Origin of the sequence: Kitasatospora sp. HPM-01-4, assembly GCF_051374625.1 — a bacterium.
GTDB lineage: Bacteria > Actinomycetota > Actinomycetes > Streptomycetales > Streptomycetaceae > Kitasatospora.
Window position 1 is genome coordinate 2,350,686 of sequence record NZ_JBPQGP010000005.1, and the last position, 230,686, is coordinate 2,581,371.

Sequence of the window (230,686 nt, forward strand, 5' to 3'; positions counted from 1 at the left end):
ACGGTCTGCGCTCGCTGATCCTGGCGACGGCGACCGCCCGGCCGGCCGAAGTCCTGGAGGGTGTAGCCCAGTGCCTGGTGGAGTTCACGCGGTACATGGCGACATACCGCAAGCTGTCGCAGCAGGCGTTCAACCGGTTCCGCCTCTACCACATGGGCCATCCCGGGGGCCCGCGCGGCGCAAGCGGTGCCTTCATGCCCAGCGTTCACCTTCTCGAACTGGCCCTGCTGCCGCCGTCGAAGGGGTACGGCATCTTCCTGGACCAGTCGATGGCCTACTTCCCCTCGTGGTCCCGGCCCGTCATCGCGCAGTGGCGCAGCGACTCCAGTCGCGGGGCGAACGTTTCCCAGCGGCTTCGGGACGGCCTTCTTGTACTCGACCGCGCCGAGCGCGCCCAACTGGTCAGGGTCATCGACAAGTTCGTGGACTTCCGGATGGCGCACCTGGGCGTCACCCGGCATGCACTCCCGGAGGAGTTCCAGGACCGGGCCGGGCTGACGCGCCGTGGCATCCGGGAGCAGGGCGGCGAACACGACATCCTGAACGACCGGAACTCCGGCACGTCAGGGTTCAGCGTCCGGTATGTGCTCACCAACGCGGTGTACCGACTCCTCACGCTCCGGGGCGATCTCGCCCAGCCCGACTCCCTTCCGGCCAACCAGTAGGCAGGCACCCGATGTCAGCATTCCGTGTCGCGGTCGTCGACGCGTTCGGCACGTCCTTCGGGTTCACCGGCGCGTTCGACGCGGTGGGCGGCGAGGTGATCCAGGTGCGGAGCACGCCCGAGCCGCCGGTCGGGGTCGACCCGGTGGACGAGCGAGCGTTCAGTCATGTCCTGGTTTTTGACGGCGAGTTGGACGATCTGACCGCGAAGCTCGCCGCGCTGGAGCCGGTCGCGGTCCTGGCCGGCCGCGAGACCGGGGTGGAGCTCGCCGACGCCCTCTCCGAACGACTCGGCCTGCCCTCCAACGGCACGGCCCTGAGCGCCGCGCGGCGCGACAAGTACGTGCAGATCGAGACGGTCAAGGCTCATGGCGTCCCCGGCATGCGGCAACTGCGCACCGGCGATGAGGACGAACTGCTGGCCTGGCACAAGGATTTGGGCGGCACCGTGGTCGTCAAACCGCTCCGCGGCTACTGGGGCGACGGCGTGTCGTTCTGCGACGCACCGCAGGAGTCGGCCGCCGCGCTGCGCGGGCTCCGCGACCGCCGCATGGTGCTGGGCGAGCCGGTCACCGAGGTCGTCGCCCAGGAGTACCTGGTGGGTGCCGAGTACATTGTGAACACGGTCAGTTGCGCGGGTGTGCACCAGCTGACCGATGCCTGGCGCACCGAGCGGATCCAGGCCAACGGGGTACTGGACCTGGTGACCGCGCAGGTGCTGCTGCGCTCCGACGAACAGCCGGTCAGCGAGCTCCTCGAGTACGGCTGCCAGGTGCTGGACGCTCTCGGCATCCGGTACGGCGCGGCGCACCTGGAGATCAAGCTGACTCCGGACGGCCCGCGGCTGGTCGAGGCGGGCGCCCGCCTCTCGGGGCTGCCCCACTACACGACCGAGGTCCTGGGCGAGGGGCAGCTGGAGTGGACGGTCGACGCCTACGTCCGGCCCGAGCGGTTCCACGCCCGGGTGGGCCGGCCCTACCGGCGGCGACACGCGTTCGCCTGGGCGGCGCTGGTCGCTCCGGCTTCCGGGCGGCTGCGCGGCTATCGCGCGCTCGACCGGCTCAAGGAGCTGGCGAGCTTCCGTGATCTCACCGTGCTCGTGGAACCAGGCGACGAGATCACCGCCACCACCTACGACCGCGGCTACCCGGCCACCCTGACGCTCGGCCACCCGGTGGATGCCGTCCTGCAACGCGACCTCAACACCGTGCGCTACCTGGACGGCCCCGGCATGTACGAGATCACCCCGGCAGCCGACTGAACCCCCGCGCCCCCAGAGCACCGGCCAGGCCGGCCCGACCCGGGACGGCGCCAGGCCAGGCAGCCGCGGAGGTGTCCGGCCCGGGCGGGGCCCGGGCCGGACGGGGTGGTCAGGCCCGGTCGCCACCGGACACGGCCGCCAGCGTGGCCTGGACGGTCTCAAGGACCGCCGCCTGTGAGCTCCTCACGAAGAAGTGGTCACCGGGAAGGACGTGCATCTCGAATCCCGCCGTCGTCTGCTCGCGCCAGGGCTCCATGCGCGCGGGCGGCACCTCGGCGTCCTCGGCCCCGGCGAAGGCCACGACGGGGCACCCGAGCGGCGGCTCCGGCCGATGGCGGTAGGTCTCGCACACCGAGAAGTCCGCGCGGATGGCCGGCAGGAGGACTTCCAGCAACTCGGGTTCGGCGTAGACCTCCTCAGGGAGGCCGCCCAGCATGCGGAGTTTCTCGACCACCACGTCGTCGGACCGGTCATGGACTCCGGGCTGCTCGCGGGGCAGCTGCGGTGCGGGGCCTCCGGAGACGAACAGGGCGCGCGGTTCCGGGAGGCCTCGGCGGCGCAGTGTCCGCGCCAGTTCGTACGCCAGCAGGGAGCCCATGCTGTGGCCGAACAGGGCGTAGGGGACGTCGAGTTCGTCCGTGATCGCGGATGCGAGGCCGTCGACGAGCGGCTCGCTGTGGGCGAAGGCCTGGTCACGCCAGCGCGACTGGCGGCCGGGCAGCTCGACGGGGCAGACCTCGATCGTGTCGTCGAGGGCCGCGGCCCACGAGGCGTAGGCCGAGGAGCCGCCGCCGGCGTGGGGCAGGCACAGGAGCCTGACGGTGGGTGCGGCCGGGCGCCGCGCGCCCACGATCCAGCCGTGGGCGCGCTTCGCTGCGATGACTGCGGTGCGGTTCACGATGTGTGTTCTCCAGGATGGTCTCAGTCGTCGGCGAGGAGCGACTGGGCTTCCTCGTCGGACATGCCCTCGATCTCGGCGAACAGCAGGTCCTCGATGAGGAGGGCGGTGTCCGCCAGCGTCTCGCTGTCGAAGAGGACGCGGATCGGGATGTCCAGGTCAAGTGCCTTGCGCAGGTGGACCACCGCGCGCATCGCCATGAGCGAGTCGCCGCCGAGGAGGAAGAAGTTGTCGTGGACGCCGATGAGTTCGACGTTCAGCATGGCCGACCAGACCTCCGCGATGGCCTCCTCTATGGGCGTGCCCGGGGCCTCGTACGGGGGCGCGGTCTCCTCGGCCGCGTTCTCCGGGACCACGAGCGCGCGCCGGTCGACCTTGCCGTTCGCCGTGAGCGGCAGGGCGTCGATCTCCAGGAGGACCGTCGGCACCATGTACGCCGGCAGCTTCTCCCCGAGGAACTCCCGGACGTCCTGCGGCATCACGCCACCGGTCTGCGGGACGACGAACGCCACCAGGCGCTTGGTACCGCGCGGGTCCCCGTCCACCACGGCCACGGCGGCACGGATGTCCGGGTGCTGCATGAGCGCGGCCTCGATCTCGCCCAGCTCGATGCGGTAGCCCTGCACCTTGACCTGGAAGTCCTCACGGCCGAGGAACTCGATCTCCCCGCCCGGCAGGAACCGGCCGAGGTCGCCGGTCCGGTAGAGCCGGTCGCCGGTCACCGGGTGGGTGATGAAGCTGCCCTTGGTCTTCGTCTCGTCCCGCAGGTAGCCGTCCGCGAGGCCGACGCCGCCGATGTAGAGCTGGCCCGGGACGCCGATCGGGCGCGGGCGCAGCGCCTCGTCGAGCACATGGAAGGTCTGGTTACGCATCGGGTGGCCGTACGGGATGCTCGCCCAGTGCTCCGGCACCTCGCCGATCGGGTACAGGATGGACCAGATCGACGCCTCCGTCGCGCCGCCGAGGCTGACGACCTCCGGCGCCGCGAACAGTTGCCGGATGCGGTCGGGGAGCGTCACCGGCAGCCAGTCGCCGCTGAGCATCACGAGCTTGAGCCCGCCCTCGGCCTCGAGCCCGGTCAGCCCCTTCACGCTCATGTGCTCGACCAGCAGCTCCATCAGCGCGGGCACGGAGTTCCAGACGGTGACCCCGGCCTCGTCCATGAGCGCCAGCCAGGCCGCCGGGTCCCGGTGGGCCCGGGCGTCCGGCACGACCACCGCGCCGCCGACCGCGAGCGGGCCGAAGACGTCGTAGACCGACAGGTCGAAGCTGAGCGAGGACAGCGCCAGGACCCGGTCGTCCTCCCCCACGCCGAACCGCTCGTTGATGTCGACGACCGTGTTGAGGGCGCCCCGGTGGTTGATCATCACGCCCTTGGGCAGCCCGGTGGAGCCGGACGTGAAGATGACGTACGCGAGGTCCTCGGGCTTCGTACGGATCGCGACCGGCAGGGCGGCCTCGGCGTCCGACGCGGGGTCGAGCCGGTCCACGTGCAGCACGGTGTCCACGCCCGCGAAACGGCCGGCCTCGGCCTCCGCCACGCGCGACTGCGTCAGGACCGCGCGGACGTGTCCGTGCTCCAGCAGGAACCGGATCCGCTCGGCGGGCAGTTCGGGATCGATGGGCAGGTAGGCGGCGCCGGCGGCGAGGATGCCGAGCACGGCCGCGCACTGCTCCCAGCCCTTCTCCATGACCACCGCGACGAGGTCGTTCGGGACGACCCCGACGCCGTCGAGGCGCGCGGCGATGTGGCGGGCGCGCGCGGCCAGTTCGCCGTAGCTCAGGGTACGGCTCGGCGTGATGACGGCGGGCCGCTCGGGTGCGCGCGCCGCCGTGGCGAAGAACGGCTCGTGGAGGAGGCCCGAGGGCAGCGGCCCGTCGGTCCGGTTGTACTCCTCCCACGCCGCCAGGTCCGCGCGGGGGACCAGCGAGGGCACCGGACGGCCCCAGTTGCCGTCGTCGAGCGCGAGCCATTCCAGGAGCTCCAGCGTGGCGGCGTGCATCGCCGCGACCATGCCCTGGGGGAAGAGCCCCTCGACCGCGTCGATGTCCAGGACGAGGGCGCCGGCGGCCTCGTACACCTGCGCGTCGATCCAGACCTGGGGCGTCTGCGAGATGCTGTAGACCACCTCGCCGAGCTGGTCGTCGTCGCCGTGGTTGACGAACAGACTGGTGAAGACGACCGGCATCGCCGCCGCCGCGTCACCGCGGGCCTTCTTCATCTCCCGCATCACGCGCAGGCCGCTGAACAGCCGGTGGTCGAGGTCGGCCACCAGCCGGTCGCGCACCGCCACCGCCCGCGTCTCGAACGGCGCCTCGCTGACGGCGTCGATCTCCAGCAGCGTCACCGAGGTGAAGTCGCCGATGATCTCCTCGACCTGCGGGTGCAGCGGAAGCCGGTTCGCCATGGGGAGGTTGAGGGTGAAGCGACGGTTCTTCGACCACGTCGCGAGCACCTCGCTGTACGCCGTCAGCAGCAGCGCCGTGGGCGTGATGCCGCGCCGCGAGGCCGACGCCTTGACGCGGGCCCAGGACTCCTGCGGCAGTTCCCCGCCGGTGCGGTGGAAGCGCGGGGTGTCGATGGTGCGCGGGTCGCGGGCCAGCGGCAGCTCGGGAGCGACGGCCAGCTCCGGGATGCGCCCCAGCCAGTACTCCTCGGCACTCCGGAAGCGCTCGCCCGACTCCAGGCTCCGCTCCGCCAACACGTAGTCCCGGAAGGTGAGTTCGAGCTCGGGAAGCTCGGCGTCGGGGTCGGCGTAGAGCTCGACGAGCTCCCGCATCACGAGGCCGTACGCCCAGGCGTCGGTGATCAGGCCGTCGACGCTGTAGTGCACCCGGCCCAGGCCGCCGTCCATGACGGTGGCGCGCAGGTCGAACAGCGGCCAGCGGTCGGGAGTGAAGACCTGGTGCGACAGCTCCTGGCGGGTCCGCTCCAGCACCTCCTGCGCCGCCTCCTCGGTCAGGCCGCGCACGTCCTCGGTCGCGATGACGTAGTCCGGGACGTCGTTGAGGATCTGCTGCTCGCCGTGCGGGAGCACGACGACACGGAGCATGCCGTGGCGTTGGATCAGGCGGCGGAACGCGCGCTCCATCCGGGGCACGTCCAGGTCCGGGACGTCGAACTCCTCGTAGCCGTGCATGCCCACGTTGCCGAGCTCGAAGACGCCGGTCCGGCCGACGAAGTACGCCTGCTGCACGTCGGTGAGCGGGAAGGGCTCCGCCGCGGCGGCGGGGTCGGGCACGACGGCGGGCCAGAGCTCGACGGCGGCACCGGTCCGGGTGCGGGCGGTGCGCAGGGCACCGGCGAGGCCCCGGATCGTCGGGTCCGCGAAGAACGTGCTCAGCGGCAGCTCGACGCCGCACACCTCGCGCATCTGGGTCACGAACTGGGCCGCGAGCAGGGAGTGGCCGCCGAGCTCGAAGAATCCGGTGGTGGGCGCGATGTGCCGGGCGCCGAGCAGGTCCTCGAAGACCGCCGCGACCTCGCGTTCGGCCTCGTCCTCGTACGCCGGCTCACCGTCGGCGACGTCCTCGCCGGAAGAGAGGGCGGAATCCGCGGGCTCGTCCTCCGACGTCACGACGGTGTGGCAGCCCGAGGCCGCGCCGACGACGCGTGCCACCCGGCGTTCGACGGCCGCGAGGTCGCCGACCGGCCAGGTGTAGCTCGTCCACGGCATCTCGGACTCCCGGCCGGCCAGCGCGAGGAAGGCCTCGACCACGCCCGCGAGCGGCGGCTCGCCGGTGTCGGTCCCCGTGCGGCCCACGAGGTGGACCTCGGTTGCCCGGTACCCGGACGCCACGGCGGAGGCGACGCTCGTGAGCAGCGCGAGGGCTTCGTCCTCGGCGGCGTCCGCGGCGAGCACCACCACGGCGGTGGTCGGCCCGGCGAGGTCCGCGGAGGCGGTCGGACCGGGCAGCACACAGGCGCCGGCCCGGGTCAGCGCGCGGCCGAACGCGGCCGTCCACGGCTCGTCGCCCCAGAGCGCGTAGTGGGCGTCGCGGTGCCGCTCGTGCGCCTCGCGAGGCGCCGTGGGCAGGGGCTCCAGCACCGGCACGAACCGGTGCCCGCCGCGCAGCGCGACCACGGGCGCGTGGGCCGGGCGACACACCTCACGGAGCAGCGCGGCGGCGAGGCGGCGCACCCCGGCCGCGGTGCCCGGCACGGTGACGTCGACGAGGGCCCGCCGACGGCTGCCCTGCGCCCAGGCGGCCAGGGCTCCCCGGAGCGGCACGAGGGGTTCCTCGCCGGTGACGTCGAGCGCGCCGGACGTCACCACGACGATCCGCGCATCCGCGCCCCCGCGTTCCGTCAGAGCGTGCTCCCAGGCGCTCAGCTCGGCCGGGGCGAGCGTGGCGGCGTCCAGCATGCCGACCAGCACGCCCTCGACCCGCACGCCCGCGTCGACCTTGGAGGCCGGCACGTTCGCACCGGCCGCGGCCGACGGGACGGTGACCACCCTCCCGTCCCGGGCGCGCAGCAGTTCCACCACCGCGTCCACGGTGTCCGTCCGGTCCGCGGCCACGAGCCACACGCCCTGGGCCTCCTCGCCACGCGGGGCGCCTTCCGGGCCCAGTCGGCGGAAGCCGCGCGCCAGGAGCGCGCCGGGGGCCACCGGTGCCGTCGCCGTGCCGCTCGGGGCGTCGACCCAGCAGTGCTCGTGCTCGAAGGGGTAGGTGGGGAGCACGGTCCGGTGCGGGACCTCGGCGCCGTGCAGGGCCTCCCAGTCCACCGAGGCGCCCCGGCACCACAGTTCGCCGACGGCGGTCAGCAGCTCGGCCTCGGCGTCGCTGTCCGGTCCGTTGGACGGCAGCGACGCGACGGCATCACGGCCGCCCTCTCCCACGAGGCGCACCAGGCTCTGGCCCGGGCCGACCTCCAGCAGCAGCACGCCCGGGCGGCGCACGGTGTGCAGGCCGTCGGCGAACCGGACCGTGGCACGGATCTGCCGGGCCCAGTAGGCCGGGCTGACGGCCTCCTCGTCGGTGATCCAGGTACCGGTCACGCTGGAGACGAAGGGGATCTGCGGGGCCGACAGGCGAACTCGCGCCACCTCCGCCTCGAACGCCGCCGCGGCGGCCTCCATCATGCGGGAGTGGAAGGCGTGCGAGGTCCGCAGGCGCTTGGTCGCCACACCCTGCCCGGCCATGCGCAGCTCGAATCCGGCGACCGCGTCGAAGGGGCCGGACACCACGCAGGCTCGGGGCCCGTTCACCGCGGCGATGTCCAACCCGCCGTCGAGCAGCGGCGCGACCTCGCTCTCCGGGAGCGGCACCGCGACCATGGCACCGGCCGCGGCGTCCTGCATGAGCCGTCCGCGCGCCGCGACCAGGCGCAGCGCGTCCTCGGGCGCCATGACCCCGGCGAGGCACGCGGCCACCAGCTCACCGAGGCTGTGGCCGAGCATCGCCGCCGGGCGGACGCCCCAGGCCATCCAGAGCCGGGCCAGCGCGTACTCCAGGACGAACAGGGCGGGCTGGGCGAAGCGGGTCTGGTGGATCGTCTCGGCCTGCTCCGCCTCCCCCGTCTGGGGGTACAGCAGACGGCGGACGTCCTCGCCGAGGGCCGGCGCGAGGATCCCGGCCGCCCGGTCGACCTCCCTGCGGAACACCGGCTCGTTCGCGTAGAGGGCCTGTCCCATCCGGATCCGCTGCGCGCCCTGGCCCGAGAAGAGGAAGACGACCTCGCGGTCCTTCGCGGTCTCGGGCGCGCCGGGCCGGTCGAAGGCCGGCAGGGCCAGGGCGTCGGCGGCCTGCGCCGGGCCACCGGCCACGACGAAGCCGCGGTGCGCCAGCGTCCAGCGACCGCGCTGGAGGGTGTACGCGACGTCGGCCAGGTTCTCCTCCGGGTGGGCCCGCAGGTGTGCGGCGAGCCGCGTCCCGGTGGCCCGCAGCGCCGTCGCGGTGGCGGCGGAGAGCGGCAGCACGTGCAGCCGCCGTCCGTTGACCGCCGGCATGCGTGCGGGGGCCTCCTCCAGCACCACATGGGCGTTGGTCCCGCCGATGCCGAAGGAGCTGACGCCGGCGCGCAGCACCCCCTCGGACCACGGCGCGAGAGCCGCGTTCACATAGAACGGACCTTCCTCCAGGCCGAGTTGCGGGTTCGGCCGGGTGAAGTGCAGCGACGGCGGCAGCTCGCGTGCCTTGAGCGCGAGCACCGTCTTGATCACCCCGATGACTCCGGCGGCGGTGTCCAGGTGGCCGAGGTTGGTCTTCACCGAGCCGAGGGCGACACGCTGCGGCACATCACCGAAGACGGCCTTCAGGGCCGCCACCTCGATCGGGTCGCCGATCGGCGTACCGGTGCCGTGGGCCTCCACGAACGTCACGGTCGACGGGTCCACATCGGCGACGCCGAGGGCCTCGGCGATGACATCGGCCTGTCCCTCGACGCTCGGCGCGGTGAAGCCCGCCTTCCGGGCACCGTCGTTGTTGATCGCGGAGCCGCGGATCACCGCGTGGATCACGTCGCCGTCCGCGACGGCGTCCTCCAGGCGCTTGAGCACCACGATGCCGCTGCCGCTGGCCGGGACGGTGCCCGACGCCTCGGCGTCGAACGCCCGGCAGTGGCCGTCCTTGGAGAGGACGCCGCCTTCCTCGTACTGGTAGCCCCGGCGCTGGGCGGCGGTGACGGTCGCGCCGCCCGCGAGGGCGACGTCGCACTCACCGTTGACCAGGGCCTGGCACGCGGTGTGCACGGCCACCAGGGAGGTGGAGCAGCCGGTCTGCACGCTGACGCTCGGGCCGCGCAGGTCCAGCTTGTAGGAGACGCGGGTCGGCGCGAAGTCCTTGTCGTTGCCGAGCGAGGTCTGGAACTCGCCGATCCGCGCGACCAGGTCCTGACGGGGAAGCAGGTTGTGCAGCAGATACGAGCTCTCGCCCACGCCCGCGAACACGCCGGTCACCGTGTCGGTCGCCTCCGAGGGGCGGCCCGCGTGTTCGAGCGCCTCCCACGCGCACTCCAGGAAGAGACGGTGCTGGGGGTCGAGCAGCTGCGCCTCGCGCGGGGAGAAGCCGAAGAACCGCGCGTCGAAGCCCTCCACGTCCTCAAGGGCGCCACGCGCCCGGACGTAGCCGGGGCGGGCGATCTCCTCCGGTGTGGCGCCGGCGGCGAGCAGTTCCTCGTCGGTGAAGGTCGCGATGGACTCCACACCGTCCCGGAGGTTCTGCCAGAAGCCCTCCAGGGTCCGGGCCCCGGGGACGCGGACGGCCATGCCGACGATGGCGACGGCGTTGGCGGGCAGGTCGTTCTCTTCGGTCATCGTCTCGTCAGTCATCGTTCTTGGTCTCCAACGTCTCCAACGTCCTGGGGCCGTTTGCCCGCCTTCTCGGCGTTCGCGCCCCCTGCAGGGTCTTTCGTGCCTCGGCCCGGCTGCGGCCCCGGGTCCCGGCGGTCGACGTGTCGCCCGCGGCGAGGTAGCGCGCGAGCGAGCGCACGGTCGGGTAGCGGAAGAGGTCCACCACCGGGACCTTCCGGCCGAGTACTTCGGAGAGCCGGGCCTGCATCCGCACCATCAGGAGCGAGTGGCCGCCGGCCTCGAAGAAGTTCTCCTCGGCGCCGATGTCCTCGACCCCGAGGATCCGGCGCCAGATCGCGGCCACCTCGACCTCGAGTTCACCGGTGGGGAGCAGCCGGGCCACGGCCTCACCGGCCGGGCGGCCGGGCGCGGGCAGGGCGCGCCGGTCCAGCTTGCCGCGCTCGCTGCGCGGCAGTTCGTCGAGGACGACGATCGCGGCCGGCACCATGTAGCCCGGCAGCCGCTCCTCGGCGTACGCCCGCAGGTCCGCCGGCGACGCCGGGCCCGCGAGTGCCACGTATCCGGCCAGCTGCGGCCTGCCGGGGGTGTCCTCGCGCAGGACCGCCACCGCCTCGCGCACGGCGGGGTGCGAGGCGAGCGCCGCCTCGATCTCGCCCAGCTCGATGCGGAAGCCGCGCAGCTTGACCTGGTCGTCGGTCCGGCCGAGGAACTGCAGCACCCCGTCGGCCGCCCGGCGGGCGCGGTCCCGCGTCGCGTACATGCGCTCGCCGGGTCCGCCCCAGGGGTCGGGCAGGAAGCTCTGCGCGGTGCGCGCCGGGTCCCCGAGGTAGCCGCGCGCCACGCCGCCGCCCGCGAGGTACAACTCGCCCTCGACGCCCGGCGGTACCGGGTTGAGCACGTCGTCGAGCACATAGGCGCGCACCCCCGGCAGCGGCCGGCCGATCGGGACGGTGGCCCCGGCGGCCGGGCCGGGCGGGGAAACCGCCGGCGGTGTGTGGACGGTCGCCGTGATGGTGGTCTCCGTCGGGCCGTAGGCGTTGAGCCACCGGACCCGGGCCGGCGCGGCGGCCTGCCAGTCGGCGAGCTTCGCGCCGTCCACCCGCTCGCTGCCGACCACGACGAGGCGCAGCGCGGGGCAGGCGGTCACCGGGTGCCGGTCGAGCACCGAGACCCACTCGTGCCAGTAGGACGCCGGCAGGTTGAGCACCGACAGGCGCTCCGCCCGGACGAGCTCCATCAGCTCGTCGATCCCGGGCACCGGCCCCGGCGGGAGGAGGACGACGCCGGCGCCCCGCACCAGACTCGCGAAGAGCTCCTCGGCGGCCACGTCGAAGGTGAGGGCGGCGAACTGCAGGACGCGGTCGTCGGGGCCGATCCCGTAGTGCTCCCCCACGGCCGTGAGCGTGTGCACCAGGTTGGCGTGGCTGACGCCGACTCCCTTGGGCCGTCCGGTCGTTCCGGAGGTGTAGAGGACGTAGGCCAGCGCCGCCGGGTGGACCGGCCCGGCCTCCGCCGCGGGACTCTCCAGGGCGTCCTCGACGGCGGCCCACGGCACTCCCCCGCCCACCGGCGGGCCGTCCGCCCGCGACCCGAGGACGAGGACGGCACCCGAGTCGCCCACCACGTACTCGAACCGCTCGCGCGGCGCACCGACGTCCGTCGGGACGTACGCGGCGCCCGCCTTCAGCACGCCGAGCAGGGCGACGGGCCACTCCGGGACGCGGGGCATCCGTACGACGACGGTGTCCCCGGCGCGCACCCCGCGGGCGCGGAGGTGGGCGCAGACGGCGTCGGAGCGCGCCTCCAGCTCGGCGTAGGTGAGCGTCCGGCCGCCTTGGACGATCGCCGGGCGGTTCGGGTGGCGCCGGGCCGCGTCGGCCACGAGTCCGTGCAGGGTGGCCGCCGGCGCGGCCGGGGCCGCCGGGCCGCCGGCGGCGATACCGGCCTCCTCCGGGCTCGTCATGGTCAGGCCCGACACCCGGGCTCCGGGGTCGGCGAGCGCCGACTCCAGCAGCCTCAGGTAGTGGCGCGTCATCCGCTCGGCCGTCGCACGGTCGAAGAGGTCGGTGTCGTACTCGACGGAGCCGCGCAGTTCGTCCGAGTCGAAGGACGCCTCTTCCCACGCGACCGTCAGGTCGAACTTGGCGATCCGGCTCACCGACTCCCGCGCCGCCACCGACAGCCCCGGCAGGACCGTGGTGCCCCCGGGGATGTTCTGCATCGCGAGCATCGCCTGGAAGAGCGGCGTGCGGCTGGGGTCGCGCGGCGGCTTGAGCTCCGCGACGACCTGCTCGAACGGCACGTCCTGGTGGTCGTAGGCACCGAGCGTGGTCTCCCGCACCCTGGCCAGGAGCTCGGCGAACGTCGGGTCGTCCTCCCACCGGGTGCGCAGCACCAGCGTGTTGACGAAGAAGCCGACGAGTCCCTCGAACTCCGGGCGGGTGCGCCCGGAGACCGGCGAGCCGACGCTGACGTCCCTCACGCCCGCGTAGCGGCCCAGCGTGAGCTGGAACGCGGCGAGGAGCGTCATGAACCGCGTCACCCCGTGCTCGCGGCTCACCTCGCCGATCCGGCGGGTGAGTTCCGGGGCGAGCCGCACCGGGAACACCTCGCCCCGGTACCGGGGCACCGGCGGACGCGGACGGTCCGTGGGCAGTTCCAGCACGGGCGGTGCGCCGCGCAGGCGCTCCTTCCAGTACCCGAGCTGCTCGTCGCGGACGCCGCCGTCGAGGAGGCGATGCTGCCACGCGGCGTAGTCGGGGTACTGGGCCGGCAGGTCCGCGAGGTCCGGCCGCCCGCCGCGCACCGCTGCCGCGTAGAGCGCGCCCAGGTCGCGCACCAGGACGCCGACGGACCAGCCGTCGGAGATCGCGTGGTGCATCGTGAGCAGGAGTTCGTGGCGCTCCGGGGCGAGCTTCAGCAGGACGAACCGGACCAGCGGGCCGGTGGCGAGGTCGAACGGGTGCTCCGCCTCGCGCAGGGCATGGGCCTCCGTCTCCGCCGCCCGCTCGGCCTCGGACCGGTGCGCCAGGTCGACGGTCGTGAGCCGGACGGCCGGGTCGTCGTCGACCACCTGCCGGGCGGTGTCCCCGTCCCCGACCAGGCGCGTGCGCAGGGACGCGTGGCGCTGGACGAGCGCCCGCACGCTCTCGGCCAGTGCCCGCTCGTCGAGTGCGCCCTCGATGGCCAGGACCAGCGGCACGTTGTAGAGCGGGCTGCCCGGGGCCAGCCGGTCGAGGAACCAGAGCCGCTGCTGGGCGAAGGAGAGGGGGTGCGGTCCGGGGCCGGCCGGGACGACCGGGACGCCGGAGCCCGCCCGCCGCGCGGAGGCGACGCGGGCGGCCAGGGCCGCGACCGTCGGCGCCTCGAACAGGTCCCGGACGCCGAGCTGCACCCCGAGACGGGCGCCGACGCGCGCCACGACCTGCGTGGCCAGCAGCGAGTGGCCGCCGAGCGCGAGGAAGTCGTCGTGCGCGGAGATGTCGGAAACACCCAGGAGCTCCGCCCACACCTGGGCGACGAGCTCCTCGGTCGGACCGGTCGGCGGCACGTGGTTCTCGGCCTGGACGCCGTCCGCCCCGGTCGGGGCGGGGAGCGCGCGGCGGTCCACCTTGCCGTTCGGGGTGAGCGGCAGCTCAGGGAGGGCGACGTACCACGCGGGCACCATCGCCTCGGGCATCCGGGCGGCCAGGAACGCGCGCAACTCGCGTGCCTCGACGGATGGTCGGCCGGCTTCCGGCACGACGTACGCGACCAGGCGCCGGTCCCCGGCCTCGCCCTGGACGTCGACGACCGCCGCGCGCACACCGGGGCACGTCCCGAGGACGCTGGCGATCTCCTCGGGCTCGATCCGGACACCGCGGATCTTCACCTGGGTGTCGGCCCGGCCCAGGCACTCCAGCAGTCCGTCCTCGCGCCAGCGGGCCAGGTCGCCCGTCCGGTAGAGACGCTCGCCGACGCCGAACGGGCTCGGCACGAAGCGCTCGGCGGTGAGGTCGGGACGGCCGGTGTAGCCGCGGGCGAGACCGATGCCGGCCAGGTACAGCTCACCGGGGACGCCGATGCCGGTCTCCCGGCCGGACGCGTCGAGCACGTGCAGCCTGGTCTCGGCGATGGGCCGGCCGATGGGCACCCGGGCCGCGTCCGGCCGCGGGTCCACGGGGTCGAAGGTGCTGGCGAAGGTCGTGCCCTCGGTCGGGCCGTACCCGTTCACCAGGCGCAGGCCCGGTGCGGCCTGACGCACCGCCGAGACCCGCCGGGCGTCCGCCTCCTCACCGCCGAAGAAGACCGTACGGAGCGAGGAGAGGGTGGCGGGCGCGACGTCCACGCACTGGTGGAACACGGAGGTGGTGAGGAACATCGCCGTCACGCCGTGCTCCTCGATCCGGGCGCGCAGCAGTTCGGGCGAGAGCACCTCGTCCTTGCGGATGCCGACCAGGCGCGCGCCGTTGAGGAGCGCTCCCCAGATCTCCAGCGAGGCCGCGTCGAAGGACACGTTCGCCGCCTGCGCCACCACGTCCTCGGGGCCGAATCCGAGATAGGCCGCGCCGCACACCAGCCGGACGATCCCGGCGTGCGTGGTCTCGACGCCCTTGGGCCGCCCGGTGGAGCCGGAGGTGTAGAGCACGCACGCACGCTGGTCCCGGTGGATCGCGGGGAAGGGCTCCCCGACCGGCCCGGACCGCGGGGTCAGCTCCTCGATCCGGACGAGGGGCACGTCGCCGGCGAAGCCGAGCTCCCGGTCGGCGAGCACCAGGCGGGCCCGGCTGTCCGCCACCATGAACGCGAGCCGCGCCTCGGGGTGGCCGGGGTCGAGCGGCAGGTAGACCGCGCCGGCGGTGAGGACGGCGAGCATCGCGACGACCAGCGCCGCCGAACGGTCCATGGCCAGCCCGACCACGGTCTCCGGCGTGATGCCCAGCTCGACCAGTGCGTGCGCCAACTCCTCGGACCGGGCGAGGAGTTCGGCGTAGGTGTAGGTGCCGTCCGGGAACACCAGTGCGGTGCTGTCCGGGGTCCTGGCGGCCTGGGCGCGGAAGGCGTCGACGAGGTTCCCGATCCGGGCCTCGCCGCCCTCGCTCCCCCACGCCGCCACCAGGGCCAGCTCCTCGGGGGTCGTGTGCGCTAGGTCCGCCACCCTGGCGCCGGGGTCGGCGAGCGCGGACTCCAGCAGCGTCAGGTAGTGCCCCACCAGCCGCTCGACCGTCGCCCGGTCGAACAGATCGGTGCCGTACTCCACCGAACCGCACAGCTCGCCCGTCTCGCGGGCGTTCTCCTCCCACGCCACCGACAGGTCGAGAACGGCGGCGTGGCCGCGCTCCTGTGAGGCGCGCGCGAAGGCCAGCGGCACCGCCTCTCCCCTGGCCACCGCGACCTGGACCAGCGGCGCGCGGCTCGGGTCGCGCGGCGGCGCCAGGGCCGCCACGAGCTCGTCGAACGGCACGTCGCCGTGCTCGTACGCGCCCGACAGGGCTTCCTGCACACGGGTCAGGAGGCCGGCGAAGGTCGGAGCGTCCGCCCAGTCCGTGCGCAGGACCACCAGGCCGCCGTCCGGCGCCGGGGTGCCGAGGCTGACGTCCGTGGCGGCCGCGTAACGGCCCAGCAGGAGCTGGAGCGCCGCCACGAGCACCGTGAACGGGCTCACGCCGTGCTCGCGGCCCAGGTCGGCGAGGCGGCCGGCCGGGCCGGGCCCGAGCACGAAGGGGACCTCGTCCGCGGCGGCGCGGCGGACCGCGGGGCGCACGCGGTCGGTGACGAGTTCGAGCGCGGGCGGAGCCCCCGCCAGTCGGTCTGTCCAGTAGGAGAGTCGGGCGTGAGAGCCACTCAGGTCCACACCGCGGTACATGTTTCGATTCATCTCGTTCCGTTGTCCCTTGCCCCGCTCCGGGGCGGTCGGCCCCGGAGCGCGGCATCGGCCAGGGGTGGAGCGGCCCGTTGAAGGGCGGCCCGGGCGCGGCCGGGCGGGGCGGCTGCCCTCAGACGGCCGGCCGGCCGCCGTGGGAGCCGGTCATCGCCACGAGGACCTTGCGCGGTCCCTCGAAGCTGTTCCGGCCGTGGGCCATCGCCATGTTGTCGACCATGAGCAGATCGCCGGCCTGCCACGGGAAGGCGAGCGTCTCGGCCTCGTACGCGTCGCGGACCGCGGCCAGGTCGGCGTCGTCGATGCGGCTGCCGTCACCGAAGTACGCGCTGCGCGGGAGCTCGTCCTCCGCCATGAGTTCGAGCAGGGCGAGGCGGGTCGCCTCGTTCAGGCTCGACACGTGGAACAGGTGCGCCTGGTTCATCCAGACCTGCTTGCCGGTGACCGGGTGGGTGGCGACCGCCTGGCAGGTCTCGGTGGTCCGCAGCGCGTTGCCCGGCAGCCACTCGACGACGATCCCCCGCTCGCCGCAGAACTCCTCGACGGCGGCGCGGTCCATGCCCGGGAACGTCTCCTCCCAGGAAATGCCCAGTCCCGTACGGTAGTTGCGGACGTAGCGCACGCCGTGCCGCTCGAAGCGCTCGCGCACGTCGGCCGGGATCCGCTGGTGGACGGCGTGGCTGTCGGCGAGCGGGGTCTCGCCCCCGGACTGCGCCGCGAGGGCCGAGTAGAACCAGAGCCGCCGCGGCCAGGTGCTGGTGTAGCTGTTCTCGTTGTGCAGCGGGATGACCTCGCTGGCGGGGTACTCCGTCGAGGTGTAGACGTCCCCCACCTTGCTGCGGGGCGTCGAACGGTAGGTGTACTCGGCGAGCTCCTCGCCGAAGACCTTGACGAAGCCGGAGAACACCGACGCGTCCGGCACGTCGAAACCGCGCAGGAGGACGGCCCCCGCGGTCACCAGCCGCTCGTCGAGGCGGTCGGCGTTCGCCGTCGCCCACTCCACCGGGCTCATGCCCGGCGCGGTCGCCTCGTAGAGGGCCACCCGGTCCCGCTCGGGGAAGAGGCAGGATTCCTTCACATCGTCCATGTCACGAGCCATTCGTTCGGTGCTGTCTTCGGAGATGCCTGATATCGGCCGGGTGCGGCCGGGTGTGACCCGCTCGGCGCGCACTCGGATACCGGCCGGCAGCCGGGTGCGCGCCAAGGGGGTCCCAAGCGGTGGTGCTACGGCTGCGCCGGAGCGTCGAGGACCCGGGAGACCAGCTCCGCGAGCTCGGCGACGGCCGGGGGACGCATGATGCTGTGGTGGTCCGCCTCCACGGCGCCGAAGGCGAGGCCGGGGCCGACCAGCTTGCGCCAGCCCCAGGTGCGGTCCGACTCCAGCGGCACACCCGCCGGCTCGGCGCGGACCAGGAGCACCGGGTAGTCCGGCGTCGAGTCCGCCGGGGCGGTGCTCTCGGCGTGCTGCCGGATCGCGGTCATGTTGCAGGTGTAGACGTCCAGCAGCTTGCGCAGGTCGTCCCCGCCCGCGGTCGGCGGCAGGTGCCCGCGCTTGTGCATCTCCGTCAGCAGGAGGTCGAACGCCGCCTGCCCGGAGGGCAGTTGCTCGGGCAGGTCCAGCTCGTAGTGCCAGGCGAAGCGGCCGATCAGGACGGACTCCGACAGCAGGTCGTCCTGCGAACCGTCGTCCTCCTCGTCCTCGAAGCCGGGGGCGAAGGAGTCGACGATGATCAGCCTGGCCACCTCGCGGCCGGCCCGGCGCAGCGCCTGGGCCGTCTCCAGCGCCATGATCCCGCCGAAGCACCAGCCGATGATCACGGCGGGCCCGTCGGTGGCGGCGGCGATCTCCTTCGCGTAGCCCTCGGCCATCTCGGCGAAGCTCCGCTGCGGCTCCTGGCCGTGCAGGCCCAGGGACTCGACGCCGACGACCTCGCGGTCCGCCGGCAGCAGCCGGGCGAGCTCCCAGTAGCTGAGCGCGCTGCCGCCGCCGGGGTGGATGCAGAACACCGGCGAGCCGCCCTCGGCGGGGCGCAGCGGGACGAGGTTGGAGTCCCGGGTCTCGCCGCTGTGCACCAGGCGGGCCATGGCCGCCACGGTCCGGGCCTTGAAGATCGACGACATCGGGAGCTTGCAGCCGAAGGCGCTGTTGGTGCGGGACATCAGCTTGATGGCCCGCAGGGAGTGCCCGCCGAGCTCGAAGAAGTCGTCGTCCGGTCCGACGGCCGCGAGTCCCAGGACCTCGGCCCAGAGCACCAGGAGCCGCTGCTCGACGGAGTCGCGCGGCCGGGCGGCCTGGGCGCGGACGGTCTCGACGGGGGCCAGGGCCTTCCGGTCGAGCTTGCCGTTGCGCGTCAGCGGCAGCCGGTCCAGGACCTGCCACCCGGTCGGCACGAGGGCCGTGGGCAGCCGGCGGCCGAGGGCCGTCTGGAGGTCCTTGAGCGAGGGGGCGTCGCCGTCCCCGGTGAGCACGACGTAGGCGTCCAGGTGCGAGACCAGGCCGCTGTCGTCCGTCCGGGCCACCACGGCACCCGCCGCCACACCGGCCTGCTGCTGCAACAGGCCCTCGATCTCGCCGAGTTGGACCCGGTAGCCGCGCAGCTTCACCTGGTCGTCGAGGCGGCCGAGGATCTCGACCCCCGCACCGGGCACGAGCCGGCCGAGGTCGCCCGAGCGGTACTGCCGCGTCGTGCCGCGCTCCCCGAAGCCGGTGCGGCCCTCGCGCAGCTCCGCCAGGTAGCCCAGGCCCACGCCCGGTCCGCTGATCACCACCTCGCCCAGGCACCAGGGCGGCAGCGGGTTGCCCTCGTCGTCGACGACGGTGAGAAGGTTGTCCCCCATGCCGGTGCCGACCGGCACCGAGGCGCAGCGCTCGTCGGTCTCACCGTCCAGCGCGAGGACGGACGCGCCGACGGTGGTCTCGGTCGGGCCGTAGTGGTTGAACACCCTTAGCTGCGGGGCGAGTTCGCGAAGCCGCGCGTGCAGCGCCGGCGGCAGGACCTCGCCGCCGAGCACCAGGACCCGGGTCGGCAGCAGGGCGGCCGGATCGCGGGCGTCGGCGAGCAGCGCGGAGAGGTGCGAGGGCACCAGCTTCATCGCGCTCACCGGGTGCGCCCGGAACCGGTCGGCCAGCGCCTGAGGGCTCGTCGCCACGTCGGCGTCGACCAGGTGGACGCAGCCTCCGGCGGCCAGCGTCGGGAAGACCGCGGTGTAGGACAGGTCGGCGGCCAGGGTGGAGACGGCCGCGAAGTCGGCGCCCTCGGCGAGCCCCAGCTCCTTCAGCACGGCCGACGCGTAGTGGGCCAGCTGCCCGTGACCGATGACGACGCCCTTCGGCGTCCCCGAGGTGCCCGAGGTGAAGATGGCGTACGCGGCCTCCCCGGCGCCGGCGACCGCCGGTGCGGCTTCCGTCCCGCCGTCGTGATCCGGCAGCCGCAGGGCCGTGACGGGCAGTGCGAGACCGGCCGCGGCCTCCGGTACGAGCGCGTACGCGGTGCCGGCGAGGCCGAGGACGGTCTCGATGCGCTCCTTCGGCCAGGCCGGGTCGACCGGGACGAAGGCCGCGCCGGCCAGCCAGGTGCCGAGCATGGCGACCAGGGTGTCGGCCGCCGCCGGGACCACCACGCCGACGTACTCCCCCGCGCGGACCTCGTGGCCGCGCAGCAGCGCCGCGGTGGCCGAGGCCCGGCGCGCCAGCTCGCCGTAGGTGAGCACCTGGTCCCCGCTGCGGACGGCCGGGCGGTCGGGGATCCGCTCGGCGTGCTCCAGGAAGCGGTGCAGCACGGCCTCGTGGCGCTCCTCCGACTCGCCCGCCGGCTCGGCCGGCGTGAGCAGACGCAGCACCCCGGCGGTCCGCGCGGGGTCGGCGAGCGCGTCGGCCAGCTGGTGCCCGAACGCCTCGGCGAGCGCGGCCAGATCCGGCCTGGCGACCTGCCCGCCGTTGCCCGCGAAGGTCAGGAACAGGTTCTCCGGGCCCAGCACGCAGTCCAGGTGGACGACGCCGGGGCGCTCGCACGCACCGGCCGGGCCGGGCTCGGCCAGGGCGGCCCACCGGTCCTCCAGGTAGCGGAAGGAGACGGCGTCCACGGCGAGGAGGGCCTCCGGGTCGCCGTGGTTCTCCCTCGCCGCCGCGTCCCGCAGCGCCTCCTCCGCGTCCCGTACGGCCTGCGCGAACGGCGCCTGCGGGTCGAGCGCCAGGCGTACGTCCACCGGCCGCTCCAGCAGCCCGAGGGCGCCGGCCAGTCCGTCGGTGGAGCGCCCCTGGGTGACCACGAGTACCCGGTCGTCGGCGTTCCCGCTGTACCGCGCGAGCAGCGACCGCCAGGCGGCGAGCAGCACGGCCTCCTCGCCCGTCCCGAGCTCACGGGCGACGGCCCGCAACCGGGCCGGCAGCTGGCCGTCCAGCGTCGTCGCGACGGTCACGGGTCCGCCTGCCGGGTCCCGCCGGCCGGCCGGTACGAGGAACGGGAGTCCGGCGGTGGGCCGGGCCTCCGCGTCCGTGGCGGTGGCGGGCCCGGCGTTCTCCAGCTCCTCGCACAGCCAGGCCGCCACGTCGGCGTACTGGAGCGGCTCCTCCTCCGCCGTGCCGGGCTCCGCAAACTCGCCGAGCAGCAGTCCGGCGAGGATGCTCCAGGACGCCCGGTCCACGCTGAGGCGCGGCAGTCCGAGGACCAGGACCGTGCCGTCCCGGCTTCCGGTGTGCTCCACGGTCAGCTCGCCCGCCCGCAGCAGGGTGCGGCCGTCGGCGCCCTCCTCGACCGTGACGGGGCCGGCCGGGTCGACCACCTGGACGGGCAGGCGCAGGCCGGGGAGCGCCGCGTACCTGGTCCGGAGGATCTCGTGCTCCGCCCCCAGGGCTTCCATCCGGTCGGACAGCTCGCCCGGGGTGATCACCGACGGGGTGGATATCCGGTGGGTGGCGCGGCCCTGTGCCTCCTCGCGGAGGTGGACCGCTCGCTGCTGGGGCGAGAGCTGGTAGCCCTCGATCTGCTCGGGCTCGTTCACGCGCCCACCTCGCTCCGCTCGGCAGGGGCGTTGCCCCATGCGCACCTTTTGCTGACTCGCTCGCTCATCGGAGCTCCCCCGTGTGCCCGCTGCGCTCGTCGGTCATCGCCACCAGGACCCGGCGCGGGCCCTCGTACGGGTCCCGCCCGTGCGAGACCGACATGTTGTCGATGACCATGACGTCGCCGTCCTGCCAGGGCTCCCGGATCGTCTCGGCGACGAAGGCCGCCCGGACCTCCTCCAGGACGGCGTCCGCGATCGGCTCGCCATCGCCGAAGTACACCTCGCGCGGTACCTCCGCACCGCCGCCGCGGAGTTCGTCGCGCACCTCGGGGGCGAGCGCGGAGGTGTGGAACAGGTGGGCCTGGTTGAACCAGAGCTCCTTGCCGTTCGACGGGTGCTCGATCACGGCCTGGCACACCTGCGAGGTCTTCAGCCTGTCCTCGCCGTACCAGGTGTACTCGATCCCCTGGGCGCGGCAGAGCTCCTCCACCTCGGCCCGGCTGTCGGTCTCGAACGCCTGCTGCCACGTCAGGTCGAAGCCGGTGCCGTAGTGGCGGACGTAGCACACGCCGCGCTCGGCGAAGGAGTCGAGCAGCGCGCGGTCGAGCCGCTGCGCGACCAGGTGGCTGTCGGCGAGCGGCGTCACGCCGCCCTCCGGGGACGCCTGGTGGCAGTAGAACCAGAGGTGCTCCGGCCAGATCCGCGCGTAGGCCATCTCGTTGTGCTGCGGGATCGTCTGGTCGGCCGGGTACTCGGTCGAGGTGTAGACGCCCGCCGCGGAGGAGCGGCTGCGCGGGGTGGATCCGTAGGTGTAGTTGAGGAGTTGCGGTGACCAGGCCTTGACGACGTTCTGGAACTCCTCGGGCCCCGACACCTGGAAGCCCCGGAAGAGCACGGCGCCGCGGTCGCGCAGCAGGTCCTCCACGCGCGTGCGGTTGGACCGCATCCAGTGCTCCAGGTCGACCGACGGGGCCGTCGGCCGGACGATCGACAGGATCGAGTGCGGACTGTCCGTGACGGACACCAGGTCCTGCTGGGCGGTGACGGCGACCCGGCGACGCATCGCCCGGACACCCGAGGACGGTGGGGTGGTCATGATGCTCCCTGGTTGTCGTACTGGACGGACGGCGACTCCTCGGGCGCGCTCTCCGCCGCAGCCAGGCCGTCGAGCCGACGGACCGAGCGAACCGGCGAGAGGAAGAGGATCACCGCGGGAAGGAACAGGCCGGCCGCCGCCACCACGATGGTCGCCCGCAGGCCCAGCGCCGAGCCGAGCGCGCCGCCGATCAGCGCACCCAGGGGCAGGCTGCCCCTGGCGAGCGTCCGCACGGTCGCGTTGACCCGGCCCAGCAGGTGGTCCGGCGTCACCATCTGGCGGAAGCTGATGACGGTGATGTCGAAGACCGGGATGCCGAACAGGGCGACGAAGGTCGCGGCGCCCGCGGCCACCACGGCCACCAGCGAGTTGCCGTGAACGGTCGACAGGGCGAAGTAGCCGGCTCCGGGAAGCACGAGCGACAGCACGAGCGTGGGCCCGACACCGAGCAGGCCGGTGATCCGCTCGGCGGACAGCGCGCCGACCAGGGCGCCGGCGCTGCCGACCGCGACGATCACGCCGATCTCGGCCGACCCGATCCCGGCCTCCCGGAGGAGGAACAGGAAGAACACGGCCATCAGGGCGCTGTAGAAGAGGTTGGCGGAGAGAGCCGCGACCGTGCACCAGCGCAGCAGGGCGTGCCGCCCGATCAGGCCGAAGCCCTCGCGCATGGACGCCCAGACCGAGGGCCCCTTCTCGCCCGGACCGGCCGGGGCCGACGGCGCGGCCGGCGCCTCGTCCGCGGGCATGCGGAGCAGTGCCAGCGTGGAGACCACGTAGCTCAGGGCGTCCAGAGCGATGACCACCGGGGCCCCGAGCGCGCTGATCAGCGCGCCCGCCGCGCCGGGCCCGGCCACCTCCGCGACCGACTCGGACACCTGGAGCTTGCCGTTCGCGTCCATCAGTCGCTCCCGGCCGACCAGGCCGGGGATGTACGACTGGTAGGCGAGGTCGAAGAACGTGGTCATCGTCCCGACCACGAAGACGACCACGAGCAGCTGGTAGATGGACAGGACGTCGAGCCAGTAGGCGACCGGGATCCACGCGAGGGTGGCGAACCGGACGGCGTTGGCCCCGATCATGATCGACCGGCGGGCCCGCCGGTCGACGTAGACGCCGACGACGAAGCCGAACAGCAGGAACGGCAGCTGCTCCAGCGCGACCAGCAGACCGGACTGCATCGGCGTGGCCCGCAGGACCACGGCCGCGGTGAGCGGCAGCGCCACGTACGTGATCTGCGTGCCGAACATCGAGATCGACTGGCTGGACCAGAGCAGGGCGAAGTTCCGGTGCCGGAACAGCGATTCCTGCTTGGCGGTCACCACGGCTGCTCCGACGCGCGTGCGCACGACGGCGCCGTGTGGGGGAAGGACATGCGGCTCCCTTGCGGTTGCATGAACGGTGCGACTGAGGTCGCTGGGATCATCGGGGCGCCGTCACCCGGCCAGCTCGGAGAGCCTTCGGGCCGGGTCGCCGGCCGCCGCCGACAGCAGTGCGACGAACCGGTCGGCATAGCCGCGCATCGTCCGCTCGTCGAACAGCAGGGCGTCGTACTTGACCTTGAGCTCCAGCTCCTCGCCGGTCTCGGCGAGGTGGAAGGCGAGGTCGAACTTGGCCGTCTCCAGGTCCTCGGCCAGCTCTTCGGCCTTCAGACCCGCCATGTCCAGCGGCGAGTCGGGGTAGTTCTGGAGCTCCAGCCAGACCCGGAAGAGCGAGCTGCGGCCCTCGACCCGCTCCACCACCCGCTCGGCGACCTGCTGGAACGGGACCTCCTGGTGGTCGTACGCCCGCAGGGTCGACTCCCGCACCCGGCCGAGCAGTTGCTCGAAGGTCGGGTCCCCGGACAGGTCCGTCCGCATGGCGAGGGTGTTGATGAAGCAGCCGAGCAGGGGCTCCGTCGCGAGGTCCTCCCGGCCGGCGACCGGCGTGCCCACGACGACGTCCTCACTGCCCGCGTACCCGCCCAGGACCGCCGAGTAGGCGGCGAGCAGCACCATGAACAGGGTCGACCCCGTCCGCCGGGCCAGCCCGCGTGCGTCGCGCCCGGGGAAGGCGACGGTGAAGAACCGTCCCTCCGACGTCTCCTGCCGGGGCCGGTCGGTGGGCAGTCCGAGCTCGGCCGGCGCCCCCTCCAGGGCCCGCTCCCAGTACTCCAGCTGCCCGGCGAGCCGGTCGGCCCGGCCGCGCTGCGCCCGGGCGTGGTCGCGGTACTGGAGGGCGTTCCCGGGGAGTGACGGGCGCTCGCCGCGGGTCAGCGCGGTGTACGCCGCCGCGAGCTCCCGCAGGAGGGTCCCGATCGACCAGCCGTCCGTGATGATGTGGTGCATCACCAGGCTGAGGTAGTGCTCGTCGTCCGCGGCCTTCAGCAGGACCGGCCGGAACAGGGGCCCGTCCTCCAGGTCGAACGGCTCCGCGCTGAGGCGGTCGAGCACGGCCCGCAGGTCCCCGTCGAGGTCCACGGCGTCGAGGTGGAACCGCTTGGGCTCGTCGACGAGGCTGACGGGGTCGCCTTCGGCGTCGAGCGGATAGCGCGTGCGCAGGATGGCGTGCCGGTCGATCAGCGTCCCCAGGGCCTCGGCCAGCGCGGGGACGTCCAGGTCGCCCCTGAGGTGCAGGGTGAGGGGGACGTGGTAGGCCGGGGAGCGGTCCTCCAGGGTGTAGGCCAGCCAGAAACGTTCCTCCGCGAAGCTCAGCGGGCCCTCGCCGCTCGCCTCCGGGAGGGGCGCGGGCTGCGCCGGCTCCTGGGGCTCTCCACCCGCTCCGCCGAGCGCCTCGATCCGTGCCGCGAGGTCGGCGACGGACCCGGCCTCCAGGAACACCGACAACGGCAGATCCAGCCCCAACTCCTTACGCAGACGCGCCATCGCCTGCACCGCCAACAACGAGTGCCCACCCAACTCCAGGAACGCCACATCACGCTCCACCGACGGCACACCCAGAACCTCGGCCCACACCCGCGCCACCACCCGCTCCACCGGCGACACGACAGCACCCTCGATCCGCGCCGCCAGATCCGCGACCGACCCGGCCTCCAGGAACACCGACAACGGCAGATCCAGCCCCAACTCCTTACGCAGACGCGCCATCGCCTGCACCGCCAACAACGAGTGCCCACCCAACTCCAGGAACGCCACATCACGCTCCACCGACGGCACACCCAGAACCTCGGCCCACACCCGCGCCACCACCCGCTCCACCGGCGAGACGAGGCCCTCCCCCGTGGCGCCTCTCGCGGCCTCCACGGTCGGGCGCGGCAGCGCGCGGCGGTCCACCTTCCCGCTCAGGGCCAGCGGTAGGGCGTCCATCGCCACGAACAGGTCCGGGACCATGTACTCCGGCAGGTCGGCCCGGAGCTCGGCCCGCAGCTCCTCCGCCGCCGAGGCCTCCCCGGCTTCCGCCGCCGTGGTGTAGGCGACGAGCCTGCGCTCGCCGGGCGTGTCCTCGCGGAGCAGCACCACGGCCTCACGGACGGCCGGGATCCGGGTCAGGGCGGCCTCGATCTCCTCCAGCTCGACCCGGTAGCCGCGGATCTTGACCTGGGTGTCGGCCCGCCCGAGGCACTCCAACTCGCCGTCCGGGCGCAGCCGGACGAGGTCCCCGGTCCGGTAGAGCCGCCCGCCGGGCGCACCGAACGGGTCGGGGACGAACCGCTCCGCCGTCAGGTCCGGCCGGTTCCAGTAACCGCGCGCGACACCCGCCCCGCCGACGTACAGCTCGCCGACCGCGCCGCGGGTGACGGGCATCAGGTTCGCGTCGAGTACGTAGAGTTGCGTGTTCGCGATGGGCCGGCCGATCGGCACGGTGCCGGAGAGGTCGGTGTTCTCGGTCACCTCGTGGACGCAGCAGCCGACGACCGTCTCGGTGGGCCCGTACTCGTTGACCACGCGCAGGCCGGGGGCGCGCCCGCGCCAGGCGGCGACGGTGCTCCCGTGCAGGGACTCTCCGCCGACGACCAGGTAGCCGTCCGCCTCGATCGCGGCCTGCGGCATCGACGTGTCCAGCGCGTCGAGGTGGGCCGGGGTCAGCTTCAGCAGGCCTAGGCCGAGCTTGTCGCCGAGGACGCCCGCGAGGGTGTCGAGTTCCTCGCCCTCGCGGACGAGGGTCAGCGAGCGACCGGCGAGGAGGGGGCAGAACAGGGTGGTCACCGAGAGGTCGAACCGCAGCGGCGAGACGAGCACGGAGTCCCCGCCGTCGGCCACCCGGTAGGCGCCGAGGCTCCAGGCGAGGTAGTTCGCCAGGCCGCCGTGCGTGATGACGACGCCCTTGGGTCGGCCGGTCGATCCGGAGGTGTAGATGATGTAGGCGGCGTTGTCCGCCCGCGGCCGGGCACCGCGCTCGGCCCCGGGCAGCTCGCCGTCCTCCGCGGTGGCTGCCACGTCCTCCACGGTGATCACGTGCGCGTCCGTCGCCGGGAGCGCGCCCACGTGGCGGCCGCTGCTGAGGACGACCCGCGCGTCCGCGTCGGCCAGCATGTACGCGATGCGCTCGGCCGGGTCCTTGGGGTCGAGGGGCACGTAGGCGCCGCCGGCCTTGAGCACGGCCAGCACCGCGACCACGAGCTCGATGTCGCGCTGGAGGAAGAGCGCGACCCGTGTCTCCGGCCCGACGCCCTCGCGGCGCAGCCGGGCGGCGAGGCGGTCCGCGAGCCGGTCCAGCTCGGCGAAGGTCAGCGCCCGCTCGCCGGAGACCAGCGCGGTCGCGTCCGGCGAGCGGCGCACCTGCTGCTCGAAGAGCTCGGCGGCGTGGACGCCGCCCAGCAGCGGGTCCTCCGTGCGGTTCCAGTCGACGACGATGTCCCGCAGCTCGCCCTCGGACAGCATGGGCGCGTTCCCGATCCCGGTGTCCGGTTCGGCGGTCAGGCTCCCGAGCAGGGTGCCGAGGTGGGAGACGGCGCGGAGCACGGTCGTCTCGTCGAAGAGGTCCGTCGCGTACTCGAAGACGCCGTGCAGGACGTCGTCCGCGCCCGGCCAGACCTCCAGGCTGAGGTCGTACTTGGCGGTCCCGTTGTGGTGGTCGACGACCGTGACCCGCAGGTCGCCCAGCTCCTGGTCGAGCGCCGGGTCCTCGACCAGGGCGAACAGCACCTGGGCGACCGGCGCGTGGCTCAGGTCCCGGGGCAGGTCCGCCGCCTCCACCACGCGGTCGAAGGGCACCTCGCCGTGCGCGATGGCCTCCTGGGTGAGGTCGCGCACCCGGCCGACCAGCTCGCGGAAGGTCGGGGAGCCGGAGACATCGACCCGCAGGGCGATCGAGTTGGCGAAGAAGCCGACCATGCTCTCGAGTTCGACGCGCGGCCGGTTGGCCACGGGCGTCACCATGGACACCTCGTCCTGGGCCGAGTAGCGCGCCAACAGCGCGGCGAATCCGGCGGTCAGCACATTGAACGGGGTCGCGCGCTCCGCACGGGCGATCTCCTTCACCGCCGGCCAGATCTCCGGAGGAAGGGCGAAGCGGTGCCGCTCGCCGCGGAAGCTCTGCGCGGCCGGCCGGGCGCGGTCGACGGGGAGCTCGATGACCGGGACGGCACCGCTCAGCGTCCGGCGCCAGTACTCGACGCCTGCGGCGAGCTCCGCGGCGTGCTCCGGGCGGGCCTCCCATCCGACGTAGTCGGCGTACTGCAGCGTCAGGGGGGTGAGAGCCGCCTCGGCACCCTGGGCTCCGGCCGTGTAGAGCGCGAGCAGCTCGTCGACCAGCAGGCCCATCGACCAGCCGTCGCAGACACTGTGATGGACGGTCAGGACAAGCACGTGGTCGGCGGGGGCGCAACGGAGTACGGTCGCGCGCGAGAGCGGTCCGGCCTGGAGGGAGAACGGCCTGGCCGCCTCCGCCTCCACCGCCGCCCGGACTCCTGCCTCGGAGCCGTCGGCAAGCGGGACCGGTTCGAGGTCCACCGCGATGACCGGGAGGATCCGCTGCACCGGGCTGCCGGAGCCGTCCGCGGCGGGCGGGAAGAACGTCCGCAGCGACTCGTGGCGGAGGAACAGCTGGCGGACCGCCTGGGCGAGCACGTCGAGCCGGAGCGGGCCGACGAACCGGAGCGCCACCGACACGTTGAAGACCGCACTGCCGGGGCTCACCTGGTCCATGAACCAGAGGCGCCGCTGCGCCGAGGAGAGCGGCAGCTCGGCCGTGCGCGGGACGGGAAGAATGGAGTCGTCGACCGGCTTGGGGCGGCGCCCGCCGAACCGCTTCTCCAGGAGGGCCCGCTTCTCCGGAGACATCTGGTCGAGCCTGGCCTGTGAAACCAGCCGCTTTCGGATCGCGTTCCGCGGCCCGGAATCTGACTGACCGTTCGCATTCTGCTCGGTGGTCATCAGCCCTGCTCCTCGTCCTGACGCGGAGCCGCCTCGGCCATGTGGGCGACAAGGCTCAACGGCCGCATGTCGGTCCAGTTCGCGTTGACGAAGTCGAGGCACGACGGGCGATCCGCCGCCCCGTGGACGACCGTCCAGCCGGCCGGCAGCCGCCCCGACTCCGGCCAGAGCGAATGTTGCCCCTCGTCATTCACCACGACGAAGAAGCGACCACGGGGATCGTCGAATGGATTGGACACAAGACCTCACTATTCGCACACGTCTCATTCGAGCCGTTGGGTCTTCGGCTCTTTCGCCTATTTTGGCAAACGCCAAGCACGGTCACCGCTCCCGGAATTTGAGCCAAAAGTCTCCCCAGGCCACAGAGTGGACCGACAGGGGGATTTCATGCACATCCGGGACATCGGGCCGGCCAGCACTGGAGAAACTGTCCGACACGACACAGAAAAGGCATCAAACAGACTTGAACCACGAAGCCGCACCAGCGCACAGCAGGCCGACGGCCGAAGGCGCCCGCGCCGAGGCGGAAGCATCAGAAAGGGGGGTAATAAAATCTGGCTGACCAGCAGGAAGACCTCGACCACCTCACGCCTGGAAGGCATCAGGACACAGTCAGATCCCGCACATGTCCGACATCGAACTCAGATCCCGCACATGTCCGACATCGAACGACGATTCAACCCAGCACCCTATAAAAGGGCCACTTTCTCAACCCCCGAATATTCGCGGACCTTCACGTCCACATGCATGATCGCAAACAGAGGCGCCACAGATATGGCATACCTCACCCCAGGCGAACCCGCCGAAGAATCTCGGCGACTCTGGCACTCAGAGTTACACCCCCTTAACAAACGATCAAGATCGTAGCCAGCCGTCGAAGGGCATGTCAATGGCCTTTGCCAAGCACCGCACCCCTGCCATGGGCGGTGATGGTGTGTCAACAGCCATAGTTTGTCTGAAAGTTCGTGTAAGTCGCTGATGCGACAGGCTGGCCGAGGCCCGGCCTCGGTCTTGGCCCGCCGGAACGGACGGACATGACCACCGACGAAGAGGCGCCGGCCGTCGAGCCGGTCGGGGACGAGCTGGTGGCCGCCCCGCAGGGGACGAGGTCGTCGAGCGGCTGCCGGACCGCACGGATGCCTCGGAGGCGGCCCTGCTGAGCAGGGGAGGGCTGCTGACCCGGATCCACCCGCATCGTGCTGGAACGGGCTCTGGGAACCGGGATGACCGAGCACCTGGGCTACGGGGAACACGACCCGGTCTTCCGGGGACTGGCGCGAGGTGTGCGTGAGCGTGGCGAAGGCTTGGGGGTCGTCGCCGTCCTCCTCGTGTTCCTGCCGGAAGGACCGTGGACCGCGGACCGCGGTACCTGCCTACACCGCCAGGGCGGCCGCGAGATCCACATCTCCGTCATCGGCACCTACGACACCGCCGAGCGCCGCTGGCTCTGGGGATGCTCCCACCCGGGCCTGCGCGGAACAGCGGCCGTCGCGGTAGCAGAGCAAGCCAGACAGCTCTGACAGGCCCACAGCATCCCCGAGCTACCAACGAGCTGATCGACCTGTCCCGGCTCCGAAGACTCCCGGTACGCCGCAGAGACCCTCGCCTTCGCCGCCACGGGAGTAACCGGCGCCCCCGGCTACACCGGCGTCGAGGCCGGTCCCACCACCGGGCTGTACATTGCTCCGAACGGGCCCCGAGTCCCACGGACGGCACCCGACCCGGTCACTCTGCCGCGTGTCCTCCTCACCGGCGCCAGCCTGATCGGACGCTCAGCACGGACCGTTGTGCCCGGGCCCGCAACCAGCCACCACCACCCGGCCCCGATCAGCAGCCCACCGCTATACGCACCGCCATACGCACCGCCGAAGCCCGCCGGCTCCTGCGCACCCGAATCCTCGGCCGCGTCATCAACGAGTACCGACACTAGGCTTGACCTGCAGCGACGACTTTCCGAGCCCCACAGGATGAGGTTTTCGGCAAGCACAGGGTCATACGCGTTCCGACACGCAAAAAAAGCCGTGGCTCCCAGTGAAATCACTGGGAGCCACGGCTCTGAATAATTGTTCGGCGGCGTCCTACTCTCCCACAGGGTCCCCCCTGCAGTACCATCGGCGCTGTAAGGCTTAGCTTCCGGGTTCGGAATGTAACCGGGCGTTTCCCTCACGCTATGACCACCGAAACACTATGAAACTATCAACCGCACCAACCCACACAGGGTCGGGGTCGTTGTTTCAGAACAACACAGTGGACGCGAGCAACTGAGGACAAGCCCTCGGCCTATTAGTACCGGTCAACTCCACCCCTCACGAGGCTTCCATATCCGGCCTATCAACCCAGTCGTCTACTGGGAGCCTTACCCTCTCAAGGAGGTGGGAGTGCTCATCTCGAAGCAGGCTTCCCGCTTAGATGCTTTCAGCGGTTATCCCTCCCGAACGTAGCCAACCAGCCATGCCCTTGGCAGAACAACTGGCACACCAGAGGTTCGTCCGTCCCGGTCCTCTCGTACTAGGGACAGCCCTTCTCAACACTCCTACGCGCACAGCGGATAGGGACCGAACTGTCTCACGACGTTCTAAACCCAGCTCGCGTACCGCTTTAATGGGCGAACAGCCCAACCCTTGGGACCTACTCCAGCCCCAGGATGCGACGAGCCGACATCGAGGTGCCAAACCATCCCGTCGATATGGACTCTTGGGGAAGATCAGCCTGTTATCCCCGGGGTACCTTTTATCCGTTGAGCGACGGCGCTTCCACAAGCCACCGCCGGATCACTAGTCCCTACTTTCGTACCTGCTCGACCCGTCAGTCTCACAGTCAAGCTCCCTTGTGCACTTACACTCAACACCTGATTGCCAACCAGGCTGAGGGAACCTTTGGGCGCCTCCGTTACCCTTTAGGAGGCAACCGCCCCAGTTAAACTACCCACCAGACACTGTCCCTGATCCGGATCACGGACCCAGGTTAGACATCCAGCACGACCAGAGTGGTATTTCAACGGCGACTCCACCATGACTGGCGTCACAGCTTCAAAGTCTCCCACCTATCCTACACAAGCCGAACCGAACACCAATATCAAGCTATAGTAAAGGTCCCGGGGTCTTTCCGTCCTGCTGCGCGAAACGAGCATCTTTACTCGTAATGCAATTTCACCGGGCCTATGGTTGAGACAGTCGAGAAGTCGTTACGCCATTCGTGCAGGTCGGAACTTACCCGACAAGGAATTTCGCTACCTTAGGATGGTTATAGTTACCACCGCCGTTTACTGGCGCTTAAGTTCTCAGCTTCGCCCGACCGAAATCGGACTAACCGGTCCCCTTAACGTTCCAGCACCGGGCAGGCGTCAGTCCGTATACATCGCCTTACGGCTTCGCACGGACCTGTGTTTTTAGTAAACAGTCGCTTCTCGCTGGTCTCTGCGGCCACCCCCAGCTCAGAGTGCAAGACTCATCACCAGGAATGGCCCCCCTTCTCCCGAAGTTACGGGGGCATTTTGCCGAGTTCCTTAACCATAGTTCACCCGAACGCCTCGGTATTCTCTACCTGACCACCTGAGTCGGTTTGGGGTACGGGCCGCCATGAAACTCGCTAGAGGCTTTTCTCGACAGCATAGGATCATCCACTTCACCACAATCGGCTCGGCATCAGGTCTCAGACTATTGCAGGGCGGATTTGCCTACCCTACGTCCTACACCCTTACCCCGGGACAACCACCGCCCGGGCTGGACTACCTTCCTGCGTCACCCCATCGCTCACCTACTACCACCTCGGGTCACCGGCTCCACCACTCCCCATTGTCCGAAGACTCCGGGACGGCTTCACGGGCTTAGCATCAGAGGGTTCAGCGTTGGCGCTTCAAAGCGGGTACGGGAATATCAACCCGTTGTCCATCGACTACGCCTGTCGGCCTCGCCTTAGGTCCCGACTTACCCTGGGCAGATCAGCTTGACCCAGGAACCCTTGGTCAATCGGCGCAAGAGTTTCCCACTCTTGTATCGCTACTCATGCCTGCATTCTCACTCGTATACCGTCCACGACTCGATTCCTCGGCCGCTTCACCCGGCACACGACGCTCCCCTACCCATCACAGCCCCCGTTAGGAGTATTGCTGCAATGACACGACTTCGGTGATGTGCTTGAGCCCCGCTACATTGTCGGCGCGGAATCACTTGACCAGTGAGCTATTACGCACTCTTTCAAGGGTGGCTGCTTCTAAGCCAACCTCCTGGTTGTCTCTGCGACTCCACATCCTTTCCCACTTAGCACACGCTTAGGGACCTTAGTCGGTGTTCTGGGCTGTTTCCCTCTCGACCATGGAGCTTATCCCCCACAGTCTCACTGCCGCGCTCTCACTTACCGGCATTCGGAGTTTGGCTAAGGTCAGTAACCCGGTAAGGCCCATCGCCTATCCAGTGCTCTACCTCCGGCAAGAAACACGCGACGCTGCACCTAAATGCATTTCGGGGAGAACCAGCTATCACGGAGTTTGATTGGCCTTTCACCCCTAACCACAGGTCATCCCCCAGGTTTTCAACCCTGGTGGGTTCGGTCCTCCACGTGGTCTTACCCACGCTTCAACCTGCCCATGGCTAGATCACTCCGCTTCGGGTCTTGGGCATGCAACTCAAACGCCCTATTCGGACTCGCTTTCGCTACGGCTACCCCACACGGGTTAACCTCGCTACACACCGCAAACTCGCAGGCTCATTCTTCAAAAGGCACGCAGTCACGGCCACCGAAGTGACGACGCTCCCACGGCTTGTAGGCACACGGTTTCAGGTACTATTTCACTCCGCTCCCGCGGTACTTTTCACCATTCCCTCACGGTACTATCCGCTATCGGTCACCAGGGAATATTTAGGCTTAGCGGGTGGTCCCGCCAGATTCACACGGGATTTCTCGGGCCCCGTGCTACTTGGGTATTCTTCAAGCGAGCCGTACAGATTTCGTCTACGGGGGTCTTACCCTCTACGCCGGACCTTTCGCATGTCCTTCGACTACCCATACGGTTTCTGACTCGCCGACCGGCCGGCAGACCGATCAAGAAAAAACCCACGACCCCCCAAGCGCAACCCCTGCCGGGTCTCACACGCTCAAGGTTTAGCCTCATCCGGTTTCGCTCGCCACTACTCCCGGAATCACGGTTGTTTTCTCTTCCTGCGGGTACTGAGATGTTTCACTTCCCCGCGTTCCCTCCACACTGCCTATGTGTTCAGCAGCGGGTGACAGCCCATGACGACTGCCGGGTTTCCCCATTCGGAAACCCCCGGATCAAAGCCTGGTTGACGACTCCCCGGGGACTATCGCGGCCTCCCACGTCCTTCATCGGTTCCTGGTGCCAAGGCATCCACCGTGCGCCCTTAAAAACTTGGCCACAGATGCTCGCGTCCACTGTGCAGTTCTCAAACAACGACCAGTCACCCACCTACGACACGGACAAGCCATGCTGTCAGTAGGACCGGCATCCTAGAGGTAACAGCCATACGGCCGTTCCCTCAGGACCCAACAACGTGCCCGACACAATCCAGTCACACACCACGTTCCACGCCCCAAAGGGCAGTACTAGCGGAAGCTTCCGAACCGTGCCGAATAGTCAACGTTCCACCCATGAGCAACCAATCTGAGGCATTCGCTCAGATCTGGCTATGTGCTCCTTAGAAAGGAGGTGATCCAGCCGCACCTTCCGGTACGGCTACCTTGTTACGACTTCGTCCCAATCGCTGGTCCCACCTTCGACGGCTCCTCCCCTTACGGGTTAGGCCACCGGCTTCGGGTGTTACCGACTTTCGTGACGTGACGGGCGGTGTGTACAAGGCCCGGGAACGTATTCACCGCAGCATGCTGATCTGCGATTACTAGCAACTCCAACTTCATGGGGTCGAGTTGCAGACCCCAATCCGAACTGAGGCCGGCTTTTTGGGATTCGCTCCGCCTCACGGCATCGCAGCCCTTTGTACCGACCATTGTAGCACGTGTGCAGCCCAAGACATAAGGGGCATGATGATTTGACGTCATCCCCACCTTCCTCCGAGTTGACCCCGGCAGTCTCCTGTGAGTCCCCATCACCCCGAAAGGCATGCTGGCAACACAGAACAAGGGTTGCGCTCGTTGCGGGACTTAACCCAACATCTCACGACACGAGCTGACGACAACCATGCACCACCTGTACACCGACCACAAGGGGGCTGACATCTCTGCCAGTTTCCGGTGTATGTCAAGCCTTGGTAAGGTTCTTCGCGTTGCGTCGAATTAAGCCACATGCTCCGCTGCTTGTGCGGGCCCCCGTCAATTCCTTTGAGTTTTAGCCTTGCGGCCGTACTCCCCAGGCGGGGAACTTAATGCGTTAGCTGCGGCACCGACGACGTGGAATGTCGCCAACACCTAGTTCCCAACGTTTACGGCGTGGACTACCAGGGTATCTAATCCTGTTCGCTCCCCACGCTTTCGCTCCTCAGCGTCAGTAATGGCCCAGAGATCCGCCTTCGCCACCGGTGTTCCTCCTGATATCTGCGCATTTCACCGCTACACCAGGAATTCCGATCTCCCCTACCACACTCTAGCCTGCCCGTATCGAATGCAGACCCGGGGTTAAGCCCCGGGCTTTCACATCCGACGCGACAGGCCGCCTACGAGCTCTTTACGCCCAATAATTCCGGACAACGCTCGCACCCTACGTATTACCGCGGCTGCTGGCACGTAGTTAGCCGGTGCTTCTTCTGCAGGTACCGTCACTTTCGCTTCTTCCCTGCTGAAAGAGGTTTACAACCCGAAGGCCGTCATCCCTCACGCGGCGTCGCTGCATCAGGCTTTCGCCCATTGTGCAATATTCCCCACTGCTGCCTCCCGTAGGAGTCTGGGCCGTGTCTCAGTCCCAGTGTGGCCGGTCGCCCTCTCAGGCCGGCTACCCGTCGTCGCCTTGGTAGGCCATTACCCCACCAACAAGCTGATAGGCCGCGGGATCATCCTGCACCGCCGGAGCTTTCCACCAACCCCCATGCAGAGGAAGGTCATATCCGGTATTAGACCTCGTTTCCAAGGCTTGTCCCAGAGTGCAGGGCAGATTTCCCACGTGTTACTCACCCGTTCGCCACTGATCCACCCCGAAGGGCTTCACCGTTCGACTTGCATGTGTTAAGCACGCCGCCAGCGTTCGTCCTGAGCCAGGATCAAACTCTCCGTGAATGATTACCCGTGATCGGGTCAACACTCGCGTTGAGCGGCACGGCAACCACCGGAATGAGGTGATCCCGCGCACTGCGTCCTCGCTGTGTATTACAAAAGGAATCTCCAACAAGACCGGATGGTCTCGCCGGGGATGTCAACATATCTGGCGTTGACTTTTGGCACGCTGTTGAGTTCTCAAGGAACGGACGCTTCCTTCGAGCCGCCTTCCAGCGGACCCTCCGGGCGCTTCGTTCTTTCGTGTTTCCAGCTTATCAGATGTTTTCCGCTCCGTTTTCCGGACCGAATTTCATCGGATTTCGCTTTCGCCTTTCGGCGCTCCCGAACTCTACCAGAGCTTTCCGATCCGTTTTCCCGCTCGACCGGAATCGAAAGGGCACGCGACGAATCGCTTGGCATTGAGAAGGGGGGTCCGCCCGAATCAGGCGACTCGACCTACGTTAGGACACCGACCTGGAGGAGTCAAACCTGGAGGGGCCGGGCCTGGCGACGGTCCCCGGGAGGTGGTCGGGGGCATGGCTCCAGGCCCCGTGGACGGCGACGATCGCAGTAGTCGGAGACTCCTGACTGGGCTTGATTCGCTTTGACGGACTCCCCTGATCAGGGGCTTCGGCCCCAGTAAGGATGATGTCCATCATGGAGAGCGTGGGGAACAAGCCACGCCCTCGCCGCTCGTTCACACCGGAGTTCAAGGCCGAGATCGTCGAGCTGTGCCGACGCGGCGACCGCTCGGTCGGTCAGGCCGCCAAGGACTTCGACCTGACCGAGACCGCGGTGCGGGAGTGGGTGAAGCAAGCCGAGGTCAATGCCGGCGAGCGCGACGGCCTGACCAGCGACGAGCGCGAGGAACTGGCAAGACTGCGGCGGGAGAACCGCCGCCCGCGCAAGGACGTGGACATCCTCAAGCGGGCTACGGCTTTCTTCGCAACGGAGACCCGGCACGGTGCACCCGTTCATCGAGGCGGAGAAGCAGGCAGGCCACAACGTCAAGCGTGTGTGTGAACTGCTCCAGGTCTCCCGAGCCGCCTTCCACGTTCGCTGAACCGCCACCCCCGACCCCCGAGCGGTCCGCGACGCGGAACTCACCGAGAGGATCGCCCGGCTGATGCGCCAGGCCGGCCTCGAGGGCCGACACCGCAGACGCCGCCACCGCACCACGTTCCCCGACCCGCATGCCGCCGCCCGGCCGGACCTGGTCCCGCGCGACTTCACACCCGACCCGGCCGGCCTCGATGCGCGCTGGTGCGGTGACATCACCTACATCCCGACCGAAGAGGGCTGGCTCTACCTGGCCACCGTCATCGACATCGCCTCCCGCCGCGTCGTCGGCTGGGCCGCCACCGACCACCTGCGGACCGAACTGGTCGCCGACGCCCTGCGGGCCGCCTGCCGCACCCGCCGCCCAGCAGGGCCGGTGGTGTTCCATTCAGACCGCAGCTGCCAACTCGAATTCAACCGGTCGTCGCAACACAGGCTCTGACCGGCGACTTTAGTCGAGTGGATCGAAGCCTGGTACAACATACGCAGGCTGCACAGCAGCCTCGGCTACCGCAGTCCCGCCGAGTACGAAGCCGTCCTCGCGGCCTGACCACCACACCGATGGTGTCCGTCAAAACGGAGCAAGCTCACCCAGCACTCCGGAAGCCTCCACGAGGCGGTCCGGTGCGGCCTGCTTCCATGAATCCACAAGAATGTCGTACAGCTCGGCCATGTCTTCCAGAGCGCCGAGTCGCACGCGCACCCAGGCGGAAGACACCTCATGCGGTGGCACCCAGAACTTCTCCGGCTCCGCAGCGATCAACTCCGCCCGATCATGCTTCGGACACCGCACAGCGAATGACGTCTGATCGTCAGGGACCGTGATGAACATCTTCCCGGCTACCCGAAACGTCGGCATGCTCCACGCCTCCTTCTCCACGGTCTCCGGGAGGGACAACGCGATACGACGGACATCATCGGCATCTACCACGGTCACCACCCTAGACACACAGCGGCGACCGCCATCCTGGCCGGCACCGCCGCAGCCCGTTACGCGGTCTCGGCCTACCGTCGGCCTCCGCTGGGCGCCCCACGGTGCCAAGCGAGGAGACTCACCTTTACTCCGCCACCGGCAGCGACCCCACCACGCACTCCAACGCAGCATCTGCCCTGCGACCGCTCCCCCAGCCGATCTCTGATCCGAGCCACCTCTCTCGCCCCGATGTTCGCCGACCAGATCAGCTCCGCGGACTCCTCCCGCCGGGTACCAATGTGCCGCTGCCCCGGCTGGATGAGGTTCTCGGCAACCGCAGGCTTCTTCCTACCCACTTGGCGGCGTGCCATCAGGCCAGACACAGGGCGAGGCGACGCTGAGCGTGAGTGTCCTGCTGTCGTCCCCGCTCTCCTTCAGTCCCACCGTGAAGCCGTTCGCCTTGTTCTTGTAGACACGGTCGTTCCCGCTCCTACGGTCCAGGTCAAAGCCCATGCCCACCAGCTTGTTGTCGAACGCCTCAACGATCTCCGGGTTGCCCTCGGGGTGTCCTGACGCGACGACCGTGTCCGTGCTGAGCTCTACCCGCCCCTTCGGTCCCGGGATGTCGGTCGTCTCACACTCGAGGCTCCACGGCTCCTTCGTCGAGGGCTGCGGCTTGCCTGGCAACGCGGTCTTGATCTCCGCGTCGTACGACTTGACCTGCCGGGTCGCCTGGTCCTTGGCGATGGTCGGCTTCAGCTGCTCGTTGCTGAGCCCACAGGCGGTGAGGGCCGCCATCGCCACGACGAGAGCCGCCGCAATCCGCATACTCCGCACGCTCAGCCCCACTGACCCGAAATGATGCGCCCCATGGCGTCCAGAGACTGCCCGTCCTTCTTCCAGTAGTCGGAGTGCCCGACGCCCGGGTTGGTCGGGAGCTTGTTGCCACCGAAGTGATCGTTGGCCGGATCCCGGCCGAAGGCCAGGTGGTTGTCCGCCGCGCTGGTGTATCCGCCATAGTGGCCGAAGCCGTTGATGATCGTCGAGCCGATCAGTCACCCAAGATGCGATCGACACCACTACAGGTCCGCCTGGTGCGACGACTGGACCTTGCGGTGACGCAGCACTGCACACCCCCATCACGTGGGAGGCTGTCGGGAGTACGGTGACCGCGATCGGCGTCACCGAGTACGACCCGCGCCTGACCGACGCGGACAGCGGACAGCGGACAAGTCTCGTCGGCGTGGGTTCTCTCCGCCTTGCCCTCGCCCTGGGCGACACCGGGCTGTGGATGTACAACTCCGTTGATGGGAAGGGGCCTTCAGGGCAGGCTTCCACCCGAGGACCGACCGACACCAACGGGTGACGCACCCCTCGGCGCCGGCGGGGATCGGGCAGCAGCCTCAACCACTCCACCAGCGACAATCCCGCCATGCCGCCCAGAGCGGGCGAATTGATCAGGCGAACGGCGGCGGACTGACGGCACATCGAAGCTCCGCTGGTTCAGGGCGACTTGGGAAGGCCACCCCGTTCAACCGGAGCTTCGTTGCATTCGTGACGATCCAGCCCATACCCCTCGCACTGCCGTGACCAGCGGACTCATATGCCCACCACGACCTTGAAACGACCCTGGCCAGCCGACGGCAGCGTCGGTCCAGGCTTGTGCCGAATTGTTCAACTCGTTTTGCAAGAAGGCCCGTTGAGTGCAACGCTTCGGCCTGACATGGCCACCGTCTCAAGGCAGAAGAGGATCTGGAATGCCAGGACGTCTCATACGCATCGGGTACACGCTCGCTCTTCTGGCCGTCGTGCTGGGCACCCTTCTGAACCCCAACCTGTTCGGACTTTCCGATGAAGCCTGGCTCCTGACCCTGATAGCCGAGCTTGTCCTGGGTCTCCTGCTGCTGAGCCTCCTCATGGCGGCACTGCCTCGCCGTCTCCAAGTTCCGATAGCCGGTGCGCTGCCCACCTCCGCCGCCCAACGGCGGCGGCTGGACGGCCTATTGACGGCACTGCGACTGGTCAAGCCCCGTTCGGCCGACCTCGACATCGCAGATCTCGCCACCGGCACCACCCTGTACGCCCGCGCCGTCCGCACCGACACCGGACGGCAGGCATTGGGCCTCCTGTTCCTGTCCGCTCCTGCTGCCGGAGATGCTCTGATCTGCTGGCGCAAGCAGGCACTGGGGATCGACAGCCTTCGGGGCCCGTACACACTGACTCGGATAACCGGTGCACGGATCGGCGGAATCGCGCGCCGGCTGCGCGCGACCGAAACGGTACAACTCTCCGGTACGGGCGAGTTGGCGATCACGGTCCAGGTGACACCGATGGATCTGCTGGTACTCCAGCATGTTGTAGCCGCGTCCCAGCCGACTGGCGAGAACCCGGCGCTACAGTCGTGACAGCGAGGGCGTACTTCCTGCTGGTCATCAAGAACAACCAGCTCACCCGCAAGACCAGCTAAGCGATCACCGGCCTGGCCGCGCGTCAGGCCTCACCAGAGCGGCTTGGAAGACTGGCCCACCCCCAGTGGGGCATCGAGAACCGGCTGCACTTCGCCTGCGACACCGTGTTAACAGTGGGACGGCGGTCTGCATCATGGAGGTGACGTCGAAGTCGACCGGGCCGGCACCGGTGATCCTGGTGGAAGGTCCGACTTTGTTGCAGCCGCTCATTCCGTCGCCGCACGGCTGGTTGTTCCAGGTGGCGTGGCTTGCAGCGGGCAGTGCGAGCGAATATCGAACCGGGCAACCCGCTGCACCGGAGTTTCCAATACCGCGGATCCGAATTCGTTCGTCACCAGTCAGCGGCACGGTTACGGTGAGCGCCCGACCGCGTGGATCGAGGAGAGCACGCGATGTCCCCGGCGAAGACCGTGGCGCTGTGGTGGCCCACCGGCCCGGAGGAGCTGGCGCTGGTCAAGGCGTCGGGCTGGCTGGCCTGGCCGCCTCGCCCACCCGAGCAGCCGATCTTCCACCCGGTACTGAACGAGGACTACGCGATCCGCATCGCACGGGACTGGAACGTGCCCGCCTCCGGCGTCCGCTACGTCGCCAGGTTCGACATCGGCGCCGCATTCGCCGCCCACTACCCGGTCCAGCAGGCCGGTGGACGAACGATCCTCGAGCTGTGGGTGCCGGCGGAGGAGTCGGACGAGTTCAACCGGCACATCGTCGGCCGGATCGAGGTGGTGCACGGGTTCCGGCCACAGCCTGAGGCTGCGGGCCGGCGCCCGGCGACTGGTGCAGCGCCGGGGACGTCCTGGCGGGCACGGTAGATCGCCACTGGCCGCGACAGTCGTCAGGACGGTCGGTGCTCGGCCTACTAGGCTGGATCTGGGAACGATCCCGGAGGGGGCTCAGCCTCTACGGATGAGCCGATAGGAGATTCCAGACCGACCGCCAGGAGATCCAAGGGGAGACGAGGCCATGACGACGCAGAAATCGCCGGCGACCGGGACGGCCGAGATTCCAACCGTGGTCAGGCAGCCCGAGGGGGTCGGGAAGCGGGCCGGGGAAGTAGCGGAAATCACCGTGCTCTTCGATGTCAAGCCGGGCGGGGCAGCCAGGTATCGCCAGGACGCCGCCAAGTACCAGGCCGATGCCTGGTACTACGAGAGGCTCGTCGGCACCGTCCACGACTTCCGCGTGGTCTTCATCAACAACGACACCCAGGTCATCGCGGCGGTCACTTATGACGGTGGCTTCAAGCCGTACCTCGCGGACATCATTGCCAACGCCGCGCCGTGGTTCGACGAGATGTTCGCCGACGTCGTCGAGGGCTGGCCCGGGTCGAACGACCCTCACTTCAGCGAGTGGCTGACGTCGCGAATCGTGGAAGCCGACATGTGGTACGCGTCCAATCCGACCATGACGGTCCAGGACACCGCCAAGGCACAGAAGGTCACCCAGGCGTTCGACATGTTGCTGGATGCCGCGGCTGGCTAGTGGCCCACGACTTCCGGTCGTGGGAGGGGAGTCCCCAGCGGTTGTCTCCCGCGCGGAGTGCCTCGGCCGGAGCCGTGATACCCGGGGATCACCGAGTGACCCGGCAACGGGGCGCGGGTCGCCGGCACCGGGATGCGCACAGGAGGTCACAGCGTCATGTCCGACCACCTTTCCGGTCCCCGGGCCCTGGCCGATCCGGCCATCGATCTCGCCGACCTCTATGCCTTTCCCAGCCCCGCCCGGCCGGGCCGGCTCGTCCTGGTCATGAATGTCTTCCCCAACGCCCGGCCCGGGGCCCTGTTCTCCGACGCCGCCGACTATCGCCTCCGCGTACGTCCCGTGAGGATCCCCTCGGAACACTCCGACTCGCTCTTCGGCGTCGGCACCGACGAATACGCGTTCACCTGCACGTTCTCGGCACCGACCGAGCCCCACGCCGATGGTGCGCCGGTCCAGCGGGGAACCTGCGTGCTCCCGAGCGGGGAGTCGGTCTCCTTCGAGGTGGACGGCGAGCGGGGCGGCCACGGCTCTGGCGTTCGCGTCTACGCCGGAGTGCGGCTGGACCCGTTCTTCATGGACGTGGGCAAGGAGGTGGAGACGCGCGCGGCTCGGCGGATCGCGTTCCTGCCGAAAGGCAGCAACGCGCTGGAAGGCGCCGACGTTCTGACGATCGTCGTCGAGCTCGACGTTGCCACGGTACTCGGGTCGGCCTCGGGCACCGTGTTCGCCGTGGCGGCGGAAACCGTCACCGCCGGCCCCTACCCCATGCGCCTCGAGCGGCTCGGCCGCTTGGAGATGAAGAACGTCCTCCTGTCGGAGAACGGGGTCGACCCCGGCAACACGGTGGTGGAGCTCCGCGATCTCTACAACGAGGAGGACCCGTTCGAGTTGGCTCCGACCTACGTGAGTGCCTATCGCTCACGACTCAACGCCAACCTGGTCTTTTTCGACGGTCTCGACGGCAGGCTCGACTGGTCGACGCAGCCGGACGGGACGCATCCGCTGACGGAGCTCTTCCTCGCCGACTTCCTGGTCGTGGACGTCGCCAAGCCGTACGCCGAGGACAGCTACCTCGAGATCGAGCGGGCGCTGTTGGAGGGACGGGCACACACGACCTGTGGCGGCAGGTCGCTCAACGATGACGGCTTCGACACGCTGTACACGCTGCTCATCAACGCCGGCCGCGGCCCGCGGATCAGCGACGGCGTCGATGGGGCCACCGTGCCGGCCTCCCGCGAGTTCCCGTACCTGGCACCGCCCAACCCCGACCCGCCCGCGCCCTATTCCGTCCCGACGGTCGCCGCAAGCCGATGAACGGCTTCCCGGCGGACGGCCGTGCGGGCGGCGGGTCGCGGCTCGATGGTGACAGCTGGCCGGTCACCACGGCAGGCTCGATCGCGATGGGAAACCTCGATGCGCGCATCGAGGGCCTGACGTCGCAGGCGAGCCGGGGAGGCCTGACGGGCGCCGGGTGGGGCGAGCTGGTGGAGCTGACCGCCCTGCGCGGGCACGTACTGGGCCGCATCGACGAGAGCGAGCGCGCCGCGACGCTGGCGGAGGCGTTCGTCGACCTGGCGCCGCGTGATCCCCTCTCCCATCTGGCTCGCGCCAGGGCGGCCGCCTTCTTCCACCGCTTCCCGGCGGCGCTGGCCGAGCTCGACGCGGCGGCCGATCTGGGGCTCGATGGGCGAAGCCTGGACGCGGAGCGCGCCGCCGTCCATCAGGCGGTCGGGCGCTACGGCGAGGCACTCGCGCTGCATCGACAGGCGCTGGCGAGGCGGCCCGACTTCAGCGCTCTGGGGGCCCTGGCCGGCTGGCATGCCGAGCGCGGAGAGACGGTCGCGGCCGAGAACTGGCTGCTGGCGGCGCGACGCGCCCACCGCGGGGTCAGTCCGTTTCCACTCGCGGTGCTCGAATGCCGGTGCGGGCAGATGTGGCTGGCCCAGGGCGACCTGCGAAGAGCGCGCAGCCGGCTGGAGTCGGCGGCCCGCCGGTTGCCGGCCTACGTACCGGCGCAGAGGCACCTCGCCGATGTCGATGCCGCCGAGGGCAGGGCGGGCGCGGCGATCGGGCGGCTGCGTCGGGCGGCGGCAGGCGACGATCCCGACTGTGCGGCCCGGCTGGCCCGTGTCCTGGGCGAGGCCGGGGCGTCGGCGGAGGCGCGGTTCTGGCGCGCCCACGCGGCCGAGCGGTACGAGGACTTGCTGGCGCGCCACCCCGAGGCGTACGCCGATCACGCGGCGGAGTTCTGGCTGACCGTCGGTGGCGATCCGCGGCGAGCGCTTCGGCTCGCGCTGCGCAATCTCGAGTTTCGCCCGACCCCGCGCGCCCACATGCTGGTGGATCACGCGATGTGTCAGTGTCGGACAGGGCCGATCGCGTCGGAGCTCGGTACCACCTCTGCCGAGGCCTGACCGGGAGGACGACATGACGGTGGCCGAGGGCCCGCAGCTGCAACTGGACGAGATTCAAGGCATCGTGCTGCGCGACCGGCCCTCACCGTATGTCGGCATGTACATCCTGCTGCGGGTGGACGATTCCGGGACCGGCCGGCAGTTGATGGGACGCCTGGCCGAGTTGGTCGACTCCGCCGCCGACTGGTGGCAGCCCGCCTTTCCGGCACTCCTCAACGTCGGGCTGACGTATCGGGGGCTCGAAGCGCTCGAGGTGCCGCCGGCCTCGCTGAACAGTTTCCCTGCGGAGTTTCGGCAGGGCATGGCTGCCCGCGCCGAGTTCCTGGGTGACACGGGCGAGAGCGCACCCGCACACTGGGAGCCGCCCTTCGGCAACGGGCAGGTGCACATCGTGCTGTCCCTCCTCGCCGCCGACCAGGAGTCGCTCGCGGTCGTCCTCGAACGAGCCCGCCAGGCCCACGCGCGGCTTCCCGGGATTCAGGTCGTCCATCGGCAGGACTTCTACCAGCTGTCCACGGGCCGCACCAGCTTCGGCTACAAGGACGGCATCGGCAACCCGACGATCGAAGGCAGCGGGGCGGCCATGCCCCCTGCCTGGGGTCCGGCGCTCAAGGCGGGCGAGTTCGTACTGGGCTACCCGGACCAGACCGGCAATCTGCCGCCGATGCCGGAGCCGGAGGTGCTGGGCCGCAACGGCACGTTCGTGGCCTGGCGGAAGCTCCACACGCGGGTCGCCGCCTTCCGGAAGTATCTCCACGACAACGCCGGCAGCCCGGACGAGGAGGAGCTGCTCGCCGCGAAGATCGTGGGTCGCTGGCCGAGCGGCACCCCGTTGATCCTGGCATCCGAGCGCGATGACCCGGCCCTGGGGGCGGACGCGCAGCGCAACAACGACTTCCACTACCAGGAGGCCGACCCGCACGGCGCGATCTGCCCGCACGGCGCCCACGCCAGGCGAGCCAATCCGCGCGACTCGGAGATCATCGGCGACGTCCACCTGCACCGCATGATCCGACGGGGCACCAACTACGGGCCGCCGCTGCCGCAGGGCGTCCTGACGGACGACGGCGCCGACCGCGGCATCGTGTTCGTCTTCATCGGCACACACCTCGACCGGCAGTTCGAATTCGTGAAGTCGCAGTGGCTCAACGACGGCAACTTCGCCGGCCTCGATCAGGAGAAGGATCTGCTCACGGGCGACAACGACGGCACCGGCATTTTCACGATCCCTCAGCGCCCCGTCCGGCGCCGTCTGCACGGCGTCGAACGCTTCGTCATCACCCGTGGCGGGGAGTACTTCTTCCTGCCGAGTATCGGCGCACTGCGCTGGTTGGCCCACCCGGACGCCTGAGCCGAGACGACCGAGTACCTGGGCGACGAGCGCTTGGAGTCACGAGGGCCGCGCCGCTGAATGCTTGAAGGCGTTCACCTTCAACTCGGACCAGCGCTCGGGATCCAGATCGGTACCGATCAGGTGGCCGACCTCCAGCGCGGTGCAGGCCCCCCGCTGCACCCAGGGGCGTTTCAAAGTCCCAGCGATCACGTAGCCGGCCTGGTCAGGTGATGTTCAGTGGCCGTTGTCGCTCCGATCTTGAGGGGTGTTGATCGAACAGGAGTCTCGATCGGCACCCCGCCCATCATTGAATGCCAACGGACGCTCAGGAGCACCGGCCGAGCGGGCCGGCACCCCGCCGCGCGGTCACACCGTCAGTTCACCGGCACCGGACGGTCAGCGACCCGATCGAGGTGTTTACGAGGCTTTCGACCTGCGTCCCTGCGAGGGGAAAGCCAGTTCGCTTGAACACCAGCCCGTCAGCCCTTTGGAACCGACGTGCCTGGCAGGGCATCAGTTAGGTTGGCACAAACGAACAGATGTCCAATTGACAGCGGAGGGACCCGTTGGCGATAGAGCTGCCCGGCGAGGTGGTGTCGTTCTTGTCGTTCCTCGGCATCAACTGGCCGACCGTGAACGAGGACAGGGTTCGCGAATTCGCCTCACATGTACGTGAGTTCGCGGAGAACATCGACTCGGCGCACCGGGATTCGACGGCAACTCTCCAGCGGCTGGGTGAGGCGTACCAGGGTGCGTCGTATGAGGCGTTGCTGGCCAAGTGGGCGCAGCTGTCCGACAGCCACATGAACGAGCTGGTGCAGTCGTGCCATGTGGTTGCCACCGCCTTGGATGCCGCGGCAGAGGTGATCGTGGCGATGAAGGTGGAGACGATAGCCGAGCTGGTGGTGATGGCGGCCGCGTTCGTGGCGGACCAAGCGGCGGCGGTGGCGACGTTCGGGCTGGCCGAGGCTGCGGTCATCGCCATCGAGGCAGCCGCGCGGAAGCTGGTGAACTACCTGGAACAGCAACTCGAGCAGTACATCATCGGACAGGTGCTCGAGGCCGCCATCGACCCTCTGGTCGAGGTGGTGGCGGGGGCAGTGAGCGGGCTGGTCTTCAAGGCGGCGGGGTCGGCCCTGGGGGTGTCCGGTGGCGGTGGAGGCGGTTCGGGCTTCCGGATCGATCCGCCCGCGTTGGAGGAGCACGCACGGATGATGCAGGACCACGCGGAGACAGTGGCGGCCCACGCACAGACCTTCCAGTCCAGGATCACGGGGGTGAGCTTCGAGTGACCAACCAGATCGTCAAGGCCCTGGAGCACGGGGCGGAGAAGCTCGGCAAGACGCTGGCGGAGGACGCCGGCAAAGCGGTCAAGGACCTGTACCACTCGGCTGGTGAAAACCTGAAGAAGGTCGCCAAGAACACACGCGAGGTGGACACCAAGCATGCGGAGGAACTGAAGAAGCTCCACGGCTCGGCTGGGAAGGGTCAGCCCCACGCGCCCCGTACCCCCGGCGGCGGATCCAGCTCCAGTCACGGTGCAGGTCACGGCTCTGGCCAACCGCACCTGCGAGACGGTGCGGCCTCGCCACGGGACACCGCCAAGCCGCCGGCCAGTCGACAGATGCGCAGCGACCCGGTCGACATCGCCAGCGGCGAAATGGTGATGGTCGAGCAGGATGTCGCGCTGGATGCCGCACTGCCGCTGCTGCTCGCCCGTACCCACCTCTCCTCGTACCGGGTGGGCCGGTGGTTCGGCCGCTCCTGGGCGTCCACCCTCGACCAGCGAATAGAGGTGGACGCCGAGGGCGCGTTCTTCGCGGGCGATGACGGCACGATCCTGCACTATCCACTGCCTGGCCCGGACGCGCCCGTGCTTCCATTGGAAGGGCCGCGTCGTCCGCTGCGCCGGGAGTCAGCCGAGAGCGAAGCGCTGCTGGTCACCGATCCCGATTCGGGGGTGGTGCGGCGCTTCGAACCGCTCGACGAGGTCGGCGCTTCCGATGGCACCGGGGTCCGCACCCTGCCGCTGGTTGCCTTGACCGACCGCAACGGCAACAGTATCGAGATCCTGCGTTCCCCCTCCGGTGCACCGCGGGAGATCCGCCACTCGGGCGGCTACCGGATCGCGGTGGACACCGCCGGCTCCAGGGTGACGGCGCTGCGGCTGCTCGGAGCTACGCCTGGGTATCAGAGCACGCTGCAGAGCGCCGTACAGGACGCAGTCCAGAGCCCGGTTCAGGTGGACGCCGGGGAACCGGACGTCCAGGAGTCGCTGGTCCTGGTCCGGTTCGGCTACGACGCCTACGGAGACCTCGCCGAAGTGGTCAACTCCTCTGGCCTGGCGATGCGTTACACCTACGACGAGTGGGGTCGGATCACCACCTGGACCGACCGCAACCACCGCCGCTACCGCTATCTGTACGACCGGGCGGGGCGCTGCGTCCAGACCCGGGGCGAGGGCGGCTTCCTCGACGCGACGTTCTCCTACGACACCGAGCAGCGGATCACTACGGTCACCGATTCGCTGGGCCATCACAGCCGCTACCAGCTGAACGAGCTCGGCCAGACCGTGGCCGAGACCGACCCGCTCGGCCACACGGTGCTGCGTACCTGGGACCGCTACGACCGCCTGCTCAGCCGCACCGACGCGTTGGGCCGTACCGTCTCCTTCGCGTACGACACCGACGGCAACCTGACCGCGGTCACCCGGCCGGACGGCGCGACCACCACACTCGCCTACGACGAGCAGAACCGGGTGGTCCAGAAGGTCGGCCCCGAGGGCGCCACCTGCTCGTTCGGCTATGACGAGCGCGGCAACCCGGCCTCTGTCACCGACTCGGCCGGCACGAGGACCGGCTACGAGTACGACGAGCGCGGTCTGCTGACCGCCGTGACCGACCCGGATGGCGGCACCCGACGGATCGAGTACGACGCGGCCGGACTCGCGGTCCGGGTCGTCGACCCGGACGGTGGGACCGAGGAGACGGTCCGAGACGCCTTCGGTCGACCGGTCGCCGTCACGGACGCCACCGGCACCAGCCGCGCCACCTGGACGGTGGAAGGCCGGGCGGCTTCCAGGACCGGTCCGGACGGCGCTGCGGAGCGCTGGGAATGGGACGGCGAGGGCAACCTGCTCGCCCACACCGATCGGCTCGGCCAGCGCACCACGTTCAGCTACACGCACTTCGACCTGCCCGCCGGCCGGATCGAGCCGAGCGGCGCGCGCTACGCCTTCGACTACGACACCGAGCTGCGCCTCACCCGGGTCACCAACCCGGTCGGCCTGACCTGGAACTACACCTACGACGCGGTCGGCAACCCGTCCTCCGAGACCGATTTCGACGGCCGCACACTGCGCTACGAGCACGACGCCGCCGGGCAGTTGACGGCCCGGACCACGGCGCTGGGCCACCGCACCGGCTTCACCCGCGACGTGCTCGGCCGGGTGGTCGCCAAGGACGTCGACGGCGTGGTCACCCGGTACGTCTTTGACCAGGCCGGACGGCTGCGTTCGGCGCACAGCCCGACCAGCTCGCTGACCCGCGACTTCAACCCGGACGGCACCGCGGTGGAGACCGTCGACGGGCGGAGCCTGCTGACCCGCTTCGACGACCGAGGCCGCCGCACCGCGCGGCGCACCCCCGCCGGGGTGGAGAGCGGCTGGGCCTACACCTCTGCCGGGCTCCCGGCGGCGCTCTCCTTCGCCGACGCCACGCTGGCCTTCACCCAGGACGAGGCCGGGCGGGACACCGAGCAGAACTGGAACTTCGGTCTGGCCGTACGTCAGGAGTGGCGTCCGGACGATCGTTTGTCCGTCAAGTCGGTGGAGGTTCCGGAGGCCGAGGGCAGCCGGACAATCCAGCGCCGCGCCTACGACTACCGCCTCGACGGCGGCCTGGTCTCGATCGACGAAGAGCTCGGCGGACCGCGCCGCTTCACCCTGGACGCGGCGGGCCGGGTGACTGCGGTGCAGGCCCGCTCCTGGAGCGAGTCCTACGCCTACGACGAGTGCGGCAACCTGGCCGAAGCCCATTGGCCGGTCGCACCGGGTGCCGTCGGCTGCACCGGAACGCGCAGCTACCGGGGCACCGAACTGGCCCAGGCGGGGTCGGTGCAGTACACGTACGACCAGGGCGGCCGACTGACCGAGCGCCGGGTTCCGGACGGCACGGGCGGCTTCCAGGTCTGGCAGTACAGCTGGAACGCCGAGGACCAACTGGTGGCGGTCCGCACACCCGGCGGGGATCACTGGCAGTACACCTACGACCCGCTCGGCCGCCGCACCGCCAAGCTCCAGCTCGCCGAGGACGGGACCACCGTTCTGGAGCGCACCCTCTTCACCTGGGACAGCGGGACGCTCTGCGAGCAGACCACGTACGCACCCCACCTGCCGGGACCGTACACGCTCAGCTGGGAGCACGACGGCCACCACCCGCTCGCCCAGGCCGAGTTCATCGGCACCGGGACGGCGGAGGAGAAGGCGGCCACCGACCGCCGGTTCTTCGCGATCGTCACCGACCTGGTGGGCACCCCTACCGAACTGGTCGACGAGACTGGCGAGATCGCCTGGCGGGCCCGGACCACACTGTGGGGCGCCACCACCTGGCCCAGCCATAGCACTACCTACACCCCACTCCGGTTCCCCGGCCAGTACTTCGACCCCGAGACCCGGCTGCACTACAACGTCCGGCGCTACTACGACCCGGAGACCGCGCGCTACACCTCGCCGGACCCGCTGGGCCTGGCACCGTCGCCCAACCCGGCGAACTACGTGGTCAACCCGCACACCTGGCTGGACCCGCTGGGCCTGACCCCCAAGCAGTGCGAGGTGGTCCGGGTGTACCGCAAGGAGAAGTGGGACTACCGCGGTACCCCGGACAACAGCTACCGGGTCGAGGTGGACGAGCACGGCAACACCTCGATCCTGCGCGCCTCCAACAAGAAGCACCCGGACGGCAAGAGCCTGTACGTGAACATGAGCGGCGACCGGCGCCACACCGACGAGTACCAGGCCGACGTGCCCAAGGGCGGCCGCATCCAGTCCTTCGAGGTCCCGAAGAGCTACCTGGAGCACGTACGCAACAACTCGGTCCACCAGCGCCTGGAGACTCAGATCAAGCACGAAGGCTTTATGAGCGTACCGCCGGAGGGTCACCAGGACTGGGCGGCCTACAAGAGCAAGTTCTACGAGATCTCCGACCCGACCCAGGGGCCTGACCTCTACGGCATTCCCCCTCACAAGCTGGGCGACCTGGACCGGCATATCATCCCCGGTAGCGGGCGCACTGAGGAGTACGCCCCGAAGGGATGGGAAGCCACCCACGACGGCAAACCGCTCAACTGGGAAGAGCAGAACAAGCAGTGGTCGGGTGAGGCAGCCGAGCAGCGGGCGAAGGAAACGGCGTTGGCCGAGGACCGGGCCCGCCGTGAGGCCAACAAGCAGGCGGCGCTCGCCCGCAAGGCCGCGGCCGCCGGCAAGCACCACTGAGCCGGCCCGACAGCAAGGAAGGCACCGCAGGGAAATGAACGCTCACGTGAACGCTTACATGGACGCCGGCCTGGACGAGGAGGACGCGCTGTTCATCGCCGAACGCGATCGGATTGACACCCCACCTGCAGCGGCGGACGCGCCCACACCCGACTTCAGCCGCTTCCTGGTGGAGATCGACGGATCGGCCGAGGAGTACACCGAGCGGCTGCGCTCAGTGCTCGGTGCGGCGCTGGACCGGGCGGTGGCCGCGATGGACCTCGACTACCTCGACAATCCCGAGGCCCTCGGCATCGATCTGACCGTTCGCCAGGTACCCGACTGGTTCGCGGCCGTCTGTGCCAGGTCGGGCACCGAGGAGGCGGCCCCGGACTTCGCACGAGACGGTGCCGCGCGGTTCGATGCTGCCCACGACTCCGCCTGGCGCCTGAGCGAATGGCTGGAGCGGTTCGACTGGGACAGCATCTTTCGTACCTGGGAGTGGTGGGACATCACCCACAGCGGCGAGCGCACCCTGAGCATCTGGGTCAACGCCCACGGCGAGGACTTCTTCGCCTGCGACGACCTGCGCTGGGCCGCCTACACCTCCGGGGCCGTGCGGGTCAGCGGCCCGGTGCTGGTGGACGCCGGAGAGTGGCGGGCGCAGCGGGGCTGACAACCCCACCCACCTGTGCACGTCCCGGCGCACGCGGTGGGGGCTACGCCGGTGCTGCGCCCCGTCTGGCGGGCGGCCGTCGGGACCAGTGGGGGCGAGGTCGGTGCCAGCCACCGGCATGAACGCCGCCGACACAGTCGGCCCGACCCTCGATGTCTGGGGCAGCCTCGGCATGACGCTGTCCGACCGGTTGTGACAACCTGCGCCGGACCGCCTGCACCGCCGACGCCACGTTCATCGGCTCCCACCGACTCCTCCGCAAAGAAGCCTGGTTGATCGAGCCGTCGATTTCACCTCGAACCGAACACCCTGGAGTACCGATGACTGAACCGCTGCCCCGGCAGATCCGCGCCGCCTACGACGAATACGGCCTCACCGTCTACCAGGCGTACCCCGCCCCGATCGCCGACGCCGCGCTCGCGGCAGGCACCTTCGTGCCCCCGTTCAAGCGCGAGCGGATGACCTGGATAAAGCCGTCCTTCCGCTGGATGATGTACCGCTCCGGCTGGGGCACCAAGCCCGGTCAGGAGCGGATCCTGGCCGTGCGGATCAGCCGCGCGGGCCTCGAGTGGGCCCTCGCCCACGCCTGCCTGAGCCACCACGACCGCGACCTGCACACCTCAGCCGAGGCCTGGAAAGCGGAGTTGGCCGCCAGCCCCGTACGCATCCAGTGGGACCCCGAGCGCTCGACCGAACTCGCCGCGCTGCCCCACCGGGCCATCCAGATCGGCCTGTCCGGCGAGGCCGTCGACCGCTACGTCGACGACTGGATCCTCGGCATCACCGATGTGACCGCCCTGGCCCACGAGGCACATGCCCTGGTCCGCGCAGGCCACCCGGCCGCAGCCGACGCCAAGATCCCCACCGAAACCCCCTACCCCCTCCCGGCCCACCTCGCCGCCCGCATCGCCGCGACCCGCTGACCGCGAGTCGGCCGAAACTGTCGGTGGGCCGCGGTGGTGGTCACCCATTGGCCTGAAGCTCGTACCGATTCCCGGAACGACAGCGGGGTACAGCCACCCGCAGTGGGAGATCCCCTCGACCGGGTACCAGTGGCCCTTGTACGACGGCAGTGTGGACGACACGAGCGACCCTGCCCTAGCCGAGAACCTCATCCGCCCTGGTGAGAGGCACGGCGCGAGGGTGCACTGGTGCCGTCCCCGTCGGTCGAGCCAGCACTACGGCAACGAACGCGCGGCACTGACAGACACGACCGTCACCTCAGGAGAAACACACCCACGGGCACGGTGAGTACCAGGCGAGAGCGCCCCAAGCACTGGAGGCCGCGACCGGGCTGGTGAAGGCCGGCCGAGCCGCCGCAGTCGTCCGGAGCCTGCGCACTGCCGTGGACCGGGTCACGCGCGCCCTGATTCACCTGGACGACTCCTCCGGGATCGTCGGCGACGCCCTCCAGGAACTCATCGACCTCTACGCCCACGCTTTCGAGCAAGCCCCGCCCGCCAACCCCAGAACGCTCGCCTCCCGACTGATAGCGGCGCAGTTCGACGACCCCGGCTGCATCATGCACACCGACCATGGACTCCTGCACCAGATGTCAAGAAGGAGAACGTCCGCTGCTCCGTCACCCATCCGACATGTGAGGCCCACCCTGTCCCGAATGACCTCCAATGCACTGCATCGAGCCCTCACCTTGCCCGGCGACCCCGTACTGCGACCGCTCCCGCGCCAGGTCGCCTTCCTCCTTGAAGAGTTGCAGGCCCCACCCAGGCTCGCGGCCCATCTGCGCGCCGTCCACGATGTCGCCCACCAACTGGTCGACTGGGCCGAACAGCACTACCCCCAGCTGGACTTCGACCGGCACGCCGTCCTCTTCGGCGCCGCCACCCACGACATCGGAAAGATCCTGCACCCTGAGGAGCTCTCCTGGCCCGGCTCCACACACGAGGTGGCCGGCCACGACCTGCTGATCGCCCGGGGAGTCACCGAAGGTCTCGCCCGCTTCGCCCGCAACCACGCATCCTGGAACGCCCCCGGCATCAGCACCGACGACCTGCTGGTGAGCGTCGCCGACAAGGTCTGGAAGGGCAAGCGCGTCACCGATCTCGAACAACTGCTGATCGACCGCCTCTCCGAAGCCGGCCACCAGCGGACGTGGGAGGCGTTCGTGGCACTCGATGATGTTCTCGACCACATCGCGCAGGACGCCGAACGCAGGCTGGCGTTCCAAGCTGGGCACCCAGTCGCTCCGGGCATCGGATGAGCGCCCTACGCGTTGACGCATGCCGCATACCTGCAACCTCTCCGCCAGCCCGATCGGGATCGATGCCAGGGGCGGAGGGTGCCAGGTGAAGACCATCGCGATCACGCTGATCCGATCCTCAGATGGCATCGGTGCCGCCGCCTGCCCGCCTTGTGGGGGTACCCGAACTCGGCCTCGGCCTCCGACGGCCTCGACGCCGCGGGACAAGTGCACGTCGGCATCCACCTGGACGCTCCTCGACGCCGCCGCTCGTATCATCGGCGACGAGCCCTTACGGCGTCCTGATCGTGCACGAGGATCTGGGCAGCGGGCGTCTGCGCATCGGAGGGCTGGTCGAAAAGCCGAAGCCCGAGGACGCCCCGTCCCTCTATGCCGCCATCGGCGGATACGTCATCACGCCGGGCATCGTCGCGGAGCTGGAGGAGCAGACCCGGCGCTGGCACGAGAGCCCTGACGGGGAGCTATCTGTCGGACGCCCTCCACGCCTATGCCGTCAAGGCGCCGGCGTTCGGGCAGGTCATCGACGGCCGCTGGTACGACACCGGGAGTCCGGAGGCCTACCTCGTGGCACAGTTCGCCGCCGCCCTCGCCAATCCCGAGTACCGGCCGGTACTCCGCCGCCTCTTCCACGATCTCGACACCGACGCCGAACCGGAGACGAACCACTGAGTACGCGTCACCTGGCCGGGCCAACCGATCCAGGGGCGGCCCGGCCGGGGGCGGCGACATAGCGAAAACGACGGAGCCAGGCACAGCTTCGAGGCGGTGTCGACGACCAGGAGGCTTACGTGCTGGGGGCCCGCCACGCCGGTCTCCAGGCGGAGCTGTTCACCGGCCTGGAGGCCTTCGCCACGCTCCTCAACCGTCTCGGCATCCCCGTGACCGTGCCGTCCCTGCCGCCCGGGCCGAGGCGAAGCCGCGACCTGCCCCAGCCGCACGCAGCCAGGACCGGAGAGTAGATCCCCTCCGTCGCGGCGCGAGGAGCACCGGCGAACCACTGCTGCGGCTACTTCCCCGTGCGCTTCCATGCATCGACGAACTCCCGGTACAGGAAGCGCTGGTAGGGCTGGGCGCTGCCGAACACGAACTGCTTGCCCAGGGTCCGTGCGCCGAACCACAGGCCGCTGACCACGGGCAGACCTGTCACGGCGCCGGAGACTGATGCGACGGAGCCGACCAGCTCGCGCTCCACGGCGGACAGCTCCACCCGGCGGAGCCCCAGCCGCTCCAGCAACTGCCGCTTGACGTCCTCGATATCGCGGGCGAGGCGCACGTAATCCTCGGCGGTGACGCACCGCTCCACCGCCCGCCTCAGCTCCGACGCCCGGTCCCGGTAGTCGCGGATCCGGCCGACGACCAACGCGATCCACTCGTGATCGCTCCGCCTGCCGGTGTCGTCCGCCGACCACAGCCTGCCGCCAAGCAAAGGGAGTTCCAGCTCCAGCAGCTGCAACCGGTGCGACTCCCCCTGACCGACAGCGTGGCTGAGGGAGGTGTGGATACCGCGCACCGCCTGGATGAGGTCGAGCACCTCGGTGTCGGCCGCACCGCTGCGGGTCATGTCGAAGGTGAGCGAGAAGTCCCGCCGCATGGGGTGCGACTGGTAGGAGACGGCACAGGCTTCGGCCCGTGCGCGGTACTTCATCCCGCGTGCCAGCGTCGCCATCAGGTACTTTCCCTGGCCGGGCGCGGCGATCCCGGTGAGCGCGCCCCTGAGGATGACGGCCGCCGCTCGGGCCCACTCACCGAAGGCGTCCTCCTCTACGCCGTCCCGGGTCGGGATCCGGTCCCTGTGGTGGCCAACCGTGGAGCGGACCTGCCGTTCCTGGAAGGAGCTCCAGTCCCGGATCCGGGTGGACAGAGCCTCCTGCCGACCGGCGCTCGCCTCGTCGCAGACGAACGCCTGCTCCACGAAGCGCGCCATGCTGGTAACCCCGTGGACGCTCTGCAGGTCTGCGACAGCCGTCGACTCCAGCCCTTCGGCGGAAGCCTGCTGCTCGCCGTCCAGCTGCAGGGGGAGTAAGAGCCCGGCGCGCATCAGGGCCCGCAGCAGCAGCGGCCGGTCGCCGAAGTCACCGGCCCGCGGGGCATGCAGCACGGGATGGGCGACGTACACGTTGGACATGAAGAGGAGTGATTGGACGACCTCGACGAAGCACTGCCGGGCGAACGGGTCCTCCGGGACTGTACTTCTGTTCTGTGAGGTCAGGAAGTCCTCGGCGCTGATCAGAGATGTCACGTCGACCAGGACGTCGGTGCTGCTCTGCCTCATGCGTGCACCACGTCCAGGAACCACGCCACCGCCTCCGGGTGCCCCATGACCGTGGATTCGAAGGTAGGCGTCGGCGCGCTGAGGAACCCCGGCCCGAACGGCAGCGGCTTGCCGTCCTCGTCAGCGCTCCGCAGCCCCATGGCCGTACCGAGCGCGATTCCCGCCGCACCGTCCCACAGCTTCTGCTTCCTTCGCCAGAAGAGGTCGAAGGACGGAAGCGCCGGATCGGTGGCACCACCGAGATCGACGGCCGTGCGGAGCATGTCCACACTCTGCGAGGTCGTAAGCAACTTGAGCTGATAGCCAGCTCGTTCGGCCGCGGCATCGAATTCTCGGGGTGAAGTCCCTGCGCTCCGGGTGGCCGAGATCCACCTACCGGCGGCCGACGGCGTCGGCACCGGCCGGCCGCCGATCCACGCCGAACGCGACGGCACATCGGCGGTCACACGGAGCGGGGTGCCGTCGGCTCCGAGTTCGGGGGCAAAGATGAAGGCTGCGGACGGCTGCCAGTCCTCCAGGAGGCAGACGACCGAGCAGAACTCCGTGTGCCCCGGGCGCACGAACTCCGCCGTCCCGTCGATCGGATCGATCACCCAGACCCGGCCCTTCGACTGGGTGACCTCCTCCCGGGTGGCGGTCCGCTCGTCCTCCTCGGCGATGATCACCGCGTCAGGCTCCAGACTACGGATCTGCTCAACGATCAGCGCCTGCACCGCGATGTCCGCCTCGGTGAGCAGCGTGCGGTCCGCTTTCACCTCGACCGGCAGGTCGGAGAGGCGACTCCGGTAGTCGGTGAAGAGCGGCAGGAGCCGCGCCTCCAGATCGTTCCAGAACAGGTCCATGGACATTCTCGACTCGCCCCCAGCGATCGGCTGCCTGACAGTACGTCAGTCTCCCGGTGTCGCAGACCTTCGCATAGCATGCCCCGCCGCGGGAAGGCCGCAACGCCTCAGCCGGCACACCTCCCACCCATTACCTCAACACCGAGCGAACCGGCTCCTGTCTCCGGGGCCACCCGGCCGCACCTGAACGGTTCCGCACACAAGCCACGTCCACGAGACTGCACGCGAAAACCCCTCACGCCTGTCAGAGGGTGTTCGATAGGGGATTCCCCCCAACTGTCCGGCTTTGGTTCTTGCGGCGCGGACTCGGTTCCAGGATCTCGTGGCGGCCGGGTCCGTGTCCGCGATATTGATCAACTGTGACGGAACGACGCCGGTATCCCTCGGACCTGAAGGACGATCAGTGGGAGCTCATCGAGCCCATGCTGCTGGAGTGGCGACGCACCCGCGCCGAAGGACGTGAGCCCACGACCGGGCTGCGCGAGGTGGTCAACGCGATCCTCTACGTCGCGCGGACCGGCATCGCATGGCGCTACCTTCCGCACGACTTCCCACCCCACACCACCGTCTACGGCTACTTCAAGGAATGGGAACGAGACGGCACCACCGAGCGGATCCACGACACACTCCGTGACCAGCTCCGGGCGAAGAAGGGCCGCCGCATCCTGCCCAGCGCCGCGATCATCGACGCCCAGTCCGTGAAAGCCTCACCGAACGCCCCGGCCGACAGCCAGGGCTACGACGGCGGCAAGCGGGTCAAGGGCCGCAAGCGCCACATAGCCACCGACACCCTCGGCCTGCTCCTGGTTTTGATCGTCACCGCCGCCGGCGTCCAGGACTCCGCCGGCGGCAAGCAGGTCCTGGACACCCTCGCCGCCCAGTGGCCCACCGTGACCAAAGCGTGGGTGGACGCCGGCTACAACAACGCCGTCGTCAAGCACGGCGCCGCACTCGACATCGACGTCGAGGTCGTGGCCCGGGACAAGGAGCAGAAAGGCTTCGTCGTCCAGCCGATCCGCTGGCGCGTGGAGCAGACCTTCGGGATCATGTCCCGGTACCGGCGGCTCCACCGTGACTACGAGGAACTGCCGGACCGGTCACGCTCGATGATCCAGTGGGCCATGGTGAACTCCATGACCGACCGCCTGACCGCCAGCCCGGACAGAACCGGGCAATACCTCCGTCCGAAACCGCCTGCGGCAGCCTAAATCGGTATCGAACACCCTCTCAGAGGCCTGACGGACCATGGCACACATGAGACTTCCGCGGGTTCCATGCCCGGTCTGCAAACGCACGATCGCCGTGACCCCCGTCGACGCGATCGGACTCGGCGCCATCGTCGACCACAAACGCGAATCCCGCCGCCTGATGCTCTGCGAAGGATCCATGCAGCGCATCCCACTGCCCAGCCACCCGGCATGGCAGCAGGACCTCCCACACAACGGCGACAACACTCCGGCCGCCATCCAGGACTCACTCTTCGAATAGCGCCCTCAAGACCCGCCCCAGCGGCCTGCGCCCTCCGGCGCCGCATCCGGACGTACGGCCGCTCCCAGCCCGTCACCGGCGACACGCTGAACCGCGCCGGACGGCCACCTCTCAGCGACGGGCCAATTGTGACCGCTGAACGGCGGATGAATCGGGACCCACCGGAGCAAATCCGACCCTTCTTGTAATCGTCTGATCATCCTGATCCCCATCGAGGGTCAGGAGGAGAGGGTGATTCCCGTGGAGGACTGGGCTGAGATCCGCCGACTGCACCGGGCCGAGGAGATGCCGATCCGGGCAATCGCCCGCCACATGGGCATCTCGAAGAACACGGTGAAGCGAGCCCTGGCCACCGACCGGCCGCCGGTCTACCAACGCCCGCTGAAAGGATCGGCCGTGGACGCGGTCGAGCCGGCCATCCGCGAGTTGCTCAAGCAGACCCCGACGATGCCCGCCACGGTGATCGCCGAGCGGATCGGCTGGCAGCGCGGGCTGACGATCCTCAAGGAACGCGTGCGCGAGCTGCGACCGGCCTACCTGCCCGTCGATCCGGTCTCCCGCACGGTCTACCAGCCGGGCGAACTCGCCCAGTGCGACCTGTGGTTCCCGCCGGTGGACATCCCGCTCGGCTACGGCCAGTGCGGCCGGCCCCCGGTCCTGGTGATCGTGTCCGGATACTCGCGGGTGATCACCGCGCGGATGCTGCCCTCCAGGCACACCGGCGACCTGATCGACGGCCACTGGCGCCTGCTCGCCGGCGGCTGGGGAGCTGTCCCGAAAATGCTGGTCTGGGACAACGAGCCGGGTGTCGGCAAAGGAAAACTGACCAGCGAGTTCGCCGCGTTCGCCGGCCTGCTCGCGGTCAGGATCCATCTGTGCCGGCCACGCGACCCGGAGGCGAAGGGCCTGGTCGAGCGCGCCAACGGCTACCTGGAGACCAGCTTCCTGCCCGGCCGCACCTTCACCGGCCCGGACGACTTCAACCGCCAGCTGACCGCCTGGCTGCAGATCGCCAACCGGCGCCAGCACCGTTCGATCGACGCCCGGCCGGTGGACCGCTGGGAGGCGGACCGGGCCGCGATGCTCACCATCCCGCCCGTCTCCCCACCGCATTGGTGGCGCTTCCACACCCGCATCGGCCGCGACCACTACATCCGCGTGGACACCAACGACTACTCCGTCCACCCCCGCGCTATCGGCAAGACGGTGATGGTCCGTGCCGACAACGAGCAGGTCACCGTCATCGCCGGCAACGACATCGTGGCCCGCCACACCCGCTGCTGGGCCAAACACCAGTCGATCACCGACCCCGAGCACGCCGCGGCGGCCCAGACCCTGCGCGGTGAGGTCATCTACCAGCAGGCAGCCCGAGCGCAAGCCGCCCGCGCCGCCACCCTTCTGGACCCCGACGGCCTCGGCATCGACGTCGAGCAACGCGAACTGGCCACCTACGACCGCATGTTCACCCTCATCGAGGGCGGAGCCGGAAAGGAGGACACCTGATGCCCCGCACCACCACCGCCGCCACGACCGACGCGACAGCCCCCGGGCCCGACGGCCAGGCGGCCCGAACCGGTCGGCAGACCTCCGCCGACCTGGCCTTCTATGCCCGTGTGATGAAGGCGCCCGCGCTGCTGGACGCCGCCGAGCGCCTGGCCGAACGCGCTCAGGCCGAGTCCTGGACCCACCTGGAGTTCCTGGTCGCCTGCCTGCAGCGCGAGGTGGCCGCCCGAGACTCCCACGGCGGCGAGGGCCGCATCCGCGCCGCCCGCTTCCCCGCGATCAAGACCATCGAGGAACTCGACCGCACCCATCTGCGCGGCCTGACGCGCCAACAACTCGCCCACCTGGCAACATTGGACTTCATAGCGGCCAAGGAGAACGCCGTCTTCCTCGGCCCGCCGGGCACCGGCAAGACCCACCTGGCCACCGGGCTCGCCATCCGGGCCTGCCAGGCAGGCCACCGGGTCGCGTTCGCCACCGCCGCCCAGTGGGTCGACCGCCTGGCCGCCGCCCACCAGGCCGGACGACTCCAGGACGAACTCGTCAAACTCGGCCGCTACCCGCTGATCGTGATCGATGAGGTCGGCTACATCCCGTTCGAGGCCGAGGCCGCGAACCTGTTCTTCCAGCTGATCTCGAACCGCTACGAGAGGGCCAGCGTGATCGTCACCTCGAACAAGCCGTTCGGACGTTGGGGAGAGGTCTTCGGCGACGAGACCGTCGCCGCCGCCATGATCGACCGGCTCGTCCACCACGCCGAGGTCCACTCCCTCAAAGGCGAGTCCTACCGCATGCGGGGCCGCGAACTCGGCCGCGTTCGCACCACCGACAACGACTGAACAAGAAGACCACCGACGACGCAAAAGGGCATAAAAGGGTCAGAACTCAAACGCCCAAAGTGGGTCACGGTTCAGCCGCCGCCGACACCACCCAGAGCGCCGAAACGGGGAGCCCGCCCTTGACCGCTCGCCAAACAGCCCCCGGACAAGGGCACTCCCAGCCCCAAGGGCCCAAAACCATTGAAAGATAACGCTGCTCCCAGCCAAAAACTCTGGGAGCAGCAGGTCAGCGGCTCACCATCGGTTGCGCAAAGCAGCTCACGCGCCCCCGAAAGACGCCCAGCGCCCCGCCCTCCGCGGAAAGTTCTTCGCGAACTCGACCGGATCGGGTGATGAACATCGGCGCCACGTTGACCTCTGGGAGCGCTCTGGGAGCACACCGCTCCCATTTACTCCCAACACTCCCAGCCCCACGCTCCCAGAACCCACCCCCGAGAACGACAGAAGGCCGTACCCGTCAAAACGGATACGGCCTCTGATCTGCGACTTTGGACATCAGTCCGAAGTCGGGACGACAGGATTTGAACCTGCGACCCCTTGACCCCCAGCAGTCGAAAGGGGGTGACGGTTCGTCCGCTCAGTCCAGAATTCGCAGGTCAGGGCCTGTCGCATCCAGGCCGTATGACGTCTGATGTCACCTCGTGACACCCAATCCGTGAGAGATGCGTGAGAGGCGCTGGACGACTGGGACTTCGAGAGTGATTTGCCTCACAGCCTCCATGAACACCTTGAGTCAGAGACCGGGCTACCCGCCAAGGCGCGCAAAGTTCGCACTCATCGATTCAAGATCGATACTCCACTCGGAGATTCGGTTGCCGTCCTCGTCGCGTGTCGGGCGGGGCTGCACGGAGCGCCACGGCTCGTCCGGGTCGAAGTCTGATTCCAACTCATCGAGGAAGATCAGCGAGTTCTGGATGTGGACGATATCTCCGTCCCGATAGAGTGGCCAGCATGAGATGAAGTTGGTTGTCGCAGGGTCAGTAATCGAGGCCACAAACACGATGTAGCGCCGTCGCCAGATTCCAATACCTGGAAGGCTCGACGCCAACTCTGCCGATAGTCCGACTCGGCCCAGTAGGACAAGCTGGCACGAAACCTTTCGGAGAATTCTCCAATTGTGATCGCGCCGATAGCCTCCTCGGGAGACGGGCCCTGGCTGATTTCGATTGAAAACACCCTACTCCTTGAGGTAGTTGAGGTTGCTGTCGTAGGTTCCGATTCGCTGACCACGGCGATTGAACATTTTCCACCCGTTGGTCACATTCTGGCCGTCGACGTCCCGGGTGATGAAATTCTTCCCATCGGAGAATACTTCTTGGCCGTGCGAATCGAACGGCGCCTTTCTGTGCAGGGATGAGCCTGTTGTAGCCGAGCTCTCGGGCTCGCTCGCCGACGGTGGGCCCGTAGCGCTCGTGGCTGTCGGCGCTGTGCCTGTCAACGACCGCAGGGTGTACGGGTCATGGAGTAGCGCGGGAGAGGACGTATGCCCCTTCGGGAGCGGCCATTCCTCACCGGGGTCGTCGTGGTGGTGAGCGGATAGCCCCCTTCATCGATCACGACGAGGTACTGCGAGGTATCCACAAGCCCGTAGTCGATCCGACCTCCGAGGCGCGGGTAGGCTCGCGCCGTGGATGAGCAGATGGTGACGGCAGCTCGACAGAGCAGTGCGTTGCAGGGTGCGATGCGGTTGGCCGCCTGGGTGGGGCAGGAGGCGCCGCGCGGGCTTGGACTCACCGCGCGCGGGGCGCTGCGCCGCCCGGATCTGCCAGCCGTGGCCGAGGTTCTGGGCGTCGCGGTGCCGGAACGTGTGCGGTCGGTGGCGGATCTCCCCCGGGTCCACGCGCCGTGGGTGGCGGCGCTCAGCGCGGGCTGGCTGCGCTGCGAGGGCGCGCGGGTTCACCACGCAGCTGACGACTGCATGCCCGCGGAGGCCGACCCCGCGTGGGCGGGGCTGTGGCTGGATGCCCTGGTGGCCGCCTGCGGTGCGGCGGTCCCGGGCACTACAACGTCCGAGGCGCTCGGGTTCACAGTCGAGTTGCTGGCCGCGCTGGACGGACCGGAACCGGTGTCTGCGTGGGCCCTGGCAAACCTTCGGTATCGCTTCGAGTGGCGCGAGCCGGGCGCCGAACTGGCTCGGCAGCTGCGCGCTCCCTGGGAGGGTGGGGAGAGCTGGCTGGCACTGTTGGACAGCTTCGGAGCCGTCCTCCGCGGCGAAGTTGACGATCCATGCGGTCAGGACGACGGCTGCGCCTGCGGTGCACGGCTGACCGACCTGGGGTTCTGGGCCATGGAGCGCCTGCGCGAGCGCCTGCCCAAGCCCATCGCGGCGGACCTAAGCCCGGCCGAAGTCCTGGCCCGATTGAGCAACCGGGAGCCGCAGGAGGTTTGGTGGGCCGCCCGGCCGTGGCTCGCAGCACGTCGCGCGGGGCAGGCAGCGGCCGAACTCCTCGCCGCCGCTCCGCAGGCCGGGGCGCGCGCCCGGGTGGCGGCGTTCGAGTTGCTCGACGGCCTCGGTGACGAGGCGCTGCCGACCCTGCAGGCACTCCACAAGGCATCGGCCTTGGGGCCGTGGGTCCGCATCCTGCTCGCGGGCCACTCGGACACAGAGCCGCGCCTCTCCCCCGCCGACCAGGTCTGGTTCCATACGGAGCACGCACTCACGCTGCTGGCCGAGCGCAGCCCCGCGGACGCCTTCACCCATGTCTGGCAGCACGTCGACGGCGCCGACCTGAGCCAGCGGCTCGCGGCTGTCCGCGACAGCGGCCACCCGCAGGCCGCCGAGCTGCAATCCGTGCTCCTCGCCGCCGAGCAGGGCGGCGAGGGCCGCCGTGCCCCGCGGGTCCTGCAACTGAAGGCCTCGTTGCGGCATGCCCGTTCGGTGTGGCGGCGGGTCCAGATGCCCGCCGACGCGACGCTGGGAGACCTCCACCAGGCCCTGCGGGCCCTGTTCGGTTGGGGCGACGACCACCTGCACTTTTTCCAGGTCGGTGGCCGGCGGTACGCGGACGTCTTCCACGACCTGGAGGACACCGGCGATGAGGAGTGGCTGCGCCTGGATACCGCGTTCGAACGCGTCGGCACCACATTGTCGTATACCTACGACCTCGGTGACTGCTGGGACCACGACATCGCCCTGGATAAGATCCTGGACCAGCCCGAATCCGGCATGCTCTACCCACGGTGTACTGCCGGTACAGGCGACAATCCGATCGAGGACTGGAATCCCGAATGCCCTCAGGAGCCAGTCGCGTTCGATCTCACCGCGGTCAACGCCGCCCTCCACGGGCGCGCCTACGACACGGGGCGGTGACGACATCCCACACATGACTACCCGCTGACGGAGGGTCGGTGGGCGATCCATGCCGGCCCCGCTCGCCCGGTGGCGACAGGCAGGGCGGGAGCGCGTCCGGCGGGGCTGATCCTCTGTCAGTGGCGAGCCGCCGGGCGGTATCCGTGCCCGGCAAGCCAGGCCCGCGCCCGACCGCGTTGTCGTTCCTCGGAGAACAGGTGGAACCGACTCTGCTCGTCCTCACGGCGAGCCAGGACATCCTTGAACCTGCGAAACGCGCCACGGCCCGCAATGGCGATCTCGAGGCGATCCGCGAACCCGGCGTCACCGACCGTGGCGATGAACAGCTCCATGTCCCGGTAGCCGTCCCGGGACCCCTCGCACGGCACCGGCAGCCACCGGTCAGGTTCCGCGTCCTCGCTCAACTCACCCTCCCACCCGTCGAGGTCGACCTGCTGGGGCCAGCATTCCCCGGTGGTCAGGTCGATCCGGCCGCCACCGAAGACGGGATCTCCTTCCAGCAACCCCGACAGGTCCTCCAGATCAACCGGGAGCGGTCTGAGCAACGGCGCCGGCCCGCGACTCAGAGCGGCCTCCAGCTGTGCCGCCAGGTCCTCGTCCCCGTCCCAGCCACGCTCCGCGAGCGCCGCGACACACCGTTCGGCCAGCTCGACGGCACCAGCCACCCCGCCGACCACGGCGTCGGCGACAGTATCCCCCACCATCTGCAAGACCTCGGCCAACGGCCGCGCTGGCAGCAGCTCGACCATCGCCGCTCCGTCACCGGTGTGCCGCGCCGCCCTCAGCTGCCGAAGCTCCTCTTCGCTCCACTCACCCGCCACGGAGCGCCACCCTCATCCCTGATCGAGTTGCCGACGCCAGTCAGCGAACTGCTCTCGGATCGCTGCGGCGGCGGACGGGTCGAACCCATACGCGGCGAACTGCTTGTCGCTGTAACGCTCGACGCGCCGAAGCGCATCGGCGAACATCGCGTGGTCGAAGCCGGCGTCGTTCTGGATGGCGAGCTCGATGAGACGCTCGCGGGAGTATCCCGCCTGCAGCAGGCCATGCACATCGATAGCGTCGCGGACCTCGGCGCGGCTGAACAACGCGCCGGTCTTGCCCGCCGCGACGTCGTCGCGGTGCAGAACCGGTCCGAGCTCCGAGGCCACGGGCGGATGGTGGAGGAACTCCGCTACCAGCTCGACCTTGCTCTGGATGCCGGTGGCCGGGTCGGTGACACTCAACCGGGTGTACGTCGACACCTGCCGAACGACCTGCACCCTGTACCCGGCCGCACTGTATGCCGCGACCGCGGCCCTGACGGCAGCCGGCATCTCCGCTGTCGCCCGTCCGATCGGCGCGAACAGGTCGACGTCGTCGCTGAGCCGGTCGACGATGCGATGCGCCTGCACCGCGTAGCCGCCGGCCAGGGCATAGCCGTAGTCCTCTGCGAGGGAGTCCAGTCCGATCTTGATCAGTCGCCGGTGCAGCTCGTCCACTACGCCGCTGCCGCCTTCGGGCCGAGCTCGGGGAACCGGGCCTGCCACAGCGCGCGGACCTCCCTGGGCAGGAACAGCTCCGGCCACAGGCGCAGCAGAGTGGCCCGGTGCAGGTGATCATGGAGGTCGGTGGGGGTCTGCGCCTCGCGGATCACCCGCTCGTACATCAGCACCAGGTCGGCTGGTTCGGCCAGGTCATAGGTGTAGGGCGGGCCCCAGTCCAGGTGCCGCGGCAGCACCACAGTCCCGTTCGCCGGGCCGGTCAGCCGACCGAGATCATCCGGCAGCGTGTACGGCCTCGCCACGGCATACCTGCTCATGGCCACCAGTGTGCCCCATCCGCGGCGGGTGATCCATGACAAGTCTGGGTGCTGTCGGCGACGTCGCCGGGCTCCGGGCAGTTACCACGCCCGCGGCCACTAGTTTCTCGCCTGCTCGGAACGCCTTGGCGGACGCGGCGGCTCGTACGGTATCGATCACAACGCTCACGGCCATGCCGCCATCCAACACTGCCCGGGCCCTCGCCGGGCAACCGGTCCACGAACGGATGAACACGCTGCCCTGGCTGGCCCGCCAGCGGCTCCGGCCGGCCTCCGACGCGAGCAGCGGGAGCAGGCGAAGTCACATTCTCTCGCGCACCGGACGCTCGAGGGTCGGCGGGGCGTCGTCGATGCCATGTCAGCGGTCCTACAGGAGCGGTGACGTGGCTTGTGCTGTGTCCAGTTCGCGGCGGAAGGCGCTGTGGCGGGGTAGCTGGCGCGGACCGACTCCAGATAGAAGCGGTCCGCGGCCGGTGCGGGTCAGGGCTTCCGCGCAGGCGGTGGCCAGTCGTGCCGCGCGGTGGTAGGAGCCACGGTGCTGGCCGCCCATGATCTTCTTGAGCCGGAGTTGCTCGTGCGGCTTCGGCCCTACCGCCGCTCCCAGGTCCGCCCGGCCGCCGGGCGTGGACTCCGGCCCGAGGGGCGACTCGCTGTCAGGCGATGCTGGCGACCGGGTGCCGCCCACCGGCTTTGGGCCGATGCCGGCGACGCGGGCCCATGCCCCCAGGCGATGCCTCTGCGGGAACCCGTCGCTGGGCCATGGGGCTGCCGAGGTGATTCCGACCGGAGCGGGTGCGACCACGGTCAGGGAAGGCTCCGCGGGGCTTCGGCGAGGCAGTTGAGTGCCTTGAGGGCGGCGGGACGGCCGGTGGCGGTGAGCGCGATCGACTGCCGCGCGCCGCGGTCGAGGTATCCGAGCTCCCGGCCGGTGTGGAGCCATCGCCACAGGAGGCGCTGGGTGTCCTCTGGATCGAGCGGGTGGCCGTCGCGGCCGCAGAAAGCCGTGGCGAGCACCAGGTGGACGGTGTGCTGGAGCTGTTCGTGGGGCAGTGGGCCGTGCCACAGGGCGCAGGTCGCCGCTTCGGCGGTCTGCCGGTCTGCCGGGGTGGCGCCGAGCCAGGCGAGGGCGGCGGTGCGCTGGCGCAACTCGGGGTCGGCCAGGTGGGCCCGGCCTGCCGCGTTGAGTTTGAGGAGGGGGTGGCGCTTGGTCAGGAGTTTGTGGGTGCGGGCCAGGTCGTGCAGGTCGGCGAGTTGGAACAGGTCGGCCTCGGAGCGCGGGCCCTTGCCGATCGGGTACCAGTGCGGGTAACGCGCGAACGCCTCGGCGACGAGATCCCGGGGCAGGTAGCCAGCCTGGGTGAGTGTGACGCCGTCGCCGATCGCGCTGAGCAGCCAGTGCAGCGGCTCGGCGGTGTCCGGCGGAGCCGGCGCAGGCTGGTCGAGCTCCCGCAGGACGGCGGCGAGCAGCGCCCGCCGCTCCGCTGGTGGCGCGCCGCGCCAGGCTTCGCGTCGCTCGGCCTGGATGGCGTCGAGCGGGGCACGGTCCTGGTGAGCTGGATGCGGGGTCGCGAGCCACTGCTCGACGAGGCGGATCCGCGCGGAGCGCAAGCTGCCGGCCGGGTCGAGTACTCCCGCGTCCAGGGCCTGTTCGAGGTGCGTCGAGGCGTTCGCGTGGGCGACGGCTTCCTGCACGCCCATGACCGCTCCCCAGGTCAGCTCCGGTGTGTCCGGCGGGGTCGTCGACGAGTCGGACACGGCCTTGCGGTACGCCGCGAGGCCGTCACGGTCGGACTTCTGCCATGCGGTGAGCACCTGCGTCGTGGTCTCGCTCGTGCACACGGCGGCAGGTCGCATCCGTCCCGCGTCGGCCAGCAGCCGCGCCAGGAGGGTGACGGCCTGCCGCTGCTCGACTGGATTCGCGTCCCACTTGCGGGGGAGTTCGTACCAGCAGAAGCGTTCCACGTCGGCGGTCGTGAGGGAGGCGACCGGTTCGCCGTTCGGAACCAGCCAGCCCAGCAGCCGCGCTGCGAGGTCCATGTCCTTGGCGAGCGGGCCGGGGACCGGCTCCATCGTGTCCACCTCCTCGCGCGCGGGGACGGGCGCGCCCTCACTTGCCTGTCCCGATCGTCTCATGGGCATGCGGCCGGGGACTGAACCTGGAGGGCGGGAACATGAGCCCGGCCCCCCGCGCGCAGGGGCGATCACACGGTCATCGCACGGCGTCGGGGCGGCCGGTTCGCCGCACCCGGCTCGGGAACGGCGCATCGGGGCATTCGCGTCGGCCGACCGCCGGCCGACTTCGTGCGTCCGGCCCCAGCGTCAGTTGTTCGCGGGGGTGCCGCAGCATTTCTTGTACTTGCGTCCGGAGTCGCACCAGCAGGGGCCGTTGCGGGCGGGAGGCCACAGCAGCACCAGGCGCGGGCAGGTCCGGGCGGACCACTCTCCGAAGGCCCTGCGAGTGAACGGCTCGGCTGGATCGCGGCCGTCACGGCTGGCCCAGTCCTTGTAAGCCGCCAGCCGTCCGCTCACCATGCGCACGTGGGCGGCTCCCGCCTCGGAGTAGGCTCGGGCCTCCCGCTGGACCAGGGCCGCGTACGCGTCGTAGTCGTCCCCGTAGCCCGCGGTCGACTCGGGCCAGCGCTCGCGCACGGCGGTGAAGTCGTCGCGGGTCCAGCGCAGCACGATGCCGTCGAACGCGTCGCCGTCCTCAGGGACGTCGAGGCGCCGGCCGCCGACCGTGCCGGTGACCTCGCGAAGCGCGTCCGCGAATTCTTGGAGGGCGGCGTCGGCCTCCCCCTGGGCGGCGAGGTCGTCGTCGTCCAGTTCGTGGCCGGCTTCCTCGCGCAGCCACGAACGGCTCAGGGAGAGCCGGGGCAAGTACTCTGCGACTTCGTCGTTGTCTCCGAACGAGGCGGCACGCGCCAGGCCCGCCTCGCACCACTCCAGAGCCCAGTCCCCGCGGCCGGCCTCGCCCAGGACCTCGACCATGTCCTCGAAGATGCGAAGGTCTGCGACGTCTCCGGACTGGGCGTCGAGTTCTGCCCGCAGCGCGCGCACCCGCTCGTCCGCTTCGTCCGGCCGCCCCGTGTTGTAGAGCGTATCGATGACGCCCACCTGCCCGTCGCGCCCGAAGCGGCCGCCGAACTCGCAGATTCGCTCGAAGAGGGCCAGCGCCTCGGCATGGCGGCCCGCGCGAAGCAAGAGCCAACCGGCGTCCACCAACGCGCGCGGCTCCTCCGGGTCACCGGTGTGCTCGGCGGCCCACTTCTGACACTCCGTCAGGCTCGGTTCCCGCCCGAGTCCTTCGAGGAATGCGACATAGGGGGTCTCAGGCGTCCGCGACGTCGAGGTGCTGCCGTACTGATGGTTCGTCACCCGCGAAGAGTATCGCCGCGCCACGGCATCAGAAGGCTGTACCGGTGCGCGGGGCCATTGGACAGCGCCCACCATTGACGCGATGGCCGGAACCTGTTATCGAACCTGCGGGCTGATCCTGACGAAGATCACGGCAGCTGGCGGACACGCAGGCCAGCCCGTGTGCGGGACCTTTGAGACCCCGCAGACCACACCTGACCGCGATGTCCGGCTATCTCGCGGTCTCCTGGCTCACCGATCCGTAGAATCGGGCCGGGGACGACATAGCCGCAGGGTCTGGGAGGGTGGGCGCGTGGCGGGGACTGCGAGGGAACGCCTGGCTCAGCTGCTCGGCGGTTCGAAGGTGACGGGGGCCTTCAGCGCCCAGCTCGAGGCGCCTGTGCACGGCCTTGGACTGGAGGTGGCCGGGATCGGGCCGGTGAGTCTTCCGCTCCGCGCGCCCCAGGCGAAGAAGCTGATCATGGTGGCGCGCCCGGCGATGTTCGGGCGGGGCGAGGAAACGCTGAGCGACGCCAGCGTCCGTGACACCTGGCAGATCTCGCGGGACCAGGTCACTCTTGGCGGCCCATCCTGGCCGACACTGCTCAGCGGCGCGCTGGAGTACTTCCGGGACGCACTCGGGCTCCCCGCGTCGACCCGGCTGCGGGCCGAGCCGCACGCGCTGCTCGTGTACGGCAAGGGGCAGTTCTTCCTTCCCCACCAGGATTCGGAGAAGGACGACTCCATGGTGGGCACGCTGGTACTGTCTCTGCCCTCGACACACACCGGCGGGGAGCTGGTGATCGAGCACGCCGGGCAGAGCCGGGTCTACCGCACGTCGAAGACGGAGCTGAGCCTCGTGGCCTTCTACGCCGACTGTCGACACGAGGTCACCCCGGTCAGGACCGGCTATCGGGTGACCCTCACCTTCAACCTGCTTGCCGAGCCGGGGACTCCGGAGCGGGAGTCCGGCCCGATCACCGAATTGGCGCACTGCCTGGACCAGCACTTCAGCAGACCGTCCAGGCCGCGCTACAGCACCCGGGACCTCGATCCGCCCAACCGCCTCGTCTACCTGCTCGACCACGAATACACCCAGCGGGGTCTTGGCTGGGACCGGCTCAAGGGCGCCGACGCGGAGCGCGCCGCGCTGCTGCGTGCCGCCGGCGCCCAGGCGGGGTGCGAGTCGGTGCTGGCCCTCGCCGAGGTGAAGCAGACCTGGGACGCCTCCCCCGCCGGGTACGACCCCTGGGACGACTACGGGTACGACGATGAGGACGAGGTCGACGGCGCCGGTACCGACGAGGACTACGATCTCGGCGACCTTATCGACGACGAGATCACCCTCGGCTGGTGGACCGGCCCGGACGGCACCGGCGGCGAGCAGATCTCGCTGTACGTGCACGACTACGAGGCCTGCGCCAGCACCCCGAGCGCAGACCTGACGCCCTATGACTCCCAGTACGAGGGCTACATGGGCAACTACGGCAACACGCTGGACCGCTGGTACCGGCGGGCCGCGGTCGTGGTGTGGCCGCGCGAGCGGGCCTTCGCGGCGCGCGGCGAGGCCGGATCCCGGTGGGCCCTTGAGGAACTGCAGGAACGCATCGCGCGGGGCGACCGGGACGGCGCACGCACCGCGGCCGAATCCCTCGCACCGTTCTGGAAACGCAGCGGTACGCAACCCGGACAGCTGGCAAGCGCGTTGCGGGTGGCCGCGGGCCTGGAGGTGGCCGAGACCGCCGCGATGCTGCTGGAGCCGTTCCGGGTGGACGCGCTCACGCCGGAACACGCGGACGCTCTGGCCACGGTGGCCGCCAGGTACGGCGCCCAGTGGCTGCGCCGGGTCAGCGACGGCTGGTTCGGCCCGCAGCCCCGCTTCGAGGCACACCAGTACGACTGGACCGCGCAGTTGCCCCAGCTGTGCGCGGCGCTGCGCTCCGGCCGGGGCGCGGCGATGGCGAAACTGCTGGCGGCCGGGGCCTGGACCCAGGTGGACGGCGGCCTGCGGCTGTGGACCACGACCGGCCCGGCCGAGATCCGCCGTGCGCAGCTGGAGCAGCTGGGCCTACCGCTGCTACCCATCCTGGAAGCGGCCGACGAGCAGCTGCGCGGCCGGATCCTGGCAGCGCTGCGCACTTACCCGGACACGGTACTGGAGTGCCTGATGCCGATGCTGCGCCGTGCGACAGAGGCGCGGTCGGCGACTGCACGGCGGGCTGCGGGGCTCGACGCGGTCGCGCGGGAGTGCGGAGACAGGCTCCGCGCGGTTGCCGTACGGCGGCCGCGCGATGAGGATGACTGGTCGATGACATGGACCGGGTGCGGCTGCGAGCTGTGTGACACCCTGGGGACGTTTCTCGGTTCCCGATCGCGGCGAGTCCTCGAGTGGCCACTGGCGAAGGACTGTCGGCGACATGTCCACACCAAAATCGACTCGGCCGAGCTGCCGGTGAGCCACCAGACCAGGCGGCAAGGACGTCCGTACACGCTCGTGCTGACGAAGACCAAGGAGCTGTTCACGCGCGACAAGGAGGCCCGTCGGCAGGCCGGAGCCGACCTGGCATGGCTGACATCGGTGTGGGACGCTCCCAGCACTTCAGTGGCAGGATCATGTGACTGCTGATCGATTGGGTCGTTGAGCGGTCATGCGGGCTGTCGTGACTGAGAAGCAACTCGGTACATGGGCTGAGGAGTTACGGCTAGGTCCGCGATTGAGGTCGGGACGTGCCGGCCTGGAGGGTCGGCTGGTGGTTGATCAGCAGGCTGCCTGCCGGGCGAGCACGAGTTCGGCGCTCGGCCAGGAGCACTGCCTCAACGTTGCGCCACGCCTTCGACGAAGACAGCAGCGGGTGCCTCACCATCGCCCGACTCATCCGGCCTTTGGGCAGCCGCTGGACCTGTCGGACGCGCACTTCCGCACACGGTCACCGACCCGCTGGCCCGCGTCACCACGTGTAACTGGACTCCGGACGGCCGGCCCACCTGCCGCACGGATCCAGACGGGCAGACCGAACGGTGGAAGTACGACGCCGACGGCAATCTGCTCGAGCACACTGACGAGACGGGCGCCACCGAGCGCTTCGAGTACACGTACTTCGACCGTCTGTCCGCCCGCATCGGCTCTGACGGAGCACGATACGAGTTCGGCTACGACACCGAGCTCAGGATGGTCCACGTCACCAATCCGCGTGGCCTCACGTGGAATTACGAGTACGACCCGGTCGGCCGAGTGGTCGCCGAGCGGGACTTCAACGGACGCCACTTGCGGTACGAGGTCGACGCCGCCGGCGAATTGGCCTCGCGGACCAACGGCGCCGGCCAGGTGGTCCGCTACCGACGGGATGCCCTCGGCCGCACGCTCGAGCAGCACGCGGACGGAGCGGTCACCACCTTTTCCTATGACCCGGCCGGTCGTCTGCTGCACACCGCCAGGCCAGGAGTCGAGATCTCCATCGGCTATGACTCGTTCAAGCGCCCGATCGAAGAGACCTGCAACGGCCTCACCCTGGCCCACGGCTACGACCCACTGGGGCGACTGACACTCCGGCGGACGCCCAGCGGTTCGGAAAGCTCCTGGTCGTACGGACCTCACGGCCGGATCGACGCCCTGGCCGTGGGATATCGTGGGCGCTCCGTTTCGGGTACGACCGTGTCGGCCACGAAATCTCCCGCGAGTTCGGCGGTGTGCGGCTGGCCCAGACCTGGGGCGGTGCCGACCGGCTCCTTGATCAGTGCATCAGCACGTCCGCGGACGCGGTCGCGCGGGTACTGCAGCAGCGGTCCTTCACGTACCGGCCTGACGGCCGCCTCACGGAAATCGCCGATGCGGCCGGCGGCTCCCGCAGCTTCGATCTGGACGCCTCGGGCCGGATCACCGCCGTCACGGGCGGGAACTGGCAGGAAGCCTACGCCTACGACCAGACCGGGCACATCATCCAGGCCGCCTGGCCAGAGCGTGCTGACACCGCCGAGGAGAGCACCGCCGGCGCGCGCGCATACGCTGGCGCCCTGCTCCAGCGCGCTGGACGGACTCACTACGAGTACGACGGCCAAGGCCGCCTCGTCCGGCAGACCCGACAGCTCCTCTCCGGCGGAGTCCGGGTCTGGCAGTACACCTGGGACGCCGACGACCGCCTGGTCTCACTGACCACACCGAGCGGAGAGCACTGGCGATACCTCTACGATCCGTTCGGCCGACGTGTGGCGAAGTACCGGATGGATGCGGACGGCACGAACGCGCTGGAGCAGACCGTCTTCGTCTGGGACGGCACCGTTCTCGCCGAGCAGGTCCACACCGACTTCCGAACCGGCACGGTGCAGACCACCACCTGGACTGGGAGCCGGAGGAGCACCGGGCGCTCACCCAGACGGTCAGCCTGCGGGATGCCTCACAGCGCGAGATCGACCGGCGCTTCTACATGATCGTCACGGACCTGGCCGGCACACCGACCGAACTCGTCGACGAGCACGGAACGATCGCCTGGCGCGCCCGGACCACCCTGTGGGGCGCATCGACCTCGCCTTCGGACGCCCCCGCGGAGTGCCCGCTGCGGTTCCCCGGCCAGTACCTGGACCGCGAGAGCGGTCTGCACTACAACCTCTACCGCTACTACGATCCCCGGACCGGACGCTACCTGAGCCCTGACCCGATCGGCCTCGAACCCGCGCCCGACCCGTACATGTACGTCGGCAACCCCCTGACCGAGATCGACCCGCTGGGACTGGCCAAGAAGGCCAGGTGCGAGTTCATCATCCGCTACGGAAGCGAAGCCGAGGCCAAGCAGTCTCTGGCCGCCAACGACGGCAAAGGCGGTCTCGTACCGAAGTTCAAGCCGCACGACAAGCAGCCGAAGTGGATCGCGAAGGCGAACGCCGATCTCAACTCCGGAAACCTCGGCCAGGCGAAGCACTACACACACAAGATGGAGTTCCGGTGCAAGCCCGGCGTGCTCGAGTGGCTCAAGCAGTACGAGACCAAGCCCACCAACGAGCCGGGGCGTTTCGAGGTACCGGCCAGCCAGATCGACCGCTTCAACTCCTTCGTCGAGGAAACCACCGTCTCGAAGGTCGACCGAGGCAACGCCGGCAAGCGGAAACGACGGTGACGCACATCCGTGGGGACGGCAGCCGTAAGCTCGGGCTCGCCGATTCGAGGAGGACATCAACAGTGAGGCAGCAGACTAAGCAAGCCGACCGGGCTGACCGCGCCCGGTTCCGGACCGCCCTGTGGGCAATCGGTGAACAGTGGGGGACCGCTCCGGAGCAACTCGCCGAAGAAGTTGTCAGCGGGCTGCTGGCCTTCGCACCAAAGACCCCCGGCAACCTCGCAGCCTCCCAGCAGCTCGATGTCTCGGTAGAGGAGGACGAGTTCGGCCGCTCCGACCTCGGACTGTGTCTCAAGGACTACGGCGTCCGTCTGGACCATGTGCTGTGGCTCGCAGACGGTCTCCGCCTTCCGGAACAGGTACACGACCAGTGGCCCGATCTGACCCAGCACGAATGGGACTGTGCCCTGCGGATCACCAAGCTCATCCTGTCCGCGCTGGGGTCCACCCTGATCCACGACGGCGAGGCGGTGCCACGTCCCGCCCAGACCACGTTCCGCGCGGCTCTGTGGGCAATCGGAGACCAGCCTCAGACTGACCCGGAGCAGCTTGCCGCCGACGTGACCATGGGGCTGCTGGCATTCGCGTCGGAGACCCCGGACAACCTCGCTGCCGCCGAGCAACTCGGGGTCTCGGCACAGGAAGACGACAAGGGCTGGGACATCGGCCTATCCCTGCAACAGCCAGGGATTCGCCTGTCACGCCTACTGACGAGCGCCGTCGACAGCACGATGCCGGAGGAGCTACTGGAAGACCTCCCCGAACTCACGCAGGAGGACTGGCACACCACGCTCACCGTGACCGGGCTGATCCTCTCAGCCTTGGAATCCAACCAGATGTTCGAATGACGATAGTGCCCTTGCCGAGAACCTCATCCGTCCTGGTGAGAAGCACCGTGTGAGGGTGCACAAGTGTCGACCTCGTCGGTCGGGTCGGCGCTCTGGCAGAGCCGACGAGATCCGCGGCATGATGATCGACCGTGCTGCTACGACTGGCGTACCTGGGCGTGACGAACGCGTTCGCAATGCTGCGGCTGCTGCCGATGAGCGACCGCGAGAAGGACATGGAGATCCTTGCCCTGCGCCATCAGATCACCGTGCTGGAACGGCAACTGCACGGACAGCAGGTCCGCTTCGAAGCGAGCGACCGGGCGTTCCTGGCCGCACTGCTGCAGGGCCTGCCGACGCAGGTGCTGCGTCGGCTGCGGCTGCTGGTGCGGCCCGACACCGTACTGCGCTGGCACCGCGACCTGGTCACCCGCCGCCACGCCACCCGGCCCCGGCCGAAGCGCCCAGGCCGACCGCGCACCGTGCGCTCCATCCGCACCCTTGTCCTGCGCCTGGCCGCAGAGAATCCGGGATGGGGCTACCGGCGCCTTCACGGCGAACTGCTCGTCCTCGGCGTCAAGGTGGCCGCGTCTACGGTGTGGGAGATCCTGAAGGAGGTCGGCATCCCGCCGGCACCCGAGCGCATATCCAGCACGTGGGCCGACTTCCTGCGCTCGCAAGCGGACGCACTCCTCGCGTGCGACTTCTTCGAAACGGTCACCCTGTCCGGAGCCCGGCTGCACGTGCTCGCGGTCATCGAGCACGCCAATCGCCGGGTCCGGATCCTCGGTGCCACCGCACATCCGACCGCGTCCTGGGTGGCACAGGCGGCGAAGAACCTCGTCATGGACCTCGAGGACGCCGAGTGCCGAGCGCGGTTCCTGATCCGGGACCGGGACGGGAAGTTCCCCGAACTGCTCGACGCCGTCCTCAAGGACACGGGAATCCAGGCTGTCCTCAGCGGCGTCCGGATCCCCCGCATGAACTCCATCATGGAGAGATGGGTGCAGACCTGCCGCCGGGAGCTGCTGGACCGCACCCTGATCTGGAACCAGCGCCACCTGCTGCACGCGCTACGCGAGTTCGAGAAGTTCTACAACGAACGACCACAGGCCACACCAGGGCATCGCGAACGCCCGACCCCTCTGTGCGCTTCCCGAGCCGATCGACAACCTTGAGCAAATCGCCCGCCTCGACATACGCCGAACCGACCGACTCGGCGGACTCCTCCACGAGTACCAACATGCTGCCTGAGCAGGGCGGATGAGGTTTTCGGCAAGGGCAGGGCGCATCGGCGATGGACGCACTCCTCGATGCAGTCGATGGCGCGCTCGGTGAGGGTTGCACAGGCACGGGAAAAGCGCGCGAAGATGCCAGTGCGGACCAAAGCCCTTAGCGGGTGCAGGAATCGGCGCACAGGCGGGCCGAGGATGGTGCGCCGGAATGCGGCATGCAGGTCGAGGAGTACCACGGCGATGCCTGCGAGTGTCGCCGCCGCGGCAAGGGGGTGCCTCCATCGCCAGGCCGCGGTCTGTACGACGGCGCCGAGCACGAGGAACCCACCCAGGAGGGCGTGTCTGCCGCCCTCGTCGCCGGCGGCGTCCGCGCCCAGATTGCCGTGCCGGGAACGCCTTGCCCTCACATTGAAGCCGAGCGCGTGCGCGAAGGCGGACCGGGTGCCGCGGCTTCGGGAATGCGAGGGCATCCACCAGGTCCGGAAAAATACCCCCATGGGTATAGTGGAGCGAGAGGCCCGCCAGAGGGCCGTCGCATGAGGAGTTGTGATGTGTCGTCGTGTTGTCTGCCGCGCCTGCGGCAAGCCGTCCTATGCCGGGTGCGGCATGCATGTGGAGCAGGTGCTGGCCGGGGTGCCCAAGTCCGACCGGTGCGGCTGCGGCAAGGCCGCGCCGAAGGGCGGCGGCTGGCTGGGGCGGCTGTTCGGCCGGCGTTGACGGCCTGGCCGCGGTCGACCCGCTCCTGCGGGAGGCGAGAACCGTGAGCAGTGCCGCTTCCGGCTCGTACCCTTCCTTCGGGCGACCGGGTGATCTCCGGTTGGGGCTGCGCGCGAATCTGGTCCAGTTCCTGCTGCTGGTCGCGGTCAATACGCTGGTGGGCGGCATGCTCGGCCAGGAGCGCACCGTCTTGCCGCTGCTTGCCGACCGGGTGTTCCGGCTGTCCGCCCACACTGCCGCGCTGACTTACATCGTGGCGTTCGGCGCGACAAAGGCGGTGACGAACTTCTTCGCCGGGACGCTGTCGGACCGGTGGGGCAGGAAGCCAGTGCTGGTGGCAGGGTGGGTGATCGCGCTGCCGGTACCGCTGCTGCTGATCTGGGCGCCGTCCTGGGGCTGGGTCGTCTTCGCCAACGTGCTGCTCGGCGTCAACCAGGGCCTGAGCTGGTCCACCACCGTCATCATGAAGATCGACCTCGTCGGACCCTCCCGCCGGGGCCTCGCCATGGGCCTCAACGAGGCCGCCGGCTACGGTGCGCTCGCCGCCACCGCCATGGCCACCGGCGCCATCGCCGCCCACTGGGGCCTGCGCCCCCAGCCGTTCTTCCTCGGCATCGCCTACGCCGCACTCGGCCTGGGCCTGTCCGTCCTCGCGGTGCGCGAGACCCGCGAGCAGGCTCGCGCCGAGGCCGCCCTCCACCCCGCACCCGCGAACCCCGACCACCACGCCGAGCTCACCACCGGGCAGATCGCCCGGACCGTCAGCCTCACCGACAAGGCGCTGTCGGCGGCGAGCTGGGCCGGGATGGTCAACAACCTCAACGACGCCCTCGCCTGGGGCATCTTCCCCCTGCTGTACGCGGCGCACGGCCTGCCGATCGGGCTGATCGGACTGCTAGCCGCGCTCTATCCGGCCGCCTGGGGGCTGGGCCAGATCCTCACCGGCTGGTGGTCCGACCGCATCGGCCGCAAGCACCTCATCACGGCAGGGATGCTCGTGCAGGCGATCGCGATCGCCCTGGTCGCCCTCGGCACCACCTTCCCCGTGTGGGCGCTCGCCCAGGTCCTGCTCGGCGCGGGCACCGCGATGGTCTATCCGGCCCTGCTCGCCGTGATCGGCGACGTCGCCCACCCCGCCTGGCGGGCCCGCGCGGTCGGCGTCTACCGGCTGTGGCGCGACGGCGGCTTCGCCGTCGGAGCCCTGCTCGCCGGGGCCCTCGCCGACGCCTACGGCCTGGCCACCGCGATCTGGGCCGTCGCCGCCCTCACCGCCGTGGCCGGCCTCGTCGTCGCACTGCGCATGTACGAGACCCGCCGGCGGGACTGAACTCGGTCCGGCACGGCTGCGGGCCGGTTTCACCACGCTGATCAGCGTCGCGAAACCGGCCCCTGCCGTTCCGATGCTGCTGACCGAAGCGCACCACCGCACCTTCGCAGAGATACCCCAGAGGGTATTTGACGAGGGCACCGTGGTGGAGTTACCGTCGATACCAAGATGCCCCGGGGGGTATATGGAGGACAGACGTGACCCGTGAGATCGACCTCGACACCTTCGCCTCGGCCTGGGCCGACGGCGGCCTCGTCCTGGACGTGCGCGAGCCGGACGAGTACCACGTGGGGCACGTGCCCGGCGCGCTGCTCGTCCCGCTCGCGAAGCTGCCCACCTGGGCCGGCGCCCCGGCGGACCGGCCGGTGCACGTGATCTGCGCGAGCGGCAACCGCAGCATGATCGCCGCCGACTTGATGCGCGCCCGCGGTGTCGACGCCCGCTCGGTCGCCGGTGGCACCCGTGGCTGGGCTCGCGCCGGGCACCCCCTCGCCACGGGCCCGCACCCGCACTGACCCGACCCAGCGCCGCCCGGCGCACCTTCGTTCCCCAGCTCACCTGAAGTCGCGGCCCGTCGCCGACCGGCCGCCGTCTCGCCCTACCCGTTTTCATACCCCACCGGGTATACCAGGCCCCGCGTGGGCCCCGATCGGAAGGTTGTTCCCCGTGTTCTTCGCCCAGTACTACCTCGACTGCCTCTCCCAGGCGTCGTACATGATCGCCGACGAGTCCACCGGCAAGGCGGTGGTCGTCGACCCACGCCGGGACATCTCCGAGTACCTGGCCGACGCCCAGGCACGCGGCTTCACCGTCGAGGCCGTCATCAACACCCACTTCCACGCCGACTTCGTCGCCGGCCACCTGGAGATGGCCGCCCGCACCGGCGCCTGGATCGGCTACGGGCAGCAGGCCGAGACCGAGTACCCGATCCGCCACCTCGCCGACGGCGAGCGGATCAGCCTCGGCGAGGTGACCCTGCAGATCATAGAGACCCCCGGCCACACCCCGGAGTCGATCAGCGTCCTGGTCTACGAACACGCCGCCGACGAGGTCCCCTACGGCGTGCTGACCGGAGACGCGCTGTTCATCGGCGACGTCGGCCGCCCCGACCTGCTCGCCTCGGCCGGCGTCACCGCCGAGGAGCTCGGCCGGATGCTCCACCACAGCGTCCAGCACAAGCTGACGGGCCTGCCCGACGAGGTGCGGGTCTTCCCCGCCCACGGCGCAGGCTCGGCCTGCGGCAAGAACCTCTCCACCGAGAAGCAGTCCACCATCGGCGCCCAGCGCGCCACCAACTACGCCTGCCGGCCGATGAGCGAGGACGAGTTCGTCGCCATCGTCACCGCCGGACAGTCCGCGGCCCCCGGCTACTTCGCCTACGACGCCACCCTCAACCGCCGGCAGCGCGACCTGTTCGACCCCGCCGCCGCACCCCGGCCGCTGCCCCTGGAGGAGTTCCGCGCCGAACACGCCGCCGGAGCGGTCGTGGTGGACACCCGCAGCCCGCAAGAGTTCGGCACCGGCCACCTGCGCGGCGCGATCAACATCCCCGCCGACGGCCGCTTCGCCGAACAGGCCGGCACCGTCCTGACCCCCGACAGCCGCATCCTGGTCATCGCACCGCAGAACCGCGAGGAGGAGATCACCACCCGCCTCGCCCGCATCGGCTTCGACCACGTGGCCGGCTACCTGCTGGGCCCCGACGACGCCCTCGCCGCGATGCCTGACGAGGTCACCCCGGCCAGCCGCCTGACCGCCGACCAACTGCGCACCGCTCTCGCCGGCGACCAGCCCCCGGTAGTCCTGGACGTCCGCAACTGCTCCGAACGCGCCGGCGGCCACATCGACGGCTCGCTCCACATCGCGCTGGGCGAACTGCCCCACCGCCTGGACGAGATCCCCACCGACCGCCCCCTGGTCCTGCACTGCGCCGGCGGCCACCGCTCCTCCATCGCCGCCAGCCTGCTGCGCCACCACGGCTTCGAGGACGTCTCCGACATCCTCGGCGGCTACGGCGCCTGGGCACTGCTCACCGAAACCGCCTGACCGGCCCCCTCAGACGCCGGGATCCGGCACGGAGGCCGACCGTCATCAGCCCTCCACCCCGGACCCGGCCCCCAAGCCAGGCCCTGGCCCCCGAACCAACGGTGTCCGACGCGAGACCACCCCCACCGCCCCCGCCGGACACCCGCGCCGAGCCATACCTCGACATATACCCGGGTGGGTATTTAGCCCACCTGGCAGAACCATGGAGACCCCATGACCGCCCCCACCCGCACCCCCGCCGGCATCGACACCGCCGCCCTGAGGGAACTCACCAAGGACGGCAGCGGCCCGCGCCTGCTGGACGTGCGCACTCCCGGCGAGTTCCACACCGTCCACATCCCCGGCGCCTACAACGTGCCCCTGGACACGCTGCGTGAGCACCGCGCCGAGCTGCTCCACCACCTCGACGAGGACACCGTCCTGATCTGCCGCTCCGGCGCCCGCGCCGCCCAGGCCGAGCAGGCCCTCTCCGCCGCCGGACTGCCCAACCTGCGCGTCCTTCAGGGCGGCATGGTCGCCTGGGAGGCGGCCGGCGGCCCGGTGGCCCGCGGGGCGGCCCGCTGGGAACTGGAACGCCAGGTGAGGTTGATCGCCGGTTCGATCGTGCTCGTCTCCGGACTGGCCGGCCTCGCGATACCCGGCCTGCACCTGATCGGCACCGCCGTCGGCGCCGGCCTCACCTTCGCCGCCGTCACCAACACCTGCGCGATGGGCATGCTGCTCGCCAAGCTCCCCTATAACCGCGGCCCGCGCACCGACATCGACTCGGTGATCGCCGCCCTCAGGAGCCGGCCGTGATCACCCTCGCCATCGCCGCCTCACTTCTGATCGGGATCCTCCTCGGGATCCTGGGTGGCGGCGGATCCATGCTCACCGTCCCGATCCTGGTCTACCTGGCCGGCCAGGACACCAAGCAGGCCATCACCACCTCCCTGTTCGTCGTCGGCGTCACCAGCATCGCCGGCCTGATCTCCCACGCCCGCGCCGGCCGCGTGCGCTGGCGCACCGGGACACTGTTCGGCCTGGCGGGCATGGCCGGCGCCTACGCCGGCGGACGAGTCGCCGCGTACATCCCCGACACCGTCCTGCTCGTCGCGTTCGCGCTGATGATGCTCGCCACCGCGGCCGCGATGCTCCGCGGCCCGCGCAAGGCCGAGAAGCAGGCCCAGGGCGAACTCCCGCTCCACCGCCTGCTCCTGCAGGGCCTCGTCGTGGGCGCGGTCACCGGCATCCTCGGCGCCGGCGGCGGCTTCCTCATCGTCCCCGCACTGGCCCTGCTGGCCGGCCTGCCCATGGGCATCGCCATCGGCACCTCACTGCTGGTCATCGCCATGAACTCCTTCGCCGGCCTGGCCGGACACATCTCCGGCGCACACCTCGACTGGAACCTGGCCCTCGCCGTCACCGCCGCCGCCGTCCTCGGCAGCCTCATCGGCGGCCGCTACGCCGGACGCATCCCCCAGCACACCCTGCGCACCGGCTTCGGCTGGTTCGTCGTCGCCATGGGCCTCTTCGTCCTCAGCCGCCAGACCGGCCCGGCCGCCCTGGCAGCCTTCCCCGCGATCGCGGCCTGGGCGCTGATCCAGCGCAGGCGCGCACGCCGCACCGAAAACCCGTCCGCAGCAGGGGTGGTGGCGCCCAGCCCGGAACCCGCCACCCGCCACTGACTGCCACAGATACCCGCTGGGGTATCCTGAAGGAAGCAGTCGGCACGAGCCAGGAGGAAACCGGTGAAGGTGGAAGAAGAAGCGACGAGCGCGGTCCTCAACCGGCTGCGCCGCGCGCAGGGGCAGCTCGCCGGCGTCATCGCCATGATCGAAGCCGGCCGCGACTGCAAGGACGTCGTCACCCAGCTCGCCGCCGTCTCCCGCGCCCTCGACCGGGCCGGCTTCAAGATCGTGGCCAGCGGCATGCGCCAGTGCCTGGCCACCGCGGACGGCGACACGCCGCCGATGTCCGAGGCCGAACTGGAGAAGCTCTTCCTCGCCCTCGCCTGACCAACCCGAGTGGCCCGACGGCACCACCTCCGCCGACGGGCCACTCGCCCGCTGCTCGGCCGCCCGAACACGCGGGGACTGCGGAACATCCACGCCAGGCTGCACGCCGAGCCGACCATCCGCCATCATCCCGCCGCCCCACGCCCCTCTCACCCGAAACACAGCCTCGCTCATAGCGACGCGCCCCAGGATTCCGCCCCGAGCCCGGCGGCACCGCAGTGCCCGAACGTCGAACGCCACTCGAACGGCTCCGCCCACCTCAGCCCCCGCCCGCTCCTGGGCCTGGCTCGCAGCGGCGCCCACCGCCACCGTGGCCGACCGCAGCGCCCCCGCCGACAGCACCAGCGCCGTGACCAGCATGAACGAGACCCGCAGCGAGCTGCCCTGGGCGATGCCGCCCACGATCGCCGGCGCCACCAGCCCGGAGGTGTAGGTAACGGTGGCCACCCGGCGATCGCCCGGCTGGGGTTCGGCCCGGCGCGGCTGGCCGCTGCGTCGGCGAGCGGCACCACCACGGCGATCCCGATGCCGAGCAGCGCGAACCCCGCGATCGCCATCGCGGGGCCTGTCGCCGTCACCACCAGCACGCCGCCCGCACCGCGCGGACCGCGCCTCATCGGCGAACTGTCCACCCGCAGTGATGAGTTCAGAACCCTATGGGCGGCGCAAAACGTCCGCCTACACCAGACCGGGACCGAGACCTTCCACCACCCGGCCGTCGGCGGCCTGGCCGATCCGGTGGTGGCTTCCTCGTCGGCATCGGCGAGTCCGGGCGGCTCGGGCTACGGCCGTCCGTTGGTGTGCCCCTGGATGAAGGAGCAGGGCCTGCCTGCCAAAAGGCCGAGGAGACGTGACTCCTGCGCAACTTGCCGTGAGACGCCCGGACCTGCTGCCCGGGGCATAAGCCGGTGGCCGGCCATCTGCCCACCTTCGGTCATGACCCGCTCGGCGTCCTCGGCGCCCTCCCCGCCCACGGCGACCTGGTGCAGGTCAGAACCGGCCTGCACCGTGTGCACATTCCTTGCCGGCCCGATCGGGCCGACCCTTGAATATAGGGCCTCAAGCCGCCGCTCTCCCTGCTTGTCGCCCTCATTCTTCGCCACCCTCGGATTCGATTCTCAGCACCTCCGATCATCACCACCAAATAATCGCTACCGCACCCTTGTGCACTTTCCAAGGGGATCGCCCCAGTTCACGGGCCCAGGTGGTCGCCCGATTCGCCTCCCCGGCCCCATGATCCGCCCACTGCCGCGCCACGCCACTCCGCCGTAAAGCTGAGCCCAGCCCGATCACACAAGGAGTCGATTCCCGTGAACCTGACCGGTCCTCCGCGCGGACGCGTCTACCGGCGCTGCGGCTGCCGTGACACCGACAGCCGCCAGTACGGAGCCCGTTGTCCGAAACTGAACGCCGCGCCCGACCACGGCAGCTGGGCCTACGCCGTGGACCTTCCCTCCCTGGCCGGCAAACGCGAGACCCGGCGCCGCGGTGGCTTCCCCGACCAGAGCGCGGCCCTCACCGCACTGCAGAACTTCCTGCTGGCCGAGCACACCGGCATCTCGGTAGACGAGGCCCTGACCGTCGCCGACTACCTGACGGAGTGGCTGCTCTCCAAGCAGGAGGTCCTCAGTGGATGTTAAGTCCCTTTTCTCTCGGCTTGTGATCGCTCGTTCGTGTGAACCTCGACCGTACTGGCGTGCCCGTCGGGGTTCGGGTGATGTTCTGCGGCGCATGGACAGACGGGCGTATCCGAGCGACTTATCGGACGAGCAGTGGGCGTTGATCGAGCCGATGATCACTGCCTGGAAGCAGGACCGGGTGGCGCGGTCGGCGACCGGGGACCCGGGGTCCTGCGACCTGCGGGAGATCGTGAACGCGGTCTTCTACCAGAACCGGACGGGCTGTCAGTGGCGCTACCTGCCCCATGACCTGCCGTCCTGGTCAGCGGTGTTCTACTACTTCGGCCTGTGGCGCCAGGACGGGCTCGACCAGCGGATCCAGGAACTCCTGCGCTGCCAGGTCCGGGAGAGGGCCCGCCGATTAGAGGACCCGTCCCTCGTGATCATCGACACCCAGTCCGTCCGCGCGGCCGCCGGTGTTCCGAAGACCACGACGGGACTGGACGCGAACAAGAAGGTGTCGGGCCGCAAGCGGGGACTGGCTGTCGACGTCGTGGGGCTGATCATCGGTGTCGTCGTCCTGGCCGCCTCCGCTCACGACAACACCGCCGGCACTGCCCTGCTCGACCAGGCCGCCGAACGGTGCGGGATGCGTCTGGAGAAGGCCCTGGTGGACCAGGGCTTCAAGGACGAGGTCGTCATCCACGGTGCACTGCTGGACATCGACGTCGAAGTCGTCCGCCGCAACCCGGCCGACCAGGGCAAGGGCTTCGTCCCGCAGCCGAAACGGTGGGTGGTGGAGCAGACGAACGGCACCTTGATGCTGCATCGGCGCCTCGCTCGCGAGTACGACCACAGGCCCGACACCTCCGCCTCACGCGTCTACTGGGCCTCCACCGCGAACATGACCCGCCGCCTCACCACACCAGCCCCGGCCTGGCGCGACACCCTCGGACTGGCAGCGTGAACGTCGCCGAACTCCTGGCAGACCTCCGAACCCGGCAGGACGAGGCCGCCGCCCGGGCCGCAGAACTACGAGCCCGGATTGAAGAGCTCGCCGCCGACCTGACCGAGACCGAAGCGCGGCTCACAGACCTGGCCACCGCCCGAAAGATCATCGCGGAGGTCACGCCGGCGGGAACCGAATCCGAACCACCCGAGACGAACACCACCTACCAGGCCATCGTGAATGCCTTCAACCAGCACCCCGACCAGGCATTCCGGGCACGCGAGCTGCACGACCTCCTCGGCATGCCCACCGACGAGGCGTCCGTCAACATCACCCGCAGCCGCCTCGGACGCCTCACCCACCAAGCCTTCCTCACCCAACCCGGACGAGGCCGCTACCAGAAACGGACTTAACGTCCACTCAAGGCCCCCACCTACGCGGGCTACCACCGCCACGTGTCGGCGTACACGTGAACGTCCCCAGCCACGTACGGATGAACGTGGCCGCTTCTTGATGCGTCGTGGGCTGTTGCCCGACACTCTGCTGCTTGGTCGGTGAGGAGAGTGCGGAGGGCGGCTGACGGTGGTTCTGGATCCGCATCGCTGGTTGGAACTGAGGCGTTTCCGTGGCCTGTTCGATTCCGGGTCGATGAGTCTGTCGGAGATCGCCAGGGAGACGGGGCTGGACCGGAAGACGGTCCGTAAGTACCTCTCGGCCCCGGGCCCGGCCACCCCACCACGCCGGTCGTCGAACGGACGCTCGCGGGCAAGGGTCATCGACGAGTTCGCGCCGCTGGTCGACTCGATGCTCCGGGCGGAGGTCCTGATGAAGGCCGCCGTGATCCACGAGCGCCTGGCCACCGAGTACGGGTTCACCGGGAACTACCAGCGCGTCAAGCTCTACCTCCAGGAGGCCCGCCCGCGGATCGCCGAAGAACTCGGCATCACACCGAAGGAGCTGGCGGGGATGCACCGCCGGTTCGAGGTGATCCCGGGCGCCCAGGCCCAAGTGGACTGGGGGGACGAGGGCAAGATCCTCGCCCACATGGGCATCGACAAGGTCTACTCCTTCCACATGACGCTGTCGTACTCGCGCGACCCGTTCTGCTGCTTCACCACCAGCCAGGACCTGCAGACGTTCTTCGACTGCCACCGCAGGGCGTTCGCGCACTTCGGCGGGGCACCGATGACGATCGTCTACGACCGCACCAAGACCGTCGTCCGCCGCCACGTCGCCCCGGGCGAGGCGGTCCCGCTGCACCCGGAGGCGGTCGGCTTCGCCGGCCACTACGACTTCGACCCCGACGTCCTGGCCGCCTACCGCCCCACCGGCAAAGGCCGGGTCGAACGCCAGGTCCTGATCGTCCGCGACCACGTCCTGTCCGGCCGGGCCTTCTCCTCCATCGAGGAGATGGACTCCGCGTTCGCCGCCTGGGTGCCCATCCGGCGCGCTCAGATCCACAAGACACACCGCGAAGTCATCGGCGAGCGGGCGGCCCGCGACCACGCGGCCCTCAAACCGCTGCCACCCACCCCGTATCTGGTGGCCGAGCGGCACCTGCGGCCCGTCGGCAAGGACTGCCTGGTCGCCTTCGGCGGCAACCTCTACTCGGTGCCGGCCCGCAAGGTGCGACCGCGCCAGCTGGTCGAGATCCGGGCCACGAAGTCGCAAATCATGCTGCACTCCACCGTCCCCGGCACCGACGGCGAGACACTGCTGGCCATGCACGCCAGGGCGGTCGGCCGGGGTGCCCGCGTCGTCCAGGAGACGCACTGGGACGGCCTGCCCACCGGCAAGGGACGCCGGACCACCACGGGTGATGTCCCCTCCCAGCCCCGCCACGAGCGGCCTCTCGGCCGGGAAGCCGGACCCCTGCAATCCCTGCTGAACCGGGCCGCGATCACCCGCATCGAAGTCGGCCGCCGTCCGCTGTCGGTCTACGACGAGCTGACCGGTACCCGCCCCTTCACCACCAACCGACCGACGAAGGAACCCTCTTGAGCCAGCTGACCGGCAACCGCATCCGGACCACGGCCGCCAAGCTCGGCCTGCCCCACCTGGCGGAGACCATCAACGAGTTCACCCGGCGGGCGGACGAGGCGAAGATGGGCTACCTCGACTTCCTCGACCTGGTCCTGTCCGAGGAACTCGCCGTCCGCGACGACCGGCGCTTCCGCCAGGGCCTGCGGCTGTCGAAGCTGCCCCACCACAAGACAATCGACGAGTACGACTTCTCCTTCCAGCCCGACCTCGACCCGCGCAAGGTCAAGGACCTCGCCACCCTCTCTTTCGTCGAGGCCAAGGCCAACGCCGCCCTCCTCGGGCCGCCCGGGGTGGGAAAGACACACATCGCCGTCGGGCTCGCGGTCGCGGCCTGCCGAGCTGGTTACTCCATCTACTTCACCAGCCTCGACGACATGGTCCGCAACCTCAAGGCCGCCGAGACAGCCGGTCGCCTGGCCAACAAACTCGGCACCTACCTGCGGCCCGGCGTCCTGGTGGTCGATGAGGTCGGCTACCAGCCCCTGGAGCGAGCCGAGGCGAACCTGGTCTTCCAGGTGATCTCCAAGCGCTACGAGAAGGGCTCGATCATCCTGACCTCGAACAAGACCTTCAGCGAGTGGGGACAAGTCTTCGGCGACGAGGTCCTCGCCACCGCCATCCTCGACCGGCTCCTCCACCACTGCGACGTGATCTCCATCAACGGCCCCAGTTACCGCCTGAAGAACCGCCTCAAGGCCATCGAGCGAGACGCGGAAGTGGCCTGACATCCAGCCTCGTTGGACGTCGACTGTCCGCCGAGCTTGACCGGTGTCAGTGTGCGTCAGGAGTAGAAGCCTCGGCCGTACTCTTCGCGGTTCAGCTGGAAGTCGTCCGGTCGATCACGGCGGAGCTCCTCGTAGCGCGCGACGAAGGCGTCCAACGCCTCGTGCAACGTGCAGTCCGACACCTCCCGGATTGCCTTGATCGCGAAGACGATCCGGTGATCCAGGATGTCGCGGTCTACGCTCTCCGGCAGCTGTCCCATGGGGTCGACAGCGTAGCGGAGGCCCCGCGTGCACTGGGCCTGAGCGGTTGGGACCTCCTGGCAAGCAGCCAAGATCTGGCGCCAGAGACCGCCTGATAGCTGGGGACGTTTAGGCGTACGCAGTTGGGGAGTCAAGGCCGTACGCCGACACCACGTCCACCACGACCTCATACCGGCCTTCGGCCCACTACCCCTCACCGACCTGCGCGACCGGCACGTCACCACCTGGTCCCGTCGACAACTGGCCGCCGACCGCGGACGCCCCACCGTCCACCGCTGCTGCGCCATCCTCTCCAGCGCCATGAACGCCGCCGTCAGCGCCGACCTGCTGGCACGCAACCCCGCCCGTAACGCGGCCTTGAAGCGACCCGCCGCCCCCGAGCGGCTCTGCTGGACCCCGCAGCAGGCCTCCGCCTTCCTGCACCACAACGCCGAGACCTACAACGACGTCTACGCCGACATCTTCGAGGTCATCCTCGGCACCGGCATGCGCCGCGGCGAGGCCCTGGGCCTGCACTGGCCCGACATCCACCTCCAGCAGCGCGTCCTGTTCGTGCGCTGGACCCTGGCCTCGGTGAACAACGCCCGCCTGCACCTGCAAGCACCCAAGACCCGCGCCAGCCGCAACTGGGTCAGCCTCTCCCCCCGCGTCACCGCCGCACTACGCCGCCAAGCCGCCCGCCACCGCAGCACCCGCCCCGACCAACCCCGCCTCCAGGGCATGGTCTTCACCCGCCCCGACGGCAAACCCATCAACCCCGAGCGCCTCCTGCACACTCTGCGCCGGCGCTCGGTCGAGATCGGCCAGCCCAAGATCGGCCTTCACGACCTCAGGCACACCGCCGCCACCATCATGATCAGCTCCCAGGTGCCACTCGCCGTCGTCTCCAAGACCCTGCGGCACTCCACCCTGGCCACCACCGTCAACATCTACGGCCACCTGCTCCCCCAAGCCGCCCGCGAAGCCGTGACCGCCCTCTCCGACGCACTCGACCACGCAGACCTCCCCCGCGAAACTAACTGACGGTCCATCAGATAGTGCGATCACCTCGCACCCACCCCACCCGAAAACCACCAGGTCAGAGCGCCTGACGCGACCACCCTGCGACCACGCGCCCTCCGGAAACGAGCGAGAGCGGGTACCTGGATTCCCAAGTACCCGCTCTCACAACCGACTTCACAGTCGGGACGACAGGATTTGAACCTGCGACCCCTTGACCCCCAGCTTTGGGGCCTACCTGAACGCCGTCCGGCGCCCCAGGGCGCCGGACACAGATCCCCGCACCCAATGTGCGGCCTCGTCAGCCAGGCCACCAGTTGCCCTCACCCCGGGTCCAGCGGTCCCAGCACTCCGAAAGCCTCCACGAGGCGGTCCGGTGCGGCCTGCTTCCATGAATCCACAAGAATGTCGTACAGCTCGGCCATGTCTTCCAGAGCGCCGAGTCGCACGCGCACCCAGGCGGAAGACACCTCATGCGGTGGCACCCAGAACTTCTCCGGCTCCGCAGCGATCAACTCCGCCCGATCATGCTTCGGACACCGCACAGCGAATGACGTCTGATCGTCAGGGACCGTGATGAACATCTTCCCGGCGACCCGAAACGTCGGCATGCTCCACGCCTCCTTCTCCACGGTCTCCGGGAGGGACAACGCGATACGACGGACATCATCGGCATCTACCACGGTCACCACCCTAGTAGGGCTTGGTCAGGTCGGTTTTCGTGTGGGTATGTCTCGATGACAGGTGGGGCAGGCACCGGCCCAGGTCGCCAGAAGGATCTGGAGCTCGCGGACGACTTGGTAGAGGCTCAGGCCGGCCCCGCGTCTTTTGGGGCGGTGGCCAGTCTGCGCAGGGTGCAGAACGCGTGGGCGAGGGAGACCAGCGTGACGTGGTGGTGCCAGCCGGTGAACGTGCGGCCCTCGAAGTGGGCCAGGCCGAGGGCCTGTTTCATCTCTCGGTAGTCGTGCTCAACTCGCCAGCGGAGCTTGGCCATTCGCACCAGAGTGGTCAGCGGGGTGTCAGCGGGCAGGTTCGAGAGCCAGAACTGGACCGGCTCGGCTTCCTTGGCGGGCCATTCGGCCAGCAGCCAGCACTCGGCCAGTTCCACGCCCTCGGTGGCCTCGCGGATCTCGCGTCCGGCAGGGCGGATCCGCAGCGCCACGAAGCGCGAGTACATCCGTTTGAAGCCGCTCTTCGTCTTGCCGGGGCGCGATCCCTCCCGCCACGACACCGGCCTGGCTGCTTTCGGACCGGCAGCGATGACCAGGTCCTTCACGCTGCGGGCCTTGTCCGGGTACTTCGCCACCGGCGGCCGGCCAGTGCCGCTGTAGGCGGGCGTGAACGGCCGGGCTTCGGCTGGGTGCGCGGTCGGCGTGGTGGAGATCCCCACCACGTAGTGCAAGCCGCGTTGCTGGAGGCCGAGGCGGAAGGCTGCGGCGTCGCCGTATCCGGCGTCGGCGATGGCAAGCGGGACGTGGACACCCCAGCACCGGGTCTCGTCGATCATGTCCAGGGCCAGCTGCCACTTCTCCACATGGCCCAGGCCGGCGGGGATACCGCACCGGTCACGGCGGGCGACCTTGTCCGGGTCCGCCTTCGCCGATTCAGGGTCCCAGACGGCGGGGAGGAACAGCCGCCAGTTGACCGGTGCCGAGGCGTGGTCACGGGCCAGGTGGAGCGAGACGCCCACCTGGCAGTTGGTGACCTTGCCCGCGGTTCCGGTGTACTGCCGCGACACACACGCCGACGCGTCGCCGTCTTTAAGGAACCCCGTGTCGTCGATGATCAGCGCGGTCGGATCGATGGCGTCCTGCATCCGCCAGGACAAGCGAGCCCGGACATGCGCCGGATCCCAGGGACTTGTCGTGACGAAGTGCGCGAGAGCCTGTCGGTTTCCGTCCTCCCCAAGCCGCGCGGCCATCGGCTCCACCGACTTCCGTTTGCCGTCCAGGAGCAGCCCACGGACATAAGCCTGCCCCCAACGCCGCTGGTCAGCACGCGTGAACGCTTCGAACAACTCCGCCGTGAACGCCTCCAGGTCCTCCCGGACCTCGGCCATCTCCCCAGGTGTCACACCACACCAACGACACCACCCGACAGAAGGACACGCCACCACCGCGCCGACCTGACCAGGCCCTACTAGTGCCGCATCAGGCAACGTTCGCCCTGTTGACGATCTTGCGTAGGCGTTCGTCGGTGGCGTGCTTGTTCCGCCAGATGATGTAGCGGCGGATCATGCTGCCCTGCTCCTTGTGGCTGGCGTGGTCTGTGCCGTCGAGGGTGAAGTAGCGCAGGGCGGTGAACTGGGCCTCGATGCGGTTCAGCCATGAGGAGTTGGTGGGGGTGTAGGCGATTTCGACGTTGTTCGCTTCGGCCCACTTCGCCACCCGGCGGCAGCGCTTGGTGGTCAGGTGCGGGGAGTAGTTGTCGCAGATGATCGCGATCCGCACGTCGGCCGGGTACAGGCTGCGTAGGTACCGGCAGAACTCCAGGAACTTGGAGCGGTTCTTGGTCTTCTTGATGTGGCCGTAGAGCTTGTCCTTGGCAAGGTCATAGGCGGCGAACAGGTGCCTCACCCCGTGCGGGCGGGTGTAGGTAGCCCGCCGCCTCGGCCGCGGCTCGCGGTCGGGATCCTTACCCTTGCCGCCGCGCTCGGCCCACTGCCGGCCAGGGTGTGGCTGGAGGTTGAGCGGGCCGAACTCGTCCAGACAGAAAATGACTTCGGGCTCGCCCTCCTCGGGTATGACCTCGCCGTCGGCGATCGCGTAGAGGTGCTCGACGCGGGCCTTCTTCGCTTCGTAGTCGGGATCCTTCGAGGTCTTCCAGGTCTTCACGCGTTGAAAGGAGACGCCCTCCTCGCGGAGCAGGACCCGAAGGCCCTCGTGGCTGATGTCGTCGACCACCCCCTCGGCGACCAGGAAGTCGGCCAGCTTGGCCAGGCTCCAGGTCGAGAACGGCAGGCCGTGCTCGGCCGGCTTGGACTTGGCGGTCTTCTTGATCTCGCGGCGCTCGGGAAGGGTGAAGGTCCTCGGCCGACCACCCTTGTACTTCGGGTAGAGCGCCGCGAAGCCGTCGACGTTGAAGTCGTGGATCACGTCCCGGATCCGGTCCGCGCTGGTGAAGGTCACCTCGGCGATCTTCGCCACGGGCATACCCTGAGCCGACAGCAGAACCATCTGGGCCCGCCGCCAGGTCACCACCGACCCGGTGCCCCTGCGGATGATCCGCAGCAGCCGCTGTCCCTCATCGTCATCGATCTCGCGCACGCGCACACGTTCAGCCACCCAAGCACCCTGACACGACGCGCCGCCCGGCACGGAACCCGGCGGCGCATCACCTCACAATAGGTCGGACCCTAACTGATCTGGTGTCATACACCAGTGGTGCCGTCGATGCGCTCCCGAAGCAGGTCGGCGTGGCCGTTGTGGCGGGCGTACTCCTCGATCATGTGGACGTAGATCCAGCGGAGGTTGACGTCCTGCTCCATGAAACGGCCGGTGTCGGTCAGGGCACGGGCGGCGCAGAGCTCGCGGGCATGGGCGATCTCCGCGTGCCAGGTGGCCAGAGCGTCGTGCAGTGTGGCGCCCTCGGCCAGTTCGAAGCCGCCGTCGGGGCCAGAAGGGTCGGCCCGCGGGTCGTAGATGGGCAGGGCCTGTTCTCCGGCGAACACTCGGCGGAACCAGTTCCGCTCCACCTCCGCCATGTGCTGGACGAGGCCGGTCAATGTGAAGCCGGACGGTGGCACGGACGCGACGATGGCTTGCTCATCGTCCAGGCCCTCGCACTTCATGGCGAGGGTGGCGCGGTGGAAGTCAAGCCAGCTTTCGAGCGTGGTGCGCTCGTCGGCGTTCAGGGGCGGCAAAGGGCGTTCGATGGCGCTCATCGGACGATTATCACCAGCGGCCGAAGCCATGGACAGGCAGGGCCTCCGGCAGGGCGAACGTTGCCTGATACGGCACTAGGACACACAGGCGACTTCCATCCTGGCCGGCACCGCAGCAGCCTGTTACGCGGCCTCGGCCCACCGTCGACCTCCACTGGGCGCCCCACGATGCCAAGCGAGGAGACTTCACCTCTACTCCGCCACCGGCAGCGCCCCCACCACGCACTCCAACACAGCATCAGCCCTGCGGCCGCTCCCCCAGCCGATCTCTGATCCGAGCCACCTCGCTCGCCCCGACGTTCGCCGACCAGATCAGCTCCGCGGACCCCTCCCGCCGGGTACCAACATGCCGCTGACCCGGCTGGATGAGGTTCTCGGCAACCGCAGGGGTGGTCGTCGGGGACGTAGATGTCGAGCAACCAGGTGACGTCGCCGCGGAGCTGTTCGTAGGTGCAGCTGACGGTGGTGTCCCAGTTGCGGTTGTCGTAGTCGTGCACATCCGCGACGTCGACGACGGGTAGGGCGAACTGCTGGGCGAGCGCAGCCGCGACCTGGTCCCGCTTCAGCGAGCCGGTGAGGAGGAGATAGTACGTCATTCGTGAGTCCCGTGGTGGACGGCGTGTGCCTTGGCGATCACGTGCGGCTCGTCGCGGAATCGGGGATGCCAGGAACCTTTGAGGGGTCGCTGCCGGCCTTGGCGGTTTCCTGTACCCACGATGCCGTCGACGGCAGGCCACAATGACCCCGCAACCGGCGAAAGCAACCGCAACCGCGGTAAGTCTCCTCGAAGGCCTGGGCGAACTGCTGCAGATGCTGCGCACTCTCCCCGATCGCGCCGGCGTCGCCGTGCAGCAGGTCCTTCGGATCGTCGCTCTGCCCGAGGTTCTTTCGCCGATCGCCGCACCGAGGTCGTCGGCGATGTGATCGCCCCAGTTGTCGACCGCGTGCGCCGCACCGTGCAGGCCGACCAGATCCAGGCCGTCCCCCATCATGTGCGCGTTGGCGTCGACGAACTCGCCGAACTCGCACTCAACAAGCTTTGTGGATTCCTATTATAATAGACCGTTGGTTGACGTGGCATCACAAGCATGCGCGAAGCGGGGGAACCGTGGCCATCGAGCTGCCCGACGAGCTCGTCTGGGTGATGAACCTGCTGGGCCTGAACTGGCCCGAGGTCAACGAGGACAAGGTGCGCGAGTTCGCCAACCACGTCCGCCAGTTCGCCAAGAACATCGACAGCACCCACGAGAACGCCACCTCGACCATCCGGCGCATGTCGGAGGCCTACCAGGCGGACTCCTACCAGGTCTTGGTGGAGCGCTGGGCCAAGATGTCATCCGACCACATGACCGAGCTGGTCGAGGTCTGCGGCACTGTCGCCACCGTGCTGGACGTCGCGGCCGACGCCATCGTCGGCGCCAAGGTGGCCGTCATCACCGAGTTAGGCATCATGGCGGCCGAGTGCATCGCCGACCAAGCCGCCGCTGTCGCCACGCTGGGCGCAGCCGAAGCCGCGGAGGTCTTGCTCATCGAGGCCACCAAGAAGGTAGTCAACGGCATCTTGCAGCAGGTCGAGCAGCAGATCATCGGCGAGCTGGTGGGGAAGGCCGTCGGCCCGCTGGCGGAAGTGGTCGAGCGGGCGGCCGGCGGACTGGTCTTCGAGGGAGTCCAGGCCGCGCTGGGTGGTGGTGCCCCGGCTGGCGGTGGGGGTGGCGGCTCAGGATTCCAGGTGCACCCCGAACAACTCCTTCAGCACGCGGCCAAGCTGCACGAGCACGCGGAAGAGGTGGCCGGCCACGGCCGAACTTTCGCCGCTGCTACAGCGGAGGTGTCGTTCAGTTGAGCCACCCCATTGCCAAGGCGCTCGAAGAGGCCGCCGAGAAGATCGGCATGTCCCTGAGCAAGGACGCTTCCCACGCCGTCGCCGACATGTACAAACAGGCCGGCCAAGGCACCGAGAAGGTCGTCAAGCACATCACAGAGGCCGACGAGGCCCACAAGCGCGAGATCATCAAGCTGGCGCAGAAGATCGGCAAGAACGACGGCATGATCGGCCCCGGCGCCCGAGCTCGCATCGTTAGGCAGGCCGACGCCAGGACCAAGATCGGCCAGCACTTCGGCGTCCAAGGCGAGTACGACGCCCACATGGTGGTGGACAAGGCCAGGTATCCCAAGTCGGCCAAGCACATCGAGCAAGCTCAAAAAGGCCAGATTTGGCGTGGCGACAAGTCTCGCCAGGGCACGGCGAAGCCGAAGATCCTGACCGTTGACAAGGACGAGTCCCATGCGGACCAGAACCGCGATAACTCGCTGCGAGGCATCGCCACCCGGCCGCCAGACGACCGGGACGAGTACCCACCCGCCATGTACAAGGAGGGCGGCAAGGGTGCGAGCGTAAAGTACATACCTGCGAGCGACAACCAGGGGTCCGGGTCAAGCATGGGTAGTGCCGTCCGCGGGTTATGGGACGGAGCTAGAGTCAAGATCAGCGTGAGATGACCGGTTGGAAGGAGACTGGGTGAACGCCGCAGAGCGGCTGATCTCGCAGGCGCGGCGCGGCCGGTTCAACGAGTTGCTGCCTGACCTGCTGGAGATGGCAAGGCAACCGGGTGGCGACCGGGACGAAGCCTGGGAGGCCGCCGCAGCGGCCATCCAGATCCTTGGCTGGCATGACCGATTTGCCGAGGCCGCCGATCTGGCTGAGGCCATCATCTCGCGGGACGGTCCGCTCGGTGGTGAACTGTGCGACCAGGACATGCCTTTCGGCACCTCATTCCTGGCCAGTGAGCTCCACACGGGAACACCTGCCCAGCCGCGCCTGCTGGCGGCAGCCAGCAGCATCCCCGAGGGCCGAATTCTGGGCGACGACCTGCTGTTCCTGGCGAATGAACTTCCTCAGCGACGCGTCGAGGAACTGCTGCCCAGCTATTTCGAGTGGGGCGGTCCCTCGGAGGCATTGGACCCGGGTGACGCTGAACTCGCCGAGCGTGACTTCAGCACGCTGGACTCCGACGACAAGTACACCCTCTGGCAGGCCTTGACCGAGGCCAACGACTTCGAGCAGGCCCACCGGCTGGCCGAGTCCTCCGGCGAGGTACCGGACCGGTACGCCGCCTGCCTGTGGATGGCCGGTTGGTACGCCACCCGCGGCGATGTCGTCCGCGGTGAGAAGATGCTCCTCGCAGCCCAGAGCCGGTGGTGGCCATACATGAAGTGGGACGCTATCCCCGACGATCCGGTGTTGCAGCCGACCCTGCGCCTGGTAGTGACCGACCGGGTACGCGAGCAGTACTTGACCCGGCCGATTGGCCCCGAAGCGGAGAAGACGGCATGACGCAGAGCGCACTCGGCCAACTGCTGGCCCGAGCCCGCGGCCCGATGGGCCCGGACATCGACCTGGACTTCGGCGTGGAATCGGGTCCGTTGGCGGAGCTCGGGCAGCTGATTACCCGGATGAACGGCTTCTTCGCCTTCAACGCCGGCATCCAGGTATTCCGAGTAGGCGAGGAAGGCCTCGGCCACGACATGCTGTCGTGGAACACCGGAGAGGTATGGAAGGACACCTACGGTGGCCTGGCCGACGACCTGTTCTGCTTCGGCCAGGACATCTTCGGGGTTCAGTTCGCCATCCTCGGCCGGGACCAGGTGGTCCGGTTCAATCCGGAGACCACTGCCACCACGCTCATCGGCAACAGCCTGGATGACTGGGCCCAGTGGCTTCTGGCTGACCCTGACATCAACGGCGCCAACTCCTTCGCCTACGCCTTCCAGAAGGAGAACGGGCCGCTGGAACCGAACGAGCGACTGGTGCCGTTGCAGTTCTTCTCGCTGGGCGGCAGCTACGACTTCGACAACATGGCGGTCCACGACGCTGCCGACGCCATGCAGATCCGCGGCCCCATCGCACAGAAGATCCACAAGCTGCCGGACGGCGCCACGATCCACCTCAGCGCGGAGTAGTCGATAGGGGGTGCCTGGCTGGCGAGGTCACCGGCGGCCGGGAGCTCCCGCTCGTCCCCATCGTGCAGAGTGCCCGTGACGCCGCGGCTCCGTATGAGGGAGCCGTCGAACCCCACCGCAAAGCCCCCGCTCGAACGCCTTCGCCGAACGGTGGATACGCACCGCGCGCGCCGAGTGCACCGGCCGGCTCCTGATCGGCGGCAAACGCCACCTGCGCGCTGTCCTCAGCGAGCACGTCGGCCACTACAACGCCGCACGCGCCCACCACAGCCTCGACCTCCGCGCCCCGGACGACCACCCCAACGTCATTCCCCCTGCCCGCAGCCGCAACAGGCGCCGCCGAATACTCGGCGGACTACTCAACGAATACCACGCCGCCTCGATCAGACCGCCCCGCGGCCCGCAAGAAACGCCCAAATCAGCGGCCTGATCGGAGTTTTGACACTGCGGGTGCCGACAAATCATCCGGCCTGGTCAGGGCACTGATCGGTGATCTCCGAGTCCGCCACGCTCGCCCGGTGTCTTCACCACGCAAGGTATCCGCGCCATCATGATCTCTCGTGCTGCTGCGCTTCGCCTACCTCGCCGCGACCAACACCCTGGCCTTCCTACGCCTCCTGCCGATGAGCGACAGAGAGAAAGACATCGAAATCCTGGCGCTCCGGCACCAACTGCTCGTCCTGCAACGCCAGGTGAGAAAGCCCCAGTTCACCGACACCGACCGCGCGCTCCTCGCCGGCCTGCTCCACCACCTCCCCATGGACAAGCTGCGGCGCCTCCTGCTCGTGGCCCGACCGGACACGGTCCTGCGATGGCACCGCGATCTACTCAAGCGACGCCATGCCGCGACCTGCGCACCAAAGCGTCGCGGACGCCCACCCACCGTCCGCTCGATCCGCGCCCTGGTACTGCGCCTGGCCCGCAAGAACAGCTCGTGGGGTTACCGCCGCATCCACAGCGAACTCGCAGCCCTCGGCATCAAGGTCGCGGCCTCCACCATCTGGGAGATCCTCAAAGAACACGGCATCCCGCCGGCGCCCGAGCGGCAGAGCACGACCTGGGCCAACTTCCTGCATAGCCAGGCGCAGGCACTGCTCGCCTGCGACCTCTTCGAGACCCACACCCTGACCGGAGCCCGCCTGTACGTCTTCGCCGCCATCGAGCACTCCACCCGGCGCATCCGAATCCTGGGCGCCACCGCACACTGCGGGTGCCGATAAATCATCCGTCCAGGTCGTGCGCTTGATCATCGGTCACGGGCCATCTACGGTCACGCGGCCGCACCTGCGCTCTTCACGAGGATGACAGACAGGCGGCAACATGATCTGCCGTGCTGCTGCGCCTGGCCTACCTCGCCGTGACCAACACCTTCACGCTCCTACGCCTGCTGCCGATGAGCGACCGGGACAAAGACATCGAAATCCTGGCGCTGCGGCACCAACTGCTGGTCCTGCAACGCCAGGTCGGCAAGCCCGCGTTCACCGACACCGACCGCGCGGTGCTCGCCGGACTGCTCCACCACCTTCCGACGGACAAGCTGCGCCGACTCCTGCTGCTGGTACGCCCCGACACGATCCTGCGCTGGCACCGCGACCTGCTCAAGCGACGCCATGCCGCGACCTGCACGCCAAGACGCCGCGGACGCCCACCCACCGTCCGCTCGATCCGCACCCTGGTCCTGCGCCTGGCCCGCGAAAACAGCTCCTGGGGATACCGCAGGATCCACGGCGAACTCGCGGCACTGGGCATCAAGGTCGCCGCCTCCACCGTCTGGGAGATCCTCCGTGAGCACGGCATCCCACCCGCCCCGGAACGCGACAGCACGACCTGGGCCGACTTCCTGCGCAGCCAGGCCCACGCGCTGCTCGCATGCGATCTCTTCGAGACCCGCACCCTGACCGGGTCGCGCCTGTACGTCTTCGCGGCCATCGAGCACGCCACCCGGCGCGTGCGCATCCTCGGCGCCACCGCGTACCCCACCGCAGACTGGGTGGTGCAGCTCGGGCGCAACCTCGTCATGGACCTCGAGGATGCGGGCAGCAGGGCGAGGTTCCTGATCCGTGACCGGGACTCGAAGTTCACGGCAGCCTTCGACGCGGTGCTGGCCGATGCCGGGCTGGAAATCGTCAAGAGCGGTGTCCGGATGCCGCGCATGAACTCCATCATGGAGCGCTGGATACAGACCTGCCGGCGCGAACTGCTGGACCGCACCCTCATCTGGGATCAGCGCCACCTGCTCCACACCCTGCGCGAGTTCGAGTCCTTCTACAACGGGCACCGACCGCACCGGGCCCTGGGCCAAGCCGCCCCGCTCCGCCCACTACCCGAACCCATCACCGAAGCGGGACAGATCAGACACCTGGAGATCCACCGACGAGACCGACTCGGCGGCACCCTCCACGAGTATCAACATGCAGCCTGAGCTGGGCGGACGATTAATCGGCACCCACAATGGCAGCAGGACCTCCCACACAACGGCGACAACGCTCCGGCCGCCATCCAGGACTCGCTCTTCGAATAGCGCCCTCAAGACCCGCCCCTGCGCCCTGCGCCCTCCGGCGCCGCAGCCGGACGTACGGCCGCTCCCAGCCCGTCACCGGCGACACGCTGAACCGCGCCGGACGGCCACCCAGAGCGCCGAAACGGGGAGCCCGCCCTTGACCACTCGCCAAACAGCCCCCGGACAAGGGCACTCCCAGCCCCAAGGGCCCAAAACCATTGAAAGGTAACGCTGCTCCCAGCCAAAAACTCTGGGAGCAGCAGGTCAGCGGCTCACCATCGGTTGCGCAAAGCAGCTCACGCGCCCCCAAAAGACGCCCCGCGCCCCGCCCTCCGCGGAAAGTTCTTCGCGAACTCGACCGGATCGGGTGACGAACATCGGCGCCACGTTGACCTCTGGGAGCGCTCTGGGAGCACGCTGCTCCCATTTACTCCCAACGCTCCCAGCCCCACGCTCCCAGAACCCGCCCCCGAGAACGACAGAAGGCCGCATCCGTCAAAACGGATACGGCCTCTGATCTGCGACTTTGGACATCAGTCCGAAGTCGGGACGACAGGATTTGAACCTGCGACCCCTTGACCCCCAGTCAAGTGCGCTACCAAGCTGCGCCACGTCCCGTGGTCCTGATGCTTCAGATCGGTTGCCTTGCGGCTTCCGGTCTTCGGCTTCTTGACCTTGTCCCCGGTGTCCCGGCGACGTGGAAAACAATACAGCACAACGAGGGGTGCTCGCTGCCAGGTGTCGCTACTGGCGTGCTGGGGGTCGGTGGGGTGGTGCAGGTCAGGGTGTCGGGTGGTGGGCGTCGTAGCGGAGGAAGGCGGGGCGGCGGGCGGCGAGGAGGAGGACGGCGGCGAGGCAGGCGAGGCCGCCGGTGAGCACGGAGACGGCCGGGGAGGTGAGCGTGGCGACGGCGCCGGACTCGAAGTCGCCGAGGCGTGGGCCGCCGGCGACCACCACGATGAAGATGCCCTGGAGGCGGCCGCGCATCTCGTCGGGGGCGGCGACCTGCATCATCGTGTTGCGGAAGATCATGCCGATGGTGTCGGCGCAGCCGGCTGCCGCGAGCAGGGCCAGGCCCAGCCAGAGGTTGCGGACCAGGCCGAAGGCGGCGATGGACAGCCCCCAGGCGGCGACGGCGGCCAGGATGGCGGCGCCGTGCCGCCGGACCCGGCCGACCCAGCCGGAGAAGGCGGCCCCGAGCAGGGCCCCCACGGCGGGCGCCGCCACCAGCAGGCCGACGGTGCCGGCGCCGCCGCCGTAGAAGCCGACCGCGATGGCGGGGAACAGGGAGCGCGGGAGGCCGAAGATCATGGCGGCGAGGTCGGCGAGGAAGCTGGTGCGCAGGTTGGGCTGCTCGCGGAGGAAGCGCAGGCCGTCCAGTACCGAGGCGCGCCGCCTGCGCTCGCCGTCCCTGCCGGGACGCATCGAGGGCAGCCGCCACATCGCGTACAGCGTGGCGCCGAAGGCGAAGGTGTCCACCAGGTAGGCGGCCTGGGCGCCGAACGCACCGATCAGCACGCCGCCGAGCATCGGCCCTACGGTCGAGCCGAGGTTCATGCCGATGGTGTTGAGGGCGTTGGCCGCGGGCAGCTGATGGCTCGGCACCAGACGGGGGATCATCGACGAGCGGGCCGGTGAGCTGAGCGCGAAGCAGCTGGCCTGCACGGCCACCGCCGCGTACAGCACCGCGACGCTATGGGCCCCGAGCACCGCCTGCGCCGCCAGCGCCGCCGAGACCAGGGCGAGCCCGCTCGAACCGGCCAGTCCGAGCAGTCGCCGGTCCACGGTGTCCGCGATCGCGCCGCCGTAGAGGCCGAAGGTGACCAGCGGCACCAGGGAGAAGAGTCCGACCAGGCCGGTCGCGAAGGTGGAGCCGGTCAGCTGGTAGACCTGCACGGAGACCGCCACCGCGGTCATCTGCTGCCCGATCGAGGAGACGGACTGGCCGAACCACACCCGTCGGTAGTCCGGTATCTCCCGCAGCGGGGTGAGGTCGGCGAACGCTCCCCTGGTCAGCCGCCGCAGCCGTCCACCGGACCGATCGGCTGCCGGCCCGTCCTCCCGGGCGGACGGCACAGGAACGGACGGCACGGGGACGGACGGCACGGGGACGGACGGCCCGGAGGCGGCAGGTGACGGCGCCCCGGTGGGTGGCGGCGGTGAGTCGTCCGAGGGCTCCGAGCGGTCGGACGTGGAGGCGGAGGAGATGGACGGGGGCTGGGGCGGTGGCTGTGAGGACGATGAGGACGGTGAAACGGACTGGGACGGGGGCGGATTAGTCGGCACGGAGACTTATGGTCGGCCACGCCCCGGCCTCACCGCCACTGCCCTCGTCACACCGCCCCGTCACACCGCCCCGTCACACCGGCGGCTACCGGCTCAGGACCTGCTTCTCCCCGGCCTCGACCGCGATCGTCAGCCGGTTGCCCGGCGGCGGGAACGGGCAGATGAAGTGGTCGGAGAAGGCGCACGGCGGCAGGTAGGCGCGGTTGAGGTCGAGCACGGTGTGCCCGTCCGCGTCGGGTTCGGGCAGGGTGATGAAACGGAAGCGGTAGGTCTCGCTGCCGCTGGTGGTATCGCTGATCACACCGCTCAGCTGCCTGCCCGCACGGCTGACGGTGAGCGTGTGCGGCTCGCCGGCCAGGGCGAAGGCGATCTGCCCGGTGACCGCCAGCGGGCGCTCCCGCCCGTCGGCGTTGGGTACGGTGACCGACGAGTCGGCCTCGAACGGGGTGAAGACGGCCTGGACGGCCCACTCCGGGGCGTAGGGGTAGACGGTGATCCCGGCGAACGCGGCACGCCGGGCCGCGTCCGGATCGAAGACCCTGAGGGCCAGCTCGCCCTCGCGCTCGATCGGGACGAGCAGCCGCTCCCCCAGCTCGGCCAGGTCGGCCCCGGGCATGGTGTCGGGACGCAGCGCGGCCTCGCCGTCCACCGCCGTCTCCGCGCCCTTGACCCGGATGCCGTCACCGGCCTCGGCGCGCACCCGTACCAGGCCCTCGGAGGCCCACCAGAGGCCGGGCAGGCCGGGGATCCCGGTGGGTTCGGAGTCCAGCCAGTGGGTGCCGGTGAGGGCCAGCTGGCCATGCGGTGCGCTCACCGAGGCGGTACGCGCCTCGGTCCATTGCTTCCATTCCTCGGTGGCGGTCACGGTGCGCCCTCCCGGGTAGCTCGATACGGGGGTTGGTTCGGAGGGGTTCAGGCGGTCCTGCGTTGTCGGTGGGCCGGACGTTCAGACGCGCGCCGGCCCGGGCGGTGCGGGCCTGGTCAGCCGCGGCCCGCGAAGGGTCGAAACAGCCCCTCCTGCATGACGGAGACGACCAGCCGCCCCGTCCGGTCGTAGATCTGACCGCGTGCCAGGCCGCGGCCGCCGTGGGCGATCGGCGACTCCTGCTGGTACAGCAGCCAGTCGTCGGCGCGGAACGGGCGGTGGAACCACATCGCGTGGTCCAGCGAGGCCATGTCGAAGTTCCGTTCGCCCCAGAGGGGCTCGACGGGGGCTCGGACGGCGTCCAGCAGGGTCATGTCGCTGGCGTAGGTGAGAGCGCAGACGTGGATCAGCGGGTCGTCCGGGAGGGCGCCGTGGGTGCGCAGCCAGACGCCGCTGCGCGGTTCGACGTCGGTCAGCTCGTCCTTGCTCCAGCGCAGGCGGTCCACGTAGCGGATGTCGAAGGGCTGGCGGCTGCTGATGAAGGGCGGCAGTTCGCCGAGCTTGGCGCCGACCTCCTCCAGGGCGCTGGGCAGGCCCTCGGGGGCCGCCACGTCGGGCATCACGGCCTGGTGCTCGATGCCGCCCTGCTCGGGCTGGTGGAAGTCCGCGGTGAGAGCGAAGATACTGCGGCCCTGCTGGATGCCCAGGACCCGTCGGGTGGTGAAGGAGCGGCCGTCCCTGATCCGGTCGACCTGGTAGACGATCGGTACGCCGGGAACGCCGGGTCTCAGGAAGTAGGCGTGCAGTGAGTGCACCGGGCGACCTCCGTCCACCGTGCGCCCCGCGGCGACCAGCGCCTGCCCCGCGACCTGGCCGCCGAAGGTGCGCTGCAGCGCCTCCTCGGGGCTCCGGCCACGGAATATGTTGAGCTCGATCTGTTCCAGGTCGAGCAGGTCGACAAGCTGGTCGACGGGGGTCTCCATGGTCACACTTCCTCTCTCGGCGGACCCGCTGGGCACAGCTCACCCGAGGCCGCCTTCGTCTACCGAGAAGTCTGCTCGGCCCCCCGGAATTCCCGTCGCCCGGGGTGCGCTTGCGGCACCGGCCCGCTCTCCCGTCCGGTCGGCCCGGTTCACGCCGGGCCCGCTCCCCGTCCGGCCTGCTCCCCCTGCGGCCCGGTTCACGCCAGGCCCGACTGCCGGATGGTGATGTTCAGCCGCCCGACCAACCCGAGCGCCGGGTCCGCGGTCCCCGGGAGGGTCCGCAGCACTCCGTGGTAGGCGAACCTGGCGGGGCCGCCGAAGACCAGCAGGTCCCCGCTGCGCAGTTCCAGATCGGTCCAGGGGCGGGTGCGGGTCTCGGTGTTGCCGAGGCGGAAGACGCAGCTGTCGCCGAGTGAGAGGGAGACCACCGGGGCGTCGATCCGTTCCTCGCGGTCGCGGTGCAGGCCCATCTTCGCGCCGTGCGGGTAGTGGTTCACCACTCCGATGTCGGGGCGGTAGCCGGCCGCCCCGGCGATCTCGGGCAGCCGCGGGCCGTACGCGTCGGCCAGGGCGCGGGCCGCCAGCGCGCCCAGCTCGGGCGGGAAGGGCTTGACCGGTGCGCCGTCGCCGTCCACCACGGTGCGGGCGTAGCCGTACGGGTACCAGTGCCAGCCGAGGCTGAGCATCCGCACCGACATGACGCCGCCGCGGGGCATCCGGACGGTTCGCATCCCGGCCGGCGGGCGGGCCCAGGCGCGGCACGCGTGGACCAATCGGCGCTGCTCGGCCGGGGAGAGCCAGTCGGGCAGGTGGACGGCGCCCGGCGCCGGTTCGAAGCGCTCGCGCGGGTCCGGCGGGAACAGCGACTCCGCGGGGGACAGCGGCTCCACGGGAAACAGCGGCTCCACGGAGTGGCGGGGGGAGGTTTCGCCGTCCATACACCCATCCTCGCAGCCCCGCCTCGCCCTCACAGCACCCCAGCGCGCCCACCGCGCGGCCCGCCCGAGGGTCCCCGGCGGTCTCCCAGCGTTCCCGACGGTCACCCGACGGTGTCAGCCGTTCGGCGCACGCCTGACCGGTTGCGGGTGCAGTGCGACGGGTCCAGGGCTGAGCTGGGAGTACGCAGGCCGAGGAACACGGCTCGGGAGACCGGCCGAGGAGCCAGTGCCGGGGAGCCGGTGCCGAGGAGCCAGTATGAAGACCCTGGATTTCAAGATCATCGATTTTCCCGAGTCCTCCCTCGGCAAGACCGCCGTACTGGTCACCGGGCCGCACGAGGCGCTCCTGGTGGACGCGGGCCTCACACGCTCCGACGGCCGCCGGCTGGTGGAGGAGGTCAGGGCCTGCGGCAAGCGGCTGACCACGGTCTTCGTCAGCCATGGCGACCCGGACTGCTACTTCGGCGCCGAGGTGGTCCAGGACGCCTTCCCCGAGGCCGGGTTCCTCGCCGCCCCGGCGATCGTGGCGCACATCAAGGAGACCCACCAGGCCGCCCTGGAGGCCTGGGCGCGGCTCGGTCCCGAACTGCCGACGCGGCTGGTCCTGCCGGAGCCGCTGCCCGGCGACGCCGTCGAGTTCGAGGGCCACCGGCTGGAACTGCGCGGCGCGGACTTCCACCTTCCGGACCGGCACTACCTGTGGGAGCACCGGCAGCGGGCCGTCCTCGGCGGCGTACTGCTGTTCCAGGGGCTGCACGTCTGGACCGCCGACACCCCGGCGCAGACCCAACGCGGCGCCTGGATCGACCTGTTGGACGGTATGGAGGCACTGAACCCGTCCTTCGTCGCGGCCGGGCACCGCAAGGCCGGCTCACCCGCAGACGTGTCGGCGATCCGGTACACCAGGGAGTACCTGCGGGCCTTCGAGACCGCGATCGGCCAGGCCGAGAACGCCGCGGCGGCGCAGGAAGCGCTGGAACGGCACTACCCGCAGGCCGGGTTGAAGCTCGCCGTGGAACTCGGCACCAAGGTGGCCATGGGTGAACTGAGCCTGGGCTGAGGGAAGTTGTGGATGCCGCTGGCCCAACCCGCCCGGCGGGAGCGGCCGGTGGACCGGGCCCCGGCTCTCGCCGGGCACCCGAGTCGCCCGTCCCGTCGAGCCCCTCGCCGAGCACGCCTGAGCCCGGTGGGCTCGGGCACGGCGCCGACATACTACGACCAGGTATTCACACCCCGCAGTCGGATTAGCGGCAATTCCCGTCGTGGGTGCGTTCACCCGTGACCCCTGGCACAACGGCCCGTTGGTAAAGGCGGTCGGGCGCGCCCGGCTGCCATGACCTGACGAACCGAGGAGTCCCTCTTGCCGCGCATGCTCGCTGTCAGTGACGAGGTCCGAGCCGAGATCGGCGACGACGAGGCAGACCGCCTGCTCGCCGGTGCGCACGCACCCGACACCTACGACTGCACTTCGTGCCGCACCCCCGGCGACTCCTCCCAGGAGGCCACCAGCACCGTGCTGTTCGTCGGCGACGAGACCGCGGTGCTCGCCTTCGCCCACGCCCGCTGCGTTCCCTCACAGGTCGTACCGGTCTCCGAGGAGCAGCTGCGCGGCGCCGTACAGAGCATCAGCCAGGCGCAGGGCGGCGCTCACGGGAGCGCGGTCGTCGACGGATTCGCCGCGGAGGCCGTGCCCGAGGTCGAACGGCCCACTCCGCCGGCCGCCGGGCAGCCCGCCGTGCTCGGGATCACCTGCGGCCTGGTGATGTGCGGGGACATCGCGCACGCCGCACTGGTGGTCGAACCGACCGGGCCGGTCGGCCGCCCCGGCAACACCTCCGGGGAGGACGAGTTCCTCTCGTTGCTCACCGACCACCGCTTCCAGCAGGTCACGGCCGTCGACCGGGCCCCCGATTCGCCGCTGCCCGGCTGGTCGGTGCTGATGGCGATGGGCCAGCTGCACGCGATCCTGCAGCCCTCGGCGACCGGCGGGAGCTCCGCCTGGTGGCAGGCGCACCAGCCGCTCCAGGTCACCGACTCCTGGCGGCAGGCCGCCAACAAGCAGGCCACGGTGACGATGTACGCGGTCCCGGCCGGCACCGTCGGCCGTCAGCCCCGTGAGGACCTGCTGCGTCAGGCGCTCGACCGCGCCGCCGCCAAGGGACTGCTGGTCGGCGCGATCCTGCCGCTGGCCGGGACCTGACCGGCCCTCCAGCGCACCCACGCCGGCCCCGCGTCCAACCGCCGGCCATGCCGAACTCCCCTGCCCCCTCCCTCCGTTCCGGCCCTCCGGCACCCCGCCGAGGGGCCGGAACGTCCGCCTGGGCCGGTCGCCGCCGACGGCAGGCGCGACTGCCGCCCCACGGTGCGCCGCGGCCCCACGGTGTGCCGCGGCCCTGCGGCGAGCCCGGAACCCGGGCGGGCGGAGCGGCGGACGGGCCGGTGGACCGACCCGAGCGGACGGGCCTCCGGGCAGGGCCTCCGGGCAGGTCTGAGGAAAGGCCGCCGGACGGGCTGGCCGGGCTCCGGCGGGCGAAACGGTCGGCGGGCCGAGGAGAGGCGCGCAGGCGAGGCGACGGGGGCGCCGGCGCACCGCCGGTGGAACGCCCGAAGTGGCGCAAGCCGCACCGTCCCGGCCCCGCATCCACCGGCCTCCTCAATCGTTGGCCCCTACGTGTACAGCTACGACGTCGCCCCCCACCGTCCGTCCGCCGCCGCCCGCTCCATCCCGGGCATGCGCCCGTCGTACGACGCGGAGCACCCATCCTCGCCGACCCCCATCTACGACGCGCTGTACTCGGAGTACCGACGGCTGTTCAGGGCCCTCCCCGGTGACCGGACCGGCGAGGAGGACCTGCGCTTCACCGGCTTCGCGGTGCGGGACACGGCCCGGGACGGCTACTTCGGCAGGGACTCCCACCCCGTCCGCGAGGCGCTCCCGCCCGGGGACTCGTACGCCGCCCGTGGCGAGTCGTACGGCGCCCGCGCCGAGCTGGCCGCGTACCCGCCGCAGCACCAGGCGTTCGACACCTATCCGGGGCACGCGCAGGGCACGCCCCAGTTCATGCCGAACCAGCAGGGCAGCGGCGGCGGGCAGTACGCGGCCGGGCAGTACGGAGCCGGGCAGCAGCCGACCGGGGCGTTCATGCCGGGACAGGTGACGTCGGGACAGTTCAGCGCGGGTCAGTTCGTCGCCGCGACTGGCGAGTTCGGGCCAGGGCAGCACACCGCCGGGCCAGCCGGTACCGGTCGGCCCGCCACCGGCCAGTCCGCCGGCCAGTCCGCCGCCCAGTCCGCCGCCCAGTCCGCCGGCAGCGGCCAGTACCCGGCGCCCGCCCCGGCGTCCGGTGGTCAGGGCTGGGTCGCTTCGGGATACCTCGCCCCCGCCCAGCCGGTCGCCAGCGGGATCGGCGAGGTGAACGGGTTCAGCGGACGCCACCGCGGCATGCTGTCACTGCCTCCGGGCCGTATCCCCGGCCAGGGCTGACCGGCCCGAGCCGACCGGCCCGGCCCACCGCGTCCACGGCTCCGCCCGGAACTGCCCCCCCGGAACTGCCGTCCTGAAATGCCGTGAAACGCCAGGGCGCGCCATCCAGTGCCGCGAAGTGCCGTGCTGTGCCGCGAAATGCCGTGCCAAGCGGTGTCGTTGACTGCCGTGAACCGCAGGGAAACGCCGAAGGCCGGGCCCACGACGGGTACCCGGCCTTCGGTCACTGCTCGGTCGGCATGCCGGGGCGACCCGGCCGGCACGCTAGGCCGCCGGAGTGGCCGCCCGGCCCTGCCGCCTACTTCTTGCGGCGCTTCTCCCGCACCCGCACCGAGATCGAGATCGGCGTACCGGCGAAGCCGAACTCCTCGCGCAGCCGGCGCTCGACGAAGCGGCGGTAACCCGCCTCCAGGAAGCCGGAGGCGAAGAGGACGAAGCGCGGCGGCCGGGTACCGGCCTGGGTGCCGAACAGGATGCGCGGCTGCTTGCCGCCCCGGATCGGATGCGGGTGGGCGGCCACCAGCTCGCCGAGGAAGGCGTTCAGCTTGGCGGTCGGGATACGGGTCTCCCAGCCGTCCAGCGCGGTCTCGATCGCCGGGACCAGCTTCTCCATGTGGCGGCCGGTCCTCGCCGAGACGTTGACCCGGGGCGCCCAGCGGACCTGGACGAGATCGCGCTCGATCTCGCGCTCCAGGTAGTAGCGGCGCTCTTCGTCGATCTGGTCCCACTTGTTGTAGGCGATGACGACCGCGCGCCCGGCCTCGACGGCCATCGAGATGATCCGGGTGTCCTGCTCGGCCAGCGTCTCGCTGGCGTCGATCAGGACCACCGCGACCTCGGCCTTCTCCAGCGCGGAGGAGGTGCGCAGCGAGGCGTAGAAGTCGGCGCCGGCGGTCAGGTGGACCCGGCGGCGGATACCGGCGGTGTCCACGAACTTCCAGGTCTTGCCGCCGAGCTCGATCATCTCGTCGACCGGGTCGCGGGTGGTTCCGGCCAGCTCGTTGACGACCACCCGCTCCTCGCCCGCGACCTTGTTGAGCAGGCTGGACTTGCCGACGTTGGGACGGCCGATCAGGGCCACCCGGCGCGGGCCGCCGACGGGGCCCGAGCCGAAGGTCTGCGGCGGGGCCTCGGGCAGCGCGGCCAGCACGGCGTCGAGCAGGTCACCGGAGCCGCGGCCGTGCAGCGCGGAGACCGGGTACGGCTCGCCGAGGCCGAGCGACCAGAGGTAGGCGGCCTCGGCCTCGGTGGACGGACCGTCGACCTTGTTGGCGCAGAGCACGACGGGCTTGCCCGCCCTGCGGATGATCTTGACCAGGGCCTCGTCGGTGTCGGTGGCCCCGACAGTGGCGTCCACCACGAAGAGCACCGCGTCGGCGGTCTCGATGCCGTACTCGGCCTGGGCGGCGACGGCCGCGTCGATGCCGAGGACGTCGACCTCCCAGCCGCCGGTGTCGACCAGCTTGAACCGGCGGCCGTTCCAGGCGGCCTCGTAGGTGACCCGGTCGCGGGTGACGCCGGGGCGGTCCTCGACCACGGCCTCGCGACGGCCGATGATGCGGTTCACCAGGGTCGACTTGCCGACGTTGGGCCGGCCGACCACGGCCAGCACCGGCAGCGGGCCGTGTCCGGCGGCGTCGAGCTCGGCATCGATCTCGTCGGTGTCGAAGCCCTCCTCCGCGGCCAGCGCCATGAACTCCGCGTACTCGGACGCGTCGAGCTCGCCGTGCGGGCCGTGCGCGGTCTCGTTGCTCATCTTCGTGTTTCCGTTTCCCGGCACCGGCCCTTCCCAGGGACGTGCCGTGCGTACCTGCCCCGCTGGGGCAGCGCGGTGCGTGACGCCCTCGTCGCGGGCGGCCAGCAGATCTGTCTGTCACGGGCCCGTGGGCGGGCCCTGGGGTCCGGTCGGATGTCCGGTCGGATGTCCGGCCGGACCGTCCGGTCGGGTCCGGGTCGTCAGGCGGCGAGGCAGCCGGACCGCTCCTGGACCAGGCCGGTGATCCGGTCGATCACCTGCTCCAGGGTGAGGTCGCTGGTGTCCACCAGGACGGCGTCCGGCGCCTGGGCCAGCGGGTCCGTCTCCCGGGAGGAGTCGGCGGCGTCCCGGCGGGTCAGGTCGGCGGCCATCGCGGCGATGGTGGCCTCGTCCACGCCCTTCGCCCGCAGCTCGGCGGCGCGGCGCTCGGCGCGGGCGGCCTGCGAGGCGGTCAGGAAGACCTTGAGGGTGGCGCCGGGGAAGACGACGCTGCCCATGTCCCGGCCCTCGGCGACGATGCCGCGCTCGGCCACCTCGGCGCAGCCGCGCTGCAGCTCCACCAGCCGGGCCCGCACCTGCGGGACCGCGGCGACGGCGCTGACCTTCGAGGTGACCTCCAGGCCGCGGATCGGCCCGGAGACGTCCTGGCCATCGACCGTGATGGTCGGGCCCGCGGCGTCCGTACCGGAGACGATCAGCGGCTTGCCGCAGGCGGTCGCCACCGCCTCGGCGTCCTCGACGTCGACGTCGTTGGTCAGCATCCACCAGGTCATCGCGCGGTACATGGCGCCGGTGTCCAGGAAGCTCAGGCCGAGCCGGGCGGCGACGGCCCGGGAGACGGTCGACTTGCCGGAGCCGGAGGGTCCGTCGATGGCGACGACGACCGGGGCGGACGCTCGGTCGGCAGTGTCCACGGGGCGAACCTCTCTCTACAGCCTCGGGGTGACTTCACAAGGGTAGTCGAATCCCCGGGTTCACCCATCCGGGCCAGCGCGCCGGCCACGGAGCCGGGGCCGGGGCCGGGCGGACGCGCCTCCTCCCGAAGGCGCGCGCCCGGACACCACCGACGGCACGGCGCGGACCGGACGCACGGTCCCGGGCCCCGCCCGGCCCCGCAGAAGCCCCGGCCCGCCCGGCCCCGCAGCAGCCCCGAAACGCCCGACCTCGAAGGTTCAGCCCCCAAGGCCCGACCCGAGGGCTCAGTCCCGGACGCTCCACCCCTGTTCGCGCAGCGAGGCGGTGAGCCGCCGCACCGCCTCCGGGGCGACCGAGAGCTGGACGAAGCCGACCTGCTGCCCGCTGGAGTGCTCGATGACCACGTCCTCGATGTTGACCCCGAGCGCGCCGACCTCGCCGAACAGCCGGCCGAGCTCGCCGGGCTGGTCACCGAGGACGACCGCGACGGTCTCGTACCGGGTGGGCGGAGCGCCGTGCTTGCCGGGGATCCGGGACTGGCCGGTGTTGCCGCGCCGCATCACGGCCTCGATCCCGGCCGCACCGCTTTGGCGCTCGGTCTCGTCGGCGGCCTCCATCGCGCGCAGCGCGGTGACGGTCTCGCCGAGGTCCGCCGCGAGGTCCTCCAGGATGTCGGCGACCACCCCGGCGTTGGCCGAGAGGATGTCCACCCAGAGCGCGGGGCTGGAGGCCGCGATCCGGGTCACGTCCCGCACGCCCTGGCCGGAGAGCCTTATGGCGGTCTCGTCCGCGTGCTCCAGCCGGGCCGCGACCAGGGAGGAGAGCAGCTGGGGGGCGTGGGAGACCAGTGCGACCGCGCGGTCGTGCGCGGAGGCGTCCATCACGATCGGCATGGCCCCGCAGAGCGCGACCAGCTCCAGGGCCGCGTTCAGGGTGTCCGTGTCGGTCTCGGGCGTCGGGGTGAGCACCCACGGTCGGCCCTCGAACAGGTCCGCCCGGGCGCCCAGCGGACCGGACACCTCCCGTCCGGCCATCGGGTGCCCGCCGATGTAGTGGGTGGTGTCGCAGCCCAGCGCGGTGATGTCGGCCCGGGGCCCCGACTTCACGCTCGCCACGTCGGTGTACCAGCGGGCCAGCCCCCGGCGCTGGCAGTCCGCGAGCACCTTGCCCACCAGGGCGGGCGGCACCGCGACGATCGCCAGGTCCACCGGGGTCTCGGGCGCCTCGGTGGTGCCGGCGCCGAGCGAGGCCGCCGTACGGGCGGCGTCCGGATCGGCGTCCTCCAGATACACGGTGAAGCCACGACCGGTGAGCGCGAGGGCGGCGGAGGTGCCGATCAGTCCGGTGCCGACGACGGCGGCAGTGCGCATGGCGGTTGGTCTCCTGTCAGGGTGCCGGTCCTGGTGGTCACCAATCCTCTCGTACCGGGGGACCGGACGTGGCCACGGGGGCGGTCCGCACCCGTCTCCGGCAGGCCGGGCCGTCGCGATTCCGCCTGCCGGGAACGGAAGTTCACGACGACGGCGCCGGTCGGACGGCTCCGCCCACGCGCCGTACCCGGCCGATCGGGCACTCCCCGCGCCGCCCGGTGCGCGGCGGGGACGGCGCGCAGGAGGGGAAATCCGCTGACAGCCGGGTACCCCCGGGGCAGACTGGGCGACCGGGTGACGGCTCGGACGAAGGGCGGGCGGGGTGGCGGCTGAGGCGGTCCAGGGCGCCGGGCGGAACGCGGCGCGGGGTTGGGGATCGGTACTCGAATCGGTGGTGGTCCACGCCTCCGGCGCGCTCTGCCTGCGCCGGGCGCACGGCACCGTGCCGCCGGACGGCCGGGTGCGGCTGACGGGACTGCCCCGGTCACTCGACGGGGGCTCGCTGCGCGCCCGGGTCGTCGGCGAGAGCACCTGGCGGGTCACCGAGGCCCGGCTGGAGACGGCCGCGGAGCTGCGCGAGCCTGCGGAGCCGCCCGAGCTGCGCCGCCGGGCCGAGCAGGCCGAGGAGGCCCTGGAAGCCGCCCGCGAGCGGTACTCCGGGCTGCTCGACCGGATCGCGGAGACCGCCGCCCTGCGCGCCGTCCCGCCGGAGCGGACCCCCGGCCGGCCGCACCGCCGCACCCCCGTCGAGGCCTGGCTCGAACTCGCGGACTTCGTCGACGAGCGGCTCACCGCCCTGGACGCCCGTGCCCGGGAGCTGGCCGAGGAGGTCGGCCTGGCGGAGCACGCCCTCGCCCTCGCGCTGGAGGCCCTCGGACACGCCTCCACCGCCGAACCCGCGTACCCGGTCGCGACCAGCGCCGTCGTCGCGCTCACCCTGGCCGGCGGCGGGGCCGGACAGGACGTCGAGATCGAGCTGGAGTACGGCGTCCAGGACGCGTCCTGGGTCCCGTCGTACCGGCTGAACCACCGTCAGCGCGAGGCCGGCGGCGGGTCCCTCGTGCTGCGCGCATCCGTCCTCCAGCGCAGCGGCGAGGACTGGACGGGTGTACGGCTGGCGCTCTCCACCGCCGACCTCGACCGCCGTACCGACCTGCCGCGACTGCGCTCGCTCCGGATCGGCCGCCGCCAGCCGGCCCCCGCCCCCTCCGGCTGGCGGGAGCCCCCGACCGGGCTGGCCGACCTGTTCTCGGGGTACGACGCGGCGGGCCCGCGCCCCTCGGCCCGGCCCGCCCACGTCTTCGGCGCCGCCCGTACCTCCCCCGCGCTCCGCGGTCCGCTGGCACCCGCCGGCGGCGGAATACCGGTCCCACCGGGAGGGGCACTCACCGCCGACCACCCGCACGGCTACGGCGGCGCACCGGCAGCGCCAGGCGGCGCACCCGTCGCACCGGCCGCCTACGGAACGCCCCCTCCCCCGCCGCCCGGACCCGTCCCCGGCCCCGCCGCGCCCGCGATGGCCCCGCGCATGCGGATGGCCGCCCCACTCCCCGCCGCCCCACCGCCCGCCGCCCCGGTAGCCGGAGCCCCGGCAGCCGAGCCGACGGCACCCGTACCCCCGCGCCCGGCTCCCGAGTGGCTCGACTACGCCGCCCTGACCCTGCGGGGCCCGGACGCGCCGCCCGCCGCCCGCGGCCGTCTGCTCCCCGGCCCCGCCGACGACCGGACCGGGGCGGTCCATCCCGCCGCCCGGCCGGAGCCCGTACCCGCACCGCCCGCACCCTCACCGCCCGAGCACGCCGTCCTCCCCCGCCAATCGGCCGGGTCCTTCGCCTACCGCTACGACGCCGCCGCGCCCGTGGACATCCCCTCCACCGGCCGCTGGTGGCACACCGTCACGATCGCCGAGGTCCCCGTCGAGCTGCGCACCGAGTACGTCTGCGTGCCGTCCGTCGAGGAGACCGTCTACGCCGGGCTGCTGATCACCAACCCCGGCACCCAGCCGCTGCTCGCCGGACCGGTCGAGGTCGGTGTGGACGGCGAGTTCCTGCTCACCGCCGCGCTGCCGACGCTGGCGCCCGGGGACACCCGCCGGGTCGGCCTCGGCGCGGCGGAGGGCATCCGGGTGGCCCGCCGGACCGAGCTGTACGAGTCCACGGCGGGCCTGCTGGCCAACACCGCCGTCCTCGACCACCGGGTCCGTGTGGAGCTGGCCAACCGGCTCGGCCACCCGGTCACGGTGGAGGTGCGCGAACGCGTCCCGGTCACCGCCGACGCCGACATCCGGATCGAGGAGCGTCCCGGCTGGACGGCCCCGGGCGGGCAGGGCGGCACCGGACCCTCGGAGGACCACGCGCCGGGCACCCGGGTCCGGCGGGTGGAGCTGCCCGCGGGCGGCACGGCCGAGCTGGACGGCGGCTACGAGATCCGAATCCCGGCCGGCAAGGCCATCCTCGGCGGAAACCGGAGGAACTGACTCATGACCAACCCGCCCGCCGGGTCCGCCGTCCCCGTCCACCCGCTCCCGGTCACGGCCGTCACCTGCCTGGAGGACCGCGCCCTGGTCGAACGGAGCGCCACCCTCGACCTGCGCCCGGGGGTCCAGCGGCTGCGCCTCGGTCCGGTCACCGCTCTGGCCGTCGACCGCTCGCTGCGCGCCGAGGTGACGGACCGCCGGCCCGGTTCGGCCAGGGTCCTGGACGCCCGGATCGTCCGCTCCTGGACGCCGCGCGCCCCGCTTCCGCCCACCCCGGCCGACTCCGAGCTGCGCCGCCGGGTGCACGCCCTGGAACAGGAGCAGCTCGACGGGGACGCCCGGCGCCGCCGGCTGGAGGCCCGGCTGTCCCTACTCGCCCATCTGGCGGCCGACCTGCTGCGCGAGATCGGCGAGGGTGCGGGCCACGGCGAGATCGAACGGGCCCGCTGGGGACGCGAGTTGGACCGGGTGGACGCCGAGCGCGAGTCGTACGGGGAGCGGCTGCGGGCGGTGCGGTCCCGGCTGCGGGCCCTTGAGGGGGAACTGCGGCAGGCCCGGTCGGCGCTGGACGAGGCCGAGGAGGAGCCGGCCGAGCTGCTCGGGTACGTGGAGCTGACGATCGAGGCCGCCGAGGCCGGCCCGTACCCTCTCACGGTCTCCCACCTCACGCCGTGCGCCCTGTGGCGGCCCGCCTACCGGGCGACGCTCGACGGGGACGGTCTGCGGCTGGAGACCGAGGCGGTGGTCTGGCAGCGCACCGGCGAGGACTGGCCGCGGGTCCGGTTGACCCTCTCCACCGCCCGTTCGGCCCTGGCGGGCGAACCGCCCCGGCTGGTCGAGGACGTGCTGACGCTGCGTGACAGGTCCGCGCAGGAGCGCCGCACGGTGGACGTGGAGCTGCGCGAGGAGGAGATCGGAAGCACCGGGCCGGACGGGCTGCCCGGGGTGGACGACGGCGGCGAGGTGCGTGTCCTGCGCGCCCCCGAACCGGCCTCGGTTCCCGGCGACGGCCGTCCGCACCGGGTGCCGCTCACCGTCTTCACCGCCGCCGCGAGTACCGGGCTCGCCTGTGCGCCCGAGCTCTCCCCGCTGGTCAGCCGGGTGGTCGGGTTCCGCAACGGCGCCGGGCACGCGCTGCTGGCGGGCCCGGTGGACCTGGTCAGGGGCGGCGGCTTCACCGGCCGCGCCCAGCTGTGCTTCACCGCTCCCGGGGCGCCCGCGGAGCTCTCCTTCGGCAGCTCGGACGACTACCGGGTGGTGCGGGAGACCGAGGAGACCAGGGGCAGTACGGGGCTGGACCGGCGCACGGTGCTGACCCGCACCGTCCGGCTGCACCTGTCGCGTTTCTCCGGCCCCGGGGAGCGGGGCGAGCAGGTGGTCACGGTGCGGGAGCGGATCCCGGTCTCGGAGATCTCGGCGGTGGGGGTACGCCTGCGCGGGGACGCCTGCTCCCCGGCGCCGGACGGGCCGGACGCCGAGGGCGTCGTCCGCTGGGACGTGGTGCTGCCGCCAGGCGGCCGTCGGACCGTCACCCTGGTGTACGAGGTGTCGGCGGCAGCCAGGGTGGCCGGGCTCTGACCGCTCCCGACCGGCACCGCGCAGAACCGTCAACTCCGGTGCAGATCAGGTAGAACAGACACATGATCTACCATCTCGCACCCCTGGACGACTGGCTCCGCGACCCCGGGCGGCCGTACGCCACCACCTCGCTGCTGACCGACGGTTTCATCCACTGCTCGGCCGACGAGCAGACCACCCTGGCCATCGCCAACGCCTACTACCAGGACGCGCCGGAGCCTCTGATGGCGCTGCTGATCGAGGAGACCCTGGTGGAGCCGATGGTGAAGTGGGAGCAGCCTCACCACGCGCCCCCGCCCGGCGCGACCCCGGGTGTCCTGTTCCCGCACATCTACGGCCGCCTCAACCGCACCGCGGTGGTCGGCCTGGAGAAGGTCGAACGCGGCCCGGACGGCCGCTGGGCCGCCCTCCAGCCCTGGAGCTGAAGCGGTGTCCCCGGGCGACCGTGACAGGGGTGCCGGGGTGCGCACGGCCGGCCCGCGGAGCCTTCCGGCGGCCCGGACCCGCACTCTCCGGGGGGCGCCGGCCCCTGCCCGACCGGCCGTGAGGGCGAGCGGCCCCGCGCCCGCGCACCCCGCCGGTCACCCGCCCGGTCGACCGGGCGGCGTCCCGCGTTCCCGGGCCGGCCCGACCGCCCCGAAGAGCGCGGCCGGTCCGCGGGGCCTCACAGCCAGCCGCGCTCCCGGGCCGCCATCCCCGCCTGGAACCTGGTGGTCGCGCCGAGCTGCCGCATCAGCGTCTGCAACCGCCGCTGAGTGGTCCGGGCGCTCCAGCCGAGCGACCGCGCGATCGACTCGTCGGTGAGCCCGGCCGCCAGCAGGCCGAGCAGTTTGCGGTGGTCCTCCCCCGGGCCGGAGTCCTGGTCCCCGCCGCCGATCGCCGCCTGCAGCGGCACCGCCCGCTCCCACTCCGCCTCGAAGAGCGCGTCCAGCGCCTGGAGCAGCGCCGACGGATGGACCACGTACGCGGCGTCCAGCACCGCGTCACCGACGCTGATCGGGATGATCGCCATCCGGTCGTCGGCCATCATCATCTTCATCGGCAGCACCGGCCGGACCTTGCACTCCTCGCCGTCCGCGACCCCGGGCAGGATGTCCTTCTCCAGCCGCCCGGGCCAGGCCACGGCCTCCTTGTCGTAGATCGCGCGGAACTTCAGCCCGGCCCGCAGCCGCTGGCGCTGCCGGGACAGGCTGGCCACCGGGTCCTGGATGTAGGGCGGGCAGTCGAAGCCCCGCACCTGGTACTGGGCGGTCCCGACCAGGTGCTCCAGTCGCTGGGCGATGGCCTCGCCACCGGTCAGCACCTCGACCGAGTGGGCGGGGTCGGTGAACCGGCTGGCCTCCCGGAAGGTGTCCATCAGCCGGTGCATCTCGGCGCGGGCGCCGCGCAGCTGGGCCTCCCGGTGGCCGATCAGGGTGCCGATGGCGACGTCGGGGGCGACGGCCAGATAGCGCTCGCGGTCGACCGGGCCGCGGGTCACCATGCCCTGTCCGGCCAGCCGGTCGAGGGACTCCCCGACCTGTTGCGCGGTCAGACCGCACTGCTCGGCGAGCTCTTCTGCGGTGGACTGCGGCGTGGCCACCAGCGCCCCGTACAGCTGTCCGTCCGGCCGGCCGAGACCGAGCACTCCGAATGAGTCGAGCACGACGTTCCTTCCCCCATGGCCCACCCCGAGTGGCGCAGTCCCGCCATCCGGCGGAGCGCCGACTGCTGGCCATCGTGCGCCACCGGTCTGTGGGCTGACAAGCGTGGGGGAACCGGGTGCGGCCAGACTCACACCACCTCGCGGAACGCGGAGGGCCTCCCCGCCGGTCTCGGCGGGAAGGCCCTCGTCACCAGGTACTACGACCGGGCGTCAGCGGAACCTGAGCCCGGTGGCGCGGGTCCTTACAGACCGACCTCGCGCATCAGCTGGCCGACCTCCGGGTTGGTGAGCCGGCGCAGCCAGCCCGACTTCTGGTCGCCCAGGGCGATCGGACCGAAGTGGGTCCGGACCAGCTTCTCGACCGGGAAGCCCGCCTCGGCGAGCATCCGGCGGACGATGTGCTTGCGGCCCTCGTGCAGGGTGACCTCGACCAGGTAGTTCTTGCCGACGTTGGAGACCACCTTGAAGCTGTCGGCGCGGGCGAAGCCGTCCTCCAGCTCGACGCCCTGCGCCAGCTGCTTGCCCAGGTCGCGCGGGATCGGGCCCTGGATGGCCGCCAGGTAGGTCTTGGTGACGCCGTACCGGGGGTGGGTGAGGCGGTGGGCCAGCTCGCCGTGGTTGGTGAGCAGGATGATGCCCTCGGTCTCGGTGTCCAGCCGGCCGACGTGGAACAGCCGGGTCTCCCGGTTGGTCACGTAGTCGCCCAGGCACTGGCGGCCGTCCGGGTCCTCCATGGTGGAGACCACACCGGCGGGCTTGTTGAGCGCGAAGAACAGGTAGGACTGGGTGGCGATGGTCAGGCCGTCCACCTTGATCTCGTCGTGCTGCGGGTCCACCCGCTTGCCCTGCTCGGTCACCAGCACGCCGTTGACCTCGACCCGGCCCTGCTCGATCAGCTCCTCGCAGGCCCGGCGGCTGCCGACACCGGCCCGCGCCAGCACCTTCTGCAGGCGCTCGCCCTCGGGCTCGCCGAAGGTCTTGGGCAGCTTGGCGGCCGGCTTGTCGTGCCGGGCCAGCACCGCGTCCTCGATCCGCGCCTGCAGCTCGCGCGAGCGCTGCGGCTGGCGGCGCGGGTCGCCCGGGGCGCCCTGGCCCTCACGGCGCGGCCGGGGGGCCGGCGCGGGCTTGCGGGCGGCGAAGCCGCTGCGGCCCGGGGTCGCGTTGGGTCCGCCACCGTACTCGGGCCGGTCGTAGCGGCGCTCCTCCGGCCGCGGCGCGCCCTTGCGGCCCGTGCCCTGCCGCCGGTCGTCCCGGCCGTAGGAGCCGTCACGCGACGAGGAACCGCCGCCGTAGGAACCACCGCGCGACGAGGAACCGCCGCCGTAGGAACCACCGCGCGATGAGGAACCGCCGCCGTAGGAACCACCGCGCGACGAGGAACCGCCGCCGTAGGAACCACCGCGCGACGAGGAACCGCCGCCGTAGGAACCACCGCGCGACGAGGAACCGCCGCCGTAGGAGTCGCGGTCGCGCCCGTACGAGTCGCCGCCGCGCGAGGACGAGGAGCCGCCCCGCCCGCCGCCGTGGGACGAGCCGCCCCGGGAGCCTCCGTACGAGCCGCCCCGGCCCCCGCCCTGTCCACCACGGCCCTGGCCGCCGCCGCCGCTGTTCCTGCCGTTGCCACTGCTACGCATCAAAATGTCCGTACGTCGTATCCGTCTGGGGAGTAGTGCAAGTCGTTTCGGCCGACCTCACCGCCCCCTGCCCGATCAGATGCGAGCCCGACCGGTCTCGTCTCCGCCGCCCACCGCACGCGCGGCGGCGACCGCCTCCGCGATCATCGTGCCTTCGAGGGACTCCGCTTCCACGTCGTCGACCTCGGGCAGGAAGGGTGCCAGCTCCGGCAGCTCGTCCAGGCCGCGCAGCCCCATCCGTTCCAGGAAGTAGTTCGTCGTCCGATACAGGATCGCACCTGTTTCAGGCTCGGATCCGGTCTCTTCCACCAGTCCTCGCTGTACCAGGGTACGCATCACGCCGTCACAGTTCACACCGCGTACCGCCGAGACCCGGCCGCGCGACACCGGTTGCCGGTACGCGACCACCGCCAAGGTCTCCAGCGCGGCCTGGCTGAGCCGGGCCTGCCGGCCGTCCAGGACGTAGCGGTCCACGGCGGGCGAGCACTCGGCGCGGGTGTAGAACCGCCAGCCCCCGGCCACCTGCCGCAGGTCGAACCCCCGGCCCTGAGCGGTGTACTCGGCGGACAGTGCGCGCAGCGCGGCGGCCACCTCCGCGCGCGGACGTTCCAGTACCCCGGCCAGGTGCGCCTCGGTGGCGGGCTCGTCCACCACCAGCAGGATCGCCTCCAGCGCGGCCCGCAGCGGCACGCCGTCCACGGTCACCGCGTCCGAGCCGGCCGACGGCCCGTCAGCGGGCTCCTGCCACTCCCCGGGCTCCCGGGCGGGCCGCGGCGGGCCGTAGGCGGACTCCTGCCACTCCCGCGCCCTCGGCTGGCCCGGCACCCCCAGGGCCCGCCGGTGCGGCTTGGGCCCCGTGCCGTGTTCCGGCTGCTCCGTCACGTCGCCTCCTCGTCCCCGGGCTCCGGCGGCCGGTCGAACTCGTCCGTGACCTCGACCGGCAGACCGGGATCGGCGATCCACCGCACCAGCAGCTCGCCCAGCGCCTGCGGCTGCTCGAAGTCCAGTGCCCGCTCCCGGTACAGCTCCAGCAGTGCCAGGAACCGGGCGACCACCACCAGGGTGGACTCGGCGTCCGCCACCAGCTGGTCGAAGGTCGCCGAACCGAGCGCGGTGAGCCGGTCGGCCACCCTGGCGGCCTGCTCGCGCACGCTCACCGGCGGGGTGTGGATGTGGTCCACGTAGACCACCGGCGCGGGTCTGGGTGCCATGGCCTTCGCCGCCAGCCGCGCGAAGTTCTCGGGGCCGATGCCCAGCACCACCTCCGGCAGCAGGTCGGCGTGCCGGGGCTCCAGGCCCACGCTGCGGGCCCGGCGGAGCAGCTCGGCCTCCCAGCGGTCGCCGAGCACCTGGGCCACCTGCTTGTACGCGCGGTACTGGAGCAGCCGGGCGAACAGCAGGTCACGGGCCTCCAGCAGGGCGAGATCCGCCTCGTCCTCGACCTCGGCCGCGGGCAGCAACCGGGCCGCCTTGAGGTCCAGCAGGGTGGCCGCGACCACCAGGAACCCGGTGGCCGCGTCCAGGTCCCAGTCGGGGCCCATGGCCCGGATGTGGGCGACGAACTCATCGGTGACCTTGGAGAGCGCCACCTCGGTGACGTCCATCCGGTGCTTGGCGATCAGGCTCAGCAGCAGGTCGAAGGGGCCCTCGAAGTTGTCCAGCCGCACCAGGAACCCGGCCCGCGCCGCTCCCGCCTCCTCGGCGGAGCGGACGGCCCCAACGGATTCCCCGGTACTCGGCATGACACCCCATCTTCACCCGTGCCGCGCCCGCCGTCGGCCAGGCGGCGCCCACGGGCGCGGATCTCCGTGCGATCGGGCGTGCGGGAGGGGCGCGGGACAGCCCGGCGGTGCACCGCCGTGGTGTTTTGCCCCGCCCTCACCCGCACCGGCGGCTGCCACGGCCCACGGGCCCCGTCGGCACAGCCGCGAGTGCGACGGCCCCGAGACGCCGCGAAGGGCCGGTCGCGCACCCGGCCGACCGGACGGAGCCGCGCGGCCCGGAACCACCCGCGGCCGGGCCGCGCGCCCGGAAGGATCCGCCGGACGGCCCTAGCGGCCGCGCAGCCGCCGTACCAGGATGCTGGCCTCACCGCGCTGCTCCAGGTCGGCGAGGACGACCGAGATGGCCTCCCGGACCACCCGGCCCCGGTCCACCGCCAGCCCGTGCTCACCGCGCAGGACCAGCCGGGCGTGCTCCAGGTCCATGAGCTCCTCGGCGGACACGTACACGGTGATCTTCTCGTCGTGCCGCTCGCGCCCGGTGGGCCGCCGTACGGCCCGGCCCCTGGGACGGGCCCGCCTCCCGGCCTCCCCCGTCTGCTCCTCACCCGACGCCGGGGCCGGGACCGTTCCCGCACCGGGCTGCGCCTGCCGCCCGCCCGTCGTCTGGGCCCCGCCGGCTCTCTCGGCGGATGCCGCCGGCTGCTCGGTGCGGCCACCGGCGGCGTCCCGGGAGGCGTCCGGCGGTTCGGCGCCGGCCTCGGTCGCGCGGGCGGTCTCCGCTCTGGGCGCCTCGGCCGGGCGGGCGAGGGAGGGCGAGAGCGCCATCCCGCCCGTGGTCCGGAACAGCTCGTCGGCGCCCGGGAGACTCACTCGGCGGGGCGGCACCGGTCGAGCACCTCCCTGGCGAGCTGGCGGTAGGCGGCGGCGCCGACCGAGTTGGTCGCGTACGTGGTGATCGGCTCGCCGGCGACCGTGGTCTCCGGGAAGCGGACGGTCCGGCCGATCACGGTGTGGAAGACGTGCTCGCCGAACGCCTCGACGACCCGGGCCAGCACCTCACGGCTGTGCACGGTACGCGAGTCGTACATGGTGGCGAGGATGCCGTCCAGGCGCAGCTCGGGGTTGAGCCGCTCGCAGACCTTCTCGATGGTCTCGGTGAGCAGCGCGACACCGCGCAGCGCGAAGAACTCGCACTCCAGCGGGACGATCACGCTGTGAGCGGCCGTCAGGGCATTGACCGTCAGCAGGCCCAGCGAGGGCTGGCAGTCGATGATGACGTAGTCGTAGTCGGGCAGCAGCGGCTTCAGCGCGCGGGCCAGCGCGGACTCGCGGGCGACCTCGCTGACCAGCTGCACCTCGGCGGCGCTCAGGTCGATGTTGGAGGGCAGCAGGTCCATGCCGGGGACGGCGGTCTTCAGCAGCACCTCATCGGCCGTCAGCCCGCGCTCCATGAGCAGGTTGTAGACCGTGACGTCCAGTTCCATCGGGTTGACGCCGAGGCCGACCGAGAGCGCGCCCTGCGGGTCGAAGTCGACCAGCAGCACCCGGCGCCCGTACTCGGCGAGTGCGGCACCCAGGTTGATGGTGGACGTGGTCTTGCCCACGCCGCCCTTCTGGTTGCACATCGCGATGATCTGCGCGGGGCCGTGCTCGGCCAGCGGCGCGGGGATCGGGAAGTAGGGCTGCGGGCGGCCGGTGGGGCCGATCCGCTCACGGCGCTGGCGGGCCGCGTCGGGGGCCAGGGTGGCGGCGTACTCCGGGTCGGGTTCGTACTCGGCGTCCGGGTCGTCGTACGAGCCGTAGGCGAAGTCGCCGTAGACCAGGCCGTGCGAGGCCAGGTCGGCGTCGTAGTCGGCGACGGTGGCGGTGGTGGTGGTGCCGCCGGTGCTCTGGCGTGCCTCGAAGGTGCGGACCGCGACCGAGCCGACCTCTACCGAACCCACGGTGGCCTGCCGGGCCGTGAGCTCCTCGTTCGGCTGTCCGGCGGTGTGCTCCGCCAGTCCTGGCTGACCACCCCCGGGAGCAAATGTCGACTCATTCACAAGTCGTCTTACCTCCTTGGGCATCCAGGACTCTATGTCGATTCGTCAGCGTGGCAGCATGCCGACGGTTTGCGACTCTAGGCCGTCCGCGGCGTTCGCAGCAACACAATCCACGGTAGTGGGCCGGATGTGTCGGACATCCGACCGGTCGCTGTCAAGAGCTGGGATCACCCATGACCCTAACGTTTCTGCGGAGCCCGCCGCCGCCTCGAGGGCAGGTCAGCCCGCCTGCCCGGGCGGACGGGTGACGAGTTGCACATAAATTGACATCGTGATGCCACCCGGCCTTCACCACCGGTTCCGGGCATGCCGATGCCCCCGGCCTTCCCTTCCGCCCGCTGGCGGGAGGGAAGGAAGGCCGGGGGCATGGCGTTCGGTCCGAAAGGGCGGACCGTCAGCTGGTGCCGGGTCAGGCGAGCACGCTGTCCAGGGAGACGGACTCCAGGCCGAAGGCCTCGGCGACGGCGGCGTAGGTGATCTGGCCCTCGTGGACGTTCAGACCCTTGGCCAGCGCGGCGTCACGGCGCAGCGCCTCCTTCCAGCCGCGGTTGGCCAGCTCGACGACGTACGGCAGCGTCGCGTTGGTCAGCGCGTAGGTGGAGGTGTTCGGGACCGCGCCCGGCATGTTGGCCACGCAGTAGAAGACCGAGTTGTGGACCTGGAAGGTCGGCTCGGCGTGCGTGGTCGGGTGCGAGTCCTCGAAGCAGCCGCCCTGGTCGATGGCGATGTCGACGAGCACGGAGCCCGGCTTCATCCGGGAGACCAGCTCGTTGGTGACCAGCTTCGGGGCCTTGGCGCCCGGGATCAGCACGGCGCCGATGACCAGGTCGGCCTCGACGACGGCCTGCTCCAGCTCGTAGGAGTTGGAGGCGATGGCCTTGACCTTGGTGCCGAAGATGCGGTCGGCCTCGCGCAGCTTGTTGATGTCGCGGTCGAGCAGGGTCACCTCGTAGCCCATGCCGATGGCGATGGTGGCGGCGTGCCAGCCGGAGACGCCACCGCCGATGACCACGCACTTGGCCGGGTGGGTGCCGGGCACACCACCGGGCAGCACGCCGCGGCCGCCGGCCGGGCGCATCAGGTGGTACGAGCCGACCTGCGGGGCCAGCCGGCCGGCCACCTCGGACATCGGGGCGAGCAGCGGCAGGGCGCCGTTGGCGAGCTGCACGGTCTCGTACGCGATCGCGGTGGTGCCGGACGCGATCAGCGCGTCGGTGCCGGCGCGGTCCGCCGCCAGGTGCAGGTAGGTGAAGAGCGTCTGCCCCTTGCGGAGGCGGTGGTACTCCTCGGCGATGGGCTCCTTGACCTTCAGCACCAGGTCGGCGGTGGCCCACACCTCGTCGGCGGTGGGGAGGATGGCGGCACCGGCGGCCACGTACTCCTCGTTGGAGATCGAGGAGCCGACACCGGCGTTGTCCTCGATGAACACCTCGTGTCCGTTGCGGACCAGCTCATGCACGCCGGCGGGCGTGATGGCCACGCGGTACTCGTGGTTCTTGACCTCGCGGGGGATGCCGACCTTCACGGCTAAACACGTCCTCTTGCCATGGGGGTCCCTACCGGAGAAGACCGGCGGGCTGCGCGCACGGGGGGAGAAAGCCAACGGGAGCCTCGGAAGACGCCGATGGGCACTTCGCTGCGCGACTGCTGTCGAGTGTAATGAAGCCCAGCGAATCCGCCAGCCTTCCAAACTGAATAAATCAGGTCGTTACATTGGCACTTTCGTAGGCTTGCGGCGGCCGCTCCCCACTAATCGCTACCAACCAGACATCTACGACATTACTCTCGGTTCGGACGGTCCGGTCCGTCCCCGGCCTGCTGCCGCAGGGCCTCCAGCGCCGCCGCCACGGCCACCCGGCCGCGCTCTTCACCGAGGCGTCGCAGCAGCGCCAGGGCGGCCCGGTACTCGCGGTCGGCCTCCTCGAAACGGCGCTGCGCCACGTGCGCCTCGGCCGTCCTGACCAGCAGTCGGGCCTCGGCCCGGTGCTCCCCCAGGGCCTGGCGCAGCGCGAGCGCGCGGCCGTACCAGTCCGCCGCCCTGACCGGGTCGCCCAGCGCCCGGTGGCACTCGCCGACCCCCTCCAGCGCACGGGCGCAGGCGGGGTCGTCGGCGGCGGTCCTGGCGTGGTCCAGGGCCGCGCGGTAGCGGGCCGCGGCCTGTTCCCAACGGCCGGCGGCGGACTGCAGGTCGCCCAGGTTGAGCAGGGCGGCGGCGGCCCGGCGGGTGGCGCCACCGCGCTCGGCCACCTTCAGCACCAGGCCGTGCAGCTGGTAGAGGTCGGCCGGGGCGGCCGCGCCGGTGAGCGGCAGGGCCCGCAGCAGCGCGGTGACCAGCCGGCCCGCCGAACCGTCCAGGTCCGCCTGGCCGATCGCCTCCGCCACCGCGCCGAACAGCGACTCGCGCTCGCCGATCAGCCACTCGGCGGCCTGGGTCGCGCTCCGCAGCCGGATCGGCCCGGGGAGCGGGTCGGTCACCGGACCGGCGGCCGGGTCCAGCAGCTGCCGGGCCGAGTCGACCAGCCGCACCAGCCGCTCCAGCAGCCGGGCCCGGGCCAGCTGCACCTCGGCCGGGCGGTCGGCGCCCTCGCGCAGCCGTACCAGCCGCAGGTACAACCGCCCGGGGACCCGGTAGCGCGGTGTGCCGTCGGCGGCGGGCGGCTCCACGTCCAGCAGCTCCCGCTCGGCCAGCTGCCGCATGACCGCCTCGGCCTCCGGGGCCGGGCAGCCGACCAGTGCGGAGGCGGTCCGCAGATCGGCGAGCTGGGCGGGGGCCAGGGTGAGCATCCGCAGCATCCGCGCCTGCGCGGCGTTCAGCAATCGGTAGGTGAGATCGAACGCCGCGCTGAGCGGATCGGTGTCCGGTACGGGCACCGGCCCCTGGGCCGCCGCCTCGGCCTCCTGTCCTCCCCGCTGCCGGCCGGACGGCCCTGCCGTCGCCCCAGGGGCCGGGGTGGTGCCCGCCCCGGCTCCCGGGGCGGTGCCCGCACCGGGCCGGCCGCGCCCGTCGCCCGTCCGCCCCCGGTCGGTACCCGCCGTACGACCGCCGGCCGCCCGGACGGGGTCTCCGTCGGCGGCCGCCAGGCCCGGGCCGGCACCCGGCCGCCCGCGGTCGGCGCCCGACGGACGGCCCTCGGCCCGGACCGGATCCGGACCGCCCTGAGCGGTACCGCTCCCCTCGCCCGGCCGGGCCTTCGCCACCGCGGGCCCGCGCCCGGCGGCACCGCCGTCCCCCGCGCCCGCGCGCGCCGCGCGGCTGCCGCCGCCGAGGCGTGCCGCCTGGCCGATCAGGCGCGCCACGGCGCGGGACCCGGCCGGCTCGCCGGTCGGCCCGCCCACCGGCACGGCGACCAGTACGCCGTCCCTCGGCCCCGCCTGGCTGCGCACCACCGGGTTCCTCGGCGGCTGCTTCCCCGCCGGGGTGCCCCGTCCGCCGGCTCCGCCCTGGGCCACGACGGTCGCCTTCCCGCCCGCCACCGGGCCCGCCTGCGTCAGTGCCAGCACGGCCTCGGTCACGGCGGCCTTGGGGTTGCCGCGCAGCCAGCCGGCCATCAGCCGCAGCGCGGCCGGGCCGGCACCGCAGGCCTCGGCCAGATCGGCCGCGCCGACCGGGTCGCAGCCGATCCGGGTACCGCCGACCAGCTTGGCGAGCAGCTCCCCCGCCGAGAGCTGGTCCAGACCGCCGAGGATGACCGGGTCGATGTCCTCGATCCCGGTGAGCGGCCCCGCGGTGGTGGCGACCACCAGGCAGCCGGGCTCGTCGGCGAGCAGCGGCCACAGCTGCCCGGCGTCGCGCGCGTCGTCCAGCAGGAGGAGCAGGCGCTTGCCGGCCAGCGCCTCGCGCAGCGCCCCGCAGGCCGGGCCGTCGGCGCCGTCCCCGCCGCCGGGGACCAGGACCGTGTCCGGCACGGGGCCCAGCTGTTCGAGCAGTCGGCGGGCGATCCGCCCCGGCGGGACCCGGCTGCCGTCCGGGGCGGAGAGCCGGGTGAACAGGACGCCGTCGGGGTAGGCGTGCGCGATCGAGCGGACGAACCGCACGGCGAGCGTGGTACGTCCGGAGCCGGGCCGCCCGGCCAGCACCACCACCGGGGAGCGGCCCCGCACCGGGCGGGCGGCGGCTGCGGCGAGCGCGGCCAGCTCGGTGCGCCGGCCGCTGAAGTGGGCCGGTACCGCGGGCAGCCGGTCGGACCCCTCGTGTTCGGTGGGCCGTGCGTCCATCGTCGCCGTCTTCCTCGTCACCTGCGTCACCCCTGACCAGCCGACCAGCCCCGGGACCCACCATGAGTCCGTCCGCGAAGCGTAGTTCGCCGCCACGACGGACCAGCGGTGACACCGGTAGTACCAACGGGCAAATCACCCGTCGGAACCATGCGTTCCCACCGGGGCCCCGGTGTGCCCGGACGGGCCCGCCAGGGGTGCGGCGAACCGCGTGGTCAACCCGGCCGTCCGGTGGCGCTTTTGGTGGTCCGTCATGCCATCGACCGCCGTGGGCGCCAAGGACCGGGTGACCGGCATCCTGCGAACGCGCGTGGTTTCCCGCGCAGTTCCCCGCGCCCCGGGCGGAGTTCGCGTTCGGACTGGCTCAAGGACCCCGGGACGGTGGGCAGTTGGCCGCCCCCACGCCCCGAGGTGCCGGCCCGTTCGCGGAGGTCCCCGCGCCCCGGAGGCTCTCAGTCCCCGTCGAACGGCCGGGCCGGCCAGGGGCTGTCACCCGGGCGCAGGCCGTCCAGGCCGGGGCCGTCCAGGGCCGCCCGGAGTGCCAGGACTCCGGTGACCAGGGTCGGATTGTGGAGCTCGCCCGCGAGGACCAGCCGGACCAGCTCGTCCAGCGGCACCCGGGCGGTCTCGATCTCCAGCTCCTCGCCGTGCGCCTGGTAGCGCTCGCCCTCCGCCTCGGCGAGGTCGGTGGCGAGGAAGAGCCGCAGCGCCTCGTCGGTCCCGCCCGGCGAGGTGTAGAAGTCGACGAGCACCCGCCACTCCCCCGCCTTGCAGTACGCCTCCTCGTAGAGCTCGCGCTGGGCGGCGTGCAGCGGGTTCTCCCCGGGGACGTCGAGCAGCCCGGCGGGCAGCTCCCACAGTCGCTGGCGCACGGGGTGCCGGTACTGCCGCAGGACCAGCACCCGCTGCCGGTCGTCGAGGGCGAGGACGGAGACCGACCCGGGGTGGGTCTGGTAGTCGCGGCGGGCGTAGCTGCCGTCGGGCATCAGCACCTCGTCGGTGCGCACGCCGGTGACCCGCCCCTGGAACGGTACCGAGCTGGCCCGTACCGGCCAGTCCTCCGCCGCGTCCCTGATCTGCTGAATGTCCGTCATCTCTCTCCCCTAACGTTCAGGGCCAACCTATGCCAAACGGCGGCCGCGCGGAGATCCGCACGGCCGCCGTCGACGGGAGGACGCTTACTCGCCGGTCTTGATCCGGATCGCCGCGGCCACCAGGCCCGCGAACAGCGGGTGCGGGCGGGTCGGGCGGGACTTCAGCTCCGGGTGCGCCTGGGTGGCGACCAGGTAGGGGTGCACCTCGCGGGGGTACTCGACGTACTCGACCAGGTCACCCTTGGGGGACAGACCCGAGAAGGTCAGGCCGGTCTTCTCCAGGTCGGCGCGGTAGGCGTTGTTGACCTCGTAGCGGTGGCGGTGGCGCTCCTCGACGTACTGCTCGCCGCCGTACACCTCGCGGACGATCGAGCCCTCGGCCAGCTTGGCCGGGTAGAGGCCGAGGCGCATGGTGCCGCCCAGGTCGCCCTTGCCGTCCACGATTGCCAGCTGCTCGGCCATGGTGGAGATGACCGGGTACTTGGCGGCGGCGTCGAACTCGGTGGAGTTGGCCTCCGGCAGGCCGGCCAGGTTGCGGGCCGCCTCGATGACCACGCACTGCAGGCCCAGGCACAGGCCCAGCAGCGGGATCCTGTTCTCACGGGCGTAGGTGATCGCGGCGACCTTGCCGTCCACACCGCGGTCGCCGAAGCCGCCGGGGATGCAGACCGCGTCCACGTCGCCGAGCTGCTCCTGCGCGCCCTCGGGGGTCAGGCAGTCGTCGGAGGTGACCCACTTGATCTCGACCCGGGCGTTGTTGGCGAAACCGCCGGCGCGCAGCGCCTCGGTCACCGACAGGTACGCGTCGGGCAGGTCGATGTACTTGCCGACCAGGGCGACCTTGACGATGTGCTGCGGCTCGTGGACCCGGCGCAGCAGGTCGTCCCAGGTGGTCCAGTCCACGTCGCGGAACGGCAGGTCCAGGCGGCGCACCGCGTAGGCGTCCAGGCCCTCGCCGTGCAGCACCTTGGGGATGTCGTAGATCGACTTGGCGTCGATGGCCGCGACCACGGCCTCCTCGTCCACGTCGCACATCAGCGAGATCTTGCGCTTGATGGCCTTCGGGACCTCGCGGTCGGCGCGCAGCACGATGGCGTCCGGCTGGATGCCGATGTTGCGCAGCGCGGCCACCGAGTGCTGGGTGGGCTTGGTCTTCAGCTCGCCCGAGGGGCCGATGTACGGCAGCAGGGAGACGTGCACGAAGAAGACGTTGTCCCGGCCGACCTCGTGGCGGACCTGGCGGACGGCCTCCAGGAACGGCAGCGACTCGATGTCGCCGACGGTGCCGCCGACCTCGGTGATCACGACGTCGACGTCCTCGGTCGCCATCCGGCGGATCCGGGCCTTGATCTCGTTGGTGATGTGCGGGATGACCTGGACGGTGTCGCCCAGGTACTCGCCGCGGCGCTCCTTGGCGATGACCGTCGAGTACACCTGGCCGGTGGTGACGTTCGCCGAACCGTGCAGGTTGGTGTCGAGGAAGCGCTCGTAGTGGCCGATGTCCAGGTCGGTCTCGGCGCCGTCGTCGGTGACGAAGACCTCACCGTGCTGGAACGGGTTCATGGTGCCCGGGTCCACGTTGAGGTACGGGTCGAGCTTCTGCATCGTCACGCGCAGTCCGCGCGCCTTGAGCAGGGCGCCGAGGCTGGAGGCGGTGAGGCCCTTGCCGAGTGAAGAGGCGACACCCCCGGTGACGAAGAGGTGCTTGGTCGTCACGGCGCGGCCGTGTGCCGCCTTGCCGGAATGGGGCTGTGCCAAGAGGGGGCTCCCGTGGGTCGCGTGTCGAAGGTGACTCCGGTGGAGGACTGCCCGTATCCGCTCCGACGAGGAGTTCGCACTCGGCCGGAGATCCTGGGAGGAACTCCGACGGGGTCGTCGGGTCGGCGGATCCGGGGTGGTTGATCCCACCAGTCCACGGGGTACCAGGGTATCAGCGAGCGGCGGTGAACGCGTTCCGGCCACTGCGGCGTGCCCCCGGGCCCCGTGCGGCCGCCCCGACGGGAGGGCCCCGCACCGATCGGAACGGGTGGTGCCGGCCGTCCCCTGAGGGGCCCGGAAGGATCACTTCCGACTGGTCCGTCCGGACCGTCTCAGCTCCCCCGTCAGGATCACTTTGCCGGTCACAGGCGTGACGGCGTCCGATTGCGGCCCTCAGCGCGTGCCGCGGCCCAGCTCACCGACGTATCCTGCACGGACGCATCGCCGACAGCAGAGCACGCGGAGGGCGAGGGGGTCAGGACGACACCTCTTGGTCCCCGATGCGCGACCGGACACCTCCCGTACCAGTTCTCACCCGTCCAGGCCAGGGGCCCATCACAGCCCCGCCGGGCACCCACGGCCCTCCTCGCACCCGGCGGAGGCACCCGGCGGGCCGCCCAGCCCGGGCTCCGGCCCCGCTAGACCGCCTGCTTCCAGCCGTCCGCGCTGCCGCCGCCCAAATTGCGAACTGGAGACTCACGTGGCCGGCCGTATCGAGGACTACGCACTCATCGGGGACATGCAGACCGCCGCCCTGGTCAGCAGGGACGGAGCCGTCGACTGGCTCTGCCTTCCGAGATTCGACTCCCCGGCCGTCTTCGCCGGGCTGCTGGGCACCGATGAACACGGGTTCTGGCGGATCGGCCCGGCCGAACCCGTCGACGAGGAGATCACCCCGGCCGCCCGGCCGCAGCAGTCGCACTTCACCGATTCGGGTGAGATGCGGACCGTACCGGCCACCGCCGCCGCCCCGGCCGTACCCGCCGACCGGCGCCGCTACCGGGGCGACTCGCTCATCCTCGAACAGGAGTGGGACGCCCAGGGCGGCAGTGTCCGGGTGATCGACTTCATGCCGCCCCGCCCGCTCGCCGGGGCCGAGGCGGTCCCCCAGATGATCCGGATCATCGAGGGCGTCTCCGGGCGGGTACGGATGCGCTCGGCCCTGCGGATGCGGTTCAGCTACGGCCGGATCACCCCCTGGGTGCACCGGGTCGAGCAGGCCGACGGCACCCACCGCACGGTCGCCATGGCCGGCCCCGACTCGGTCTGGCTGGACGGGAAGGCCGAGACGTACGGCCGCGACCTGACCACCTACGCCGACTTCACCGTGACCGCCGGAGAGCGGATCGCCTTCGCCCTCACCTGGCAGGCCAGCCACCTGCCCGCCCCCAGCGCACCCGACGCCGAGGCCGCCCTCGCGCACACCGAGGCCTTCTGGCGCGACTGGGTCGGCCAGTGCACCTACCAGGGCCCCTACCGCGAGCCGGTGATCCGCTCGCTGATCACCCTCAAGGCCCTCACCTACGCCCCCACCGGCGGCATCGTCGCCGCCCCCACCACCTCGCTGCCCGAGGACATCGGCGGCGTGCGCAACTGGGACTACCGCTACACCTGGCTGCGCGACGCCGCGATCACCCTCTCCTCCCTGCTGCGCACCGGCTACCGCGAGGAGGCCCGCGCCTGGCGCGAGTGGCTGCTGCGCGCGGTCGCGGGCGACCCCGAGAACCTGCAGATCATGTACGGCATCGCGGGCGAGCGCGAGCTGACCGAGTCCGAACTCGACTGGCTGCCCGGCTACGAGGACTCCCGCCCGGTCCGGGTCGGCAACGGCGCCGCCGGCCAGCTCCAACTCGACGTCTACGGCGAGGTGGTGGAGACCCTGCACCTGGCCCATATGACCGGCCTCTCCCGGCACGACCACGCCCACCAGCTCCAGCTCAAGCTGATCAGCTACCTGGAGAAGCACTGGACCGCGCCCGACGAGGGCATCTGGGAGGTCCGCGGGCCGCGCCGCCACTTCGTCCACTCCAAGGTGATGGCCTGGGTCGCCGTCGACCGCACCATCAAGCTGCTGGAGCAGTCCCCCTACGAGGTCCACGGGTTCCACGGCGAGAGCCCGCTGGAGCGCTGGCGCGAACTGCGCGACCGGATCCACGCGGACGTCTGCGAGAAGGGCTACGACCCCGACCGCAACACCTTCACCCAGTACTACGGCGGCCAGGAGCTGGACGCCTCCCTGCTGCTGATCCCGCAGATGGGCTTCCTGCCGCCGGACGACAAGCGCGTCATCGGCACCATCGAGGCGATCCAGCGCGAACTGGCCACCGAGGACGGCTTCGTCCTGCGCTACCCCACCCATGACACCTCGGGCGAGAACGTCGACGGGCTGGCCGGTCACGAAGGCGCATTCCTGGCCTGCTCGTTCTGGCTCGCCGACGACCTGGCGATGATCGGGCGGGTCACCGAGGCGCGGGAGCTGTTCGACCGGCTGCTCTCACTGCGCAACGACCTCGGTCTGCTGGCGGAGGAGTGGGACCCGGTCGCCAAGCGGCAGGTGGGCAACTTCCCGCAGGCGTTCAGCCATGTGCCGCTGATCGACACCGCCCTCCGCCTCACCGCCTGCGGCGGCGCCTACCTCTCCGCCCAGCCCGACCTCCGCTCGGCCGACCGGACCGAGCAGGCCATGATGTGACCCTGCCGGGCGGACCGGCAGGGGCGCGGGGAACTGCACGAGGGACCGTGCACCTTGGTAGCGGCTTGCGCGCGCGGTTCCCCGTGTCCCCGGGAGGTGCATGGCCGAGCGGGTGTCCTACGGCCTGAGGCGGTAGACAATCGGCCGCGCGGTTCCCCGCGCCCCTGCAGAAGCCCCTGGGCGCCCCATCGCCGGGCTCGCCCGGTCGGGCTCAGCCGTCGCCGTGCTGGACCAGTTCGTCGTACGTGCTGAGCACCTGTGCCACGGTGGCCGCCTCGTCCGGCCAGGTCTCGGCCTGGGCGCGGCCGGCCGCGCCCAGCGCGGCCCTGCGCACCGGGTCGGCCAGCAGTTCCCGTACCGCCGACGCCAGCGCCGCCGGATCGCCGTACGGCACCAGGACCGCGGCCTCGCCGACCAGTTCGGGGATCCCGCCGACGGCGGTGGCGACCACCGGCACACCCGCCCGCATCGCCTCCTGGGCCACCAGCGAACGGGCCTCCCAGCGGCTGCTCACCACCACCAGGTCGGCGGCGGCGAGCAGTTCGGGCACATCGGTGCGGTAGCCGAGCAGCTCCACCGGCAGCCGCTCCGCCTCGACCCGCTCGCGCAGCTCGCCGCCCTCCGGGCCCTCGCCCGCGATCACCACCAGCGGGTCGCTCTCGCCCAACCGCCCGGCCGCGTCCAGCAGCAGGCCGAAGGACTTCTGCGGGACCAGCCGCCCGATCGCCAGCACCACGGGCCGGTCCGGACGGTCACCGAGCAGCCGGGCCCGGGACGCCTCCCGGCCGAGGTCGCCGGGCGGCATCGGCGGGGCCGCGACCGGGCCCAGCCGGGCGTCGGTGGCACCGAGTTCACGGGCCCGGGCGACCAGGTCGGAGGAGGCGCCGAGGACCAGGTCGGCGGCCCTGGCCACCCGGCGCTCCATCAGCCGCTGGAGGCGGCGTTCCATGCCGGTGGCCAGCATCGCGTGGTGGAAGGTCACCACCAGCGGGGTCTGCGGGCGCAGCCCGGGGAAGCGTCCGGCGGTGCGCAGCGCCAGATCGGACAGCAGCCCGGCGCGCAGGCCGTGGGCGTGCACCACGTCCGCGCCGGTGAAGGCGCGGCGCAGCTCGCCGATGGCGGTGGCGTCGCTGCGGGCCCCGGCGGTGGGGGTGATGTCCACCAGGTGGAACCGGGCGCCGGTGCGGGAGAAGCCGAACAGCGAGTCCGTGCCGGCGGGGGCGCAGACGGTCACGGCGACGCCGTGCGCCACCAGGCCCTGTGCCAGGGAGCGCACATGCGCGCCGATGCCGCCGGTGCTCGCGGACAGGACGAGCACCACGTGCAGCTGGCCCCGGCTCTCATGGGCCGCGGTGGGGCCGGTGCCGGTGGCCCGGGTCGCGGAATGGTCCACGTCGTCTCGCTCCGACTAGTTCACTTGCCGCACGCCGCCCGCGGGTATCCGCAAGCGCCGCTCGGGACTGGGATGCCAGTGTCCAGCCGCCACCATGCCAGGTCGGGAGGGGTCTTGGACAGTCGGCACCCTCGGCGGGCGCGTCGTGGAGCCCTCCCGGGGCCCGGGGCGCTCCCCGGCCCGCCGCGCGCGCGAACAACCGTGCCCGGCCGAGCGCTTGGCACGGTGCACCGGGGTGTCCGGCCCGCCGCGGGCGCGGGGAACCGCGTGGGCGGCCGTGCGCCTCCACGGCGGACCGGCCGAGCGGTTCCCGCCCCCTCGGCGGGCGCGGGCGTTCAGCGAGCGTGCGGGGTGCGGGCCGTCGCGAGGAGTTCCTCGGCGTGGGCACGGCCCAGCTCCGAGTCCTCCAGACCGGCCAGCATCCGGGAGAGCTCGCGGACCCGTTCCTCGTCGCTGAGCACCTTGACCCCGCTGCGGGTCACCGTGCCGTCGTTGGTCTTCTCCACCACCAGGTGCCGGTCGGCGAAGGCCGCCACCTGCGGCAGGTGGGTCACCACGACCACCTGCGCACTCTGCGCCAGCTTGGCCAGCCGGCGGCCGATCTCGACCGCCGCCTTGCCGCCGACGCCCGCGTCCACCTCGTCGAAGAGGTACGTGGGCACCGGGTCGGCGCCGGCGAAGACCACCTCGACGGCCAGCATCACCCGGGAGAGCTCACCACCGGAGGCCCCCTTGGCGATCGGCCGCGGCTGCGCGCCGGGATGCGGGGCGAGCAGCACCTCGACCTCGTCCACGCCGTGCGGGCCGTACGCGACGGTGCGCCCGTCGACCTCGATGCCCGCGAGGTCGTCGACCAGGCTGATCGCGAAGCTCACCCGGGCGTGCGGCATGGCGAGTTCGGCCAGCTCGGCGGAGACCGCCGCGGCGAAGCGGTCGGCGGCGGCGTGCCGAGCGGCCGACACCTCGGCGGCGAGCTGCGCCAACTCGGCCCGCAGCTCGGTCTCCTGGGCGCCGAGCTCGTCGATCCGGTCGTCGTCGCCGTCGAGTTCGGCCAGCCTCAGCGATCCGGCCCCGGCCCACTCCAGCACCTCGGCGAGCGAGTTCTCCTCGCCGCCGTACTTGCGCAGCAGCTGGGCCAGCAGCGCCCTGCGGTCCTCGACCGCCGCCAGCCGTACGGGATCCGCGTCCAGGTCGTCGGCGTACCCGGCCAGGTCGCCGGCCACGTCGGCGAGCAGGTAGCCGACCTCACCGAGGCGGTCGGCCAGGGCGGCGAGCCGCTCGTCGTGGTGGCGGACCGCCTCCAGGGCGCGGCGGGACTGGGCGAGCAGGGTGCCCGCGTCCAGCGAGTCCGGGTCGGCGGGGTCACCGGCCAGGGCGGCGTGCGCGAGGATCGCGGCACCGGAGAGCGCGTCGGCGTGGCCCAGGCGTTCGGCCTCGGCGGCCAGTTCGACGTCCTCGCCGGCCACCGGCTCGGCGGCGGCGATCTCCTCCAGGCCGAAGCGCAGCAGGTCGGCCTCCTGGGCCCGTTCGCGGGCCCTGGTGGTCAGCTCCTCCAGGGTCGCCGAGACCTCGCGCAGTCGCCGGTACACCTCGCGGTAGCGGGCCAGCGGCTCGGCCACCGTCCCGCCCGCGTACCGGTCCAGCGCACCGCGCTGGCGGGAGGGGCGCAGCAGCCGCTGCTGGTCGGTCTGGCCGTGTACGGCGATCAGGTCCTCGCCGAGTTCGGCGAGCAGCCCGACCGGGACCGACCGGCCGCCGACGTGGGCGCGGGAGCGGCCCTCGGCGGAGACCGTACGGCTGATCAGCAGGGCGCCGTCGTCCAGCTCGGCACCGGCCTCCAGGGCGCGGGCCGCCACCGGCGAGCCGGCGGGCAGCTCCAGGCGGCCCTCGACCACGGCCCGGTCCGAGCCCGCGCGCACCAGCGCGGGGTCGGCCCGGCCGCCGAGCAGCAGGCCGAGGCTGGTCACCACCATGGTCTTGCCCGCACCGGTCTCGCCCGTCACGGCGGTGAAGCCCGGTGCCAGTTCGACCACCGCGTCGTCGATGACGCCAAGATCCCGTATCCGCATCTCGTCCAACACGGAGACGACCTTACGAGGTCCGACCCCCACCGCGCGACGAGCCGAGGTCCGGGCGGTGCAAGTTCATCCCATCCGGCATCGTCCCCTCCGACTCCGTGCACGGCCGGACACCGAGCGTGTATCCGCGTACGGGTGGGCGGGTGACCCTCCGGGTACGGCGGGTGGGCCTTCAGGGCGTCTTCGGGGCGTGCGGACCGCGCGAACCGGGAGACGGACCTCGGTGGCCCGACCGTTCCCCGCGCGCCGCCCCTGCTTCGCCGCCGGGCCGCCGCCCTCGTCAGGCCTTGCCCGGCGGCACCGCGCAGAAGCGCAGGAAGAACTGGGCCAGCGGCCCGATCGCCAGCGCGTAGGCGATCGTCCCGACGCCGACCGTACCGCCGAGCAGGGCCCCGATCGTCACCACCGTCAGCTCGATGGCGGTGCGGATCAGGCGCAGGGAGCGTCCGGTGCGCCGGTGCAGCCCGGTCATCAGGCCGTCGCGCGGCCCCGGCCCCAGCCGGGCGCCGATGTAGAGGCCGGTCGACAGGCCGTTGAGCACGATGCCCAGCGCCAGCACCGCGGTCCGCGCGACCCAGCCCGTGGGAGCGGTGACCGCACCGAGGACGAGGTCCATCGCGGCACCGATGAGCAGGACGTTGCAGACCGTCCCGATGCCCGGCCGCTGGCGCAGCGGTATCCACAGCAGCAGCACCAGGGCGCCGGTGATGGTGACCCAGGTGCCCATGCTCAGACCGAGGTACCGCCGCAGCCCCTGGTGCAGCACGTCCCACGGGTTGACGCCCAGGCCGGCCCGCACCATCAGCGCCATGCTCGCGCCGTACAGGCCGAGGCCGATCAGCAGTTGCGGGACCCGCCGGCCGAGCCGGCCGGTGCTCCGGATCCTCGCGTCGCCGACGGCCGGAGAGTCGGCGGACTGGGAGACGGCGGTGGCCATCGGGGCTCCTCGGGGTGGTGCGGATGTGCTGGTGTGTCTGGCGGCCGGGTGGCCGGACTGCCATCATGGGGAGTCCAATCGGGCCTGATCCAGGTCCAATCGAGGCCAGGTGGACTGATTCCCATGAGCGAGTGGCAGAGCGTCGTAACCCCGCCCGCGCTGGCCCGGCTGCTGCGCGGCGCCCGGCTGCCCGAGCCCGCCGGGCACCGGCCCGCGTACCGGACACTGGCCGGGCAGGTCCGGCTCCTGGTCTCCGAGGGCCGTCTGCCGGTCGGCACCCGGCTGCCGGCCGAACGCGAACTGGCCCAGGCCCTGGCACTCAGCCGCACCACCGTCGCCACCGCGTACGAGACCCTGCGCGGCGAGGGCTATCTGCGCAGCCGCCGGGGCTCCGGCAGCTGGACCACCCTGCCGGAGGGCAGCCGCCCGCCCGGCGACGCCCTCCACCCGGTCCCGCCGGACGAGCGGGAGACCGTACTGGACCTCGGCGTGGCCGCGCTGCCCGCCCCACAGCCGTACCTCGGCGAGGCGGCCGCCCGCGCGATCGAGCAGCTGCCCGCGTACGCCTCGGGACACGGCCACTACCCGACCGGCGTGCCCGTCCTGCGAGAGGCCATCGCCCGCCGCTTCACCGAACGCGGCCTGCCCACCACACCGGACCAGATCCTGGTCACCACCGGTGCGATGGGCGCCCTGCACCTGGCCCGCCAGGCGCTCGCCGGGCGGGCCGACCGGCTCGCGGTCGAGGCGCCCAGCTACGCGCACACCATCCAGTCGCTGCGGCGCAGCGGTGCCCGCCTGGTGCCCGTCCCGCACGCCTGGCCCGGCGGACCGACGGTGCTGCCGCGCTGGGACGTCCAGGAGTGGCAGCGCGTGCTGCGCGGGGCCGCGCCCCGGCTCGCCTTCCTCATCCCGGACTTCCACAACCCGACCGGTGCCCTGATCGACGAGGAGCAGCGCCGCGAACTGCTGGCCGCCGCCCGCGCCGCCGGAACCGTCGTCGTGGCGGACGAGACTCCCGCCGAACTCGGCTGGGGCACCGGCACCGAGGAGCTGCCCCGGCCGATGGCCGCCCTGGACCGGGCCGCCCAGGTGGTGACCATCGGCTCCGGCAGCAAGCTCCTCTGGGGCGGGCTGCGGGTCGGGTGGCTGCGCGCGAACCCGGCTCTGGTACGGCAGTTGGCCGCCGACCGGGTCTACACCGACGTCGGCACGCCCGTGCTCGACCAGTTGATCGCCGCCGCCATGCTCACCGAGCGCTTCGACGAGGTCCGCGCCCACCAGCACGAGCGGCTGCGGTCCAGTGCCGAGGCGCTCACCGCCGCGCTCGAACGGCGGCTTCCCGACTGGCGGTTCGCCCGCCCGGCGGGCGGTCTGTGCGTCTGGGTCTCCACCGGCCAGGTCTCGGGCGCCGCACTGGCCCAGGCCGGGGAACGGACCGGAGTCCGGATCGCGGCCGGCTCCCGCTTCGGCGTGGACGGCGCCTTCGAGCACCACATCCGCATCCCGTTCACCACCCCCGCCTCGGCCGCCGACGCGGCGATCGCCCGCCTCGCCACCGCCGCCGACCTCGCCGCGACCGGCCGCTGGCGCACCGCCGGAGAGGCACCGCCCCTGGCGGTGTGAACTCGGCCACGGTCCTTCGCCCCGCGGACGGGCGCGCTGTCCTCAGGGCGAAGGGACCAGGGCCCTCAGTGCGCGGGGGACCGGGCGCTCACACACGGCCCTCAAACGCCCGCTCCCGCAGCATCCGCGGGGCACGGCCGATCGAGCGCCCGCGCCCGGCGGGACCACGGACGACCCGCGCGGGCCCTGGCACCCCGGCTCCTCCCGGCTCCTCCTGCGAGCGGTGCTCAGCAGACCTTGCCGCGCCCGCGCCACCCCGTCACCGGCAGCGCGAACTTGGCCACCAGACGGTCCGTGAACGGAGCCTGGTGCAGCCGCGCCAGCCGCACCGGCGTACTCCCGCGGCGGACCTCCACCCGTGCCCCGGCCGGGAGTTCGACCGAGCGGCGCCCGTCGCACCAGAGCACACCGTGCGGCGTCTTCGGCTGGACCTCCACCGCCAGCACCGAGTTCGGCGACGTCACCAGCGGCCTGGCGAATAGCGCGTGCGCACTGATCGGCACCATCAGCAGCGCCTCCACCTCCGGCCACACCACCGGGCCGCCGCCGGAGAAGGCGTACGCCGTCGAGCCGGTCGGCGTGGAGAGGACGACCCCGTCGCAGCCGAAGTTGGAGACCGGACGGCCGTCCACCTCGGTGACGACCTCCAGCATCCGCTCCCGCGCGGCCTTCTCGATCGACGCCTCGTTCAGCGCCCAGTCCTCGTGCACCACATCGCCGTTGGTGCGGACCAGGACGTCGAGCGTCATCCGGTCCTCGATCTCGTAGTCGGCCTTGACCACCCGCTCGACCACGACCGCCAGGTCGTCCCGCTCGGCCTCCGCCAGGAAGCCGACCCGGCCCAGGTTGATGCCCAGCATCGGCAGCCCGGACTCCCGCGCCAGCTCGGCCCCCCGCAGCAGCGTGCCGTCGCCCCCGGCCACCAGGATCAGCTCGCAGCCGTCCGCCGCGCCGTGCCCGCCCGGCACCCGCTCCACCCCGTCGGGCAGATCCAGGTCGACCGCCTCCGAGGCGAGCAGCCTGATCCTGATCCCCTCCTTGAGCAGGCCGTGCACCAGCCCCTCGACGCTGCGCAGCGCGGCCTCACGGCCGGTGTGCGCGATCAGGAAGACCGTACGTTCCTCGCTCATGCCGCCCTCTCCCTACGCCTGCCGGGTCGCCCTTGGCCCGGTACGGCCGCCACTCAGCATGACGGTCGGACACCGCACAGCACCCTATCCGGGGGCTCCGACATCCGGCCCCCGCCGTCCGGCCCGGCCGCCGGGGACCTTGGGACCTACTGCGGGCCCTCGGCCACCGCCCGCTCCGCCTCGGCCGGATCCAGCTGCGGGGCACCCCGGCGCAGCCACAGGAAGTACTCGACGTTCCCGGAGGGGCCCGGCAGCGGGCTGGCGGTGACCGCCCGGACGCCGAGTCCCAGGGCCCAGGCCTGATCGGCGACCTGGCGGACCATCTCCGCCCGCAGCTGCGGACTGCGGACCACTCCCCCGCTGCCCAGCCGCTCCTTGCCGATCTCGAACTGCGGCTTGACCATCATCACCAGGTCCGCGTCCTCGGCGCAGCAGCCCGCCAGGGCGGGCAGCACCAGACCGAGCGAGATGAACGACAGGTCGCCGACCACCAGATCGACCGGCTCCCCGCCGATCTGCTCCAGCGTCAGCTCCCGCACATTGGTCCGGTCCATCACGGTGACCCGCTCGTCGCTCTGCAGCGACCAGGCCAGCTGGCCGTAGCCGACGTCCACCGCCAGCACCCGGGCCGCCCCCGCGCGCAGCAGCACGTCCGTGAAACCACCGGTGGACGCACCCGCGTCCAGCGCGCGCCGTCCCTCCACCACCAGGCCCTGGGGTACGAAGGCGGCGAACGCGCCCGCCAGCTTGTGACCGCCCCGCGAGACGTAGTCGGGATCGTTCTCGTCCTTGGCCACCACGACCGCCGCCGAGGTCTCCACCTGCGTCGCGGGCTTGGTCGCCGTGGTGCCGCCGACGGTCACCCGGCCGGCCGCGATCAGCTCGCTCGCGTGCTCACGCGAACGGGCCAGCTTGCGGCGGACCAGCTCCGCGTCGAGTCGGCGTCGTGCCACTGCCACTGGTGTTTCAGCTCCTACTGCTTGCGCTACTGCTCGTACTGCTGCTGCTCGTCGAGCGCGGCCAGAGTGCCCACCAACCGCTGGTGTACATCTTCGTACACCGCCACCCGGGCACCGCTCTCCACCCCGGCCAGCTCCTCCAGCCGGGCCAGCGCGGCATCGACCTCCGGATGACCGGTCGGCTCCACCCCCGCCGGCTCAGACACCGCCGTCGCCCTTCCCCGGCGCGGGCTTCTTCGCGGCGGCCTTCTTCGTCCCGGGCTTCGCGCCCGCGGTGCCCTCCGCGGCCGGCCTCCGGGCCGGCGCCTTCTTCACGGTCTTCTTCGCGGCCGCACCGTGCGCGGCCGCGGCCCCGGTGGCCGCGCGCTTCGCGGTCGCCTTCACGGCCTCCGCCTTCACGGCCTCCGTCTTCACGGCCTCCGCCTTCACGCCGGCCGCGGCGGGCGGCCGCTTCGCCGTGCTCCGCTTCGCGGGGGCCTGCTTCGCCGCCGTCTGCTTCGCCGGCGCCTGCTTCACCGCCGTCTGCTTCGCCGGCGCCTGCTTCACCGCCGTCTGCTTCGCCGTGAACCGGGCAGCCTGCTTCGCGGGCGCGGGCGCGGGACGGCCGGCCATGGCGGTGCCGTTCACCTCGTCCGCCCGCACGGGCTCGGGCGCCCGCTCGTCCCAGCCCGCCTCGAACAGCCCCTCGGCCCTCGCCTCGGGCCTGCCCTCCGGGCGGATGTGCGGCTGCTCCTCCACCTCGCGCAGCTTGCTCTCCAGATAGCTGAGCACCACGCCGACCTTGACCACCTGGTCGCCGACCCGCTCGAAGACCTTCTCCACCTCGCCACGGGCCACCCCCACCGCGAGATCCAGGCCGGCCCGTCCGGCCGTCACCGCCTCCCCGGCCAGGGCCTGCAACGACCTGGCCGACGGCGGGAACTGCTCGCCCACGGTCCGCTCGATCGCCGCGACGTCCACGCCGCTGCGCTCCAGCAGCCCGGTGGCCGCACCCACGACCCGCTTGCCGGTCTCCTCGGCGAGCTCGGTGGCCACCACCACGACTCCCCGCACCGCATCCCGCAGCATCCCGAGTGCCTCCTCCGTGCCTCGCAACCGACTGCGGACCCGGCCCGCTCACCGCGCTCTGCGGCCGGACCCGGCCCACCACACCCACGACGCTACCGCCTCAGCCCCGCCGAATGCCGTCGCTGCCGCCCGCCCGGGTAGCGGCGGTGCTGCGATAGCGTGGTTGGTCGGCGCCCCGAACGGGAGGCGGGCAGAACGGGAGACCAGCAGTCATGGCCACGATCGAGCAGTGCCGCGAGGCGCTGGAGCAGTTCAGCCGCAACCTCGGCAGCGCCAACGGCGACGCCCGCAAGGCAGCGGCCCTCGACCGCTCACTCACCTGCTGGATCACCGATCTCGACCTGACCTTCTCCGGCCACCTCAGGGACGGCCGGATCACCGACGTGGTCGAGGTCCCGGGCCCGCCGCCCGCCAAGGCGGCCATCCGCCTCACCATGACCGGCGACGACCTGGTCGCCATGGTCGACGGACAGCTCAACTTCGCCTCCGCCTGGGCCGGCGGCCGCGTCAGGCTGGAAGCCGGCATCCGCGACCTGCTCCGCCTCCGCACCCTGCTCTGAGCCCCGCTCCGCGCTGAGCCCCGCTCCGGACGGTCGGCCCGCCGACAAGGGCAGGCCGACCGCTTGGACCGTACGGGTCCGGTCGCCGCTCCGCTACAGCCCCAGCTCGGCGAGCGCCTTGCTCCCGTCGACCGCGGAGCCGTCCGCGTCCGCCGCCGTCCAGGCCGCCGCGCACAGTGCCCGCAGCCCGTCGTACGGGTCCTCGCCGCCACCGCTCAGCCGCAGCTCACCACCGTCGGCCCAGGCCTCGTACCCACCGCAGCGGTAGCGCCCCCCGCCCAGCGCCGCCACCTCGGGCTGCCCGGTCAGCAGGCCGCGAAGATCGGCCGCGACGTACGTGGGCCGGTGCCGGGCCGGGGCCGCCAGCAGCTGGGCCGGGGTGGTGACGCCGGTGAAGACCAGCAGGCTGTCCACCCCGCCGTTGTAGGCGCCCTCGATGTCGGTGTCGAGGCGGTCGCCGACCACCAGCGGACGCCGGGCGCCGGTGCGGATCACCGTCTCCCGGTGCATCGGCGGCAGCGGCTTGCCCGCCACCTCGGGCTCGACGCCGGTCGCGGTGCGCACGGCCGCCACCAGCGTGCCGTTCCCGGGAGCGATGCCCCGCGCGGTGGGCACCGTCAGATCGGTGTTGGACGCCACCCAGGGCAGCCCGCCAGCCACCGCGTACGAGGCCTCGGCGAGGTGCTGCCAGCCGACCGAGGGGTCGTAGCCCTGGACCACCGCGAGCGGCCCGTCCGCCAGTGACCGGACCGGCACCAGGCCCCGCTCGGTGAGCGCCTCCTCCAGACCCGCGCCGCCGACCACCAGCACCTTGGCACCGGCCGGGACCTTCGAAGCCACCAGCCGGGCCGCCGCCTGCGCCGAGTTGATCACGTCGGTGGCCTCGGCGGGTATGCCCAGCTCGGTCAGGTGCCCGGCCACCACCCGGGGCGGCCGGGAGGCGTTGTTGGTCACGTACGCCAGCCGCATCCCGGCCTCACGGGCCGCCGCCAGCGACTCCACCGCGTGCGGGATCGCGTGCGGCCCGGCGTACACCACACCGTCGAGGTCGAGCAGCGCCGTGTCGTACTCCTCGGTCAGCGGGCGGTCGGATCCCCCCGGAGCGGTGCGTCCCAGGCCGGCTGCGGTGTCCGTCATCAGTCCTCTACCTCGTCCTCTTGCTCGTCGTCGTCCCCGGCCGCACCCGGCGCGGCCCGTCCGCCCCCACGGGCGTCACCCGCCCTGCCCGCCGCCCTCCGGCGGTGCGGAGTAACCGGGCGCACCCGGCAGCAGCGGCCCGTACGCACCGGCACGGGCCGCCAGTGTCGCCCTGGTCTGCCGCAGTGCGGCCCGGTAGTGGTCCGCCGCCGGCCGCATGGCGACCGCCAGGGCCAGATGCTCGGCAGAGGTCTCGAAGTCGCCCAGCCGGGCCGCCGCGACACCCCACCCGAACTGAGCGTAGTCGTCCGTCGGATCGGCCAGCGCCACCGCCCGGAAGTTCCCGAGCGCCGCCTCGAACAGCCCGGCGTCGAACTGGGCTCTCGCCAGTGTCTCCCGGATGCTCCGCGAGTGCGGCTCCGCCTCGGCGGCGCGCGCCAGCAGCTGCTCGGCCGCCGCCGGGTGGCCCTGCTCCAGCAGCCGCGCACCGCGCCGGAACCAGTCGTACACCCCGCCCTTCGGCGCCCCGGGCCCGCCCTGAACGCCCTCGCCCGCACCGCCGTCGTTCGCCCGTTCCTGACCGTCACTCATCCCTTACCCCGCTTCCGACCCGGACCCGGAATCCGGGTGCCACCGCCCGCCCCGGCACGGCACGTTCCTGACAAACCTGCCGGGTGCTGTGATCCACGCGATCTCTCAACAACGCGTACCCCGGTTACGATGCCCAGAATGAGCACACCCAGTGCAGACACAGGAGCAGAGACTCCAGCGGGCGGCCCCGGCGACCCCGGCCACGTCGCCACTGCGGGGCTGTCCCTCTCACCGTTCCGCGGCCTGCGATACGTCCCCGACCGGGTCGGTACGCTCGCGGCGGTCACCTCGCCGCCGTACGACGTGGTGGACCCCGGCCGAAGGCTCGACCTGGAGACCGCCGACCCGTACAACATCGTCCGGCTCATCCTCCCCAGGCCCGAGCCCGAGGACAGCTGCGACCGCCCCGACCGCGACACCCGGTACCGGCACGCCGCCAGGCTGCTCGCCGAATGGCAGCGCCAGGGCGTCCTCGCCGCCGACCCCGAACCCGCCCTGTACGTCTACGAGCAGCGCACCGGTGAGGGCGGCACCCTGCAGCGCGGCCTGATCGGCGCCCTCGCGATCAGCGGCCGGGAGGCCGGCGTGGTGCTGCCGCACGAGAACGTGATGCCCCGGCCGATCGCCGACCGGGTCGGCCTGATGCGGACCACCAGGGCCAACCTGGAGCCGCTGCTGCTCACCTACCGGGGCAACGGCGGCGCGGCCGGCGTGATCGAGCGGACCGTCCTCGGCGAGCCTCTGCTCACCACGACCACCAGCGACGGCACCCACCACCGCCTGTGGGCCGTCACCGACCACACCGAGATCGCCGCGGTCAGCCGCGACCTCGCCACCTGCCGGGCACTGATCGCCGACGGCCACCACCGCTGGGAGATGTACCTGCGTCTCCAGCGCGAGCACCGGCACCTGCCGCGCAGCCCCTGGGACCGGGGCATGGTGCTGCTGGTCGACACCGCCCGCTACCCGCTGCGGGTCCGGGCCATCCACCGGGTGCTCTACCGGCTGCCGGTCGCCGAGGCACTCGCCCGGCTCGGCGAGCACTGGCAGGTCAAGGAGGTCCCCGGCCCGCTGGAGACGGCCCTGCAGGCGCTGGCCGAGGCGAAGCGGCACACCGGGAACGCGTTCCTGCTGACCGGCGGCACCGGCGGGTACTGGCTGCTCAGCGAGCCGGACGAGGACCTGCTCGCGGCCACCGTGCCCACCGGCAAGCCCGAGGAGTGGCGCCGTCTGGACGCCACCGTCCTGCACTCCACCCTGCTCGACCGCGTCTGGGGGGTCCCGGACGGCCCCGACGACATCGGCTACCTGCACACCGCCGAGGCCGCCGAACGCGAGGCCGCCTGCAGCGGCGGCACGGCCGTCCTGCTGCACCCCGTCAAGGAGAGCGTGGTCCGGCGGCTGGCCGAACAGGGCGTGATGATGCCCCGCAAGTCCACCTCCTTCGGGCCCAAGCCGGCCACCGGGCTGGTCCTGCGCAGCCTCACGCTCGGCTGACGCCGGCCGACGGCCGGCCCGGTGGCTGATCGGGATGATGCCCGGTACAGGTCCGGAACGGTGCCTCCCGGTCCGTTCCGGGGCACGGGCGAAAACGCCGGAGGCCCGGCCGGTACGCACGGGATGTGCGTACCGACCGGGCCTCCGGCGCGTCTGCGCGGCGCGGACTACTTCTTCTTGTCGGCCTCGCCCTCGTGGTCCTCCTCGACCTCGAGGTCGTCCTCGTCGTAGTACTCCTCGACGTCTTCCTCGTCCTCGAAGATCACCCGGTCCTCGCCGGTGTCGTCGACCGCGACCTTGTGGCGGGCCGGAGCGGCCTTGGCCTCGGCGCCCTGCTCGTCCTCGTCCAGCTCGGGGTCGAGCGCGTCGACGAACTCCAGGCCGTCGATCTCGGCCAGCCGCTCGGAGGCGTTGGTCACGCCGTCCGTGTCGGCCTCGGCGGCCTTGGCGAACCAGTCACGGGCCTCGTCCGCCCGGCCGGCCGCGATCAGGGCCTCGGCGTACGCGTAGCGCAGGCGGGCGGTCCAGGGGTGGATCGCGCTGGACGCCAGCTCCGGGCTCTGCAGCGTCACCACTGCGGCGTCGAACTGCTCCATGTCGGTACGGGCACCGGCCGCGACCAGGCGCATCTCGACCTGACCGGCCTTGTCCAGCTGCTTCACCTCGGGCTCGCCGGCCATCGCCAGCGCCCGCTCCGGACGGCCCAGACCGCGCTCGCAGTCCGCCATCACCGGCCACAGGTCAGCCCGCCCGGTCATCCGCCGCGCCGCCCGGAACTCGGTCAGCGCCTCGGAGTACCGCTGCGTCATGTACGAGGCGAAACCCGCCGCCTCACGGACGGAGGCGACGCGCGAGGCCAGCCGGAGCGCGACCCGCGAGTACTTGTACGCCTCCTCCGGCTCGCTGTCGAGCATCCGGGCGACCATCACCAGGTTGCGCGCGACATCGTCCGCGAGCGTCTTCGGCAGGCTCTTCAGGTCCTGACGCACGTCGTCGTCGAGCTCGAAGCCCGTGACGTCCTCCGGGATCGGCAGCCGGTGGACCGGCTCGTAGTTGCCACGGCGGTCGTCGTAGTCCCGGCGGTCGTCGCGACGGTCGTCCCGGCGGAAGCCACCGCCCTGCGAGCGGTCGTCCCGGCGGAAGCCGCCACCACGGCCCTCACGGCCCTCGTACGGCCGGCCGCCGCGGTCGTCGCGACGGAAGCCACCGCGGTCGTCACGGTCGCGGAAACCGCCGGACGGACGGTCGTCGCGGCGGAAGCCACCACCCTGCGGGCGGTCGTCACGACGCGGGCGGTCGTCGCGGTCGCGGAAACCACCGGAGGGGCGGTCGTCCCGGCGGAAGCCACCGCCCTGGGGGCGGTCGTCACGGCGGAAGCCACCGCGGTCATCGCGGTCGCGGTTGTAACCGCCGGAGGGGCGGTCATCGCGGCGGAAGCCACCACCCTGCGGGCGGTCGTCACGGCGCGGACGGTCGTCGCGGTCGCGGAAACCACCGGACGGACGGTCGTCACGGCGGAAGCCGCCACCCTGGGGGCGGTCGTCACGGCGGAAGCCACCGCGGTCATCGCGGTCGCGGTTGTAACCGCCCGACGGGCGGTCATCGCGGCGGAAGCCACCGCCCTGGGGACGGTCGTCACGGTCACGGAAACCGCCGGAGGGGCGGTCGTCGCGACGGAAGCCACCGCCCTGCGGACGGTCATCGCGGCGGAAGCCGCCACCCTGCGGGCGGTCGTCGCGGTCGCGGAAACCACCGGACGGACGGTCGTCACGGCGGAAGCCGCCACCCTGCGGGCGGTCGTCACGACGGAAACCACCGCGGTCATCGCGGTCACGGTTGTAACCGCCCGACGGGCGGTCATCGCGGCGGAAGCCACCGCCCTGCGGACGGTCGTCACGACGCGGACGATCGTCGCGGTCGCGGAAACCACCGGACGGACGGTCGTCACGGCGGAAGCCGCCACCCTGCGGGCGGTCGTCACGACGCGGACGATCGTCGCGGTCGCGGAAACCACCGGACGGACGGTCATCGCGGCGGAAACCGCCACCCTGCGGGCGGTCGTCACGACGGAAACCACCGCGGTCGTCACGGTCGCGGTTGTAACCGCCCGACGGGCGGTCATCCCGGCGGAAACCGCCACCCTGCGGGCGGTCGTCACGACGTGGGCGGTCGTCGCGGTCACGGAAACCACCGGACGGACGGTCGTCCCGACGGTAGCCACCACGGTCACGGTCGGAACGGTCATCGCGACGGTATCCGCCACGGTCGTTCGACCAGCCCCCGCGTGACCGGGGCTCGTAGCCGCGGCCGTCGTCCGATCGACGCTCGGGACGGTCCTGGGGCGGGTTCGACATCGTGGTGACTCCTGTCTGCTGCTTCAGCTCCACCGCCCGGTTTCCGGCGAGACGCTCGCCCGGGGCGGTGCGGTGCCGGCCACCTGGCCGGGCACACCATCTCCATTGTCCGGCATCCGCTCCCGTACCGCGTTGGGGCGGCAGGACGGACTGACCGGGTCATACACGTTCTGACACGCAAAAAAGCCGTGGACCCCAGCGACTCGCTGGGGTCCACGGCTTTGAATAATTGTTCGGCGGCGTCCTACTCTCCCACAGGGTCCCCCCTGCAGTACCATCGGCGCTGTAAGGCTTAGCTTCCGGGTTCGGAATGTAACCGGGCGTTTCCCTCACGCTATGACCACCGAAACCCTATCGGGTATTCAGCGAAACACACACTTTTTAGTTGAATAGTGTTTCTTAGTGTTCGCCGGCGATAGCTGTTCGCTACCCGGGAACCACACAGTGAACGCGAGCGTCTGAGGACAAGCCCTCGGCCTATTAGTACCGGTCAACTCCACCCCTCACGAGGCTTCCATATCCGGCCTATCAACCCAGTCGTCTACTGGGAGCCTTACCCTCTCAAGGAGGTGGGAGTGCTCATCTCGAAGCAGGCTTCCCGCTTAGATGCTTTCAGCGGTTATCCCTCCCGAACGTAGCCAACCAGCCATGCCCTTGGCAGAACAACTGGCACACCAGAGGTTCGTCCGTCCCGGTCCTCTCGTACTAGGGACAGCCCTTCTCAACACTCCTACGCGCACAGCGGATAGGGACCGAACTGTCTCACGACGTTCTAAACCCAGCTCGCGTACCGCTTTAATGGGCGAACAGCCCAACCCTTGGGACCTACTCCAGCCCCAGGATGCGACGAGCCGACATCGAGGTGCCAAACCATCCCGTCGATATGGACTCTTGGGGAAGATCAGCCTGTTATCCCCGGGGTACCTTTTATCCGTTGAGCGACGGCGCTTCCACAAGCCACCGCCGGATCACTAGTCCCTACTTTCGTACCTGCTCGACCCGTCAGTCTCACAGTCAAGCTCCCTTGTGCACTTACACTCAACACCTGATTGCCAACCAGGCTGAGGGAACCTTTGGGCGCCTCCGTTACCCTTTAGGAGGCAACCGCCCCAGTTAAACTACCCACCAGACACTGTCCCTGATCCGGATCACGGACCCAGGTTAGACATCCAGCACGACCAGAGTGGTATTTCAACGGCGACTCCACCATGACTGGCGTCACAGCTTCAAAGTCTCCCACCTATCCTACACAAGCCGAACCGAACACCAATATCAAGCTATAGTAAAGGTCCCGGGGTCTTTCCGTCCTGCTGCGCGAAACGAGCATCTTTACTCGTAATGCAATTTCACCGGGCCTATGGTTGAGACAGTCGAGAAGTCGTTACGCCATTCGTGCAGGTCGGAACTTACCCGACAAGGAATTTCGCTACCTTAGGATGGTTATAGTTACCACCGCCGTTTACTGGCGCTTAAGTTCTCAGCTTCGCCCGACCGAAATCGGACTAACCGGTCCCCTTAACGTTCCAGCACCGGGCAGGCGTCAGTCCGTATACATCGCCTTACGGCTTCGCACGGACCTGTGTTTTTAGTAAACAGTCGCTTCTCGCTGGTCTCTGCGGCCACCCCCAGCTCAGAGTGCAAGACTCATCACCAGGAATGGCCCCCCTTCTCCCGAAGTTACGGGGGCATTTTGCCGAGTTCCTTAACCATAGTTCACCCGAACGCCTCGGTATTCTCTACCTGACCACCTGAGTCGGTTTGGGGTACGGGCCGCCATGAAACTCGCTAGAGGCTTTTCTCGACAGCATAGGATCATCCACTTCACCACAATCGGCTCGGCATCAGGTCTCAGACTATTGCAGGGCGGATTTGCCTACCCTACGTCCTACACCCTTACCCCGGGACAACCACCGCCCGGGCTGGACTACCTTCCTGCGTCACCCCATCGCTCACCTACTACCACCTCGGGTCACCGGCTCCACCACTCCCCATTGTCCGAAGACTCCGGGACGGCTTCACGGGCTTAGCATCAGAGGGTTCAGCGTTGGCGCTTCAAAGCGGGTACGGGAATATCAACCCGTTGTCCATCGACTACGCCTGTCGGCCTCGCCTTAGGTCCCGACTTACCCTGGGCAGATCAGCTTGACCCAGGAACCCTTGGTCAATCGGCGCAAGAGTTTCCCACTCTTGTATCGCTACTCATGCCTGCATTCTCACTCGTATACCGTCCACGACTCGATTCCTCGGCCGCTTCACCCGGCACACGACGCTCCCCTACCCATCACAGCCCCCGTTAGGAGTATTGCTGCAATGACACGACTTCGGTGATGTGCTTGAGCCCCGCTACATTGTCGGCGCGGAATCACTTGACCAGTGAGCTATTACGCACTCTTTCAAGGGTGGCTGCTTCTAAGCCAACCTCCTGGTTGTCTCTGCGACTCCACATCCTTTCCCACTTAGCACACGCTTAGGGACCTTAGTCGGTGTTCTGGGCTGTTTCCCTCTCGACCATGGAGCTTATCCCCCACAGTCTCACTGCCGCGCTCTCACTTACCGGCATTCGGAGTTTGGCTAAGGTCAGTAACCCGGTAAGGCCCATCGCCTATCCAGTGCTCTACCTCCGGCAAGAAACACGCGACGCTGCACCTAAATGCATTTCGGGGAGAACCAGCTATCACGGAGTTTGATTGGCCTTTCACCCCTAACCACAGGTCATCCCCCAGGTTTTCAACCCTGGTGGGTTCGGTCCTCCACGTGGTCTTACCCACGCTTCAACCTGCCCATGGCTAGATCACTCCGCTTCGGGTCTTGGGCATGCAACTGGGTCGCCCTATTCGGACTCGCTTTCGCTACGGCTACCCCACACGGGTTAACCTCGCTACACACCGCAAACTCGCAGGCTCATTCTTCAAAAGGCACGCAGTCACGGCCACCGAAGTGACGACGCTCCCACGGCTTGTAGGCACACGGTTTCAGGTACTATTTCACTCCGCTCCCGCGGTACTTTTCACCATTCCCTCACGGTACTATCCGCTATCGGTCACCAGGGAATATTTAGGCTTAGCGGGTGGTCCCGCCAGATTCACACGGGATTTCTCGGGCCCCGTGCTACTTGGGAGATGAACAAGCGAGCCGTACAGATTTCGTCTACGGGGGTCTTACCCTCTACGCCGGACCTTTCGCATGTCCTTCGACTACCCATACGGTTTCTGACTCGCCCAGCCGCCGGCAGACGACTGAAGCTCATTCCCACGACCCCCCAAGCGCAACCCCTGCCGGGTCTCACACGCTCAAGGTTTAGCCTCATCCGGTTTCGCTCGCCACTACTCCCGGAATCACGGTTGTTTTCTCTTCCTGCGGGTACTGAGATGTTTCACTTCCCCGCGTTCCCTCCACACTGCCTATGTGTTCAGCAGCGGGTGACAGCCCATGACGACTGCCGGGTTTCCCCATTCGGAAACCCCCGGATCAAAGCCTGGTTGACGACTCCCCGGGGACTATCGCGGCCTCCCACGTCCTTCATCGGTTCCTGGTGCCAAGGCATCCACCGTGCGCCCTTAAAAACTTGGCCACAGATGCTCGCGTCCACTGTGCAGTTCTCAAACAACGACCAGTCACCCACACTCCGAAACCCCACAGGGCTCCATCACATGAGACCGGCATCCTCGAGGTAACAGCCATACAGCCGTTCCCTCAGGACCCAACAACGTGCCCGACACAATCCAGTCACACACCACGTTCCACGCCCCAAAGGGCAGTACTAGCGGAAGCTTCCGAACCGTGCCGAATAGTCAACGTTCCACCCATGAGCAACCAATCTGAGGCATTCGCTCAGATCTGGCTATGTGCTCCTTAGAAAGGAGGTGATCCAGCCGCACCTTCCGGTACGGCTACCTTGTTACGACTTCGTCCCAATCGCTGGTCCCACCTTCGACGGCTCCTCCCCTTACGGGTTAGGCCACCGGCTTCGGGTGTTACCGACTTTCGTGACGTGACGGGCGGTGTGTACAAGGCCCGGGAACGTATTCACCGCAGCATGCTGATCTGCGATTACTAGCAACTCCAACTTCATGGGGTCGAGTTGCAGACCCCAATCCGAACTGAGGCCGGCTTTTTGGGATTCGCTCCGCCTCACGGCATCGCAGCCCTTTGTACCGACCATTGTAGCACGTGTGCAGCCCAAGACATAAGGGGCATGATGATTTGACGTCATCCCCACCTTCCTCCGAGTTGACCCCGGCAGTCTCCTGTGAGTCCCCATCACCCCGAAAGGCATGCTGGCAACACAGAACAAGGGTTGCGCTCGTTGCGGGACTTAACCCAACATCTCACGACACGAGCTGACGACAACCATGCACCACCTGTACACCGACCACAAGGGGGCTGACATCTCTGCCAGTTTCCGGTGTATGTCAAGCCTTGGTAAGGTTCTTCGCGTTGCGTCGAATTAAGCCACATGCTCCGCTGCTTGTGCGGGCCCCCGTCAATTCCTTTGAGTTTTAGCCTTGCGGCCGTACTCCCCAGGCGGGGAACTTAATGCGTTAGCTGCGGCACCGACGACGTGGAATGTCGCCAACACCTAGTTCCCAACGTTTACGGCGTGGACTACCAGGGTATCTAATCCTGTTCGCTCCCCACGCTTTCGCTCCTCAGCGTCAGTAATGGCCCAGAGATCCGCCTTCGCCACCGGTGTTCCTCCTGATATCTGCGCATTTCACCGCTACACCAGGAATTCCGATCTCCCCTACCACACTCTAGCCTGCCCGTATCGAATGCAGACCCGGGGTTAAGCCCCGGGCTTTCACATCCGACGCGACAGGCCGCCTACGAGCTCTTTACGCCCAATAATTCCGGACAACGCTCGCACCCTACGTATTACCGCGGCTGCTGGCACGTAGTTAGCCGGTGCTTCTTCTGCAGGTACCGTCACTTGCGCTTCTTCCCTGCTGAAAGAGGTTTACAACCCGAAGGCCGTCATCCCTCACGCGGCGTCGCTGCATCAGGCTTTCGCCCATTGTGCAATATTCCCCACTGCTGCCTCCCGTAGGAGTCTGGGCCGTGTCTCAGTCCCAGTGTGGCCGGTCGCCCTCTCAGGCCGGCTACCCGTCGTCGCCTTGGTAGGCCATTACCCCACCAACAAGCTGATAGGCCGCGGGATCATCCTGCACCGCCGGAGCTTTCCACCAACCCCCATGCAGAGGAAGGTCATATCCGGTATTAGACCTCGTTTCCAAGGCTTGTCCCAGAGTGCAGGGCAGATTTCCCACGTGTTACTCACCCGTTCGCCACTGATCCACCCCGAAGGGCTTCACCGTTCGACTTGCATGTGTTAAGCACGCCGCCAGCGTTCGTCCTGAGCCAGGATCAAACTCTCCGTGAATGATTACCCGTGATCGGGTGAACACTCGCGTTGAGCGGCACGGCAACCACCGGAATAAGGTGACCCCGCGCACTGCGTCCTCGCTGTGTATTACAAAAGGAATCTCCAACAAGACAGGATGGTCTCGCCGGGGATGTCAACATATCTGGCGTTGACTTTTGGCACGCTGTTGAGTTCTCAAGGAACGGACGCTTCCTTCGAGCCGCCTTCCAGCGGGCCCTCCGGGCGCTTCGTTCTTTCGTGTTTCCAGCTTATCAGATGTTTTCCGCTCCGTTTTCCGGACCGAATTTCATCGGATTTCGCTTTTGCCTTTCGGCGCTCCCGAACTCTACCAGAGCTTTCCGATCCGTTTTCCCGCTCGACCGGAATCGAAAGGGCACGCGACGAATCGCTTGGCATTGAGAAGGGGGGTCCGCCCGAATCAGGCGACTCGACCTACGTTAGGACACCGACCTGGAGGAGTCAAACCTGGAGGGGCCGGATCTGGCTTGATCCGGCCCCTCCTACCCGAAGGTGCAGCTCAACTACGGTCGGTTTGCGCCACCCCGTGTTTCGCGGGTTGGCACCACCGCCCGGGGTGTCAGGCGGCCTTCAGCTCGATCGCGGCGAGGTTGCGCTTGCCCCGGCGCAGCACCAGCCAGCGGCCGTGCAGCAGGTCGGCGGCGGTGGGGGTGGCCTCCTCGTCGGTGACCTTGGCGTTGTTCAGGTACGCACCGCCTTCGTTGATGGTGCGGCGAGCGCCCTTCCGGCTGGGGGCCAGGCCGGCCTCGACCAGGAGGTCGACGATCGGCAGCAGCTCGCTGACCGTGGCCTTGGGGACCTCGGCCAGAGCTGCGGCCAGGGTCGCGGGCTCCAGCTCGGCGAGATCGCCCTGGCCGAAGAGCGCCTTTGAGGCCGCGACGGCGCGCTCGTACTGCTCCGCGCCGTGGACGAGGGTGGTGAGCTCCTCGGCGAGGGCGCGCTGGGCGAGTCGGGCGGCGGGACGCTCGGCGGTCTCGCGCTCCAGCTCCTCGATCTCCTCCCGCGAGCGGAAGGAGAAGATGCGCAGGAAGTTGGAGACGTCCCGGTCGTCCGCGTTCAGCCAGAACTGGTAGAAGGCGTACGGGGTGGTGAGCTCCGGATCCAGCCAGACGGTGCCGGACTCGGTCTTGCCGAACTTGGTGCCGTCGGCCTTGACGATCAGCGGGGTGGCGAGGGCGTGCACGGACTTGCCCTCGGCCTTGCGGATCAGGTCGGTGCCGGCGGTGAGGTTGCCCCACTGGTCGCTGCCACCGGTCTGCAGGGTGCAGCCGTAGCGGCGGTTCAGCTCCAGGTAATCCATGCCCTGGAGGATCTGGTAGCTGAATTCGGTGTAGCTGATACCCGCGTCGGAATTCAGCCGCCGGGCGACCGCCTCCTTGGCGATCATGTTGTTGACGCGGAAGTACTTGCCCACGTCGCGCAGCAGACTGATCGCCGACATTTCGGAGGTCCAGTCCAGGTTGTTGACCATCCGGGCCGCGTACTCACCCTCGAAGTCGAGGAAGCGGGAGATCTGCCCACGCAGGCGGTCGACCCAGCCGGCCACCACCTCGGGGTCGTTGAGGACCCGCTCCGCGGTCGGCTTGGGGTCGCCGATCAGGCCGGTGGCGCCGCCGACCAGGCCGAGCGGGAGGTTTCCGGCCTGCTGGATGCGGCGCATGGTGAGGATCTGCACCAGGTTGCCGAGGTGGAGGCTCGGGGCCGTCGGGTCGAAACCGCAATAGAAGGTGACCGGGCCGTCCGCGAACGCCTTGCGCAGTGCGTCCTCGTCGGTGGACAGGGCGATCAGCCCACGCCACCGCAGCTCGTCGACGATGTCCGTCACGGTCACGCTTCTCCTTCGTTCGGGCACCCGAGCGCGTCTCGATGGGCCGTTCCTCGGGCCCCGCGTCCGGATGACTCCAGCCTTCTAGAGGGTACGCGCTCCTGGCCAGCGGATTTCGGCGCAGGCGGGCGGCCACCGGGAAGGGGCCGGCGAAATTCCGTTGTTCGGGCGGGACCGACCCGTTCAGAGTGTTTGCCACCGCCACCGGGCGAACGGGGAACGGGCGAGCGCGACGGGGCGGCCGACAGGCATGGGAAGAGGCGGCCGGGCCGTCAGGGCACGGTCGGGACAGGGAGGGCGGCCCCGATGCGCGACACGCTGGTACTGAACGCGAGCTATGAACCCCTGACGACGGTGTCGCTCAAGCGCGCCGTGGTGCTGGTCCTCCAGGACAAGGCCGTGGTCGAGCACGCCCGCCCGCTGGGTGTGGTCTGCGGCACCGGCGTGTCGGTACCGGTGCCCCGGGTGATCCGGCTGCGGAGGTACGTCAGGGTGCCGTTCCGACAACGGGCCCCGTGGTCGCGGCGGGGGGTGCTGATCCGGGACCGGCACGTGTGCGCGTACTGCGGGCGGCGGGCCGCCACGGTCGACCACCTGGTGCCGAGGTCCCGGGGCGGGGCCGACAGCTGGCTGAACACCGTGGCGGCCTGCGCGGAGGACAACCAGCGCAAGGCCGACCGGACGCCGGAACAGGCGGGGATGAAGCTGCTCCGCGGACCGTTCGAGCCGACTCCGGCGGCCTCGCTGATGATGGCGCTCGGCCTGCGCGGCGGCGAGGCGGACGAGTTCGCGCCATGGTTCCCGGCCGGGGCCGCCGCCTGACGGGCCGACCGGGCTCACCCGATTCACCGGGCTCCCGCCGGACCTGTCCGATCTCGTACGGACCGGGTCCCGTACGGACCCGGTCCCGTGGAGCCGGAGCGGTCGGCCGGCCCGTGGCCTGGAAGCAGCTAGCCCTTGGCCTGGAAGGCGGTGGCGGTGCCGAAGTTGGTGGAGTGCTCGGGCACGGCCACCACCTTGTCGCCGCCCATCAGCACCCGGCCCGAGGTGAGCAGCGAGCCGGTCCCCTGCGGATACGCCCCGCCGGTGGACTCCTGGCCGCCGGTGAGGGCGAAGCGGCTGAGGTGGGCGGGCTGGTCGAGGCGCTCGTCGACGGCGAGCATCAGCGCGCCGTTGTCGATGCCGACCGCGCGGGCCTTGCCCTTCTCGATGGCCGCGGTCTTCCAGACCTGCTTGCCGGTGGTGAGGTCGTACGCGATCGCGGCGACCGGGCTGCCCTGGGCCGGCGTCAGCGTGGTGACCATGGTGTGGCCCTGGAAGAACACGGTGGGCGTCGGGTTGAAGGTGCCGCGGGCCACGTCGAGGCGGCCGCCGTTGCCCGAGACCGGGATCTGGGTGGCGGGGTCGCCGTTGGCGCCCCAGGCGAGGACCCGGTCGTCGGTGGGGTTCTCGCCGGTGGTGAGGACCACGGCGGGTTCGGCCGACAGGACGGTGACGGTCTTCGGGCCGTTGTTGAGCCCGCGCCACCACTTGACCTTGCCGTCGGCGGTGTTGAGCGCGACGGCCTGGATGTTCGGGTCGCTGTCGGCGCAGCTGCTGCTGAGCAGGACGGTGTCGCCGCTCGCGCTGCCGGACAGGGTGCAGAACTTGCCCTGACCGGTGTACTGCCAGGCGTCGCCGCCGTCGGCCGCGGCCCAGGCCCACACCTTGTCATCGCCGACCGCGATCACCTTGTCGCCGCCGACCGCGACATGTGCGGAGTACGGGTCCTTGGTGTCGGAGAGGCTCTTGGTCCAGAGCGTCTTGCCGGTCTTGGTGTCGACGGCGGCGAGCAGCGTGCAGGGGCTCTTCGGATCGGCCTGGGGACGGAACAGGGCGACGCCGAGGCCGCTGCCGGTCACGGTGGGCGAGAGGCCACAGGCGGCGGCGTTGTCGGCCGGCGGGGTGACGGTCCAGGTTGGCTTCCCGGTGGCCAGCGCGTACGCGTGCACGCCGGTGCTGTCGGCGCGGACGGCCATGTCCGCGAGCAGCCAGCTGCCGACCAGGGTGTCGTCGGAGGCGGCTGCCCCCGCGGCCGGGGGCTGGGCGGCCCAGGCCTTGGCGTGGGCGACCGCGAAGGCCTTGGCGGCGGCCGGGTCCTCGGTGGCTCCGCTGCTGCTGCCACCGCTGCCGCCGCCGCTGCCGCCGGTGGCCAGGACGGCCGCCGCGATCAGGACGAGGACGGCGGTAGCCCCTGCTCCGGCGCGGATCGCCAGGGTGCGCCGGTCGGGCCCGTGCTCGGCGGAGACCACCGCGGAGACGGCGGCCTTGGCCCGGTCCGCGAGTGAGCCCTTGCCCTTGGCGCCGCTGTTGCCGCCGCCCCCGTCCGACCGTCCCGCCGAGGGCGTGACCTGGTACGGCGAGAGCGGGACGGCGGGATCGCCGGGGACGGGCGGCATGGTGGCGGTGGCGAGCTGCTCGAACGGGGTGAAGGCGGCGGTGGGCGGCCCCTGGTCCGGCTCGCCGCCGGGGCCGATGCCGCCGCCGAGGCCGGTGGGGCCGGCCTGGTCGGCGGGGTGCGGCTGGTCGAGGCCGTAGTAGCCGTCCTCGGTGCCCGCCGGTGCGTACGGCTGCTGCTCGGTGGCCGGGTAGCGGCCGTATCCGGCGTCGGCGTCGGCCGTGGTGGTCCCGAACGGGTCGTAGCCGGGAACCGCGTCGGGGGCGGCGGGCGCGTAGAAGCCGTCGTCGGCCTGGGACGGCACTCCGGTCTGCCACGGTTCGGTGCTCTGGGCGGCCCAGCCCGGCTGGCCCGGAAGTCCGTGCTGCTCGGGGTAACCGGCCTGGGCCGGAGCTCCGGGGGCGCCGGCCTGCGGACCGTAGCCCGGCTGCTCGTGGAAGCCGGGCTCACCGCCCTGGTACGGCTGCTGCTGACCGCCGCTCCACGGATCGCCGGCCGCGGCCGGCTGCTGCGGTGGGTACCAGGGCTGCTGCTGGTAGTCGTACCCGATGGGCTCCTGCCCGGCGGTCCCGGAGTGGTCCTGAGCCATGCGTCCCGTCCGTCCGACTGCGTGCTACGAGGCGCCAGCATCTCATGTCGGTGCGGACACGCCGTCCGAAGCCCTGGACTGCGGCTGCCGGTCCAGGCTCAGGAGTCGGCGCGCACGGCCTCGTCGATCCTGGCCGCGAGGGCGAAGTCAAGGCTGGTCAGGCCGCCTTCGCTGTGGGTGGCGAGGACGAAGCGCAGGGTCCGCCAGCGGATGTCGATGTCGGGGTGGTGGTCCATCTGCTCGGCGGTCACGGCGACCGAGTCCACGATCCGGATCGCGGCGGGGAAGCCGGACGCCTCGACGGTACGGGTGATCGAGTCGCCCTCGCGGGTCCAGTCGGGCAGTGCGTCGAGTGCCGCCGTGATCTCGTCCTCGGTCAGCAGGGCCGGGCGTCCGCTCATGGTGTTGCTTCTCCCTCGGGGTGTGCCCACCGGGGCCCGGTGCGCTCACAGGAGCATATGGAGGCGGCCGCCCGCGAGCCCGGCGACACCGCGCACCGCGGGCCCGCTTCCGGTCCGTCGCGGCGTCCGGCGGACCGTCAGGTGACGAGCAGCCGGCCGACGGCGACCAGGCCGACCGCCACGATGATGCCGCGCAGTACGGGCGGGGCCAGCCGTCGGCCGATCCTGGCGCCGAGCTGTCCGCCCAGCACCGATCCGGCGGCGATCAGCAGGACCACGGTCCAGTCGATGTGCGAGGTGAGGAGGAAGAAGACGGCGGCGACGCCGTTGACGATCAGCGCGAGCACGTTCTTGGCCGCGTTGATGCGCTGCATCCCGTCGTCCAGCAGCATGCCCATCAGGGCGATCAGCAGGACGCCCTGCGCGGCGCCGAAGTATCCGCCGTAGACGCCGGTGAGGAAGACCCCGGCCAGCAGCAGCGGGCCGGCTTCGGCCGCGGCCTCTCCCCGCCGCCGGGCGGCCATCGCGCGGGCCACCCGGGGCTGGACCACCACCAGGACCAGGGCGAGCAGGATCAGTACCGGGACGATCGCCTTGAAGGCGCTGCCCGGCAGCCTGACCAGCAGGTAGGCGCCGAGCAGTCCGCCGAGCAGGGCGGCGGCGCCGAGCCGGCGCAGCCGGGGTGCCTGTCCGGTGAGTTCGCGGCGGTATCCGATGGCTCCGCTGAGCGCACCGGGGACCAGGCCGAGGGTGTTGGAGACGTTGGCGGTGACCGGCGGCAGGCCGAGGGCGAGCAGTACCGGAAAGGTGATCAGGGTGCCCGAGCCGACGACCGTGTTGATCGTTCCGGCGCCGAGCCCGGCGACCAGGACGAGCAGCCCCTCCCACAACGTCATGCCCGTACCCCTCGCTCGCTACTGTCTCGCTGATCATCCGGCAAGCGCGGCACGAGGGCCAGGGGGTATCCGCCATCCGGAACGGGGAGCCGGACGGCGGACGGCCCGCCTCCGGGTGGATCCGGGGGCGGGCCGGTCGTCGGGATCTGATCAGGATGGCCGGATCAGGACGGTCACTCCGGGTCGATCTTGGGGTACTCCCGGGTCGGCTCGACCCGGGGGCGGGCGGCGCCCTTCTCGATGTCCACCGGCCCCGGACCGGTGGGCGGGGTGACGGAGGGCCGGGCCGCCGGGTCGAGCGGAACCTGAGTGGGCGTCGGGGCGGCGGCGGCCGGTCCGGCACCGTTGCCGCCGGTCAGACCGGTGAAGGCGCCGCCGAGGCCCTTGAGCGCGTCGCCGACCTCGCTCGGGATGATCCAGAGCTTGTTGGAGTCGCCCTTGGCCAGCTCGGGCAGGGTCTGCAGGTACTGGTAGGCGAGCAGCTTCTGGTCGGCGTCGCCGTCGTGGATGGCCTCGAAGACGGTACGGATGGCGGCCGCCTCACCGTCGGCGCGCAGCACGGAGGCCTGGGCCTCACCTTCGGCCTTGAGCACCTCGGCCTGCTTCTCACCCTCGGCGCGCAGGATCTGGGCCTGTCGGGCACCCTCGGCGGCGAGGATCGCGGCGCGCTTGTCACGGTCGGCGCGCATCTGCTTCTCCATCGAGTCCTGGATGGAGCTCGGCGGCTCGATCGCCTTGAGCTCGACCCGGTTGACCCGGATGCCCCACTTGCCGGTGGCCTCGTCGAGCACCCCGCGCAGACCCGCGTTGATGACCTCACGGGACGTCAGGGTGGACTCCAGGTCCATCGAACCGATGATGTTGCGCAGGGTGGTGACGGTGAGCTGCTCGATCGCCTGGATGTAGCTGGCGACCTCGTAGGTGGCGGCGCGCGGGTCGGTCACCTGGTAGTAGATGACGGTGTCGATGTTGACCACCAGGTTGTCCTGGGTGATCACCGGCTGCGGCGGGAACGGGACGACCTGCTCACGCAGGTCGATCCGGTTGCGCACGGTGTCGATGAACGGGACGACGATGTTCAGGCCCGCGTTCAGAGTCCGGGTGTAGCGGCCGAAGCGCTCCACGATGGCCGCGCTCGCCTGCGGGATCACCTGGATCGTCTTGATCAGTGCGATGAAGGCCACCACGACCAGGACGACCAGCACGATAAGGACGGGTTCCACGGACTCTCCCCTAGACGACCAGGGCGGTGGCGCCCTGGATTTCGACAACATCGACCTGCTGACCCGGCTGGTAGACCATGCCGGGATGAAGCGCACGGGCCGACCAGATCTCACCGTTGAGTTTGATCCGGCCGCCCTCCCCGTCGACCTGTTCCTGAACGACCGCGGTGGCTCCGATCAGCGCCGCCGTGCCCGTCCGGAGTTCCGGCGCCTGCCGCAGCTGCCGGTAGGCGATCGGCCGGACGAGGACCAGCAGCGCGACGGAGACCCCCACGAAGATCAGGAACTGGAGCACCACACCGGCGCCGAGCCCGGCGGCCAGCGCGGCGGCACCGGCGCCGACCGCGAACATCGCGAACTCCGGCAGCGCGGTCAGCACCAGCGGTATGCCCAGGCCGACGGCGGCCAACAGCCACCAGATCCAGCTCTCCACAGCCCCATCCTAGGTACGGACGACTCTTCCGGCGTAGGTTCCCGCAGGTCGATGGGCGGAAACCGGTCGCACGTGCGACCGGTCCCGTTTTCGGCTGTCCTCCGGTCGTGCTCAGCCCAGCGGCAGGCCCTGGGCGGCCCAGCGGTCGCCGCGGCGCTCCAGGGTGAGCGGCAGGCCGAAGCAGAGCGAGAGGTTGCGGGCGGTCAGCTCGGTGTCGATCGGACCGGCGGTCAGCACCTTGCCCTGGCGGATCATCAGCACATGGGTGAAGCCCGGGGCGATCTCCTCGACGTGGTGGGTGACCATCGCCATCGCGGGCGCGTTCCTGTCCTGGGCCAGCGCGCCGAGGCGGCGGACCAGGTCCTCACGGCCGCCCAGGTCCAGGCCGGCGGCGGGCTCGTCGAGGAGCAGCAGCTCGGGGTCGGTCATCAGACCGCGGGCGATCAGGGTGCGCTTGCGCTCGCCCTCGGAGAGGGTGCCGAACTTGCGGTCGACCAGGCCGGCCATGCCGAGCCGGTCGAGCAGGGCGAGGGCCCGCTCCTCGTCGGTGGTCTCGTACTGCTCCCGCCAGCTGACCGTCATGCCGTACGCGGCGGTCAGCACCACCTGCAGCACGGTCTGGTCGGCGGGCAGCCGGTCCATCATCGAGGCGCCGGCCAGGCCGATCCGCTGGCGCAGCTCGAAGACGTCCACGCCGCCGAGCTTCTCGCCGAGGATGGCGGCGGTTCCGGTGCTCGGGAACAGGTAGGTGGAGGCGACCTGCAGCAGGGTCGTCTTGCCCGCGCCGTTGGGCCCGAGGATCACCCAGCGCTCCCCCTCCGAAATCGACCAGGAGACCTGGTCGATGAGCGCGTGCCCATCCCGGACCACGGATACGTCCACCAGCTCCAGCACGTCGCTCATGCCTACGCCTTCCCCAATGCAGATTCGGCCGTCCGTGGGACCTGCGCGAAAGGTCCTCGGGGTGCGGTCCACTCGTCTCGTCAGTCGGTGCGAACGGGCAGACCGCTCCGGTTACCGGGATGAGGTTCGGAGAGGTGAGCCGCACGCAGCACTCTCCCAAACCTACGCCACGCGGATGGCCGAGTTTTCCGTAGGCTGGCCGGATGCTCGCTACTCCTGTCGACAATCCGTACGAAGAACCCCGCTCCGGGCGGCTGACCGCGTGGGGCAACGCCCTGCTCTCCGGGCTGGCCTCGCCCGACGACGCGGCGGCGGCGGTGCTCGGCGAGGACGAGACTCACCGGGTCACCGGGCTGCCGGGCGACGCGGCCGGGGACGAGCACGGGCTGACCTGGGCGCTCGGCCGGCTCCGCGTGCTCGGCGTGACCGGGCTCCGGCTGGCCCTGCCGGACGCCGGGCACCCGCTGGGGCTGACCGGGCCCCCGGAGTTCAACGCGGAGGCCATGGCGGCCGGTGAGGCGGTGCTGGCGATCGGGGCGCCGATCGGCCTGGTCCCCGAGGTCGAGGTCTACGGCCCGGCCGGCGACCAGGGGGTGCGGGTGCTGTGGCGCTGCCGCCCGGTCAACGAGGGCCCGCCGGCCGGGGTGCCCTCGCTGTTCGAGGCCGAGCGCGAGCTCGCGGACGGGCTGCGGGAGGCGACCGTGCTGCTCACGAGACTGGACGTGGCGGGGGCCGGGCCCGAGGCGCTGCGGGCGCTGGAGGAGTACCGGCGGCGCGGGCACACGGAACTGCTCGCACCCGGGTACCCGCCGCGCGCCGTACGCGTCCTGGAGTCGGCCCGGCGGATCTCGGCGCTGCTCGCCATCGCGCTGGGCGGGCACGGGGCGGCGGTCAGCGCCTCCGAGATGGCGGCCCGCCGCGAGGTGCTGGCGCCCCTGGTCCGGACCTCCCGCCGTGCCCAGGTCGCCGCCTACAACTCCCTCGCCGACGAACCGCGCTAGCGGACCTTTCCGCCGCTACGCCTCGCTGTTGCGGACGGCCCAGAGGGCGGCCTGGGTGCGGTCGGCGACGTCGAGTTTCATCAGGATGTTGGAGACGTGGGTCTTGACCGTCTTCTCGGAGAGGTGGAGCGCGCGGGCGATCTCGCGGTTGGAGCGTCCGTCGGCGATGTGGCCGAGGACCTCGCGCTCGCGTTCGGTGAGGGTGCCGCCCCGGCCCTGCGGGGGGCGAGGGCCGTCGTCGGAGAGCAGCGCCTCGGCGAGTTCGGGCTGGAGCAGCACGTGCCCGGCGTGCACGGACCGGATCGCTCCGGCCAACGCCTCCGGGTCGACGTCCTTGTACACGTAGCCGGCCGCGCCGGCCCGCAGGGCGGGGACCATGGTCCGGTGCTCGGTGAAGCTGGTGACGATCAGGATCCGGGCCGGGTTGCCCTGCTCCTTGAGGAGTTTGAGCGCCTCGATCCCGTCCGTCCCGGGCATCTTCAGGTCCATCAGGACGACGTCCGGCAGCAGTTCCCGGGCGCGCGCGACGCCCTCCGCGCCGTCCGCGGCCTCACCGACCACCTCGATGTCGTCCTGCACCTCCAGGAAGGTCCGCAGGCCGCGCCGGACCACCTGGTGGTCGTCCACCAGCAGGACGCGGATCGCCGACGACGTGTCAGGCACCGGGTACCTCCATCTCCACGACGGTCCCCTCGCCGGGGGCCGATTCCAGCGCCAGGGTGCCGCCGACCGCGGCCGCCCGGTCGCGCATCGACACCAGCCCGAGGTGGCGTCCGGCCCGCTGGACCGAGTCGGGGTCGAAGCCGTGTCCGTCGTCGACCACCCGCAGCACCGCGCCGCGCCCCGCCGCGGCGGCGGCCAGGGTGACGTCGACGTGCTCGGCACCGGCGTGCCGCAGGGCGTTGTGCAGGGCCTCCTGGGCGACCCGCAGCAGCGCCGCCTCCTGGGCCGAGGGCAGCGCCCGCACCCCCCGGCTGCTGAAGCGGACCACCGCGGTGTGGGCCCGGTCCAGCAGCTGGACCTGCGAGGCGAGGGTGGCGACCAGACCGTCCTCGTCCAGCGCCGCGGGGCGCAACTCGACCACCACGGTGCGCAGTTCGTCGGCGGCCTCGGCCGCCAGGCGGGCCACCTCGGCGAGTTCGGCGCGGGCCCTGGCCGGGTCGCGGTCGACCAGGGTGGCGGCGGCCTTGGCGGTGAGGCGCAGCGAGAAGAGCTTCTGCGAGACCGCGTCGTGCAGGTCGTGGGCGATCCGGGCGCGTTCACCGGCCAGGGTGAGTTCGCGGCTGCGCTCGTAGAGGCGGGCGTTGCCCAGCGCGATGGCGGCGTGCGCGGCGAGGATGCGCAGGAGTTCCTCGTCGCGTTCGGTGAAGCCGCGGGGCCGGCCCTCGGCGCCGCGCTTGTTGGCGAGGAAGACCGCGCCGAGGACCTCGCCGTCGTCGGTGATCGGCATCCCGAGGAAGTCCTTCAGGTCGGGGTGCGCGTCGGGCCAGCCCTCGAAGTCGGGGGCGAGGCGGACGTCGGCGAGCCGGGTCGGGTCGAGCCGGTGGAGCATCGAGGCGAGCACGCCGTGCTGGCGGGGCAGCGGGCCGATGGCCCGCCACTGCTCGTCGGTGACGCCGTCCACCACGAACTGGGCGAAGCCGCCGTGGTCGTCGGGCACGCCGAGGGCCGCGTACTCGGCGTCCAGCAGCTGCCGGGCGGACGCGGTGATCCGGCGCAGCACCTCGCGGACCTCCAGGTGCCGGCTCATCGCGAGGACGGCGGTGCTGACCGCCTCGATCCCGCCGAGGCTGGGGTCGCAGACAGGGGTGGGTTCGTCGGCGGTCATGCCCTCAACGCTACCGCCGGTCCGGCGGGCCGGTCATGGGGCGCCGGGCGTAGGACCTGCGGCGGAGCCCGGCCGGGGCCGAACAGCCCGGATACGCCGACGGGCGGCCCCGGACCGGATCCGTGGGGATTCGACCGGGACCGCCCGTGCGCCCGCCGGGTCAGCCCTTCTGCATGACCTCGGGCTCGTGCCGGCGCTGCAGTCGCTGCACCAGGAACGCCAGTGCGACCGACATGGCCACCAGGACCAGGCAGTTGACGAACCAGTGGCCGGCCGAGTGGCTCCAGAGCGCGTCGATCTCGTCCGGCTTGCCGCCCATCGGGTCGAGGTGCGCCAGGTCGAGGGTGGTGCCCGAGGCGGCGACGCCCCAGCGGGCGGGCATCAGCCAGGCCAGCTGCTCCAGGCCGGGCTTGTGGAAGAGCTGGAAGACCGTACCGGTGAAGACCATCTGCACGAGGGCGAACATCACCAGCAGCGGCATGGTCTTCTCGGCCGTCCTGACCAGGGCGGAGATCACCAGGCCGACCATCATCGAGGTGATGCTGAGCAGGACGACGCCGATGCCCATCTCGATGATCGGCGCATGCTTGAACACCAGCCCCTCGGTGGGCAGTTCGCGCGCGCCGAAGCCGATCCCCGAGATGATCGCCCCCTGCACCACGCTGACCCCGCTGAGCACGGTGATCTTCGACATCAGGTACGCCGACCGGGAGAGCCCGGAGGCGCGTTCCCGTTCGTAGATCGCCCGTTCCTTGATCAGCTCACGGACCGAGTTGGCCGATCCGGACAGGCAGGCGCCGAACGCGATGACCATCAGGATCATGCCGGCGATGCCGTTGAGGCCACGGGCGTTGGGACGCAGCCCCAGGTCGTCCGGGATCAGTGTGCTCAGCACGCCCAGCAGCAGCGGCATCAGCAGGGACAGCCCGATGTAGCCCCAGTCGGAGGCGATCACCGCGAGGTAGCGGCGGACCAGCGTCCACCACTGGGAGAGCCAGCTCTGCGGCTTGGGCGGGCGGATCTGCTCCCGGGCGACGGCGGCCGACTGGGCATCGGCCGAGTCCACGTCCGCCGAGTACTGCTGGTAGTGCACCGAGCCCCGGTAGCGGCCGGCCCAGTCGTGGTCCGGGTAGTTCTCGAAGGCCTGGAAGACGTCCGCCCAGCTCTCGTAGCCGAAGAAGTGCAGCGCCTCGTCCGGCGGCCCGAAGTACGCCACCGAACCGCCCGGCGCCATCACCAGCAGTCGGTCGCAGAGCGCGAGTTCGGCCACCGAGTGGGTGACCACCAGGACCGTGCGGCCGTCGTCGGCGAGCCCGCGCAGGGTCTGCATCACCTCGCGGTCCATGCCCGGGTCGAGGCCCGAGGTGGGCTCGTCCAGGAAGATCAGCGAGGGCTTGGTGAGCAGCTCCAGCGCGACCGAGACGCGCTTCTGCTGGCCGCCGGAGAGCGCGGTGATCCGGTTGTCGGCGCGCTTGTCCAGGCGCAGCTCGTACAGGACCTCGTCGATCCGGCGCTCGCGCTCGGCGGCCTCGGTGTCACCGGGGAAGCGCAGCCGGGCGGCGTACTTGAGACCGGTGCGGACGGTGAGTTCCTTGTGCAGGATCTCCGACTGCGGGACCAGGCCGATCCGGGACCGCAGTTCGGCGAACTGCTTGTAGAGGTTGCGCCCGTCGTAGAGCACGTCGCCCCGGTCGGCGGGCCGGTAGCCGGTGAGGGCGCGCAGCAGGGTGGACTTTCCGGAGCCCGAGGGGCCGATGACGGCGACGAAGGACTTCTCGGGGACCGCGAAGCTCACATCGTTGAGCAGGACCTTCTTGGCACCCTTGTGCTCGACCTCGACGGTCAGGTGGCGGGCGGAGAAGGAGACCGCACCGGTGTCGACGAACTCCTGCAGCTGGTCGCCGACCAGGGTGAAGGTGGAGTGGCCGACGGTGAGCCGGTCCTGCTGGCCCATCAGCTGACGCTGCACCGGCTGGCCGTTGAGGAAGATCCCGTTGTGGCTGCCGAGGTCGACGATCTCCCAGCGGCCGTCTGGCAGTTGGCGCAGCTCGGCGTGGTGGCGGGAGACCTGGAGGTCGGAGACCACGATGTCGTTGTCCAGGGCGCGGCCGATCCTGATGGTCCGCGCGCCCGTGCTGAGGCTGCGCACCATGGTCGGGTTGCCGGCACCGGCCTGCGGCTGCGCGGCGCCCTGGGACTGCTGGGGGAAGGCGGGTGGCTGCGGGGCGGGCCACTGCTGCTGCGGCATCGGCGGCTGCTGCTGCGGCTGCGGCTGCGGCTGCGGGAAAGGGGGCTGCTGGACCGGGGGCTGGGCGGGCCAGGACTGCTGCTGCGGCATCGGCTGCTGCTGCGGCATCGGCGGCTGCTGCTGCGGCTGCGGCTGCTGTGGCACCGGCTCGGGCCGGTACTGCTGGGACTGGGCCGCGCTCGGGCCCGGCCGGGGTGCCGTGGTGGCCTCGTACCAGGACGGTGTCTGCGGCTGTGCGGCCTGCTGCTGGGCAGGTGGCCCGGCCGGGGCGGAGAAGGCGAGCCTGGGCCCGTTCTCGGCGTTGCCGAGGTGCAGCACGGTCCCCGGCAGCAGCTGCACGTGCAGCGTGCGGCCGCCGGAGGCGTAGGTGCCGTTGGTGCTGCCGTGGTCCTCCAGCTTCCAGCCGGTGCCGTCGAAGGAGATGGTGGCGTGCCGCCAGGAGACCCTGGCGTCCTCGAACCTGAAGTCCGAGTTCGGGTCACGCCCGATGGTGTACGACCGTCCGGGCTCCAGGACCCGCTGCTGCCCGTTGATGTCTAGTACGAGTTGCGGCACTGTCCGCCCGCCCCGCTTCTCCGGTTCCCCCGGGTGTACCTGTATCTGACAGGGCGAATCATTCCAGCCGTCCGCTGCCGCTCGAAATCGGTCCGCGGCCGCTCCGGCGTCCGGGGACGACTCGTGACGGACCTCGGGAAGAAGGGTGAACCTCCCGTGGGTGGGGGCCGTCCGCCGGCAGCGGGGACGCCCTTCCCGGCACGCCCGGCCGCGGGGGTCCACAGGCCGGACGGGTACGGTGCGCGGGCGGGCGGGCCCGGTAGCGTGGGAGACACCATGAACGCAACGCCTCCGGCCGCTGAGCCCCTCCCCGCCCCGCAGCCCACCGCACCTCTCCCGCAACGCGGCGCCGACGACGAGCGCACCCTGCTGGTCAAGGTGTTCGGCAAGGACCGCCCCGGTATCACCGCCGGCCTGTTCACCACACTCGGCGAGTTCGGCGTCGACGTGATCGACATCGAGCAGGTGGTCACCCGTGGCCGGATAACGCTGTGCGCCCTGATCACTCCCCCGCACACCTCCAGCGCCGAGGGCGCGCTGCGGGTCACCGTGCACCGGTGGGCCGAGAGCCTCCGGCTCCAGGCCGAGATCATCTCGGGTACCGGCGACAACCGCCCCCGCCGCGAGGGCCGCTCGCACGTCACCGTCCTCGGCCATCCGCTGACCGCCACCGCCGTCGCGGCGCTGGCCCACCGGGTCTCCGAGGCGGGCGGCAACATCGACCGCGTCTTCCGCCTGGCCAAGTACCCGGTGACCGCCGTCGAACTGGCCGTGTCCGGCGTCGCCACCGAGCACCTGCGTGCCGAGCTGGCCGTCGAGGCGGCCGCGCAGCGGGTGGACGTCGCCGTGGTCCAGGCCGGTCTGCACCGCCGGGCCAAGCGCCTGGTCGTGATGGACGTCGACTCCACCCTGATCCAGGACGAGGTGATCGAGCTCTTCGCCGCGCACGCCGGCTGCGAGGCCCAGGTCGCCGAGGTGACCGCCGCCGCGATGCGCGGCGAACTGGACTTCGCGGAGTCGCTGCGGGCCCGGGTCGCCCTGCTGGCCGGCCTGGACGCCGCCGTGACGGACAAGGTCCGCTCCGAGGTGCGTCTGACGCCCGGCGCCCGCACCCTGATCCGTACGCTCCAGCGGCTCGGCTACCAGGTCGGGATCGTCTCCGGCGGGTTCACCCAGGTCACCGACCACCTGGTGGAACGGCTGGGCCTGGACTTCGCGGCGGCCAACACCCTGGAGGTCGAGGACGGGAAGTTCACCGGCCGGGTCACCGGGGAGATCGTGGACCGGGCGGGCAAGGCCCGCTGGCTGACGCGCTTCGCCGAGCAGGCCCGGGTGCCGCTGGAGCAGACGGTGGCGATCGGGGACGGGGCCAACGACCTCGACATGCTCAACGCGGCCGGTCTGGGGGTCGCCTTCAACGCCAAGCCGGTGGTCCGGGAGGCCGCCGACACCGCCGTGAACGTCCCCTTCCTGGACACCGTCCTGTACCTGCTCGGGATCACCCGTGAAGAGGTGGAGGCCGCCGACCTGGCGGACTGACGGCTTCGGCCGCCCCGGCCGCGGAGCCGTGGGCGGCGGCCTCGGCGGCGGCACGGCCCGGTCACGGCCGTGCCGCCGCCCACCACGACCAGGGTCCGGCTCGCCGCGGGCGGAACGCGCCGTCAGGGGCGCGCGAGACGGCACGCCTCGCGGGTTCGGGCATCCGCGCGTCTCCCGCGCCCCCGGTGGTCCGCCCCTCCGCGGAGCGGCCGATCAGTCCTGCGGGCTATGGAAGGTGTCCAGCTTCGCAACGCCCGGTTCGACGTCCTTCCAGGAGCCGGTGAAGCTCAGAACCGCGACCGCCGCCGTCGGGAACCCGCCCAGGCGAAGGCGGTTCAGCGCGTCCGGATCGCCCTCGTCGCCCGCCAGGACCTGGGTCAGCCCGAGCAGCCCGGGGTTGTGGCCGACCAGCAGCAGGTCGCTGTACTCGTCGGGGGTGTCCTGCAGCACCGCGATGATCTCACCGGGGCTGGCCTCGTACAGCCGCTCCTCGTAGACCGTCTTCCGGGGCCGCTTGGGCAGGCCGTGAACGGCGAGCTTCCAGGTCTCCCTGGTCCGCAGCGAGGAGGAGCAGAGCACGTAGTCGGGGTTGATGCCGGAGTCGGCGAGCCACTCGCCGGCCTCCTTCGCCTGGGTGTGGCCACGGTCGGCGAGCGGCCGCTCGTGGTCGTCCACCTGGTTCGGCCAGTCGGCCTTGGCGTGGCGGAGAACGATGATCCTGCGGGGAGTGTCGGCGCTCATACTCCCAGAGCTTCGCAGAAAATCGCCCGCCGGGCGCGGTGCTCCCGACCGGCGCCACCCACAGGAGTGGAGCGCCCCGGACCGTTCCCGGGTCAGCCCATGCTCTGGGCGATGCTGGCGACGATCGACACCACGACGACGATCGCCGCGATCACGCCGAGCATCTGCAGCAGCTTCTTCTGGCCATTCGGCGGGTTCGGTTCGAGAACTGGCATGGCGCCGAGTCTCGCATCCCAAACCCGCCGGGCGGAAACCGGGGTACGGCATTTGACCTGCGCTTGGTGCCGGGGCGCAGGGAGGTTTCAGACGCCGGCGGGGGCCTCGTCCTCGATGTGCCTGGCCAGGCCCGCGCGCATGCCGACCAGCATCTGCGGCACCAGCAGCACCGTCAGGAAGCCCAGCGGCAGGTACCAGGAGCCGGTGGCCCCGTAGATGCTGCCGACCAGGATCGGCCCCGGGATGGAGATCAGGTACCCGATGCTCTGCGCGAAGGCGGAGAGCTGGGCCACCCCGCCCGGGGTCCTGGCACGCAGGCCGATCATGGTCAGCGCGAGCGGGAAGGCGCACATCGACAGGCCGACCAGCACGGCCCACAGCCAGGAGACGGTGCCCGCGGCGAAGGCCAGGCCGAGGTAGCCGACGATGCCGCACAGGCCCAGCACCACCACGAACAGCCGCTGGTCGCCGCGGCGGGCGGCCATGTTCGGCAGCACGAAGGAGGCCGGGACGCCGATCGCCATCACCAGTGCCAGCAGCACCCCGGAGGCCCCCTCCGAGACCCCGGCGTCCTGGTAGATCTTGGGCAGCCAGCCCATGGCGGCGTACGCGCTGGTGGACTGCAGGCCGAAGAACGCGGCCAGCGCCCAGGCGGTGCGGCTGCGCCGAATCGGCAGCCTGGCGGCGGCGCCCTCCGCGCCCCGGCCGGCGCCCCGCTCCCGGCGCAGCACCAGCGTCACCAGGCAGAGCACCAGGGCCGCCACGCCGAGCAGGCCCCAGACACCCAGGCCGAGCCGCCAGTCACCGCCCAGGGCGGTGGTCACCGGGACGGTGATCGCGGCGGCCAGCGCGGTGCCGGCCGACAGCGCCATCGAGTAGAGGCCGATCATCGGGCCGACCTGATCGGGGAAGTACCGCTTGATGACCACCGGGAGCAGGACGTTGGAGACCGCGACACCCGCCAGGGCGACGGCGGTGAGCAGCAGGAAGACCGCCGTGCCGCCGGCGAAGGAGCGGGCGGTCACGCCCAGCGCGATCGCGCCCATCCCGGCCGTGACCACGGCGATCGGGCCGACCTTCCGGGCCAGCGCGGGGGCGGCGCCACCGAAGATCGCGAAGCAGAGCGAGGGCACCGCGGTGAGCAGCCCGGCGACGGTGGGGCTCATCCCCAGATCGGACCGGACCTTGTCGAGGAGCGGACCGAGGCTGGTGACCACCGGCCGGAGGTTGAGCGCGGCGGCGGCGATCGCGGCGGCGAGCAGCCAGCCCAGGTAGCGGCTGCGGCGGTCGTCGGCGCCGGGTTCGGCCGGGTGGATGGCGGTGGATCGCGCGGTGGCGTCGGGGTCGGTGGTGGTGTCTGCTGCGGTGGACATGCCGCCCATCATAGAATGATGGGATGAATTCATGCGCGCCGGTATCCTGAGCTTCATCAGGTCTTCACCAGCGTTCCGGCCCGTGTCGATCGCGGTACGGTCCACCCAGGTCCTCACACAGCAGGAGACGGAGTCCATGGTGCTGTCAGCCACCCGGCGAACACCGCTGTCCGACCAGGTGATCGCGCAGCTCCGCGCCCAGATCACCTCGGGCGAATGGCCGGTCGGCTCGCGGATCCCCACCGAGGCCGCGCTGGTCGAGCAGCTCGGGGTGGCGCGCAACACGGTCAGGGAGGCCGTGCGGGCACTCGCGCACAACGGGCTGCTGGACATCCGCCAGGGCTCGGGCACCTATGTACTGGCCACCAGCGAGCTGGCCGGGGTGATGCACCGCCGGTTCGCCGACGCCGACCAGGACCAGGTCGCCGAGCTGCGCTCGATGCTGGAGAGCGCCGCCGCCGGCCTGGCCGCCGGGCGGCGCACCGAACGCGACCTGACACTGATGGAGACCACCCTGGCCCGCCGGGAGACGGCCTGGTCCTCGGGTGATCCGGAGGACTTCGTCCAGGCGGACGCGGCCTTCCACCAGGCGGTGGTGACGGCGGCGCACAACGAGGTGATCTCGGCGATCTACGCGGACCTCGGCGAGGTGCTGCGGGCCCATCTGCGGCACGACGTCGGCCCGGAGCTGGTCCCCGAGAAGTACCTCGGCCACGACGGGATCATCGAGGCGATCCGGGAGGGCGACGCCCAGCGGGCCTCGTTCGAGGCGGGCCGGGCGATCGGCGCGTGCGGCGCCGCCGAGGTGTGACGGATCCCGGCCGGGCGGGATCCGGTGAGCGGGTCCCGACGGACGGATCCCGCTGAGCGGGCCCGGGAGGGCGGCTCCCGGGAAACACCTGAGCCCCGGACCGCGGAGGTCCGGGGCTCACGCCTACCGCTCGGGTCAGGCGCCGATGGCGTGCAGGCCGCCGTCCACGTGGACGATCTCACCGGTGGTCTTCGGGAACCAGTCCGACAGCAGCGCGACGATGCCGCGGCCGGCCGGCTCGGGGTCCGAGAGGTCCCACTTCAGCGGGGAGCGGCTGTCCCAGGTGGCGGCCAGGTCACCGAAGCCCGGGATGGACTTGGCGGCCATCGAGCCGATCGGACCGGCCGAGACCAGGTTCACCCGGATGTTGCGCTCGCCGAGGTCGCGGGCCATGTAGCGCGAGGTGGCCTCCAGCGCGGCCTTGGCCGGGCCCATCCAGTCGTACTTCGGCCAGGCGAACTGCGCGTCGAAGGTCAGGCCGACCACCGAGCCGCCGTCCTGCATCAGCGGGAGCAGCGCCATCGTCAGCGACTTCAGCGAGAACGCCGAGACCTGCATGGCGGTGGCCACGGACTCCCACGGGGTGTTCAGGAAGTTGCCGCCGAGCGCGTCCTGCGGGGCGAAGCCGATCGAGTGGACGATGCCGTCCAGGGTCGGCAGGTGCTCGCGCACCTTGTCCGCGATGCCCGCCAGCTGCTCCTCGCTGGAGACGTCCAGCTCCAGCACCTTCACCGGCTTGGGGAGCTTCTTGGCGATCCGCTCGGTCAGGCTGGGCCGGGGGAAGGCCGTGAGGATGATCTCGGCGCCCTGCTCCTGGGCGAGCTTGGCGGCGTGGAAGGCGATGGACGACTCCATCAGCACACCCGTGATCAGGATGCGCTTGCCCTCAAGGATTCCGCTCATGTTCAGTGACCCATGCCCAATCCGCCGTCCACGGGAATGACGGCTCCGGTGATGTATGCGGCCTCGTCCGAGGACAGGAAGCGCACCGCCGACGCGATCTCGGCCGGTGCAGCGTAGCGCCCCAGCGGCACGCCGGAAACGATCTCCTTACGGCGCTCCTCGGTGAGCACCGCGGTCATGTCGGTGTCCACGAAGCCGGGAGCGACCACGTTCACGGTGATGTTGCGCGAACCGAGCTCGCGCGCCAGCGAACGGGCGAAACCGACCAGGCCGGCCTTGGAGGCCGCGTAGTTGGCCTGGCCCGGCGAGCCGGTGAGGCCGACCACCGAGGAGATCAGCACGATGCGGCCCTTGCGCGCCCGCAGCATCTTCGCCGAGGCCCGCTTGACCACCCGGAAGGTCCCGGTGAGGTTGGTGTCCAGGACCGAGGTGAAGTCCTCCTCGGACATCCGCAGCAGCAGGGTGTCCTTGGTGATGCCCGCGTTGGCGACCAGCACCTCGACCGGGCCGTGCTGGGTCTCGACCTCGGTGAAGGCCGCGTCCACCTGCTCGGCGTCGTTGATGTCGCAGCGGACGGCGATCACACTGTGCTTCGCCAGCTCCTCGGGAACCTCTCCCGAGCGGCTGGTGATGGCAACCTTGTCCCCCGCCTCCGCGAAGGCAAGGGCGATCGCGAGGCCGATGCCCCGGTTACCTCCGGTGACCAGAACCGAGCGGCTCAACGATCCACCTCTCTCCGTAGTTGTCGGCGGCCTGTGAGGGGCGCACGTGGAGTGCTGGCCGGGCCGCGGGCGCTCGCGGTGAAATGCGTACGCAGTGTGACGCTATCGGTCCTGCCCGGATTGCGACGAATCGGTCTCCCACAGGGTCGGCCCGCCTCGATCTGTCGTGTTCCGACAATGCGTGCACGGACCGGATCCACGGCCGTCCCCGGCCGGACCGCCGCCGGAAGCCGCCGTGGGAAACCGGTGCGGAACGGGAACAACCGGCCCCGCCGGGCCCGTTGGACCCTGGGGCCCGTCCGGCGGGCCCCGGGCCGGCGCCCGGCCGTGCGCACGGTGCGCGGGCGCGGTGGACCCTCCGTGCCCGCGGGCTCGTTCCGCGGACGCCGGGTTGCCCACACCCCCGTGGCCGGGCATGGTTGCGCTCTGCGGCAGGACCGCCCCGGACGGGACCGACGGCCTGTCCCGGCCCGACCACCGGCGACAAGGAAAGCGAAGAGAGCGGATGAGCAAGGCACAACCGAGCACCGGCAGTCGCCTGCGGCTTCCGGCCGTCACCGCCCTGGCCCTGGCGGCCGGTGCCACCGCCTGGGCACTGCGCGAGGTGCCCGCCGCCTTCGGGCGCCGCCCCGACACGCGCGACGAGCGGATCCGCAACTCCCCGCAGTTCCACGGCGGTGTCTTCCGCAACGCCCCCTCCGCGCTGGCCGGTGCGACCGTGCCCGGCCCGCCGACCGACCGGACCACCCTGCGCCGGCTGGTCCTCGAGCGCGAGGGCAGGCAGCCCGTCCGCCCGGTGCCGGTGGTCGTCCCCGAGGGCGGCGCCCGCCGTCCCGCCGCCGAGGGCGTCGAGATCACCTGGTACGGGCACGCCTCCGCGCTGGTGGAGATCGAGGGGCAGCGGGTGCTGCTCGACCCGGTGTGGAGCGAACGCTGCTCCCCCGTCGCCCAGCTCGGTCCCAAGCGGCTGCACCCGGTCCCGGTCGAGCTGGAGGACCTGCCGCCGGTCGACGCGGTGCTGATCTCGCACGACCACTACGACCACCTGGACATGGCCACCGTGAAGCGGCTGGTGGCCGGGCAGTCCGCGCCGTTCGCGGTGCCGCTGGGCATCGGCGGCCACCTGCGGCGCTGGGGCGTGCCCGAGCACCGGATCATCGAGCTCGACTGGGAGGAGACCTGCACCCTCGGCGATCTCACCCTCACCCTGACCTCCGCCCACCACTTCTCCGGCCGGGGCACCACCCGCAACACCACCCTCTGGGGCTCCTGGGTGATCGCCGGGCCGAACCGCAAGGTCTACTACACCGGGGACTCGGGCTACTTCGAGGGCTACGCGGAGATCGGCGAGCGGCACGGGCCGTTCGACGCCGCCCTGGTCCAGGTCGGCGCGTACGACCAGGCCTGGGCCGACATCCACATGACCCCGGAGGACGCCGTCCGGGCCCACCTCGACCTGCGGGCCGGGCTGCTCGTCCCGGTGCACTGGTGCACCTTCACCCTGGGCCTGCACCCGTGGGCCGAGCCCATCGAGCGCCTGATCGCCGAGACCAAGGCCCAGGCCGTACCGCTGGCCGTCCCCCGCCCCGGTGAGCGCATCGACGTCGACAACCCCCCTGAGCTGGACTTCTGGTGGGAGGGCCTCGCCTAGGGAGTCCCGGCGGAGCCGGGGAACCGCGCGGCCGCCTCGCGGTTCCCCGCCCCTGGGTCCGCCGTGCCCTGAGAGCACCCCGGACCGGAAATTGCCTGGCTGACAACCCGTTGGACCGGACATGATGCGATGCGGGTAACTCCGTACCGAGTCACCCGTACCCAGACGATCGACCCAAGCCAGGGAGCCCGATGCCGCCCACAGCCAGCGCCGGCACGCCGCACAGCCGCGCCGTCGACCCCCAGTTCCTCGCGTACCCGTTGCGCACGCTCGCGGACGCCGCCCTCAGCCGGGCCCGCCAACTCGGCGTCAGCCACGCCGACTTCCGCCTTGAGCGGGTCCGCAGCGCGTCCGTAAGGCTGCGCGACGCGCGGCAGGCGGGCTCCTCCGACAGCGTCCAGCTCGGCTTCGCCGTCCGGGTGCTGCTCGACGGTGCCTGGGGCTTCGCCGCCGGGGTCGACCTCACCGCCGACGCCGCCGCCCGGGTCGCCGAGCAGGCCGTGGCGGTGGCCAGGCTCTCCGGTGGGATCAGCCGCGCCGCGGGTTCGAAGGACCTGGTCGAGCTGGCCGAGGAGCCGGTGCACGCGGACGCCACCTGGGTCTCCTCGTACGAGGTCAACCCCTTCGACGTGCCGGAGGCGGAGAAGACCGCGCTGCTGGCCGAGTGGAGCAGCCGGCTGCTCGCCGCGAAGGGCATCTCGCACGTGCAGGCCAACCTGCTGACGGTGCAGGAGAACAAGTTCTACGCCGACACCGCAGGCACCGTCACCACCCAGCAGCGGATCCGGCTCCACCCGTGGCTGGAGGCCACCTCGGTGGACGAGCAGTCCGGTGCCTTCGACTCGATGCGCACCATCGCGCCGCCGGTGGGCCGGGGTTGGGAGTACCTGACCGGCACCGGTGCCGGCTGGGACTGGGACGCCGAACTCGCCGAGCTCCCCGAGCTGTTGGCCGAGAAGATGAAGGCCCCGAGCGTCCAGGCCGGCCGCTACGACCTGGTGATCGACCCGTCCAACCTCTGGCTGACCATCCATGAGTCGATCGGCCACGCCACCGAGCTGGACCGCGCGCTCGGCTACGAGGCCGCGTACGCCGGGACGTCCTTCGCCACCTTCGACAAGCTGGGCTCGCTCAGGTACGGCTCCGAGCTGATGCACGTCACCGGCGACCGCACCGCCGAGCACGGCCTGTCCACCATCGGCTACGACGACGAGGGCGTGGCCACGCAGTCCTGGGACCTGGTCAAGGACGGCGTCCTGGTCGGCTACCAGCTCGACCGCGCGATGGCCAGGCAGCAGGGCCTGGGCCGCTCCAACGGCTGCGCCTTCGCCGACTCCCCCGCGCACGTCCCGGTGCAGCGGATGGCCAACGTCTCGCTCCAGCCGGTCGCCGGCGGCCCCGACACCGAGGGTCTGATCGCGGACGTGGAGAACGGGCTGTACATCGTCGGCGACCGGTCGTGGTCGATCGACATGCAGAGGTACAACTTCCAGTTCACCGGCCAGCGCGCCTTCGCCATCCGCGACGGCCGGCTCGCGGGCCAGGTCAAGGACTTCGCCTACCAGGCCACCACCACCGACTTCTGGGGCTCGATGAGCGCCGTCGGCGGCCCGCAGACCTATGTGCTCGGCGGTGCCTTCAACTGCGGCAAGGCCCAGCCGGGCCAGATCGCGGCGGTCAGCCACGGCTGCCCCTCCGCGCTGTTCCGCAACGTCAACGTGCTCAACACCCAGCAGGAGGCGGGTCACTGATGAACGCAACTCAGCCCCACGAGCTGGTCGAGCACGCACTGCGGCTCTCCCGTACCGACGGCTGCGTGGTGATCGCGGAGGAGGAGTCCACCGCCAACCTGCGCTGGGCGGGCAACGCGCTCACCACCAACGGCGTCAGCCGGGGCCGCCGGCTGACCGTCATCGCCACCGTGGACAGGGGTGAGCAGGGCACCTCCGCGGGCGTGGTCTCCCGCGAGGCCGTGACCGTGGACGAGCTGGAGGGCCTGGTCCGGGCCGCCGAGGAGGCCGCGCACGCCGCCGAGCCGGCCGAGGACGCCCGGCCGCTGGTCGCCGACCGGCCCTCCTCGCCCGACTTCACCGCGGCCCCCGAGGTCACCGCGATCGAGGTCTTCACCGACTTCGCCCCGGCCCTCGGCGAGGCCTTCGCCCGCGCCCGCGCGGCCGGCCAGCTGCTCTACGGCTTCGCCAACCACGAGCTGACCACCAGCTACCTGGGCACCTCCACCGGCCTGCGGCTGCGCCACGTCCAGCCGACCGGCCTGGTCGAGATCAACGCCAAGACCGCCGACCTCGCCACCTCCGCCTGGATCGGCGCCGCCACCCGGGACTTCCGCGACGTGGACGTCACCGGGCTGCACGAGGAGCTCACCCGCCGGCTCGCCTGGGGCCAGAAGAAGATCGACCTGCCCGCGGGCCGGTACGAGACGCTGCTGCCGCCCTCGGCCGTCGCCGACCTGATGGTCTACCTGCACTGGTCCTCCGGCGGCCGGGACGCCACCGAGGGCCGGACCGTGTTCAGCAAGCCCGGCGGCGCCACCCGGATCGGCGAGAAGCTCACCGATCTGCCGCTGACCCTGCGCGCCGACCCGGCCGAGCCGGGCCTGGAGGCGGCCCCCTTCGTCCTCGCCCACCACTCCGGCGACAGCGAGTCGGTCTTCGACAACGGCCTGCCGCTGACCGCCACCGACTGGATCCGCGACGGCGAACTGGTCAACCTGATCACCACCCGCCACTCGGCCGGCCTCACCGGACTGCCGCTCACCCCGCCGATCGACAACCTCGTCCTGGAGACGGCCGACCAGTCGGCCGCCCCCACCCTGGACGAGATGATCGCGCGCACCGAGCGCGGGCTGCTGCTCACCTGCCTCTGGTACATCCGCGAGGTCGACCCGGCCACCCTGCTGCTCACCGGCCTCACCCGGGACGGCGTCTACCTGGTCGAGAACGGCGAGGTGGTCGGCGCGGTGAACAACTTCCGGTTCAACGAGTCCCCGGTGGACCTGCTCAGCCGGATCACCGAGGTCGGCCGGACCGTGCCGTGCCTGCCCCGTGAGTGGAGCGACTACTTCAACCGCGCCGCCATGCCGCCGGTCCGGGTCGACGGGTTCAACATGAGCTCGGTCAGCCAGGCTTCGTAGCCCGCTTCGGCGGAAAGGTCCTCGGAGTGGACGAGAAACAGCTGGTCAAGACCTCGAAACTGCTCTCCCGGGTGCTGCGGCACGACCCGGGCGCGATCGGGGTCGCCCTGGACGGGAACGGCTGGGTACGGGTGGACACCCTGCTCGCCGCCCTCGCCCGGCACGGCAGGCGGCTCAGCCGTGCCGAGCTGGACCGGGTGGTCACGACCAACGACAAGAGGCGCTTCGCCTACTCCGAGGACGGCGCGTCCATCCGCGCCAGCCAGGGCCACTCGGTGGCGGTGGACCTCCGGCTCCCCGCCGCCGAACCGCCCCCGGTGCTCTACCACGGCACCACCGGGCGCTCCCTGGACGCCATCTTCCGGGAGGGCCTGCGCCCGATGAACCGGCAGGACGTCCACCTCTCCGCGGACACCGCGACGGCCGTCAGGGTGGGATCCCGGCACGGCCGTCCGGTCGTCCTGGCGGTCGACGCCGCCGCGATGGCGGCCGACGGCCACCTCTTCCGGGTCAGCGCCAACGGCGTCTGGCTCACCGACGCCGTCCCGCCCCGCTACCTGCGATCCCTCGCCTGAGCGCACGCTCCGGCGTGCCCACCTTTTACCTCCCCCGCCCTGCTGGGGTGAGGCGGCGCGGCGTACCGTGAGGTGGCCGTACCCGGCGAGGGGCGCGGAGGCAGACGAGAGCGGTGGATCATGAGCAAGGGCAAACAGGTGTTCCGGATCACCGGAGCGCGCACCAGCCTCTCCGACGACGTCCGGAGCCGCCAGCGCCGGTACGTGATCTCGATGTCCCTGCGCACGGTGTGCGTGCTGCTCGCCGTGGTGATGTGGGACGTACAGCGACTGGTGGCCTACGGTGCGCTCGCGGGCGCGGTGCTGCTGCCGTACTTCGCCGTCCTGATCGCCAACGCCGGGCGGGAGAGAGCCCCCGGCCTGCCGAGCACCTTCGCGGTCCCGCCGGACACCCCGCTGATGCTGGGCCCCGGGGGAACCGGCGGGGGCGGCGCCTCCAAGGAGAGCTGACGAAGTCTCAAGAACCCCTGTCCGCTTCACCCTTGTACGTCGGCATATGAACCCCTAAAAGCTCAGATGCAGCTCAGATTAATCATGAAAGAGCTAGCCATGCGGGGGTCGAGCCGTGACATACTGCGTACGCGCTCCGCATCCCCCGTCGGAGCGACAGACCGACGCCGGGCGGCTCCCCCCGTGGCTGCCCGGCGTCGTCATGCCCTCCTGCCGAGCCCGTCGACGGCGAGTGCGAGACTGGCGGTGCACAGCGCCACCGCGACCGACAGGACGGCTCCCATGGACACCCCCTCGCATCCGCTCTTCGGTGCGCCTGACGGCCCCGAGGGCCCGCCGGTCTGCTCCGGGAAGGGCTGCCGCAAGCCCGCCGAGTGGGTGCTGGTGTGGAACAACCCCAAGCTGCACACTCCGGACCGCCGCAAGACCTGGCTCGCCTGCGACGAGCACCGCGAGCACCTCTCCCAGTTCCTGGGCGTACGGGGTTTCCTGAAGGAAGTCGTCCCCTTCGCCGACTTCCAGGGCTGACGGCTCCGCGCAGGGGCGCACCCGGCCCCGGGTCCGGTCACCCGCCGATGGCGGACATCGGGCGGGCCGGCTGGAGGAAGTCGGGGTTGTCGATGCCCGCGCCGGCCTTCTTGCCCCACATCGCCTGCCGCCACAGCTCACCGAGTTCGGCATCGCTCGCGCCGGAGCGCAGCGCGGTCCGCAGATCCGTCTCCCCGGTCGCGAAGAGGCAGTTGCGGACCTGGCCGTCGGCGGTGAGCCGGGTGCGGTCGCAGGCGCGGCAGAACGGCCGGGTGACCGAGGCGATCACCCCGACCCGGGCCGGGCCGCCGTCCACCAGCCAGCGCTCGGCGGGCGCCGCGCCCCGGGCGGCGGACGGCTCGGGGGTGAGCGAGAAGCGGGCGGCCAGGCGCTCCAGGATCTCCTCGGCGGTGACCATCTTCGAGCGGTCCCAGCCGTGCTGGGCGTCCAGCGGCATCTGCTCGATGAAGCGCAGCTCGTACCCGCGCTCCAGGCACCAGGTGAGCAGGTCGGCGGCCTCGTGGTCGTTGACTCCGCGCATCAGCACGGTGTTGACCTTGACCGGGGTGATCCCGGCGGCCTCGGTGGCGGCGAGCCCTTCCAGGACGTCCTGGTGGCGGTGGCGCCGGCTCAGGGTGTGGAAGGTCTCGGCGTCCAGGGTGTCGAGCGAGACGTTGACCCGGTCCAGGCCCGCCGCCTTGAGCGCGGTCGCGGTGTGGGCCAGCCCGATCCCGTTGGTGGTGAGCGAGAGCTCCGGGCGCGGCGAGAGTTCCGCGCAGGCGGCGACGATGGAGACCAGACCCGGACGCAGCAGCGGCTCGCCGCCGGTGAAGCGGACCTCGCGGACGCCCAGGTCGCGGACGGCGAGGGTGACCAGCCGGACGATCTCCTCGTCGGTCAGCAGCTCGGGCTTGGCCAGCCACTGCAGGCCCTGCTCGGGCATGCAGTAGGTGCAGCGCAGGTTGCACCGGTCCGTGAGGGAGACCCGCAGATCGACCGCCTGCCGGCCGAAGGTGTCGAGGAGCATCGCGGCCCCCTTCCCGAGAAAAGCCGACCCGGCCGCCGTATACGGCGGGCCAGGCCAGCTTATCCGGATGATCGGACACCCTTTCGGGGTATCCGCCGCATGGAGGACGCCGTCGGGTGGAGAGTTCGGTGCGCGGCCGGCCCGGTGAGCGGACGGACCTCCACTCCAGCGTACGTCCGGAGGCGGCCCGGGCCCGTCGCGCAAGGCAGCCGCCTTGAACGTGTGCCGCGACCCGCCGGATCCGCCAGGGACGGCACAGGGACCACCGGACGCACGGGCGGCGCTGGGGCCGGAGACCGGCGACCGTCCGCCAGGAAGGGCCTGCGCCCATTCCTGACGGACGGTCAGACTCCTTCGGTCAGAAGCCGATCCGCACCTTGAGCGCGGTCCGCTCATCCATCGCCCGGTACCCGTCCGGCACTCCGGCCAGGTCGACCGTGCGGTCGAAGACCAGGCCGGGGTCGATGGCCCCGGAGAGCACGTCGGGGAGCAGCTCGGGGATGTACGCGCGGGCCGGCGCGACACCGCCGTTCAGCGAGATGTTGCGGCCGAACATCTGGGCGATGTCCACACCGGCGCTGCCGCCGTGCGGGACGCCGACATAGCCGACCGCGCCGCCGTCGCGGGCGATGGAGATCGCGGTGCGCATCGAGTCCTCGGTCCCGACGGCCTCCAGTACGGCGTGCGCGCCCTGACCGCCGGTCAGCTCCTTGACCGCCTCGATCGCGGCCTCGCCCCGCTCGGCGACCACGTCGGTGGCACCGAACTTGCGGGCGATGTCGGTCCGCGCCTGGTGGCGGCCGAGCGCGATGATCCGGCCCGCGCCGAGCCGGTGGGCGGCCAGCACCCCGCACAGGCCGACGGCGCCGTCACCGACCACGGCCACCGTGGCGCCCGGGCGGACCCTGGCGGAGACGGCCGCGTGGTGGCCGGTGCTCATCACGTCGGAGAGCGCCAGCAGCCCGGGCAGCAGCTTCTCGTCGCTCGCCGCCGCCTTCGGCAGCTGGACCAGGGTGCCGTCGGCGTAAGGGACGCGCACGGCCTCGCCCTGGCCGCCGTCATAGCCGACCTGGCCCCAGAAGCCGCCCTCGGGGCAGGAGGTGTGCAGGCCCTCGCGGCAGAAGTCGCAGGTCCCGTCGGACCAGACGAACGGGGCGACCACGAAGTCACCGGCCTTGAAGTCGGAGACCTCGGAGCCGACCTCCTCGACGATGCCGAGGAACTCGTGCCCGATCCGCTGCCCGGCCTCGCGGGCGGCCACACCGCGGTACGCCCAGAGGTCACTGCCGCAGATACAGGCGTTGACCACGCGGACCACCGCGTCGGTGGGCCGCTGGATCTTCGGGTCGGGTACCTCCTCGATCCGGATGTCATTCGGGCCGTGGATCACGGTGGCACGCATGAGGAGTCTTCCTTCGCGATTGAACGTGGTGCCGTCACCGGGTACGGACGGCCTGGGGCAATTCGCCTGGATGTACGACTCCCCCGCCGCCCACTCTATTCCGGAGTGTCACGTACGCCACTCCCGCCGGCCCCGGCCGGAAGGGATCGCCCGTTCCTGTGGGCGGGCGCCCTTAGAGTGGTTGACCATGCATGCGATCCAGTCACCCAGCGACGGCCCCGCCCTGGCCGACTCCTCCCGGACCGCGCCGCTCCCGGCGCAGCGCACTGGTGAGAGCGGCCGTGGCTTCGCCGTGGTCGACGTCGAGACCACCGGGCTCGGCCGCTCGGACCGGATCATCTCCGCCGGTGTGTACCAGCTGGACGCCTTCGGCGAGGTGACCGACAGCTGGTACACCCTGGTCAACCCGGAGCGCGACCCCGGACCGATCTGGATCCACGGCCTGACCAGTGAGATGCTCTCCGGCGCGCCGACCTTCCGGGAGGTCGCGGACGAGCTGGGCGAGCGGCTGGACGGCCGGGTGATGGTGGCGCACAACGCGCTCTTCGACTGGAACATGATCTCGCGCGAGTACTCACGCGCCGGACTGCGCGCCCCCGTCGAGCAACGGCTCTGCACCATGGTGCTCTCCCGCGACCTCGGACTGCCGCTGCCCAACGGCAAGCTGGCCACCCTGGCCCAGTATTTCGGGGTGCAGCAGCGCCAGGCCCACAACGCGCTGGACGACGCCCGGGTGCTCGCCGAGGCGTTCCGGCCCAGCCTGCACCTCGCCCGGCAGGTCGGCATCCCGCTGCCGCTGACCACCTGCGTCGCCGTCACCGATCTCGGCGAGGACAGCCCGGCCCCCGCCCGGGGCTCCTGGTCCTCCTCCTACCGCGCGAGCCGGAAGCGGCCGCCCTGCCCGTACCCGAACCCCGGGCGCTGGCGGGACGGCAGCCCGCTGGTGCAGGGCATGCGGGTCGCCATCACCGGCGACACCGCCACCGACCGCGAACTGCTGGAGGACCGCGCCATCGAGGCCGGCCTGCACATCGCCAGCTCTGTGAGTCGCCTCACCAGCCTGCTGGTCACCAACGAGCCGGACAGCTGGAGCGGAAAGGCCCGGAAGGCCCGTGACTACGGGACTCCGGTGGTCGGCGAGGACGCCTTCCTCCAGCTGCTGCGAGAGGTGGCCCCGCACCCCGGTGTCTGACCGGGGGGATAAGTGGGCGTAGCGTGCCGTTGTGTACCGATTCCTGCTCTCCCGGCGTTGGGCGATCATTTTCGTGATCGCCCTGCTGCTGATCCCCACCATGATCCGGCTGGGTTTCTGGCAGTTGCACCGCCACGAGGCCCGGGTGGCCCGTAATGAGCTCATCGCGACCAACCTCAAGGACGCACCGGTCGCCTTCGAGTCGATCTCGACCGCTCCCGGCTTCAACGTGCCGACGGGCGAAACCTGGCGGGCGGTGACGGCCAGCGGCCGCTACGACGCCGAGCACGAGTTCGTCATCCGCAACCGGCTGGAGCCGGGCGGGACCAGCGTCGGCTTCTTCGTGATCACCCCGTTGGAGCTGGCCGACGGCAAGGGCGAGGTCCTGGTGAACCGCGGCTGGGTGGACTCCCCGGGCGACGCCACCAGTTACCCGGCCGTGCCCAAGCCGCCGAGCGGCGAGATCACGGTGACCGGCCGGCTGCGGGCCGACGAGACCACCGCGAGCAGCGGCATCAAGGACCGCGGCGGGCTGCCGCCGCGCCAGTTCAAGCTGATCAACAGCACCCAGCAGGCCAAGGACAACGGCACCACGGTCCTCGGCGGCTACCTGGAACTGGTCTCCACCGCACCCGCCGCCACCGGTGACACCCCCGAACTGCTGCCCGAGCCCGAGCACTCGGACATCGGCCCGCACATGGCCTACGCGATCCAGTGGTGGCTCTTCACCACCCTGGTCCCGGTCGGCGTGGTCGTCCTCGCCCGCCGCGAGGCCAAGGAGCGCGCCGCCGAGGCCGCCAGGCCGGCACCGTCCGAGGCTCCGGCCCCGGTCACGGCCTGAGCCTCAGGGCGGCGGCCTCGACCGCGCGGCACACCCGTGGGCGCGGGGAACGACGGTTCCCCGCGCCCACGGGTGTGTTCACAGGCCCGCCAGGAAGGCGATCAGCGCCTCGTTGACCTCCTTGGGCCGCTCCTGCTGGGTCCAGTGCCCGGTGTCCGGCAGCCAGACGGTGTCCCGCAGGCCGGGCGCGATCTCCCCGAGCCTGCCGAGGCCTTCCCGGGCCGTCCGGTTGGCCACCACGACATCCCGCTCCCCCACGATGAGCAGCGCGGGCGGCGTGATCCGCGCCCCCTGCCAGGCCGCGGTGAGCTCCCAGTTGCGGTCCAGGTTGCGGTACCAGTTCAGCGGCCGGGCGAAGCCGTGCTCCTCGAACTCGGCCGCGTAGAAGTCCAGATCCTCCTCCGTGAGCCAGTCCGGCAGCACCTCGGGGTCCCGGAAGATGTCCAGGAACCCGCCGCCCTCCGGCACCAACGGCGCACCCACCGCCCCGAATTCACCCCTCCCGCCGAGCAGCTTGCGGAAGCCGGCCCGAACGTCGCGCCGGAACTCGGCCTCGGGAACGCCGAGTCGCTGGAAGTACAGCATGTAGTACGCGTCCCCGAAGAGGTGCCGCAGCACGGACGTCGGCGCGGTGGTACCGCGCGGACCGGGCGGCACGGAGAGCCCGACCACACCCCGCACCAGGTCGGGGCGGAACATCGCCGAGGTCCAGGCGACCGGCGCGCCCCAGTCGTGGCCGACCACCACCGCGTTCTGGGCACCGAGCGCCGGGATCAGCCCGAGCGCGTCCCCGACCAGCTGCGGGATGGTGTACGCCTCGACCTCCTCGGGCCCACCGGTGCGCCCGTAACCGCGCTGGTCCGGCGCGACGGCGTGGTACCCCGCCTCGGCGAGGGCGGTGAGCTGGTGCCGCCAGGAGTACCAGCTCTCCGGGAATCCGTGCAGCAGCAGAACCAGCGGGCCGGTGCCCGCCTCGGCGACATGCATGCGCAGACCGCCGGCGGACTCGACGAAGCGGTGCGAAATCTCGGCCATCGGGCATCCCTCCGGTTCAGATCGACTGACCAACTGTCAGCTGCGGTGCACGTCCCGTCAAGCACACTCCCCGCCAGGCGTCCGGACCGGGCAGGATGTGCCCATGGATCTCGGACTTCAGCAGAAGGTGTACGTACTGACCGGCGCCACCCGTGGGCTGGGCCTGGCCACCGCGCGCGAACTGGTCGCCGACGGCGCCCGGGTCGTCGTCGGCGGCCGGACCAAGGAGACGCTGGACGCCGCGGTCGCCCAGCTCGGCGGCCCCGGGCACGCGCACGGCGTGGTGGCCGACAACGCCGACCCCGACGCCCCCGGACGGTTGATCGCGGCGGCCAAGGAGCACTTCGGACGGTTCGACGGCGTACTGATCAGTGTCGGCGGCCCGGCCGCCGGGCCCGTGCTGACCGCCGAGGACGAGTCCTGGCGCAGCGCCTTCGAGTCGGTCTTCCTCGGCGCGCTGCGGATCGCCAGGACCGCGGCCGGTGAACTGGACGCCGGCGGGGTGATCGCTTTCATCCTCTCCAGCTCGGTCCGCCAGCCGATTCCCGGTCTCGGCATCTCCAACGGCCTGCGGCCCGGTCTGGCGATGGCCGCCAAGTCGCTCGCCGACGAGCTCGGTCCGCGCGGCATCAGGGTGCTCAGCCTGCTGCCCGCCCGGATCGACACCGACCGGGTGCGCGAACTCGACACCATCGGCGGCGACCCCGAAGGCACCCGCAAGCGGTTCGAGGCCTCGATCCCGCTCGGCCGCTACGGCACCCCCGAGGAGTTCGGCAAGGTCGCCGCCTTCCTGCTCTCCCCCGCCGCTTCGTACATCACCGGCTCGGTGATCCCCATCGACGGCGGAGCCCTGCGCTCCCTCTGAACGCCGGGGCCCCACGGGGCCTGTGGGGACGCGGGGGCTTCACACGATCCGGCCGTGCGCGGGGAACCGCGCACGGCCGTGGCGGGCCTTGTCAGTCCTAGTCGCCGATGCCCGCCAGGTCGCGCAGCCGACGGGCCTGCGCCGCCCGTTCGGCCGAACGCTGCTCCTCGTACGAGCGCCCGGCGGCGCCCTGCAGCAGGGCCTTGGTCTCGATCACCGCGCTGCGCGGGGCGGCCAGCAGCGCGGCGGCCAGGTCCCGCACGGCGTCGTCCAGCTCGGTGGCGGGGACCGCGAGGTTGGCCAGGCCGGTGGCCACGGCCTCCTCCGCGCCGACCCATCGGCCGGTCGCGCAGATCTCCAACGCCCTTGCGTAGCCGACCAGTTCGGTCAGCGGCTTGGTGCCGGCCAGGTCGGGGACCAGCCCGAGCGAGGTCTCCTTCATCGCGAACTGGACGTCCTCGGCGACCACCCGCAGGTCGCAGCCGAGCGCGAGCTGGAAGCCGGCCCCGACCGCGTGGCCCTGGACGGCGGCGATGCTGATCAGGTCGGGACGGCGCCACCAGGTGAACGCCTCCTGGTACCCGGCGATGGTCTCGTCCAGGTCCTTGTCCTCTGCGGCGGCCAGCTGGAGGAAGTTGCGCTCGCCGGGAATGCCCTCGGGGGTGAACATCGCCCGGTCCAGACCGGCCGAGAAGGACACCCCCTCCGCCCTGAGCAGCACCACCCGAATGCTGCCCGGCAGCACCCGGCCGATCGCGGCGAGCGCCCGCCACATCGCGGGCGACTGGGCGTTCCGCCGCTTCGGATTGCAGAGAGTCACCACGGCGGTCTCGCCGTCGATTTCAAGCCGGACTCCGGCTTCTTCCCACTGCGGATCGGGCTCGATGACGGAAGCGGTCACGGTGATACCTCCAGCAGACGTACAACTGCATGAACATGCGGACGAACGACAGAGCTACTGGAGAGTAACAAATCAAAGCCCCCACCGGACAGGGCCTTGTTCACACAACCGTGAAATAGCGCCGGAAATGACGATCGGCGGTCCGGGTGGCCCGGCCGCCGAATCGTCTGAAGCTGTCGGATCTGATGCTGCGCACTCGCACGCCCTGCTGCCTCGGCGTGCCGTCGGGGATGAGCGTGCGGCACCGGCTCACTCGGTGATGGAGCGTCAGGAACCCGCTGCCGCAGTAGCCTTGTTCTTACCGCGCGTCGCACCGCCGCGGCCCCGGAGGATCACCCCGGATTCGCTCAACATGCGGTGCACGAAGCCGTAGGAGCGACCGGTCTCCTCCGCCAGGGCACGAATGCTCGCCCCGGAGTCGTATTTCTTCTTAAGATCGGCCGCGAGCTTCTCACGCGCGGCACCGGTCACCCGGCTGCCCTTTTTCAGAGTCTCGGCCACCCGTGCCTCCTCGTAGCTGTGCTCGGTCAGATTCCCATGATCACCCATAGCCAGGCTCCTGGCCACCCATTCGACAAGGTCGATACCGGGAAAGCGCAGTCTGCCGGTGGTGCTCACAGCGCACAAGGGCGCTCACCGTGGGTGCACGCGCCCCCATCAGATCCAGCCAACCGCGACGAAAGAGCTGATCAGCACCATCGGCCCGCCGCTGAGAACAGCGGCGGGCCGATGGTGGCAAAGCCAAACGGAATCTCCGGCTCTCGCATTCCGCGAGTCGCAGAAGGATGAGGGTTTCTACGCCGGATCGCTGATTAGGCGTCTACTCCGGGGTCAGGCCAGCGAGACCAGATCCGCATAGGCGGGGCTCCACAGGTCCTCGACACCGTCCGGAAGCAGGATGATCCGCTCCGGCTGGAGCGCGTCGACCGCGCCCTCGTCGTGGGTGACCAGGACGACCGCGCCGGTGAAGGAGTGCAGCGCGCCCAGGATCTCCTCGCGGCTGGCCGGATCGAGGTTGTTGGTGGGCTCGTCCAGCAGCAGGACGTTGGCGCTGGAGACCACCAGCGAGGCCAGCGCGAGCCGGGTCTTCTCACCGCCGGAGAGCACCCCGGCCGGCTTGTCCACGTCGTCACCGGAGAACAGGAAGGAGCCGAGGATCTTGCGGATCTGCACCAGGTCGGTGTCCGGCGCGGCGGAGCGCATGTTCTCCAGGACCGTGCGGTCCGGGTCCAGGGTCTCGTGCTCCTGGGCGTAGTAGCCGATCTTCAGACCGTGACCCGGGATCACCTCTCCGGTGTCCGGCTTCTCCACACCCGCCAGCATCCGCAGCAGGGTGGTCTTGCCGGCACCGTTGAGACCCAGCACGACCACCCGCGAACCGCGGTCGATCGCCAGGTCGACGCCGGTGAAGATCTCCAGCGAACCGTAGGACTTGGAGAGGTCGCTGGCCGTCAGCGGGGTCTTGCCGCAGGGGGCCGGGTCCGGGAAGCGCAGCTTGGCGACCTTGTCGCTCTGGCGCACCTCGTCCAGACCGGCGAGCAGCTTCTCCGCGCGGCGGGCCATGTTCTGCGCGGCCACGGTCTTGGTCGCCTTGGCGCGCATCTTGTCGGCCTGCGCGTTGAGGGTGGCGGCCTTCTTCTCGGCGTTGGCGCGCTCGCGCTTGCGGCGCTTCTCGTCGTCCTCGCGCTGCTGCTGGTACTGCTTCCAGCCCATGTTGTAGACGTCGATGCAGGAGCGGTTGGCGTCCAGGTAGAACACCTTGTTGACGACCGTCTCGACCAGGTCGACATCGTGCGAGATCACGATGAAGCCGCCCTTGTAGGTCTTCAGGAAGTCGCGCAGCCAGGCGATCGAGTCGGCGTCGAGGTGGTTGGTCGGCTCGTCCAGCAGCAGGATGTCGGAGTCCGAGAAGAGGATCCGGGCCAGCTCGACGCGGCGGCGCTGACCACCGGAGAGGGTGTGCAGCGGCTGGCCGAGGATGCGGTCCGGCAGGCCCAGGGCGGCCGCGATGGTGGCGGCCTCGGCCTCCGCGGCGTAACCGCCCTTGGTGAGGAACTCGGTCTCCAGCCGCGCGTACTTCTTCATCGCGTTGTCGCGGGTGGCGCCCTTGCCGTTGGCCATCCGCTCCTCGTTCTCGCGCATCTTCTTCAGCACGGTGTCGAGGCCGCGGGCGGAGAGGATGCGGTCGCGGGCGAGGACGTCGAGATCGCCGGTGCGCGGGTCCTGCGGCAGGTAGCCGACCTCGCCGGAACGGGTCACCGTCCCGGCGGCCGGCAGGCCCTCGCCGGCCAGCACCTTGGTGAGCGTGGTCTTGCCCGCGCCGTTGCGGCCGACCAGGCCGATCCGGTCGCCGGGGGCGACCCGGAAGTTGGCGGACTCGATCAGGATCCGGGCACCGGCGCGCAGTTCGAGGGCGTTGGCGGAAATCATGGCTGGGGGAACTCCTGGGACGTGGGCGGGCACCTGGACCTGGACGTGACACAGGCCGGAGCGCTTGGGACGGGGCGACGCGCGGAGATCGGCGCACCGCCCTGAGGGGCGCGCCGGCTGCCCGCTAATGCCCGGGGGAAACAGCCATGCGGGCCAGTCTACCGGGCGCGCCGGGAACCCCTGCCGGAATAATGTGCCGCCCCCGTTCCGGGGCACCGGCCCGGCGGCGCCTCCAAGGCGCGCGGGAACGCCCCGGAGAACCGTGGGGTTCCGGGGCCGCTTGGCGCGCACCTTCCGCGCCCCCGGCGGCGCACGGCCGCCCGGGTGCACGCTCCGGCCGCGCCGGGGCACGACCGCTCAGGGCTTGGAGCAGGTGCCCTCGGGCTTGACCGCGGCGAAGGGGACCTCCGGGGTGCCGCAGACCGGCTCCAGGGCGCCCTGGACGGTGTCGAAGATCCGGGTGCCGACGATCGGCCCGTCGTCGACGGCCGCGCGGCGCCCGTCCAGCCGGTGCAGCAGGACGTTCGGACCGGCGCTCAGCTGCCAGTTCGGGGCGTCCAGACGGAATCCGGTGACCAGGCCGGGCAGCGGGTGGCTCGTACCGTCCGCGGCGGCGCAGCCGCGGGGCACCAGGACCGTGTCGTCGGTGTGCACGGTGCGCAGCGGATCGAACGCGCACCCGGCGGCCGGTCGCGCGTTGAACCGCAGATCGCCGTCGCGGTCCCGGAAGCCCATGGTCAGCGTGGGTGTCACCACCGCGACCCAGGGCTCGGGCTCGGTGACGGTCTGCAGCGCGGCGGCGGCGCGCTCCAGCTCGGTGTCGCGGCGCTCGGTGTCGGTCCTGGTGTCGGCGCCGGGTTCGCCGGCGGCGCGCAGCCAGTCGGCGAGACCGGGCACGGCCCGGTGCCAGCGCACCTCGTGGTCGCTCGGCCGCACCGAGGTGACCATGCCGTCGTCCCAGACCACCACGGCGTTCTCCCCGGCCATCGCCAGGTGGAGCGCGGTGGCGCCCTCCCGGCGGTAGGACCACAGGTGCTCGCCGGTGGCCTGGTTGTACGCCTCGAGACCGGGGCCGACCTTGAGTTCCAGACTGCCGGTGGCCAGTGTCTGGGCGCCCACCGGGCTGGCGTCGGCGACACCGGGCTCGGCCATCCGGTCCCCGAAGGGCACCGGCTTGTTGGCGTGCGCGGCCGCCCCGACCCCGAGCACCACAAGGACCGCCAGGGCAGGGAGGACCGATCGAGAGCTGAGGACACGAACCGGCTTCCAGGACACGGCCGGAGCGTACCCTCCGTACGCCTGTCCGTCAGCTGAACGCGGCCTTCCACTCCTGCGGGTGGCAATGACCGGCCCCGGGCGGACGCACCGCGACGACCTGCGATTCTCGGCGGGCAGCGGGGCAGGTCGGCCGTTATCGTGCGACTGCCACGGCTGGGCGGACTGTTACAGAGTTCACATCCTCCCCGGCCCGAAGACCCGGGCGTCCTGGGAGAACAGAGGGGACACGGCGCGGTGCGACACCTTCGCCCGGTCCGGATGACCCGCCGCCTCCGAGCGACGGGCGGATCCTCCCGGGGAGCGTCCGCCCGACCTCGGATCCGCCCGTACCCGTCCCCGTTCCGCGGCCGGTTCGGCCCAGACCGCCGGGCCCTCGAACCTCCCGCTCCGGCACCGCTCCTCGAGGAGAAGACATGCGATTCGGCCGCCTCGCCCTGGCCGCCGCCGCACTGCTGCTGGCGGCCACCGCGAGCGTCCCCTCCGGTGCGCCGCCGAGCCGGGCCGAGCGGCAGGCCGCACTCTCCCCGGGCGCTGCCCAGCCGCGCGGCGCCGCTCCCCGGCCGGACGTGCGGCGGGCGGAGCACGAGGTGCCGTTCGGCGCCTTCGTGGGTTCCTGGGACGACGACATCCCGCGGATCGCCGCGATGGCGCAGTGGCTGAACGGCGCCGACATGCGGGTCGGCCACACCTATCTGGCCGGGAACAGCTGGCAGGACATCGAGGGTGAACCGGTGGTGCTCACCCTGTGGACGCAGTGGCGCCGGGCCGACCCCGCGCGCCGGCTCGTCCTCGGCGTGCCGATGCTGGCCCCCAGCGAGGGCGGCGTCCCCGACGACGAGGTGGTCCGGCTGCTGGCGCGGGCCGACGGGGGCGAGTTCGACGCGCACTTCCTGCGGCTGGCGCGGCTGCTGGTGGCGCTCGGCGGCGGCGACACCGTCCTGACCCTCGGCTGGGAGATGAACGGCATCACCTACACCCACCGCTGCGGGCCGGACCCGGCCGCCTGGAAGGCGTACTGGCGGCGGATCGTCACGGTGATGCGCTCGGTGCCGGGGCAGCGCTTCAGGTTCGACTTCGCGCCCTCCCGGGGCCTGGACGCCGTGCCGTGGACCCGCTGCTACCCCGGCGACGACGTGGTCGACATCATCGGCATGGACAGCTACGACCAGCCCGCCGGCGCCACCTTCGACGACTACGTCTCGGAGCCGTACGGGCTGCAGGACCAGGTCGAGTTCGCCGCCGAGCACGGGAAGCAGGTCTCGTACCCGGAGTGGGGGCTGTTCCGCAACGGGGACAACCCCGAGTTCGTCCGGCGGATGGTCGAGTGGACGCGCACCCACGACACCGCCTACCAGACCGTCACCGACTACTGCCCGCACGGCTTCTGGGGGTGCGACCGCAACCCGCTCTCCAGCGCGGTCTTCAGGCAGCTGATGTCGGGCTCCGGGGGCGGGGCGCGGTGACCGGCGATGCCCGCGCGCCGGCCGGTACGGGCCCGCCGGCGACCGGTCGGGCCCCGGCCGGTCGGGATGCCCGACCCCGGGCCGTCAGCTCCGCCGCCGGGCCAGCAGGGCCTCCTTCAGCCGGGGCAGCCGGGTGCGCAGCAGCTGTGCCAGCGCCCGGCGCACGGTCACCCGGAGGGCGCGGGCGGCGGCGAACGGCGCGAGGCGGCCGGGCCCCAGCACCAGCCGCTGGTTGGACAGCTGGTCGGGGCGCCAGCGCTGCTTGTACGGCTCCTGGCCGCGCAGCAGGCTCAGCACCGGGATCCCGGCCGCGCGCACCTCGTCCAGGGCGACGCCGAACAGCAGCCCGGCGATGTCCAGGCGCTGGCGCAGCGCCGGGTGGGCGCCGTACATGTACAGGCCGCCGAAGGACGGGCAGAGCAGCAGCAGGTTGACCGCCACCACCTCGCCGTCGAGGCGGTAGCGGTGCAGCGCGGCCCGGCCGGTGGCGACCAGTCCGGTGGTGGACTCGGCCAGGTGGGCGGCGAAGCGCTCGGTCCGGTGCTCCGGGGTGGCACCGCGCTCCTGCCACTGCAGGAGGTGCAGCCGCAGCAGCTCCGCGATCGCCTGCGGCACCTCCTCGGGGGGCACCGAGCCCGTCTCGACACCCGCCTCGGCGATCTTGCGCTGCTTGACCCGGCTGCGCTGGGCGGTCCTGCCGGGCAGCCGTTTGAGCAGTTCCTCCATCGGTACGGCCGGGAGGTACTGGCAGAGCGAGTCCGGGAGGCGGTGGCGGCGGCCGTGCCAGTGCCCGAAGACCCGCTGGGCGGCCGCCTCCGGGTGGACCTCGCACAGCTCCAGGCTGTGCCAGGGGCGGCGGAGCGGGAGGGCGCGGGCGAGTTCGGCGGCGGCGAGGTCGGCGTAGGCGTCGTCCAGCAGCACGTCGGTGAAGTCGACCAGGCCGGCGCCGAGGTTGGTCAGGCCGCCGAAGGGGCCGCGGCGCTGCAGTGCCGCGGCCCCGACAAGCCGTTCGTCCCGGCGTACCAGCACCACGACCAGGCCACCGGGCCGGCCGTAGTGGCGCCACCAGGAGCACAGCCAGGCGGCGGCCTGGAACGAGGTGGCGGTGGCACAGCGCAGGGCCAGGTCGTCCCACTCCCCGGCCACCCGGTCGAGTGCGTCGTCGGAGCGCAGGACCTCGGACCGCCAGACGGGCCCGCCGGTCCGGACCGGAAGGCCGGTCCCGCTCAGCTGCTCGGTGCTCATCTGCCGTCCCCCGCCTGTGGTGGACCGCCGTCCGGGTACGTGGTCATGCTCGGGCGCCTGCCTCTCGGGTGTACTCGGACGGACGGGCCGGCATGACGGGCCCGGGATCGAAGGCGGGGGCGGGTACGGGGACGTCGGCGGGCCCGGGGGCGGCCGGGCGGCGGGTCATCATGACCAGGGCGCCGATCAGGACGCCGGCGGCGGCGCCGACCGCGGTGTCCAGCTGGACGGAGGGCGAGGACGGTCCCTCGGGCTCGGCCGCCGGGGCCAGCGGGACCAGCCGGACTCCGGTCTCCCTGCTGCTCGTGTCGGCGAACGCCACAAGGGACTTGGCGACCGCGTCGGCGGCCCGGACGGCGTCCCCGGGGCGCACGCCGGTCCCGGTGATCTCGATCACCGGTGCGTCCGGCGAGGTGGTGCCCCGGACCTGTCCGGCCAGGGCGGCCGTGCTCCTGCCGAGTCCGGCGGCGGCACCGGCCAGCACCTGCGGCTGTCCGGCCAGCCGCCCGTACGCCTGGGCGAAGCTGACGGCGGTGGTGCCCTCCCCCGGGTTCTGCGGGACCACCACGACATAGGAGTTGGCGGCGTAGCTGGGCTGCGCGAGCAGGCCGTAGCCGGCCCCGGCCGCGGCGCCCAGCGGTACGGCGAGCACGACCGGCCACCAGCGGCGGGTCAGCGCACGTGCGCTGCGGCCCGGTTCGGACATCGGTGACTCCGTGAGGTGTGAAGCGGCCCGTGGGGGGCCGGAGGTGGTGGTCAGGGCCGGACGGGCGCGGGGGCCGGCCGGGTGTCATGAGGGAACCGCGGTTCGGGGCCGGTCGCGCCCGTCCCGGGGCGCGGGAGGGGGCTCTCCGGCGGCGAGGGTGTCGTAGAGCCGGCCCAGCTCCTCGGCGATCCGGGCGATGTCGTAGTGCGCGACGGCCGGGGGCTGCGGGAGGGCAGTGCTGCGGCGGCTCCACAGTTCGCACAGCGCGGCGGTGTAGCAGGCGGGGTCGGAGGGGACGAGGGCGGCCTCCGGGGCGGCCTCGGGGCCGAGTTCGTCGAGAGCGGGGCAGGCGCTGTAGCGGACGGGGAGCCCGGCGGCGAGTCCTTCGAGGACGGTCAGCCCGAAGGTCTCCTCGGTCGAGGGCGCGGCCAGGACGTCCATGGCGACCAGGAGTTCGGGGACGTCCTCGCGCTCCCCCGGGCAGACCAGCCGTCCGCGCACCCCCAGCCGTTCGGCCCGCCGTACCAGTGCCTCGCGCTCCGGCCCGGCACCGACCAGCAGCAGCCAGGGCTCCCGCAGCGCCGGGTGGTCCCCGGCCAGCGCGGCGAGTTCGGCGAGCGTGTCGACCAGTACCTCGAAGCGCTTGCCGGGCACCAGCCGTCCGACGGCGCCGACCACCCAGGCCTGTTGCGGCAGGCCGAGGTCCGTTCGCACGGTCTGGCGGACCGCGGCCCTGGAGGCGGTGGGCAGGGTGTAGCGGGCGGCCTCGACCCCGTTCGGCAGCAGGTGCACCCGGTGCGGCGGGACGCCCCAGGCGTCGAGCGTTCCGGCGACCTGGCGGGAGACCGCGATGGTGGTGGTGCCGAGGCGTTCGGCGAGCAGGTAGAGCGCCCTGACCCCGACGGTGGCCCGGCGGCCCTCGATCAGCTCGGCGTGCAGCGAGTGCTCGGTGGCGACCACCGTACGGACCCCGGCCAGCCGGGCGGCCAGCCGCCCGTAGAGACCGGCCCGGTAGAGGTGGGTGTGCACCAGCCGGTAGCCGCCGGAGCGGATCAGCCGGGTGAGCCGGGGCAGCACGGTGAGGTCGCGGTTTCCGCGCATGGCCAGGTGGTGCACCACCACGCCCTCGGCCCGCAGTGCCTCGGCGACCGTTCCCGGGTTGGTCAGGGTGGCCACCTCGCAGCTGTGGCGCTCGGGCAAGTGGCGCAGCAGCAGCTGGAGTTGGCGTTCGGCACCGCCGGAGGCCAGGCCGGTGACGACGTGCAGCACCCTCATCGGTCCGCCTCCCGCTGCCCGCCCAGCGGGCTCCGGCGCAGCGCGGTCGTCGCGTCGCGGACCCGGTGCCGGGCGTGCTTGGCGAGCAGTCGCAGCGCGCCGTCCTGGTCGCCGACGTAGCAGCGGGGCAGCGCGAACCGGCCGGTGAGCTCCCCGTGCTGGATGGCGCAGGCGTAGTCGTACCCGGCGTCGCGGACCGCCAGCGCGGCGGGCAGGTCGACCGCGCCGTACGGATAGCAGAAGCCGGTGACCGGGCCGCCGACCAGGTCCTCCAGGGTGCGGCGGCTCCCCCTGGTCTGCTCGGCCAGGGCGTCGGAGGGCAGGCCGGGAAGGGCCCGGTGGCCCAGGCCGTGCGAACCGATCTCCCAGCCGGCGGCGGCGAGTTCGGCGACCTGGCCGGCCGTCAGCAGCTGCTTCCGGGGGCCCATCGCGTCCCAGCCGTTCTCGGTGCCGAGCAGGTCGGGGACGACGTACGCGGTCGCGGTGAACCCGTGCGCCCGCAGGACGGGGACGGCGTGCCGGGCGAAGTCGGCGTAGCCGTCGTCGAAGGTCAGGCCGACCAGCCGGTCCGCCCGGTCGGCGGCCCTGGCCCACAGCAGTTCGCGGACGCTGACACCGCGCCGCCCGGTGCGGGCCAGCCAGGCCATCTGGGCGGCGAACCGGTCGGGGCTGACGGTGAGCAGGTAGGGGTCCTCCTCCTCGTCGGCCACCGAGTGGTACATCAGGATCCAGGGCGCGGCCCTGGCTCCCCTGGCCTGCGCCGGGAGACGCGGTAGCCGGGTGTCAGCGTCCATGGGGCAGCTTCCCTTCAGCGGCCGGGGGAGGGTACAGGGCCCGGACGAGGGCGAGGACGGGGCCGCGTACCTCGACGGCCCCGAACGCGGCGCCGAGCACGGCGAAGGCGAGGACCACGCAGCCGCCACCGAGCAGGATGGAGAGCAGCGGGTCGGCGGTCAGCGCACCGGCGGCGGTGCCCGCCACCGCGGCGCCGACGGCGGCGGCCAGCAGCCTGGCCTGACCGCCGAGCACCCTGGGGAGCCGCAGGGCGATACCGCGCAGCAGCAGCCCGCGCAGCAGCAGCGCGGCCGTGGCGGTGATCCCGGCGGCGTTGCCCGCGGCGATGCCCAGGGCGCCGATGCGGGGGGTGGCGGCGAGTCCGACACCGACGGTGACCAGCAGCCCGAAGGCCATCGCGGCGACCGGGTACCAGTCGAGCAGGGCGAGCCGGGTGCGGGCCCCGCGGCCCGCTCGCGGCACTCCCGGCCGACGGAGCGGACGGCGGAGCGGCCGACGGCGGCTCCCGGCGCCGCCGTACTGCGGCTCGTCGGCGCGCCGGACCACCGGGCGGACCGAGAAGTACGGGCGGACCATCACCCCGACCAGCGCCTGGGCGGGCAGCCCGAGGCCGTAGACCCGCATCACGGCGGCGGTGGCGGCGGTGTCGCGCGGGCCGAAGGCGCCGCGCTCGAACAGCAGCGAGACCACCGAGGGGGCGCAGGCCATCAGGCAGGCGGTACCGAGCAGGACGACGGCGGCGGCCTGGCCGAGGTCCTTCTCCACCCGGTCCCTGGCCGCCGTAAGATCGCCCGCCGCGAGCGCGCGCGCGACCAGCGGGAAGGTCACGGTGCAGATCAACAGGGCGGCGGTCATGGCGAGTTGGGAAACCTTCGCCGCGTAGTTGAGGTGCGAGATGGTACCGGGCGGCAGGTCGGAGCCGAGGTAGCGCTCGATGAAGACCTGGGCCTGCCGGGTGAGGGTGAAGGCGGCGACCGGCAGCAGCGCGAACGGGATCAGCACCAGCCCGGCCGAGCCCCGGCGCGGGCCCGGGCGGCGCCCCCGGCGCAGCCGGCGGCAGAACGGCACGATCAGCACCCCGGCCATCAGCAGGCTGCCCAGCGCCACCCCGGCGGCGGCCGAGCGGACCCCGAGCGTCGCGTGGCAGGTGAACAGCACGGCGAGGATGCCCAGGTTGTACGCGACGTAGATGGCGGCCGGGGCGGTGAAGCGGTGGTGGGCGCGCAGCGCGGAGCCCAGGTAGCCGGCCACGCCGAACGGCAGGACGGTGCAGGCGGTGATCCGGGTGCAGGTGACGGCGAGGGCCGGGTCGGCGAGGCCGGGGGCGAGCAGGCCGACCAGGTGGGGGGCGCCGAGGGCGACGGCGGCGGCGAGGGTGCAGAGTGCCAGCAGCAGCCAGGGCAGGGTGGCGCGGACCAGTTGGCGGACCGGATCCGCCCGGTCGGGGTGCTCGTCGCGCAGGACCAGGGCGAGGCTGAAGGCGGGCACCATCAGGAAGGCCATGGCGTCCTCGATCAGCAGCGGCGCCGCCGTCTCGGGCACCGTCCAGGCGACCAGGAAGGCGTCGGTGCCCTGGTTGGCCCCGAAGTAGCGGGCCAGCAGCAGGTCACGCAGCAGGCCGAGGGCCGAACCGGCGGCGCTGAGCAGGGCGGTGACCCCGAAGGCCCGGGCCAGGAAGCCGCCCCGGGCGACGGTCTGCGGGGTACCGGCCCCGCCCTGGCGGGCGGGCGGGAGCGCGGGGGCCGCCGGGGTGGCCAGGGTGCCCGGCCGGTCCGTCGTCATGGGCGCGCCCCCCGCGCGGTGGTCGCGTCGGCTGCCGTGCGGCGGGCCCCGGCAGCGGCCCGTGCGGACCTGGCGCTCCGCGGCGGGACGGCGGCGCACCCGGCCGGCCGCCAGCCACCGCCCCCGCCGTCCGCCAGGGCCGTACGGGCGGCGAGACCGAGGACCACGGAGGTGAGGACGGTGGTGGTCCCGCCGATGTCGCCGTACAGGAAGTCGACCAGTACCCAGGTGAGCAGGGCGAGCGAGGCCGGGCCGGTACCGTCCGGCCGGCGGAGGCAGCCGATCAGCAGGACGAGGAAGAGCGCGGCGTAGGCGGCCATGCCGATCAGGCCCTGCTCGCTGAGCACCAGCAGGTACATGTTGTGTGGGGAGAGCAGGGGTTCGCGCTGGAAGCCGATGGTGGCGTCGGCCGCGTCGCTGCCGGAGGAGAGCCTCAACGGGGCGTGGCTGTCGCGCAGTTGCTGGAAGGCCTTGGGTCCGGCGCCGGTGACGGGGTGGTCCTGCCAGATCCGGCCGGCGGTGGTCCAGAGGTCGTAGCGGTCGCTGACGGACTGGTCGGGGGCGGCGGAGACCGAGCCGATGCTGGAGAGCCGCTGGGTGACGCCGTCGGAGCCGACACCGGTCCCGCAGACCAGGACGACGCCGGCCGCCAGCCCCAGCAGAGCGCTGCGGACGGCCATCCGGGCATCGACCCGCAGCACCAGCACGGTGACGGCGACGGCGCAGGCGATCCAGCTGCCCCGGCTGAAGGAGACTGCCAGCGGGAAGGTGAGGAAGGCGGCGGCGGCGAACATGGCCAGCCGCAGCGGCCGGCTGCCGCCGGGCCCGCGTTCGGCCAGGCCCAGGGCGAGCGCGGCGAGCAGGCCGAAGCTGACCACGGTGGACATCGCCATGATGTCCAGGGCGCCGAAGGTACCGACCGCGCGGATCGGCCGGCCGGTGTAGGAGGCGCCGGTCCCGGTCAGGTACTGGTTCGCTCCGACCGTGCCCTCGATCAGTGCGGCGAGCACGAAGGAGCCGAGGACCAGCCGCTGGTCGTACCGGTCGCGCAGGGCGCCGAGGACGCAGGCGGGCACCAGGACGAAGACCTGGACCAGCCGGATGAAGCCGGTCACACTGGCGGCCGGGTCGATCGAGGCGACGGTGGCGGCGGCGGCCGCGCAGACGACCGCGCCGAACAGCACGCAGGCGGTGCGGCTCAGCCCGGGGGCCCGGCCGCGCAGCAGCTCGACGGCGGTGAGCGCGACCAGGGCGAGCGAGGCCAGGTCGGCCGCGGTGATGTGGACGGCGGCGGTGACGTCCTTCTCCCCGGCGGGTACGCAGACCAGCAGCACGGTGGCGGCGGCCGACAGACTGGGCCGGGCGAGCAGGGCGCTGCCGACGGCCCGTAAGACCGGCGCTCCCGGTAGCCGGGAGGACGGGGGGCGGGAGGGCCCGGGAGACTGGGGCCGGGAGGGCCCGCCGGTGCCGAGAGCGACAAGCGACAAGCGACGAAGGAGCGCCGGAGTGCGGAGTGTCGGCGCCGGGTCCGAGGGCCCGGAGGCCCCGGAAGACAGGGGCCGGGAGGGCCCGCCGGTGCCGAGAGCGACAAGCGACAAGCGACGAAGGAGCGCCGGAGTGCGGAGTGTCGGCGCCGGGTCCGAGGGCCCGGAGGCCCCGGAAGACAGGGGCCGGGAGGGCCCGCCGGTGCCGAGAGCGACAAGCGACAAGCGACGAAGGAGCGCCGGAGTGCGGAGTGTCGGCGCCGGGTCCGAGGGCCCGGAGGCCCCGGAAGACAGGGGCCGGGAGGGCCCGCCGGTGCCGAGAGCGACAAGCGACAAGCGACGAAGGAGCGCCGGAGTGCGGAGTGTCGGCGCCGGGTCCGAGGGCCCGGAGGCCCCGGAAGACAGGGGCCGGGAGGGCCCGCCGGTGCCGAGAGCGACAAGCGACAAGCGACGAAGGAGCGCCGGAGTGCGGAGTGTCGGCGCCGGGTCCGAGGGCCCGGAGGCCCCGGAAGATGAGGCGGGTACGAGAGCCACCGGTCAGCTCCCGTCCGGGTTGAGCAGCAGGACCGCGGTGCGGAGCAGGACCTTGGTGTCCTGCCAGATGCTCCAGCTCTCGATGTAGCGGTTGTCGAAGCGGGCCCGGTCCTCGATCGAGGTGTCCCCGCGCAGGCCGTTGACCTGGGCGAGGCCGGTGAGCCCGACCGGGACGCGGTGGCGGTCGGCGTACTCGGGGTAGGCCTGGCCGAACCGCATGACGAAGTACGGGCGTTCGGGGCGCGGGCCGACCAGGCTCATGTCGCCGCGCAGCACGTTCCACAGCTGCGGGAGCTCGTCCAGCGAGGTGCGGCGCAGCAGGCGGCCGACGGTGCCCATCCGGTGGTCCTGGGAGATGTTCCAGCGGGTGGCGGACTCGTGCTCGCTGCTGGGGCGCAGGGTGCGGAACTTGAGCAGGGTGAACGACCTCCCGTCGAGTCCGGTGCGCTGCTGGCGGAACAGGACGCCGGAGCCGGTGTCGAAGCGGACGGCCAGCGCGCAGGCGGCCAGCACGGGGGCGAGGGCGATCAGGCCGAGGCCGGCGGCGGTGATGTCCAGCGCCCGCTTGACGGGCCAGCCGTGGCGGCGCAGGGCGGGCCGGCCGAGCTTGAGGCAGGGGAAGCCCCAGAGCTGGTCGCGCTCGGCCCCGGCCACCGAGCCGTACTCGCGCAGGGCGGGGACCAGCCAGACCTGGCAGCCGAGCCGGGCGGCCTCGCGGAGCGCGGCGGCGGTCTCGGCCTCGTCGGCGGCGCCCTCGGTGGCGACGACGTGGTGGATCCGGTGGCGCCGGATCTCTCGTTCGAGCGCCTCGCGCCCGCCGAGGACGGGCAGTTTGGCGTCGGGGGCGAGCATGACCGGGTCGCCGTCGAGGAAGCCGACCGGGCGCAGCCCGTACTCGCGGTGCTCGATGAGGGCGGCGGCGACCCGCTGGCCGAGCTGGCCGGCGCCGAGCACCAGGGTGGGGCTGGGGCGGCGGCGGCGGGCGCGGCGCAGCAGGCGGTAGACCAGGCCCCGGCCGCCGGCGGCGAACAGGATCAGGGCGGCCAGGGTGGCGAGCAGGCGCAGCGGGTGCGCGACGGCGACGTCGGGCGTGCCCTCCAGGAAGGCGGAGAGGATGACCGCGAAGGCCAGGGCGACGGTGGCCCGGGCGGCCAGGGCGGGGATCTCGTCGAGGGCGGAGGTGGTCAGTCTGGTGCGGTACAGGCCGGCGGCGAGGTTGAGCGGCAGCAGCAGGGGCAGTACCGCGACGGCGCCGAGGACGGGATGGCCGGTGCGGTCGGCGGTGAAGCCGGTGGCGGCGCAGGCCGCGAGGGCGTCGACGGCCAGCAGTCCCGTGGGCACCGTGATCCGGGAGCTGAACGGTCTGCGGTGCCGTCCGACCGCCGCCGAGGCGCGGGTCTGGGAGGTCCTGGCGGGGCGGTCGAGGGTGGCGGCGGTGGTCCACCCGGAGTTCGGCAGGGGGCGTCCCGGGCGTGGCACGCTCTCGTGGTCAATGGTCATCAGCGCACGAACTCCCCTGCTGTGGGCCCGCCTTGGCGGGTTGCGCACCCGCGTCGGCAGGATGTCCGGGCCGGCATCCGTACCGGCGCGGACATCCCGGCTCGATGGAGCCGGCCCGGGTGGCACCTGCCTCCATGAGTGGATTTCTGCCTATTTCCGGACTGCCTCCCGGAAGACCGGTAACTGGAAAAGGCGACGAGGCGGGCAATATCAGACAGTACCGAACAGCGGCTTGTTTTCAGAGAGTTGACTCGCCATTCCATTCCGCCCGCCCATTAATCAGACTTTCCGATTTGGATCCTCGCCCTTCGCGATTGCGAAGCGAACACGACGGAACCGCCGCGGCGAGGATTCACGGCCTGAGAAACGATCAGGAGCGCCCCGGGACACGGGCGGTCCGGCGCCGCGAAAGCGGAATGGCCGATGCCCCCGGGAATTCCGCGAACAGAATTGTTCGATACAGCTCGGCCACCCGCCCCACCACCGAGCGCACATCATGATGTCCGATCACATGTTCTCTGGCGGCTACACCCCGGCGTTCGCATTCGATCAGGTCGGCCAGCGACTCGGACATTCGCCGGGCAAGTTCCGCCGGATTCTCCGGCGGAACCAATCCGTTCCTCGCCCGTCCGGGCGGCAGCGACTCCCGGGCCCCCGGTACGTCCGTCAGCAGCACCGGCCGGCCGGTCGCCATCGCCTCCAGCGGCGCCAGCGCCATGCCCTCCCAGCGCGACGGCAGCACCACCAGGTCGGCGGCGGCCAGCCAGGGCCTGGGGTCGGCCACATCCCCCGCCAGCCGCACCCGGGACGGCTCCGGCAGGGCACGGACCAGGCCGGCCACCGCGGCGGCGTCCGGACCGCCGCCGACCAGGGCCAGCCTCGCCTCCGGCAGCCGCCGGACCACGTCCGGCCAGGCCGCCAGCAGCACGTCCTGGCCCTTCTGGCGGCAGAGCCGGCCCACACAGACCGCGAGCGGGGCGTCCAGCTCCAGGCCGAGCGACATCCGGGCGGCGCGGCGGGCCGCCCGGTCGGCGAAACCGTGGTGCCGGACGTCCACCCCGTTCGGGACCACCCGCCAGTGCGCGCGCAGACCGGCCGCCTCGCCGTCCAGCCGTTCCCGCTCGCTCACGCAGAGCACCGCACGGACCCAGCGGGTCGCGTACCGCTCCCAGCGCAGGGTGGCCGCGGCGAGCACGCCCTCGACGGCGGCGAAGGACCAGGCGTGCGGCTGGAAGACCGTCGGCACCGCCCCCCGGACCGCCAGCCGGCCCGCCAACCCGGCCTTGGCGCTGTGCAGATGGACCACGTCGGGTGCCGCGGCCTGGACGATCCGGCGCAGGCGCCACGCCTCCATCAGCGTTCCCGGGCCGGGCGAGCGCGCGGCCGGCCAGTCCAGCACCAGCGCCCCCGCCGCCGTCGCCTCGCGGGCCAGCCGCCCGCCCTGCGGACAGGCCACCAGCACCCGGCAACCCGCCTCGCGCTGCCCCCGGACCAGGTCCACCACCACCCGGGCGACACCGCCGTCCACCGGCTGGGAGATGTGAAGGATCGTCATATGCACGGCGGCGAGCCTAAGTTGGCGCCAAGTCGAGCCTCTGGCGCTGTCACCCGGGACGGGGAACGCAATCACCCGAACGGCTCAGCGGGCGTACGGGCTTACGAAGGCCCTCCGGGTGCCCCGACAGACGCCCGGTCGCACCCGGGAGGCCGGCCCGTGCACCTGGGAGGCCGGCCCGTGCGCCCGGACTCAGGCGACCTCGGTGGCGAGGCGGGCGAGGACCTCGTCGTGGATGCGGTTGAGGCCCTTGGGGGCGAAGGTCCGCTCGAAGAAGCCGCCGATACCGCCCGCGCCCTTCCAAGTCGTCTCGACGAGGACCTTGGCCTGGCCGGCCCCGGCCGCCGTGACCGTCCAGGTGATCACCATCGAGGAGTTGGCGTCGGACTCGACCAGCTTCAGCGGCGCCGGCTCGGTGACGTCGAACAGGCAGTCACGGACCCGCTTCTCGGTGGCCTGGAGCTTCCAGTGCACCCGGGTGCCCGCGCCCCGGCCGCCCGCCTTGACCTCGTACTCGCTGTACTGCGCGGGCAGCAGCTTCGGCCGGGTGACGGCGTAGTCCGCCAGCGCCTCGTACACCCGCTCCGGGGACGCCTGGTAGACCCGCTCGGTGGCGGCGTACACCTGACCCATGACCTGCTCTCCTCCGACTGTACGGCCCAGCTGTGCTGGCCGGCTCCGATGACGGGCCAAGCCAACCACCGCTCACCTCCGGTACCAAAACCGGGGCCGCACCGGCCGACCGCCGGGTTAGGGTGGCCGGTGTGCTGACCGAGGTGACCGCGCTCCGCTATCTGAACCCGCTGCGGGCGGGCGGCTCCGTGCCCGGGATCGTGGAGGCCGACGACCTCGGGACGTACGTGGTCAAGTTCACCGGCGCCGCGCAGGGCCGCAAGGCGCTGGTCGCCGAGGTGATCGTCGGCGAGCTGGCCCGGCGGCTCGGCCTGCGGGTGCCCGAGCTGGTCCTGGTGGACTTCGACCCGGTGGTCGCCGCCGAGGAGCCGGACCCGGAGATCCAGGACATCCTGCGGGCGAGCGCCGGACACAACCTCGGCATGGACTACCTGCCGGGCGCCCGCGACTTCGATCCGGAGGGCGGCGCCGGGGGAAGGCGGCCGATGGTGGACGTCGATCCCGTCGAGGCCGGGCAGGTGGTCTGGCTGGACGCGCTGACCGGCAACGTCGACCGCAGCGTCCACAACCCCAACCTGATGGTCTGGCACGGCCGGCTCTGGCTGATCGACAACGGCGCCGGGCTGATCTTCCATCACCGCTGGTCCGGTGCACACGCCTCGCTGCTCAAGCGGTACGACCTGAGCAACCACGCGCTCGCCGCCTTCGGTCCCGACGTGCCCGCCGCCGACGCCCGGCTCGCGCCGCTGGTGACCGAGGAACTGCTGCGCGAGGTGGTCGGGCTGGTCCCGGCGCAGTGGCTGGCGGGCGAGCCCGGCTTCGACTCGGTGGACGAGGTGCGGGAGGCCTACGTCCGCCATCTTGCCGCGCGGGCCCGGGGATCGGCGGCCTGGCTACCGGACGGGTTCGCCACGCCGGAGCAGCTGCGGCGCACCGAGGAGGCGCGGGCCGCCGCGACCCGGGCGGGGCGGCCCGCCTGGCTCAGGCACGTGCCCGACCTGCACGGGAAGCCCTCAGCCGCACCGGACTGGAGCCGGCACATCGACTGACGGGCGGAACGCGACCGGCCCCCGCGCTGCCGGGTGCGGCTCGGCCCGTGCGCGCCGCCGGTCGGCGGCCGCGGCCCGGAAGCGACCGCCACCAGGCCACCGAGGGCTGCTCAGAGGCGGTACAGCCGACGGGCGTTGCCGGCCGAGACCATGCCCTCGATCCTGGACGCGTCGGCCGCCGAACAGGCGCCGTCCGTGTGCCAGTCGGCGAGCAGCCGCGCCAGGCTGTACCGGTACTGGGCGGCGCCGACCAGGAAGAGTTCCGGCAGCCCGTAGCCGTCGGTGGAGAACAACACCTTGCCGAACGGGGCGAGTTCGAGCACCTCGCCGAGCACCTGGGCGGCCCGCGCACCGGTGTGCGAGACGGTGAGGCCGACGTCCGCGTACACATGGGGGAAGACGGCGGCCAGCCAGGCGGCCTGGCGGTGGTACGGGTAGCCGTGCAGCAGCACCAGCGGGACGCCGCTGGGCTCGACGGCGCGGATGAAGTCGGCCAGCAGTGCCGGGTCGGCCAGATGCAGCCGCAGGTCGGGGTCGCCGAAGCCGGTGTGCACCTGGACCGGCAGACCGAGCGGGGCGCAGACCTCCACGGCCGTCCACAGCAGCCGGGCGAGCAGCACGGGGTCGGTCAGCCTGGTCCGGGGGCCTCGGAGCCAGGCGCCGGCCGCCCGGACCACCTCGGCCTCCTCCGGCGGCTGTGGCGGTACGGCCAGTCCGCACCGGTAGGCCGCTATGGACTTCAGCGCGACGGCCCCGGCGGCGGCCCTCTCCAGCGCCGACCGCGTGGCCCCGGACCACCCCGCGGCGGTGGTGTCGACCCGCTCGGCGATGCTCTCGATCCGGACCACTTCGCGGACCTCGGCACCGGCGGCGGCGGCCAGGTCGGCCAGCGGGAGCAGGGGGTGCCCGGCGGCGGCGGTCAGTCCGGTGTCCACCAGGCAGGCGTCGAGAGCCGCCGCGGCCAGCAGCCGGGCGGTGGCCTCGACGGGGCCCAGCTCACTGCGCCGGGCCAGGTAGTCGGCGGCCGGGGCGTGCGCGGGCAGCCCGAGCGCGGGCGGGCACCACCGGCGGACGGCCATACCGATGCTGCTGTCGAAGGGCGTGGTCCCGGCGGCGGGCGGCCGGTCGGACTCGGTGATCAGGGAGGCGAAGCCGTCCGGATCCAGCTCGACGCGGACCACGCTGTGGCAGTGCTGGTCGACCAGCCTCACGGTCAGTACCGCCAGCGGGTCGCGGCGATCAGCTCCTCGGCGCCGAGGGGCCCGAGGAGTTCGACCTCCGCGCGGCGGACCGCGAGCACCGCGGCGTGCAGCTGGGCACCGAGCGCCTCGCGCAGCAGGACGGACTTCTCGAACGCGTCCACGGCCACCGACAGCTCGGCGGGAAGCCGCTCGACGCCGCTCTGCCCGGCCGGGTCGCCGTGCACCTCGGGCGGCAGCGAACGGCCCGCGTCCAGCCCGCCGAGGCCGGCGGCGAGCACCGCGCCGATCACCAGGTAGGGGTTGGCGGCCGGGTCGAAGCACTTGATCTCGGCATTGGCCTGGGAGCCCGTCGAACCGGTGATCAGCCGCAGCGCGGCCTCCCGGTTCTCCAGGCCCCAGCAGCGGAACGGCCCGGCCCAGCGGGAGGGCTGCAGCCGCAGGTAGCTGGCCACACTGGGCGCGCCGAGGGCCAGCAGCGCCGGGAGTTCGGCCAGCACCCCGGCGAGGAAGGTCTCCGCCTCGTCGTGCAGCCCGTAGGGCCCGGGGCCGCCGTGGCTGAGGTTCTGCTCGCCGCGCCACAGGCTGAAGTGCAGATGGCCGCCGTTGCCGACGCCGTCGGCCGTGACGGCGGGCGCGAACGAGGCGCGCAGCCCGTACCGGTGTGAGACGGCGCGCACGGTGTGCCGCACCAGCAGCGTGGTGTCGGCGGCCTCGATCGGGCCCTCGGCGGCGACCGAGACCTCGAACTGGCCCGGGGCGTACTCGGGGTGGATCTGCAGGACCGTCAGCTCCTCTGCGGTGAGCGCCCGCATCACGTCCCGGAGGTAGTCGGAGTGGTCGATCAGCTTGTTCATCCCGTAGGCGGGGGCGTCGGCGACCGGCCTGCCGTCGGCCTCGGTGACCACCCACTCGACCTCGAAGCCGGCGCGCAGTGTGAGGCCGCGCCGTTCCAGGGCCTCCACCATCCGGCGGGCGAAGCGCCGCTGGCAGCCCGGGTGCGGGGCACCGTCCTGGGTGTAGCGGTCGACGGGGGCCCAGGCCCAGCCGGGCTGGGCGGCCAGCCGGGAGAGCCTGGCCAGGTCGGGGACCAGCCGCAGGTCGCCGTCGGGGCCGGTGGTGAACGGGCTGCTGGTCAGCGAGTCGTCCACCAGGAACACGTCGAAGGACGGCGAGGCGCCGACGCCCCACTCGGCGGCGTGTGCCAGCTGGCGGACGGGAACGGCCTTGACCCGGCTGACCCCCGCGTTGTCGACCCAGCCGAGCACCACTCCGTCGATGGCCTCGTCGGTGAGTCGGGCGGCGGCCAGCCGGGCCTGGGCGGCGCGTTCCGCGCGGGGCTGCGTGGTGGTCATAGGTCCATGCTGCCGCCACCGCACCCGTTCGGGGGCCGACCGGGCGGGTCTGTCACCCGTCAGGTTGACCGCACGCCGGGCGCGGGCACCCGAACGGATCTGCGACCATGGATGCTCCCCTCGGCGTCCGGTCCCCGTACGGAAATTCGGTTGAACCCGGAGCCGGTGTCGCGGAGAGTGGTCACTCTGGGCCTCGTCTGCGGTGAAGGGGGCGAAGACCGCGCCGAGCACCCCCGAAGCCTGTGACACGGGTCACCGGCAGGCCTGAAATATCCGGGGAACGATTCCCCGTTTACCTCTCTGTCCACACGATCCGGGGAGACACTCCCCGGATACACGGCTGCCGCCGCACGACCGCGAAGCCGGAACCACCTCGAAGGGAGCACTCGACCATGACCGTCACCACCGCCCAGCCGGCCGGCCCACGGCTCAGGGCCGACGCCTCCCGCAACCGGGCGCGGATCATCGCCGCCGCCCGCGAGGCCTTCGTCGAGTGGGGCGCGGACGTGCCGCTGGACGAGATCGCCCGCCGGGCCGGGGTGGGCAACGCCACGCTGTACCGCAACTTCCCGAACCGGCGCGAGCTGATCCACCACGTCACGCTCTCGGTGATCACCGGCGTCATCGAGCACGCCGAGGCCGCCATGGCCGAGGAGGCGGACACCTTCCAGGCCGTACGCCGCTTCGCGCTCGCGGCCGCCGATGAGCGGATCGGCGCCCTGTGCCCGCTGCTCACCGACCACATCGACCGATGCGATCCCGGCCTCACGGCGAGCCGCCTGCGGCTGACGCAGGTGGTCGAGGAGCTGTTGGCGCGCGCCCAGCGGGCCGGCCGGCTCCGTCCCGACATCGCCGCCGGCGACTTCGGGCTCGCACTCACCCAGCTCACCCGTCCACTGCCGGGCAGCGGATGCCCGGCTCTCGACGCCGTCGTCCAGCGCCAGCTCCAGATCTTCCTGGACGGCCTGGAGGCCCCGGCCCGTTCCATCCTGGACGGCCGCGCCGTGACCCTGGAGGACCTCAAGCGGCACAACTGACCTGCACCTGACTGCGCTCTGACTCCTCGCACATCTGCACGCTCTTGTACGTAAGTGGGTACCCCCATGTCTGAATCCGTCCTCCAGCCGGATCCCCGGCGCTGGAAGGCCCTGGCCTTCATCGGCCTCGCCCAGCTGATGGTCGTGCTCGACGCGACCATCGTGAACATCGCCCTCCCGACCGCCCAGGCCGACCTGCACATCTCGGACGCCAACCGCCAGTGGGTCATCACGGCCTACGCCCTGGCCTTCGGCGGCCTGCTGCTGTTCGGCGGGCGGATCGCCGACCTGTGGGGCCGGCGGCGCGCCTTCATAGTCGGCCTGAGCGGCTTCGCGCTCGCCTCCGCGCTCGGCGGCGCCGCCGCCAACAGCAGCATGCTGCTCGGCGCCCGCGCCCTCCAGGGCGTGTTCGGCGCACTGCTCGCCCCGGCCGCGCTCTCGCTGCTCGCGGTGATGTTCAGCGAGCCCAAGGAGCGGGCCAAGGCCTTCGGCATCTACGGTGCGATCGCCGGTGGCGGCAGCGCCATCGGTCTGACCCTCGGCGGCCTGCTCACCGAGTACCTGAACTGGCGCTGGACCTTCTACGTCAACATCCCGTTCGCCGTGATCGCCATCACCGGCGCGGTGCTGGTGATCCGCGAGCCCGCCCAGGGCCGCAACGGCAGCAAGCTGGACATCCCCGGCGTGCTGCTGGTCACCACCGGCCTGGTCTCGCTGGTCTACGGCTTCACCCGGGCCGAGTCGGACGGCTGGACCTCGGGCATCACGCTCGGCCTGTTCGCCGCCGCGGCGGTGCTGCTGATCTCCTTCGTCCTGGTCGAGCGCTCGGTCAAGGCCCCGCTGCTGCCGCTGCGCGTGGTCACCAACCGCAACCGCGCCGGTGTCTACCTCTCGCTGGGCTCGGCCGTGATCGGCATGTTCGGGCTCTTCCTGTTCCTGACCTACTACCTGCAGGTCGTGCTGCGCTACAGCCCGGTCGTCACCGGTCTGGCCTTCCTGCCGATGGTCGCGGGCATGATCACCGGCTCCACCCAGATCGGCGCCCGGCTGATGACCAGGGTCGCCCCGCGCTTCCTGATGGTGCCGGGCTTCGTGACCGCCTCGCTCGGCATGCTGGTCCTCACCCAGATCAAGGTGGACAGCTCCTACCCGGCGCACATCCTGCCCGGCCTGATCCTGATGGGCCTCGGTATGGGCACCGCGTTCATGCCCGCGATGAGCCTGGCCACCTACGGGGTCGAGCCGCGGGACGCGGGTGTCGCCTCCGCCATGGTCAACACCTCGCAGCAGATCGGCGGCGCGATCGGCACCGCGCTGCTGAACACCATCGCGGCCAGCGCGGCCACCGCGTACGCCAAGTCGCACCAGGCCGAGGCCGCTTCGCCGCTGTTCAAGCTGCAGGTCATGGTGCACAGCTTCTCCACCGCGATCTGGTGGTCCTTCGGCATCCTGCTGCTGGCGGCGCTGATCGCCCTGGTCTTCATCAACGTCGGCCACCCGGGCAGCCAGACGAAGAGCGCCGTCCAGGAGGAGGACGCCGTTCCGGTGCTGGTGCACTGACAGCCTCCGCTCCGAAGCCCTCGTGGCACTCCCTCCGGGGAGCGCCACGGGGGCTTCGCCGTACCCGGACCCGTTCCCCAACTCTTCCTACGCGGCGGTAACTTCGCTACAGTGACCGCACGCACCACCGCCGGGCTTCGGGAGCCGCACCGGCGGGAGTCGGCGTCCGACGTGCCATCGCGCGTTCCACGGAGCCGGCGCGGGTGCCCGTTTCCCGGCCACGGCCCTACTCGGACGACGGCCGTCACTCCACCAGCGTCAGCGTCGCTTCATCTCGTCCAGCGCGCCTGAGCACCACGGCACTTCCGCGGCACGGCCGGAGCGGACCGGCCCGTCCCGCGGTGCCGCAACCGTCATCACCACTCCCCCGCGCTGTCGCGCCCTCCTCCGGTACGCCCGCGGCACGGCACCGCCCCGGCGCGGCACCGGAGCGCGGCGCGGGGCCCATGACAAGGAGTCACGACTCATGGAGCGTCCCTTCCCCACCGTCGCCGTGGTCGGCCTCGGCACCATGGGTGCAGGCATCGCCGTGGCCGCCGCACGCAGCGGCCGCCGGGTGATCGGCGTCGAAGCCGGTCCGGACGCGGCCGCGCGGGCACTGGCCCGGATCGAGGAGGCCACCGCGCACGCCGTCCAGCGCGGGCGGTTCACCGCCGAGGAGCGTACGGCGCTGCTCGCGCTGATCTCCGTCGGCGACCGGCTGGAGGCGGCGGCCGAGGCCGACCTGGTGATCGAGGAGGTCCCCGAGCAGTTGGAGCTCAAGCGGGAGATCTTCGCCGAACTGGACCGGATCTGCCCGCCGGAGACCGTACTGGCCACCGGCACCACCGCCCTGTCGGTCACCCGGATCGCCGCCGCCACCGCCCGCCCCGACCGGGTGCTGGGCCTGCACTTCTTCAACCCGGTGCACAGCATGAAGCTGGTCGAGGTGGTCCGCACCGTACTGACCTCACCGCAGATCGCCGAGCAGGCCGCCGAGTTCGCCCGCGAGCTGGGCAAGGAGCCGGTCGCCGCGGGCGACCGGGCCGGGTTCGTGGTCAACGGCCTGCTGTTCGCCTACCTCAACCAGGCCGCCGCGATGTACGAGTCCAGGTACGCCACCCGGGAGGACATCGACGCCGCCATGCGGCTCGGCTGCGGTCTGCCGATGGGCCCGCTGGCACTGCTCGACCTCATCGGCGTGGACACCGCCCGCACCGTGCTGGAGGCGATGTACGAGCAGTCGAAGGACCGGCTGCACGCGCCCGCGCCGATCCTCGGCCAGCTGGTGGCGGCCGGACTGCTGGGCCGCAAGTCGGGCCGCGGCTTCTACACCTACGAGGCACCGGGATCGTCGAAGGTGGTGGCGGACAAGGTGGTCGCCACCGCCGCCGCCAGGGCCGAAGGGCGCGAGGTGCGCAGCATCGGCGTCTGCGGCTCGGGCACCATGGCGACCGGGATCGCCGAGGTCTTCGCCAAGTCCGGGTACCGGGTGCTGCTCGCGGCGCGCAGCCAGGACAAGGCCGACCGGGCGAAGGCGCAGCTGTCGAAGTCGCTGGAGCGTTCGGTGGCCAAGGGCCGGCTGACCGAGGAGCAGCGCCAGGAGGCACTGGCACTGGTGGTCCCGACCGGTTCGTACACCGAACTGGCCGAGGTGGACCTGGTGGTGGAGGCGGTGGCCGAGGATCTGGCGGTCAAGCGCGAGCTGTTCGCGACCCTGGACAAGATCTGCAAGCCGGGCGCGGTACTGGCGACCACCACCTCCAGCCTGCCGGTGATCAGTTGCGCCACCGCGACCTCGCGGCCGCAGGACGTGATCGGGATGCACTTCTTCAACCCGGCCCCGGCGATGAAGCTGGTCGAGGTGGTCTCCACCGTGCTGACCTCGGCCGATGTCACGGCGACGGTGCTGGAGTCGTGCGCCGCGGTGCGCAAGCACCCGGTGGAGTGCGGGGACCGGGCCGGGTTCATCGTCAACGCCCTGCTGTTCCCGTATCTGAACGACGCGGTGCGGATGCTGCAGGAGCACTACGCCACGGTGGACGACATCGACACCGCGATGAAGCTGGGCTGCGGCTACCCGATGGGCCCGTTCGAGCTGCTGGACGTGGTCGGTCTCGACGTGTCGCTGACCATCGAGAAGGTGCTGCACCAGGAGTTCCGCGAGCCGGGTCTGGCGGCGGCACCGCTGCTGGAGCACCTGGTGGCGGCGGGGTGCCTGGGCCGCAAGACCGGCCGCGGTTTCCGCGACCACGCACGCCGGTGAACGGCCGGCCGATGCCGGGCGCCGGGCCCGGTCCCCGCCCGTCCCCCGGGGCGTCCGGGCGGTCGGTCTGGGGCCAGGGGACGGTCTCCTCCCGCTGGCCCCGGCCCGCCGTCAACGGGCCGGTGGCGGCGGTACGCCGCCCCAAGGCCGCAGGCCCGGCCGCCGGGGCGTGTAGCGTGCCTGACATGGATCGGGATCAGTCATCCGCGGAGCAGTCGGCCCTCGAAGAAGCCCTGTCGGTACAGGCGCTGGCGGCGCAGTCGGCGGCGGGGGTCTCCTCCGCCGGTCACCGGCGGGCGGCGGCCCAGCGGCAGCAGATGCGCCAGGATCTGGCCAAGGCCGCCATGGAGCTGTTCGCCTCGCAGGGGTACGAGGAGACGACGGTCGATCAGATCGCCGCCGAGGCCGGGGTGGCCCGGCGGACCTTCTTCCGGTACTTCCGCTCGAAGGAGGAGGCGATCTTCCCGGACCACGACGACACCCTGGTCCGGGTGGCCGACCTGCTGGCCAGCGCCGGGCCCGAGGAGCACCCGCTGGACGTGGTCTGCCGGGGCATCAAGGAGGTGCTGCGGATGTACGCCTCCACCCCAGGGGTGTCGGTCGCGCGGTACCAGCTGATCCGTCAGGTTCCGGCACTGCGCGAGCGGGAGATCGCGGTGGTCTCCCGCTACGAGCGGCTGTTCACCAGGTATTTGTTGGGGCGGTTCGACGCGGCGATCGGAACGGCGACGGAAGGAGCGAGGGACGAGCGACGCGCGGAGCGTGACCTTGCAGCCACTGGAACGGCGACGGAAGGAGCGAGGGACGAGCGACGCGCGGAGCGTGACCTTGCAGCCACTGGGACGGCGACGGAGGGAGCGGGCAACGAGGAAGGCGCGGAGCGTGACCGTGCCGCCGCGATCCCGCCCGGCTGGCAGCGCGGCGGGGACGACGACTCGATGCTGGCCGAGGTCTCGGCGGCGGCCGTGGTGGCGGCGCACAACCACGTGCTGCGGCGCTGGCTGCGCGCGGGCGGCCACGGCGACGTGGAGGCGCAGCTGGACCACTCCTTCGAGGTGATCAGGGGAACGTTCTGGGCGACCGCCCCGCACCGCACGCGGCGGCGTGGCACTCCTGTGGCACCCGGTGCCATTGATGACGCGCCGTCAGCCCTGGAGACGGCGGCCGTGCGCGCACTGAGTGCCAGTCCCGGCGGTGAGGTACTCATCACAGTGGCGCGCACCGACGCTCCGCTGGACCTGGTGGTGGACCGGATCAGGGCCGCCCTCAGCGGCGCTCCGACGAGCTGATCGCGCAGGTCAGACGGGTTTTCAGGGCCCGCTCCGCAGCAGCGGGGCGGGCCCTTCGCATGCCCGTTTCGCGGCTTTCGAACTGTCGTGGCATTCACCCGAACTGATGACACCCAGTGTCTTTACGAGTGGCACAGGGTGCCACTACCTTGTTACCCACCAGTCGCGGCGCCGCGGCTCCCCACCTCGGCGCGCCCCGTCCGGTGCGACACCACCACCCGTCGCAGGTACCACCCACCCTCAGACCGACAGCGAAGCCGGTGTCCGCTCCCGGCTCCCCCAGACGCCCTGTGCAGCCCCTCACACAGGTACGCCTTCGGAGGCAGCCATGAAGGAAATCCTCGACGCGATCCTCAGCTCCGACAGCACGCCGGCGGACTTCGCCGCCCTCAAGCTGCCGGAGTCCTACCGAGCGGTGACGCTCCACAAGGACGAGGAGCAGATGTTCGCCGGCCTCGACAGCCGCGACAAGGACCCACGCAAGTCCCTCCACCTCGACGAGGTGCCCCTCCCCGAACTCGGCCCGGGCGAGGCCCTGGTGGCCGTCATGGCCAGCGCGGTGAACTACAACACCGTCTGGAGCTCGATCTTCGAGCCCGTCTCCACCTTCGGCTTCCTCGAGCGGTACGGCAGGCTCTCCCCGCTCACCAAGCGCCACGACCTGCCGTACCACATCGTCGGCTCCGACCTCGCGGGCGTGGTGCTGCGCACCGGCGCCGGGGTCAACGCCTGGAAGCCCGGCGACGAGGTGGTCGCGCACTGCCTCTCGGTCGAGCTGGAGAGCTCCGACGGCCACAACGACACGATGATGGACCCGGAGCAGCGCATCTGGGGCTTCGAGACCAACTTCGGCGGGCTCGCCCAGCTGGCCCTGGTGAAGACCAACCAGCTGATGCCCAAGCCCGCCCACCTCACCTGGGAGGAGGCCGCCTCTCCCGGTCTGGTCAACTCCACCGCCTACCGTCAGCTGGTCTCGAGCAACGGCGCGGGCATGAAGCAGGGCGACAACGTGCTGATCTGGGGCGCGAGCGGCGGGCTCGGCTCGTACGCCACCCAGTACGCGCTGGCCGGCGGCGCCACCCCGATCTGTGTGGTCTCCAGCCCGCAGAAGGCCGAGATCTGCCGGGCGATGGGCGCCGAGGCGATCATCGACCGCAGTGCCGAGGGCTACCGGTTCTGGAAGGACGAGCACAACCAGGACCAGCGCGAGTGGAAGCGCTTCGGCTCGAAGATCCGCGAGCTGACGGGCGGCGAGGACGTGGACATCGTCTTCGAGCACCCGGGCCGGGAGACCTTCGGCGCCTCGGTCTACGTGACCCGCAAGGGCGGCACCGTCGTCACCTGCGCCTCCACCTCCGGCTACATGCACCAGTACGACAACCGCTACCTGTGGATGTCCCTCAAGCGCATAGTCGGCTCGCACTTCGCCAACTACCGCGAGGCGTGGGAGGCGAACCGGCTGGTCGCCAAGGGCAGGATCCACCCGACGGTCTCCAAGGTCTACTCCCTGGAGCAGACCGGCCAGGCCGCGCTGGACGTCCAGCACAACAAGCACCAGGGCAAGGTCGGGGTGCTCTGCCTGGCCCCGCGGGAGGGCCTGGGCGTGCGCGACCACGAGCTGCGCGAGAAGCACCTGCCGGCCATCAACCTGTTCCGTGACGACCTGTCGGAGCGGACCGAAGAGCGCGACAGGGACAACTGATGACCGACCAGAAGCGCGACCGCCCCTGGCTGATGCGCACCTACGCGGGCCACTCCACGGCGAGCGACTCCAACGCGCTCTACCGCCGCAACCTCGCCAAGGGCCAGACCGGTCTGTCGGTGGCCTTCGACCTGCCGACCCAGACGGGTTACGACTCCGACCACGTGCTCGCCCGCGGCGAGGTCGGCCGGGTCGGCGTGCCGGTGGGCCACGTCGGCGACATGCGCACCCTGTTCGACGGCATCCCCCTCGAACAGACCAACACCTCGATGACGATCAACGCCACCGCGATGTGGCTGCTGGCGCTCTACCAGGTGGTCGCCGAGGAGCAGGGCGCCGACATCGCCAGGCTCACCGGCACCACCCAGAACGACATCGTCAAGGAGTACCTCTCGCGCGGGACGCACGTCTTCCCGCCCGGTCCCTCCGTGCGCCTGATCACCGACATGATCGCGTACACGGTCGCCAACATCCCCAAGTGGAACCCGATCAACATCTGCAGCTACCACCTGCAGGAGGCCGGAGCCACCCCGGTCCAGGAGATCGCGTACGCGATGTGCACCGCGATCTCCGTCCTGGACGCCGTCCGCGACTCCGGCCAGGTGCCGGCGGAGCGGATGGGCGAAGTGGTCGGCCGGATCTCCTTCTTCGTGAACGCGGGCGTCCGCTTCGTCGAGGAGATGTGCAAGATGCGCGCCTTCGCCCAGCTGTGGGAGAAGGTGACCCGCGAGCGCTACGGCATCCAGGACCCTAAGCAGCGCCGCTTCCGCTACGGCGTCCAGGTCAACTCCCTCGGCCTGACCGAGGCGCAGCCGGAGAACAACGTCCAGCGCATCGTGCTGGAGATGCTCGCCGTCACACTGTCCAGGGACGCCCGCGCCCGCGCGGTCCAACTGCCCGCCTGGAACGAGGCGTTGGGCCTGCCCCGGCCGTGGGACCAGCAGTGGTCGCTGCGGATCCAGCAGGTGCTCGCCTACGAGTCCGACCTGCTGGAGTACGGGGACCTCTTCAACGGCTCCACGGTGGTCGAGGCCAAGACCGCCGAACTGCTCGCCGGGGCCGAGGCCGAGATCGCCAAGGTGCTGGAGATGGGCGGGGTGATTCCCGCCGTCGAGTCCGGCTACCTGAAGTCCAACCTGGTGGCCTCGCACGCCGCCCGCCGGGCGCGGATCGAGTCCGGCGAGGACAAGATCGTCGGCGTCAACTGCTTCGACACCACCGAGGAGAGCCCGCTCACCGCCGATCTGGACACCGCCATCATGGTGGTCGACCCGGCCTCCGAGCAGTCCGTCCTCACCGCTCTCGACCAGTGGCGCGCCGGACGCGACGAGGCCGCCGCCCAGCAGGCACTGGAGGTGCTGAAGGCCACCGCCGTGACCAGCGAGAACCTGATGCCGGCCACCCTCGCCTGCGCCCGCGCCGGGGTCACCACCGGCGAGTGGTCCTTCGCCCTGCGCGAGGTCTTCGGCGAGTACCGCGCCCCCACCGGGGTCGGCGGCGCACCGGTCGCCGTGGCGGCCGAGCCGGGCGGCGAACTCGCCACCGTGCGCGAGGCGGTGGCCGCCACCGCCGCCGAGCTGGGCACCGGCAAGCTGCGCCTGCTGGTCGGCAAGCCCGGGCTGGACGGCCACTCCAACGGGGCCGAGCAGATCGCGGTCCGCGCCCGCGACGCCGGCTTCGAGGTGGTCTACCAGGGCATCCGGCTGACGCCCGAGCAGATAGTCTCCGCCGCCGTCGCGGAGGACGTGCACTGCGTCGGCCTGTCGATCCTCTCCGGTGCCCACCCCGAGCTGGTGCCCGACGTTCTGCAGCGGCTGCGCCGGGCAGGGGTGGAGGATGTGCCCGTCGTCGTGGGTGGCATCATCCCGGCTGCGGACTCCGAGGCCCTGAAGGCCGCGGGGGTCGCAGCGGTCTTCACCCCGAAGGACTTCGGCATCACCACCATCATCGGCCGGATCGTCGACGAGATCCGGCTGGCCAACAGGCTCCAGCCTTGGGCCGCGGCGCTGCCCACCGACCAGCACGCCGCGACCAGCTGACCCGGAAGGAACCAATCCCGCACATGTCCGCCACCGCCCCCCTTGCGAACGGCTCCGCCGCCTTCAACCGCCTGCGGCCGCGCCGCTCCTGCCTGGCCGTGCCCGGCAGCAACCCCCGCTTCCTGGAGAAGGCCCAGGGTCTCGCCGCCGACCAGGTCTTCCTCGACCTGGAGGACGCCTGCGCCCCGCTGGTCAAGGAGAGCGCCCGCCACAACATCGTGGACGCCCTCAACAACGGTGACTGGAGCGGCAAGACCCGCGTCGTCCGGGTCAACGACTGGACCACCCACTGGACGTACCGGGACGTGATCACGGTCGTCGAGGGCGCCGGCCCGAACCTGGACTGCATCATGCTGCCCAAGGTCCAGGACGCCACCCAGGTCAAGGCGCTCGACCTGCTGCTCACCCAGATCGAGAAGACCATGGGCTTCGAGGTCGGCCGGATCGGCATCGAGGCGCAGATCGAGAACGCCAAGGGCCTGGTCAACGTCGACGAGATCGCCGCCGCCTCGCCGCGCCTGGAGACCATCATCTTCGGCCCGGCCGACTTCATGGCCTCGATCAACATGAAGACCCTGGTGGTCGGCCAGCAGCCCCCCGGCTACCCGGCGGACGCCTACCACTACATCCTGATGCGCATCCTGATGGCCGCCCGCGCCCACGACCTGCAGGCCATCGACGGCCCCTTCCTGCAGATCCGCAACCCCGACGGCTACCGCGAGGTGGCCGGCCGCGCCGCCGCGCTGGGCTTCGACGGCAAGTGGGTGCTCCACCCGGACCAGGTCGCCATCGCCAACGAGGTCTTCTCCCCCGCCCAGGAGGACTACGACCACGCCGAGCTGATCCTCGACGCCTACGAGTGGTGCACCTCGGAGGCCGGCGGCGCCAAGGGCTCCGCGATGCTCGGCGACGAAATGATCGACGAGGCCAGCCGCAAGATGGCCCTGGTCATCGCCGGCAAGGGCCGCGCCGCCGGCCTGCAGCGCACCTCCAAGTTCGAGCCCCCGCAGGCCTGAGGAGACCACTGAGATGCAGTTCGGACGCACCTTCGAGGAGTTCGAGGTCGGCGCGGTCTACAAGCACTGGCCCGGCAAGACGGTCACCGAGTACGACGACCACCTCTTCTGTCTGCTCACCATGAACCACCACCCGCTCCACATGGACGCCAACTATGCGGAGAAGACGACGGACTTCGGCAAGAACGTCGTGGTGGGCAACTACGTCTACTCCCTGCTGCTCGGCATGTCCGTCCCGGACGTCTCCGGCAAGGCCATCGCCAACCTGGAGATCGAGTCGCTGCGCCACATCGCGCCGACCTTCCACGGCGACACCATCTACGGCGAGACGACGGTGCTCGACAAGTGGCCGTCCAAGTCCAAGGACGACCGGGGCATCGTCTACGTCGAGACCAAGGGCTACAAGCAGGACGGCACGGTCGTCTGCATCTTCCGCCGCAAGGTGATGGTGCCGACCGAGACGTACATCAAGGAGCGCGGCGGGGAGCAGCCCAGCCGACCCACTCCTGCCTCCTAGACCCCGGACGGGCAGGCCGCCGTCATCGGCCGACCCCCACCCGGACACGGGGGCCCTGCTGCAGCAGCCACGCCGGCAGGGTCCCCGTACCCCCTCCCCTTCTTCCCCTCTATATACGGAGCCGCACGATGGGACGCCTCGCACAGACCGACGGCCTCACCGAGATCCAGCGGGACATCCTCGCCACCGTGCGGGACTTTGTCGACAAGGAGATCATCCCGGTCGCGACCGAGCTGGAGCACAAGGACGAGTACCCGACCGCGATCGTGGAGGGGATGAAGCAGCTCGGCCTGTTCGGCCTGACCATCCCCGAGGAGTTCGGCGGCCTCGGCGAGTCCCTGCTGACCTACGCGCTGGTGGTCGAGGAGATCGCCCGGGGCTGGATGTCGGTCTCCGGCATCGTCAACACCCACTTCATCGTCGCGCACATGATCAACGCGCACGGCACCCAGGAGCAGAAGGAGTACTTCCTGCCCCGGATGGCGGCCGGCGAGATCCGCGGCGCCTTCTCGATGTCCGAGCCCGGCCTCGGCTCCGACGTGGCGGCGATCACCACCAAGGGCGTCAGGGACGGCGACTTCTACGTCCTCAACGGCCAGAAGATGTGGCTGACCAACGGCGGCACCTCCACCCTGGTGGCGGTCCTGTGCCGGACCGACGAGGGCGGCTCGACCCCTTACAAGAACATGACCACCTTCCTGGTCGAGAAGACCCCGGGCTTCGGTCCCAACCCGACGGTCCCCGGCCTCACCGTGCCCGGGAAGATCGAGAAGATGGGCTACAAGGGCGTCGACACCACCGAGCTGGTGCTCCAGGACGTCCGCATCCCGGCCGACCGCATCCTCGGCGGGGTCCCGGGCAAGGGCTTCTACCAGATGATGGACGGCGTCGAGGTCGGCCGGGTCAATGTCGCGGCCCGCGGCTGCGGCGTCGCCCGGCGCGCCTTCGAGCTGGGCATCTCCTACGCCCAGCAGCGGTCCACCTTCGGCAAGAAGATCGCCGAGCACCAGGCGATCCAGTTCAAGCTGGCCGAGATGGCCACCAAGGTCGAGGCCGCGCACCAGATGATGGTGATGGCCGCCCGCAAGAAGGACAGCGGCGAGCGCAACGACCTGGAAGCGGGGATGGCCAAGTACCTCGCCTCCGAGTACTGCAAGGAGGTCGTCGAGGACGCCTTCCGGATCCACGGCGGCTACGGGTTCTCCAAGGAGTACGAGATCGAGCGCCTCTACCGCGAGGCCCCGATGCTGCTGATCGGTGAAGGTACTGCGGAGATCCAGAAGATGATCGTGGGACGCCGTCTGCTGGAGGAGTACCGCATCGCGGAGTGACCGGAACGACACGCCGGTGACCCTCGCCGGCCGGATCCCGGCCATCCTGGATCCGGCCGCACCGATCCCGGCGCGAGGGTCGCCAGGCGACAGAGAGCCATTCGAAGGCCGGGGGGCGGGCGTGCGGGCCCGCCTCCAGGCCCCGCCGTACCGTGCGGTCCCCAGGCCTGGTCAGCCTTCGGGGGCGGTACGGCGAACCGGGGAAGGTCGTAGGGCGCGCACTCATCAGTGCGCGCCCTACGGCACATCCGCACGCCTCAAGACGCCCAGAACGGCTTCCAGGGCATGCTCAGCGCCCTTTCGACCCCTCTCCGAGGGGGCAGGCCCCGGACCTGACCCACAGTCAGCCAGGACCCGCTTCACCAGCCCCGCCCGGACTGAGACATGGGTCACGCGCCTCGTGCGCTCCCTTGGGGAACCGGCCGACCCGAGCTACGGTCGTACACATAGCAGGCGCAGATCGGCACCGCACCGGGCTCCTGAACATGCAGGCGGCTTGCCCACCTACCGCCTGGTCCCGATAGCATCCACCGGGACAGCAGCCGTCCCCATCTCAACCGATCCCCGCGGTGGCCCCCGTCCAGCGGCCATGATCCCCCGCGACTAAGGTCTTCGATGCCCATCAGCCCGTCCCCTCACACCTCCGCTCCGACCGGCGCTTTCGACGCCCCGGCGGACGGTCGGCGTCCTCGCGTGACCATCGCGCGCGGCGCCACCCCCTGGTTCGTCCCGACCCTGGCCACTGCCGCCCTCACCACCGCCCTCACCAGGCGGAACGGCAAGTGGGCCCTGGCAGCGGTACCGGCCTGCGCGCTCAGCGCGGGCATGCTGTGGTTCTTCCGCGACCCGGAGCGCGAGATCGGCGCCGGCAGAGTGATCTCCCCCGCCGACGGTGTGGTGCAGAGCATCGACGCCTGGCCGGACGGCCGCACCCGTGTCGCGATCTTCATGAGCCCGCTCAACGTGCACGTCAACCGCGCCCCGCTGCCCGGCACGGTGACGTCGGTCGAGCATGTCGCCGGCGGCTACGTCCCGGCGTTCAACAAGGACAGCGACCGCAACGAGCGCGTCGTCTGGCACTTCGACACCGAGCTCGGCGACATCGAGATGGTGCAGATCGCGGGGGCCGTGGCCCGCCGCATCGTGCCGTACGTGGACGCCGGCACCAAGGTCGAGCAGGGCGAGCGGATCGGGCTGATCCGCTTCGGCTCCCGCGTCGACACCTACCTGCCGGCCGGCGTCGAGGTGGGCGTCGAGGTCGGCCAGAAGACCACCGCCGGGGTGACACGCCTTGACCGTGACTGATCCTGAGACTCTCGTCGGCCTGAGCGACGAGGAGGAGACCGGCCTGAACCGCCGCCGCTGGGCGCGCGACCGCGAGCTGCGCGCTCCCCGCTCGCCGCAGCACCTCTCCACCGCCGACTTCCTGACCCTGGGCAACGCCGTCTGCGGCTTCATGGCGATCTACTCGATCACCACCGGGGTCCTGATGCCGCACCTGATGGGCGACTCGATGCCGAACAAGCACAGCGCCGCCACCGCGGTGACGCTGCTGCTGATCGGCTCGATGTGCGACCTGTTCGACGGCCTGGTCGCCCGCAAGCTGCGGTCCTCGGCGCTCGGCGCGGAGCTCGACAACCTGGCCGACCTGATCAGCTTCGGCATCACTCCGGCCTACTTCGTCGCGGTCTGGGGCATCGTCTCGCCGGACGGCAACCAGCAGCTCTCCGCGTTCATCGCGGTGACCGTGCTGCTCGCGGTGGTGCTGCGCCTCGCCCGGTTCTCGGCCGTCAAGATGCGGCCCGGGATCTTCCAGGGCATGCCCTGTCCGATGGGTGCGATGACGGTGATCGCCATCGTGCTGCTGGAGCCGCCGCTGCTGCTCGGGCTGCTGATGATCCTCGGCGTGGCGTACCTGATGGTGAGCCGGATCGAGTACCCGAAGCCGCAGGGGCTGCTCGCCACCGCGACGCTCTGCTGGATCGTGGTCTCCATCGGCTGCCTGGCGGCCTGGGCCGCCGGCCTGCCCGGGGGCGACACGCTGATGCACATCGGGGCGATCGCGCAGATCACGCTGGCCGCGATGGCGCCGCTGCTGGTCATCCGCCGCAAGGTGGGGCAGAAGGTCGGGGACGTCCGCGCCCGCCGCGCGGAGTCCCGGGGCTGCTGAGACCCGTCCTGGACACCCCGAAGGGGCCCGGATTCCCGCCCAGGGATCCGGGCCCCTTCGGCTGTTCGCGGGCCTCGGGGAAGCAGCCCCCACGTACCGCCGGACAGGCCGCTAGGCCCCGCCGCGGTGGACGCTGAAGGCGGAGCGGCGGGCCGCGCGGGCGACGGCGGGATCGGGGTGGACGCCCGCGACGGCGGTGAGGACGGAGGCCGCGCGGGGGTGGCCGGACTGGCGGGCGCGGTTGAACAGGCGGACCGGCTCCCCCGCCGAGGCACCCTCGACATGGCCGACCAGCAGCTCGGTCTCACCGTGGTCCAGTACCGCCGCGGCCGTGTCCACCCAGAGCCAGGCGGCGTCCGCCGCCCCGAGCACATCGGCCGGGGACACCCCCTCGTCCGACTGCTCGGCCAGCCAGAGCAGCGCGTACGGCCGCAGCACCGCCTCGTCCACGGTCGCCCGGACGGCCTTCTCCGCGGTGCCCCCGGCGACCCGGAGCGCCTCGAAGGCGAGCCCGCGCAGCAGCGCGTCCTCGCCCCGGGCGGCGTCCAGCAGCTCGGCGACCGCACGGTCCACCGGACGGGCCGCGACCCAGGCCCGGTACTCGGCGCGGGCCGGCCCCGGGGAGTAGTGGGCGCAGGCGTCCAGGAGTTCCAGGGCGCTCTGCTCGATGTGCCCGGCGGCCGTCTGGGCGACCGTGCAGATCTCCTCCAGCTTGGCGCGCACGGCCCAGTGCCCGAGCGGCGAGAGCTCCGCGGCCTCGTCCCTGCGGACCAGGGCGCCGACGGCGGCGAGGCCGTCCAGCATCCAGTCCAGGACCGCGGCGACGTCGGCGGGGGCGGCCGGCGGGGTGCCGACCTGCGGCTCGCGGCAGGTGCCGCGGACGGCCGAGACGGCCGAGGCCGCGTGCGGGACCGGGGAGAGTGCCACGGTGCCCGTACCGGCGCCGTGCCGGCGCTCGTCCAGGCCGCGGCGGAGCAGCTCCAGCAGCTCGCTGTCGACGACCGGGCCGTCCACCAGGTGCAGGAAGGAGAGCAGCTGCGGCACGTGGTCGACGGCCTGCCCGGCGAGGTGGGCGAAGACTCCGCGCATCGCGGCGGGCGGGACGGGTGCGACCAGCGTCCAGGAGTCGAACAGCGCCGACCAGCCCCGGATCACCGCCTCGTCGTCGTGCTCCCAGGCGTGCAGCCGCCAGCCCGGCCCCGCGCCGCCCTCGCGCAGCTCGACCAGGCCGACCAGCAGGGCCTGGCCCCACGCCTTGGCGGCGGCGGCGACCGTCATCGCCAGGGCCGCTCCGGCGTCGCGGGCGTCCTCGGGGAGCAGTTCGCCCCGGCGGTCGACCTTGTCGAGTTCACCCGCCCAGCGCGCGATCCGTACGGCGTCCACGAGCATCCGGCGGGCCAGCGGGGCGAGCTCGGCCGGTGCGGGGAAGCCGTCGGGCACCGGGACCCTCCCCCGCCCGGGCTTGGGCGCCGGGGCGCGGCGGCGGGCTGCTGCGGGGTGGCCGGGGTGGGCGCCGTCGGCGCGGCGGGCCGTACCGGGCAGACGGGTCACCGTCGCACCGGTACCGATCGTCGGCTGGAGCGGGGCATCACGGTCGCGCGGATTCCGAGACGTCACGCCGTGCAGTCTTCCCCGTGCACCGGCCTTCTGTCACATCCGGTTCGGCGCGTCTTCGGCCGCCCGGTTGGACTGGGTGGAAGAGATCGGGCAACAGCCCGCAAACCGGGCCTGATATTCGAATTGTTGGCTTGATTCGAATGTCGTGCACCCAACAAAACTGAACAAAGCTGATCGACGAATCATCAGATCAAGGCCGGAAGTGATCCTTTGGCGGTCCTGATCGACGTGATCGACGATATACTCGGAGTAACCGTACCCTTGGCTCAGAGCAGCGGCGTGAGCCAGCGGCGCAGCACCTCGGCGTAGCCGTCCGGATCGGCGTTCCAGAGCTGGGCGTGCTCCGCGCCCGGCACCTCGTGCAGGCTCACCAGGTCGCTGCGGCGCTGCGCGAGGCGGCGGGCGGCCGCGATCGGCGCGATGCTGTCCGCCGGACTTCCCAGCAGCAGGGTCGGCACGCGCAGGCCGGTCCCGTCCGCGAGGCGGGCGAGGGCCTCCAGGTCCACCTTGGTACGGCCTTCTGCGGCCAGCGCGCCCAGGTTGGCGAGGGCGCTCGGGATGCCGGCGCGGACGCTCTCCCTGCGCACGCTCGCCGACCAGTCGAGGATCGGGGAGTCCAGTACCAGACCGGCGATCGGCTCCTGCCGGGAGGACCTTTCGGCGGCCATCAGGCACATCGTGGCGCCCAGCGACCAGCCGTACAGCACCACCCGCCCCGCGCCGCTGTCCAGGGCGAACCGGATCGCCGACTCGACGTCCCGCCACTCGGTCTCGCCGAAGTGGCCGAGCCCGTCCGGCGACGGCGGGGCGCCGGCGTCGCCCCGGTAGGTGACGGTGAGTGTCGGCATCTTCAGCGAGCGCAACACCGGGAGCACCGGCAGCGCCTGGGTGCGGTCGGCGCCCGGACCGTGCACCAGGATCACCCAGCTGCCGCGCATGGCGTCGACGCGCCAGGCCGGCAGCGGCCCGAGCTCGCCCTGGACGGCGGTCTCGGTGAACCCGATGCCGAGGGCGCTGGTCGGGTCTCCGCGGTAGACCCGGGGGGTCAGCTCGACCTCGGTGCCGGCGGTGAGGGTTCCGCTCTCCGAGCGTTCCAGCCGACGGGTGACGGTCTGGACGTCGGTGCCCAGGACCTCGCCGACCACCGCGTGGCCGCCGCGCGGCCACTCCAGTGCGTAGCGGCCCGGGCGTACCGTCTCCGGGGCCCGGGTGAGGGAGACGCGTCCGGCGGCGACGTCGTGCACCCACAGGTTGGCCTCGCCGGGCTTCCCGAACAGCGGGTGGACCGTGCGCTCGGACACCCTTCGGCCGATCAGGACGATCGCTGCTCCGGCTCCGACGGCGGCGACCGCCACAGCGGCGGCCGCCACGGCGGCGGCGGTTCCCCTACGCATAGTGTTCCCCGGTGTGAGCTGGTTTGGAAGGCACCTCCAGTGCACTCTCCGCGCGGCGGGCCTGCCACCGGAAGGCGGACCCGCGAACGGCCGCCCGGGGCCGCGGCCTCTTTACCACGGCCTCTTTACCGCGGCCTCTTTACCGCGGCCTCTCTACTGCGGCCCCTCTACTGCGGCCAGGGCGGCGGGCGGAGAGCTCCCGGAGACGGCGTGCCGCACGGCGGGCGGCCGAGGCGGTTGTGATCAAGCCCTCCGCGCGGTTTGTTGACTCCCGGTCGCGGACCGTGGTGGGATCTTTCAGCCAAACGGAGGCATGCAGAGGAAGCCGGTGCGAGTCCGGCGCGGTCCCGCCACTGTCACCGGGGAGCACGCTCGATCCATGGTCACGGTGGTCCGGTCGTACGGCTGCTGGAAGGCCCGAGGGTGTGTCCGACCCGGAAGCCAGGAGACTCTCGCCCCCGGTACGTCGATCCAGGGCGCGGACCCTGAGTGAGGACACGCCCGCCATGCAGGCTGCCCCGGCCGAGGTCAGGCCGCCGTTCGACCGAGCCGTACCCGTCGCCCGGGCCGCCGCCGAATCCGCGCCGTGCCCCGCCTGAATCGCGGCTCCGCCTTCGCCCTGGGCAGCATCGCCGGCTACCTCGCCGACGCCGCCTTCGCCGACCCCCGGCGCGGCCACCCGGTCGCCGTCTTCGGTACCGCTGCCGGGCGGCTGGAGCGCGCCCTGTGGCGTGACCACCGGGCGGCCGGCGCCGTGTACACCGCCGTCTGCGTCGGCACGGTCGCGGCCGGGGCGCACCTCGCCGGACGGGCACTCGGGCGCAGCCGGTACGGGCAGGCCGCGCTGGCCGCCGCCGCGACCTGGACGGTGCTCGGCGGTACCTCGCTGACCCGGGAGGCCACGACCATCGGCCGTTCCCTGCGCGCCGGTGAGCTCGCCGCCGCCCGGGAGCGGCTGCCTCATCTGTGCGGCCGCGATCCGAGCTCGCTGGACGAGCAGCAGATCGCGCGCGCGGTCGTCGAGTCGGTGGCCGAGAACACCGCCGATGCCGTGGTCAACGCGCTGACCTGGGGTGCGCTGGCCGGTACGCCCGGGCTGCTGGCCTTCAGGGCCGTCAACACGCTGGACGCGATGGTCGGGCACCGTTCGCCGCGCCACCTGCGCTTCGGCTGGGCCTCGGCGCGGCTGGACGACCTGGCCGGCTGGCCCGGTGCCCGGCTGACCGCCCTGCTCGCGGTGGCCGCCGCACCCGAACCCCGAAGGGCCTGGCGCGTCTGGCGGCGGGACGGCTCAGCGCACCCGAGTCCCAACGCCGGGCAGGCCGAGTCCGCGTTCGCCGGGGCGCTCGGGGTCCGGCTGGGCGGGACGCTGCGGTACGGCGAGCGGGTGGAGCACCGGCCGGTGCTCGGTGCGGAGTTGCGGCCGGTGGCGGTCGAGGACATCGAGCGGGCGTGCCTGCTCTCCCGGCGGGTCGGGGCCCTGGCGCTGGCGGTCACCGTGACCGCTCGGGCGCTGTGGGCCTGGCGGCGGGGGCGGTCGTGAGCCGCGGTCTGATGGCGGGTCCGGGCGGGCGGGTGGCCCCTGGGGAGCGCACGGAACCGCGCGAGCGGCTCGTCGAGGCAGTCCGCGCTTGTTCGCGTGTTTCCTCGCGCCCCCGGACGGTGCCGGAGCGGGTGGCCGGGAGCGGTGCCGAGGCGGACGGCCGCTCGCGCGGTTCCTCGCGCCTGCGGGTACTGCCCTTGGGAAGGACTGTCGAGCGGAGCGGAGGAGCATGAGCGGGGCACTGCTGGTCGCCGGGACGACCTCGGATGCGGGCAAGAGCGTGGTCACGGCGGGCATCTGCCGCTGGCTGGCCCGACAGGGCGTCAGGGTGGCGCCGTTCAAGGCGCAGAACATGTCGCTCAACTCCTTCGTCACGGCCGACGGCGCCGAGATCGGCCGCGCGCAGGCGATGCAGGCTCAGGCCGCCCGGGTCGAGCCGGAGGCGGCGATGAATCCCGTGCTGCTGAAGCCCGGTGGCGACGGCCGCAGCCAGGTGGTGCTGCTCGGCAGGCCGGTGGCCGAGGTGGGTGCGCTGGACTACCGCGAGCGCAAGCCCGTCCTGCTGGAGCGGGCCCTGGAGTGCCTGGCCGATCTGCGGAGCCGGTACGAGGTGGTGGTCTGCGAGGGCGCGGGCTCGCCCGCCGAGATCAACCTGCGGGACCGGGACATCGCCAACATGGGGCTGGCCACGGCCGCCGGGCTGCCGGTGGTGGTGGTCGGGGACATCGACCGGGGCGGGGTCTTCGCCGCGATGTACGGGACGCTGGCGCTGCTCTCGGCACAGGACCAGCGGCATGTCGCCGGCTGGTTCGTCAACAAGTTCCGGGGCGACGCGCGGCTGCTGGCACCGGGCCTGGAGATGCTGCACCGGCTGACCGGGCGTCCGGTGCTCGGCACCCTGCCGATGCTCTCCGGTCTGTGGCTGGACGCCGAGGACTCGCTGGACCTGACCACCGTGGTGGACCGGGGCCAGGTGAGCGGCCCGGTCGGGCGGGACGTGCTGCGGGTGGCCGTGGTGCGGTTCCCGAGGCTGTCCAACTTCACCGATGTGGACGCGCTGGCGCAGGAGCCCGGTGTGCTGGTCCGCTGGGCGACCAGGCCCGAGGAACTGGCCGACGCCGACCTGGTGGTGCTGCCGGGCACCCGGGCCACCGTCGCCGACCTGGCCTGGCTGCGCGAGCGCGGCATGGAGCCCGCGCTGAGGGCACGGGTGGCCGCCGGGCTCCCGGTGCTCGGGGTCTGCGGCGGCTACCAGATGCTCGGACGGGTGATCGTGGACGAGGTCGAGTCCAGGGCCGGCGAGGTCGCCGGACTCGGGCTGCTGCCCACCCGGGTGGTGTTCGGCGCGGAGAAGGTGCTGGCCCGGCCGGTCGGCGAGGCGCTGGGCGAGCGGGTCGAGGGTTACGAGATCCACCACGGCGTGGTGTCGGCCGAGGGCGGCGAGGCGTTCGTCTCGGACGGTGGCGGCCGCGCCCTGGACGGGTGCCGCCTCGGCCCGGTCTGGGGTACGACCTGGCACGGTGTGCTGGAGAACGACGGCTTCCGGCGCCGACTGCTGCGCGAGGTGGCCGAGTTGGCCGGGCGCGGGTTCGTGCCCGCGTCGGACACCTCGTTCGCGGCGGCCCGGGAGGAGCGTCTCGACCGGCTCGGCGACCTGATCGAGGAGCACGCCGACACCGACGCGCTGTGGAAGCTGATCGAGGGCGGGGCACCCGGTGGACTGCCGTTCCTCCCGCCCGGTGCACCGGAACCTCTGGAGATCTGATGAGTGACGTCCGTTACCCGTTCACCGCGATCGTCGGCATGGCCGACCTGCGGCTCGGGCTGCTGCTCAACGCGGTCTCCCCGGCGGTGGGCGGGGTGCTGGTGCGCGGCGAGAAGGGGACCGCCAAGTCGACCATGGTGCGTGCGCTGGCCGGGCTGCTGCCGTCGATCGCGACCGTGCCCGGCTGCCGGTTCGCCTGCGACCCGGCGGCGGTGGACCCGCAGTGCCCGGACGGTCCGCACCCCCTTCAGGCGGCCGGGCAGCGCCCGGCGCACCTGGTCGAGCTGCCCGTCGGCGTCTCCGAGGACCGGATCGTCGGCTCGCTGGACCTGGAGCGGGCCCTGGCCGAGGGCGTCAAGGCGTACGAGCCGGGGCTGCTGGCCAAGGCGCACCGGGGCGTGCTCTACATCGACGAGGTCAACCTGCTGCAGGACCACGTGGTCGACCTGCTGCTGGACGCCGCCGCGATGGGCCGCTCGTACGTGGAGCGCGAGGGCGTCTCGGTGCGGCACGCGGCCCGGTTCCTGCTGGTCGGCACGATGAACCCGGAGGAGGGCGAGCTGCGCCCGCAGCTGCTCGACCGTTTCGGGCTGACGGTCGAGATCGCCGCCACCCGCGACCCCGGTGAGCGCGCCGAGGTGGTCCGGCGCCGGCTCGCGTACGACGCCGACCCGGCGGGATTCGCCGCACGGTACGCGGAGGACGAGCGCGCACTGGCCGAACGGATCACCGCCGCGCGGGAGTTGCTGCCGAAGGTGGCACTGACCGATCTGGCGCTGCGTCAGATCACCGCCGTGTGCGCGGCGTTCGAGGTGGACGGACTGCGCGCGGACATCGTGATGGCCAGGACCGCGGTCGCGCTGGCGGCCTGGGACGGGCGCACCGAGGTGACCGAGGAGGACGTCCGCCAGGCCGCGCGGCTCGCCCTGCCGCACCGGCGGCGGCGCAACCCCTTCGACGCGCCCGGGCTGGACGAGGAGCAGCTGGACCGGACGCTGGCGGAGCACTCCGAGCCCGCCGGCCCCGATGAGGACCCCGACGGCGGCCCCGACGGCGACGGCCCGGGGGACGGTCCTGACGGCAACGGCCCGGACGGCGGCGGCCCGGACGGCGGCGGGGCGCCCGCACCGGGCACCGCCCCCGACGGCAGTGCCGCCTCGGAGCCCGAGCCGGGCCCGGAGGCGAGCGTCCCGCCGCAGGGCGCGGGCGGCCCGGCCAAGGCCCCGGTGGCCGCGGCCGGGGAACCGTACCGGACCAGGCTGTTCAAGGTGCCGGGCACCGGGAAGGGCGCCCAGGGCCGGCGCTCCCCCGCCGAGACCGACGGCGGGCACACCATCCGGGCGCGCCGTCCGCAGGGTGCGCTGAGCCGGCTGCACCTGAGCGCCACGCTGCGCGCCGCCGCCCCGCACCAGCTGGCCCGGGGCCGCGACTCGCGCGCACTGGTGCTGCACCGGGACGACTTCCGCGAACAGGTGCGCCAGGGCCGGGAGTCCAACCTGGTGCTGTTCGTGGTGGACGCCTCGGGGTCGATGGCGGCGCGCCAGCGGATGACCGCGGTCAAGGGCGCGGTGATGTC

At 71.3% G+C, this 230,686-nt stretch carries 172 protein-coding genes, 1 tRNA gene, 6 rRNA genes, 9 pseudogenes and 1 riboswitch (2 of these 189 only partly in view); of the genes and pseudogenes, 91 read left to right on the forward strand and 97 right to left on the reverse strand.

The genetic code is table 11. The annotated features are described in order from the left end of the window. Both ACSMTC_RS09955 and ACSMTC_RS09960 read left to right on the forward strand, forming a co-directional pair. Positions 1–665: the 3' portion of a hypothetical protein gene (locus ACSMTC_RS09955; protein WP_436559305.1), read on the forward strand. The gene continues 511 nt to the left of window position 1, outside the view; 665 of the gene's 1,176 nt are visible here — the last part of the coding sequence; the start codon falls outside the window, past its left edge; its stop codon occupies positions 663–665. An 11-nt stretch (positions 666–676) separates the two neighbouring features. Continuing rightward, positions 677–1,924, forward strand: a complete 1,248-nt coding sequence (locus ACSMTC_RS09960) for an ATP-grasp domain-containing protein (RefSeq protein WP_436559306.1) — start codon at positions 677–679, stop codon at positions 1,922–1,924. Positions 1,925–2,033: 109 nt separating this feature from the next. Here ACSMTC_RS09960 and ACSMTC_RS09965 read toward each other — a convergent pair whose 3' ends face one another. From ACSMTC_RS09965 to ACSMTC_RS10005, 9 genes are all read right to left on the reverse strand, one after another. Continuing rightward, complete coding sequence (locus ACSMTC_RS09965) at positions 2,034–2,822, reverse strand: thioesterase II family protein (protein WP_436559307.1); 789 nt, start codon at positions 2,820–2,822, stop codon at positions 2,034–2,036. 23 nt (positions 2,823–2,845) lie between these two features. Further along, positions 2,846–10,096: a hybrid non-ribosomal peptide synthetase/type I polyketide synthase gene (locus ACSMTC_RS09970; RefSeq protein WP_436559308.1), complete on the reverse strand. Its 7,251-nt coding sequence runs from the start codon at positions 10,094–10,096 to the stop codon at positions 2,846–2,848. Continuing rightward, positions 10,089–15,935: an amino acid adenylation domain-containing protein gene (locus ACSMTC_RS09975; RefSeq protein ID WP_436559309.1), complete on the reverse strand. Its 5,847-nt coding sequence runs from the start codon at positions 15,933–15,935 to the stop codon at positions 10,089–10,091. The genes ACSMTC_RS09970 and ACSMTC_RS09975 overlap by 8 nt, the downstream gene beginning before the upstream one ends. 118 nt (positions 15,936–16,053) lie before the next feature. Continuing rightward, the gene (locus ACSMTC_RS09980; protein ID WP_436559310.1) at positions 16,054–17,025 is read right to left on the reverse strand and encodes a TauD/TfdA family dioxygenase; all 972 of its coding nucleotides are present in this window, start codon (positions 17,023–17,025) and stop codon (positions 16,054–16,056) included. A gap of 137 nt (positions 17,026–17,162) precedes the next feature. Beyond that, a complete protein-coding gene (locus ACSMTC_RS09985) occupies positions 17,163–20,939 on the reverse strand; it encodes an amino acid adenylation domain-containing protein (protein WP_436559311.1) in 3,777 nt (1,258 codons plus the stop codon). Positions 20,940–21,003: 64 nt separating this feature from the next. Then, positions 21,004–22,038, reverse strand: a complete 1,035-nt coding sequence (locus ACSMTC_RS09990) for a TauD/TfdA family dioxygenase (protein ID WP_436559312.1) — start codon at positions 22,036–22,038, stop codon at positions 21,004–21,006. Then, entirely contained in the window at positions 22,035–23,360 is a 1,326-nt protein-coding gene (locus tag ACSMTC_RS09995; RefSeq protein WP_436559313.1) for an MFS transporter, read from the reverse strand. The genes ACSMTC_RS09990 and ACSMTC_RS09995 overlap by 4 nt, the downstream gene beginning before the upstream one ends. 114 nt (positions 23,361–23,474) lie before the next feature. Then, a complete protein-coding gene (locus ACSMTC_RS10000) occupies positions 23,475–28,259 on the reverse strand; it encodes an amino acid adenylation domain-containing protein (protein WP_436559314.1) in 4,785 nt (1,594 codons plus the stop codon). A 92-nt stretch (positions 28,260–28,351) separates the two neighbouring features. Further along, complete coding sequence (locus ACSMTC_RS10005; protein WP_436559315.1) at positions 28,352–28,591, reverse strand: MbtH family protein; 240 nt, start codon at positions 28,589–28,591, stop codon at positions 28,352–28,354. Between the two features lie 984 nt (positions 28,592–29,575). Between ACSMTC_RS10005 and ACSMTC_RS10010 the strand changes: the two genes are divergently transcribed. Further along, positions 29,576–29,872: a DUF6882 domain-containing protein gene (locus ACSMTC_RS10010; RefSeq protein WP_436559316.1), complete on the forward strand. Its 297-nt coding sequence runs from the start codon at positions 29,576–29,578 to the stop codon at positions 29,870–29,872. Positions 29,873–30,417: 545 nt separating this feature from the next. Here ACSMTC_RS10010 and rrf (ACSMTC_RS10015) read toward each other — a convergent pair. The 3 genes from rrf (ACSMTC_RS10015) to ACSMTC_RS10025 all read right to left on the reverse strand — a co-directional run bounded on the left by rrf (ACSMTC_RS10015) (position 30,418) and on the right by ACSMTC_RS10025 (position 35,534). Further along, positions 30,418–30,534 (reverse strand): 5S ribosomal RNA (rrf, locus tag ACSMTC_RS10015). A gap of 81 nt (positions 30,535–30,615) precedes the next feature. Further along, positions 30,616–33,726: ribosomal RNA gene (locus tag ACSMTC_RS10020) — 23S ribosomal RNA — on the reverse strand. Between the two features lie 284 nt (positions 33,727–34,010). Next, positions 34,011–35,534: ribosomal RNA gene (locus ACSMTC_RS10025) — 16S ribosomal RNA — on the reverse strand. The 16S, 23S and 5S rRNA genes sit together here, the layout of an rRNA operon. A 627-nt stretch (positions 35,535–36,161) precedes the next feature. Here ACSMTC_RS10025 and ACSMTC_RS10030 point away from each other — a divergent pair. Together ACSMTC_RS10030 and ACSMTC_RS10035 are read left to right on the forward strand one after the other, a co-directional pair. Continuing rightward, positions 36,162–36,536, forward strand: coding sequence for a transposase (locus ACSMTC_RS10030; protein ID WP_436559317.1), 375 nt, complete (start codon positions 36,162–36,164; stop codon positions 36,534–36,536). Positions 36,537–36,639: 103 nt separating this feature from the next. Next, on the forward strand, positions 36,640–37,014 hold the full coding sequence (locus ACSMTC_RS10035) for a DDE-type integrase/transposase/recombinase (protein ID WP_436559318.1): 375 nt from the start codon (positions 36,640–36,642) through the stop codon (positions 37,012–37,014). 129 nt (positions 37,015–37,143) lie between these two features. On the opposite strand, the gene ACSMTC_RS10040 is transcribed toward ACSMTC_RS10035, so the two are convergent. Together ACSMTC_RS10040 and ACSMTC_RS10045 are read right to left on the reverse strand one after the other, a co-directional pair. Then, entirely contained in the window at positions 37,144–37,503 is a 360-nt protein-coding gene (locus ACSMTC_RS10040) for an MmcQ/YjbR family DNA-binding protein (RefSeq protein WP_436559319.1), read from the reverse strand. A 330-nt stretch (positions 37,504–37,833) separates the two neighbouring features. Continuing rightward, entirely contained in the window at positions 37,834–38,313 is a 480-nt protein-coding gene (locus tag ACSMTC_RS10045) for a hypothetical protein (RefSeq protein ID WP_436559320.1), read from the reverse strand. A 337-nt stretch (positions 38,314–38,650) separates the two neighbouring features. Here ACSMTC_RS10045 and ACSMTC_RS10050 point away from each other — a divergent pair, with 337 nt between their 5' ends. The 7 genes from ACSMTC_RS10050 (at position 38,651) to ACSMTC_RS10080 (ending at position 45,200) form a co-directional block, all read left to right on the forward strand. Further along, a complete protein-coding gene (locus tag ACSMTC_RS10050) occupies positions 38,651–38,851 on the forward strand; it encodes a hypothetical protein (protein ID WP_436559321.1) in 201 nt (66 codons plus the stop codon). 391 nt (positions 38,852–39,242) lie between these two features. After that, positions 39,243–39,890 (forward strand): hypothetical protein, encoded by a 648-nt coding sequence (locus ACSMTC_RS10055; RefSeq protein ID WP_436559322.1) that lies wholly within the window; start codon positions 39,243–39,245, stop codon positions 39,888–39,890. Positions 39,891–40,345: 455 nt separating this feature from the next. Next, the gene (locus ACSMTC_RS10060) at positions 40,346–40,765 is read left to right on the forward strand and encodes an ADP-ribosylation/crystallin J1 (protein WP_436559323.1); all 420 of its coding nucleotides are present in this window, start codon (positions 40,346–40,348) and stop codon (positions 40,763–40,765) included. A 151-nt stretch (positions 40,766–40,916) separates the two neighbouring features. Further along, positions 40,917–41,435 carry a hypothetical protein gene (locus tag ACSMTC_RS10065; RefSeq protein WP_436559324.1) on the forward strand — a complete coding sequence of 173 codons (519 nt, stop codon included), beginning with the start codon at positions 40,917–40,919 and terminating at the stop codon, positions 41,433–41,435. A 156-nt stretch (positions 41,436–41,591) separates the two neighbouring features. Continuing rightward, positions 41,592–42,749 (forward strand): DUF4331 family protein, encoded by a 1,158-nt coding sequence (locus ACSMTC_RS10070; RefSeq protein ID WP_436559325.1) that lies wholly within the window; start codon positions 41,592–41,594, stop codon positions 42,747–42,749. Further along, entirely contained in the window at positions 42,746–43,849 is a 1,104-nt protein-coding gene (locus ACSMTC_RS10075; RefSeq protein WP_436559326.1) for a tetratricopeptide repeat protein, read from the forward strand. Before ACSMTC_RS10070 ends, ACSMTC_RS10075 begins: the two co-directional genes overlap by 4 nt. Positions 43,850–43,862: 13 nt before the next feature. Then, positions 43,863–45,200, forward strand: coding sequence for a Dyp-type peroxidase (locus ACSMTC_RS10080; RefSeq protein ID WP_436559327.1), 1,338 nt, complete (start codon positions 43,863–43,865; stop codon positions 45,198–45,200). Between the two features lie 39 nt (positions 45,201–45,239). On the opposite strand, the gene ACSMTC_RS10085 is transcribed toward ACSMTC_RS10080, so the two are convergent. Then, on the reverse strand, positions 45,240–45,392 hold the full coding sequence (locus tag ACSMTC_RS10085; RefSeq protein WP_436559328.1) for a hypothetical protein: 153 nt from the start codon (positions 45,390–45,392) through the stop codon (positions 45,240–45,242). Positions 45,393–45,748: 356 nt separating this feature from the next. Here ACSMTC_RS10085 and ACSMTC_RS10090 point away from each other — a divergent pair, with 356 nt between their 5' ends. The 7 genes and pseudogenes from ACSMTC_RS10090 to ACSMTC_RS10120 all read left to right on the forward strand — a co-directional run bounded on the left by ACSMTC_RS10090 (position 45,749) and on the right by ACSMTC_RS10120 (position 54,508). Further along, on the forward strand, positions 45,749–46,474 hold the full coding sequence (locus ACSMTC_RS10090; protein WP_436559329.1) for a WXG100 family type VII secretion target: 726 nt from the start codon (positions 45,749–45,751) through the stop codon (positions 46,472–46,474). Beyond that, positions 46,471–50,673 (forward strand): RHS repeat-associated core domain-containing protein, encoded by a 4,203-nt coding sequence (locus ACSMTC_RS10095; protein WP_436559330.1) that lies wholly within the window; start codon positions 46,471–46,473, stop codon positions 50,671–50,673. Before ACSMTC_RS10090 ends, ACSMTC_RS10095 begins: the two co-directional genes overlap by 4 nt. 34 nt (positions 50,674–50,707) lie before the next feature. Further along, positions 50,708–51,328, forward strand: coding sequence for a hypothetical protein (locus tag ACSMTC_RS10100; protein WP_436559331.1), 621 nt, complete (start codon positions 50,708–50,710; stop codon positions 51,326–51,328). 320 nt (positions 51,329–51,648) lie between these two features. Continuing rightward, positions 51,649–52,251: a DUF4291 domain-containing protein gene (locus tag ACSMTC_RS10105; protein WP_436559332.1), complete on the forward strand. Its 603-nt coding sequence runs from the start codon at positions 51,649–51,651 to the stop codon at positions 52,249–52,251. A gap of 422 nt (positions 52,252–52,673) precedes the next feature. Next, positions 52,674–53,549, forward strand: coding sequence for an HD domain-containing protein (locus tag ACSMTC_RS10110; protein WP_436559333.1), 876 nt, complete (start codon positions 52,674–52,676; stop codon positions 53,547–53,549). A 269-nt stretch (positions 53,550–53,818) separates the two neighbouring features. Beyond that, positions 53,819–54,218 (forward strand): annotated as a pseudogene (locus ACSMTC_RS10115) (sugar phosphate nucleotidyltransferase); the annotation flags it as partial. Between the two features lie 119 nt (positions 54,219–54,337). Beyond that, positions 54,338–54,508 (forward strand): hypothetical protein, encoded by a 171-nt coding sequence (locus ACSMTC_RS10120; protein WP_436559334.1) that lies wholly within the window; start codon positions 54,338–54,340, stop codon positions 54,506–54,508. 47 nt (positions 54,509–54,555) lie between these two features. Here ACSMTC_RS10120 and ACSMTC_RS10125 read toward each other — a convergent pair whose 3' ends face one another. Together ACSMTC_RS10125 and ACSMTC_RS10130 are read right to left on the reverse strand one after the other, a co-directional pair. Beyond that, the gene (locus ACSMTC_RS10125) at positions 54,556–55,821 is read right to left on the reverse strand and encodes a hypothetical protein (RefSeq protein WP_436559335.1); all 1,266 of its coding nucleotides are present in this window, start codon (positions 55,819–55,821) and stop codon (positions 54,556–54,558) included. After that, positions 55,818–56,663 carry an inositol monophosphatase family protein gene (locus ACSMTC_RS10130; RefSeq protein ID WP_436559336.1) on the reverse strand — a complete coding sequence of 282 codons (846 nt, stop codon included), beginning with the start codon at positions 56,661–56,663 and terminating at the stop codon, positions 55,818–55,820. Before ACSMTC_RS10130 ends, ACSMTC_RS10125 begins: the two co-directional genes overlap by 4 nt. Positions 56,664–57,022: 359 nt before the next feature. Here ACSMTC_RS10130 and ACSMTC_RS10135 point away from each other — a divergent pair, with 359 nt between their 5' ends. The 4 genes from ACSMTC_RS10135 to istB (ACSMTC_RS10150) all read left to right on the forward strand — a co-directional run bounded on the left by ACSMTC_RS10135 (position 57,023) and on the right by istB (ACSMTC_RS10150) (position 60,493). Next, the gene (locus ACSMTC_RS10135) at positions 57,023–57,871 is read left to right on the forward strand and encodes an IS5 family transposase (protein ID WP_436557617.1); all 849 of its coding nucleotides are present in this window, start codon (positions 57,023–57,025) and stop codon (positions 57,869–57,871) included. 94 nt (positions 57,872–57,965) lie between these two features. After that, positions 57,966–58,151, forward strand: a complete 186-nt coding sequence (locus ACSMTC_RS10140; RefSeq protein WP_436559337.1) for a hypothetical protein — start codon at positions 57,966–57,968, stop codon at positions 58,149–58,151. Positions 58,152–58,382: 231 nt separating this feature from the next. Then, positions 58,383–59,654 (forward strand): IS21 family transposase, encoded by a 1,272-nt coding sequence (istA, locus tag ACSMTC_RS10145; protein ID WP_436558407.1) that lies wholly within the window; start codon positions 58,383–58,385, stop codon positions 59,652–59,654. Next, the gene (gene istB / locus ACSMTC_RS10150) at positions 59,654–60,493 is read left to right on the forward strand and encodes an IS21-like element helper ATPase IstB (protein WP_436558408.1); all 840 of its coding nucleotides are present in this window, start codon (positions 59,654–59,656) and stop codon (positions 60,491–60,493) included. Before istA (ACSMTC_RS10145) ends, istB (ACSMTC_RS10150) begins: the two co-directional genes overlap by 1 nt. A 745-nt stretch (positions 60,494–61,238) precedes the next feature. Here the strand turns inward: istB (ACSMTC_RS10150) and ACSMTC_RS10155 are convergent. Beyond that, positions 61,239–61,723, reverse strand: a pseudogene (locus ACSMTC_RS10155) (hypothetical protein). Between ACSMTC_RS10155 and ACSMTC_RS10160 the strand changes: the two are divergent. Together ACSMTC_RS10160 and ACSMTC_RS10165 are read left to right on the forward strand one after the other, a co-directional pair. Next, a complete protein-coding gene (locus ACSMTC_RS10160) occupies positions 61,611–61,850 on the forward strand; it encodes a hypothetical protein (protein ID WP_436564928.1) in 240 nt (79 codons plus the stop codon). The pseudogene ACSMTC_RS10155 and the gene ACSMTC_RS10160 sit on opposite strands and share 113 nt — an antisense overlap. A 270-nt stretch (positions 61,851–62,120) precedes the next feature. After that, positions 62,121–63,803 (forward strand): IS1096 element passenger TnpR family protein, encoded by a 1,683-nt coding sequence (locus tag ACSMTC_RS10165; RefSeq protein ID WP_436559338.1) that lies wholly within the window; start codon positions 62,121–62,123, stop codon positions 63,801–63,803. A gap of 116 nt (positions 63,804–63,919) precedes the next feature. On the opposite strand, the gene ACSMTC_RS10170 is transcribed toward ACSMTC_RS10165, so the two are convergent. From ACSMTC_RS10170 to ACSMTC_RS10190, 5 genes are all read right to left on the reverse strand, one after another. After that, positions 63,920–64,552: a UPF0158 family protein gene (locus ACSMTC_RS10170; RefSeq protein ID WP_436559339.1), complete on the reverse strand. Its 633-nt coding sequence runs from the start codon at positions 64,550–64,552 to the stop codon at positions 63,920–63,922. 84 nt (positions 64,553–64,636) lie between these two features. Continuing rightward, entirely contained in the window at positions 64,637–65,284 is a 648-nt protein-coding gene (locus ACSMTC_RS10175) for a nucleotidyl transferase AbiEii/AbiGii toxin family protein (RefSeq protein ID WP_436559340.1), read from the reverse strand. Then, positions 65,284–65,604, reverse strand: coding sequence for a hypothetical protein (locus ACSMTC_RS10180; protein ID WP_436559341.1), 321 nt, complete (start codon positions 65,602–65,604; stop codon positions 65,284–65,286). The genes ACSMTC_RS10175 and ACSMTC_RS10180 overlap by 1 nt, the downstream gene beginning before the upstream one ends. A gap of 804 nt (positions 65,605–66,408) precedes the next feature. Further along, positions 66,409–67,674 (reverse strand): hypothetical protein, encoded by a 1,266-nt coding sequence (locus ACSMTC_RS10185; protein WP_436559342.1) that lies wholly within the window; start codon positions 67,672–67,674, stop codon positions 66,409–66,411. A gap of 249 nt (positions 67,675–67,923) precedes the next feature. Next, on the reverse strand, positions 67,924–68,979 hold the full coding sequence (locus ACSMTC_RS10190; protein WP_436559343.1) for an SEC-C domain-containing protein: 1,056 nt from the start codon (positions 68,977–68,979) through the stop codon (positions 67,924–67,926). A gap of 292 nt (positions 68,980–69,271) precedes the next feature. Between ACSMTC_RS10190 and ACSMTC_RS10195 the strand changes: the two genes are divergently transcribed. From ACSMTC_RS10195 to ACSMTC_RS10250, 13 genes and pseudogenes are all read left to right on the forward strand, one after another. After that, positions 69,272–71,584 carry a 2OG-Fe(II) oxygenase gene (locus ACSMTC_RS10195; RefSeq protein ID WP_436559344.1) on the forward strand — a complete coding sequence of 771 codons (2,313 nt, stop codon included), beginning with the start codon at positions 69,272–69,274 and terminating at the stop codon, positions 71,582–71,584. Positions 71,585–71,896: 312 nt separating this feature from the next. After that, positions 71,897–72,379 (forward strand): annotated as a pseudogene (locus ACSMTC_RS40635) (type IV secretion protein Rhs); the annotation flags it as partial. Positions 72,380–72,645: 266 nt separating this feature from the next. Further along, positions 72,646–73,383, forward strand: coding sequence for a hypothetical protein (locus ACSMTC_RS10200; RefSeq protein ID WP_436559345.1), 738 nt, complete (start codon positions 72,646–72,648; stop codon positions 73,381–73,383). Further along, entirely contained in the window at positions 73,380–74,066 is a 687-nt protein-coding gene (locus ACSMTC_RS10205; RefSeq protein ID WP_436559346.1) for an RHS repeat domain-containing protein, read from the forward strand. The genes ACSMTC_RS10200 and ACSMTC_RS10205 overlap by 4 nt, the downstream gene beginning before the upstream one ends. 62 nt (positions 74,067–74,128) lie before the next feature. After that, entirely contained in the window at positions 74,129–74,914 is a 786-nt protein-coding gene (locus tag ACSMTC_RS10210) for a hypothetical protein (RefSeq protein WP_436559347.1), read from the forward strand. Positions 74,915–75,045: 131 nt separating this feature from the next. After that, a pseudogene (locus ACSMTC_RS10215) lies at positions 75,046–76,147 on the forward strand (integrase core domain-containing protein). 530 nt (positions 76,148–76,677) lie between these two features. After that, positions 76,678–76,845, forward strand: a complete 168-nt coding sequence (locus ACSMTC_RS10220) for a hypothetical protein (RefSeq protein ID WP_436559348.1) — start codon at positions 76,678–76,680, stop codon at positions 76,843–76,845. Positions 76,846–76,888: 43 nt separating this feature from the next. Then, positions 76,889–78,172, forward strand: coding sequence for an MFS transporter (locus ACSMTC_RS10225; protein ID WP_436559349.1), 1,284 nt, complete (start codon positions 76,889–76,891; stop codon positions 78,170–78,172). A 197-nt stretch (positions 78,173–78,369) separates the two neighbouring features. After that, positions 78,370–78,687 carry a rhodanese-like domain-containing protein gene (locus ACSMTC_RS10230; RefSeq protein WP_436559350.1) on the forward strand — a complete coding sequence of 106 codons (318 nt, stop codon included), beginning with the start codon at positions 78,370–78,372 and terminating at the stop codon, positions 78,685–78,687. A 151-nt stretch (positions 78,688–78,838) separates the two neighbouring features. Next, positions 78,839–80,218, forward strand: coding sequence for an MBL fold metallo-hydrolase (locus ACSMTC_RS10235; protein ID WP_436559351.1), 1,380 nt, complete (start codon positions 78,839–78,841; stop codon positions 80,216–80,218). Positions 80,219–80,431: 213 nt separating this feature from the next. Continuing rightward, positions 80,432–81,016, forward strand: a complete 585-nt coding sequence (locus ACSMTC_RS10240) for a rhodanese-like domain-containing protein (RefSeq protein WP_436559352.1) — start codon at positions 80,432–80,434, stop codon at positions 81,014–81,016. Next, the gene (locus ACSMTC_RS10245) at positions 81,013–81,885 is read left to right on the forward strand and encodes a sulfite exporter TauE/SafE family protein (protein ID WP_436559353.1); all 873 of its coding nucleotides are present in this window, start codon (positions 81,013–81,015) and stop codon (positions 81,883–81,885) included. Before ACSMTC_RS10240 ends, ACSMTC_RS10245 begins: the two co-directional genes overlap by 4 nt. Positions 81,886–81,948: 63 nt before the next feature. After that, complete coding sequence (locus ACSMTC_RS10250) at positions 81,949–82,215, forward strand: metal-sensitive transcriptional regulator (protein ID WP_380609943.1); 267 nt, start codon at positions 81,949–81,951, stop codon at positions 82,213–82,215. 285 nt (positions 82,216–82,500) lie between these two features. Here ACSMTC_RS10250 and ACSMTC_RS10255 read toward each other — a convergent pair. Continuing rightward, positions 82,501–82,811 (reverse strand): annotated as a pseudogene (locus tag ACSMTC_RS10255) (MFS transporter); the annotation flags it as partial. On the opposite strand from ACSMTC_RS10255, the gene ACSMTC_RS10260 reads away from it, so the two are divergent. From ACSMTC_RS10260 to istB (ACSMTC_RS10285), 6 genes are all read left to right on the forward strand, one after another. Then, positions 82,741–83,487, forward strand: coding sequence for an MmyB family transcriptional regulator (locus ACSMTC_RS10260; RefSeq protein WP_436564641.1), 747 nt, complete (start codon positions 82,741–82,743; stop codon positions 83,485–83,487). The pseudogene ACSMTC_RS10255 and the gene ACSMTC_RS10260 sit on opposite strands and share 71 nt — an antisense overlap. A 38-nt stretch (positions 83,488–83,525) precedes the next feature. Beyond that, positions 83,526–83,855 carry a hypothetical protein gene (locus ACSMTC_RS10265; RefSeq protein ID WP_436559354.1) on the forward strand — a complete coding sequence of 110 codons (330 nt, stop codon included), beginning with the start codon at positions 83,526–83,528 and terminating at the stop codon, positions 83,853–83,855. A gap of 91 nt (positions 83,856–83,946) precedes the next feature. Then, positions 83,947–84,801 (forward strand): IS5 family transposase, encoded by an 855-nt coding sequence (locus tag ACSMTC_RS10270; protein WP_436559355.1) that lies wholly within the window; start codon positions 83,947–83,949, stop codon positions 84,799–84,801. Continuing rightward, entirely contained in the window at positions 84,798–85,196 is a 399-nt protein-coding gene (locus ACSMTC_RS10275) for a hypothetical protein (RefSeq protein ID WP_436557599.1), read from the forward strand. The genes ACSMTC_RS10270 and ACSMTC_RS10275 overlap by 4 nt, the downstream gene beginning before the upstream one ends. 235 nt (positions 85,197–85,431) lie before the next feature. Continuing rightward, positions 85,432–86,784: an IS21 family transposase gene (gene istA, locus ACSMTC_RS10280; protein ID WP_436557614.1), complete on the forward strand. Its 1,353-nt coding sequence runs from the start codon at positions 85,432–85,434 to the stop codon at positions 86,782–86,784. Then, complete coding sequence (gene istB / locus ACSMTC_RS10285) at positions 86,781–87,551, forward strand: IS21-like element helper ATPase IstB (RefSeq protein WP_436557615.1); 771 nt, start codon at positions 86,781–86,783, stop codon at positions 87,549–87,551. The genes istA (ACSMTC_RS10280) and istB (ACSMTC_RS10285) overlap by 4 nt, the downstream gene beginning before the upstream one ends. Positions 87,552–87,607: 56 nt before the next feature. Here istB (ACSMTC_RS10285) and ACSMTC_RS10290 read toward each other — a convergent pair whose 3' ends face one another. Next, positions 87,608–87,811 (reverse strand): hypothetical protein, encoded by a 204-nt coding sequence (locus ACSMTC_RS10290; protein ID WP_436557616.1) that lies wholly within the window; start codon positions 87,809–87,811, stop codon positions 87,608–87,610. 301 nt (positions 87,812–88,112) lie between these two features. On the opposite strand from ACSMTC_RS10290, the gene ACSMTC_RS10295 reads away from it, so the two are divergent. Next, positions 88,113–88,835 carry a tyrosine-type recombinase/integrase gene (locus ACSMTC_RS10295; RefSeq protein ID WP_436559356.1) on the forward strand — a complete coding sequence of 241 codons (723 nt, stop codon included), beginning with the start codon at positions 88,113–88,115 and terminating at the stop codon, positions 88,833–88,835. 299 nt (positions 88,836–89,134) lie between these two features. On the opposite strand, the gene ACSMTC_RS10300 is transcribed toward ACSMTC_RS10295, so the two are convergent. The 5 genes and pseudogenes from ACSMTC_RS10300 to ACSMTC_RS10320 all read right to left on the reverse strand — a co-directional run bounded on the left by ACSMTC_RS10300 (position 89,135) and on the right by ACSMTC_RS10320 (position 93,686). Beyond that, entirely contained in the window at positions 89,135–89,494 is a 360-nt protein-coding gene (locus ACSMTC_RS10300) for an MmcQ/YjbR family DNA-binding protein (protein WP_436559357.1), read from the reverse strand. Between the two features lie 125 nt (positions 89,495–89,619). After that, positions 89,620–90,885 (reverse strand): IS701 family transposase, encoded by a 1,266-nt coding sequence (locus ACSMTC_RS10305; RefSeq protein WP_436559358.1) that lies wholly within the window; start codon positions 90,883–90,885, stop codon positions 89,620–89,622. Positions 90,886–90,961: 76 nt separating this feature from the next. After that, on the reverse strand, positions 90,962–92,095 hold the full coding sequence (locus ACSMTC_RS10310; RefSeq protein WP_436559288.1) for an IS630 family transposase: 1,134 nt from the start codon (positions 92,093–92,095) through the stop codon (positions 90,962–90,964). 86 nt (positions 92,096–92,181) lie between these two features. Then, a complete protein-coding gene (locus tag ACSMTC_RS10315) occupies positions 92,182–92,694 on the reverse strand; it encodes a DinB family protein (protein WP_436559289.1) in 513 nt (170 codons plus the stop codon). Positions 92,695–93,327: 633 nt separating this feature from the next. Then, positions 93,328–93,686: pseudogene (locus ACSMTC_RS10320) on the reverse strand (putative T7SS-secreted protein). A gap of 116 nt (positions 93,687–93,802) precedes the next feature. Here ACSMTC_RS10320 and ACSMTC_RS10325 point away from each other — a divergent pair. From ACSMTC_RS10325 to ACSMTC_RS10355, 7 genes and pseudogenes are all read left to right on the forward strand, one after another. Further along, positions 93,803–94,537: a WXG100-like domain-containing protein gene (locus ACSMTC_RS10325; protein ID WP_436559359.1), complete on the forward strand. Its 735-nt coding sequence runs from the start codon at positions 93,803–93,805 to the stop codon at positions 94,535–94,537. Beyond that, positions 94,534–95,193, forward strand: coding sequence for a NucA/NucB deoxyribonuclease domain-containing protein (locus ACSMTC_RS10330; RefSeq protein ID WP_436559360.1), 660 nt, complete (start codon positions 94,534–94,536; stop codon positions 95,191–95,193). Before ACSMTC_RS10325 ends, ACSMTC_RS10330 begins: the two co-directional genes overlap by 4 nt. A 19-nt stretch (positions 95,194–95,212) precedes the next feature. Then, positions 95,213–96,028 (forward strand): hypothetical protein, encoded by an 816-nt coding sequence (locus ACSMTC_RS10335; RefSeq protein WP_436559361.1) that lies wholly within the window; start codon positions 95,213–95,215, stop codon positions 96,026–96,028. Then, positions 96,025–96,654 (forward strand): SMI1/KNR4 family protein, encoded by a 630-nt coding sequence (locus ACSMTC_RS10340; RefSeq protein ID WP_436559362.1) that lies wholly within the window; start codon positions 96,025–96,027, stop codon positions 96,652–96,654. Before ACSMTC_RS10335 ends, ACSMTC_RS10340 begins: the two co-directional genes overlap by 4 nt. 118 nt (positions 96,655–96,772) lie before the next feature. Then, positions 96,773–97,084, forward strand: a pseudogene (locus ACSMTC_RS10345) (integrase core domain-containing protein); the annotation flags it as partial. Between the two features lie 130 nt (positions 97,085–97,214). Next, positions 97,215–97,859: pseudogene (locus ACSMTC_RS10350) on the forward strand (transposase family protein); the annotation flags it as partial. A 125-nt stretch (positions 97,860–97,984) separates the two neighbouring features. Further along, positions 97,985–99,076 carry an integrase core domain-containing protein gene (locus tag ACSMTC_RS10355; protein ID WP_436559363.1) on the forward strand — a complete coding sequence of 364 codons (1,092 nt, stop codon included), beginning with the start codon at positions 97,985–97,987 and terminating at the stop codon, positions 99,074–99,076. A 622-nt stretch (positions 99,077–99,698) separates the two neighbouring features. Here the strand turns inward: ACSMTC_RS10355 and ACSMTC_RS10360 are convergent. The 5 genes from ACSMTC_RS10360 to ACSMTC_RS10380 all read right to left on the reverse strand — a co-directional run bounded on the left by ACSMTC_RS10360 (position 99,699) and on the right by ACSMTC_RS10380 (position 104,226). Further along, positions 99,699–99,772, reverse strand: a tRNA-Pro gene (locus ACSMTC_RS10360). Between the two features lie 162 nt (positions 99,773–99,934). Beyond that, positions 99,935–101,245 carry an MFS transporter gene (locus tag ACSMTC_RS10365; protein ID WP_436559364.1) on the reverse strand — a complete coding sequence of 437 codons (1,311 nt, stop codon included), beginning with the start codon at positions 101,243–101,245 and terminating at the stop codon, positions 99,935–99,937. Between the two features lie 280 nt (positions 101,246–101,525). Beyond that, positions 101,526–102,305, reverse strand: a complete 780-nt coding sequence (locus tag ACSMTC_RS10370) for a DUF1684 domain-containing protein (protein ID WP_436559365.1) — start codon at positions 102,303–102,305, stop codon at positions 101,526–101,528. Positions 102,306–102,421: 116 nt separating this feature from the next. Then, positions 102,422–103,288: an acyl-CoA thioesterase gene (locus ACSMTC_RS10375; protein WP_436559366.1), complete on the reverse strand. Its 867-nt coding sequence runs from the start codon at positions 103,286–103,288 to the stop codon at positions 102,422–102,424. A gap of 197 nt (positions 103,289–103,485) precedes the next feature. Next, positions 103,486–104,226, reverse strand: coding sequence for an alpha-ketoglutarate-dependent dioxygenase AlkB family protein (locus ACSMTC_RS10380; protein WP_436559367.1), 741 nt, complete (start codon positions 104,224–104,226; stop codon positions 103,486–103,488). Positions 104,227–104,482: 256 nt separating this feature from the next. On the opposite strand from ACSMTC_RS10380, the gene ACSMTC_RS10385 reads away from it, so the two are divergent. From ACSMTC_RS10385 to ACSMTC_RS10395, 3 genes are all read left to right on the forward strand, one after another. Next, positions 104,483–105,286: an MBL fold metallo-hydrolase gene (locus ACSMTC_RS10385; protein WP_436559368.1), complete on the forward strand. Its 804-nt coding sequence runs from the start codon at positions 104,483–104,485 to the stop codon at positions 105,284–105,286. 300 nt (positions 105,287–105,586) lie between these two features. Continuing rightward, complete coding sequence (locus tag ACSMTC_RS10390; RefSeq protein ID WP_436559369.1) at positions 105,587–106,426, forward strand: hypothetical protein; 840 nt, start codon at positions 105,587–105,589, stop codon at positions 106,424–106,426. Positions 106,427–106,897: 471 nt separating this feature from the next. After that, on the forward strand, positions 106,898–107,710 hold the full coding sequence (locus ACSMTC_RS10395; RefSeq protein WP_436559370.1) for a hypothetical protein: 813 nt from the start codon (positions 106,898–106,900) through the stop codon (positions 107,708–107,710). Positions 107,711–108,008: 298 nt separating this feature from the next. Here ACSMTC_RS10395 and der read toward each other — a convergent pair whose 3' ends face one another. The 3 genes from der to ACSMTC_RS10410 all read right to left on the reverse strand — a co-directional run bounded on the left by der (position 108,009) and on the right by ACSMTC_RS10410 (position 111,751). Then, entirely contained in the window at positions 108,009–109,466 is a 1,458-nt protein-coding gene (gene der / locus ACSMTC_RS10400; protein WP_436559371.1) for a ribosome biogenesis GTPase Der, read from the reverse strand. Positions 109,467–109,666: 200 nt separating this feature from the next. After that, complete coding sequence (gene cmk, locus ACSMTC_RS10405) at positions 109,667–110,380, reverse strand: (d)CMP kinase (protein ID WP_436559372.1); 714 nt, start codon at positions 110,378–110,380, stop codon at positions 109,667–109,669. Positions 110,381–110,665: 285 nt separating this feature from the next. Continuing rightward, positions 110,666–111,751 carry a prephenate dehydrogenase gene (locus ACSMTC_RS10410; protein ID WP_436559373.1) on the reverse strand — a complete coding sequence of 362 codons (1,086 nt, stop codon included), beginning with the start codon at positions 111,749–111,751 and terminating at the stop codon, positions 110,666–110,668. 322 nt (positions 111,752–112,073) lie between these two features. Between ACSMTC_RS10410 and ACSMTC_RS10415 the strand changes: the two genes are divergently transcribed. The 3 genes from ACSMTC_RS10415 to ACSMTC_RS10425 all read left to right on the forward strand — a co-directional run bounded on the left by ACSMTC_RS10415 (position 112,074) and on the right by ACSMTC_RS10425 (position 116,230). Then, on the forward strand, positions 112,074–114,227 hold the full coding sequence (locus tag ACSMTC_RS10415) for a DUF4139 domain-containing protein (RefSeq protein ID WP_436559374.1): 2,154 nt from the start codon (positions 112,074–112,076) through the stop codon (positions 114,225–114,227). 3 nt (positions 114,228–114,230) lie between these two features. Next, positions 114,231–115,805 (forward strand): mucoidy inhibitor MuiA family protein, encoded by a 1,575-nt coding sequence (locus ACSMTC_RS10420; protein WP_436559375.1) that lies wholly within the window; start codon positions 114,231–114,233, stop codon positions 115,803–115,805. A 62-nt stretch (positions 115,806–115,867) separates the two neighbouring features. Beyond that, entirely contained in the window at positions 115,868–116,230 is a 363-nt protein-coding gene (locus tag ACSMTC_RS10425) for a DUF952 domain-containing protein (protein WP_436559376.1), read from the forward strand. A gap of 239 nt (positions 116,231–116,469) precedes the next feature. Here ACSMTC_RS10425 and ACSMTC_RS10430 read toward each other — a convergent pair whose 3' ends face one another. The 10 genes from ACSMTC_RS10430 to ACSMTC_RS10475 all read right to left on the reverse strand — a co-directional run bounded on the left by ACSMTC_RS10430 (position 116,470) and on the right by ACSMTC_RS10475 (position 129,917). Beyond that, complete coding sequence (locus ACSMTC_RS10430) at positions 116,470–117,450, reverse strand: helix-turn-helix domain-containing protein (protein WP_436559377.1); 981 nt, start codon at positions 117,448–117,450, stop codon at positions 116,470–116,472. Between the two features lie 242 nt (positions 117,451–117,692). After that, positions 117,693–119,084, reverse strand: coding sequence for a pseudouridine synthase (locus tag ACSMTC_RS10435; protein ID WP_436559378.1), 1,392 nt, complete (start codon positions 119,082–119,084; stop codon positions 117,693–117,695). 75 nt (positions 119,085–119,159) lie between these two features. Then, positions 119,160–119,789: an SMC-Scp complex subunit ScpB gene (gene scpB, locus ACSMTC_RS10440; RefSeq protein WP_436564642.1), complete on the reverse strand. Its 630-nt coding sequence runs from the start codon at positions 119,787–119,789 to the stop codon at positions 119,160–119,162. Positions 119,790–119,962: 173 nt separating this feature from the next. Next, on the reverse strand, positions 119,963–120,826 hold the full coding sequence (locus tag ACSMTC_RS10445) for a segregation and condensation protein A (RefSeq protein WP_436559379.1): 864 nt from the start codon (positions 120,824–120,826) through the stop codon (positions 119,963–119,965). A gap of 309 nt (positions 120,827–121,135) precedes the next feature. Next, positions 121,136–121,678 carry a hypothetical protein gene (locus tag ACSMTC_RS10450; protein ID WP_436559380.1) on the reverse strand — a complete coding sequence of 181 codons (543 nt, stop codon included), beginning with the start codon at positions 121,676–121,678 and terminating at the stop codon, positions 121,136–121,138. After that, on the reverse strand, positions 121,675–122,751 hold the full coding sequence (locus ACSMTC_RS10455; RefSeq protein ID WP_436564643.1) for a ParA family protein: 1,077 nt from the start codon (positions 122,749–122,751) through the stop codon (positions 121,675–121,677). Before ACSMTC_RS10455 ends, ACSMTC_RS10450 begins: the two co-directional genes overlap by 4 nt. 508 nt (positions 122,752–123,259) lie before the next feature. Next, complete coding sequence (gene ald / locus ACSMTC_RS10460) at positions 123,260–124,375, reverse strand: alanine dehydrogenase (RefSeq protein WP_436559381.1); 1,116 nt, start codon at positions 124,373–124,375, stop codon at positions 123,260–123,262. Between the two features lie 254 nt (positions 124,376–124,629). Further along, positions 124,630–127,065, reverse strand: a complete 2,436-nt coding sequence (locus tag ACSMTC_RS10465) for a tetratricopeptide repeat protein (protein WP_436559382.1) — start codon at positions 127,063–127,065, stop codon at positions 124,630–124,632. 452 nt (positions 127,066–127,517) lie between these two features. Beyond that, entirely contained in the window at positions 127,518–128,159 is a 642-nt protein-coding gene (locus ACSMTC_RS10470) for an NUDIX domain-containing protein (protein WP_436559383.1), read from the reverse strand. An 84-nt stretch (positions 128,160–128,243) separates the two neighbouring features. Next, positions 128,244–129,917, reverse strand: a complete 1,674-nt coding sequence (locus tag ACSMTC_RS10475; RefSeq protein ID WP_436559384.1) for a CTP synthase — start codon at positions 129,915–129,917, stop codon at positions 128,244–128,246. Between the two features lie 700 nt (positions 129,918–130,617). Between ACSMTC_RS10475 and ACSMTC_RS10480 the strand changes: the two genes are divergently transcribed. Next, positions 130,618–132,609: a glycoside hydrolase family 15 protein gene (locus ACSMTC_RS10480; protein WP_436559385.1), complete on the forward strand. Its 1,992-nt coding sequence runs from the start codon at positions 130,618–130,620 to the stop codon at positions 132,607–132,609. A 211-nt stretch (positions 132,610–132,820) separates the two neighbouring features. On the opposite strand, the gene ACSMTC_RS10485 is transcribed toward ACSMTC_RS10480, so the two are convergent. The 3 genes from ACSMTC_RS10485 to yczE all read right to left on the reverse strand — a co-directional run bounded on the left by ACSMTC_RS10485 (position 132,821) and on the right by yczE (position 137,017). Continuing rightward, positions 132,821–134,002 (reverse strand): glycosyltransferase family 4 protein, encoded by a 1,182-nt coding sequence (locus ACSMTC_RS10485; RefSeq protein WP_436559386.1) that lies wholly within the window; start codon positions 134,000–134,002, stop codon positions 132,821–132,823. A 335-nt stretch (positions 134,003–134,337) separates the two neighbouring features. Continuing rightward, positions 134,338–136,071 carry a DNA repair protein RecN gene (gene recN, locus ACSMTC_RS10490; RefSeq protein ID WP_436564644.1) on the reverse strand — a complete coding sequence of 578 codons (1,734 nt, stop codon included), beginning with the start codon at positions 136,069–136,071 and terminating at the stop codon, positions 134,338–134,340. A gap of 289 nt (positions 136,072–136,360) precedes the next feature. After that, the gene (yczE, locus tag ACSMTC_RS10495; RefSeq protein ID WP_436559387.1) at positions 136,361–137,017 is read right to left on the reverse strand and encodes a membrane protein YczE; all 657 of its coding nucleotides are present in this window, start codon (positions 137,015–137,017) and stop codon (positions 136,361–136,363) included. 123 nt (positions 137,018–137,140) lie between these two features. Here yczE and yczR point away from each other — a divergent pair, with 123 nt between their 5' ends. Beyond that, positions 137,141–138,643, forward strand: a complete 1,503-nt coding sequence (gene yczR, locus ACSMTC_RS10500; RefSeq protein ID WP_436559388.1) for a MocR-like transcription factor YczR — start codon at positions 137,141–137,143, stop codon at positions 138,641–138,643. 227 nt (positions 138,644–138,870) lie between these two features. Here yczR and ACSMTC_RS10505 read toward each other — a convergent pair whose 3' ends face one another. The 4 genes from ACSMTC_RS10505 to ACSMTC_RS10520 form a co-directional block, all read right to left on the reverse strand. After that, on the reverse strand, positions 138,871–139,773 hold the full coding sequence (locus tag ACSMTC_RS10505) for an NAD kinase (protein WP_436559389.1): 903 nt from the start codon (positions 139,771–139,773) through the stop codon (positions 138,871–138,873). 146 nt (positions 139,774–139,919) lie between these two features. Beyond that, on the reverse strand, positions 139,920–140,726 hold the full coding sequence (locus ACSMTC_RS10510; RefSeq protein WP_436564645.1) for a TlyA family RNA methyltransferase: 807 nt from the start codon (positions 140,724–140,726) through the stop codon (positions 139,920–139,922). Between the two features lie 32 nt (positions 140,727–140,758). Next, complete coding sequence (locus ACSMTC_RS10515; protein WP_436559390.1) at positions 140,759–140,938, reverse strand: hypothetical protein; 180 nt, start codon at positions 140,936–140,938, stop codon at positions 140,759–140,761. Continuing rightward, a complete protein-coding gene (locus ACSMTC_RS10520) occupies positions 140,931–141,800 on the reverse strand; it encodes a hypothetical protein (RefSeq protein ID WP_436559391.1) in 870 nt (289 codons plus the stop codon). The genes ACSMTC_RS10515 and ACSMTC_RS10520 overlap by 8 nt, the downstream gene beginning before the upstream one ends. A 212-nt stretch (positions 141,801–142,012) precedes the next feature. Here ACSMTC_RS10520 and ACSMTC_RS10525 point away from each other — a divergent pair, with 212 nt between their 5' ends. After that, positions 142,013–142,360 (forward strand): sterol-binding protein, encoded by a 348-nt coding sequence (locus ACSMTC_RS10525; protein WP_436559392.1) that lies wholly within the window; start codon positions 142,013–142,015, stop codon positions 142,358–142,360. 93 nt (positions 142,361–142,453) lie between these two features. Here the strand turns inward: ACSMTC_RS10525 and ACSMTC_RS10530 are convergent, their stop codons facing one another. After that, positions 142,454–143,497, reverse strand: coding sequence for an HAD-IIA family hydrolase (locus ACSMTC_RS10530; protein ID WP_436559393.1), 1,044 nt, complete (start codon positions 143,495–143,497; stop codon positions 142,454–142,456). 75 nt (positions 143,498–143,572) lie between these two features. Continuing rightward, positions 143,573–144,088 (reverse strand): tetratricopeptide repeat protein, encoded by a 516-nt coding sequence (locus ACSMTC_RS10535; protein WP_436559394.1) that lies wholly within the window; start codon positions 144,086–144,088, stop codon positions 143,573–143,575. Between the two features lie 138 nt (positions 144,089–144,226). Between ACSMTC_RS10535 and ACSMTC_RS10540 the strand changes: the two genes are divergently transcribed. Then, a complete protein-coding gene (locus tag ACSMTC_RS10540) occupies positions 144,227–145,585 on the forward strand; it encodes a DUF1015 family protein (protein ID WP_436559395.1) in 1,359 nt (452 codons plus the stop codon). A 167-nt stretch (positions 145,586–145,752) separates the two neighbouring features. Here ACSMTC_RS10540 and ACSMTC_RS10545 read toward each other — a convergent pair whose 3' ends face one another. From ACSMTC_RS10545 to tyrS, 6 genes and pseudogenes are all read right to left on the reverse strand, one after another. Continuing rightward, positions 145,753–146,574, reverse strand: a complete 822-nt coding sequence (locus ACSMTC_RS10545) for a tetratricopeptide repeat protein (RefSeq protein WP_436564646.1) — start codon at positions 146,572–146,574, stop codon at positions 145,753–145,755. A gap of 333 nt (positions 146,575–146,907) precedes the next feature. Continuing rightward, a pseudogene (locus ACSMTC_RS10550) lies at positions 146,908–147,762 on the reverse strand (hypothetical protein); the annotation flags it as partial. A 408-nt stretch (positions 147,763–148,170) separates the two neighbouring features. Next, positions 148,171–148,287 (reverse strand): 5S ribosomal RNA (gene rrf, locus ACSMTC_RS10555). Between the two features lie 112 nt (positions 148,288–148,399). Continuing rightward, a 23S ribosomal RNA gene (locus tag ACSMTC_RS10560) occupies positions 148,400–151,510 on the reverse strand. A gap of 285 nt (positions 151,511–151,795) precedes the next feature. Next, a 16S ribosomal RNA gene (locus ACSMTC_RS10565) occupies positions 151,796–153,319 on the reverse strand. Between the two features lie 580 nt (positions 153,320–153,899). Next, positions 153,900–155,165, reverse strand: coding sequence for a tyrosine--tRNA ligase (tyrS, locus tag ACSMTC_RS10570; RefSeq protein WP_436564647.1), 1,266 nt, complete (start codon positions 155,163–155,165; stop codon positions 153,900–153,902). A gap of 306 nt (positions 155,166–155,471) precedes the next feature. On the opposite strand from tyrS, the gene ACSMTC_RS10575 reads away from it, so the two are divergent. Then, on the forward strand, positions 155,472–155,987 hold the full coding sequence (locus tag ACSMTC_RS10575; RefSeq protein WP_436559396.1) for an HNH endonuclease: 516 nt from the start codon (positions 155,472–155,474) through the stop codon (positions 155,985–155,987). A gap of 128 nt (positions 155,988–156,115) precedes the next feature. On the opposite strand, the gene ACSMTC_RS10580 is transcribed toward ACSMTC_RS10575, so the two are convergent. The 6 genes from ACSMTC_RS10580 to ACSMTC_RS10605 form a co-directional block, all read right to left on the reverse strand. After that, a complete protein-coding gene (locus ACSMTC_RS10580; RefSeq protein WP_436559397.1) occupies positions 156,116–158,191 on the reverse strand; it encodes an outer membrane protein assembly factor BamB family protein in 2,076 nt (691 codons plus the stop codon). Between the two features lie 98 nt (positions 158,192–158,289). Next, entirely contained in the window at positions 158,290–158,592 is a 303-nt protein-coding gene (locus tag ACSMTC_RS10585; RefSeq protein ID WP_436559398.1) for a 4a-hydroxytetrahydrobiopterin dehydratase, read from the reverse strand. 137 nt (positions 158,593–158,729) lie between these two features. Beyond that, positions 158,730–159,488 (reverse strand): sulfite exporter TauE/SafE family protein, encoded by a 759-nt coding sequence (locus ACSMTC_RS10590; RefSeq protein ID WP_436559399.1) that lies wholly within the window; start codon positions 159,486–159,488, stop codon positions 158,730–158,732. A gap of 173 nt (positions 159,489–159,661) precedes the next feature. Then, complete coding sequence (locus ACSMTC_RS10595) at positions 159,662–160,711, reverse strand: SPFH domain-containing protein (RefSeq protein WP_436559400.1); 1,050 nt, start codon at positions 160,709–160,711, stop codon at positions 159,662–159,664. Positions 160,712–160,721: 10 nt separating this feature from the next. Next, a complete protein-coding gene (locus tag ACSMTC_RS10600) occupies positions 160,722–161,144 on the reverse strand; it encodes an NfeD family protein (protein WP_436559401.1) in 423 nt (140 codons plus the stop codon). A 111-nt stretch (positions 161,145–161,255) separates the two neighbouring features. Beyond that, positions 161,256–162,047: an ABC transporter ATP-binding protein gene (locus tag ACSMTC_RS10605; protein ID WP_436559402.1), complete on the reverse strand. Its 792-nt coding sequence runs from the start codon at positions 162,045–162,047 to the stop codon at positions 161,256–161,258. Positions 162,048–162,250: 203 nt separating this feature from the next. On the opposite strand from ACSMTC_RS10605, the gene ACSMTC_RS10610 reads away from it, so the two are divergent. Then, positions 162,251–163,048 (forward strand): hypothetical protein, encoded by a 798-nt coding sequence (locus ACSMTC_RS10610; RefSeq protein ID WP_436559403.1) that lies wholly within the window; start codon positions 162,251–162,253, stop codon positions 163,046–163,048. Between the two features lie 15 nt (positions 163,049–163,063). On the opposite strand, the gene ACSMTC_RS10615 is transcribed toward ACSMTC_RS10610, so the two are convergent. The 3 genes from ACSMTC_RS10615 to ACSMTC_RS10625 form a co-directional block, all read right to left on the reverse strand. Beyond that, complete coding sequence (locus tag ACSMTC_RS10615; RefSeq protein ID WP_436559404.1) at positions 163,064–163,711, reverse strand: response regulator; 648 nt, start codon at positions 163,709–163,711, stop codon at positions 163,064–163,066. Further along, the gene (locus tag ACSMTC_RS10620) at positions 163,704–164,876 is read right to left on the reverse strand and encodes a GAF domain-containing sensor histidine kinase (RefSeq protein ID WP_436559405.1); all 1,173 of its coding nucleotides are present in this window, start codon (positions 164,874–164,876) and stop codon (positions 163,704–163,706) included. Before ACSMTC_RS10620 ends, ACSMTC_RS10615 begins: the two co-directional genes overlap by 8 nt. Positions 164,877–165,036: 160 nt before the next feature. Continuing rightward, the gene (locus ACSMTC_RS10625; protein WP_436559406.1) at positions 165,037–167,679 is read right to left on the reverse strand and encodes an FHA domain-containing protein; all 2,643 of its coding nucleotides are present in this window, start codon (positions 167,677–167,679) and stop codon (positions 165,037–165,039) included. A 276-nt stretch (positions 167,680–167,955) separates the two neighbouring features. Here ACSMTC_RS10625 and serB point away from each other — a divergent pair, with 276 nt between their 5' ends. Continuing rightward, positions 167,956–169,218 (forward strand): phosphoserine phosphatase SerB, encoded by a 1,263-nt coding sequence (serB, locus tag ACSMTC_RS10630; RefSeq protein WP_436559407.1) that lies wholly within the window; start codon positions 167,956–167,958, stop codon positions 169,216–169,218. A 213-nt stretch (positions 169,219–169,431) separates the two neighbouring features. Here serB and ACSMTC_RS10635 read toward each other — a convergent pair whose 3' ends face one another. The 3 genes from ACSMTC_RS10635 to ACSMTC_RS10645 all read right to left on the reverse strand — a co-directional run bounded on the left by ACSMTC_RS10635 (position 169,432) and on the right by ACSMTC_RS10645 (position 171,548). Then, entirely contained in the window at positions 169,432–169,959 is a 528-nt protein-coding gene (locus tag ACSMTC_RS10635; RefSeq protein WP_436559408.1) for a SixA phosphatase family protein, read from the reverse strand. Positions 169,960–170,051: 92 nt separating this feature from the next. Continuing rightward, positions 170,052–170,174: an SGM_5486 family transporter-associated protein gene (locus ACSMTC_RS10640; protein ID WP_436559409.1), complete on the reverse strand. Its 123-nt coding sequence runs from the start codon at positions 170,172–170,174 to the stop codon at positions 170,052–170,054. An 87-nt stretch (positions 170,175–170,261) separates the two neighbouring features. Continuing rightward, positions 170,262–171,548: a CynX/NimT family MFS transporter gene (locus ACSMTC_RS10645; RefSeq protein WP_436559410.1), complete on the reverse strand. Its 1,287-nt coding sequence runs from the start codon at positions 171,546–171,548 to the stop codon at positions 170,262–170,264. Between the two features lie 136 nt (positions 171,549–171,684). Between ACSMTC_RS10645 and ACSMTC_RS10650 the strand changes: the two genes are divergently transcribed. Further along, a complete protein-coding gene (locus tag ACSMTC_RS10650) occupies positions 171,685–172,359 on the forward strand; it encodes a FadR/GntR family transcriptional regulator (protein WP_436564648.1) in 675 nt (224 codons plus the stop codon). Between the two features lie 135 nt (positions 172,360–172,494). On the opposite strand, the gene fabI is transcribed toward ACSMTC_RS10650, so the two are convergent. Continuing rightward, a complete protein-coding gene (fabI, locus tag ACSMTC_RS10655) occupies positions 172,495–173,262 on the reverse strand; it encodes an enoyl-ACP reductase FabI (protein WP_436559411.1) in 768 nt (255 codons plus the stop codon). Positions 173,263–173,264: 2 nt separating this feature from the next. Then, on the reverse strand, positions 173,265–173,984 hold the full coding sequence (gene fabG / locus ACSMTC_RS10660) for a 3-oxoacyl-[acyl-carrier-protein] reductase (protein ID WP_436559412.1): 720 nt from the start codon (positions 173,982–173,984) through the stop codon (positions 173,265–173,267). A 505-nt stretch (positions 173,985–174,489) separates the two neighbouring features. Here fabG and ACSMTC_RS10665 point away from each other — a divergent pair. The 6 genes from ACSMTC_RS10665 (at position 174,490) to ACSMTC_RS10690 (ending at position 180,339) form a co-directional block, all read left to right on the forward strand. After that, positions 174,490–175,635: an MBL fold metallo-hydrolase gene (locus ACSMTC_RS10665; RefSeq protein WP_436559413.1), complete on the forward strand. Its 1,146-nt coding sequence runs from the start codon at positions 174,490–174,492 to the stop codon at positions 175,633–175,635. A gap of 191 nt (positions 175,636–175,826) precedes the next feature. Then, on the forward strand, positions 175,827–177,386 hold the full coding sequence (locus ACSMTC_RS10670) for a TldD/PmbA family protein (RefSeq protein ID WP_436559414.1): 1,560 nt from the start codon (positions 175,827–175,829) through the stop codon (positions 177,384–177,386). Beyond that, positions 177,386–178,786 carry a metallopeptidase TldD-related protein gene (locus ACSMTC_RS10675; protein ID WP_436559415.1) on the forward strand — a complete coding sequence of 467 codons (1,401 nt, stop codon included), beginning with the start codon at positions 177,386–177,388 and terminating at the stop codon, positions 178,784–178,786. The genes ACSMTC_RS10670 and ACSMTC_RS10675 overlap by 1 nt, the downstream gene beginning before the upstream one ends. 26 nt (positions 178,787–178,812) lie before the next feature. Next, entirely contained in the window at positions 178,813–179,361 is a 549-nt protein-coding gene (locus ACSMTC_RS10680) for an RNA 2'-phosphotransferase (RefSeq protein ID WP_436559416.1), read from the forward strand. Positions 179,362–179,481: 120 nt separating this feature from the next. Next, on the forward strand, positions 179,482–179,811 hold the full coding sequence (locus ACSMTC_RS10685; RefSeq protein ID WP_436559417.1) for a DUF3099 domain-containing protein: 330 nt from the start codon (positions 179,482–179,484) through the stop codon (positions 179,809–179,811). Between the two features lie 282 nt (positions 179,812–180,093). Further along, positions 180,094–180,339 (forward strand): hypothetical protein, encoded by a 246-nt coding sequence (locus ACSMTC_RS10690; RefSeq protein ID WP_436559418.1) that lies wholly within the window; start codon positions 180,094–180,096, stop codon positions 180,337–180,339. A 37-nt stretch (positions 180,340–180,376) separates the two neighbouring features. On the opposite strand, the gene moaA is transcribed toward ACSMTC_RS10690, so the two are convergent. Together moaA and ACSMTC_RS10700 are read right to left on the reverse strand one after the other, a co-directional pair. Beyond that, positions 180,377–181,366 (reverse strand): GTP 3',8-cyclase MoaA, encoded by a 990-nt coding sequence (gene moaA / locus ACSMTC_RS10695; RefSeq protein ID WP_436559419.1) that lies wholly within the window; start codon positions 181,364–181,366, stop codon positions 180,377–180,379. 358 nt (positions 181,367–181,724) lie between these two features. Next, positions 181,725–182,768 (reverse strand): zinc-dependent alcohol dehydrogenase family protein, encoded by a 1,044-nt coding sequence (locus ACSMTC_RS10700; RefSeq protein ID WP_436559420.1) that lies wholly within the window; start codon positions 182,766–182,768, stop codon positions 181,725–181,727. Positions 182,769–182,955: 187 nt separating this feature from the next. Between ACSMTC_RS10700 and ACSMTC_RS10705 the strand changes: the two genes are divergently transcribed. Together ACSMTC_RS10705 and ACSMTC_RS10710 are read left to right on the forward strand one after the other, a co-directional pair. Further along, positions 182,956–183,960: a DEDDh family exonuclease gene (locus ACSMTC_RS10705; protein ID WP_436559421.1), complete on the forward strand. Its 1,005-nt coding sequence runs from the start codon at positions 182,956–182,958 to the stop codon at positions 183,958–183,960. 31 nt (positions 183,961–183,991) lie between these two features. Next, positions 183,992–184,801 carry an SURF1 family cytochrome oxidase biogenesis protein gene (locus tag ACSMTC_RS10710; RefSeq protein WP_436559422.1) on the forward strand — a complete coding sequence of 270 codons (810 nt, stop codon included), beginning with the start codon at positions 183,992–183,994 and terminating at the stop codon, positions 184,799–184,801. 78 nt (positions 184,802–184,879) lie between these two features. Here ACSMTC_RS10710 and ACSMTC_RS10715 read toward each other — a convergent pair whose 3' ends face one another. Next, positions 184,880–185,836: an alpha/beta fold hydrolase gene (locus ACSMTC_RS10715; protein WP_436559423.1), complete on the reverse strand. Its 957-nt coding sequence runs from the start codon at positions 185,834–185,836 to the stop codon at positions 184,880–184,882. 103 nt (positions 185,837–185,939) lie between these two features. Between ACSMTC_RS10715 and ACSMTC_RS10720 the strand changes: the two genes are divergently transcribed. Then, the gene (locus ACSMTC_RS10720; RefSeq protein WP_436559424.1) at positions 185,940–186,701 is read left to right on the forward strand and encodes an SDR family oxidoreductase; all 762 of its coding nucleotides are present in this window, start codon (positions 185,940–185,942) and stop codon (positions 186,699–186,701) included. A gap of 97 nt (positions 186,702–186,798) precedes the next feature. Here the strand turns inward: ACSMTC_RS10720 and ACSMTC_RS10725 are convergent, their stop codons facing one another. The 4 genes from ACSMTC_RS10725 to ACSMTC_RS10740 all read right to left on the reverse strand — a co-directional run bounded on the left by ACSMTC_RS10725 (position 186,799) and on the right by ACSMTC_RS10740 (position 191,307). Continuing rightward, positions 186,799–187,602: an enoyl-CoA hydratase/isomerase family protein gene (locus tag ACSMTC_RS10725; protein WP_436559425.1), complete on the reverse strand. Its 804-nt coding sequence runs from the start codon at positions 187,600–187,602 to the stop codon at positions 186,799–186,801. A gap of 267 nt (positions 187,603–187,869) precedes the next feature. Beyond that, complete coding sequence (locus ACSMTC_RS10730; RefSeq protein ID WP_030285640.1) at positions 187,870–188,103, reverse strand: helix-turn-helix domain-containing protein; 234 nt, start codon at positions 188,101–188,103, stop codon at positions 187,870–187,872. A gap of 330 nt (positions 188,104–188,433) precedes the next feature. Further along, positions 188,434–190,032 (reverse strand): ABC-F family ATP-binding cassette domain-containing protein, encoded by a 1,599-nt coding sequence (locus ACSMTC_RS10735; RefSeq protein WP_436559426.1) that lies wholly within the window; start codon positions 190,030–190,032, stop codon positions 188,434–188,436. Between the two features lie 357 nt (positions 190,033–190,389). Next, entirely contained in the window at positions 190,390–191,307 is a 918-nt protein-coding gene (locus ACSMTC_RS10740) for a PQQ-binding-like beta-propeller repeat protein (protein WP_436559427.1), read from the reverse strand. Between the two features lie 416 nt (positions 191,308–191,723). Here ACSMTC_RS10740 and ACSMTC_RS10745 point away from each other — a divergent pair, with 416 nt between their 5' ends. Continuing rightward, positions 191,724–192,773, forward strand: coding sequence for a glycoside hydrolase family 26 protein (locus tag ACSMTC_RS10745; protein WP_436559428.1), 1,050 nt, complete (start codon positions 191,724–191,726; stop codon positions 192,771–192,773). 84 nt (positions 192,774–192,857) lie between these two features. On the opposite strand, the gene ACSMTC_RS10750 is transcribed toward ACSMTC_RS10745, so the two are convergent. From ACSMTC_RS10750 to ACSMTC_RS10790, 9 genes are all read right to left on the reverse strand, one after another. Then, positions 192,858–194,018 (reverse strand): GNAT family N-acetyltransferase, encoded by a 1,161-nt coding sequence (locus ACSMTC_RS10750; RefSeq protein WP_436559429.1) that lies wholly within the window; start codon positions 194,016–194,018, stop codon positions 192,858–192,860. Positions 194,019–194,061: 43 nt separating this feature from the next. Next, entirely contained in the window at positions 194,062–194,724 is a 663-nt protein-coding gene (locus ACSMTC_RS10755; RefSeq protein ID WP_436559430.1) for a YveK family protein, read from the reverse strand. Between the two features lie 84 nt (positions 194,725–194,808). Continuing rightward, entirely contained in the window at positions 194,809–195,999 is a 1,191-nt protein-coding gene (locus tag ACSMTC_RS10760; RefSeq protein WP_436559431.1) for a glycosyltransferase, read from the reverse strand. Continuing rightward, positions 195,996–196,793, reverse strand: a complete 798-nt coding sequence (locus tag ACSMTC_RS10765; RefSeq protein WP_436559432.1) for a polysaccharide deacetylase family protein — start codon at positions 196,791–196,793, stop codon at positions 195,996–195,998. The genes ACSMTC_RS10760 and ACSMTC_RS10765 overlap by 4 nt, the downstream gene beginning before the upstream one ends. Further along, on the reverse strand, positions 196,783–198,576 hold the full coding sequence (locus ACSMTC_RS10770) for a lipid II flippase MurJ (protein ID WP_436559433.1): 1,794 nt from the start codon (positions 198,574–198,576) through the stop codon (positions 196,783–196,785). The genes ACSMTC_RS10765 and ACSMTC_RS10770 overlap by 11 nt, the downstream gene beginning before the upstream one ends. Then, entirely contained in the window at positions 198,573–200,063 is a 1,491-nt protein-coding gene (locus ACSMTC_RS10775; RefSeq protein ID WP_436559434.1) for an O-antigen ligase family protein, read from the reverse strand. Before ACSMTC_RS10775 ends, ACSMTC_RS10770 begins: the two co-directional genes overlap by 4 nt. A gap of 534 nt (positions 200,064–200,597) precedes the next feature. Next, positions 200,598–202,094, reverse strand: a complete 1,497-nt coding sequence (locus ACSMTC_RS10780; protein WP_436559435.1) for a sugar transferase — start codon at positions 202,092–202,094, stop codon at positions 200,598–200,600. Between the two features lie 370 nt (positions 202,095–202,464). After that, positions 202,465–203,649 (reverse strand): glycosyltransferase, encoded by a 1,185-nt coding sequence (locus ACSMTC_RS10785; protein ID WP_436559436.1) that lies wholly within the window; start codon positions 203,647–203,649, stop codon positions 202,465–202,467. 192 nt (positions 203,650–203,841) lie between these two features. Beyond that, the gene (locus ACSMTC_RS10790; protein ID WP_436559437.1) at positions 203,842–204,282 is read right to left on the reverse strand and encodes an SRPBCC family protein; all 441 of its coding nucleotides are present in this window, start codon (positions 204,280–204,282) and stop codon (positions 203,842–203,844) included. Positions 204,283–204,413: 131 nt separating this feature from the next. Here ACSMTC_RS10790 and ACSMTC_RS10795 point away from each other — a divergent pair, with 131 nt between their 5' ends. Further along, positions 204,414–205,331: a HipA family kinase gene (locus ACSMTC_RS10795; protein ID WP_436559438.1), complete on the forward strand. Its 918-nt coding sequence runs from the start codon at positions 204,414–204,416 to the stop codon at positions 205,329–205,331. 110 nt (positions 205,332–205,441) lie between these two features. On the opposite strand, the gene ACSMTC_RS10800 is transcribed toward ACSMTC_RS10795, so the two are convergent. Further along, complete coding sequence (locus ACSMTC_RS10800; RefSeq protein WP_436559439.1) at positions 205,442–206,542, reverse strand: amidohydrolase family protein; 1,101 nt, start codon at positions 206,540–206,542, stop codon at positions 205,442–205,444. Between the two features lie 2 nt (positions 206,543–206,544). Then, positions 206,545–207,885 carry a type I glutamate--ammonia ligase gene (locus ACSMTC_RS10805; protein ID WP_436559440.1) on the reverse strand — a complete coding sequence of 447 codons (1,341 nt, stop codon included), beginning with the start codon at positions 207,883–207,885 and terminating at the stop codon, positions 206,545–206,547. Between the two features lie 392 nt (positions 207,886–208,277). On the opposite strand from ACSMTC_RS10805, the gene ACSMTC_RS10810 reads away from it, so the two are divergent. The 11 genes from ACSMTC_RS10810 (at position 208,278) to ACSMTC_RS10860 (ending at position 222,791) form a co-directional block, all read left to right on the forward strand. Then, entirely contained in the window at positions 208,278–208,922 is a 645-nt protein-coding gene (locus tag ACSMTC_RS10810; protein ID WP_436559441.1) for a TetR/AcrR family transcriptional regulator, read from the forward strand. A gap of 66 nt (positions 208,923–208,988) precedes the next feature. After that, on the forward strand, positions 208,989–210,482 hold the full coding sequence (locus tag ACSMTC_RS10815) for an MFS transporter (RefSeq protein ID WP_436559442.1): 1,494 nt from the start codon (positions 208,989–208,991) through the stop codon (positions 210,480–210,482). Positions 210,483–210,948: 466 nt separating this feature from the next. Continuing rightward, on the forward strand, positions 210,949–212,727 hold the full coding sequence (locus tag ACSMTC_RS10820; RefSeq protein ID WP_436559443.1) for a 3-hydroxyacyl-CoA dehydrogenase family protein: 1,779 nt from the start codon (positions 210,949–210,951) through the stop codon (positions 212,725–212,727). Between the two features lie 185 nt (positions 212,728–212,912). After that, complete coding sequence (locus tag ACSMTC_RS10825) at positions 212,913–214,016, forward strand: TetR family transcriptional regulator (protein ID WP_436559444.1); 1,104 nt, start codon at positions 212,913–212,915, stop codon at positions 214,014–214,016. Between the two features lie 328 nt (positions 214,017–214,344). Next, a complete protein-coding gene (gene ccrA / locus ACSMTC_RS10830; protein WP_436559445.1) occupies positions 214,345–215,718 on the forward strand; it encodes a crotonyl-CoA carboxylase/reductase in 1,374 nt (457 codons plus the stop codon). Beyond that, the gene (locus tag ACSMTC_RS10835) at positions 215,718–217,757 is read left to right on the forward strand and encodes a protein meaA (protein WP_436559446.1); all 2,040 of its coding nucleotides are present in this window, start codon (positions 215,718–215,720) and stop codon (positions 217,755–217,757) included. The genes ccrA and ACSMTC_RS10835 overlap by 1 nt, the downstream gene beginning before the upstream one ends. Positions 217,758–217,780: 23 nt before the next feature. Next, positions 217,781–218,773 (forward strand): HpcH/HpaI aldolase/citrate lyase family protein, encoded by a 993-nt coding sequence (locus tag ACSMTC_RS10840; RefSeq protein WP_436559447.1) that lies wholly within the window; start codon positions 217,781–217,783, stop codon positions 218,771–218,773. 13 nt (positions 218,774–218,786) lie between these two features. Beyond that, positions 218,787–219,290, forward strand: coding sequence for a MaoC family dehydratase (locus ACSMTC_RS10845; protein WP_436559448.1), 504 nt, complete (start codon positions 218,787–218,789; stop codon positions 219,288–219,290). 128 nt (positions 219,291–219,418) lie between these two features. Then, positions 219,419–220,621 (forward strand): acyl-CoA dehydrogenase family protein, encoded by a 1,203-nt coding sequence (locus tag ACSMTC_RS10850; RefSeq protein WP_436559449.1) that lies wholly within the window; start codon positions 219,419–219,421, stop codon positions 220,619–220,621. A 615-nt stretch (positions 220,622–221,236) separates the two neighbouring features. Further along, a complete protein-coding gene (locus tag ACSMTC_RS10855) occupies positions 221,237–221,926 on the forward strand; it encodes a phosphatidylserine decarboxylase (RefSeq protein WP_436559450.1) in 690 nt (229 codons plus the stop codon). Next, on the forward strand, positions 221,913–222,791 hold the full coding sequence (locus tag ACSMTC_RS10860) for a CDP-alcohol phosphatidyltransferase family protein (protein ID WP_436559451.1): 879 nt from the start codon (positions 221,913–221,915) through the stop codon (positions 222,789–222,791). Before ACSMTC_RS10855 ends, ACSMTC_RS10860 begins: the two co-directional genes overlap by 14 nt. 111 nt (positions 222,792–222,902) lie before the next feature. Here ACSMTC_RS10860 and ACSMTC_RS10865 read toward each other — a convergent pair whose 3' ends face one another. Then, the gene (locus tag ACSMTC_RS10865) at positions 222,903–224,408 is read right to left on the reverse strand and encodes a hypothetical protein (protein WP_436559452.1); all 1,506 of its coding nucleotides are present in this window, start codon (positions 224,406–224,408) and stop codon (positions 222,903–222,905) included. A gap of 266 nt (positions 224,409–224,674) precedes the next feature. Beyond that, positions 224,675–225,802: an alpha/beta hydrolase family protein gene (locus tag ACSMTC_RS10870; RefSeq protein WP_436559453.1), complete on the reverse strand. Its 1,128-nt coding sequence runs from the start codon at positions 225,800–225,802 to the stop codon at positions 224,675–224,677. 292 nt (positions 225,803–226,094) lie between these two features. Beyond that, a riboswitch (cobalamin riboswitch) is annotated at positions 226,095–226,276 on the forward strand. A gap of 121 nt (positions 226,277–226,397) precedes the next feature. Between ACSMTC_RS10870 and ACSMTC_RS10875 the strand changes: the two genes are divergently transcribed. From ACSMTC_RS10875 to ACSMTC_RS10885, 3 genes are all read left to right on the forward strand, one after another. Next, positions 226,398–227,345 (forward strand): cobalamin biosynthesis protein, encoded by a 948-nt coding sequence (locus ACSMTC_RS10875; protein WP_436564649.1) that lies wholly within the window; start codon positions 226,398–226,400, stop codon positions 227,343–227,345. 229 nt (positions 227,346–227,574) lie between these two features. Continuing rightward, a complete protein-coding gene (locus ACSMTC_RS10880) occupies positions 227,575–229,110 on the forward strand; it encodes a cobyric acid synthase (RefSeq protein ID WP_436559454.1) in 1,536 nt (511 codons plus the stop codon). Beyond that, positions 229,110–230,686, forward strand: partial view of a putative cobaltochelatase gene (locus ACSMTC_RS10885; protein WP_436559455.1) — the 5' portion only. It continues 487 nt past the right edge of the window; only the first 1,577 of its 2,064 coding nucleotides appear in the window; its start codon is at positions 229,110–229,112; its stop codon lies off the right edge, out of view. The genes ACSMTC_RS10880 and ACSMTC_RS10885 overlap by 1 nt, the downstream gene beginning before the upstream one ends.

Excerpts from the sequence above, each read along its gene's own strand:
- ACSMTC_RS09970 (WP_436559308.1), bottom strand. The coding sequence starts at position 10,096 with ATGACTGACGAGACGATGACCGAAGAGAACGACCTGCCCGCCAACGCC.
- ACSMTC_RS10520 (WP_436559391.1), bottom strand. The coding sequence starts at position 141,800 with ATGCTGCGGGATGCGGTGCGGGGAGTCGTGGTGGTGGCCACCGAGCTC.
- ACSMTC_RS10855 (WP_436559450.1), top strand. The coding sequence starts at position 221,237 with ATGCCCATCAGCCCGTCCCCTCACACCTCCGCTCCGACCGGCGCTTTC.
- ACSMTC_RS10815 (WP_436559442.1), top strand. The coding sequence starts at position 208,989 with ATGTCTGAATCCGTCCTCCAGCCGGATCCCCGGCGCTGGAAGGCCCTG.
- ACSMTC_RS10205 (WP_436559346.1), top strand. The coding sequence starts at position 73,380 with ATGATCGTCACGGACCTGGCCGGCACACCGACCGAACTCGTCGACGAG.
- ACSMTC_RS10845 (WP_436559448.1), top strand. The coding sequence starts at position 218,787 with ATGCAGTTCGGACGCACCTTCGAGGAGTTCGAGGTCGGCGCGGTCTAC.
- ACSMTC_RS10535 (WP_436559394.1), bottom strand. The coding sequence starts at position 144,088 with ATGAGTGACGGTCAGGAACGGGCGAACGACGGCGGTGCGGGCGAGGGC.
- ccrA (WP_436559445.1), top strand. The coding sequence starts at position 214,345 with ATGAAGGAAATCCTCGACGCGATCCTCAGCTCCGACAGCACGCCGGCG.
- ACSMTC_RS10870 (WP_436559453.1), bottom strand. The coding sequence starts at position 225,802 with ATGCGTAGGGGAACCGCCGCCGCCGTGGCGGCCGCCGCTGTGGCGGTC.
- ACSMTC_RS10850 (WP_436559449.1), top strand. The coding sequence starts at position 219,419 with ATGGGACGCCTCGCACAGACCGACGGCCTCACCGAGATCCAGCGGGAC.
- ACSMTC_RS10585 (WP_436559398.1), bottom strand. The coding sequence starts at position 158,592 with ATGAGCGGACGCCCGGCCCTGCTGACCGAGGACGAGATCACGGCGGCA.
- ACSMTC_RS10745 (WP_436559428.1), top strand. The coding sequence starts at position 191,724 with ATGCGATTCGGCCGCCTCGCCCTGGCCGCCGCCGCACTGCTGCTGGCG.
- ACSMTC_RS10465 (WP_436559382.1), bottom strand. The coding sequence starts at position 127,065 with ATGGACGCACGGCCCACCGAACACGAGGGGTCCGACCGGCTGCCCGCG.
- ACSMTC_RS10080 (WP_436559327.1), top strand. The coding sequence starts at position 43,863 with ATGACGGTGGCCGAGGGCCCGCAGCTGCAACTGGACGAGATTCAAGGC.
- ACSMTC_RS10525 (WP_436559392.1), top strand. The coding sequence starts at position 142,013 with ATGGCCACGATCGAGCAGTGCCGCGAGGCGCTGGAGCAGTTCAGCCGC.
- ACSMTC_RS10070 (WP_436559325.1), top strand. The coding sequence starts at position 41,592 with ATGTCCGACCACCTTTCCGGTCCCCGGGCCCTGGCCGATCCGGCCATC.
- ACSMTC_RS10030 (WP_436559317.1), top strand. The coding sequence starts at position 36,162 with ATGTCCATCATGGAGAGCGTGGGGAACAAGCCACGCCCTCGCCGCTCG.
- ACSMTC_RS10425 (WP_436559376.1), top strand. The coding sequence starts at position 115,868 with ATGATCTACCATCTCGCACCCCTGGACGACTGGCTCCGCGACCCCGGG.
- ACSMTC_RS10060 (WP_436559323.1), top strand. The coding sequence starts at position 40,346 with ATGTCCCCGGCGAAGACCGTGGCGCTGTGGTGGCCCACCGGCCCGGAG.
- ACSMTC_RS10665 (WP_436559413.1), top strand. The coding sequence starts at position 174,490 with ATGAGCAAGGCACAACCGAGCACCGGCAGTCGCCTGCGGCTTCCGGCC.
- ACSMTC_RS10645 (WP_436559410.1), bottom strand. The coding sequence starts at position 171,548 with ATGTCCACCGCAGCAGACACCACCACCGACCCCGACGCCACCGCGCGA.
- ACSMTC_RS10045 (WP_436559320.1), bottom strand. The coding sequence starts at position 38,313 with ATGCGGATTGCGGCGGCTCTCGTCGTGGCGATGGCGGCCCTCACCGCC.
- ACSMTC_RS10685 (WP_436559417.1), top strand. The coding sequence starts at position 179,482 with ATGAGCAAGGGCAAACAGGTGTTCCGGATCACCGGAGCGCGCACCAGC.
- ACSMTC_RS10735 (WP_436559426.1), bottom strand. The coding sequence starts at position 190,032 with ATGATTTCCGCCAACGCCCTCGAACTGCGCGCCGGTGCCCGGATCCTG.
- ACSMTC_RS10410 (WP_436559373.1), bottom strand. The coding sequence starts at position 111,751 with ATGCGCACTGCCGCCGTCGTCGGCACCGGACTGATCGGCACCTCCGCC.
- ACSMTC_RS10380 (WP_436559367.1), bottom strand. The coding sequence starts at position 104,226 with ATGGACGGCGAAACCTCCCCCCGCCACTCCGTGGAGCCGCTGTTTCCC.
- ACSMTC_RS10420 (WP_436559375.1), top strand. The coding sequence starts at position 114,231 with ATGACCAACCCGCCCGCCGGGTCCGCCGTCCCCGTCCACCCGCTCCCG.
- ACSMTC_RS10705 (WP_436559421.1), top strand. The coding sequence starts at position 182,956 with ATGCATGCGATCCAGTCACCCAGCGACGGCCCCGCCCTGGCCGACTCC.
- ACSMTC_RS10295 (WP_436559356.1), top strand. The coding sequence starts at position 88,113 with ATGAACGCCGCCGTCAGCGCCGACCTGCTGGCACGCAACCCCGCCCGT.
- recN (WP_436564644.1), bottom strand. The coding sequence starts at position 136,071 with ATGCGGATACGGGATCTTGGCGTCATCGACGACGCGGTGGTCGAACTG.
- yczR (WP_436559388.1), top strand. The coding sequence starts at position 137,141 with ATGAGCGAGTGGCAGAGCGTCGTAACCCCGCCCGCGCTGGCCCGGCTG.
- ACSMTC_RS10880 (WP_436559454.1), top strand. The coding sequence starts at position 227,575 with ATGAGCGGGGCACTGCTGGTCGCCGGGACGACCTCGGATGCGGGCAAG.
- ACSMTC_RS10715 (WP_436559423.1), bottom strand. The coding sequence starts at position 185,836 with ATGGCCGAGATTTCGCACCGCTTCGTCGAGTCCGCCGGCGGTCTGCGC.
- ACSMTC_RS09960 (WP_436559306.1), top strand. The coding sequence starts at position 677 with ATGTCAGCATTCCGTGTCGCGGTCGTCGACGCGTTCGGCACGTCCTTC.
- moaA (WP_436559419.1), bottom strand. The coding sequence starts at position 181,366 with ATGCTCCTCGACACCTTCGGCCGGCAGGCGGTCGATCTGCGGGTCTCC.
- ACSMTC_RS10575 (WP_436559396.1), top strand. The coding sequence starts at position 155,472 with ATGCGCGACACGCTGGTACTGAACGCGAGCTATGAACCCCTGACGACG.
- ACSMTC_RS10605 (WP_436559402.1), bottom strand. The coding sequence starts at position 162,047 with ATGAGCGACGTGCTGGAGCTGGTGGACGTATCCGTGGTCCGGGATGGG.
- ACSMTC_RS10720 (WP_436559424.1), top strand. The coding sequence starts at position 185,940 with ATGGATCTCGGACTTCAGCAGAAGGTGTACGTACTGACCGGCGCCACC.
- ACSMTC_RS10270 (WP_436559355.1), top strand. The coding sequence starts at position 83,947 with ATGGACAGACGGGCGTATCCGAGCGACTTATCGGACGAGCAGTGGGCG.
- ACSMTC_RS10825 (WP_436559444.1), top strand. The coding sequence starts at position 212,913 with ATGGATCGGGATCAGTCATCCGCGGAGCAGTCGGCCCTCGAAGAAGCC.
- ACSMTC_RS10650 (WP_436564648.1), top strand. The coding sequence starts at position 171,685 with ATGGTGCTGTCAGCCACCCGGCGAACACCGCTGTCCGACCAGGTGATC.
- ACSMTC_RS10790 (WP_436559437.1), bottom strand. The coding sequence starts at position 204,282 with ATGGGTCAGGTGTACGCCGCCACCGAGCGGGTCTACCAGGCGTCCCCG.
- ACSMTC_RS10185 (WP_436559342.1), bottom strand. The coding sequence starts at position 67,674 with ATGGAGCCGGTCCCCGGCCCGCTCGCCAAGGACATGGACCTCGCAGCG.
- ACSMTC_RS10805 (WP_436559440.1), bottom strand. The coding sequence starts at position 207,885 with ATGACCACCACGCAGCCCCGCGCGGAACGCGCCGCCCAGGCCCGGCTG.
- ACSMTC_RS10590 (WP_436559399.1), bottom strand. The coding sequence starts at position 159,488 with ATGACGTTGTGGGAGGGGCTGCTCGTCCTGGTCGCCGGGCTCGGCGCC.
- serB (WP_436559407.1), top strand. The coding sequence starts at position 167,956 with ATGAACGCAACGCCTCCGGCCGCTGAGCCCCTCCCCGCCCCGCAGCCC.
- ACSMTC_RS10610 (WP_436559403.1), top strand. The coding sequence starts at position 162,251 with ATGCTCGCTACTCCTGTCGACAATCCGTACGAAGAACCCCGCTCCGGG.
- ACSMTC_RS10755 (WP_436559430.1), bottom strand. The coding sequence starts at position 194,724 with ATGTCCGAACCGGGCCGCAGCGCACGTGCGCTGACCCGCCGCTGGTGG.
- ACSMTC_RS09975 (WP_436559309.1), bottom strand. The coding sequence starts at position 15,935 with ATGAATCGAAACATGTACCGCGGTGTGGACCTGAGTGGCTCTCACGCC.
- istB (WP_436558408.1), top strand. The coding sequence starts at position 59,654 with ATGCCCCGCACCACCACCGCCGCCACGACCGACGCGACAGCCCCCGGG.
- ACSMTC_RS10105 (WP_436559332.1), top strand. The coding sequence starts at position 51,649 with ATGACTGAACCGCTGCCCCGGCAGATCCGCGCCGCCTACGACGAATAC.
- der (WP_436559371.1), bottom strand. The coding sequence starts at position 109,466 with ATGAGCAACGAGACCGCGCACGGCCCGCACGGCGAGCTCGACGCGTCC.
- ACSMTC_RS10260 (WP_436564641.1), top strand. The coding sequence starts at position 82,741 with ATGCCGAGCAGCGCGAACCCCGCGATCGCCATCGCGGGGCCTGTCGCC.
- ACSMTC_RS10290 (WP_436557616.1), bottom strand. The coding sequence starts at position 87,811 with ATGGGACAGCTGCCGGAGAGCGTAGACCGCGACATCCTGGATCACCGG.
- ACSMTC_RS10670 (WP_436559414.1), top strand. The coding sequence starts at position 175,827 with ATGCCGCCCACAGCCAGCGCCGGCACGCCGCACAGCCGCGCCGTCGAC.
- ACSMTC_RS10505 (WP_436559389.1), bottom strand. The coding sequence starts at position 139,773 with ATGAGCGAGGAACGTACGGTCTTCCTGATCGCGCACACCGGCCGTGAG.
- ACSMTC_RS10315 (WP_436559289.1), bottom strand. The coding sequence starts at position 92,694 with ATGAGCGCCATCGAACGCCCTTTGCCGCCCCTGAACGCCGACGAGCGC.
- ACSMTC_RS10075 (WP_436559326.1), top strand. The coding sequence starts at position 42,746 with ATGAACGGCTTCCCGGCGGACGGCCGTGCGGGCGGCGGGTCGCGGCTC.
- ACSMTC_RS10635 (WP_436559408.1), bottom strand. The coding sequence starts at position 169,959 with ATGAGCGCCGACACTCCCCGCAGGATCATCGTTCTCCGCCACGCCAAG.
- ACSMTC_RS10530 (WP_436559393.1), bottom strand. The coding sequence starts at position 143,497 with ATGACGGACACCGCAGCCGGCCTGGGACGCACCGCTCCGGGGGGATCC.
- ACSMTC_RS09980 (WP_436559310.1), bottom strand. The coding sequence starts at position 17,025 with ATGGACGATGTGAAGGAATCCTGCCTCTTCCCCGAGCGGGACCGGGTG.
- ACSMTC_RS10240 (WP_436559352.1), top strand. The coding sequence starts at position 80,432 with ATGACCGCCCCCACCCGCACCCCCGCCGGCATCGACACCGCCGCCCTG.
- ACSMTC_RS10820 (WP_436559443.1), top strand. The coding sequence starts at position 210,949 with ATGGAGCGTCCCTTCCCCACCGTCGCCGTGGTCGGCCTCGGCACCATG.
- ACSMTC_RS10580 (WP_436559397.1), bottom strand. The coding sequence starts at position 158,191 with ATGGCTCAGGACCACTCCGGGACCGCCGGGCAGGAGCCCATCGGGTAC.
- ACSMTC_RS10750 (WP_436559429.1), bottom strand. The coding sequence starts at position 194,018 with ATGAGCACCGAGCAGCTGAGCGGGACCGGCCTTCCGGTCCGGACCGGC.
- ACSMTC_RS10810 (WP_436559441.1), top strand. The coding sequence starts at position 208,278 with ATGACCGTCACCACCGCCCAGCCGGCCGGCCCACGGCTCAGGGCCGAC.
- ACSMTC_RS10780 (WP_436559435.1), bottom strand. The coding sequence starts at position 202,094 with ATGACCATTGACCACGAGAGCGTGCCACGCCCGGGACGCCCCCTGCCG.
- ACSMTC_RS10760 (WP_436559431.1), bottom strand. The coding sequence starts at position 195,999 with ATGAGGGTGCTGCACGTCGTCACCGGCCTGGCCTCCGGCGGTGCCGAA.
- ACSMTC_RS10620 (WP_436559405.1), bottom strand. The coding sequence starts at position 164,876 with ATGACCGCCGACGAACCCACCCCTGTCTGCGACCCCAGCCTCGGCGGG.
- ACSMTC_RS10375 (WP_436559366.1), bottom strand. The coding sequence starts at position 103,288 with ATGGAGACCCCCGTCGACCAGCTTGTCGACCTGCTCGACCTGGAACAG.
- ACSMTC_RS10170 (WP_436559339.1), bottom strand. The coding sequence starts at position 64,552 with ATGGTCGAGCTGCTGCCAGCGCGGCCGTTGGCCGAGGTCTTGCAGATG.
- ACSMTC_RS09990 (WP_436559312.1), bottom strand. The coding sequence starts at position 22,038 with ATGACCACCCCACCGTCCTCGGGTGTCCGGGCGATGCGTCGCCGGGTC.
- ACSMTC_RS10700 (WP_436559420.1), bottom strand. The coding sequence starts at position 182,768 with ATGCGTGCCACCGTGATCCACGGCCCGAATGACATCCGGATCGAGGAG.
- istA (WP_436557614.1), top strand. The coding sequence starts at position 85,432 with ATGAGTCTGTCGGAGATCGCCAGGGAGACGGGGCTGGACCGGAAGACG.
- fabI (WP_436559411.1), bottom strand. The coding sequence starts at position 173,262 with ATGAGCGGAATCCTTGAGGGCAAGCGCATCCTGATCACGGGTGTGCTG.
- ACSMTC_RS10435 (WP_436559378.1), bottom strand. The coding sequence starts at position 119,084 with ATGCGTAGCAGTGGCAACGGCAGGAACAGCGGCGGCGGCGGCCAGGGC.
- ACSMTC_RS10100 (WP_436559331.1), top strand. The coding sequence starts at position 50,708 with ATGAACGCTCACGTGAACGCTTACATGGACGCCGGCCTGGACGAGGAG.
- ACSMTC_RS10130 (WP_436559336.1), bottom strand. The coding sequence starts at position 56,663 with ATGGACCTGTTCTGGAACGATCTGGAGGCGCGGCTCCTGCCGCTCTTC.
- ACSMTC_RS10340 (WP_436559362.1), top strand. The coding sequence starts at position 96,025 with ATGACGCAGAGCGCACTCGGCCAACTGCTGGCCCGAGCCCGCGGCCCG.
- ACSMTC_RS10835 (WP_436559446.1), top strand. The coding sequence starts at position 215,718 with ATGACCGACCAGAAGCGCGACCGCCCCTGGCTGATGCGCACCTACGCG.
- ACSMTC_RS10540 (WP_436559395.1), top strand. The coding sequence starts at position 144,227 with ATGAGCACACCCAGTGCAGACACAGGAGCAGAGACTCCAGCGGGCGGC.
- ACSMTC_RS10470 (WP_436559383.1), bottom strand. The coding sequence starts at position 128,159 with ATGACGGACATTCAGCAGATCAGGGACGCGGCGGAGGACTGGCCGGTA.
- ACSMTC_RS10770 (WP_436559433.1), bottom strand. The coding sequence starts at position 198,576 with ATGACGACGGACCGGCCGGGCACCCTGGCCACCCCGGCGGCCCCCGCG.
- ACSMTC_RS10180 (WP_436559341.1), bottom strand. The coding sequence starts at position 65,604 with ATGAGCAGGTATGCCGTGGCGAGGCCGTACACGCTGCCGGATGATCTC.
- ACSMTC_RS10055 (WP_436559322.1), top strand. The coding sequence starts at position 39,243 with ATGCCAGGACGTCTCATACGCATCGGGTACACGCTCGCTCTTCTGGCC.
- yczE (WP_436559387.1), bottom strand. The coding sequence starts at position 137,017 with ATGGCCACCGCCGTCTCCCAGTCCGCCGACTCTCCGGCCGTCGGCGAC.
- ACSMTC_RS10785 (WP_436559436.1), bottom strand. The coding sequence starts at position 203,649 with ATGACGATCCTTCACATCTCCCAGCCGGTGGACGGCGGTGTCGCCCGG.
- ACSMTC_RS10385 (WP_436559368.1), top strand. The coding sequence starts at position 104,483 with ATGAAGACCCTGGATTTCAAGATCATCGATTTTCCCGAGTCCTCCCTC.
- ACSMTC_RS10125 (WP_436559335.1), bottom strand. The coding sequence starts at position 55,821 with ATGAGGCAGAGCAGCACCGACGTCCTGGTCGACGTGACATCTCTGATC.
- ACSMTC_RS10675 (WP_436559415.1), top strand. The coding sequence starts at position 177,386 with ATGAACGCAACTCAGCCCCACGAGCTGGTCGAGCACGCACTGCGGCTC.
- ACSMTC_RS10445 (WP_436559379.1), bottom strand. The coding sequence starts at position 120,826 with ATGCCGAGTACCGGGGAATCCGTTGGGGCCGTCCGCTCCGCCGAGGAG.
- ACSMTC_RS10000 (WP_436559314.1), bottom strand. The coding sequence starts at position 28,259 with ATGTCTCCGGAGAAGCGGGCCCTCCTGGAGAAGCGGTTCGGCGGGCGC.
- ACSMTC_RS10220 (WP_436559348.1), top strand. The coding sequence starts at position 76,678 with ATGTGTCGTCGTGTTGTCTGCCGCGCCTGCGGCAAGCCGTCCTATGCC.
- ACSMTC_RS10840 (WP_436559447.1), top strand. The coding sequence starts at position 217,781 with ATGTCCGCCACCGCCCCCCTTGCGAACGGCTCCGCCGCCTTCAACCGC.
- ACSMTC_RS10065 (WP_436559324.1), top strand. The coding sequence starts at position 40,917 with ATGACGACGCAGAAATCGCCGGCGACCGGGACGGCCGAGATTCCAACC.
- ACSMTC_RS10010 (WP_436559316.1), top strand. The coding sequence starts at position 29,576 with ATGACCGAGCACCTGGGCTACGGGGAACACGACCCGGTCTTCCGGGGA.
- ACSMTC_RS10035 (WP_436559318.1), top strand. The coding sequence starts at position 36,640 with ATGCGCCAGGCCGGCCTCGAGGGCCGACACCGCAGACGCCGCCACCGC.
- ACSMTC_RS10765 (WP_436559432.1), bottom strand. The coding sequence starts at position 196,793 with ATGGACGCTGACACCCGGCTACCGCGTCTCCCGGCGCAGGCCAGGGGA.
- ACSMTC_RS10640 (WP_436559409.1), bottom strand. The coding sequence starts at position 170,174 with ATGCCAGTTCTCGAACCGAACCCGCCGAATGGCCAGAAGAAGCTGCTG.
- ACSMTC_RS10690 (WP_436559418.1), top strand. The coding sequence starts at position 180,094 with ATGGACACCCCCTCGCATCCGCTCTTCGGTGCGCCTGACGGCCCCGAG.